The sequence below is a fragment of the Oceanimonas aquatica genome (assembly GCF_030732065.1).
In the GTDB taxonomy this organism is placed as follows: Bacteria; Pseudomonadota; Gammaproteobacteria; order Enterobacterales; family Aeromonadaceae; genus Oceanimonas.
In genome coordinates this window covers 1-180,646 of record NZ_JAVBHX010000009.1, presented here as the reverse complement: position 1 = coordinate 180,646, position 180,646 = coordinate 1, and the positions used below count along the sequence as shown (strand labels likewise).

The 180,646-nt window shown below is 60.6% G+C and carries 189 protein-coding genes, 1 rRNA gene and 1 riboswitch; of the genes, 76 read left to right on the top strand and 114 right to left on the bottom strand.

The window, feature by feature from the left end:
* Positions 1 to 344 precede the first annotated feature (344 nt).
* From Q9290_RS13915 to argC, 39 genes are all read right to left on the bottom strand, one after another.
* Entirely contained in the window at positions 345 to 845 is a 501-nt protein-coding gene (locus Q9290_RS13915) for a nitrous oxide reductase accessory protein NosL (protein WP_306080247.1), read from the bottom strand.
* Positions 846 to 847: 2 nt separating this feature from the next.
* The gene (locus tag Q9290_RS13910; protein ID WP_306080246.1) at positions 848 to 1,684 is read right to left on the bottom strand and encodes an ABC transporter permease; all 837 of its coding nucleotides are present in this window, start codon (positions 1,682 to 1,684) and stop codon (positions 848 to 850) included.
* Complete coding sequence (locus Q9290_RS13905; protein WP_306080245.1) at positions 1,656 to 2,582, bottom strand: ABC transporter ATP-binding protein; 927 nt, start codon at positions 2,580 to 2,582, stop codon at positions 1,656 to 1,658. The genes Q9290_RS13910 and Q9290_RS13905 overlap by 29 nt, the downstream gene beginning before the upstream one ends.
* Complete coding sequence (locus Q9290_RS13900; protein ID WP_306080244.1) at positions 2,551 to 3,849, bottom strand: nitrous oxide reductase family maturation protein NosD; 1,299 nt, start codon at positions 3,847 to 3,849, stop codon at positions 2,551 to 2,553. Before Q9290_RS13900 ends, Q9290_RS13905 begins: the two co-directional genes overlap by 32 nt.
* A gap of 8 nt (positions 3,850 to 3,857) precedes the next feature.
* Positions 3,858 to 5,738: a TAT-dependent nitrous-oxide reductase gene (gene nosZ / locus Q9290_RS13895; protein WP_306080243.1), complete on the bottom strand. Its 1,881-nt coding sequence runs from the start codon at positions 5,736 to 5,738 to the stop codon at positions 3,858 to 3,860.
* Complete coding sequence (locus Q9290_RS13890) at positions 5,722 to 7,890, bottom strand: NosR/NirI family protein (protein ID WP_306080242.1); 2,169 nt, start codon at positions 7,888 to 7,890, stop codon at positions 5,722 to 5,724. The genes nosZ and Q9290_RS13890 overlap by 17 nt, the downstream gene beginning before the upstream one ends.
* Positions 7,891 to 8,050: 160 nt before the next feature.
* Positions 8,051 to 8,443, bottom strand: coding sequence for a 50S ribosomal protein L17 (gene rplQ, locus Q9290_RS13885; protein WP_014290658.1), 393 nt, complete (start codon positions 8,441 to 8,443; stop codon positions 8,051 to 8,053).
* A gap of 44 nt (positions 8,444 to 8,487) precedes the next feature.
* Positions 8,488 to 9,477, bottom strand: coding sequence for a DNA-directed RNA polymerase subunit alpha (locus Q9290_RS13880; protein WP_306080241.1), 990 nt, complete (start codon positions 9,475 to 9,477; stop codon positions 8,488 to 8,490).
* A 24-nt stretch (positions 9,478 to 9,501) separates the two neighbouring features.
* Positions 9,502 to 10,122, bottom strand: coding sequence for a 30S ribosomal protein S4 (rpsD, locus tag Q9290_RS13875; RefSeq protein ID WP_014290660.1), 621 nt, complete (start codon positions 10,120 to 10,122; stop codon positions 9,502 to 9,504).
* Positions 10,123 to 10,152: 30 nt separating this feature from the next.
* Positions 10,153 to 10,545, bottom strand: a complete 393-nt coding sequence (rpsK, locus tag Q9290_RS13870) for a 30S ribosomal protein S11 (RefSeq protein ID WP_306080240.1) — start codon at positions 10,543 to 10,545, stop codon at positions 10,153 to 10,155.
* A 14-nt stretch (positions 10,546 to 10,559) separates the two neighbouring features.
* Positions 10,560 to 10,916, bottom strand: a complete 357-nt coding sequence (rpsM, locus tag Q9290_RS13865; protein ID WP_019935869.1) for a 30S ribosomal protein S13 — start codon at positions 10,914 to 10,916, stop codon at positions 10,560 to 10,562.
* A gap of 146 nt (positions 10,917 to 11,062) precedes the next feature.
* A complete protein-coding gene (rpmJ, locus tag Q9290_RS13860) occupies positions 11,063 to 11,179 on the bottom strand; it encodes a 50S ribosomal protein L36 (RefSeq protein ID WP_014290663.1) in 117 nt (38 codons plus the stop codon).
* A 26-nt stretch (positions 11,180 to 11,205) separates the two neighbouring features.
* The gene (secY, locus tag Q9290_RS13855) at positions 11,206 to 12,537 is read right to left on the bottom strand and encodes a preprotein translocase subunit SecY (protein WP_306080239.1); all 1,332 of its coding nucleotides are present in this window, start codon (positions 12,535 to 12,537) and stop codon (positions 11,206 to 11,208) included.
* 8 nt (positions 12,538 to 12,545) lie between these two features.
* Positions 12,546 to 12,980: a 50S ribosomal protein L15 gene (gene rplO / locus Q9290_RS13850; protein ID WP_306080238.1), complete on the bottom strand. Its 435-nt coding sequence runs from the start codon at positions 12,978 to 12,980 to the stop codon at positions 12,546 to 12,548.
* 4 nt (positions 12,981 to 12,984) lie between these two features.
* Positions 12,985 to 13,167, bottom strand: coding sequence for a 50S ribosomal protein L30 (gene rpmD / locus Q9290_RS13845; RefSeq protein ID WP_094278376.1), 183 nt, complete (start codon positions 13,165 to 13,167; stop codon positions 12,985 to 12,987).
* Positions 13,168 to 13,173: 6 nt separating this feature from the next.
* A complete protein-coding gene (gene rpsE, locus Q9290_RS13840; protein WP_094278375.1) occupies positions 13,174 to 13,674 on the bottom strand; it encodes a 30S ribosomal protein S5 in 501 nt (166 codons plus the stop codon).
* Between the two features lie 14 nt (positions 13,675 to 13,688).
* The gene (gene rplR, locus Q9290_RS13835) at positions 13,689 to 14,042 is read right to left on the bottom strand and encodes a 50S ribosomal protein L18 (RefSeq protein WP_306080237.1); all 354 of its coding nucleotides are present in this window, start codon (positions 14,040 to 14,042) and stop codon (positions 13,689 to 13,691) included.
* A gap of 9 nt (positions 14,043 to 14,051) precedes the next feature.
* Complete coding sequence (gene rplF / locus Q9290_RS13830; RefSeq protein ID WP_306080235.1) at positions 14,052 to 14,585, bottom strand: 50S ribosomal protein L6; 534 nt, start codon at positions 14,583 to 14,585, stop codon at positions 14,052 to 14,054.
* A 9-nt stretch (positions 14,586 to 14,594) separates the two neighbouring features.
* Positions 14,595 to 14,987: a 30S ribosomal protein S8 gene (rpsH, locus tag Q9290_RS13825; RefSeq protein ID WP_306080234.1), complete on the bottom strand. Its 393-nt coding sequence runs from the start codon at positions 14,985 to 14,987 to the stop codon at positions 14,595 to 14,597.
* Positions 14,988 to 15,009: 22 nt separating this feature from the next.
* The gene (gene rpsN / locus Q9290_RS13820; RefSeq protein ID WP_306080233.1) at positions 15,010 to 15,315 is read right to left on the bottom strand and encodes a 30S ribosomal protein S14; all 306 of its coding nucleotides are present in this window, start codon (positions 15,313 to 15,315) and stop codon (positions 15,010 to 15,012) included.
* An 11-nt stretch (positions 15,316 to 15,326) separates the two neighbouring features.
* Complete coding sequence (rplE, locus tag Q9290_RS13815) at positions 15,327 to 15,866, bottom strand: 50S ribosomal protein L5 (protein WP_019935862.1); 540 nt, start codon at positions 15,864 to 15,866, stop codon at positions 15,327 to 15,329.
* A gap of 13 nt (positions 15,867 to 15,879) precedes the next feature.
* Positions 15,880 to 16,197, bottom strand: coding sequence for a 50S ribosomal protein L24 (rplX, locus tag Q9290_RS13810; RefSeq protein ID WP_014290673.1), 318 nt, complete (start codon positions 16,195 to 16,197; stop codon positions 15,880 to 15,882).
* An 11-nt stretch (positions 16,198 to 16,208) separates the two neighbouring features.
* Positions 16,209 to 16,577 (bottom strand): 50S ribosomal protein L14, encoded by a 369-nt coding sequence (gene rplN, locus Q9290_RS13805; protein ID WP_306080232.1) that lies wholly within the window; start codon positions 16,575 to 16,577, stop codon positions 16,209 to 16,211.
* A 160-nt stretch (positions 16,578 to 16,737) separates the two neighbouring features.
* On the bottom strand, positions 16,738 to 16,998 hold the full coding sequence (gene rpsQ / locus Q9290_RS13800; RefSeq protein ID WP_306080231.1) for a 30S ribosomal protein S17: 261 nt from the start codon (positions 16,996 to 16,998) through the stop codon (positions 16,738 to 16,740).
* A 1-nt stretch (position 16,999) separates the two neighbouring features.
* A complete protein-coding gene (rpmC, locus tag Q9290_RS13795) occupies positions 17,000 to 17,191 on the bottom strand; it encodes a 50S ribosomal protein L29 (protein ID WP_094201099.1) in 192 nt (63 codons plus the stop codon).
* Entirely contained in the window at positions 17,191 to 17,604 is a 414-nt protein-coding gene (gene rplP / locus Q9290_RS13790) for a 50S ribosomal protein L16 (protein WP_014290677.1), read from the bottom strand. The genes rpmC and rplP overlap by 1 nt, the downstream gene beginning before the upstream one ends.
* 12 nt (positions 17,605 to 17,616) lie before the next feature.
* A complete protein-coding gene (gene rpsC / locus Q9290_RS13785) occupies positions 17,617 to 18,309 on the bottom strand; it encodes a 30S ribosomal protein S3 (protein ID WP_107853016.1) in 693 nt (230 codons plus the stop codon).
* An 18-nt stretch (positions 18,310 to 18,327) separates the two neighbouring features.
* Positions 18,328 to 18,660, bottom strand: a complete 333-nt coding sequence (gene rplV, locus Q9290_RS13780) for a 50S ribosomal protein L22 (RefSeq protein WP_306080230.1) — start codon at positions 18,658 to 18,660, stop codon at positions 18,328 to 18,330.
* A gap of 10 nt (positions 18,661 to 18,670) precedes the next feature.
* Positions 18,671 to 18,949, bottom strand: coding sequence for a 30S ribosomal protein S19 (rpsS, locus tag Q9290_RS13775; RefSeq protein ID WP_014290680.1), 279 nt, complete (start codon positions 18,947 to 18,949; stop codon positions 18,671 to 18,673).
* Positions 18,950 to 18,970: 21 nt separating this feature from the next.
* Complete coding sequence (rplB, locus tag Q9290_RS13770) at positions 18,971 to 19,795, bottom strand: 50S ribosomal protein L2 (protein WP_306080229.1); 825 nt, start codon at positions 19,793 to 19,795, stop codon at positions 18,971 to 18,973.
* 17 nt (positions 19,796 to 19,812) lie between these two features.
* Positions 19,813 to 20,115 (bottom strand): 50S ribosomal protein L23, encoded by a 303-nt coding sequence (gene rplW / locus Q9290_RS13765; protein ID WP_014290682.1) that lies wholly within the window; start codon positions 20,113 to 20,115, stop codon positions 19,813 to 19,815.
* Positions 20,112 to 20,717, bottom strand: coding sequence for a 50S ribosomal protein L4 (rplD, locus tag Q9290_RS13760; protein WP_014290683.1), 606 nt, complete (start codon positions 20,715 to 20,717; stop codon positions 20,112 to 20,114). The genes rplW and rplD overlap by 4 nt, the downstream gene beginning before the upstream one ends.
* A gap of 17 nt (positions 20,718 to 20,734) precedes the next feature.
* Positions 20,735 to 21,373: a 50S ribosomal protein L3 gene (rplC, locus tag Q9290_RS13755; protein WP_306080228.1), complete on the bottom strand. Its 639-nt coding sequence runs from the start codon at positions 21,371 to 21,373 to the stop codon at positions 20,735 to 20,737.
* 21 nt (positions 21,374 to 21,394) lie between these two features.
* Positions 21,395 to 21,706, bottom strand: a complete 312-nt coding sequence (gene rpsJ / locus Q9290_RS13750; RefSeq protein WP_014290685.1) for a 30S ribosomal protein S10 — start codon at positions 21,704 to 21,706, stop codon at positions 21,395 to 21,397.
* A 424-nt stretch (positions 21,707 to 22,130) separates the two neighbouring features.
* Positions 22,131 to 23,513 carry an argininosuccinate lyase gene (gene argH / locus Q9290_RS13745; protein WP_306080227.1) on the bottom strand — a complete coding sequence of 461 codons (1,383 nt, stop codon included), beginning with the start codon at positions 23,511 to 23,513 and terminating at the stop codon, positions 22,131 to 22,133.
* 206 nt (positions 23,514 to 23,719) lie between these two features.
* Positions 23,720 to 24,931, bottom strand: coding sequence for an argininosuccinate synthase (locus Q9290_RS13740; RefSeq protein WP_306080226.1), 1,212 nt, complete (start codon positions 24,929 to 24,931; stop codon positions 23,720 to 23,722).
* Between the two features lie 6 nt (positions 24,932 to 24,937).
* Complete coding sequence (locus Q9290_RS13735) at positions 24,938 to 25,846, bottom strand: ornithine carbamoyltransferase (RefSeq protein WP_306080225.1); 909 nt, start codon at positions 25,844 to 25,846, stop codon at positions 24,938 to 24,940.
* A gap of 9 nt (positions 25,847 to 25,855) precedes the next feature.
* Positions 25,856 to 26,641: an acetylglutamate kinase gene (gene argB, locus Q9290_RS13730; protein WP_306080224.1), complete on the bottom strand. Its 786-nt coding sequence runs from the start codon at positions 26,639 to 26,641 to the stop codon at positions 25,856 to 25,858.
* A gap of 6 nt (positions 26,642 to 26,647) precedes the next feature.
* Positions 26,648 to 27,661, bottom strand: coding sequence for an N-acetyl-gamma-glutamyl-phosphate reductase (gene argC / locus Q9290_RS13725; RefSeq protein ID WP_306080223.1), 1,014 nt, complete (start codon positions 27,659 to 27,661; stop codon positions 26,648 to 26,650).
* A gap of 247 nt (positions 27,662 to 27,908) precedes the next feature.
* On the opposite strand from argC, the gene argE reads away from it, so the two are divergent.
* From argE to Q9290_RS13680, 9 genes are all read left to right on the top strand, one after another.
* Positions 27,909 to 29,060: an acetylornithine deacetylase gene (gene argE / locus Q9290_RS13720; protein ID WP_306080221.1), complete on the top strand. Its 1,152-nt coding sequence runs from the start codon at positions 27,909 to 27,911 to the stop codon at positions 29,058 to 29,060.
* Between the two features lie 112 nt (positions 29,061 to 29,172).
* Positions 29,173 to 31,794, top strand: a complete 2,622-nt coding sequence (gene ppc, locus Q9290_RS13715; RefSeq protein WP_306080220.1) for a phosphoenolpyruvate carboxylase — start codon at positions 29,173 to 29,175, stop codon at positions 31,792 to 31,794.
* A 242-nt stretch (positions 31,795 to 32,036) separates the two neighbouring features.
* The gene (gene ybaK / locus Q9290_RS13710; RefSeq protein ID WP_306080219.1) at positions 32,037 to 32,498 is read left to right on the top strand and encodes a Cys-tRNA(Pro) deacylase; all 462 of its coding nucleotides are present in this window, start codon (positions 32,037 to 32,039) and stop codon (positions 32,496 to 32,498) included.
* A gap of 72 nt (positions 32,499 to 32,570) precedes the next feature.
* Complete coding sequence (locus Q9290_RS13705) at positions 32,571 to 33,848, top strand: imelysin family protein (RefSeq protein ID WP_306080218.1); 1,278 nt, start codon at positions 32,571 to 32,573, stop codon at positions 33,846 to 33,848.
* Positions 33,849 to 33,940: 92 nt separating this feature from the next.
* Positions 33,941 to 35,326 carry a di-heme oxidoreductase family protein gene (locus tag Q9290_RS13700; RefSeq protein WP_306080217.1) on the top strand — a complete coding sequence of 462 codons (1,386 nt, stop codon included), beginning with the start codon at positions 33,941 to 33,943 and terminating at the stop codon, positions 35,324 to 35,326.
* Positions 35,323 to 36,321, top strand: coding sequence for an imelysin family protein (locus tag Q9290_RS13695; RefSeq protein ID WP_306080216.1), 999 nt, complete (start codon positions 35,323 to 35,325; stop codon positions 36,319 to 36,321). The genes Q9290_RS13700 and Q9290_RS13695 overlap by 4 nt, the downstream gene beginning before the upstream one ends.
* Positions 36,321 to 37,397, top strand: a complete 1,077-nt coding sequence (locus tag Q9290_RS13690; protein WP_306080215.1) for a DUF1513 domain-containing protein — start codon at positions 36,321 to 36,323, stop codon at positions 37,395 to 37,397. The genes Q9290_RS13695 and Q9290_RS13690 overlap by 1 nt, the downstream gene beginning before the upstream one ends.
* Positions 37,398 to 37,513: 116 nt before the next feature.
* Positions 37,514 to 37,765 carry a GlsB/YeaQ/YmgE family stress response membrane protein gene (locus tag Q9290_RS13685; protein ID WP_306080214.1) on the top strand — a complete coding sequence of 84 codons (252 nt, stop codon included), beginning with the start codon at positions 37,514 to 37,516 and terminating at the stop codon, positions 37,763 to 37,765.
* A 78-nt stretch (positions 37,766 to 37,843) separates the two neighbouring features.
* A complete protein-coding gene (locus Q9290_RS13680) occupies positions 37,844 to 38,245 on the top strand; it encodes an NUDIX hydrolase (RefSeq protein WP_306080213.1) in 402 nt (133 codons plus the stop codon).
* A gap of 50 nt (positions 38,246 to 38,295) precedes the next feature.
* On the opposite strand, the gene metL is transcribed toward Q9290_RS13680, so the two are convergent.
* Together metL and metB are read right to left on the bottom strand one after the other, a co-directional pair.
* The gene (gene metL / locus Q9290_RS13675) at positions 38,296 to 40,728 is read right to left on the bottom strand and encodes a bifunctional aspartate kinase/homoserine dehydrogenase II (RefSeq protein ID WP_306080212.1); all 2,433 of its coding nucleotides are present in this window, start codon (positions 40,726 to 40,728) and stop codon (positions 38,296 to 38,298) included.
* Positions 40,729 to 41,889 carry a cystathionine gamma-synthase gene (metB, locus tag Q9290_RS13670; protein WP_306080211.1) on the bottom strand — a complete coding sequence of 387 codons (1,161 nt, stop codon included), beginning with the start codon at positions 41,887 to 41,889 and terminating at the stop codon, positions 40,729 to 40,731.
* Between the two features lie 177 nt (positions 41,890 to 42,066).
* Here metB and metJ point away from each other — a divergent pair, with 177 nt between their 5' ends.
* Positions 42,067 to 42,393 (top strand): met regulon transcriptional regulator MetJ, encoded by a 327-nt coding sequence (gene metJ, locus Q9290_RS13665; protein WP_094201140.1) that lies wholly within the window; start codon positions 42,067 to 42,069, stop codon positions 42,391 to 42,393.
* 36 nt (positions 42,394 to 42,429) lie between these two features.
* On the opposite strand, the gene cysQ is transcribed toward metJ, so the two are convergent.
* Positions 42,430 to 43,239 (bottom strand): 3'(2'),5'-bisphosphate nucleotidase CysQ, encoded by an 810-nt coding sequence (gene cysQ / locus Q9290_RS13660; RefSeq protein ID WP_306080210.1) that lies wholly within the window; start codon positions 43,237 to 43,239, stop codon positions 42,430 to 42,432.
* 2 nt (positions 43,240 to 43,241) lie between these two features.
* Complete coding sequence (gene nudE, locus Q9290_RS13655) at positions 43,242 to 43,799, bottom strand: ADP compounds hydrolase NudE (RefSeq protein WP_306080209.1); 558 nt, start codon at positions 43,797 to 43,799, stop codon at positions 43,242 to 43,244.
* Positions 43,800 to 43,956: 157 nt separating this feature from the next.
* Here nudE and hslR point away from each other — a divergent pair, with 157 nt between their 5' ends.
* The 3 genes from hslR to pckA all read left to right on the top strand — a co-directional run bounded on the left by hslR (position 43,957) and on the right by pckA (position 47,150).
* Entirely contained in the window at positions 43,957 to 44,349 is a 393-nt protein-coding gene (gene hslR, locus Q9290_RS13650) for a ribosome-associated heat shock protein Hsp15 (protein ID WP_306080208.1), read from the top strand.
* Positions 44,350 to 44,368: 19 nt separating this feature from the next.
* Positions 44,369 to 45,232, top strand: coding sequence for an Hsp33 family molecular chaperone HslO (hslO, locus tag Q9290_RS13645; RefSeq protein ID WP_306080207.1), 864 nt, complete (start codon positions 44,369 to 44,371; stop codon positions 45,230 to 45,232).
* Between the two features lie 304 nt (positions 45,233 to 45,536).
* The gene (gene pckA / locus Q9290_RS13640) at positions 45,537 to 47,150 is read left to right on the top strand and encodes a phosphoenolpyruvate carboxykinase (ATP) (protein WP_306080206.1); all 1,614 of its coding nucleotides are present in this window, start codon (positions 45,537 to 45,539) and stop codon (positions 47,148 to 47,150) included.
* A gap of 62 nt (positions 47,151 to 47,212) precedes the next feature.
* Here pckA and Q9290_RS13635 read toward each other — a convergent pair whose 3' ends face one another.
* The gene (locus Q9290_RS13635) at positions 47,213 to 49,714 is read right to left on the bottom strand and encodes a putative bifunctional diguanylate cyclase/phosphodiesterase (protein WP_306080205.1); all 2,502 of its coding nucleotides are present in this window, start codon (positions 49,712 to 49,714) and stop codon (positions 47,213 to 47,215) included.
* 117 nt (positions 49,715 to 49,831) lie between these two features.
* Positions 49,832 to 50,719 carry a LysR family transcriptional regulator gene (locus Q9290_RS13630; RefSeq protein WP_306080204.1) on the bottom strand — a complete coding sequence of 296 codons (888 nt, stop codon included), beginning with the start codon at positions 50,717 to 50,719 and terminating at the stop codon, positions 49,832 to 49,834.
* A gap of 140 nt (positions 50,720 to 50,859) precedes the next feature.
* Here Q9290_RS13630 and fdhD point away from each other — a divergent pair, with 140 nt between their 5' ends.
* The 4 genes from fdhD (at position 50,860) to Q9290_RS13610 (ending at position 55,091) form a co-directional block, all read left to right on the top strand.
* A complete protein-coding gene (gene fdhD, locus Q9290_RS13625) occupies positions 50,860 to 51,675 on the top strand; it encodes a formate dehydrogenase accessory sulfurtransferase FdhD (RefSeq protein ID WP_306080203.1) in 816 nt (271 codons plus the stop codon).
* A complete protein-coding gene (locus tag Q9290_RS13620; protein ID WP_306080202.1) occupies positions 51,650 to 53,941 on the top strand; it encodes an FdhF/YdeP family oxidoreductase in 2,292 nt (763 codons plus the stop codon). Before fdhD ends, Q9290_RS13620 begins: the two co-directional genes overlap by 26 nt.
* 315 nt (positions 53,942 to 54,256) lie before the next feature.
* Positions 54,257 to 54,733: an Lrp/AsnC family transcriptional regulator gene (locus Q9290_RS13615; RefSeq protein WP_306080251.1), complete on the top strand. Its 477-nt coding sequence runs from the start codon at positions 54,257 to 54,259 to the stop codon at positions 54,731 to 54,733.
* Between the two features lie 112 nt (positions 54,734 to 54,845).
* A complete protein-coding gene (locus Q9290_RS13610) occupies positions 54,846 to 55,091 on the top strand; it encodes a Rho-binding antiterminator (protein ID WP_306080201.1) in 246 nt (81 codons plus the stop codon).
* A gap of 4 nt (positions 55,092 to 55,095) precedes the next feature.
* Here the strand turns inward: Q9290_RS13610 and Q9290_RS13605 are convergent, their stop codons facing one another.
* Positions 55,096 to 55,893, bottom strand: coding sequence for a hypothetical protein (locus Q9290_RS13605; RefSeq protein WP_306080200.1), 798 nt, complete (start codon positions 55,891 to 55,893; stop codon positions 55,096 to 55,098).
* A gap of 364 nt (positions 55,894 to 56,257) precedes the next feature.
* On the opposite strand from Q9290_RS13605, the gene Q9290_RS13600 reads away from it, so the two are divergent.
* On the top strand, positions 56,258 to 56,614 hold the full coding sequence (locus Q9290_RS13600) for a hypothetical protein (protein WP_306080199.1): 357 nt from the start codon (positions 56,258 to 56,260) through the stop codon (positions 56,612 to 56,614).
* Positions 56,615 to 56,711: 97 nt separating this feature from the next.
* Here Q9290_RS13600 and Q9290_RS13595 read toward each other — a convergent pair whose 3' ends face one another.
* Entirely contained in the window at positions 56,712 to 57,338 is a 627-nt protein-coding gene (locus tag Q9290_RS13595) for a DUF1826 domain-containing protein (RefSeq protein ID WP_306080198.1), read from the bottom strand.
* Positions 57,339 to 57,435: 97 nt separating this feature from the next.
* Here Q9290_RS13595 and zigA point away from each other — a divergent pair, with 97 nt between their 5' ends.
* From zigA to Q9290_RS13525, 14 genes are all read left to right on the top strand, one after another.
* A complete protein-coding gene (zigA, locus tag Q9290_RS13590; protein ID WP_306080197.1) occupies positions 57,436 to 58,635 on the top strand; it encodes a zinc metallochaperone GTPase ZigA in 1,200 nt (399 codons plus the stop codon).
* A 164-nt stretch (positions 58,636 to 58,799) separates the two neighbouring features.
* On the top strand, positions 58,800 to 59,807 hold the full coding sequence (locus Q9290_RS13585) for a catalase family peroxidase (protein ID WP_306080196.1): 1,008 nt from the start codon (positions 58,800 to 58,802) through the stop codon (positions 59,805 to 59,807).
* A gap of 112 nt (positions 59,808 to 59,919) precedes the next feature.
* Positions 59,920 to 60,402, top strand: coding sequence for a transcription elongation factor GreB (greB, locus tag Q9290_RS13580; protein WP_306080195.1), 483 nt, complete (start codon positions 59,920 to 59,922; stop codon positions 60,400 to 60,402).
* Positions 60,403 to 60,405: 3 nt separating this feature from the next.
* Positions 60,406 to 62,730: a Tex family protein gene (locus Q9290_RS13575; protein WP_306080194.1), complete on the top strand. Its 2,325-nt coding sequence runs from the start codon at positions 60,406 to 60,408 to the stop codon at positions 62,728 to 62,730.
* 119 nt (positions 62,731 to 62,849) lie between these two features.
* Entirely contained in the window at positions 62,850 to 63,929 is a 1,080-nt protein-coding gene (locus tag Q9290_RS13570; protein ID WP_306080193.1) for an ADP-ribosylglycohydrolase family protein, read from the top strand.
* A 57-nt stretch (positions 63,930 to 63,986) separates the two neighbouring features.
* On the top strand, positions 63,987 to 64,670 hold the full coding sequence (locus Q9290_RS13565) for a pseudouridine synthase (protein ID WP_306080192.1): 684 nt from the start codon (positions 63,987 to 63,989) through the stop codon (positions 64,668 to 64,670).
* 107 nt (positions 64,671 to 64,777) lie between these two features.
* The gene (locus Q9290_RS13560; RefSeq protein WP_306080191.1) at positions 64,778 to 65,197 is read left to right on the top strand and encodes a GNAT family N-acetyltransferase; all 420 of its coding nucleotides are present in this window, start codon (positions 64,778 to 64,780) and stop codon (positions 65,195 to 65,197) included.
* Positions 65,198 to 65,379: 182 nt separating this feature from the next.
* Positions 65,380 to 66,942, top strand: coding sequence for a BCCT family transporter (locus Q9290_RS13555; protein WP_306080190.1), 1,563 nt, complete (start codon positions 65,380 to 65,382; stop codon positions 66,940 to 66,942).
* Positions 66,943 to 67,123: 181 nt separating this feature from the next.
* Positions 67,124 to 67,525 carry a DUF2170 family protein gene (locus Q9290_RS13550; protein ID WP_306080189.1) on the top strand — a complete coding sequence of 134 codons (402 nt, stop codon included), beginning with the start codon at positions 67,124 to 67,126 and terminating at the stop codon, positions 67,523 to 67,525.
* Complete coding sequence (locus Q9290_RS13545) at positions 67,522 to 68,208, top strand: PspA/IM30 family protein (RefSeq protein WP_306080188.1); 687 nt, start codon at positions 67,522 to 67,524, stop codon at positions 68,206 to 68,208. Before Q9290_RS13550 ends, Q9290_RS13545 begins: the two co-directional genes overlap by 4 nt.
* A 1-nt stretch (position 68,209) precedes the next feature.
* Positions 68,210 to 68,851, top strand: a complete 642-nt coding sequence (locus Q9290_RS13540; RefSeq protein WP_306080187.1) for a YjfK family protein — start codon at positions 68,210 to 68,212, stop codon at positions 68,849 to 68,851.
* 190 nt (positions 68,852 to 69,041) lie between these two features.
* Positions 69,042 to 69,458, top strand: a complete 417-nt coding sequence (locus tag Q9290_RS13535; RefSeq protein ID WP_306080186.1) for a DUF350 domain-containing protein — start codon at positions 69,042 to 69,044, stop codon at positions 69,456 to 69,458.
* A gap of 9 nt (positions 69,459 to 69,467) precedes the next feature.
* Positions 69,468 to 70,085, top strand: coding sequence for a DUF1190 domain-containing protein (locus Q9290_RS13530; protein WP_306080185.1), 618 nt, complete (start codon positions 69,468 to 69,470; stop codon positions 70,083 to 70,085).
* Positions 70,085 to 71,251 carry a glutathionylspermidine synthase family protein gene (locus Q9290_RS13525; RefSeq protein WP_306080184.1) on the top strand — a complete coding sequence of 389 codons (1,167 nt, stop codon included), beginning with the start codon at positions 70,085 to 70,087 and terminating at the stop codon, positions 71,249 to 71,251. The genes Q9290_RS13530 and Q9290_RS13525 overlap by 1 nt, the downstream gene beginning before the upstream one ends.
* Here the strand turns inward: Q9290_RS13525 and Q9290_RS13520 are convergent.
* From Q9290_RS13520 to Q9290_RS13510, 3 genes are all read right to left on the bottom strand, one after another.
* On the bottom strand, positions 71,248 to 72,249 hold the full coding sequence (locus tag Q9290_RS13520) for a porin (RefSeq protein ID WP_306080183.1): 1,002 nt from the start codon (positions 72,247 to 72,249) through the stop codon (positions 71,248 to 71,250). The genes Q9290_RS13525 and Q9290_RS13520 overlap by 4 nt on opposite strands.
* A 78-nt stretch (positions 72,250 to 72,327) precedes the next feature.
* A complete protein-coding gene (locus tag Q9290_RS13515) occupies positions 72,328 to 72,624 on the bottom strand; it encodes a hypothetical protein (protein WP_306080182.1) in 297 nt (98 codons plus the stop codon).
* Positions 72,625 to 73,027: 403 nt separating this feature from the next.
* A complete protein-coding gene (locus tag Q9290_RS13510; RefSeq protein ID WP_306080181.1) occupies positions 73,028 to 73,762 on the bottom strand; it encodes an endonuclease/exonuclease/phosphatase family protein in 735 nt (244 codons plus the stop codon).
* 104 nt (positions 73,763 to 73,866) lie between these two features.
* Between Q9290_RS13510 and Q9290_RS13505 the strand changes: the two genes are divergently transcribed.
* Genes Q9290_RS13505 through Q9290_RS13495 form a run of 3 tightly spaced genes read left to right on the top strand, consistent with a single transcriptional unit; the run spans position 73,867 to position 77,665 of the window.
* A complete protein-coding gene (locus Q9290_RS13505; protein ID WP_462806089.1) occupies positions 73,867 to 75,375 on the top strand; it encodes a thymidine phosphorylase family protein in 1,509 nt (502 codons plus the stop codon).
* Positions 75,372 to 76,313: a ribose-phosphate pyrophosphokinase gene (locus Q9290_RS13500; protein WP_306080180.1), complete on the top strand. Its 942-nt coding sequence runs from the start codon at positions 75,372 to 75,374 to the stop codon at positions 76,311 to 76,313. The genes Q9290_RS13505 and Q9290_RS13500 overlap by 4 nt, the downstream gene beginning before the upstream one ends.
* Complete coding sequence (locus tag Q9290_RS13495; protein ID WP_306080179.1) at positions 76,310 to 77,665, top strand: MBL fold metallo-hydrolase RNA specificity domain-containing protein; 1,356 nt, start codon at positions 76,310 to 76,312, stop codon at positions 77,663 to 77,665. The genes Q9290_RS13500 and Q9290_RS13495 overlap by 4 nt, the downstream gene beginning before the upstream one ends.
* Before the next feature lie 59 nt (positions 77,666 to 77,724).
* Here Q9290_RS13495 and cyoE read toward each other — a convergent pair whose 3' ends face one another.
* The 7 genes from cyoE to Q9290_RS13460 all read right to left on the bottom strand — a co-directional run bounded on the left by cyoE (position 77,725) and on the right by Q9290_RS13460 (position 83,806).
* Positions 77,725 to 78,612, bottom strand: a complete 888-nt coding sequence (gene cyoE / locus Q9290_RS13490) for a heme o synthase (protein WP_306080178.1) — start codon at positions 78,610 to 78,612, stop codon at positions 77,725 to 77,727.
* A gap of 78 nt (positions 78,613 to 78,690) precedes the next feature.
* Positions 78,691 to 79,011, bottom strand: a complete 321-nt coding sequence (gene cyoD / locus Q9290_RS13485) for a cytochrome o ubiquinol oxidase subunit IV (RefSeq protein WP_019934748.1) — start codon at positions 79,009 to 79,011, stop codon at positions 78,691 to 78,693.
* A complete protein-coding gene (gene cyoC, locus Q9290_RS13480; protein ID WP_306080177.1) occupies positions 79,008 to 79,628 on the bottom strand; it encodes a cytochrome o ubiquinol oxidase subunit III in 621 nt (206 codons plus the stop codon). Before cyoC ends, cyoD begins: the two co-directional genes overlap by 4 nt.
* Positions 79,628 to 81,613, bottom strand: a complete 1,986-nt coding sequence (gene cyoB / locus Q9290_RS13475) for a cytochrome o ubiquinol oxidase subunit I (protein ID WP_306080176.1) — start codon at positions 81,611 to 81,613, stop codon at positions 79,628 to 79,630. Before cyoB ends, cyoC begins: the two co-directional genes overlap by 1 nt.
* A 1-nt stretch (position 81,614) precedes the next feature.
* A complete protein-coding gene (gene cyoA, locus Q9290_RS13470) occupies positions 81,615 to 82,523 on the bottom strand; it encodes a ubiquinol oxidase subunit II (RefSeq protein WP_306080175.1) in 909 nt (302 codons plus the stop codon).
* A gap of 133 nt (positions 82,524 to 82,656) precedes the next feature.
* On the bottom strand, positions 82,657 to 83,061 hold the full coding sequence (locus Q9290_RS13465; RefSeq protein ID WP_306080249.1) for a hypothetical protein: 405 nt from the start codon (positions 83,059 to 83,061) through the stop codon (positions 82,657 to 82,659).
* A gap of 136 nt (positions 83,062 to 83,197) precedes the next feature.
* Positions 83,198 to 83,806: a LysE family translocator gene (locus Q9290_RS13460; RefSeq protein ID WP_306080174.1), complete on the bottom strand. Its 609-nt coding sequence runs from the start codon at positions 83,804 to 83,806 to the stop codon at positions 83,198 to 83,200.
* A 158-nt stretch (positions 83,807 to 83,964) separates the two neighbouring features.
* Here Q9290_RS13460 and yjjG point away from each other — a divergent pair, with 158 nt between their 5' ends.
* A complete protein-coding gene (gene yjjG, locus Q9290_RS13455; RefSeq protein WP_306080173.1) occupies positions 83,965 to 84,642 on the top strand; it encodes a pyrimidine 5'-nucleotidase in 678 nt (225 codons plus the stop codon).
* A 91-nt stretch (positions 84,643 to 84,733) separates the two neighbouring features.
* On the opposite strand, the gene Q9290_RS13450 is transcribed toward yjjG, so the two are convergent.
* Positions 84,734 to 85,585: a bifunctional allantoicase/(S)-ureidoglycine aminohydrolase gene (locus Q9290_RS13450; RefSeq protein WP_306080172.1), complete on the bottom strand. Its 852-nt coding sequence runs from the start codon at positions 85,583 to 85,585 to the stop codon at positions 84,734 to 84,736.
* Between the two features lie 170 nt (positions 85,586 to 85,755).
* Here Q9290_RS13450 and Q9290_RS13445 point away from each other — a divergent pair, with 170 nt between their 5' ends.
* The gene (locus tag Q9290_RS13445) at positions 85,756 to 86,625 is read left to right on the top strand and encodes a LysR substrate-binding domain-containing protein (RefSeq protein WP_306080171.1); all 870 of its coding nucleotides are present in this window, start codon (positions 85,756 to 85,758) and stop codon (positions 86,623 to 86,625) included.
* 108 nt (positions 86,626 to 86,733) lie between these two features.
* On the opposite strand, the gene Q9290_RS13440 is transcribed toward Q9290_RS13445, so the two are convergent.
* Positions 86,734 to 87,432, bottom strand: coding sequence for a GntR family transcriptional regulator (locus Q9290_RS13440; protein ID WP_306080169.1), 699 nt, complete (start codon positions 87,430 to 87,432; stop codon positions 86,734 to 86,736).
* Between the two features lie 514 nt (positions 87,433 to 87,946).
* Here Q9290_RS13440 and Q9290_RS13435 point away from each other — a divergent pair.
* Positions 87,947 to 90,040 (top strand): Ig-like domain-containing protein, encoded by a 2,094-nt coding sequence (locus Q9290_RS13435; RefSeq protein WP_306080168.1) that lies wholly within the window; start codon positions 87,947 to 87,949, stop codon positions 90,038 to 90,040.
* 68 nt (positions 90,041 to 90,108) lie between these two features.
* Here Q9290_RS13435 and Q9290_RS13430 read toward each other — a convergent pair whose 3' ends face one another.
* The 4 genes from Q9290_RS13430 to Q9290_RS13415 all read right to left on the bottom strand — a co-directional run bounded on the left by Q9290_RS13430 (position 90,109) and on the right by Q9290_RS13415 (position 94,517).
* Complete coding sequence (locus Q9290_RS13430; RefSeq protein ID WP_306080167.1) at positions 90,109 to 91,542, bottom strand: NCS1 family nucleobase:cation symporter-1; 1,434 nt, start codon at positions 91,540 to 91,542, stop codon at positions 90,109 to 90,111.
* A gap of 38 nt (positions 91,543 to 91,580) precedes the next feature.
* The gene (locus Q9290_RS13425; RefSeq protein WP_306080166.1) at positions 91,581 to 92,243 is read right to left on the bottom strand and encodes an aspartate/glutamate racemase family protein; all 663 of its coding nucleotides are present in this window, start codon (positions 92,241 to 92,243) and stop codon (positions 91,581 to 91,583) included.
* A 62-nt stretch (positions 92,244 to 92,305) separates the two neighbouring features.
* Complete coding sequence (locus tag Q9290_RS13420) at positions 92,306 to 93,694, bottom strand: NCS1 family transporter (protein WP_306080165.1); 1,389 nt, start codon at positions 93,692 to 93,694, stop codon at positions 92,306 to 92,308.
* A gap of 88 nt (positions 93,695 to 93,782) precedes the next feature.
* Positions 93,783 to 94,517, bottom strand: coding sequence for an aspartate/glutamate racemase family protein (locus tag Q9290_RS13415; protein WP_306080163.1), 735 nt, complete (start codon positions 94,515 to 94,517; stop codon positions 93,783 to 93,785).
* A 418-nt stretch (positions 94,518 to 94,935) separates the two neighbouring features.
* Here Q9290_RS13415 and Q9290_RS13410 point away from each other — a divergent pair, with 418 nt between their 5' ends.
* Both Q9290_RS13410 and Q9290_RS13405 read left to right on the top strand, forming a co-directional pair.
* Complete coding sequence (locus tag Q9290_RS13410; protein ID WP_306080161.1) at positions 94,936 to 95,505, top strand: DUF2271 domain-containing protein; 570 nt, start codon at positions 94,936 to 94,938, stop codon at positions 95,503 to 95,505.
* Positions 95,506 to 95,527: 22 nt separating this feature from the next.
* Positions 95,528 to 97,735, top strand: coding sequence for a PepSY domain-containing protein (locus Q9290_RS13405; protein WP_306080160.1), 2,208 nt, complete (start codon positions 95,528 to 95,530; stop codon positions 97,733 to 97,735).
* A 71-nt stretch (positions 97,736 to 97,806) separates the two neighbouring features.
* Here Q9290_RS13405 and Q9290_RS13400 read toward each other — a convergent pair whose 3' ends face one another.
* The 4 genes from Q9290_RS13400 to bioH all read right to left on the bottom strand — a co-directional run bounded on the left by Q9290_RS13400 (position 97,807) and on the right by bioH (position 100,492).
* Positions 97,807 to 98,523: a YebC/PmpR family DNA-binding transcriptional regulator gene (locus Q9290_RS13400; RefSeq protein WP_306080159.1), complete on the bottom strand. Its 717-nt coding sequence runs from the start codon at positions 98,521 to 98,523 to the stop codon at positions 97,807 to 97,809.
* A gap of 66 nt (positions 98,524 to 98,589) precedes the next feature.
* The gene (locus Q9290_RS13395) at positions 98,590 to 99,300 is read right to left on the bottom strand and encodes a ferredoxin--NADP reductase (protein WP_306080158.1); all 711 of its coding nucleotides are present in this window, start codon (positions 99,298 to 99,300) and stop codon (positions 98,590 to 98,592) included.
* 18 nt (positions 99,301 to 99,318) lie between these two features.
* Positions 99,319 to 99,639, bottom strand: a complete 321-nt coding sequence (locus tag Q9290_RS13390) for a hypothetical protein (protein ID WP_306080157.1) — start codon at positions 99,637 to 99,639, stop codon at positions 99,319 to 99,321.
* Positions 99,640 to 99,721: 82 nt separating this feature from the next.
* On the bottom strand, positions 99,722 to 100,492 hold the full coding sequence (bioH, locus tag Q9290_RS13385; RefSeq protein WP_306080156.1) for a pimeloyl-ACP methyl ester esterase BioH: 771 nt from the start codon (positions 100,490 to 100,492) through the stop codon (positions 99,722 to 99,724).
* A gap of 27 nt (positions 100,493 to 100,519) precedes the next feature.
* Here bioH and Q9290_RS13380 point away from each other — a divergent pair, with 27 nt between their 5' ends.
* On the top strand, positions 100,520 to 101,215 hold the full coding sequence (locus Q9290_RS13380; RefSeq protein ID WP_306080155.1) for a ComF family protein: 696 nt from the start codon (positions 100,520 to 100,522) through the stop codon (positions 101,213 to 101,215).
* A 71-nt stretch (positions 101,216 to 101,286) separates the two neighbouring features.
* On the top strand, positions 101,287 to 101,865 hold the full coding sequence (nfuA, locus tag Q9290_RS13375) for a Fe-S biogenesis protein NfuA (protein WP_306080154.1): 579 nt from the start codon (positions 101,287 to 101,289) through the stop codon (positions 101,863 to 101,865).
* A gap of 380 nt (positions 101,866 to 102,245) precedes the next feature.
* On the opposite strand, the gene gpsA is transcribed toward nfuA, so the two are convergent.
* The 3 genes from gpsA to Q9290_RS13360 are packed head-to-tail and all read right to left on the bottom strand — an operon-like array spanning position 102,246 to position 104,197.
* A complete protein-coding gene (gpsA, locus tag Q9290_RS13370) occupies positions 102,246 to 103,250 on the bottom strand; it encodes an NAD(P)H-dependent glycerol-3-phosphate dehydrogenase (protein WP_306080153.1) in 1,005 nt (334 codons plus the stop codon).
* A complete protein-coding gene (secB, locus tag Q9290_RS13365; RefSeq protein ID WP_306080152.1) occupies positions 103,250 to 103,735 on the bottom strand; it encodes a protein-export chaperone SecB in 486 nt (161 codons plus the stop codon). The genes gpsA and secB overlap by 1 nt, the downstream gene beginning before the upstream one ends.
* Before the next feature lie 33 nt (positions 103,736 to 103,768).
* Positions 103,769 to 104,197 (bottom strand): rhodanese-like domain-containing protein, encoded by a 429-nt coding sequence (locus tag Q9290_RS13360; RefSeq protein WP_306080151.1) that lies wholly within the window; start codon positions 104,195 to 104,197, stop codon positions 103,769 to 103,771.
* 218 nt (positions 104,198 to 104,415) lie between these two features.
* Between Q9290_RS13360 and gpmM the strand changes: the two genes are divergently transcribed.
* Both gpmM and envC read left to right on the top strand, forming a co-directional pair.
* Complete coding sequence (gene gpmM, locus Q9290_RS13355) at positions 104,416 to 105,948, top strand: 2,3-bisphosphoglycerate-independent phosphoglycerate mutase (RefSeq protein ID WP_306080150.1); 1,533 nt, start codon at positions 104,416 to 104,418, stop codon at positions 105,946 to 105,948.
* 9 nt (positions 105,949 to 105,957) lie between these two features.
* Positions 105,958 to 107,163 carry a murein hydrolase activator EnvC gene (gene envC / locus Q9290_RS13350; protein WP_306080149.1) on the top strand — a complete coding sequence of 402 codons (1,206 nt, stop codon included), beginning with the start codon at positions 105,958 to 105,960 and terminating at the stop codon, positions 107,161 to 107,163.
* Here the strand turns inward: envC and Q9290_RS13345 are convergent.
* Positions 107,160 to 107,411 carry a YkgJ family cysteine cluster protein gene (locus Q9290_RS13345; RefSeq protein ID WP_306080148.1) on the bottom strand — a complete coding sequence of 84 codons (252 nt, stop codon included), beginning with the start codon at positions 107,409 to 107,411 and terminating at the stop codon, positions 107,160 to 107,162. The two genes, envC and Q9290_RS13345, sit on opposite strands and share 4 nt — an antisense overlap.
* Positions 107,411 to 107,983 carry a gamma-glutamylcyclotransferase gene (locus Q9290_RS13340; RefSeq protein ID WP_306080147.1) on the bottom strand — a complete coding sequence of 191 codons (573 nt, stop codon included), beginning with the start codon at positions 107,981 to 107,983 and terminating at the stop codon, positions 107,411 to 107,413. Before Q9290_RS13340 ends, Q9290_RS13345 begins: the two co-directional genes overlap by 1 nt.
* A gap of 107 nt (positions 107,984 to 108,090) precedes the next feature.
* Here Q9290_RS13340 and Q9290_RS13335 point away from each other — a divergent pair, with 107 nt between their 5' ends.
* Positions 108,091 to 108,462 carry an acetyl-CoA sensor PanZ family protein gene (locus Q9290_RS13335; RefSeq protein WP_306080146.1) on the top strand — a complete coding sequence of 124 codons (372 nt, stop codon included), beginning with the start codon at positions 108,091 to 108,093 and terminating at the stop codon, positions 108,460 to 108,462.
* A 31-nt stretch (positions 108,463 to 108,493) separates the two neighbouring features.
* Positions 108,494 to 109,870 carry a class II fumarate hydratase gene (locus tag Q9290_RS13330; protein WP_306080145.1) on the top strand — a complete coding sequence of 459 codons (1,377 nt, stop codon included), beginning with the start codon at positions 108,494 to 108,496 and terminating at the stop codon, positions 109,868 to 109,870.
* Here Q9290_RS13330 and Q9290_RS13325 read toward each other — a convergent pair.
* From Q9290_RS13325 to ftsY, 7 genes are all read right to left on the bottom strand, one after another.
* The gene (locus tag Q9290_RS13325; RefSeq protein WP_306080144.1) at positions 109,867 to 111,210 is read right to left on the bottom strand and encodes a DASH family cryptochrome; all 1,344 of its coding nucleotides are present in this window, start codon (positions 111,208 to 111,210) and stop codon (positions 109,867 to 109,869) included. The two genes, Q9290_RS13330 and Q9290_RS13325, sit on opposite strands and share 4 nt — an antisense overlap.
* Positions 111,211 to 111,281: 71 nt before the next feature.
* The gene (glpX, locus tag Q9290_RS13320) at positions 111,282 to 112,289 is read right to left on the bottom strand and encodes a class II fructose-bisphosphatase (RefSeq protein ID WP_306080143.1); all 1,008 of its coding nucleotides are present in this window, start codon (positions 112,287 to 112,289) and stop codon (positions 111,282 to 111,284) included.
* Between the two features lie 28 nt (positions 112,290 to 112,317).
* Entirely contained in the window at positions 112,318 to 112,971 is a 654-nt protein-coding gene (gene can, locus Q9290_RS13315; protein ID WP_306080142.1) for a carbonate dehydratase, read from the bottom strand.
* Between the two features lie 105 nt (positions 112,972 to 113,076).
* Positions 113,077 to 113,934 carry an RNA polymerase sigma factor RpoH gene (rpoH, locus tag Q9290_RS13310; RefSeq protein ID WP_306080248.1) on the bottom strand — a complete coding sequence of 286 codons (858 nt, stop codon included), beginning with the start codon at positions 113,932 to 113,934 and terminating at the stop codon, positions 113,077 to 113,079.
* 175 nt (positions 113,935 to 114,109) lie between these two features.
* Complete coding sequence (gene ftsX / locus Q9290_RS13305; protein ID WP_306080141.1) at positions 114,110 to 115,060, bottom strand: permease-like cell division protein FtsX; 951 nt, start codon at positions 115,058 to 115,060, stop codon at positions 114,110 to 114,112.
* A complete protein-coding gene (ftsE, locus tag Q9290_RS13300) occupies positions 115,057 to 115,722 on the bottom strand; it encodes a cell division ATP-binding protein FtsE (protein ID WP_306080140.1) in 666 nt (221 codons plus the stop codon). Before ftsE ends, ftsX begins: the two co-directional genes overlap by 4 nt.
* Positions 115,723 to 117,525 carry a signal recognition particle-docking protein FtsY gene (gene ftsY, locus Q9290_RS13295; RefSeq protein WP_306080139.1) on the bottom strand — a complete coding sequence of 601 codons (1,803 nt, stop codon included), beginning with the start codon at positions 117,523 to 117,525 and terminating at the stop codon, positions 115,723 to 115,725.
* Between the two features lie 132 nt (positions 117,526 to 117,657).
* Here ftsY and rsmD point away from each other — a divergent pair, with 132 nt between their 5' ends.
* Positions 117,658 to 118,254, top strand: coding sequence for a 16S rRNA (guanine(966)-N(2))-methyltransferase RsmD (rsmD, locus tag Q9290_RS13290; RefSeq protein WP_306080138.1), 597 nt, complete (start codon positions 117,658 to 117,660; stop codon positions 118,252 to 118,254).
* The gene (locus tag Q9290_RS13285; RefSeq protein ID WP_306080137.1) at positions 118,254 to 118,538 is read left to right on the top strand and encodes a DUF1145 domain-containing protein; all 285 of its coding nucleotides are present in this window, start codon (positions 118,254 to 118,256) and stop codon (positions 118,536 to 118,538) included. The genes rsmD and Q9290_RS13285 overlap by 1 nt, the downstream gene beginning before the upstream one ends.
* Position 118,539: 1 nt before the next feature.
* Here Q9290_RS13285 and Q9290_RS13280 read toward each other — a convergent pair whose 3' ends face one another.
* The gene (locus Q9290_RS13280; RefSeq protein WP_306080136.1) at positions 118,540 to 118,860 is read right to left on the bottom strand and encodes a putative signal transducing protein; all 321 of its coding nucleotides are present in this window, start codon (positions 118,858 to 118,860) and stop codon (positions 118,540 to 118,542) included.
* A gap of 586 nt (positions 118,861 to 119,446) precedes the next feature.
* Here Q9290_RS13280 and sseA point away from each other — a divergent pair.
* Positions 119,447 to 120,304 carry a 3-mercaptopyruvate sulfurtransferase gene (sseA, locus tag Q9290_RS13275; protein ID WP_306080135.1) on the top strand — a complete coding sequence of 286 codons (858 nt, stop codon included), beginning with the start codon at positions 119,447 to 119,449 and terminating at the stop codon, positions 120,302 to 120,304.
* A 49-nt stretch (positions 120,305 to 120,353) separates the two neighbouring features.
* Here the strand turns inward: sseA and Q9290_RS13270 are convergent, their stop codons facing one another.
* Together Q9290_RS13270 and fabR are read right to left on the bottom strand one after the other, a co-directional pair.
* Positions 120,354 to 120,737 carry a YijD family membrane protein gene (locus tag Q9290_RS13270; protein ID WP_306080134.1) on the bottom strand — a complete coding sequence of 128 codons (384 nt, stop codon included), beginning with the start codon at positions 120,735 to 120,737 and terminating at the stop codon, positions 120,354 to 120,356.
* 23 nt (positions 120,738 to 120,760) lie between these two features.
* A complete protein-coding gene (gene fabR / locus Q9290_RS13265; protein ID WP_306080133.1) occupies positions 120,761 to 121,372 on the bottom strand; it encodes an HTH-type transcriptional repressor FabR in 612 nt (203 codons plus the stop codon).
* Positions 121,373 to 121,680: 308 nt separating this feature from the next.
* Here fabR and Q9290_RS13260 point away from each other — a divergent pair, with 308 nt between their 5' ends.
* Positions 121,681 to 123,024, top strand: a complete 1,344-nt coding sequence (locus Q9290_RS13260) for a sodium-dependent transporter (protein WP_306080132.1) — start codon at positions 121,681 to 121,683, stop codon at positions 123,022 to 123,024.
* Positions 123,025 to 123,091: 67 nt separating this feature from the next.
* On the opposite strand, the gene Q9290_RS13255 is transcribed toward Q9290_RS13260, so the two are convergent.
* The 4 genes from Q9290_RS13255 to Q9290_RS13240 all read right to left on the bottom strand — a co-directional run bounded on the left by Q9290_RS13255 (position 123,092) and on the right by Q9290_RS13240 (position 127,706).
* Positions 123,092 to 125,245, bottom strand: a complete 2,154-nt coding sequence (locus tag Q9290_RS13255) for a S9 family peptidase (protein WP_306080131.1) — start codon at positions 125,243 to 125,245, stop codon at positions 123,092 to 123,094.
* Positions 125,246 to 125,420: 175 nt separating this feature from the next.
* Positions 125,421 to 125,735: a YdbL family probable chaperone protein gene (locus Q9290_RS13250; protein ID WP_306080130.1), complete on the bottom strand. Its 315-nt coding sequence runs from the start codon at positions 125,733 to 125,735 to the stop codon at positions 125,421 to 125,423.
* Between the two features lie 10 nt (positions 125,736 to 125,745).
* A complete protein-coding gene (locus Q9290_RS13245; protein WP_306080129.1) occupies positions 125,746 to 125,928 on the bottom strand; it encodes a YnbE family lipoprotein in 183 nt (60 codons plus the stop codon).
* Positions 125,925 to 127,706: an intermembrane phospholipid transport YdbH family protein gene (locus tag Q9290_RS13240; protein ID WP_306080128.1), complete on the bottom strand. Its 1,782-nt coding sequence runs from the start codon at positions 127,704 to 127,706 to the stop codon at positions 125,925 to 125,927. Before Q9290_RS13240 ends, Q9290_RS13245 begins: the two co-directional genes overlap by 4 nt.
* Before the next feature lie 68 nt (positions 127,707 to 127,774).
* Here Q9290_RS13240 and Q9290_RS13235 point away from each other — a divergent pair, with 68 nt between their 5' ends.
* Positions 127,775 to 128,131, top strand: a complete 357-nt coding sequence (locus tag Q9290_RS13235) for a DUF2500 domain-containing protein (RefSeq protein WP_306080127.1) — start codon at positions 127,775 to 127,777, stop codon at positions 128,129 to 128,131.
* Here the strand turns inward: Q9290_RS13235 and Q9290_RS13230 are convergent.
* Positions 128,112 to 128,537 carry a DUF411 domain-containing protein gene (locus Q9290_RS13230; RefSeq protein ID WP_306080126.1) on the bottom strand — a complete coding sequence of 142 codons (426 nt, stop codon included), beginning with the start codon at positions 128,535 to 128,537 and terminating at the stop codon, positions 128,112 to 128,114. The two genes, Q9290_RS13235 and Q9290_RS13230, sit on opposite strands and share 20 nt — an antisense overlap.
* 144 nt (positions 128,538 to 128,681) lie before the next feature.
* Here Q9290_RS13230 and Q9290_RS13225 point away from each other — a divergent pair, with 144 nt between their 5' ends.
* The 3 genes from Q9290_RS13225 to ftsZ all read left to right on the top strand — a co-directional run bounded on the left by Q9290_RS13225 (position 128,682) and on the right by ftsZ (position 131,546).
* Positions 128,682 to 129,071 carry a SirB2 family protein gene (locus Q9290_RS13225; protein WP_306080125.1) on the top strand — a complete coding sequence of 130 codons (390 nt, stop codon included), beginning with the start codon at positions 128,682 to 128,684 and terminating at the stop codon, positions 129,069 to 129,071.
* Positions 129,072 to 129,442: 371 nt separating this feature from the next.
* The gene (locus Q9290_RS13220) at positions 129,443 to 130,405 is read left to right on the top strand and encodes a helix-turn-helix transcriptional regulator (protein WP_306080124.1); all 963 of its coding nucleotides are present in this window, start codon (positions 129,443 to 129,445) and stop codon (positions 130,403 to 130,405) included.
* Positions 130,406 to 130,469: 64 nt separating this feature from the next.
* Positions 130,470 to 131,546, top strand: coding sequence for a cell division protein FtsZ (gene ftsZ, locus Q9290_RS13215; protein ID WP_306080123.1), 1,077 nt, complete (start codon positions 130,470 to 130,472; stop codon positions 131,544 to 131,546).
* A gap of 66 nt (positions 131,547 to 131,612) precedes the next feature.
* On the opposite strand, the gene gltS is transcribed toward ftsZ, so the two are convergent.
* From gltS to Q9290_RS13195, 4 genes are all read right to left on the bottom strand, one after another.
* On the bottom strand, positions 131,613 to 132,821 hold the full coding sequence (gene gltS, locus Q9290_RS13210; RefSeq protein ID WP_306080122.1) for a sodium/glutamate symporter: 1,209 nt from the start codon (positions 132,819 to 132,821) through the stop codon (positions 131,613 to 131,615).
* Positions 132,822 to 132,855: 34 nt separating this feature from the next.
* On the bottom strand, positions 132,856 to 133,806 hold the full coding sequence (gene hutG / locus Q9290_RS13205; protein WP_306080121.1) for a formimidoylglutamase: 951 nt from the start codon (positions 133,804 to 133,806) through the stop codon (positions 132,856 to 132,858).
* 21 nt (positions 133,807 to 133,827) lie between these two features.
* Positions 133,828 to 134,550, bottom strand: coding sequence for an IclR family transcriptional regulator (locus Q9290_RS13200; RefSeq protein WP_306080120.1), 723 nt, complete (start codon positions 134,548 to 134,550; stop codon positions 133,828 to 133,830).
* A gap of 420 nt (positions 134,551 to 134,970) precedes the next feature.
* Entirely contained in the window at positions 134,971 to 136,083 is a 1,113-nt protein-coding gene (locus tag Q9290_RS13195; protein ID WP_306080119.1) for an endonuclease/exonuclease/phosphatase family protein, read from the bottom strand.
* Positions 136,084 to 136,149: 66 nt separating this feature from the next.
* On the opposite strand from Q9290_RS13195, the gene Q9290_RS13190 reads away from it, so the two are divergent.
* From Q9290_RS13190 to Q9290_RS13180, 3 genes are all read left to right on the top strand, one after another.
* Positions 136,150 to 136,449, top strand: a complete 300-nt coding sequence (locus Q9290_RS13190) for a DUF3634 family protein (RefSeq protein WP_306080118.1) — start codon at positions 136,150 to 136,152, stop codon at positions 136,447 to 136,449.
* 79 nt (positions 136,450 to 136,528) lie between these two features.
* Positions 136,529 to 137,218: a hypothetical protein gene (locus tag Q9290_RS13185; RefSeq protein ID WP_306080116.1), complete on the top strand. Its 690-nt coding sequence runs from the start codon at positions 136,529 to 136,531 to the stop codon at positions 137,216 to 137,218.
* Positions 137,219 to 137,359: 141 nt separating this feature from the next.
* Positions 137,360 to 138,034 (top strand): cytochrome b/b6 domain-containing protein, encoded by a 675-nt coding sequence (locus Q9290_RS13180; protein ID WP_306080115.1) that lies wholly within the window; start codon positions 137,360 to 137,362, stop codon positions 138,032 to 138,034.
* A gap of 54 nt (positions 138,035 to 138,088) precedes the next feature.
* Here Q9290_RS13180 and Q9290_RS13175 read toward each other — a convergent pair whose 3' ends face one another.
* Entirely contained in the window at positions 138,089 to 138,547 is a 459-nt protein-coding gene (locus Q9290_RS13175; protein ID WP_306080113.1) for a c-type cytochrome, read from the bottom strand.
* Positions 138,548 to 138,763: 216 nt separating this feature from the next.
* Here Q9290_RS13175 and Q9290_RS13170 point away from each other — a divergent pair, with 216 nt between their 5' ends.
* A complete protein-coding gene (locus tag Q9290_RS13170; protein WP_306080112.1) occupies positions 138,764 to 139,180 on the top strand; it encodes a universal stress protein in 417 nt (138 codons plus the stop codon).
* A 42-nt stretch (positions 139,181 to 139,222) separates the two neighbouring features.
* Here Q9290_RS13170 and Q9290_RS13165 read toward each other — a convergent pair whose 3' ends face one another.
* From Q9290_RS13165 to Q9290_RS13155, 3 genes are all read right to left on the bottom strand, one after another.
* Positions 139,223 to 139,792 carry a DUF1415 domain-containing protein gene (locus Q9290_RS13165; protein WP_306080111.1) on the bottom strand — a complete coding sequence of 190 codons (570 nt, stop codon included), beginning with the start codon at positions 139,790 to 139,792 and terminating at the stop codon, positions 139,223 to 139,225.
* A gap of 122 nt (positions 139,793 to 139,914) precedes the next feature.
* Positions 139,915 to 140,547, bottom strand: a complete 633-nt coding sequence (locus Q9290_RS13160) for a DUF3047 domain-containing protein (protein ID WP_306080110.1) — start codon at positions 140,545 to 140,547, stop codon at positions 139,915 to 139,917.
* A 42-nt stretch (positions 140,548 to 140,589) separates the two neighbouring features.
* The gene (locus tag Q9290_RS13155) at positions 140,590 to 140,874 is read right to left on the bottom strand and encodes a DUF1294 domain-containing protein (protein WP_306080109.1); all 285 of its coding nucleotides are present in this window, start codon (positions 140,872 to 140,874) and stop codon (positions 140,590 to 140,592) included.
* A 114-nt stretch (positions 140,875 to 140,988) separates the two neighbouring features.
* Between Q9290_RS13155 and acuR the strand changes: the two genes are divergently transcribed.
* Both acuR and acuI read left to right on the top strand, forming a co-directional pair.
* The gene (gene acuR / locus Q9290_RS13150; protein ID WP_306080108.1) at positions 140,989 to 141,618 is read left to right on the top strand and encodes an acrylate utilization transcriptional regulator AcuR; all 630 of its coding nucleotides are present in this window, start codon (positions 140,989 to 140,991) and stop codon (positions 141,616 to 141,618) included.
* 55 nt (positions 141,619 to 141,673) lie between these two features.
* A complete protein-coding gene (gene acuI, locus Q9290_RS13145; RefSeq protein WP_306080107.1) occupies positions 141,674 to 142,660 on the top strand; it encodes an acrylyl-CoA reductase (NADPH) in 987 nt (328 codons plus the stop codon).
* On the opposite strand, the gene Q9290_RS13140 is transcribed toward acuI, so the two are convergent.
* Both Q9290_RS13140 and bamE read right to left on the bottom strand, forming a co-directional pair.
* Entirely contained in the window at positions 142,657 to 144,468 is a 1,812-nt protein-coding gene (locus Q9290_RS13140) for an ABCB family ABC transporter ATP-binding protein/permease (protein ID WP_306080106.1), read from the bottom strand. The genes acuI and Q9290_RS13140 overlap by 4 nt on opposite strands.
* A gap of 245 nt (positions 144,469 to 144,713) precedes the next feature.
* A complete protein-coding gene (gene bamE / locus Q9290_RS13135; protein WP_306080105.1) occupies positions 144,714 to 145,076 on the bottom strand; it encodes an outer membrane protein assembly factor BamE domain-containing protein in 363 nt (120 codons plus the stop codon).
* 197 nt (positions 145,077 to 145,273) lie between these two features.
* On the opposite strand from bamE, the gene zntB reads away from it, so the two are divergent.
* Complete coding sequence (gene zntB / locus Q9290_RS13130) at positions 145,274 to 146,245, top strand: zinc transporter ZntB (protein WP_306080104.1); 972 nt, start codon at positions 145,274 to 145,276, stop codon at positions 146,243 to 146,245.
* 61 nt (positions 146,246 to 146,306) lie between these two features.
* Positions 146,307 to 146,846: a glutathione peroxidase gene (locus Q9290_RS13125; RefSeq protein ID WP_306080103.1), complete on the top strand. Its 540-nt coding sequence runs from the start codon at positions 146,307 to 146,309 to the stop codon at positions 146,844 to 146,846.
* 249 nt (positions 146,847 to 147,095) lie between these two features.
* Here Q9290_RS13125 and Q9290_RS13120 read toward each other — a convergent pair whose 3' ends face one another.
* On the bottom strand, positions 147,096 to 148,628 hold the full coding sequence (locus Q9290_RS13120; RefSeq protein ID WP_306080102.1) for a TerC family protein: 1,533 nt from the start codon (positions 148,626 to 148,628) through the stop codon (positions 147,096 to 147,098).
* 401 nt (positions 148,629 to 149,029) lie between these two features.
* Here Q9290_RS13120 and Q9290_RS13115 point away from each other — a divergent pair, with 401 nt between their 5' ends.
* The 4 genes from Q9290_RS13115 (at position 149,030) to Q9290_RS13100 (ending at position 152,262) form a co-directional block, all read left to right on the top strand.
* Complete coding sequence (locus tag Q9290_RS13115; protein ID WP_306080101.1) at positions 149,030 to 149,812, top strand: hypothetical protein; 783 nt, start codon at positions 149,030 to 149,032, stop codon at positions 149,810 to 149,812.
* A gap of 85 nt (positions 149,813 to 149,897) precedes the next feature.
* A complete protein-coding gene (locus Q9290_RS13110; RefSeq protein WP_306080100.1) occupies positions 149,898 to 150,644 on the top strand; it encodes a 5-oxoprolinase subunit PxpA in 747 nt (248 codons plus the stop codon).
* Positions 150,641 to 151,345, top strand: coding sequence for a 5-oxoprolinase subunit PxpB (gene pxpB, locus Q9290_RS13105; protein ID WP_306080099.1), 705 nt, complete (start codon positions 150,641 to 150,643; stop codon positions 151,343 to 151,345). Before Q9290_RS13110 ends, pxpB begins: the two co-directional genes overlap by 4 nt.
* The gene (locus Q9290_RS13100; protein WP_306080098.1) at positions 151,342 to 152,262 is read left to right on the top strand and encodes a 5-oxoprolinase subunit C family protein; all 921 of its coding nucleotides are present in this window, start codon (positions 151,342 to 151,344) and stop codon (positions 152,260 to 152,262) included. The genes pxpB and Q9290_RS13100 overlap by 4 nt, the downstream gene beginning before the upstream one ends.
* A gap of 56 nt (positions 152,263 to 152,318) precedes the next feature.
* On the opposite strand, the gene Q9290_RS13095 is transcribed toward Q9290_RS13100, so the two are convergent.
* The 11 genes from Q9290_RS13095 to menA all read right to left on the bottom strand — a co-directional run bounded on the left by Q9290_RS13095 (position 152,319) and on the right by menA (position 163,512).
* Positions 152,319 to 153,701: an NAD(P)-binding domain-containing protein gene (locus Q9290_RS13095; RefSeq protein WP_306080097.1), complete on the bottom strand. Its 1,383-nt coding sequence runs from the start codon at positions 153,699 to 153,701 to the stop codon at positions 152,319 to 152,321.
* 163 nt (positions 153,702 to 153,864) lie between these two features.
* Positions 153,865 to 154,479 carry a thiamine phosphate synthase gene (gene thiE, locus Q9290_RS13090; protein WP_306080096.1) on the bottom strand — a complete coding sequence of 205 codons (615 nt, stop codon included), beginning with the start codon at positions 154,477 to 154,479 and terminating at the stop codon, positions 153,865 to 153,867.
* Complete coding sequence (thiM, locus tag Q9290_RS13085; protein ID WP_306080095.1) at positions 154,476 to 155,285, bottom strand: hydroxyethylthiazole kinase; 810 nt, start codon at positions 155,283 to 155,285, stop codon at positions 154,476 to 154,478. The genes thiE (Q9290_RS13090) and thiM overlap by 4 nt, the downstream gene beginning before the upstream one ends.
* Positions 155,286 to 155,425: 140 nt before the next feature.
* Entirely contained in the window at positions 155,426 to 155,827 is a 402-nt protein-coding gene (locus tag Q9290_RS13080; RefSeq protein ID WP_306080094.1) for an NINE protein, read from the bottom strand.
* A gap of 225 nt (positions 155,828 to 156,052) precedes the next feature.
* Positions 156,053 to 157,174 (bottom strand): 2-iminoacetate synthase ThiH, encoded by a 1,122-nt coding sequence (gene thiH, locus Q9290_RS13075; protein ID WP_306080093.1) that lies wholly within the window; start codon positions 157,172 to 157,174, stop codon positions 156,053 to 156,055.
* On the bottom strand, positions 157,171 to 157,941 hold the full coding sequence (locus Q9290_RS13070) for a thiazole synthase (RefSeq protein WP_306080092.1): 771 nt from the start codon (positions 157,939 to 157,941) through the stop codon (positions 157,171 to 157,173). Before Q9290_RS13070 ends, thiH begins: the two co-directional genes overlap by 4 nt.
* A gap of 1 nt (position 157,942) precedes the next feature.
* Positions 157,943 to 158,143 carry a sulfur carrier protein ThiS gene (thiS, locus tag Q9290_RS13065; protein ID WP_306080091.1) on the bottom strand — a complete coding sequence of 67 codons (201 nt, stop codon included), beginning with the start codon at positions 158,141 to 158,143 and terminating at the stop codon, positions 157,943 to 157,945.
* A 3-nt stretch (positions 158,144 to 158,146) separates the two neighbouring features.
* Complete coding sequence (locus tag Q9290_RS13060) at positions 158,147 to 158,899, bottom strand: HesA/MoeB/ThiF family protein (RefSeq protein ID WP_306080090.1); 753 nt, start codon at positions 158,897 to 158,899, stop codon at positions 158,147 to 158,149.
* Between the two features lie 2 nt (positions 158,900 to 158,901).
* Complete coding sequence (thiE, locus tag Q9290_RS13055) at positions 158,902 to 160,410, bottom strand: thiamine phosphate synthase (RefSeq protein WP_306080089.1); 1,509 nt, start codon at positions 160,408 to 160,410, stop codon at positions 158,902 to 158,904.
* Positions 160,407 to 162,362 (bottom strand): phosphomethylpyrimidine synthase ThiC, encoded by a 1,956-nt coding sequence (thiC, locus tag Q9290_RS13050; protein WP_306080088.1) that lies wholly within the window; start codon positions 162,360 to 162,362, stop codon positions 160,407 to 160,409. The genes thiE (Q9290_RS13055) and thiC overlap by 4 nt, the downstream gene beginning before the upstream one ends.
* 75 nt (positions 162,363 to 162,437) lie before the next feature.
* Positions 162,438 to 162,542, bottom strand: a riboswitch (TPP riboswitch).
* A 97-nt stretch (positions 162,543 to 162,639) separates the two neighbouring features.
* Complete coding sequence (menA, locus tag Q9290_RS13045) at positions 162,640 to 163,512, bottom strand: 1,4-dihydroxy-2-naphthoate octaprenyltransferase (RefSeq protein ID WP_306080087.1); 873 nt, start codon at positions 163,510 to 163,512, stop codon at positions 162,640 to 162,642.
* Positions 163,513 to 163,637: 125 nt separating this feature from the next.
* Between menA and Q9290_RS13040 the strand changes: the two genes are divergently transcribed.
* Positions 163,638 to 164,546: an enolase-like domain-containing protein gene (locus tag Q9290_RS13040; protein WP_306080086.1), complete on the top strand. Its 909-nt coding sequence runs from the start codon at positions 163,638 to 163,640 to the stop codon at positions 164,544 to 164,546.
* Positions 164,547 to 164,656: 110 nt separating this feature from the next.
* Entirely contained in the window at positions 164,657 to 166,636 is a 1,980-nt protein-coding gene (locus Q9290_RS13035) for an exoribonuclease II (protein ID WP_306080085.1), read from the top strand.
* Positions 166,637 to 166,739: 103 nt separating this feature from the next.
* Here the strand turns inward: Q9290_RS13035 and speB are convergent, their stop codons facing one another.
* Complete coding sequence (speB, locus tag Q9290_RS13030) at positions 166,740 to 167,705, bottom strand: agmatinase (protein ID WP_306080084.1); 966 nt, start codon at positions 167,703 to 167,705, stop codon at positions 166,740 to 166,742.
* 155 nt (positions 167,706 to 167,860) lie between these two features.
* Positions 167,861 to 168,760 (bottom strand): LysR family transcriptional regulator, encoded by a 900-nt coding sequence (locus Q9290_RS13025; protein WP_306080083.1) that lies wholly within the window; start codon positions 168,758 to 168,760, stop codon positions 167,861 to 167,863.
* Positions 168,761 to 168,915: 155 nt separating this feature from the next.
* Between Q9290_RS13025 and Q9290_RS13020 the strand changes: the two genes are divergently transcribed.
* The 7 genes from Q9290_RS13020 to cysA all read left to right on the top strand — a co-directional run bounded on the left by Q9290_RS13020 (position 168,916) and on the right by cysA (position 175,936).
* Positions 168,916 to 169,932, top strand: coding sequence for a TRAP transporter substrate-binding protein (locus Q9290_RS13020; RefSeq protein ID WP_306080082.1), 1,017 nt, complete (start codon positions 168,916 to 168,918; stop codon positions 169,930 to 169,932).
* Between the two features lie 58 nt (positions 169,933 to 169,990).
* Positions 169,991 to 170,602, top strand: a complete 612-nt coding sequence (locus Q9290_RS13015) for a TRAP transporter small permease (protein ID WP_306080081.1) — start codon at positions 169,991 to 169,993, stop codon at positions 170,600 to 170,602.
* Positions 170,599 to 171,879: a TRAP transporter large permease gene (locus Q9290_RS13010; RefSeq protein WP_306080080.1), complete on the top strand. Its 1,281-nt coding sequence runs from the start codon at positions 170,599 to 170,601 to the stop codon at positions 171,877 to 171,879. The genes Q9290_RS13015 and Q9290_RS13010 overlap by 4 nt, the downstream gene beginning before the upstream one ends.
* Positions 171,880 to 172,149: 270 nt before the next feature.
* On the top strand, positions 172,150 to 173,154 hold the full coding sequence (gene cysP / locus Q9290_RS13005; protein ID WP_306080078.1) for a thiosulfate ABC transporter substrate-binding protein CysP: 1,005 nt from the start codon (positions 172,150 to 172,152) through the stop codon (positions 173,152 to 173,154).
* A gap of 3 nt (positions 173,155 to 173,157) precedes the next feature.
* Entirely contained in the window at positions 173,158 to 174,000 is an 843-nt protein-coding gene (gene cysT / locus Q9290_RS13000) for a sulfate/thiosulfate ABC transporter permease CysT (RefSeq protein ID WP_306080077.1), read from the top strand.
* Complete coding sequence (gene cysW, locus Q9290_RS12995) at positions 174,000 to 174,839, top strand: sulfate/thiosulfate ABC transporter permease CysW (protein ID WP_306080076.1); 840 nt, start codon at positions 174,000 to 174,002, stop codon at positions 174,837 to 174,839. Before cysT ends, cysW begins: the two co-directional genes overlap by 1 nt.
* 5 nt (positions 174,840 to 174,844) lie before the next feature.
* Positions 174,845 to 175,936 carry a sulfate/thiosulfate ABC transporter ATP-binding protein CysA gene (gene cysA, locus Q9290_RS12990; protein WP_306080075.1) on the top strand — a complete coding sequence of 364 codons (1,092 nt, stop codon included), beginning with the start codon at positions 174,845 to 174,847 and terminating at the stop codon, positions 175,934 to 175,936.
* Between the two features lie 154 nt (positions 175,937 to 176,090).
* Here the strand turns inward: cysA and cysM are convergent, their stop codons facing one another.
* Positions 176,091 to 176,981, bottom strand: a complete 891-nt coding sequence (cysM, locus tag Q9290_RS12985; RefSeq protein WP_306080074.1) for a cysteine synthase CysM — start codon at positions 176,979 to 176,981, stop codon at positions 176,091 to 176,093.
* A 64-nt stretch (positions 176,982 to 177,045) separates the two neighbouring features.
* Positions 177,046 to 177,663: a LysE family translocator gene (locus tag Q9290_RS12980; RefSeq protein WP_306080073.1), complete on the bottom strand. Its 618-nt coding sequence runs from the start codon at positions 177,661 to 177,663 to the stop codon at positions 177,046 to 177,048.
* 108 nt (positions 177,664 to 177,771) lie between these two features.
* Between Q9290_RS12980 and Q9290_RS12975 the strand changes: the two genes are divergently transcribed.
* Complete coding sequence (locus Q9290_RS12975; RefSeq protein WP_306080072.1) at positions 177,772 to 180,435, top strand: bifunctional acetate--CoA ligase family protein/GNAT family N-acetyltransferase; 2,664 nt, start codon at positions 177,772 to 177,774, stop codon at positions 180,433 to 180,435.
* A 95-nt stretch (positions 180,436 to 180,530) separates the two neighbouring features.
* On the opposite strand, the gene rrf is transcribed toward Q9290_RS12975, so the two are convergent.
* Positions 180,531 to 180,645: ribosomal RNA gene (gene rrf / locus Q9290_RS12970) — 5S ribosomal RNA — on the bottom strand.
* Position 180,646 lies beyond the last annotated feature (1 nt).

Here is a 180,646-nt window from a genome sequence, read left to right as displayed (position 1 = left end):
TAGTGCACTTCACAAATCATTGAAAAACAATATTTTTTGTTTCTCAATCGACTGCGAGTGCCCACACAGTTTGCTTGATAAATTGTTAAAGAGCGTTGACCGCTTTCGCTGGTCAGGGCTGCGCATTCTACGCAATCCTTTTTGTTCGTCAAGCGTTGATTTGAACTTTGTTTGGTTCGCTTTCAACCCTTGTGACCGTTGGCGTGTTGCCCCGTGTCAGTGGATGCGCATTATAGGGACCGGCCGATTTTGCGCAAGGGCTTTTTTAACAAAAATACGGCCTTTAACACCGAATGCTTATTAACCCAGCAAAAGCACAAGTTAGACACAGAGTTATACACACATCAGTGCATACCACGGCCATTTTTATTAAGTTTATCCAGGGTTAACTGCTCAAAGCCAAGTACCTCACCGCCATACTGACCGGCAAAAGCGTCTGCCACGGCTCTGTCACCAAAGCTGGCCGGGGTCGGCCCCATGGCACCGGCCTGGCTGGAGCCTACGACATACCAGGCAGTTTCGGCATTGATAAAGTGTTCATCATCGGGCTGCTCCCAGGGCACCTCACTCATGTCGTGCACCCATATTTCCTGGCGGGCATGGCGGTTTTCCGGCTCCAGCGCCCAGTTCAGCAGATCCCGGGTGGAGCAAAACTTGCGAACCTCTTCCACGCCCTGCTCATAGGCTTCGCCCTTGGGACCGGGAAACCGGCTGATTACCATGCCGCACAGATGGCACTCGTCGCCCTGCTCAATGGCCACCGCCTGCCGTGCCAGCGCATCCGCACCTGGCTCTCCGCACCCGGCCAGCAACAGAGAGGCCAGCAGCAATCCATACATACGCATATTTATATCCTTGTCAGTGACCGTTGAAACAGAAAACGAGCCAGCCCCACCAGCGATGCAAGCCACACCAGCAGGCTGCCCAGCAGCCCCGCCGAGCCCAGGGCCAGCTCGCTGCTTGCCGCCATCACTCCGGTTTTGACCTCGCTGTCCGACAGCAGCTCCAGATTGAAAATGCGGAACACATCCGCCGGGTTGAGCAGCATCAGATAGGGCAATGAGGAGAAATTCAGTTGTTCCGGCAGGCCCACCAGCAGGCCCAGCATCAGCAGATCGAACACCACCACGAAAAAGAACCAGAGCAGCAGCGAGGCACCGGCAGCCTTGCCCTTTTCACTGACCCAGGCACTGAGGGCATAGGCCATGGCCAGAAAAATCCAGCCGAGCAGAATCGCGGAAACAATCAGAGCACCGAACAACCGCGCCACCAGAGCAGCATCAAGGCCGTCGGTAAACAGCAGCAGGGTCAGGGCGGCACTGCCAAACCCCAGCCCGGTGGCCACTGCCAGCATCAGCGCCTGTCCGGTGAACTTGCCGGTCAGCAGTTGCCCGGGGCTCAACGGGTAGGTCATCAATAACAGCAGGGTGCCCCGCTCCGCCTCGCCAATCAGGGCGTCGTGCCCCAGCATCAGGGCGATCAATGGCAGTATCACCACCGCCAGGCTGGCCAGACTCGCCAGAGTGGATTCAATGGAGGTAAAGCCCACCAGGCCGGAGGCGACACCGCCAAAGTAGGCCAGCCCCACCGCCATAGCCCACAGCACGATGGCGATGGCCAGTATCCAGCGGTTGCGAATGCCATCCAGCCATTCCTTATGGGCAATGATCAGCAGTGTGCGCATCGGCGGCTCCATAGCAGATATGTTGATACAGTTCGGGCAGGTTGGGTTGTTGCCACTGGAATTGCTCTATGTCCGGCAGGCTGCAGATCACCTCTGCCAGCACTCTTTGCCCGGCGGCGTCCGCCTGCAGCACCAGTTGCTGCTCACTGGCTTCGGTTACCAGTGAGTGAAAGCGCGCCGGAAGGGCCGGTAACAGCTCCCTGCCCTGCAGGGTCAGGGTCACCGGCAGGCGGGACTCGGCACGCAGGGCGTCGAGACTGCCTGCCGCCAGCAGACGCCCCTGCCCCATCACCGCCACTCTGTCCAGATAGGGCTCGACCCCTGCCAGCACATGAGAGCACAGCACAATGGCGCAGCCCTGCCGGCGCAGTTCGTCGATTTGCTCATAAAAGTGGTGAGTGGCCACCGGATCCAGCCCGACCGTCGGTTCGTCCAGCAACAGTATTCTGGGTTGCCCCAGCAGCGCCTGAGCCAGCCCCAGCCGCTGCCGCATGCCCTTGGAATAGGTTTTTACCCGGCGGTTGGCGGCATCAATCAGCCCCAGCCGCTCCAGCAAGGCCATGCCCTGGGCCGGTTCCATGCCCTTGAGTTTCGCCAGATAGGTGATCACCTCGGCACCGCTAAGCTGATCGTAAAAACTGACGTTTTCCTGCAAAAAGCCCAGGTGCCGGCGGAGCTCGCGAAAGTCACTGCTTGCCGGATCCCGTTCCATCACCCTGACGTCGCCGTCATCGGGTTGCAGCAGGCCGAGGATCAGCTTGATGGTGGTGGTCTTGCCGGCGCCGTTATGGCCCAGCAGCCCCAGTACCTCGCCGGGCTGCACCTCCAGCGAGATGCGTTTCAGTACCTCACGCCCGGAAAAGCATTTAACGACCTGCCGTAAGCGAATAATGCTCATCGCGCCTCCCTTCGGCCATGGTGTCCGGCAATGCCATTAACGGATAGGAATCGGTGACGCCCGGCCCCCGGAACACCGGAAACTGCTGTTGGATCCAGCGCAGCAGGCTGACCACAGGCGCATTCAGCAGCCAGCGGGCCGCCGGATATTGCCACAATACCCTGTCCATGCCGTCGTTGGGTTCGTGGGGAATGTCCCCCAGGCCGTTCTGATCCAGATCCCAGCCCAGATAATCGCTCCAGTAGTTGCCCCGGCCATCCCGGGACCATTCCTGAGGCCGGTTGGAGACATAGCGCACCTGAGTACGGTTGCCTACCAGGGCATTGCCAAAAATATGATTCTGCTCCGAGCCGGCCGTCATGTGCAGGCCCAGATCACTGTGAGCCAGCCAGTTGTCGCTGATCTCGTTACCCACCGCCTGATAGGCAAACATGGCCTTGCCCTCGGCGCCTCTGGGATTGATCAACCGGCTGTTGGCCCGCACATCACTGACCCGGTTGCCGCTGATTCTGGAGTAGGTAATGTAATTCATCAGAATGCCGTAGTTCTCATCCTGCTTCGACACATTACCGGTTACCGTCAGCTGCCGGGACTGCATCAGCGCATAACCGGTGCGGGTATGCTCGGTGATATTGCCGGTGACTTCGTTGTTGTTGGAGTACATGTAGTGAATGCCGTAGCGCAGTTCGCTCATGCGATTGTCCACCAGGCGATTATGATGGCTGTAATTGATGTAGATGCCGTCGCGTACCCGGCGTATGCGGTTATTCGCCACCAGGCTATCACCCACATCAAAGAGATGAATGCCGTTGCCCCTGTCCTGGGAACGCAATGACGTATCACCTTCAATGTCGTTGTGATGCAGATACAGGCGCTTGGCACTTTCGGCCCAGATACCAAAGCCGGGGCCAATGAGTTGCACTCGGGCCACCTCGGCGTCACTGGCCTGGCCACTGATAAAAATGCCTGCGTTCAGCTCCCCCAGATCCGCCCCCCAGTTGCGAATGGCCAGATCGAACACGCCAATGCCGGGCGCACCCAGATACAGGCCATGGCCCTGGCCACCGGCGTCGATCACGGCACCGGCTTCGCCTTTCAGGGTCAGGGGTTTAGTCAGGCGCAAGGCCGGGTAGATACCCGGCTCAAGGATCACGGTTTCGCCGGCCGCCACCGAATCGAAGGCGGCAACGGAGGCCGGCGTCAACCGTACCTCCGCCGCCGCCGGCCCGACAAACAGCAGCAGCCACAGCAGCCAACGTTGCACCATGGCGCGCCTTACGCCGGCTCAACCAGCATGCGGCCAACCATTTCCATGTGCAGGGCATGGCAGAACCAGTTGCAGTAATACCAGTGCACCCCGGGCTTGTCGGCAATAAAGGTCACCGACGAGGTCTGCTGCGGGCTGATCTCCATACTGACACCATGGTTGACCATGCAGAAGCCGTGACTCACGTCCTCAATCATGTCCAGGTTGGTGACGGTCACGGTCACTTCATCGCCCTGCTTAACGGTAAACTCGCTCATGCCGTAGTTGGGGGCCACCGAGGTCATGTACACCCGCACCTTGTTGCCGTCGCGGATCACCTTGTTGTCCCGCTCCAGGGTGACGCCGTCTTCCTTCGCCATGGCCACGGTTTCGGCGAAAAAGGCATCATCGCGCTCCCAGATCTTTTTGGGATTGAGCACATCACGGCGCAACAGAATACAGTCATGGGGCTCCGCATAGGTGGGGCCATCGTGCACCAGCTTCATTTCCTCCCCGGAAATGTCCACCAGCTGGTCGTTTTCCGCATGCAGTGGCCCCACCGGCAGGAAACGGTCCTTGGAGAACTTGCACAGCACCACCAGCCACTTGCCGTCTGCATCCCGGGCTTCGGTATGGGACGCATGGTTATGGCCGGGCTGGTACTGCACATCCAGCTTCTGGCGAATATAGTCCACGTCTTCGCCGTTATACGCCTTGATGGCATCGGCCATGTTCCACTTTACTACCTGGCTGTCGATAAACAGGGTGGTGTAGGCGTTGCCACGACCGTCAAAGGTGGTGTGCAGCGGCCCCAGACCCAGCTCGGGCTCGGCGGCGATCACTGCACGGGGATCCTCGAACCTGTCGTCGAACAGATCGTCCAGCTTGTCGATTTCAATCATCGACACGGTGGGCGACAGCTTGCCGTTGGCGATGAAATACTTGCCGTCGGGGGAGGTGTTGAGACCGTGGGGGTTCTTGGGTACCGGCACATAACGAGTCAGTTTGGAGCCCTTGCGACCGTCCAGCACCGGCACTTTGGAGTCGCCCAGCGTGGTAAAGTCGCCGGCCTTGATCGCCGCCTCAATGCGAGGAATGTTAAACACCGTCACCCAGTCGCGCTCTTCGCGCATCATGCCACCCAGGGTAGTGGCCGCTTCCGAGTTGTAACAGGTAGAGGCGGCATACTTGCCGGTGTAACAGGCGTCGGTATTATCCAGGTTGCCGTCCACCATGACCTGAAAGGCCACTTCCATGGTCTCGGCATCCACGGCGTTGAACATGGTGTACTGCTCGGCAGTGTCCAGGTTTTTCAGGTTGGTGCCGTCGTTGGGATGCGGAATGATGAATTCGGCGTTACAGAACACATATTTGGTGTGAGGCACCTTCTGCAGGCGAAGCCCGTGAATGGCCTGCACATTGGGAATGGTGACAATTTTGTCGCATTTCATGATATCGAGCCGAATGCGCGCCACCCGGGTATTGGCCTTGTCGTTGATAAACAAATACTTGCCGTCGTACTTGCCGTCGGTCATGGAGATATGCGGATGGTGACAGTCACCATTCAGGTACTTGCTGCTGTCGCCCAGCACCCGCTTGCTCTCGTTGGTAATGCCCCAGCCGGTGGCCGAGTCCACGTTAAACACCGGAATACGCATCAGCTCCCGCATGGAAGGCACGCCCAATACCCGCACTTCCCCCTGGTGACCGCCACTCCAGAAGCCGTAATACTCGTCCAGCTCACCGGGTTTCACGTTAATGTCGTCGGACGCCAGCGCCGGGGCCGAGGCCAGGCTGAGACCGCCACCGGCCGCGGCGGTCGCCAGCAGGGCAGACGAGCCGCCCAGAAACAGGCGCCGGCTCAGTTTGACGTGTTCGCTTGGCTCTTGATGGTTATCTTTGTTGCTCATTCGACTCTCCTTGTGGGGCTGTGGTTTCCACGTTGGTTACTCTGATACGAGCCGCTTCCCGCTCCAGCTCGCGACGGCGGCGGTTCTTCGCCTTCATCACCAGTGGCGGGCACTTGCGTTCGTTAAAGTAAGTGATCTGGCAATCCAGACAGTAGTGACACTCGTTGGCATTGATGCGTCCATCCGGGTGAATGGCCTGCACCTCGCACTCCTTGGCGCAAAGCTGGCAGGGGTTGCCACATTCATGGCGGCGCTTGAGCCAGTCAAACAGCCTGAGCCGGGCCGGTACCGCCAGCGCCGCGCCCAGCGGACAGACATAACGGCAATAGGCCTTGCGCAAGAATATTGAAATCACCACCCAGCCAAGGGCGTAGGCCACATAACCCCACTCGCGCATAAAGCGCAGGGTCATGGCGGTTTTAAAGGGCTCGACTTCCGCCGCCTGCTCGGCCAGGGCCAGCGATTGCAGCGACAGGCCAAACAGGCCCAGCAGGATCAGGTACTTCAGTGCCCACAGGCGCTCGTGAATGGCAAAGGGCACGGTAAACTGCTTGATTTTCAGCTTGCGCGCCGCCTCGTTGATCAGCTCCTGCAGGGCACCAAAGGGACACAGCCAGCCGCAAAAGATCCCCCTGCCCCACAGCAGCAGAGTCAGGGCCACAAAGCTCCACAAAATAAACATCATGGGATCGAGCAGAAACGACGACCACTGAAAGCCGCTGAACAGTGCATGCAGAAAGGTAAAGACGTTAACAATCGACAACTGGGCCAGGCTGTACCAGCCGATAAAGAACAGGGTGAAACACAGATAGCCGATACGCACCCGGTTCAGCAGGGTCGGATGCTGCACCAGCCAGTCCTGCAGAAACAGAATAATCATCAGGACCACCAGGCCGGTGAGCAGCACCGCAATCTGCACCTGCTTCATTTGCCACAGACTGACCCAGAGCGGCGTTTCCTCTTCCATGGGCAGGCCGGAAGACACAGGCGTGGCCGGCGCCGGCAGGTTCAGATAAGCGTCGGGCAGATCATAGTCGGCATAAAAGCTGGCAAACTCACTGTCCAGCGCGCCCACCTGGCGGCGTACCATCAGCTCGAACTGCCAGGGCCGGGTCAGATCCAGCGCGTCGTCACGGGCGATAAAAATGGCCAGCTCACCAAATCGGGGAATGTCTTCGGCCTTCAGATCCGACGGGGCCAGACGCTGATAGTCCATGTCCCGAAAAGCGATTTCCTCCGGGCCCTGCCAGGCCCGCACCCGGTCAAAAATGCCACCACGCACAAAGCCATTGCCGCGAAAACTGTAATCGCTGTTGGCCGCCACCAGAATGGGCTGATCATTCGGCCCCAGGCTGCTCATCAATTTATCGTACTGTTGCTGCCCCAGCAGGTTGATGCCGGCCTCGGCCGGTCGCAGGGGCGCAAAATACAGTTCCATAAAGGCGGCATCGGGATTTTCGGGAGGCTTGCGTGAGGCGGCCTTGGTGCCGGCAAAAGCGCTTTCCACCTCGCCTTCGGTAAGTACAAGAGAGCGTACCAGCTGTCGCTCAACCAGCGCCTCCCAGCTGCGTGGCTGCCAGTCCTGCACCAGGGTGGCGGCTTGGGTCGCCGGCACGCCGGCGGTCACGGTCTGCCCTTGTGCCAGAGCCTGGTGTGCCGAGCGCAGCGCGCGCATGACGGTCTGATTGATCACCATGACGGTAACAGTGGCGCCGGTGACGCCGTCCACCGAGTGAATGTCATCCCGTCGGGACAGACCTACCTGCACCCGCTCATCAAAGGCGATACCCTCATACTGATCCACAAAGGCAGTGAGCTTGCGTTCGGGAATGCCAATCAGCAGTATCGGCTCATGGTGCTCCACCACCAGGCTGTGCTCCAGCCGGCCCTGCTCATCCATGACCAGAAGCATTTCCACCGGCTTGCCGGAGTAGGCGGGAATATCGGCAAACTGCCGGCTCAAAAAGGCATAGCGGGGCACCTTGTCGTCGGCATGTTCGATGTGCCAGCCGGCAAAGGGCTGATCAATGGCGCTGATGCTGGCACCGGGATACCACTCCGCCAGCCGCTGCTCCGGCACCGGGCGTTCGGCAGCCAGCACAACGCCGGCGCATAACCACCAGAGGGCCAACAGGCGAAGGAACAAGGACATCAAACCACCAGAAAGTTGCATTTCATTTACTGAATAATAGCCACGCACAAGGCACTCCGGCTTGATCCAGATCAGTGATGGTTTAAAGGTATAGCAGAGATACGGGATTCAGGTGGGGATAATCAAAAAGAAAAAAGCCGGGCGGACCCGGCTTTTGTTTTTACTCTTCAGAAGCAGCTGCTTCTTGCGCTTCAACGTCGCGACCTACCAGCTCGATGTAAGCCATAGGGGCGTTGTCGCCAGCGCGGAAACCGCACTTCAGGATGCGGGTGTAACCACCCGGGCGCTCCTGGTAGCGGGGTCCCAGTTCGTTGAACAGTTTGCCAACTACTTCGCTGTCGCGAGTACGGGCAAATGCCAGGCGACGGTTAGCAACGCTGTCGCTCTTGGCCAGTGTGATCAGAGGTTCAACCACACGACGCAGCTCTTTTGCCTTGGGCAGAGTCGTCTTGATAACTTCATGACGAACCAAGGAGCTGGCCATGTTGCGGAACATCGCCTGACGGTGGCTGCTGTTCCGGTTCAGTTGACGACCACTCTTACGATGGCGCATGACCTAATCCTTCCTAACTAAATCGGTAAAACCCGTGATCCGGTTTATTCATCAGCGATGCTGGCAGGCGGCCAGTTCTCCAGGCGCATGCCCAGAGACAAACCACGAGACGCCAACACGTCTTTAATCTCGGTAAGAGACTTTTTACCCAGGTTGGGAGTCTTCAGCAGCTCCACCTCGGTACGCTGTACCAGATCACCAATGTAATGGATCGCTTCTGCCTTCAGACAGTTCGCAGAACGAACTGTCAGTTCCAGATCGTCGACAGGACGCAGCAGGATAGGATCGAACTCAGGCTTGTCTTCTTTCTCTTCCGGCTCGCTGACGTCACGCAGGTCCACGAAGGCTTCCAGCTGCTCGGCCATGATGGTGGCCGCACGGCGGATGGCTTCTTCCGGATCCAGGGTGCCATTGGTTTCCATGTCGATAACCAGCTTGTCCAGATCGGTACGCTGTTCAACACGGGCCGCCTCTACATTGTAGGCGATACGAACCACGGGGCTGTACGCGGCATCCAGCAGCAGGCGACCAATCGGACGCTCGTCGTCTTCAGTGTGAGCGCGGGCGGCGGCAGGTACATAGCCACGGCCACGCTGTACTTTCAGACGCATGCTGATGTCGGCGTCGTCCCCGGTCAGATGACAGATGACGTGCTCTGGGTTAACGATCTCGACGTCATCACCGTGGGTGATGTCGCCTGCAGTTACGGGACCTGCACCAGTTTTGGTCAGTGACAGGGTAACCTCGTCCTTGCCTTCCAGCTTGATGGCAACCTCTTTGAGATTGAGCAGGATTTCCAGGATATCCTCCTGGACACCTTCCTTGCTGCTGTACTCATGCAATACACCGTCGAGTTCAACTTCGGTGATGGCACAGCCCGGCATGGAAGAAAGCAGAATACGACGAAGCGCATTACCCAATGTATGACCAAAGCCACGCTCCAGCGGCTCGAGAGTCACTTTGGCATGAGTCTGACTGACTTGTTCAATATCAACCAGACGCGGCTTAAGAAAATCTGTTACAGAACCCTGCATTGTGTCCTCTCTTAGAAGCTAGCTTTACTTGGAGTAAAGCTCGACGATCAGCTGTTCGTTAATCTCGGCAGACAGGTCGCTACGCTCAGGCAGGCGCTTGTAGGTGCCTTGCATGTTGGTAGCGTCAACTTCTACCCAAGTCGGCTTTTCACGTTGACCGGACAGCTCCAGGGAAGCTTTGATCCGGGCTTGCTTCTTGGCCTTCTCGCGAACGCTGACTACGTCTTCGGGAGAAACTTGGAAGGAAGGAATGTTAACAACCTGACCGTTTACCAGGATGGCCTTGTGGCTCACCAGCTGGCGAGACTCGGCGCGGGTAGCACCAAAGCCCATGCGGTATACGACGTTGTCCAGACGACCTTCCAGCAGCTGCAGCAGGTTCTCACCAGTGTTGCCTTTCAGGCGCGCAGCTTCTTTGTAGTAGTTGCGGAATTGCTTTTCCAGTACGCCGTAGATACGACGAACTTTCTGCTTTTCACGCAGCTGTACACCGTAGTCAGACAGACGGGGCTTGCGAGCGCCGTGCTGACCGGGTGCGGTATCAATTTTACATTTTGAATCAATCGCGCGAACACCTGACTTCAGGAAGAGGTCAGTGCCCTCACGACGGCTCAGTTTGAGCTTGGGACCCAGATATCTTGCCATGTTCTTTCTCCAACTATCCTACAAGAAACGTTATACGCGACGCTTCTTGGGAGGACGACAACCGTTGTGCGGGATGGGAGTCACATCGGTGATGTTGGTGATGCGGAAACCCGCAGCATTCAACGCACGGATGGATGACTCGCGGCCCGGACCCGGACCTTTAACCATTACTTCCAGGTTCTTGACACCGTATTCCTTGGCAACTTCACCAGCGCGTTCAGCAGCTACCTGAGCAGCGAACGGGGTGGACTTGCGGGAACCACGGAAACCTGAACCACCGGCAGTCGCCCAGGACAGAGCGTTACCCTGACGGTCGGTGATGGTTACGATGGTGTTGTTGAAAGAAGCATGTACGTGGGCGATACCGTCGCTCACCTGCTTTTTAACGCGCTTACGAGCGCTACGAGCCGGAGTTTTAGCCATGATCTACCTTCCCGTTATTTCTTGATCGGTTTACGAGGACCTTTGCGCGTACGAGCATTGGTCTTGGTGCGCTGACCGCGAACGGGGAGGCTGCGACGATGACGCAGGCCACGGTAACAACCCAGGTCCATCAGACGCTTGATGTTCATGGAAATTTCGCGGCGCAGGTCACCTTCAACGGTGAACTTGGCCACTTGCTCACGCAGAGATTCTACCTGAGCTTCATCCAATTCTTTAATTTTCACATTCTCGGCGATACCGGCTGCGGCGCAGATGGCCTTGGAGCGGGTACGACCGACGCCATAAATAGCGGTCAAAGCGATGACGGCATGTTTATGGTCAGGAATGTTAATGCCAGCGATACGGGCCACTATGCACTCCTACATATTAACGAATAAAAAGCCATTACAAAGCCCGTCGAGGATACGTAATGGCTGAACTTTCACCTAACGAAGGTGGCTGGCTACTTTAGCCAGCCTGCCTTCAATTTTCAAGCTAAACCGTAACTTTTTTAGCCTTAACCCTGGCGCTGCTTGTGCTTGGGGTCAGAGGTGCAGATCACGCGAATCACGCCGTGACGCTTGATGATCTTGCAGTTACGGCAAATAGCCTTAACGGAAGCACGGACTTTCATTGCTTAACTCCGTAAATAACCGAACCTTAACGGTTGTAGCCCTTCAGGTTCGCTTTTCTCAGGACATCGCCATACTGATGAGACATCATGTGGGTTTGCACCTGAGCCATGAAATCCATGATGACGACCACAATAATTAACAGCGAGGTTCCGCCAAAGTAAAACTGGACGTTCCAGGCTGTCATAAGGAACTGTGGAACCAGACAGATAAAGGTAATGTACAGGGCACCGACCAGGGTCAGGCGAGTCATTACTTTATCAATGTAGCGCGCTGTCTGTTCACCCGGGCGAATCCCCGGAATGAAGGCACCGCTCTTCTTCAGGTTGTCTGCCGTCTCGCGCGGATTAAATACCAGCGCGGTATAGAAGAAACAGAAGAAGATGATGGCAGCGGCATACAACATTACGTACAGCGGCTGGCCGGGTTGCAGCGTGAGCGACAGCTCCTGCAGCAGGTTGGCAAACCACCCTTCGCCCTGACCGAACCATGAGGCCACGGTACCCGGGAAAAGAATAATGCTGGATGCAAAAATCGCTGGAATAACCCCCGCCATGTTCACTTTCAGGGGCAGGTGTGTACTCTGTGCCGCGAACACCTGGCGGCCCTGTTGACGCTTGGCATAGTTCACCACAATGCGGCGCTGGCCACGCTCAACAAACACCACGAAATAGGTCACGGCAAACACGATCACGGCCAGCAGCAACAGCAACAGAATGTGCAATTCCCCCTGACGCGCCTGCTCTGCCGTGGCACCGATGGCCGAAGGCAGACCGGCAACAATACCCGTAAAAATAATCAACGAGATACCATTACCAATGCCCCGCTCGGTAATCTGCTCACCCAACCACATCAAAAACATGGTACCGGTGACCAGACTCACCACTGCCGTAAAGTAGAAGGCGAGCCCGGGGTTTATCACCAGGCCCGGCATCATGTTCGGCAGACCGGTGGCAATACCGATGGCCTGAATGGTGCCCAGAACCAGCGTGCCATACCGGGTGTACTGACTGATTTTGCGGCGGCCCGCTTCACCTTCCTTCTTGAGCTCGGCCAAGGGAGGGTGAACCACAGTCAGCAGCTGAATGATAATGGACGCAGAAATATACGGCATTATCCCCAGCGCCAGTATGGACGCTCGTTCCAGAGCGCCACCACTGAACATATTGAACATTTCAATGATGGTGCCCTGTTGTTGCTGGAACAAGTCGGCAAGTACGGCGGCGTCAATACCAGGAATAGGCACATAGGAGCCGGCGCGGAACACGATAATCGCGATCAGAACGAAAAGCAGACGGCTTTTCAGTTCACTCAGCCCGCCCTGTGCGTTTTTAGCTTCTAATCCTGGTTTCTTGGCCATAGTACTTATTATTCCTCGATTTTTCCGCCGGCGGCTTCAATGGCAGCACGGGCACCTTTGGTGACACCCAGACCAACCACAGTCACTTGACGGTCAATGGTACCGGACAGAACGACCTTGGCAAACTGGATGTTCTTGGTCAGAACGCCAGCCTGCTTCAGGGTGTTCAGATCCACCACGTCGCCTTCAACTTTCGCCAGTTCACTCAGACGAACTTCAGCACTGACCAGAGACTTGCGCGAAGTAAAACCAAACTTCGGCAGACGCTGTTTCAGCGGCATCTGACCGCCTTCAAAACCGTTGCGAACCTTACCACCGGAACGGGACTTTTGACCCTTGTGGCCGCGGCCGCCGGTCTTGCCCAGACCGGAACCGATACCACGACCTACGCGCTTGGCGGCAGGCTTGGAGCCGGCGGCAGGAGACAGAGTATTCAAACGCATGCGATTACTCCTCTACCTTAACCATGTAGTAAACCTGGTTGATCATACCGCGTACACAAGCTGTATCTTCCAGCTCTACGGTGTGACCAATGCGACGCAGACCGAGGCCACGCAGCGTTGCCTTGTGCTTAGGCAGACGGGCGATGGAGCTGCGGGTCTGAGTAACTTTTACAGTTTTGTTAGCCATGGCGCATTACCCCAGAATTTCGTCAACGCTCAGACCACGCTTGGCAGCGACCTGCTCGGGCGACTTCATATGAGCCAGAGCGTCGATGGTAGCGCGAACTACGTTGTTCGGGTTGGTGGAACCGTAGGTCTTGGCCAGCACGTTGTGCACGCCAGCTACTTCCAGAACGGCGCGCATGGCACCACCGGCGATGATACCGGTACCTTCGGAAGCAGGCTGCATGTACACGTTGGAGCCAGAGTGACGACCCTTGACCGGATGGAACAGGGTGCCGTTGTTCAGACCAACGGTACGCATGTTGCGACGAGCCTGTTCCATCGCCTTTTGAATGGCGGCGGGTACTTCACGGGCCTTGCCGTAACCAAAACCAACGCGACCGTTACCGTCACCTACCACTGTCAGTGCAGTGAAGGAGAAGATACGACCACCTTTTACAACTTTTGATACACGGTTTACTGCAATGAGCTTCTCTTGCAGTTCACCGGCTTGAGCTTCGATTTTTGCCATTTTCGACTCCACCCTTAGAACTGAAGACCAGCTTCACGGGCAGCAGCAGCCAGAGCGGCTACACGACCGTGATATTGGAAACCGGAACGGTCAAAAGCGACCTCTTTAACACCTTTCTCGAGCGCACGCTCAGCGATGATTTTACCGATCAGCGCGGCGGCATCGATGTTACCGGTAGACTGCACCTGTTCACGAACAGACTTCTCAACGGTAGACGCTGAGGCCAGAACAGCAGAGCTGTCTGATGCAATAACCTGGGCATAGATGTGGCGCGGAGTACGGTGAACCACCAGGCGAGTAGCACCCAGTTCCAGCATCTTTTTGCGTGCTTTAGTAGCACGGCGGATACGAGCTGCTTTTTTGTCCATAGTGTTACCTTACTTCTTCTTAGCCTCTTTGCTGCGAACCTGCTCGCCAAAGTAGCGAACACCCTTGCCCTTATAGGGCTCCGGCTTGCGGTACGCACGAATGTTGGCAGCAACCTGGCCTACCAGCTGCTTGTCGGCAGACTTGAGAACGATCTCGGTCTGGGACGGACACTCAGCGGATACGCCTTCAGGCAGCGCATGCTCAACCGGATGAGAGAAACCCAGAGACAGGGCAATAGCATTGCCTTTCATCTGAGCACGATAACCCACACCAACCAGCTGCAGCTTGCGTTCGAAGCCTTGGGTAACACCGACAACCATGTTGTTGACCAGAGCGCGGGCGGTACCGGCCTGGGCGTTGGCGCCGGCCACGTTTTCACGCGGGGCGAAGTTCAACTGGTTGTCATTCTGGCTGATTTCAACAGCGGCATTGATGGTACGGTTCAGCGTACCCTTGCCACCCTTGATGGTAATTTCCTGACCGTTCAACGTCACTTCTACGCCGGCAGGAATTTCGATAGGTGCCTTAGCAACGCGAGACATATCTACTCCTTAAGCAACGTAGCAGATGATCTCACCACCCATACCGGCTTTACGCGCGGCACGGTCGGTCATCACACCTTGAGACGTGGAAACGATGGCCACACCCATGCCGGCCATAACTTTCGGCAGTTCGTCGCGCTTCTTATAGATGCGCAGACCGGGGCGGCTCACACGCTGCAGCAGTTCAACCACAGGATTTCCCTCGAAGTACTTCAGAGTAACTTCCAGTTCGGCCTTGGTTTCACCGGCAACGGCGTAGTCAGTGATATAACCTTCTTCTTTCAGGACCTTGGCAATCGCTACCTTGACCTTGGAGGAAGGCATGGAGACAGCAACTTTGTTGGCTGCCTGACCGTTGCGGATGCGGGTCAGCATATCCGCGATCGGATCTTGCATGCTCATTGTGTATTACTCCCGTGTTCGCTTACCAAGAAGCCTTCTTCAGGCCCGGAATTTCACCCTTCATCATCAGTTCGCGCACCTTGATGCGGCTCAGGCCGAACTTCCGCAGGAAACCGTGCGGACGACCAGTGATGTTGCAGCGGTTACGCTGACGAGAGGGGCTTGCGTCACGGGGCAGTTGCTGCAGTTTCAGCACTGCATCCCAACGGTCTTCATCAGAAGTCTTCACGTCGGAAATGATGTCTTTCAGTGACTGACGCTTGGCTGCATATTTGTCAGCCAGCTTTGCGCGCTTGACTTCGCGAGCTTTCATTGATTGTTTTGCCATAACCCTACACCTTACTTACGGAATGGGAAGTCAAAGGCAGCCAGCAGAGCACGACCTTCTTCGTTTGACTGAGCAGAAGTAGTGATGGTGATGTCGAGACCACGCACACGATCTACCTTGTCATAATCGATTTCAGGGAAGATGATTTGCTCACGCACGCCCATGGAGTAGTTACCACGACCATCGAACGACTTAGGGTTCAGGCCACGGAAGTCACGGATCCGGGGGATAGAGATACAAATCAAACGCTCCAGGAACTCCCACATGCGCTCGCCGCGCAGAGTTACTTTACAACCAATGGGGTAGCCTTCACGGATTTTGAAGCCAGCAACGGATTTACGAGCTTTGGTGACCAGCGGCTTTTGACCGGAAATGGCAGCCAGATCGGCAGCAGCATTGTCCAGGATCTTTTTATCAGCCAGTGCTTCACCCACACCCATGTTCAGGGTGATTTTCTCAATCCGAGGGACTTGCATGATAGACTTGTACCCGAACTGGCTCATCAGTTCTTTTACTACAGTTTCGTTGTAGTAATCATGCAGTTTCGCCATCGTATTACTCCAATTACTTCACAAGTTCGCCGGTGGATTTGAAGAAACGAACTTTTTTGCCGTCTTCAATCCGGAAACCTACGCGGTCAGCCTTGCCAGAGGCAGAGTTGAACAGCGCTACGTTAGAAACGTCAATCGGTGCTTCCAGGTCGATGATGCCGCCAGCCTGACCCAGTTGGGGCACGGGCTTCTGGTGCTTCTTGACCATGTTAATACCAGAGACGATTACCTTACCTTCCTCGGTCAGGACCTTGGTGACAGTGCCACGCTTGCCCTTATCCTTGCCGGTAAGAATGATGACTTCGTCATCGCGACGGATTTTTGCTGCCATCGTTTGACTCCTTACAGTACTTCAGGTGCCAGTGAAACAATCTTCATAAACTTCTCAGTACGAAGTTCACGAGTCACCGGGCCAAAAATACGAGTACCGATCGGCTGGTGATTGCTGTTAAGAATCACGGCCGCATTACGGTCGAAACGGATGACAGAGCCGTCCGGACGACGAACGCCTTTACGGGTGCGAACGACCACCGCGTTCATTACATCACCTTTTTTAACCTTACCGCGCGGAATTGCTTCCTTGACGGTAACCTTGATGATGTCGCCGATGCCGGCATAGCGACGGTGCGAGCCACCCAGGACCTTAATACACATTACGCTGCGCGCGCCGGAGTTGTCGGCCACGTCCAGCATACTTTGCATTTGGATCATGTTAGTGCTCCGCTAAAATTACTACGTAAAAACCCCTTTCAGGGCATGTTGGCTGCCAAAGAAGGCGCGGCATTATAGCACTGCCAAATGTGAAAGGGTAGCGTAAAAAACAAACGGCCCATCGCTGGGCCGTTTGACCTGATTATTATATCAGAGAACGTTAGGCCTTAACCGGACGCTCAATGATTTTTACCAGGGTCCAGGACTTGGTCTTGGACAGAGGACGGCATTCGCGAATGGACACGACGTCACCGGCCTTACACTCGTTGTTCTCATCATGAACGTGCAGTTTGGTAGTACGCTTGATGTACTTCCCGTAGATCGGGTGCTTCACGAAGCGGTTGATAGCCACAGTGATGGACTTGTCCATCTTGTCGCTTACTACACGGCCCTGCAGAGTACGAATGGTTTGTTCGCTCATCTTAGGCACCTGCCTTTTCATTCAGAACAGTCTTAACACGCGCGATGTCGCGACGTACCGTTTTGAGGTTGTGAGTCTGAGCCAGCTGGCCAGTGCTCGCTTGCATGCGCAGGTTGAACTGCTCACGCAGCAGGTTCAGCAGTTCCTGGTTCAGCTCTTCAACACTCTTCTCACGCAGATCTTGTGCTTTCATCACATCACCGTCCGAGTTACAAAAGTGGTTCTTACGGGCAGTTTGGCAGCAGCCAGGGCGAAGGCTTCACGAGCCAGCGCTTCCGGTACGCCATCCATTTCGTACAGAACACGACCCGGCTGGATCTGTGCTACCCAGTACTCCACGTTACCCTTACCTTTACCCATACGTACTTCCAGGGGCTTTTCGGTAATCGGCTTGTCCGGGAAGATACGAATCCAGATCTTGCCCTGACGCTTAACGTGACGAGTCATGGCACGACGAGCTGCTTCGATCTGGCGAGCAGTGATACGTCCACGAGTGGTCGCTTTCAGACCAAAGGAACCAAAGGATACCTGGTTACCTGAGGTCGCCACACCGCGGTTACGGCCTTTGTGGACTTTACGGAATTTCGTACGTTTTGGTTGCAACATGTCCGAGTCTCCTTACTTACCGCGGCCTTTGCGCTTGGGCTTGGAAGGAGCGGGTTCCTGAGCCACGGCCTGCAGGCCGCCCAGTACCTCACCCTTGAAGATCCAAACCTTCACGCCGATGATGCCGTAAGTGGTAGATGCTTCAGAAGTTGCGTAATCGATGTCGGCACGCAGGGTGTGCAGAGGCACACGACCTTCGCGGTACCATTCGGTACGCGCGATTTCAGCGCCGCCCAGACGACCGCTCACTTCTACCTTGATGCCCTTGGCGCCGATGCGCATGGCGTTCTGAACCGCGCGCTTCATGGCACGACGGAACATTACGCGGCGCTCCAGCTGGGATGCGATGGAATCGGCAACCAGCTGACCGTCAAGCTCGGGCTTGCGCACTTCGGAAATGTTGATCTGAGCAGGCACGCCAGCCAGTTTGGCTACATGCTTGCGCAGCTTTTCAACGTCTTCGCCTTTCTTGCCGATAACAACGCCGGGACGAGCGGTGTGAATGGTCACACGGATGCTCTTGGCCGGACGCTCGATAACGACGCGAGAAACGGAGGCGTTCTTCAGCTCCTTGTTGAGGAACTGACGTACCTGAAAATCGCTGTGCAGGTTGTCAGCGAAGTCCTTGGTATTCGCAAACCAGGTCGAGTTAAAAGGCTTGGTGATACCTAAGCGAATACCATTCGGGTGTACTTTCTGGCCCATTGCTTGTCTCCTAGCCTCTTAGCGGTCGGACACAACCACAGTAACGTGGCTGGTACGCTTCATGATACGGTCCGCGCGGCCCTTGGCACGAGGACGAATACGCTTCATGGTGGGACCTTCGTCAACGAAGATCTTGGACACCTTCAGCTCATCGATATCCGCACCTTCGTTGTGCTCGGCATTAGCAATGGCAGATTCCAGTACCTTCTTGACCAGAACGGCAGCCTTTTTCGGGCTGAACGCCAGGACTTCGAGTGCTTTGTCTACGGACAAGCCGCGAACTTGATCGGCTACCAGGCGCGCCTTCTGGGCAGAAGTACGAGCAAAGCGGTGTTTAGCTATAGCTTCCATCTGTTACCCCTTAACGCTTCTTGGCCTTCTTATCAGCGACATGGCCGCGATAAGTACGAGTCGGTGCAAATTCACCCAGCTTGTGACCGATCATTTCATCGGAAACGTAGACAGGTACGTGCTGACGACCATTATGGACAGCGATGGTCAAACCGATCATGTTCGGAATGATCATTGAACGACGGGACCAGGTTTTAATTGGCTTTTTATCCCCGCTTTCCACCGCTTTCTCTACCTTCTTCAGCAAGTGCAGGTCGATAAACGGACCTTTCTTGAGAGAACGTGGCATGGTGATACCTCTAAAAAACTATTACTTGTTACGGTGACGTACGACGAACTTGTCGGTACGCTTGTTTTTACGGGTCTTGGCGCCCTTGGTCGGTTTACCCCAAGGAGTAACCGGGTGACGGCCACCAGAGGTACGACCTTCACCACCACCGTGCGGGTGGTCTACCGGGTTCATCGCCACACCACGTACGGTAGGACGAACACCACGCCAGCGCTGTGCACCGGCTTTACCCAGCTGACGCAGCATGTGCTCAGCGTTGCCAACTTCACCCAGGGTAGCACGGCACTCGGCCAGCACCTTGCGAACTTCACCGGAGCGCAGACGCAGAGTCACGTAGCTGCCTTCGCGAGCCAGGATCTGGGCGTAAGTACCGGCGGAACGGGCGATCTGCGCGCCTTTGCCAGGCTTCATTTCAATCGCGTGAACGGTAGAGCCCACGGGAATGTTGCGCATCGGCAGGCAGTTGCCGGCCTTGATCGGAGCAGCGTCACCGGACAGCAGCTGGTCGCCGGCCTGAACACCTTTCGGGGCCAGGATGTAGCGACGCTCACCGTCTGCGTACAGCACCAGAGCGATGTTGGCAGAGCGGTTCGGATCATACTCAAGACGCTCAACCTTGGCCGGAATACCGTCCTTGTTGCGCTTGAAGTCGATGATACGGTAATGCTGCTTGTGACCACCACCGATGTGACGGGTAGTGATACGGCCGGCGTTGTTACGACCACCAGACTTGGACTTTTTGTCCAGCAGGGCGGCGAACGGCTTGCCTTTGTACAGTTCCGGGTTGCTGATCTTGACTACATGACGGCGACCCGGAGAAGTAGGCTTACATTTTACGATTGCCATTTTGAATTACTCCTCTCTTACTCGGCACCGCCGATGAAGTCGATGTCCTGACCTTCTTTCAGGGTCACGTAGGCCTTTTTCCAATCGGAACGCTGGCCAACACGCATGCCGGTACGCTTGGTTTTACCCTTTACCAGCAGAGTGCGAACATCTTTCACTTCAACTTCGAACAGCTTCTCGACCGCAGCCTTTACTTCGGCTTTGGTAGCATCCTTGGCAACCTTGAACACGATAGTGTTGGTCTTTTCGGCAACCATGGTGCTTTTTTCAGAGATATGCGGCGCCTTCAGAACTTTCAGAATACGCTCTTCACGGATCATGCCAGCATCTCCTCGATTTGCTTAACTGCGTCGGCAGTTACCAGTACCTTGTCGAACGCGATCAGAGAAACCGGGTCGATACCGGCCACGTCACGCACGTCAACCTTGTACAGGTTGCGGGCGGCCAGGAACAGGTTCTCGTCCACTTCGCCAGTTACGATCAGAACGTCGTTCAGATCCCACTGCTTCAGCTTGGCAACCAGTTCTTTGGTCTTCGGCGCTTCCACACCGAACTTCTCTACCACGATCAGACGCTCTTGACGTACCAGCTCAGAGAGGATGCTCTTGATGGCACCACGGTACATCTTCTTGTTGACCTTCTGGCTGTGATCCTGCGGTTTGGCCGCAAAAGTCACACCACCGGAACGCCAAATCGGAGAGCGGATGGTACCGGCACGGGCCCGGCCGGTGCCCTTCTGGCGCCACGGCTTCTTGCCGCCGCCGGACACTTCAGAACGGGTCTTCTGAGCACGAGTACCTTGACGAGCACCGGCGGCATAGGCCACAACAACCTGATGCACCAGAGCTTCGTTGAACTCACGCCCGAAGGTAGTTTCGGAAACTTCAAGAGCGCCTTGCGCGTCTTTCATTACCAATTCCATTACTATCTCCTCAGACGTTACGCTTTAACGGCAGGTTTAACGATTACGTTGCCGTTAGTCGCACCCGGGACTGCACCTTTGATGAGCAGCAGGTTACGATCAACATCAACGCGAACCACTTCCAGGTTCTGAGTGGTTACCCGCTCAGCACCCATGTGACCGGCCATTTTCTTGCCCTTGAACACGCGACCCGGAGTCTGGTTCTGACCAATAGAACCCGGAGCACGGTGAGACAGAGAGTTGCCGTGAGTCATGTCCTGAGTGCGGAAGTTCCAGCGCTTAACAGCACCAGCGAAACCCTTACCCTTGGAAGTACCGGTAACGTCTACTTTCTTGACATCAGCAAAGATGTCGACTTTCAGCTCGGCACCGATTTCGATGCTGTCGCCTTCGCCTTCACCCAGGCGGAATTCCCACAGACCGCGACCCGCTTCCACACCGGCTTTGGCGAAGTGGCCAGCTTCCGGCTTGGTGATGCGGTTAGCTTTCTTGGTGCCAGCGGTCACCTGAATGGCAGCGTAGCCATCCTGTTCCAGTGTTTTCACCTGGGTAACACGGTTGGCATCTACTTCGATAACGGTGACCGGGATGGACACGCCGTCTTCGGTGAAGACACGGGTCATACCCAGCTTACGACCTACTAGACCGATTGCCATTGATAAAACCTCTTTCCGTTATTAGCCCAGGCTGATCTGGACGTCGACGCCAGCAGCCAGATCCAGACGCATCAGCGCATCGACAGTTTTGTCGGTGGGCTCAACGATGTCGACCAGACGCTTGTGAGTACGAATTTCGTACTGATCACGTGCATCTTTGTTCACGTGTGGAGATACCAGTACGGTGTAGCGCTCTTTGCGAGTCGGCAGCGGGATAGGACCGCGAACCTGGGCGCCGGTGCGCTTGGCAGTTTCTACGATCTCCGCAGTAGACTGGTCGATCAGACGGTGATCGAACGCCTTCAGGCGGATACGAATTCTTTGGTTCTGCATTACCAGAGCTCCAATTGGATAAAGAACATAAAATCAGCACCGCCTGCTCTTTCAGCTGAAAGAGGGGGTGTGATTTAACAACGGTGCCCACCATATCGGGGGCCTGTAAGAGCCAGGAGCTACCTGGCAGGAACCTTTCGGCTCGCTTGGTAAAGTTAACCAAGCGAGCGGCATTATACGGGAATGGTGCTGTCTTGCAAGTCCGCTCTGTTATTTTTTAACCAGCGATAGCATGAGGAGTGAGGTGTCAGGAGGAAGGGGACAGGATCAAAAAGAGCCCTGACGGGCTCTTGCCAAACGCCGTGACTCCGGGCCTGACCCGGAGTCCATGGCAAGGGACGACGCTTCCTGCACAATACTCAGTTGCCTGTAGAATGGATTCCGGCTCGATGGCCGGAATGACTCATAATGGCAAATGACCGGCTTACTTACGGTTTTGCAGGTGCTGTTCGGCGTTGCCGAGGGCCGTTTCCACCTGCTCCGGGGCCACGCCACCCAGGGCGCAGCGGCTGGCTAGGCTGGACTCCAGGGTCAGGCGCGGATAAACATCGTCTTCAATCACATCGCTGAACTGTTTGAAGTCTTCCAGCGGTAGCTCTTCCATCGGCAGTTTCTTGCCGATGGCGTGCACCACGATGGCACCCACAATGTGGTGGGCTTCCCGGAACGGAATGCCCTTGGACACCAGGTAGTCGGCCATTTCGGTGGCGTTGGAATAGCCCCCTTGAGCCGCTTCCCGGGTCTTGTCTTCATTGACCTTGAGGTCGTGCAGCACCATCTCGGCCATTTCCAGGCAGTCATACCAGGTGTCGAGGGCGTCGAACAGGCCTTCCTTGTCTTCCTGCATGTCCTTGTTGTAGGCCAGCGGCAGCGCCTTCAGGGTCATCATCATGCCGGCATAGGCGCCGAACACCCGGCCGGTCTTGCCGCGGATCAGCTCCAGGGCATCCGGATTCTTCTTCTGGGGCATCAGCGACGAGCCGGAAGTCACGGCGTCGGACAGCTCGAGGAAACCGGATTCGCCGGAGTTGTAGAAGATCAGATCTTCGGCAAAGCGTGACAAGTGCATCATGGAGTTGACGGCGCAGTTCATCAGCTCGAGCACGTGGTCGCGGTCGGACACGGAGTCCAGGCTGTTGCGGGTGGGGCCGGCAAAGCCGAGAGACCGGGCCAGTTCATGGCGGTCTACCGGAAAACCGGTGCCGGCCAGGGCGCCGGAGCCCAGCGGACAGGTATCCATGCGGTTATTGGCATCCTGCAGCCGGGTGTAATCCCGTTCCAGCATTTCCACATAGGCCAGGCACCAGTGGGAAAAGGTCACCGGCTGGGCGCGCTGCAGGTGAGTGTAACCGGGCAGGACGGTGCCCTGCTGCTCCCGGGCCACGGTCACCAGCTGCTGTTGCAGGGCGTCGAGCTTTTCCAGCAGTTGCGGCACCTGTGCCTTGCACCACAGCTTGAGATCCGTGGCCACCTGATCGTTACGGCTGCGGCCGGTGTGCAGCTTCTTGCCAAGATCACCCACGGCGGCAATCAGCTCCCCTTCTACCCAGGAGTGAATGTCTTCCGCGTCGGACTTCAGGATCTGCTCGGGATCGGCAATCACCCGATCCTTCAGCTCGTTCAGCGCCTGTTCCAGCTGCTGCTGCTCCTCGGCAGTCAGCACGCCCACCTTGGCCAGGGCACGGGACCAGGCGACCGAGCCGGTAATGTCCTGCTCCGCCAGCCGATAGTCAAAACGCAGCGAGTCATTGAACTGCTGAAACCGGGTATCTGCGGCCTGAGTAAAACGTCCACCCCAAAGTGCCATAATTCTGTTACTCCTATCTAAAACATAGCTATCAGCCTTAAGCTGTAAGCTATCAGCAGCCCGAGAGGCCGAAAGATAATCTCTTCCGCCCGCCGGGTACGGCATGGCTGTAAAAATGGTGAATATAACGTGTTTTTTCTTACAGCTGACAGCTTATAGCTTAAAGCTGGATAAAAAAGGGGCCGAAGCCCCCCTTTTTTCGGTGTTTACTTCTGCTGGTCTTTCAGCGCCTTGATGCGGCTGGCCAGAGAGTAAAGACGGATAAAGCCTTCGGCGTGGCTCTGGTCGTACACCTCGTCTTCGCCAAAGGTGGCAAACTCTTCGGAGTACAGGCTGTTGGGAGACTGCTTCTTGATGGCAGTGACCTGGCCCTTGTACATCTTCAGTACCACTTCACCGGTCACGTCTTCGGCAATCGCGGTGGCCGAGGCCAGCAGGCCCTTGCACAGCTGGGTGAACCAGCGGCCGTCGTACACCAGGTGAGAGAACTCGGCACCCACCTTTTCGCGCCAGGCGCGGGTCGGCTTGTCCAGCACCAGCTCTTCAATGGCGCGCAGGGCGGCCATCATAACGGTGCCACCGGGAGTTTCGTAGCAACCCCGGGACTTCATCCCCACCAGACGGTTTTCTACTATGTCCACCCGGCCCACGCCGTGCTTGGCGGCACGCTCGTTCAGGTGAGTCAGCACCTCGTAAGGAGACATGGCCTTGCCGTCTACCGCCACGATGTGGCCTTTTTCAACGGTCAGGGAGACCAGCTCGGCCTTGTCGGGGGCCTGCTCGGGCGATACGGTCCAGGTCCAGGCCTGCTCTGAAGGCTCGTTCCAGGTGCTTTCCAGCTCGCCACCTTCGGTGGAAATGTGCCAGGCGTTGGCATCGCGGGAATAGATCTTGGTGGCACTGGCAGTGGTCTTGATGTTGCGCTCGGCCAGGTAGTCCAGCAGATCTTCACGGCTCTTCATGTCCCAGATCCGCCACGGGGCGATAACCGCCAGCTGCGGGGCCAGGGCGGCCACGGCGCCTTCAAAGCGTACCTGGTCGTTGCCCTTGCCGGTACAACCGTGAGAGATGGCGTCGGCGCCTTCGGCCACGGCCACTTCCACCATGGCCTTGGCGATCACCGGACGGGCCATGGAAGTACCCAGCAGGTAGGTGCCTTCATAGATGGCGCCGGTGGTCAGGGTCGGGTACACATAGTCGCTGACGAATTCGTCCTTCAGATCGGCCACGATGCACTTGGAGGCGCCGGAGGCGATGGCTTTCTCTTCCACGCCTTCCAGATCTTCCGCGCCCTGACCCACATCGGCCACAAATGCCACAACCTCACAACCGTCGTAGTTCTCTTTCAGCCACGGAATGATGGCGGAGGTGTCCAGGCCGCCGGAATAGGCCAGCACGATCTTTTTGAATTGGCTCATTAACAATTATCCCTTCATCAATGTCAGCAGCACGGCGTTCTGGGCGTGCATGCGGTTTTCGGCTTGGTCGAGGATCAGGGAGGCAGGGCCGTCCATGACCTCGGAAGTAATTTCCCACTCCCTGTGGGCGGGCTGGCAATGCAGCACCTTGGTGGCTCCGGTTTTGTCGAGCAGGGCCTGGTTGATCTGATACGGCATGTAGATCTCCTTCACCTGCTCCAGCGGCGTATTATCACCCATGGAGACCCAGGTGTCTGTATAGATCACGTCCACGCCTTCAATATCATCCAGGCTGTCGGTGACTCGAATCTTGGCACCGCTGACGGCGGCCAGGGCCTCGGCCTCCTTCAGAATTTGTGCGTCCACATTGTGGCCGCGGGGGCTCACCGCGGTGACGGTGGTACCCAGAATGGCGCCACCCAGCAACAGCGAATTGGTCACGTTGTTGCCGTCACCCACATAGGCCAGATGCACCTTGCTCAGATCGTCGAAATGCTCGGAGATGGTCAGAAAATCCGCCAGCGCCTGGCACGGATGATACAGGTTGCACAGGGAGTTGATCACCGGCACGGTGGCGTGCTCGGTCATCTCCACCAGGGTCTGGTGGTCATATACCCGGGCCACAATGGCATCGCACCAGCGCGACAGGTTGGCGGCAAAGTCCTGCACGGTTTCCCGCTTGCCCATGGCGCCGTTCTGGCTGTCCAGATAGACGGCATGGCCGCCCAGCTTGTTCACGCCAATGTCAAAGGTCACCCGGGTACGCAGTGACGGCTTTTCAAACAGGGTTACTACGCTCTGGCCCTTGAGGGCGTCGGCGTATTTGGCCGGATTGGCCTTGACGTCTTTGGCCAGCTCGAGAATTTGCTCGATTTGTTCCTTGCTGTAGTCCTTGAGGCTCAGTAAATGCTGCATGGGGCTTCCTTAATGAGAAATACGGGTGCCGTGCTCGGATTCACCGGCCAGCAGCGTCAGCAGCTGCTCCGGGTAGCGCCAGCTGCCCACGGCCACCGGCTTGCCCAGGGTTTTGGTGGCCTTGAGCGCCGCCTTCACCTTGACCGCCATGCCGTCCTTGATGATGTTCTTTTCCATCAGCTCAAAGGCTTCAGTCTCGGTCAGGTGAGCAATGCGCTGGCCCTTGCCGTCGAGAATACCGCTGACGTCGGACAGCATCACCAGCTCGGCATCGAGAATTTCGGCGATGGCGGTAGCGGCCTGGTCGGCGTTTACGTTCATCAGCTTGCCGTCAAAGGTCACGCCGATGGAGCTGACGATAGGCAGAAAACCGCCGGCCAGCAACAAGCTCACCAGGGCGCCGTCGCCGCCTTCAATCTGACCCACGGCTCCCAGCTCGGGATCCAGCTGGCTGACCCGGCACAGGCCACCGTCACCCAGGCACAAGCCGACAGAGGGGATCTCATGGGCAATGGCCTGGGCCAGCAGCAGCTTGTTGGCGGTGCCGGCCAGGGCGCCGGCAATCACCGGAATCTGCTCGAACGGGGTCACCCGCAGACCGTTTTTCTTGGTGGAGGTCAGACCCATGGCCTTGAGCTGGTTGTCTACCAGCACGCCACCGCCGTGCACCAGCACCAGCGGACGATTGGACTCGTTCACAAAAGCCTTGAGGGTGGAAAACAGCGCTTCCAGCGCCTTGTCGCTTTCCAGCAGGGTGCCACCCAGCTTGACCACCAGCGGTTGTTGCTCAGACATGGTTTGTTACTCCTTGACCAGACCCGCCAGCGGCGAGAATCCCTGATGAATGTTGATGCACTGAATGGCCTGACTGGCGGCGCCCTTCAGCAGGTTGTCGATGGCCGACACCACGATCAGCTGGTCGCCGTCCCGGCTCCAGTGCAGATCACAGAACGGCGTGCCGGCCACGTCGTTAATCTGGGGCCACTGCCCGGCCAGGCGAACGATCTTCTGACCGTCGTAGGCCTGGTGATAGGCGGCGGCGATCTGCTCGTCGGTCACGCCGTCTTTCAGCTGCACATAAATGGTCGCCAGAATGCCGCGAATAAAGTTGCCCAGATGGGGCTGGAACACCACCTGGGTGCCCAGGTGATGGCTGATCTCGGGCTGATGACGGTGGCTGAATACGCCGTAGGGCTTGAGGCTGACCTCACAGAAGCTGTTAGCCATGCTTGCCTTGCGACCGGCACCGCTGACCCCGGACACGGCGCTGATAATGGGGCGGTTGCCATCGGCAATCAGACCGGCCTGCTCCAGCGGCTTGAGTGCGCTCAGTGAGGCAGTCGGGTAGCAGCCGGGCACGGCAATCAGCTGAGCCGCCTTGATGGCTTCCTGATTCCACTCCGCCAGACCGTAGGCGGCACCGGCCAGCCAGTCGGCGTGCTGATGGGCAAAACCATAGAACTGCTCGTAAAAGCCCTCGCCCGGCACGCGAAAGGCGCCGGACAGGTCAAATACCGGCAGGCCCTTGGCCAGAAAACCCGGCGCCAGATCGTGGCTTACTTCATGGGCGGTAGCCAGCAGCACCAGATCGGCTTGGGTGTGAATGCGGCTCAGGGCCTCGTCATCCAGCGGCAGCAACGGGGCATCAATCACGCCACGCCAACGCGGGTGCAGGCTGGCAAAGGGCTTGTGGGCATCCTGGCTGCCCTCGGACACATAAAGTCCGGCCAGTTCCAGATGGGGGTGGCCGAGGATCAGTCCGGCCAGCTCGGCGCCGGTATAACCGCTGGCACCTATGATTGCAGCTTTCAACATGGTCGCGTCCGTAGTCTCGATTCAGCTTGTTATAAATAAGCAGGCATCAGCCTAGCGTGTTTGCAGGGCCTGTGTCACCCTGAGGCAAAGTGTTGCGCGGGCTGCCTTCACCACAAGGTGAGAGGGTTACTGCAAGGCCGCCTGCAACCGCTGTTTACCGAATAATGACAGAGTGGCAGACTAGCAACAAAAACATATTTATGCAATTGTATTGAATTTAAATTGGACGCTTTTCAACGGAGGATCCATGGCAACTCTCAACCTGCTGGACATGTACCGCAACATCATCGCCCTGCCTTCCATCAGCAGCACCGAAAGCATCTGGGATCAGAGCAACGAGCAGGTGATTCGCCTGCTGGCCGACTGGTTCAGCCAGCTGGGCTTTGACGTGGAAGTGACCGAGCTGCCCGACCTGCCCGGCAAATTCAACCTGCTGGCCACCAAAGGCGAAGGCGACGGTGGCCTGCTGCTGGCCGGTCATACCGATACCGTGCCCTTTGATCCGGGCCGCTGGAACAAGGACCCCTTCAAGCTCACCGAAGAAGGCGACCGCATCTATGGTCTGGGCACCATCGACATGAAGGGCTTCTTTGCCTTTATTGTGGAAGCCCTGAAGGATATGGACTTAAGCAAGCTCGACAAGCCCATTCGCATTCTGGCTACCGCCGACGAGGAAACCACCATGGCCGGCGCCCGTGCCATTGCCAGTGCCATGGCCATCAAGCCCGACTACGCGGTGATTGGCGAGCCCACCGGGCTGGTGCCGGTGATGATGCACAAGGGTCACATGTCGGAAGCCATTCGGGTCACCGGCAAAAGCGGCCACAGTTCCGATCCCGCCAATGGCGTCAATGCCCTGGAAATCATGAACCAGGTGATGGCGAGGCTGATTGATCTGCAGCGCCAGCTGAAAGAGAAATACGCCAACCCCCACTTCAAGGTGCCCCAGCCCACTCTCAACCTGGGCCATATTCACGGCGGCGACAGTCCCAACCGCATCTGTGCCTGCTGCGAGCTGCACTTCGACATGCGCCCCATTCCCGGCGTGGGCCCCGACGAACTGCTGGGCCTGCTGCACCACGCCCTGGCCCCCATCAGGGAGCAGTATCCCGATGCCCTGGAGCTGACCCACCTGCATGAACCCATTCCGCCCTACGGCACCGATCCCGACGCCGAGCTGGTCCGTGCCGCCGCCGAACTGACCGGCAACCCGGCGGAAGCGGTCAACTACTGCACCGAGGCGCCCTTTATCAACGAGCTGGGCTGCCAGACCATCGTGCTCGGCCCGGGCCACATCGCTCAGGCCCACCAGCCCGACGAATACCTGGATCTGTCCTTCGTCAAACCCACGGTGGACGTGCTGCAACGCCTGGTGAGCCGCTTCTGTTTAAGTAATTAAATTACAAAATGTGAAGTCAAACGGGTGGAAGGATTGACCGTATTGGGGAAAGCTGGCTGAATGGAACGCGGAAACGTGACTATTTTGTAATAAACTGACAAAAGAGGCAGATATGGATAATCATGCGGCACTCAGGGCCAATGTTGGCCTGCTGGGGCAGTTGCTGGGCGATGCCATTCGGGATCATCACGGACAGGCCTTTCTCGACAAGATAGAAACCATTCGCCAGCTGGCCAAGTCGGCCCGCCAGGGCAACGACGAGGATCAGCAACAGTTGCTGACCATCCTCAAACAGCTGAGTGACGACGAGCTGCTGCCGGTGGCCCGCGCCTTTAGTCAGTTTCTTAACCTGGCCAACGTGGCCGAGCAGTTTCACACCATCTCCCGGGGCTATCGTCAGGACGCCGGCCCCAATCCCCTCGATCAGGTGTTTGAACGGCTGAAAGGCGCCCAGGTCGGCGAAGCCGCCATTCGCGAGGCCGTAGCGTCCCTCGACATCGATCTGGTTCTCACCGCTCATCCCACCGAGGTGACCCGCCGTACCTTTATTCACAAGCATGTGCAGCTGAACGACTGTCTGGCGGCCCTGGAGCTGGATCTGCCTGAAACGGAAAAGGCCGATCTGCTGGCCCGGGTGGATCAGCTGATCACCCAAGCCTGGCACAGCAACGAAATCCGCGCCCAGCGCCCCACTCCGGTGGATGAGGCCAAGTGGGGCTTTGCGGTTATTGAAAACAGCCTCTGGCCCGCCCTGCCCCGCTTTTTGCGCCAGCTCGACCAGCGCCTGGAAAGCGAACTGGGTGAGCGCCTGCCGCTGGACGCGGCTCCGGTGCGCTTTACTTCCTGGATGGGCGGCGACCGGGACGGCAACCCCTTCGTCACCGCCAGGGTGACCGAGGAAGTGCTGCTGCTGGGCCGCTGGATGGCCAGCTCGCTGTTTCATAACGACATTCAGGAGCTGGTGTCGGAGTTGTCCATGTCCGAGGCCAGCACCGAGCTGCGCGCCGCCAGCGGCGACAGCGATGAGCCCTACCGGGCGGTACTGCGACGGCTGCGGGAAGATCTGCGGGAAACCCTGCTCTACCTCAATGCCAAAGTGCAGGGTCAGAAGACCGATGCCCGGGATCTGATCACCCACACCGAGCAGCTGCGCCAGCCCCTGGAGCTGTGTTACCGCTCACTGCAGCAATGCGGCCTGGGCAAGATTGCCGACGGCCTGCTGCTGGACGTGATCCGCAAGGTGGCCTGTTTTGGCATTCACCTGCTCAAGCTGGACATTCGTCAGGATGGCGAGCGCCATACCCAGGCGCTGGCGGAGATCACCCGCTATCTGGGACTGGGCGACTACGCCGAATGGAGCGAGGCCGACAAGCAGGCGTTTTTGCTCAACGAGCTCAACTCCCGCCGTCCGCTGCTGCCCCGTCAGTGGCAACCGTCCGACGACACGCGGGAAGTGCTCGACACCTGTGGCGTGATCGCCCGTCACCCGCGGGATGCCTTTGGTATCTATATCATCTCCATGGCCGGTGAGCCGTCGGACGTGCTGGCGGTGCAGCTGCTGCTGAAAGAAAGTGGCGTCGACTTCCCCATGCCGGTGGCGCCGCTGTTTGAAACCCTGGACGATCTCAACCACGGTGCCGCCGTGATTGAGCGGCTGTACCAACTGCCCTGGTACCGGGGCTATATGCAGGGCCGGCAGTACGTGATGATCGGCTACTCCGACTCGGCCAAGGACGCGGGCATGCTCGCCGCCGGCTGGGCCCAGTACAGCGCCATGGAAAAACTGGTGGCCATCAGCGAGCGTGAAAAGGTCACCCTCACCCTGTTCCACGGCCGCGGTGGCAGCCTGGGCCGGGGCGGCGGTCCGGCCCGCCAGGCCATTCTGGCGCAGCCTCCCGGCTCCACCCTTGGGGGGCTGCGGGTCACCGAGCAGGGCGAGATGATTCGGTTCAAGTTCGGCCTGCCTCAGGTGGCCATCGACAGCCTGGCGCTCTATGCCAGTGCGGTGCTGGAAGCCAACCTGCTGCCCCCCCCCGAGCCCGAGCCCGAATGGCGCGAGCTGATGAACACCATGGCCGAAGTATCCTGCGCCCATTACCGTTCGCTTATTCGCGGTGAGCCCAACTTTGTGCCCTATTTCCGCGCCGCCACCCCCGAGCTGGAGCTGGGCAAGCTGCCCCTGGGCTCCCGCCCGGCCAAACGCAAGCCCAACGGCGGGGTGGAAAGCCTGCGCGCCATTCCCTGGATCTTTGCCTGGACCCAAAACCGGCTGATGCTGCCCGCCTGGCTGGGCGCCCACAAGGGACTGGAGAAAGTCATGGAAGATGGTCACGAAGCTACCCTGCGTGCCATGAGCCGGGGCTGGCCCTTCTTCTGTGCCCGTCTCGACATGCTGGAAATGGTTTTCCTCAAGGCCGACCTGGGCCTGGCCGCCTACTACGACAGCGTGCTGGTACCGGAAAAACTTAAAGGCCTGGGCAAGCAACTGCGGGACGAACTGCGCGCCAGCACCAGCCTGGTGCTGCAACTGAAGGAGGAAGCTGAGTTGCTGTCCAAGGAGCCCTGGATCAAGGAGTCCATCAAGCTGCGCAACCCTTACACGGATCCGCTCAACGTGCTGCAGGCCGAGCTGCTCAAGCGCTCCCGGGAGCAGGGTGACATTCACCCGGTGCTGGATCAGGCACTGATGGTCACCATCGCCGGCATCGCCGCCGGTATGCGAAACACCGGCTGACGCCGGGTGTAAGCAGTCCGGTATCAAACCGAGTTACAGGTTGCCGCTTCAGCGGCAATATGCGGGCAGGCTGCCCGCGCTCCAAATACGGCACGATCCGGTGGAGCGCAGGCTGCCAGCCTGCATTAGCGCCGCAGGCGCTTCAAAAAAGCATTTGCCATTTCCCCAGCCCAGCCCCGTCATTCACCCTTCCCACTCCCCGCCGTTATCTGCATATCTCTCAATATCACCGGACTTCCACCATGACCCCTGCCATTCTGTTTCTGGAAAAGCAAAACGCCGCCTTTACCCTGTATCAGTACGACTGCACGGCCCAGGACGACTTTGGTGCGCACGCTGCCGAACAGCTGGGGGTACCGCTGGCCAGGGTGTTCAAGACCCTGTTGACCGAGGGCGAACAAGGCGCCGTGGTGGCGCTGGTGCCGTCGTCGGGCAAGGTCAATCTCAAACGGCTGGCCAAAGCCGCCGGGGTGAAAAAGCTGGAAATGATGCCGCCGCAAAAGGCCGAGCGTTTAACCGGCTTCAAGGTGGGCGGCATCAGCCCCTTTGCCCAGAAAAAACGCCTCACTACCGTGATCGACGCTTCTGCCAGTGAGCACGACACCGTACTGGTGTCCGGCGGCAAGCGGGGCCTGTCGGTGGGGCTGTCGGCTCAGGAAATCGCGCGCCTGCTTAAGGCGGTCTGCGCTCCCATTGCCGAATAAGTCCGCACTTTTTCATTGTTTTCCTGTCCTTTATGCCATTAGAATCACAGCATCAATGTAAACGATTCTCAAATGCATAAGGATAAACAGATGCACTTCCGGAAACTCGCCCTGGCCACCGCCATCGGTGGCCTGCTGAGCGCCTGCGCCCAGACCAGCACGCCTGCCGTGACCCAGGAGCAGGTGGTGGAGCACTACGCCGACATCGCTCAGGCCGTGTACAGCGACTCGCTCAGCACCGCCCAGGCCCTGGATCAGGCCATTGCCGCCCTGCTGGCCAACCCGAGTGAGCAAACCCTGGCCGAGGCCCGCACCGCCTGGCTGGCCGCCCGGGTGCCCTATCAGCAGTCGGAAGTGTTTCGTTTCGGCAACCCCGTGGTCGACGACTGGGAAGGTCAGCTTAACGCCTGGCCGCTGGATGAAGGCCTGATCGACTACGTGGCCCCGGGCTATCAGCACGAGCTGGGCAACCCGGGCGCCACCGCCAACATCATTGCCAGCACGCAATTGCAGGTAGGCGGCGAGCTGCTGGACGTGAGCACCATTACTCCCGAGCTTCTGGCCAGCCTGAATGAACTGGCCGGCTCCGAAGCCAACGTGGCCTCCGGCTACCACGCCATTGAATTTCTGTTGTGGGGGCAGGATCTGAACGGTACCAGTGCCGGCGCCGGTGAACGGGCTTGGAGCGACTTTGCCCTGGGTGCCGACTGCACCAACGGCCACTGTGACCGTCGCCGCGACTACCTGCAGGCCGCAAGCCAGCTGCTGATCAACGATCTGCAGTACATGGCGGGCCAGTGGCAGCCGGGCCAGGACAACTACCGCGCCGAACTCACTGCCCTGCCGGCGAAAGAAGGCCTGCGCCGCATGCTGTTTGGCATGGGCTCGCTGTCGCTGGGTGAGCTGGCCGGCGAGCGCATGAAGGTGGCTCTGGTGGCCAACTCGGTGGAAGACGAGCACGACTGCTTCTCCGACAACACCCACCACTCTCACTACTACAACGAGAAAGGCATCAGCAACCTGATGTTCGGCACCTATCAGCGCGCCGACGGTTCCACCCTGCAGGGCCCGTCTCTGCTGCAACTGGTGGCCCAGCAAAACGACCAGGCCGCCACCCAGATCGGCGAGCAGTTCCGCACCAGTGAACAGGCCGTTTATCAGCTGGTGCAGTCCGCCGAGGTCAACAAGGTGCACTTCGATCAGCTCATCGCCGCCGACAACCCCGAAGGCAACCAGCTGGTCACCGACGCCATCAGCGCTCTGGTGGAGCAGACCCGCGCCATTGAGCTGGCCGCCAATACCGTGGGCATCAACAACCTGAACCCGGACACCGCCGATCACGAATTCTGATCTCGCAGCATAAAAAACCAATAAATAAAGAGGGACCGGCGGTTGCCGGTCCCGACAATAACGCTCGTATTGCCCTTCACTCTGGAGTCCTTATGTCGTTTCGACTCACCGGTCTGCTGTTTTGCGCTGCCTTTGCCCTGAGCGCCCAGGCCAATCCCGCCCTGCCCGGCGGCGACACCACCACCACCAAAACCGGCGCCAACGCCTTTTCCATGCCCGCCTCCAACCTGAGCTTTGACAAGCGCCTCGACTTCTCGGTGGGCAACAGCTTTTTCCGTAACCCCTGGGTTGCCGCCCCGGCCACCACAGACGCCCGCGACGGCCTGGGCCCGTTTTTCAACACCAACGCCTGCCAGAGCTGCCACATCAAGGATGGCCGCGGCCACCCCCCCGCCTTTGACGGCGACAATGCGGTAAGCATGCTGGTACGGCTGTCGGTTCCCGCCGACGAGAGCGAACAGCACCAGGCCTACCTGCGCACCCTTGGGGTGGTGCCCCATCCGGTCTATGGCGGCCAGCTGCAGGACATGGCCATTCCCGGCGCCGTGCCCGAAGGCAAGGTAGCCATTCGCTACACGCCCGAAACCGTGCGCTTTAACGATGGCAGCACGGTGGAGCTGCGCCGGCCTGATGTCAGCATCGACCACCCCGGCTTTGGCGAGCCCGGCTCGGCCCTGCTGACCTCGGCGCGCATCGCCCCGCCCATGATCGGCCTGGGCCTGCTGGAAGCCATTCGTGAGGACGACCTACTGGCCGGGGAGGATCCGAATGATGAAAACCATGACGGCATTCGCGGCTACGCCAACCGGGTATGGGACGCGGCCCGCGAGCAAACGGTCATCGGCCGCTTTGGCTGGAAGGCCGGCCAGCCCAGCCTGCGCCAGCAAAATGCCGGCGCCTTTGCCGGCGACATGGGGCTGACCTCCAACCTGGCACCCGCCGACGACTGCACGCCGGACCAGACCTGCGGCCAATACCCGGACGGCGGCCAGCCCGAGGTGAGCGACGACATTCTCGACTCGGTCACCTTCTACAGCCAGCACCTGGCGGTGCCCGCCCGGCGCAACCTGGACGATCCCCAAGTGCAGGCCGGCGAGCAGCTGTTCCTGGCCCTGGGCTGTGCCGGCTGTCATACCCCCTCTTACACCACAGGCACACACACCAGTCCGGCCCTGAGCGGGCAGAAAATCTACCCCTATACCGATCTGCTGCTGCACGACATGGGCGAGGGTCTTGCCGATCATCGCCCCGAGTTTAACGCCGGCGCTCGCGAATGGCGCACTCCGCCGCTGTGGGGCCTGGGCTATGCCGATGAAGTGGCAGGCGAGCCCGCCCGCTACCTGCACGACGGCCGTGCCCGCACCCCCATGGAAGCCGTGCTCTGGCACGGTGGCGAGGCCGAAACGGCACGCAACCGGGTGCTGGCCGCCAGTGCCGAAGAGCGTGAACAACTGATTGCCTTCCTGGAGTCGCTATGAAATTTCGCCTGCTTTCACTTACCGCCCTTGGCCTGCTCACCGCCTGCCAGAGCCAGCCACCGGTTGACCCGGCACTCGGCAAGCTGACTCAGGCCCACCTTGGCCTGATGCGCCAGCAGGCCGACGAGCTGGCCGGCGAGCTGCGTCAACTTGATGAAACCAGCCGGGCCTACTGCGCCGGTGAACAGCCCCTTGCCACCGTGCAGCAGCAATGGCGCGACGCCTTTGCCGCCTGGACCGCTCACCAGGGCCAGAGCGGCGGCCCGCTGGACGCCGCCGGCCTGAGCTACGCCTTTCAGCTGTGGCCCGACAAAAAGGACACCACCGGCCGCCAGCTAGCGCGTCAGCTGAACCAGCCCGGCCCGCTCAAGGGCGCCAGCATTACCCTGGGGGCGGTGGAACACCTGCTCTATGAAGACCTGTCACAGACACAACGCTGCACCCTGCTGCCCAGAGTGAACGAGCAACTGGTACAAAACGGCGAGCGGCTGCAGATGGCCTGGTACAACCCGTCCGACTATGAGCAACAGCTGGAGCAAATGGCCATTCAGGGCGGCGACAGCGTGCTGCTGGTGCAGATCCTCGGCCAGCTCGCCCACCGCTTTGATCGCATTGAAAAGAAACTGGATTTGCCACTGAACACGGTCGACCATCCCCGTCCGCTGTTTGCCGAGGCCTGGCGCAGCGAACAGTCGCTGCACTTTGTGCGCACCAGCCTGCAAAGCCTGGAGCGGGAATATCAGGACGGCGGCATTCGTGCTTATCTGCAGCAAAAGCATGACACCACCCTGATCACCGAGCTGGATGAGGCCTTTGCCGACACCCTTAACCACCTGCCCGAGGGCGACAGCCTGACCCACTGGCTGCGGGGGGACAACTACGCCGCCCTGCTGCGTTTCAAGCTCTCCTTTGATCGCCTGGGCAGCAAGCTCAAGCTGCGCCTGCCCGATGCCCTGGGGATCAGCCTCGGCTTTAACGCCACGGACGGCGACTGATGCAGCGCCGGCAATTTTTAAAAGGGCTCTCCGCCGCCGGCGTGCTGTGCAGCCTGGGGCTGGCCGGCTGTACCTTGCCGCAACGCAAGCGCGGCTACCTGGTGGGCGGTGGCCGCCGTGACGGCGGCCACCGCTACGTGGTACAGGCACTCAACCTGGACGGCAGCCTGCGCTTTGAGCTGCCGCTGCCGGACCGGGGCCACGGCATGGCGGCCCACCCCACACGCCCGCTGGCGGTATGCCACGCCCGCCGCCCCGGCGGCTACCTGGCGCTGTTCAACCACGAGCAGGGCAGGCTGTTGCAGGTACGCGAGGCCGACCATGAGCGCCATTATTACGGCCACGGCGTGTTCAGCGCCGACGGCCGGCTGCTTTACACCACCGAAGGGGTACGCAGCAGCAGCGAGGGCGTGATTGGTGTCTATGCGCTTGAAGGAGAGCGGCTCACCAAGATAAACGAGTTTACCGGCTTTGGCCTGGGGCCCCATGAAATATGCCGCCTGCCCGACGGCAATCTGGTGGTGGGCGTGGGCGGCGTGCACACGCAGGGGCGCGAGCCGTTGAATCTGGACACCATGCAACCCAGCCTGAGTTACCTCGACGCCGGCACCGGCAGAGTGCTGGAGCAACGGGGCCTGGCCGACCGGCATCTGTCCATTCGCCATCTGGCGGTCACCGCCGACGGTGAAGTCTTTACCGGCCAGCAATATCGCGGCAGTCCCGACGACTACCCGCCACTGATCGTGCGCCACCGCCGGGGCCGCGAACTGGCACCGCTTGGCGGTGAGCCATTGGACTGGGCCCGCTTCAACCATTACATCGCCAGCATTGCGGTCACCGACGACTACATTGCCGCCACCTCGCCCCCGGGCAACTGCTACGGTCTGTGGCACAGACCCAGCGGCGAGCTGATCCGCATTGCGCCCCTGCCCGATGCTTCAGGCGCCTCGGCGGATCAGGGCCACATATGGCTGGGCAGTGGTCAGGGTGGTATCAGCCGGCTCGATATCCAGGGCGAGGAAACCCGCTTCTACTCCCCCTGGCAGTGGGACAACCACTGGTCGCTGATCGGCTAACCGGATGCCGAAAGCTTGTTGCTGTACAGCTTCCAGCTTCAAGCTCATCACTGACAGCTGTGGGTTCCGCTGGGCTATGCTTGAAACAGGTTAAAAAACAAGCAATGGAGTGCATCATGGGTTATCTCAGCTGGATTATTTTCGGGTTGATTGCCGGCTTTCTGGCACGCTGGATCATGCCAGGGCGGGACGGTGGCGGCCTCATCATGACCACCCTGCTCGGTATTGCCGGCGCCTTTGTGGGCGGCTGGGTGGGCGTGCGGCTGGGCTTTGGCACCGTCACCGGCTTTAATCTGGGCAGCATGCTCACCGCCGTGATTGGCGCCCTGTTTCTGCTGTTTGTATACCGCATCATCAGCCGCTCGTAACCCCGCACCATTTAATTCACCGAAGCCAGTTGAGCTTTGGCACAATACCCTTCTTGTTCATTAAGCCAGGGAACCTTCATGAAAGCACCCAAGGTCGGCGTTATCGCCGTGGTCTGGCACCGGCAGCAAGTGCTGCTGGTGAAACGCAAACACGCTCCCCATGCCGGGCACTGGGGCTTTCCCGGTGGCAAGCTCGAATGGGGAGAAACCATGAGTGCGGGGGCCGCCCGGGAACTGCAGGAGGAAACCGGCGTGATCGCCCGCATGGAGACTCCCTTTGCCTGCTACGACGTACTGGCCGAAGAAGCCGGCGAGCTGGCCCACCACTATGTAATGGTGGCGGTACGCGGCCACTATCAAAGCGGCACCCCGGTGGCCGACGACGACGCCGAAGCCGTGGCCTGGTTCAGCCCCGAGGCCCTGCCCTCACCGCTGTGCCCGGATCTGAAAGACATTATCGAACGCTCGCAACAAGGCTGAGGCCGACACCATACCTGAAGATGAAAAGGCTCCCGCAGGAGCCTTTTTCGTTACAGTGCGGCCAGCAGTTGCCACAGATCCGCCTGCACGGCGGCGGCGGTCACTTCCCGCCCGGCGCCCGGGCCCTGGATCACCATGGGGTTCTGGCGGTAGTGGCGGGTTTCAATGGCAAACACATTGTCGCCGGGGCGCAATGGCACAAAGGGATGGTTAACCGGCACCACTTCCAGCCCCACGCTGGCGCTACCGCTGTCGGCGTGAAAACGAGCCACGTGGCGCAGCACACCGCCCTGCTGCTGCGCCTCGGCCAGCCGTTCGGCCAGGGCCTCATCGAGCCGGTGCAGGGCCTCGAGGGCATTTTCCTTGTCCAGTCCGGCCAGCTCGTCGGGCACCAGACTGGCGACTTTCACCTGCTCGGGGTCGAGATCGAAGCCGGCTTCCCGGGCCAGGATCACCAGCTTGCGCTTGACGTCCTGACCGTTGAGATCGTCCCTCGGATCCGGCTCGGTCAGGCCCTGCTGCCAGGCCTGCTGCACCAGCTCGGAAAACGGCTGGCTACCGTCGAAATGCTGGAACAGCCAGCTCAAACTGCCGGAAAAGATGCCGCTGATGGCCCGAATCTGTTCCCCCGACTGGCGCAGCTGGTGCAGGCTGCTCTGCACCGGCAGGCCGGCGCCCACGGTGGCATTGCTGAGAAACTTCACCCTGTGCTCGGCCAGGGTTTGCTTCAGGGCCGCGTAATAGTCCTGACTGGCGGCGCCGGCCTGCTTGTTGGCGGCAATCAGGTGAATGTGCTGCTGCACCAGGGCCGGGTAATACTGCACCAGGCTCTCGGAGGCGGTGCAGTCCAGTGCCACCATGGTGTCGAAGCCGTGCTCCTCCAGGTTTTCCAGCCAGTCGGGCCAGACCAGGCTGTGGGGTTCAAAGTCGTTGAGCACCTTGTCTACCTCCAGCCCCTGGCTGGCCAACATGGCTCCTTGGGAGTCGAACACCCCGTAAAGGGTCAGCCGCAGGTTCAGCTCCTGCTCCAGCCGGGCCTTTTGCTCCTTGTACAGACGCAGCCAGGCCTGGCCGATATTACCCCGGCCAAACAACAACACGCCCACCCGTTTGGGCCGGCTGAACAGGCTTTGGTGCAGCCGCTGCAGCAGCGGATCGAGCGCGGTTTTACGCACCACCCCCACCAGGCTAAGGGCGTTTTTGGCCGGCTGAATAAACTCCATCGGCTGTTCGGTCAGCGCATGGTAAAACTGCAGGCACTGTTCGGCCTGACTGGTCACGTTCTTGCCCACCAGGGCCACCAGGGAAAAGCCTTCCCGCTGTTGCAGCCCTTCAAAGCCCCCGGCGGGCTGATGATCCCTGAGCAGCAGAAAGGCCTGTTCGGCCTGCTCCCGGGTATAGGCAATCTGCCACAGCTTGCGCTCGGGCCGGCGCTTGCAGGCCAGGGGCGCCAGTTCCCGCCTGGTCAGCCAGTCGGTCAGGGCGTCCACCCGCTCCTGGTAGCGATCGGAAATGGTCATTTCCACCAGCACGGTGTCGTCGACGGCGGTGACGATGCGCGCGCCCTGCTCCCGCCGGGGCCGGCGCTCAATGCGGGTATGGCCGTCGTCCGGGTGGTAGCTGCAACGCAGCATCAGCTGCTGGCGGCTGGCGGCCACCGGCCCCAGGGTGCGGCTGTGCAGTACCGGCGATCCCAGTCGTGCCAGCTCGGCGGCCTCGGGCAGCGCCAGTCGCTTGAGCAAGTGGGCCTCGGGAATGCGCCGCGGATCGGCGCTGAACACGCCGGGTACGTCGCTCCAGATGGTGGTGTGGGAGCTGTCGGCCAGGGCCGCCAGCAGAGTGGCGCTGAAGTCGGAGCCATTGCGTCCCAGCAACCGGGTATTGCCATCGTCATCGGCGGCGATAAAGCCGGTCACCACCAGCATTTGCCGAGCATGCCGGGCCAGAATATCTGCCAGCAGGCGCCGCGACATCTCTTCCTGCACCTGCACCGGAGTGCCGGATACCCGCAGAAAACGCCGGGCGTCCAGGCTGTCGGCAGCCAGGCCCTGGTGGCACAGCACCCGGGCCAGCAGCCGGGACGACCACACTTCACCAAAGGACTGAATAAAGCCGCGCTGATACTCGTCGAGCCGGTTTTGCTCCAGCACTTGCGCAATGGTGACAATGTCGTCGTCCAGGGCCGCCAGCAGGGGGGCGGCGGCCTCGGCGGGCAGCGAGGTTTCAATCAGGTTGCGCTGAAAGGCATGCAGACCCGCCAGCGCCTCGGGGGCGGCGGTATCGCCGCTGGCGAACAGGCTGAGCAGTTCAATCAGCCGGTTGGTGGTCTTGCCCGGGGCCGACACCACGATCAGGGCGTCGGGCTGTTGCAGCGTGCGAATAATACCGGCTACCCGGTGAAAACAGGCGGCATCGGCCAGGCTGCTGCCGCCAAACTTGTGCACCGGTCGCTGGGCGCCGGCCTCGGGCTCGAGAATGGTCATTTACTTGCTGAGTACCTTGAATGCGTTTTCCAGATCGTGGATCAGATCGCCGGCGTCCTCAATACCCACCGACACCCGCAGCAGCTGCTGGCTGATGCCGGCCTCGGCCAGGGCTTCCGGACTCATGGCGGCATGGGTCATGGTGGCCGGGTGGGCGATCAGGCTTTCCACCCCGCCCAGGGATTCGGCCAGGGAGAACAGCTGCAGCTGCTGCAGGAAAGCCTTGAGACCCGCCTCGTCGGCATCCAGCTCAAAACTGAGCATGGCACCAAAGCCGGCCTGCTGACGGGCGGCAATGTCATGGCCCGGATTGCCCGGCAGGCTCGGGTGATACACCGCCTTGACCTTGGGCTGGGTTTGCAAAAAGGCCACCAGCGCCTCGGCGTTTTCACAGTGCTGACGCATGCGCACCCCCAGGGTACGCAGGCCGCGCAGGGTCAGGTAGTTGTCAAAGGCGGAGCCGGTCAGCCCCAGGCAGTTGGCCCACCAGCGCAGCTGCTCGGCCATGTCCGGGTCGGCCGCCACCACGGCGCCACCCAGGGCATCGGAGTGACCATTGATGTATTTGGTGGTGGAGTGCAGCACCAGATCGGCGCCCAGAGCCAGCGGCTGCTGCAGTGCCGGCGACAGGAAGGTGTTGTCCACCACGCTGAGCGCGCCCACGTTCCGGGCGGCGGCACACAGGGCTTCGATGTCCACCACCCGCAACAACGGGTTGGACGGGGTTTCAATCCACAGCATGCGCGGCTTGCGGGCCATCACCTCGGCCAGGGCATCGGTGTCGGTTTGATCCACATAGGCCAGCTCGAACAGACCCTTGCTTGCCAGGGAGTTGAACAGCCGCTGGCTGCCGCCGTAGCAGTCGTGGGGCACCACCAGCAGGTCGCCGGGCTGCAGCTGGGAGGTGACGATCAGATTGATGGCGCCCAGGCCGCTGGCGGTCACCGCCGCACCGGCACCGCCTTCCAGGTGGGTCAGGGCGTCGAGCAGGGTCTGGCGGGTGGGGTTGCCGGAGCGGGCATAGTCGAACTGACGCTTCTGGTTGAAGTCGGCAAAGGAATAGGTGCTGCTCAGGTAAATGGGCGGCACTACGGCACCATGCTGCGTGTCACTCTCAAGACCGGTACGAACGGCGTGAGTCTGAGTCTTGTAATTCGGCATGTCCTTCTCCTTTGCGCACGGCAGCCTGAAACGGGGAATTTTCGAGTAGCGCACAGTAACCCAGCGGGCAAAAGCCGTCAAGCCATCTGGCCGTCCGCAAGGCTTTGCTGTTGGATTGCCAACACAAAATGCAGGGGTTACAATTCGCCGGAACCAATTTCCGAACGCAGGTGGACGATGAAAACTGAATGGAACGGCGACTATATCAGCCCTTACGCCGAGCACGGCAAGAAAAGCGAGCAGGTCAAAAAGATCACCGTTTCCATCCCGCTCAAGGTGTTGAAGGTGCTCACCGATGAGCGCACCCGCCGCCAGGTGAACAACCTGCGTCACGCCACCAACAGCGAGCTGCTGTGCGAGGCCTTTCTGCATGCCTACACCGGCCAGCCCCTGCCCCAGGACGACGATCTGCGCAAGGACGTCCCCGACCAGATCCCGGCCCACGCCCGGGAGATCATGACCGCGCTGGGTATTGAAATAGAAGATTTCGGTCAGGACGACTGAACGTGACAAGGGCGGCCATGGCCGCCCTTGTGGTATTCAGGCTTCCACCTGCAATATCTCCTGCCAGGGCAGGTTTTCATCCCCGAGGGTAATGAAGTTGGGGTTGATCAGGCTGTCGCGCTCGTTGTAGCTGAGCCGTGCCAGTCCCAGATCCAGAATGCGGCCGCCCGCTTCTTCCACAATGCACTGGGTGGCGCCGGTGTCCCACTCGCCGGTGGGACCGATGCGCATGTACATGTCTGCCTCCCCTTCAGCCACCAGACAAGACTTGAGCGAGCTCGAGCCCAGCGGCAGCAGCCGGTAGTCCAGATCGTCGGTCAGCCGGGAGCGCACCCAGTCCACGTTCTGGCGCCGGCTGATGGCAATGCACAGGCTGGTGACCGGCTCATGGTAATGGCGGGCATGAATGCGCCGGGTCTCGCCATTCGCTTCCTTGTAGGCCCCCTGGCCGCGCACCGCATAGTACATAAGATCATGCACCGGCCCGTACACCACCCCCAGCACCGGCTTGCCGTGCTCAATCAGGGCAATCATGGTGGAGAAGTCACCGCTGCCGGCAATAAATTCCTGAGTGCCGTCGAGGGGGTCCACCAGCCAGTAGCGGGGCCAGGTGCAGCGTTCGGCCAGGGGAATGTCGCCGCCCTCTTCCGACAACACCGGAATATCGGCCAGGGCGCGCAGCGCGCGGTCGAGATATTCGTGAGCCGCCAGATCGGCGCTGGTCACCGGGCTGTCGTCGTCTTTGCTTTCGGCCTGATACTGACCGCTGTTGTACATCGACAGGATCAACTGGCCGGATTCTCGGGCTGCCGCCTTCACCCCCGGCAGCAGGGCACTGGTATCCATGGTTATTCCTCTTTATTAAGCCAGTCCTGCAACAAAAACAGACCACAGATGCTGCGGGCTTCGGAAAAATCGGGGCGAGCCATCAGTTCGCCAAGCCGGCTCAGCGGCCAGGGCACCACTTCCAGCGGCTCGGGTTCGTCTCCTTCCCGCTGTTCCGGATACAAGTTCCGTGCCAGTAAAATATCCATGCGGCTGCCAAAATAGCCGGGGGCCAGGCTCACCTGCTTGAGCGGGGTCAGTTCCCGGGCGCCATAGCCTACCTCTTCCATCAGCTCCCGGTTGCCCGCTTCCAGGGCGGTTTCCCCCGGGTCAATCAACCCCTTGGGAAAACCGAGTTCATAGCTGTGGGTGCCGGCAGAATATTCCCGAATCAGCAGAATGGTGTCGTCGTCGAGCATGGGCACCAGCATGACGGCGCCCCGGCTGCCGCCACGCATTCTTTCATAGATTCGTTCAACACCGTTACTGAAACGCAGGTGTACCGACTCCACCCGGAACAGACGGCTTTCCGCCACCAGTTCGGTGTGCAGTATTTTCGGTTTTTGTTTGTTCCCGGTCATGGCCATCCCGTTTTTTAAATCGCCTTACATGAGGTTATCGCAACTGACGGCCAACGTCTGCCGCATAATGGTCACAAAACGTGATTTGCCTACGGCTTCTATGACGACGCGGGCCATCTGGTATAATTGGAGCCCGGTTTTGACGAGAGCGAGTACCATGAACGGAAAAACGGATTCCGTGCGGCTGGACAAATGGCTGTGGGCCGCCCGTTTCTACAAGACCCGCAGCCTGGCCCGGGACATGATTGACGGCGGCAAGGTGCACTACAACGGTCAGCGCACCAAGCCCGGCAAGCCGGTGGAAACCGGTGCCCTGGTGCGTCTGTGGCAGGGCCACGACGAACGGGAAGTGGTGGTGCTGGCCCTGTCCGACAAGCGCGGCAAGGCCGAGATGGCGCAACAGCTCTACCGGGAAACACCGGACAGCATTGAACGACGGGAACGCAACGCCCAGGCGCGCAAACTCAACAGCCAGTTTGCCCCCAGCCCCGAGCGCCGGCCCGACAAGAAAGAAAGACGTACCCTGCTCAGAATCAAGCAGGGCAACTGAGCCGAGACAGGACCCCATGATGAACAAACCCGATCAACTTCACCGTTATCTGTTCGACCACTACCCGGTGCGCGGCGAGCTGGTGCAGCTGCAGCACAGCTTTCAGCAGATCCTGGCAAGCCAGGCCTACCCGGTGCCGGTACAGCGGCTGCTGGGTGAACTGCTCACCGCCACCAGCCTGCTCACCGCCACCCTCAAGTTTGAAGGCCACATCACGGTGCAGCTGCAGGGCGACGGCCCGGTCAGCCTGGCGGTGATCAACGGCGATCACAACCAGCAGCTGCGCGGCGTGGCCCGCTGGCAGGGTGATGTGCCCGACAGCACCCGGCTGGCCGATCTGGTGGGCAAGGGCTATATCGCCATTACCATCACTCCCGACGACGGCGAGCGTTACCAGGGTGTGGTGGAACTGAACGAAGCGTCCCTGGCCGCCAGCCTGGAAAACTACTTTGCCCAGTCGGAGCAGTTGGCCACCCGCATCTGGCTGTTTACCGGCCTGCAGGGCGACCACCAGGCCGCCGCGGGCATGCTGCTGCAGGCCCTGCCCAGCGAAGAAGAAAGCCGGCAGGACGACTTTGAGCATCTGGAAGCCCTGACCGCCACCGTGAAGGCCGAGGAACTGCTGCAGCTAGACGCTCAGGAAGTGCTGTACCGGCTTTACAATCAGGAAGCGGTGCGGGTGTTCGATCCGCAGCCGGTCAGTTTCAAGTGCACCTGCTCCCAGGAGAAGTGCGAGCAGGCGCTGCTGCAGGTAGGCCAGCAGGAAGCCATGGAAATCATTCAGGAGCAGGGCAAAATCGAAATGCACTGCGACTACTGCGGCCATCACTATCGCTTTGACGGCAGCGACGTGCAGAACCTGTTCAGCCAGACCCTGCACTGATCCCAGCGGTTACGCTCAGCATCGGGGCCGGCATAGCCGGCCCCGATTTATTTTTTAACGTTTCCCTTACGCCCACCGCCCAACTTGCCCTGTTTGTTCATTGATAAGCAAAACAAAGGCACAGCAAATTAACATTATAGCAGCATAAAAAACGTCATTTTCACGAACATCCTCTTAATTCGTGTCGCAAAATTATAAATTTTGAAGCAGATCCCCTAATTGATATTTAAATCTTGATATCCTCACATTTCAAAAAATTCAAATAACCAAGCAAACCCCTCTGTACCAAATCCAGGAGTGAACAATGACGCCCAAGGCGCAACAACTAGGCTTGTCCCGCTACGGTATTACCGACGTCACCGAAGTGCTTTACAACCCTTCCTACGAGCAGCTGTTTGAAGAAGAAACCCGTGCCGATCTGGAAGGTTACGAGAAAGGCGTGGTAACCAGCCTGGGCGCCGTGGCCGTAGATACCGGCATCTTTACCGGCCGTTCCCCCAAAGATAAATACATCGTCCGTGACGACGTGACCCGCGACACCGTGTGGTGGGCCGACCAGGGCAAGAACGACAACAAGCCCATGAGCCAGGACACCTGGGATCAGCTCAAGGGTCTGGTTACCGAGCAGCTGTCCGGCAAGCGCCTGTTTGTGGTCGACACCTTCTGCGGTGCCAACGCCGACACCCGCCTGGCCGTGCGCTTTATTACCGAGGTGGCCTGGCAGGCGCACTTTGTGAAAAACATGTTCATTCGCCCTTCAGAAGCCGAGCTGGAAAACTTCGAGCCCGACTTTGTGGTAATGAACGGCGCCAAGTGCACCAACCCCAACTGGCAGGAACAGGGTCTGAACAGCGAAAACTTCGTGGCCTTCAACCTCACCGAACGGGTGCAGCTGATCGGCGGCACCTGGTACGGCGGTGAAATGAAGAAAGGCATGTTCTCCATGATGAACTATCTGCTGCCGCTGAAGGGCATTGCCTCCATGCACTGCTCCGCCAACGTGGGCAAGGACGGCGACGTGGCCGTGTTCTTCGGCCTGTCCGGCACCGGCAAGACCACCCTGTCCACCGATCCGGATCGCGCCCTGATCGGCGACGATGAGCACGGCTGGGACGACGACGGCGTGTTCAACTTTGAAGGCGGCTGCTATGCCAAGACCATCAAGCTGAGCAAGGAAAACGAGCCGGAAATTCACGCTGCCATTCGCCGTGACGCCCTGCTGGAAAACGTCACCGTACTGGAAGACGGCACCGTCGACTTTGATGATGGCTCCAAGACCGAGAACACCCGCGTCTCCTACCCCATCCACCACATCGACAACATCGTCAAGCCGGTGTCCAAGGCCGGTCACGCCAAAAAGGTGATCTTCCTGACCGCCGACGCGTTCGGCGTGCTGCCGCCGGTGGCCAAGCTGACCCGCGAACAGGCCCAGTACCACTTCCTGTCGGGCTTTACCGCCAAACTGGCCGGTACCGAGCGTGGCATCACCGAGCCGACCCCGACCTTCTCCAGCTGCTTTGGTGCCGCCTTCCTGAGCCTGCACCCCACCCAGTACGCCGACGTACTGGCCAAGCGCATGGACGCCGTGGGCGCCGAAGCCTACCTGGTAAACACCGGCTGGAACGGTACCGGCAAGCGTATTTCCATCAAGGCCACCCGCGCCATCATCAACGCCATTCTCGACGGCTCCATCGAGAACAGCGAGTTTGTGACCCTGCCCTGGTTTAACGTGGCCATTCCCACCGGCCTGCAGGGCGTGGAAGACGAGTCCATTCTGGATCCGCGCAACACCTACGCCGATGCCGACCACTGGCACACCAAGGCCCAGGATCTGGCTCAGCGCTTCGTGAACAACTTCGAGAAGTTCACCGACACCGATGAGGGCAAGGCCCTGGTAGCCGCCGGCCCGCAGCTGTAAGCTCAGCTCAATACGGCAAATAAAAAACCCCGGCTTCGGCCGGGTTTTTTCGTTTGGGCGCATTACTGCAATGGCAATTGCCGGTTCCATTCCAGCAGCCAGTCGGCAATGGCCTCCGCCGGCATCGGATGGGAAATGCCATAGCCCTGCACATAATGGCAGCCCAGCTGCTGCAGCCGCTCGCCCAGTTCCGGCACTTCCATGCCTTCCGCCACCACCACCATGCTCAGCGCCGTCGCCAGCTGCACCACCCCTTCCACCATGGTGGCATCGGTGGGGCTGGTCAGCAGATCGGTAATAAAGCGCCGGTCGATCTTGATGATGTCCACCGGCAGCCGGTTAAGGTGCACCAGTGAGGCATAACCGGCACCGAAATTATCGAGGGAAATGGTCAGCCCCAGCCGCTGGCAACGCTCCAGCACACCGGCCACCCGCTGCACGTCACCGCCCACCGCACTCTCCTGAAATTCCAGCTCCAGCCGCTCCGGCAACACTGCCGGGTACAGGCCCAGCAGGTATTTGAGGTTGCAGTAAAAATCCTCGTGCAGCAGCTGGCCGGCACTTACATTAAAGCTGGCATAATAATCCTGGCCGGTTTCCAGCCAGGCCGTCATTTGCTGCAGCAGCCGCCGAACCACCCACTGGCCCAGCTCAAACTCCATGTCGCTGTCGAGTACCGCCGGCAAAAACTCCGCCGGGGTCAGCATGCCCTTTTGCGGATGTTGCCAGCGCAACAGGGCTTCCACCCCCGTCATGCTGCGGCTGAACAGATCGATTTTGGGCTGGTAATGGAGCAAAAACTCGCCGTTGGCCAGCGCCCGGTGCAACTCTTCATAAAGCTGGTGACGCTCCTGATCCTGGGAATGCAGGCCGGGCTCAAAAAACACATGGCGGCGCTTGCCCTGTTTCTTGGCCTCGTACATGGCCTTGTCGGCATAGCGCAGCAGGGTCTGGCCATCGCTGGCATCCTGGGGGAACACCGCCACCCCTATGCTCGCCGACACCCGGGCCTGGTGGCCGTCCAGGTTCACCGGCGTATCAATGGCGGCCAGCACCCGATCGAGAATATCGGTGCATTCCAGCGGCTGGTGCAGGCCGGTGATCATCAGCGCGAACTCGTCCCCTCCCAGCCGGGCCACCACATCGCAGTTGCGGATCACCAGCGACATGCGCCGGCCCATTTCCACCAGCAAGCGATCACCGGCGGCATGGCCCAGGTTGTCGTTGACCTGCTTGAAGCCGTCCAGATCCAGGTAGCACACCGCCAGCATGTTGTTGCCACGCTGGGACGCCCCCATGCCCCGCTCCAGTAACTCACTGAACAGCTGCCGGTTGGGAATGCGGGTAAGGGAGTCATACAGGGCGCGCTGGCGCAGCTCGGCCTCGTGCCGCTTGATATGGCTGATGTCGGTCAGAATAATGGCATGGTGCTGCACCAGGCCGCGTTCGTCACGGATCACCGAGACCGATATCAGCAGGGCGCAGCGGCTGCCGTTCTGCCGCCGAATAGAACACTCTCCCTGCCATTGATCCGGGCTGTCGGGGTCGGCAGGCAAGGGCGGAACCTCACCGCCCTCGCGGTCCTGCTCAAACAGGGTGGCGGGGTGATCGATCATGTCTGCGGGGGAATAGCCGGTAATGCGGGTAAACGACGGATTAATGTGCACCACCCTGTTATCGGCATCGGTCAGCATGATGCCGTCGTAACTGGCTTCAAACACGCTGGCGGCCAGCCGTTGCTGGGTTTCCAGGGCGCGCTGTTCGGTAATGTCGTGCCCCACGCAGATCATGTCGCCGTTGGGCAGCATGATATTGGCCCACAGGGTGGTGAGCCGGTGCCCGTGTCGGTCTACCGGATGCCATTCGCGAAACTCCGAGCCTTTCAGCTCCCCAAAGGTGGCAATGACGCCACTGCGCTCTTGTGGATCCGGGTAAAACAGTTCAATGGGTGCCGGGTGATGTTTCAGCTCGTCAAAGTGCCAGCCAAATACCCGCTCGCACTCGTCATTCCACAGAATGCAGCGCCCCTGGGTATTAAAGCCATTGATCAGAATGGGCACGTGCATAAACAGCGTTTTCAGCCGGCTGAGCAGGCGCCCGGACGACTCATTCAGCTGCTGCTGGCGCGCATCCAGCTCGGTTTCACGCCACAGCAGGGCGCCGTGGCGGGCCAGGGTGTCGAGTCGCAGGCGAAGGTGTTCGGTCAGCGCCACGGGTGTGGCGGCAAATTCCAGCAGCATCAGCCCGCGCTGAGTGCCCCGGGTGACCGGCACCGCCATAAAGGCGGACTCGCTGTCGAGCTGAAACTCGGCCGCGGTCAGGGCACAGTAGAAGCCGCGCTGTCGCCACACCGCCAGGTAATGGAACTCGCGCCAGCCCCGCAGCCGGCGCCCCAGCACTCGGCTGACGCCCCGGGCTTCGTGGTGAAAAAAAACAAAGCATGCCCGCTCTGCGCCGGCCTCTGTTGCAGCCTGCTCACACAGCTGGTGCCACTCCCGGGCATGGCCGTCGAGTATGCCGGCCACCTTGCCTGCGCTATCGTCCTGATGTTTCTGCGCTCGCATTTTGTTGTTGATCCTGATGATTCGCCCTGAACGAGCGCCTGACTCCACTGCCCGCCTGACCGTGATGGCGGCGATTAAAACTCAAGCATAGAACAGGCAACTCCGGCACGCGCAGGATCAGGGGGCTCGCCACAACTCCCGGGCCACCTCGAAAAAGCCCCGGGCCAGCAGACTGGCCTGGCCATCGTGACGCATCACCAGGGCACCAAGCCGGGCCATGGCCGGCATGGCCACCGGTCGGCAGGTGACGCCCGGCAGCTCGTTGAACAGCACACTGCCCGCCGGGATCAGGGCGCAGCCCAGGCCGGCATGCACCCAGCGCATCAGGCGGTAAACGGAGTCGGACGTCAGCACCGGCTGCAACGCCAGCCCTTCCCGGGCGAACTGAGTATCGAGGTAATGGCGAAAGTACATGCCGGTTTTGGGCAGACATAGCGGCAGTCCGGCCAGCTCTGCCGGCCCCGGATGAGCCGGCAGGCGCTCACCCCAGCCCGGCCCGAACGCCACCACCACGCCCTGCTCGGGCAAGGCCAGACTGTCGAAACGGGCCAGCACCTCGGGCTCGAAAAAGCCGCCGCCAATGTCGAGGGCATTATGGTTGAGGCCGTCGAGAATGGCGTCGGCGGTCATGTCGTTAAGTTCAAAGCTCACGCCCTGATGGCGGCGGCGCAGCTCGGCCAGCACCGGGCTCAGATCCATGCAGCTGAGCGGCACCAGCCCCAGCCGCACCGTGCCGGTGAGCTGGCCTTTCATGGCGTCCACTTCCAGCCGCAGGTTGTCATACTGGCTGAGCAGGGTGCGGGCCCGGGCCAGCACCCGCTCGCCTTCCGGGGTAAAGCCCTCAAACTGCCGGCCCCGGCGTACCAGGGCCACGCCCAGCTCCTGCTCCAGCTGGCGCAACCGCATAGACAGGGTGGGCTGGGTCACGCAGCAGGCCTGTGCCGCCCGGCCAAAGTGGCGCTGCTCCGCCAGAGTGCACAAATAGTGCAGTTGCTTGATGTCCATCAGAATGTGCCTTTCATCACAGTTTGAAATCAATAAGCTGAGCTTTGATAAATTATATCTATCACAGTATCAAATCTTTCAATTAGAAAGCGCAAACCCGGCTCTTTACACTGGAATCAAACCGTCAGCCGGATACCGCCATGCTTGATCCCGACACTCTGCCCGATTACCAGTTCGTCACCACCCGCCGCGGTGATCGTCATGCCCTGGCCAGCGAAGTACCCCTGGCCGTGGTGCTGGACGGTGTCAGCCACGCGGTAATGATGGTGAGCCCCAACCAGCTGGAAGAATTTGTCACCGGCTTTTTGCTGAGTGAAGGCATTATTCGCCACCACCGGGAAATGCACGATCTCGAGTTTGTGCGGGTGGACGATGCCCTGGAAGCCCGGGTCAGCCTGGCCAACAGCACCCACTACCGCTGGCGGGAGCACAGGCGCAGCCTGGCGGGCCGCACCGGCTGCGGCCTGTGCGGCATTGAGTCGCTGGCGCAGGCCCTGCCGGAGCTGCCCGCCCTGCCCGGCCGCACTCTGCCGCCGCTGACCGCCGTCGAGGCGTTGCGCCGTCAGCTAAATTACTGGCAGCCGCTGGGGCAGGAATGCGGTGCCCTGCATGCCGCCTTTTATGCCGACGAGCAGGGCCGCATTCATCATTCCTGTGAAGACGTGGGCCGGCACAACGCCCTCGACAAACTGCTGGGCTGGCATCACCGCCACGGCCCCGAGGCGCCAGGACTGGTGCTGATCACCAGCCGCTGCAGCGTGGAGCTGGTACAAAAAATGGCCCGTGCCGGCCAGTCCACCCTGATCACCCTGGCCGCCCCCACCACCCTGGCAGTGCGCCAGGCGCAGGCCCTCGGCCTGAATCTGCTGCACCTGCCGCGCCGGCAGGGGCCGCGCGTCTACTCCGCTTCCACTTCCACCCCTGAGTGTCATGAACAAGAAAATCAAAATCTATAAGGCCGCCGCAGGCGGCTGGGGTGCCCTGGCCTCCACCACCCGCTTTGTGCTGGGCAGCAAAAAGCCCGCCGCCAACCTGCGCAATCTGCTGCGCGCCAACCAGGTAAAGGGGTTTGACTGCCCCGGCTGCGCCTGGGGCGACGAGCAGGGCAAGCATTTTTCCTTTTGCGAGAACGGCGCCAAGGCCATCAGCTGGGAAGCCACCAGCCGCCGGGTGACCCCGGCCTTTTTCAGGCAACACGCCGTCAGCCGGCTGCGGCAGCAGAGCGACTACTTTCTGGAATATCAGGGCCGCATTGAGCAGCCCATGTACCTGAACCGGAACACCGATCACTACGAGCCCATTTCCTGGGACGACGCCTTTGCCCTGATCGGCCGTCACCTGAACCGGCTGGAACACCCGGATCAGCTGGAGCTGTATACCTCGGGCCGGGCCAGCAACGAGGCCGCCTATCTTTATCAGCTGTTTGGCCGAAGCGTTGGCACCAACAACTTTCCCGACTGCTCCAACCTGTGCCATGAGGCCAGCGGCGTGGCCCTCACTCAGGCCATTGGCGTAGGCAAGGGTACCGTGACCCTGCGGGACTTTGAGCGGGCCGATGCCATCTTTGCCTTTGGCCAGAACCCGGGCACCAACCATCCGCGCATGCTGCACAGCCTGCGCAACGCCGCCCGCGGCGGTGCCGCCATCGTGACCTTTAACAACCTGAAGGAACGCGGACTGGAGCGCTTTGCCGATCCGCAAAGCCCGCTGGAAATGCTGACGCCCAAAGACTCGTCCATTTCCAGCCTGTACCTGTGCCCACGCCTGGGCGGCGACATGGCGGCGGTGCGGGGCATGGCCAAGCTGGTGCTGGAATGGGATGCCGAGGCCCTGAAGCGGGGCGAGCCCGGCCTGCTGGACAGAGACTTTATTGCCGACCACACCCAGGGCCTGGACGACTACATGACGGCCGTGGCGGCCACCCCCTGGCAGCAAATAGAGCAACAATCGGGCCTGAGCCGCGCCGAGATTCGCCAGGCGGCGGAGGTGTATGCCAGAGCCGAACGGGTGATCTGCACCTGGGCCATGGGGATAACCCAGCACAAACACTCGGTGGCCACCATCAGGGAAATTGTGAACCTGCAGCTGCTGCGAGGCCAGATTGGCAAGCCCGGCGCCGGCCTGTGCCCGGTGCGCGGCCACAGCAACGTGCAGGGCAACCGCACAGTGGGCATAAACGAACAGCCGAATGCCGCCTTTCTCGACCGGCTTGAAAGCCACTTTAACTCGCCCATGCCGCGCCGGCCCGGCCACAACGCCGTGGCCGCCATTCAGGCCATGCTGGACGGTCGCTCAAAGGTGTTTATCGCGCTTGGGGGCAATATTGCCGCCGCCGCCCCCGACACCCTGGTGACCGCCGAAGCCCTGGCCAATTGCGATCTCACCGTGCAGATCAGCACCAAGCTCAACCGCAGCCACCTGATGACCGGGCGCGAGGCGCTGATTTTGCCCTGCCTGGGCCGCACCGAAGCCGATGTGCAGGCAGAAGGGCCGCAGTTTATTACCGTGGAAGACTCCTTCAGCATGGTGCATGCCTCCCAGGGCGTGGGCAAACCCAACAGCCCGCACCAGCGCTCGGAAACCGCCATTATCGCCGGCATGGCTCAGGCCACCCTCGGCAGCCAGCCGGTCAACTGGCTGGCGCTGGCCAACAATTACGACCGCATTCGCGATCACATGGCCGCCACCCTGCCCGGCTTTGCGCAGTTCAATGAGCGACTGCAACAGCCGGGCGGCTTTTACCTGGGCAATAGTGCCGCCGACTACCACTGGCAAACCGCCACCGGCAAGGCCTGCTTTGCCGCCGAGGCCCTGCCCAAGGCGTTACTGCCTGTGAAACAAAACGGCGAGGCGGTGTCCACCCTGCAGACCCTGCGCTCTCACGATCAGTACAACACCACCATCTACGGCATGGACGACCGCTACCGGGGCGTATACGGCCAGCGCATGGTGCTGTTTATGCACCCGGATGAAATTCGCCGGCGCGGGCTGAGCGAAGGCGACCAGGTGGAAATGGTCTCACTCTGGCACGATGGCGTGGAACGCAAGGTAAGCGGCTTCAGCGTCGTGCCCTACGACATTCCCGCCGGCAACGTGGCTGCCTATTACCCGGAAACCAACCCGCTGGTGCCCCTGCACAGCGTGGGCGACGACAGCCACACCCCCACCTCCAAGTCGGTGGCGGTGCTGATCCGCCGGCAGGCAAGCCATCGTATTCTCTGAACCCCGAAAACACCAAAGCCAGCCCCGAGTGGCTGGCTTTTTGTGCCCTTGACGAACTTGTGGTTCGTGTCGTTCGCGCTGTTGCCCTTCTGTTTAAAGTGCCGCGCTTGTGGTACGCCCCGAAAGGATATTCCGGCTTGCGGCAGGGTCCGGTGATGCCGGTCTGCTGTTCCCGTTAAGGTGTAATCATAGTAACCCCAAGCCGTGAGTGAGTGGTTGCGAAGTCACCCTTTAAAATCATCCTTTTCGCAATCATTCACCCCATATACACTATTAATTGAATAATTGTTGTTATGGAGTATCAATGTGAGCAACCTGGTACAACTGGATCGCACCGACAGACGCATTCTCGACCTGATGCAGCGCCACGGCCGCATCAGCAACCTGGAGCTGGCCGAGCGGGTGGGCCTGTCCCCTTCGCCCTGCTCGCGGCGGGTAAAAGCGCTGGAAGATGCCGGCCTGATTGCCGACCACGTCACCCTGCTCGACGCCGCCAAACTGGGGCTGACCCTGCAGGCCTATATTCATATTTCTCTCGACCGGCACACGCCGGAACGCTTTGAAGCCTTTGATGCCGCCGTACTGAGCTTTCCCGAGGTGTTGGAATGTGACCTCATCACCGGCACCGAGGCGGACTATCAGCTCAAGGTGATCGTGCGCGACATGGAGCACTACCAGCAGTTTCTGTTGGGCAAGCTGACCCGACTGGGCGGGGTCACCGGGGTGCGCTCGAGCTTTGTACTCAGGCGCATCAAGCACGACACCGCCCTGCCGCTGGATCACCTGGCTTAAAAGCAGGGACTGGGGACTGGGGACTGGGGACTGGGGACTGGGGACTGGGGAGCGTAGGTTGGAATGAGGAACGAATTCCAACAGCAGACGACTCGAAACAGGAGAACCATAAATGATGAGTTGCGAACAGCACGACTATATCGAGATCGCCTGCCTGTACCGTTATGCCGTCACCCTGACCCTGGTCTCGGGCGAACAGGTCAGCGGCATGGCCCTCAACACCACCCGTAATACAGACAAGGAAGAGTGCCTGACGCTACTTATCGGCAACGAAGTGCGGTTGCTGCCCCTGGCGAGCCTGGCCCGCATGACGGCGGTGCAGCCCAATCCGCACTTCGTTCAGGTCGACTTCAACTGAGCGGTTACACCAGATTGCGGGCGCTGCCCTGATTGCAGAAACGGCTGCTGTCGTAATACAGCAGGCCATGATGACGGGCCAGGGGCGCCAGCCGGCGGGCGATTTGCCGGCCCATGCGCTGGCCGTTGCGGCTGGTATAATCGGCATCGAACTGCATGGCCGGTGGTGCCGGCAGCTGTTCGGGCAACGCCTCGGCCAGGGGCGGCGACAGCACCCGGCACACCAGCTCGCTCACCACCCGGTTGACCACCGAGCCGACGCCATAACCCTGCCATTCCGGCAGCAGATACAGGCTGTTCAGGGTCATTTCCAGCGCCGGGGCCGGGCGCGCTTCGGGGATCTCGACGGCAAAGCTCAGCACCCAGTTACCCACCATGCGGGGTGTTTCGGCATTATGGTCCAGCAGTGCCACATTGCAGCGATAGTCCATGCCGAAGTCGTGAATGCGCGGGGCCGCGTCGGCCCACTGTTTTTTGGGCTGGGTTTCGCCCCAGAACAGCGGCCGGGGGGCGTAAATATCCTCGTGTTCATTCAGGGCGCGATGGCGAAAGTGCTCAAACAGCGGCTGATGTTCGGGATGGTGCCAGTCCATGAGATCGAGAGAGAGCCGGTCGAGCCATTCGGGCAGCAACCAGGGGTATTCGGAAAATTCGTCACGCAGCCGGGTGTAGTCCAGCAGGTGATTAAGGGTCCAGTGGCCGCGCTTGAGGTGACTGGCCTCGCGGACAAAGGTATGTTTGAGGTGTTTAAACAGGGGATAAGTCTCGGCGGCCACCCGCCGGCGTTGGCGTTGGGCAGTCATTATGTAAACCACCCTTTCTCGCTGTATTCACCGGTGGCCACGCACAACAGCGGCCGCGCCGCCAGGCTGATACCGCCCGGCTCCTTACAATGAGAACACTGCATAGGCTTTGTCTCCATTTTCGACACAAAGCGAGCCATTGTAAGGCGGTGAATAGGGATGTAAAGACATAAGCCGGGAGCAAAAACTTCTCACTAACTATTCCAATACTACCGAGCAAGAAAGAAATATGACCTCGCACTGAATTCCATCTTTATGATTTACATAAAACTGTTACCCTTCGGGGCTAGCGACAATATCCGACTGACCTGTCGCTGAAATGAGCATTCAAAATCGACAACAATTACATAGCAGGTGGCGACTAATGAAAAAAGCAATAATTGTAGCTGCGCTCTCCGCACTTACTCTTTCGGCATGTTCCATGCGCGTTGCAGACATGACTGTAGGCAGCACCAAGAACTACAACATCAACGCTGCAAAATTTGTCAAAGGGAAGCGGGTTAAAGGTGAAGATACCTATCCGGTAATTCTCTTTCCGCTTGGCATTCCTAATGTTAAGACCGCAATGGACAAAGCTATTGAAACTGACAAGTGTGCAGTTGGTCTGAGCGATGTAGTTGTCACTCAGCTGAACCACGCATTTATTGTTGGCTCAATTGGTTTCAGAGTCGAGGGTGATCAAATCATTGACACCACTCAGCCCGGCTGCAATAGAGGCTAAGCAAAACCAACCTCTTGACCTGGCTGCACGGTCAGAATTCAGAATAAATTAATGGCGGAAGTACAGGATTCATAACCTGCTTCCGCCATTATTATTTTCACTCCCCAAAATCCAGCGATAAAAACAAACGGCGGTAGCCGGTGGGTACCGGCGGTGAGCGATGCCACAGGCCCCGGCCTTCCTCGCCTTGCCAGCCGTCACCCTTCATCAGCGCCACGTCGCCCACCGCCAGTTGCTGCCATTGCTCCGGCTCCTTGCCCCCTTCTGCCAGCAGTTGGTCCCGCTGCGGCGTGGTTAGCCAGTGGGTGCCCGGTCCGGAATAGGTGCTCACCAGCCGGCAGGGCAACCGGTCCACATGAAAACGCGGGCACATGGCGGTTTGCAGGCTGGCCAGACGCAACCCCACCCGCTTGAGATCGAACAGGCAGGCGAACATCTCCGCCAGTTGCTGCACGTCGTCGGCCAGGGCCTGGCGGCCCGGCCGATCCGGCAGCTGACCGGCCAGTATCTCCGCCACCGTCTCGGGCGGCGCCAGCTCGCGCACGCTGACCCGATTGCCCGCTTGCAACAGCCGCTGCACATAATCGCCCACCCCGGCCGGCAGAGGCCGCTGCCACACCGCCAAGTTGCAGTCGGGCTGGTAGATATGGGTGAAAACGGCGGGCCCACTGCCCTGCTTACTGGCGGGGGTGAAGTGAGACATGGGGGCTTCGGTAATGCTCATGATCAGGGTTCCTTGCTGATACACGGAGTAAAGAGATTATGTTATGTTATAACAACAAGATAATCATAACCCATGGCAAGCAAGCGGAGCAAACACCATGTCCAGCCATTCTCCCCTCCCCGTTACCGTGTTGTCCGGCTTTCTCGGCGCCGGCAAGACCACGGTGCTGAACCACATTCTTAACAATCGTCAGAGCCTGCGGGTGGCGGTGATCGTCAATGACATGAGCGAGGTAAACATTGATGCCGCCACCGTGCAGCAGCAGGTGAGCCTGCACCGGGGCGAGGATCGGCTGGTGGAAATGAGCAACGGCTGCATCTGCTGCACCCTGCGCGAAGATCTGCTGCTGGAGGTGCGCCGGCTGGCCGGCGAGGGCCGTTTCGACTGCCTGGTAATCGAGTCCACCGGCATTTCCGAGCCCATGCCGGTGGCCGAAACCTTTACCTTTGAGGGCGAAGATGGTCAGCGCCTGAACGATACCGCCCGGCTCGACACCCTGGTCACCGTGGTGGATGCGGTTAACTTCCTGGCCGACTTTCAGGCCGCCGAGGCCCTGGCCGAGCGGGGTGAAAGCCTGGGAGAGGAGGACGAGCGCAGCGTGACCGACCTGCTGATCGAACAGGTGGAGTTCTGCGACCTGCTGCTGGTGAGCAAGACCGATATGGTCACCGACACACAGCTGGCGGAGCTGACCGCCATTCTCGCCCGGCTCAACCCGCACGCGGAAATTCTGCCCATTCGCCATGGTGAGGTGCCGCTGAACAAGGTACTGGCCACCGGCCGCTTTGACTTCGAGCGTGCCGCCAGTGCGCCCGGCTGGCTGCAGGAGCTGCGTGGCGAGCACAGTCCGGAAACCGAGGAATACGATATCGGCAGCTTCGTCTATCGCGCCCGCCGCCCCTTCCACCCCCAACGCTTCTTCGACTTTCTGCACCGGCCCCAGGACCAGGGCCGGCTGCTGCGCTCCAAGGGCTTCTTCTGGCTGGCCAGCCGCCCGGATGTTGCCGGTCAGTGGAACCAGGCCGGCGGCATCGCCTACCACGGCGGCGCCGGTCTGTTCTGGCAGGCGGTACCCGAGCAAGAATGGCCCGAGGATGAGGAAAGCCGCGAGCATATTCGGTCCTGCTGGGCCGAACCTTATGGTGATCGCCGCCAGGAGCTGGTGTTTATCGGCCAGGGTCTGGATCAGGCCGGGCTGGTGCGCGAGCTCGACGCCTGTCTGCTGACCGACGTGGAAATGGAGCAGGGCATTGACGCCTGGCAAGGGTTGCCCGACCCCTTTCCAGCCTGGGAGTAAGTGCCAGAACTGATGGGCTCATGGCTACGCAACAGAGCCCTGCGAAATGAGATCGTCGTCACCATACCGGCAAGAAAAACAAAATATTAACATTTTATGGAAATTTAATTTACACCCTGCATGTCACATCAGCCCTCGACCAACCATCAAAACAAGGAAGATGTATGAAGAAGTCCATAGTGTGCCTGGCGCTGGCAACCCTGGGAGCCGGTCAGGCCGCTGATGTGCACGCGCAGGCCACACCCGATCAAATCGTTTCGGCACTGGAAAACAAGTTCGGCGTTTACCCGGGCGAGCGCCGCAATCACACCAAGGGCATCTGCTTTAGCGGCGAGTTTAAGGCTACGCCGGAGGCCGCCGAGCTGAGCCGCAGCCCGCTGTTTCAGGGCGAGCCGGTTACCGTAGTGGGTCGTTTCTCTCAGGCAGGCGGCAACCTGCACATTGCCGACAACACCCCCAACGCGCACGGCATGGCGCTGCGCTTTACCCTGCCGGACGGCCAGCTGCACCAGATGGCCATGCTCGACATTCCCTTCTTTGACGTCGCCACTCCGGAAGGCTTTCTGCAAAAACAGCTGGCCACTACCCCGGACCCGGCCACCGGCAAACCGGATCCCGCCAAGGTTCAGGCCTTCAAGAACGCCTTTCCCGAAACCCGACGGCTCGGGCAGGCACTGGCGGGTCAGTCCCGCATTCCCGCCGGCTATCACCGGCTGACCTACAACAGCATTCATACCTTTATGCTGGAAAACACCGAAGGCCAGGCCACACCGGTGCGCTGGTCCTTTGTGCCCGCCGAAGATCAGCCTGCCTACCTGAGTGTGGAGCAGGCCGCATCCCTCGATGACAACTATCTGCTGCAGGCCCTGGAGACCGGACTGAAGGACAGTGACATTCGCTGGCACATGAACATCACCCTGGCCAACGACGGCGACCCGCTCACCGATCCCAGCCAGCCCTGGAATGGCACCCACAAGGTGATTGAAGCCGGCACCCTGCAACTGCAGGCGGTGCATACCGACGCCGATGCCGCCTGCCGCTCCATCAACTTTGATCCGCTGCGGCTGTCGGACGGGGTGAAAGCCTCGGACGACCCCGTGTTGCAGGCCCGCTCCCCGGCCTATGCCATTTCCTTTGGCAAGCGCAGCCAGGAAGCCAGCCAGAAGGAATAAACATCGCCCGAGACTCACGGCACACACCACCAGCCCCGGCTCTGCCCGGGGCTTTCTTCTTCCTCACCGCTGACGCACAATAACCGCCATTGTTGAGCCACGAGTCCGTTCAATGAAAACCAATCTGATCACCCGCGCCGGCTGGCACAAGCTGGACGACGAGCTCAAGCACCTGTGGAAGGTGGAGCGCCCCGCCGTGACCCAGTCGGTGTCGGAAGCCGCCGCCCTCGGCGACCGCAGTGAGAACGCCGAATACATTTACGGCAAAAAGCGGCTGCGGGAAATCGACCGCCGTGTGCGCTACCTGATGAAGCGGCTGGAAGCGGTGAAAATCATCGATCACGACCCGCGCCAGAACGGCCGAGTGTTCTTTGGCGCCTGGGTCGAGCTGGAAAACGAAGAGGGCGAGATCGTGCGCTATCGCATTGTCGGCCCCGACGAAATCGACACCAAAAACAATCACATCACCATCGACTCGCCCATGGCCCGGGCGCTGATCGGCAAGCAGGTGGACGACGAAGTTCAGGTCCGCACGCCCTCGGGCGTTAAGGAATGGTACGTCAACCACATTCGCTACACCCCGTTTGAAGACTGACTTATGACCAAGATCAACCATATTCTGGCGCAGGAACTGGGCGTGGCCCAGGCGCAGGTAAATGCCGCCGTGGGCCTGCTCGACGAAGGCGCCACGGTTCCCTTTATTGCCCGCTATCGCAAGGAAGTGACCGGCGGCCTGGACGACACTCAGCTGCGCAACCTCGACAGCCGGCTGGGCTATCTGCGCGAGCTGGAAGACAGACGCGCGGTGATCCTCAAATCCGTGGACGAGCAGGGCAAGCTGAGCCCGGAACTGAAAGCCGAGCTGCTGGCCGCCGACACCAAAACCCGGCTGGAAGATCTCTACCTGCCTTTTAAACCCAAGCGCCGCACCAAGGGCCAGATTGCCATTGAAGCCGGCCTGGCTCCCCTGGCCGACACCCTGTTTGACGACCCGAGCCAGGATCCGCAAACCCTGGCCGAGCAGTTCGTCAACGCCGAGGCCGGCGTGACCGATGCCAAGGCGGCCCTGGACGGCGCCAAATACATACTGATGGAGCGCCTGGCCGAGCAGGCGGATCTGCTGGAAGCGGTGCGTACTTACCTGCAACAGCACGGCCTGCTGCAGGCCCGGGTGATCGAAGGTCAGGAGCAGGCCGGCGCCAAGTTCAAGGACTACTTCGAGCACCAGGAAGCCATTGCCAAGGCCCCGTCGCACCGGGTGCTGGCCATGCTGCGTGGCCGCAACGAGGGCGTGCTGTCCTTGGGGCTGGTGGTCGACAGCGAAGCCGAACGTCACCCCTGCGAGACCATTATCGCCCGCCATGCCGGCTGGCAGGACCGAGGCCGCCCCGCCGACAAGTGGCTGGCCGGGGTATTCAGCTGGACCTGGCGGGTCAAGCTGTCGCTGCAGATGGAAACCGAGCTGCTGGGCCAGGCCCGGGAGCGGGCCGAGGAAGAGGCCATCAAGGTGTTTGCCCTTAACCTTCAGGATCTGCTGATGGCCGCCCCCGCCGGCGCCCGCGTCACCATGGGGCTGGATCCGGGCATTCGTACCGGGGTCAAGGTGGTGGTGGTGGACAATACCGGCAAGCTGCTGGAACACGCCACCGTGTATCCGTTTCAGCCCCACAACAAGGTGGAGCAGAGCCTACGCACCCTGGAAGCGCTGTGCCGCAAACACAGTGTCAGCCTGGTGAGCATCGGTAACGGCACCGCTTCGCGGGAAACCGAGCGGCTGGTGGAAACCCTGATGAAACAAAGCCCGGAGCTCAAGCTGCAGAAGGTGGTGGTGAGCGAGGCCGGCGCCTCCGTCTATTCTGCCTCCGAGCTGGCCGCCCATGAGTTTCCGGATCTCGATGTGTCATTGCGTGGCGCCGTCAGCATCGCCCGCCGGCTGCAGGACCCGCTGGCGGAGCTGGTGAAGATCGATCCCAAGAGCATAGGAGTGGGCCAGTATCAGCACGATGTGTCCCAGACCCAGCTGGCCCGTAATCTGGATGCGGTGGTGGAAGACTGCGTGAACGCCGTGGGCGTGGACGTGAACATGGCCTCGGCGCCGCTGCTGGCCCGGGTGTCGGGCCTGACCCCCACTCTGGCCCAGAACATTGTCGCCTGGCGCAACGAGCAGGGCGTGTTTGCCGATCGCAAGCAGCTGCTCAAGGTGCCGCGCCTTGGTCCCAAGGCCTTTGAGCAGTGCGCCGGCTTTTTGCGCATTCAGGGTGGCAAAAACCCGCTGGATGCCTCGGCGGTGCACCCGGAAGCCTACCCGGTGGTCAAGCGCATGCTGGAGCGACTGCAGCAACCGGTGAAGGAGGTGCTGGGCAATGCCGGCCTGCTCAAGACCCTGAACCCGAAAGACTACACCGACGAGCATTTCGGCCTACCCACGGTGCAGGACATTCTGAAGGAGCTGGACAAACCGGGCCGGGATCCCCGCCCCGAGTTCAAGACTGCCCGCTTTATGGACGGGGTGGAAAAGCCCGCCGATCTCATTCCCGACATGGTGCTGGAAGGGGTGGTGACCAATGTCACCAACTTCGGCGCCTTTGTGGATATCGGCGTGCATCAGGACGGCCTGGTGCATATCTCGGCGCTCACCGACCGCTTTGTGCAGGACCCGCGCGAAGTGGTGAAGGCCGGCGACATCGTCCGGGTCAAGGTGCTGGAGGTGGATCTGCCACGTAACCGCATTGCCCTGACCATGCGCCTGGATCAGAGTGCCGCCGAGCACGCCGAGGGCAAGAGCGCGCCGCGCCGCAATGAGCGCAGCCGCAACGACAGTAACAAGGGCCAGCGCCAGCAGCGTCCGGCCCGCCGAGAGCAGCCGGCACCGCAAGGCGCCATGGGTGCGGCTCTGGCAGCGGCATTGCAGAAGCAAAAGTAAGGCGCTTGCCGTCATGACAGCAACGCGGGCTCAGGCCCGCGTTTTTCATTGTTGCGGCGGGGCAACCCCGGCGGCGCTGGCTATAGTGAGAGCATTCATTCCGGCACAAGGACATTGCCATGACACCACTGCAGGACAGGGCCGCCGGCGCCCTGATGGGGGCCTTTATCGGTGAGGCACTGGGCGTGGGCCCGCACTGGTATTACGATCTCGGGGCCCTGCGCCGGGATCACGGCCACTGGATCAGTGACTATCGTGCTCCCCTGCCCGGCCGCTATCACCAGGGCCTGCAGGCCGGTGACGGCGCTCAGCCCGCTTTTATTCTCAAACTGCTGCTGCAGTCGCTGGTGGACGGCAACGGCTATGACCACACCGACTTCTGCCACCGGCTCGATACACAACTGCTGCCACTGATCGACGGCAGCCCCAGGGTCGGCCCAGGCGGCTACACCAGTCAGTCGATACGGGACGCCTGGCACAAACGGGTGGAGCAACAGCTGCCCTGGGACGACTGCGGCGGCCACGCCGACACCACCGAGGCCATTGAGCGAACCCTGGCACTGGCGGTGCGTTACGCCACCCAGCCCGCCCGGCTGGCGGAGACGATAGCGACCAATGCCGCCATCACCCAGACCGATGACAGCATGCTGGCGATGACGGTGGCCTATGGCGCCGTGCTCGGCCAGCTGGTGCAGGGCCACACCCTCGACGGCCAGATCTCAAACCGGTTGATGCAACTGGTTGAGGAGGGCGCTCTGCCCTTTCATGCGGTCACCACCCAAGGACTGAATCCGCCCGTTACCGGCGCCGAACCGTCCCGGGCCGGCAACTTTGCTTCTCCAGACGCCCTGCTCACTCCGTCCTGTATGGCCCAGGCCGCGCTTGATGCCGGCGTGCGCATTGAGCCGGCCTGGAAGGTGTCGCTGGTCTATGGCATGCCCTGCGCCAGCTATCATGTGCTGCCCGCTGTCTATTATCTGGCGGCGCGCTTTGCCGATGACTTTGAGTCGGCGGTGCTGCACGCCATTAACGGCGGCGGCCAGAATCAGGCCCGGGCCATGCTCACCGGCGCCCTGGCCGGAGCGCAGTGCGGGCTGTCGGGTATTCCCGATCGCTTTATTGCCGGCCTGATCGACGCTCCCGAGTTGCAGCCCCTGTGCCGGGCGCTGGCCCTGCAAATCACACCGTTGCCGGACTGATCGGTTTACCCCGCCCCCTGTGCGATAATGGCGCTCTTTGCCAGCGCCACAACAGTTATGCGTCTCGATAAATTCATCTGCAAAAGTACCGAGCTGAGCCGTACCGAGGCACGGCAGGCCATTCATGCCGGCAAGGCCCGGGTGAACGCTGAGGTGATCACCAACGAGGCGGCCCAGGTACATGAAAACAACTGTGTCACCCTGACCGGCCAGCGGCTGATCCCCCGCCCTTCCCGCTATTTCATGATGCACAAGCCCGCCGGCACTCTGTGCTCGAACGTGGACGGCGTTTATCCGTCGCTGTTCCGCTGGCTGGACCTCGACCGGCGCGACGATCTGCACATCGTCGGCCGCCTCGACGCCGACACCACCGGCCTGGTGCTGCTCACCGACGATGGCCACTGGTCGTTCAATATCACGCGGCCCGAGCAGCAATGTGCCAAGGTATACCGGGTCGGCCTGCGGGATCCGCTGTCGGACCAGACCGCGGCCCGCTTTGCCCAGGGGCTGTTGTTACAGGGAGAAACCACGCCCACCCATCCCGCCTGCGTGGTGCCGTCCGGCCCCCGCGAGGCGCTGCTGACCATTACCGAAGGCCGTTTTCATCAGGTAAAGCGCATGTTCGCGGCGGTGGGCAACCGGGTAGTCAACCTCCACCGGGAGCAAATTGGCGGCATTCGGCTGAATGTGCCCTCGGGTCAGTGGCGCGCCCTGACCCGGACCGAGATTGACGGCGTCTGAACCGCGTCATTTATACTCGGGCTTTCCTCCCGGGCGGAAAGCCTGCATCCCTCGTCAAACCCGGGTAAGATGCGAGCGAGCCTTTTTATCAACCGTTGGAGCCAGCCATGCACATTCAACTCGTTCCCTTTGATAACGAACACCAGCCGGCCATTCGCGCCGTGCGCAACGCCGTGTTTATTGAGGAACAGCACATCAGCCCGGAGCTGGAATTCGACGGCCTGGACGACGACGCCATTCACGTGTTGCTGAGCATCGACGGCCAGTGGGCAGGCACCGGCCGCATGCTGAACGACGGCCATATCGGCCGCATTGCCGTGCGCAAGGAGTTTCGCGGTCTGGGACTGGGGGCAAAGGTGGTACAGGCACTGGTGGACGAGGCCGCCCAGCGGGGCCTGGAGCGGGTGTATCTGGGCGCACAAAAATACGCCACCGGCTTTTACCGGAAGCTGGGGTTCACTCCTTACGGGGACGAATTTCTTGATGCCGGCATAGTGCATATTTCCATGGAGAAAGCCCTGAGCTAACCCCAAAGTCAGAAAGCAGAACAGGCCTTATATTCAGATGTTACCGGCATTTTCCGCGCCTGTTACAGGGATATTACCGTACGAAGCCATGCCGGCAGTTTGTTTTGCATTCTAATTAAATTTCACTTTTTAGCGCCTTTTCTGTACAATTGGCGCGTTCATGCATTGAACAAAGTGAATTGATGAAAGTTTCCAACCTCAGTTTTACCGAGCAAAGGCTGGTGGCCAGCCTGAGCGGCGGCTTCCTGCTTCTCTTCGTAATCCTCGCCTTTTTTGACCTGCAACAGATGACCCAATGGATCAACCAGGGCTTTGCCTGGACCGTTGATGTATTTGGTCCTCTGTGGCAAGTATGGATGCTGGCCAACCTGGTCATCGCCCTGGTGCTGGGCCTGACCCGCTACGGCGATATTCGCCTGGGCGGCAATGTGGCCCCCGACAGCTCCACCTTTCGCTGGCTGGCGGTGATCATGTGCACCCTGCTGGCCGGGGGCGGTGTGTTCTGGTCCGCCGCCGAGCCCATGTATCACTATGTCACCACGCCGCCGCTGTTTGCCGACGGCGAATCCGGCGTATCACCGGTCTCCGCGGCACTGGCCCAAAGCTTTATGCACTGGGGCTTTCTGGCCTGGGCGGCGCTGGGCACCCTGTCCGCCATCGTGGTGGTGTATGCCCACTATCACAAGGGTCTGGCCATGCGCCCGCGCACCCTGCTCTATCCGCTGCTGGGCAAAAAGGTGGAAACCCACTGGCTGGGCACCCTGGCCGACGTGGTCTCCATTATTGCCGTGGCCGCCGGTACCATAGGTCCCATCGGCTTTCTCGCCACTCAGCTGGGCTTCAGCTTTGAAGCGCTGCTGGGCTGGGAAAATAACTACAGCCTGCAGCTGGCGATTCTGGGCGGCCTGGTGGCCATTTACACCCTGTCGGCCTCTACCGGCATTGAAAAGGGTATTCAGTGGCTGTCGAGTGCCAACGTGGTGCTGGCGGTCATTTTGCTGGCCATTATTCTGCTGGCGGGCCCGGGCAACTTCATCATCGATGCCTTCCTCAACGGCATGGGCATCTACCTGCAGGACTTTATGCCCATGGCCCTGAACCGTCAGGACGACGCCTGGCTGGGCTGGTGGACCGTGTTCTTCTGGGGCTGGTTTATCGGTTACGGCCCCATGATGGCACTGTTTATCGCCCGTATCTCCCGCGGCCGCTCCCTGCGCGAGCTGGTAATGGCGGTGGCGGTGATGGCCCCGCTGGTCACCAACTTCTGGTTCTCCAGCATCGGTGGCGCCGGCATCTTCTATGAGCAGGCCGCTGCCGGTGTGGTCTCCGGTCCGCTGCAGGAAAGCGGTCTGCCCGCCGCCCTGCTGGCCGTCACCCAGCAACTGCCCCTGGCCGAGCTGATGGTGCCCGCCTTTCTGGTGCTCACGGTGATCTTCGTGGCCACCACCGGTGACTCCATGGCCTACTCCATTGCCATGGCCATCAGCGGTGACCACACCCCGCGTACCAGCCAGCGCATTTTCTGGGCCCTGACCATGGGTCTGGTGGCGGCGGTGCTGCTGCGCATGGGCGAAGGCGGCATCAATGCGCTGCAGTCCTTTATCGTGATCACCGCGGCCCCGGTATCGCTGCTGCTGCTGCCGGTGCTCTGGACCGGCCCGCGCATGGCCCACGCCATGGCCTATGAGCAGGGCATTGTGACCCAGGCTCCGCGCAGCAAGGTCGCGGCCGAAGCCGCTCGTTAATGCCATCCCCGGCGAGGGTCTCCCGGCCCTCGCCTTGGTCGCTCCGGCGCCTGCCAAACGAAGCAACAGCACCGCAGCCCCCCGCTCTTCGTGGCGAAACAACTCCCTGATTCGGGTAGCTTTCGGAACCATCTTTGTTCTATCTTGTCTGGGTTATGGCCCAACCAATACGGAGCAACCCATGTCCTGGAACCTGGAACAACTGCACGATCTGCTGGCCAAACGCCACGGCTGGCAATGTTCACTTGAGAACAACTCGCTGCTGATCACCAACGAGGAAGGGCTGGAAGCCTACCTGGCGGTGTCCGGCGAACAGATCATCGCCGAAACCCTGCTGTTTCCCGCCGAGGCCGTCACCAACGCCGCCGTTCTTAACGACACCATTCTGCGCACTCATCAGCTGTTTCCCCTGACCACGGTCGGCATCAGCCACATCAGCGGCGACGACTACTACATCGCCTTTGGCGCCCTGTCATCGGGCTCAAAGGAAGAAAGCGTGCTGATCGAGGTGGAAACCCTGTTCCGCAATACCGAAGCCTTTCTCGAGCTCTATCAGGAGCATCTGCAAGGAGTAACCTCATGAGCGTATGGAAAAAACTGGTCACCGCCATCAAGGGCAGCGCCAACGAAGCCGCCGAAGCCGTGGCCGACAGCCAGGCCCTGCGCATTCTCGAGCAGGAAATTCGTGAAGCCAAGCAGGAGCTGCGCCGCTCCGACGAATCCCTCACCGGTATCATGGCCAAGCGCAAACTGGCGCAGCAAAAAGTGGACGCCATTGGCGCCAGCATTGCCGAATACGAAAACCATGCCCGGGCCGCCATGGCCAAGGAAAACCGTGAGCTGGCGCTGGAGTGTGCCCAGCGGGTGAGCGAGCTGAAAAACGAGCAGGACGCGGAACAAGCCTATCTGGATCAGTTCACCGCCTCCGAGCAGACCCTGAAAGACAACATCAGCACCGCCAAAAACCGCCTGCGCCAGCTGGAGCAGCAACTGGACGTGGTCAAGGCCACCGACAGCGTGCAAAAGGCCCAGGCATCGGTGTCATCCCGCCATACCGGCGCCAACTCGCGCATGAAAACCGCGGTGGAGTCATTGGATCGCATCAAGCAAAAGCAGACCCAGCGCCAGGCCGAGCTGGACGTGGCCGCCGAGCGCGCCGCCATGGAAAGCGGCGATGCCCTGGAGCAAAAGCTGAAGAGTTCCGGCATTACCGGCAGCCAGTCGGCGGGAGCCGAAGACGAGCTGGCCCGTATTTTAGGCAAATAACATGTTCGACTGGCTGAAAAGGAAAATGCAGCCCCCGGCTTCTCAGAGTGAGCCGGCCCCGGAAGTGCTGGGGCTGCGCCTGGGCGGCGGCATTGAACTCGATGCCCTGCGGCTGTCGCTGCTGGAAGACAAGGTCACCTTTGAGGGGGCCGCCAGCACTCAGATCATTCAGGCGGTGGGCCGGGTCATGCTCGATGAAAGCCACCAGCTGCTGCGCTTTTACACCGACGACGACGGCTTTGTGCAGGTGCTGCTGAGCGGCGGCACCAGCGACGACTGCGTGGCCGAGGTCAAGCTCTGGTACTTTTATCAGACTCGTCCGGTGGATGGCGATGCCGCTTGGAACCGCCTGCTGGAGCAGGAGCTGGTGCAGCCCGAGTGGGATCTGGACGGACAAACGTTCAGCAAGGCCTGGGACAACACCAAACCCGTGGCCATGACCGAAACCACCTGGCTGCAAAACGGTAGCCGCAGCGATACCGATCAGTTTGTGATGCTCTATGAGCGCGTGCTGGATAACGACGAGGCCGAAATGCTGATGGTGGCCGGCGAGGAAAAGATCGCCGGCCACCGGGCCGAGCACAGTCTGGTGCTGGCCACCGGCATCGATCTGGGCCCGACCGATTTCCGGTTTGTAAGCTGATGTTCATTGGCGAGCATGACAACTGCCGACCAGGAGGACAAAGGGAACTGCTCCGTCGACCCTCTGCGCCAGGGATGGCGCAGTGGAGCCCCCACGGATGGGTTTACGGCGTGTCGAAGGAGCAGGCCATTTGGCCGACGAACTCCGCAACCACAGACAACTTGTTTTCCAACGGAATAAAAGGATATTCATGGACGCTCTGCTAACTTCTCTTGCGGGCCTGGGCCCCTTTGTACTGTATTTCGCCATGTCCATCATCATGCTGCTGCTGTTCAAGTGGCTGTATGTGCTGATCACCCCCTATGACGAATGGCGGTTAATCAAGGAAGATCAAAACCTGGCCGCGGCCATTGCACTGGTGGGGGCCTTTGTCGGTTTCTCGCTGGCGGTAGCCAGTGCCGCCGCCAACTCGGTGTCGCTGCTCGACTTCGCGGTGTGGGGCATTGTTGCCCTGGTGGCCCAGCTGCTGGCCTTTGCCATCGTGCGGCTGGTGTTCCTGCCCAAAGTGGCCGAGCGCATTAACGACGGTCAGGTCTCCGCCGGTGCCGTGGTCGGTGGTCTGTCGGTGGCCGTGGGCCTGCTCAACGCCGCCTGCATCACCTACTGAGGAGGCAATATGAAACGCTCCCGACGCCAGCTGTTAACCAGCATGACCCAACGCATCGGCAAGCCGGTGGGTGCCGCCATCGCCGGTTCCGTGCTGCTCACCGCCTGCGGCCAGAACGAGCCCGAGGTGCAGGTTTATCAGTCACCGGAAGACTGCAGCAATGCCCACCCGGAACAGGCCGAACAATGCCGGGCCGCCTATCAGCAGGCGTTGGCCGAATCTGCCGATACTGCGCCCAAATATAACCGCGAGCATGACTGTGAAGCCGACTTCGGCGGCGGCAACTGCGTGCCCTACCAATATCAGGGCAACAACTGGTTTATGCCCGCCATGGCCGGTTTCATGTTTGGCCGCCTGCTCGATCAGAACCGCTACATTCATCGTCCGGTGTACACCTCCTACAACCCCTACTCTCCCTACTACGGCCACTGGACTACCGCGGGCGGCTACCGGCTGGGCAAGGCCAGCTATGGCAAGCGCATGCCGGTGAGCCGGGAGGCCCTCAAGCCCAAACCCAAGGTCACCCGCACCATCTCCCGGGGCGGCTTTGGCTCTTCGGCCCAGGCCAAGAGCAGCTGGAGCAGCAGCAAGCGCTCAAGCAGCCGGTCCCGGGGCTGGGGCGGCTGATGCTGCGGGTCGGCCACAAGGAGCGGCCGCACTGGCGGGCGCAGGCGGAGCAACTGGGCTTTGGTTTTCACACCATGTATGGCGAGCCCTACTGGGACGAAACCGCCTACTACCAGTTCACCCTGGCCCAGATAGAGCGGGACATCGAAGATCCCACCGCCGAGCTGCATCGAATGTGTCTGGAAGTGGTGGACCGGGTGGTGCGCGACGAGCAACTGCTGCGCCGCTGCGGCCTGCCCGAGGCCCGCTGGCAGGAGATTGCCGACTCCTGGCACAGGCGCGATCCCAGCCTCTACTCCCGGCTGGATCTGGCCTACGACGGCCGCGGCCCGGCCAAGCTTTATGAAAACAACGCCGACACGCCCACCAGTCTGTTTGAAACCGCCTTCTGGCAGTGGCTGTGGCTGGAAGACAACGTGGATGCCGGCCGGCTGCGCCGGGATGCGGATCAGTTCAATCTGTTGCAAGAGCGGCTGGTGAACCGTTTTCGGGCCCTGGCACCGGAGCATGCCGGCCAGACCCTGCACTTTGCCTGCTGCAAGGACACCGATGAAGACAGGGGCACGGTGCAGTATCTGGAAGACTGTGCCCGGGAAGCCGGGCTCGATACCGCCTTTGTGTTTGTGGAAGACATCGGCCTGGGGAAAGGTGGCTGGCTGACCGACAGCCGGGACAACACCATCGACTGGCTGTTCAAGCTCTATCCCTGGGAGTTCATGTTTGAGGAAGAGTACGCCGCCCATCTGACGTCCAGCCGGGTGAATTGGCTGGAGCCGATGTGGAAGTCGGTGCTCTCCAACAAGGCCTTGCTGCCGCTGCTGTGGCAGCAGTTTCCCGGCCATCCCAATCTGTTACCCGCCTATTTCGGCGACGATCCCGCCCGTTCGCAGCTGCATGAATACGTACAAAAGCCGCTGTTCTCCCGGGAAGGCGCCAATATACGCATCGTGCGCCACGGCGAAGTGGTGGCCGAGGTGGACGGCCCCTACGGCGAGGAAGGGTTTATTATTCAGGCCTGGCATCCGCTGCCGGTGTTTGGCGGCCGCCACGCCCTGGTGGGCAGCTGGCTGGTGGACGACGCCCCCGCCGGCATCGCCATGCGCGAGGACGAAAGCCCCATTACTCAGGATCTGTCCCGCTACCTGCCCCATATTATTCTGGGTTAGAAGTAATACTGCAGCCCCACGCCGTAGAGATTGTCCTGATCATCCATATTGTTGAGCAGAAACTCGGCATAAATCTTGGCTTTGGGCATCAGGTAATACTCGGTGGCAAAAATATACTCATCCACCCAGTGCAGGTGCGTATTCTCGCGCATGCTTTGCCGGCTGTATCCCACACCGAACGCCACTTTCTCATAGGAATAGGAAAGCACCGACTCCCAGTAATCCACCCTTCTCATGCTGTACAGGCGGTTATCCTTCAGGGAAAACACCTGCCAGTTATTCTGAAAATCGGTGCGTCCCCGGGTCACGGCGGCATAAAACCCGCCAGGCGTCTGGTAACTTAGCCCCACCGCCATATTGCTGACATCGCTGTTCGGGTCGCCTTCCCGCTTGTTCTCATATGCTACTACGGCACCCAGGCCATTTTGCGCCTGATAGCCCAAAGAGCCGCCATACTGGGCCTTAGTATCATCGTTGTTGTCCTGTTTATTGGCATCGTTAAAGGCATAGCCGGCACGCAGATCCCAGCCATCACTGGCCCAGGTCAGCTTGAGGTGATCATCCAGGGTGCCGTCTACCAGATAGGCATAGGCATTGCCGCCAAACAGATTAAAGACATCGGTCTTGTCCCGCAGCTGGTTAAAGGTGCTGTCACTGCGCCCGACGGTCAGCTCCAGATCATCCTTGATGCGCACCCCCAGCCAGGCTTCGTCCGAGTAAATTTGGTCGCCGTAACGGGAGTCGTTCACCAGATCCCAGCTCAGTTCACCAATCAGGATCAGATCCGCGTTCAGCCGTCCGGCACCGGACAGCCCCAGCGAGGCCATGGTATCGCCGCCAAAGGATTCCGCCTTGTAACCCGGCTGATACCGCAAGGCACCGAACTCCTGCTGGATTTTGCCATGCAGCTCCAGCACCTGCTGGTGATCGTCGGTATTCCAGGTGACCGCCATGGCCGAACTGGTGAAAAAAAGAAGGGAAAGGATTGCGCGCGTCATAACTGTTACCGGAAAAACATGAAAAAAAGGGTGCTGTTATCAGCACCCTCCTTGAACCGTCAGCTCAGTGACGGTGAATTAACGGTAGAAGCTCTTGTAAGAGTACTCGTTGCCGTTGATGTTCTTGTTGATGGTCACGGTGCCATCGTCGTTAACCTGCTTGTCAACGGTGTAGCTGTAGGTTTCGCCGTTGGCCTTGGTCACAGTCTTGGTGAAAGACACGGAGCCGTCTTCAGATACGGTCTTGTTAACTTCAACATCGGCGTAGTCGTTGCTGTAGCTGTTGTCGTAGGAGTAGCTGCCACCGAAACCGGCGTTGGCGGAAGCGGCGAGTACCAGAGCAGCAGCAGAAATTACCCATTTGGCTTTTTGCATTTTATACACCTTCTTATTTTGTATTTTATGTATTGGCCCGCGCTTGCGTGACCACTGCGAAAAATCGTTCGCATTAAGAGTGACCCTAAGGTCGTTGGCTGCGAACGGGATAAATCCTACACTCGAAAAAATTGGATACAAAACACAATAATCTTGTATCCAAAGTGTGAAACCGCGCAATTTTTACGACATTGGTTACAGATGAAATCAGTGATCACGACAAGCCAATGCACCGCAGAAGATAAAACCTGACCCTTCGGGCAAAAAAAGTGAATTGTGCTGGGTCAAACCCTGTCATCTTGGGACTTATCACCGATTTGGTAACTTTTTTAACCAAATAATCACGGCGAAAAACGAGCCCAAAGCAGCCATTCCACAGGGAGTGGCTGTGAGCAGACACGCTTTACAGCAAAAAGCGGGCGTAGATGGGGTTGTGATCCGAGATGCCGGGCATATTGATGGCCTCGGCCGAACGCAGATAAAGATCCCGGTAAAAGATGAAGTCGAGGGGCTGGCGCAGGTAGCTTTTCACATGGTGGGCATTTTCCATCACCGCCTGGCGCAAACCGGTGGCCCGGCAGAACCGGCGCAGATAAAGCCGGCGCTGGCGGCTCCAAACATTAAAGTCGCCGGCCACAATCAGGGGGCCGGTGTGGCGCAGCAGCTCGGCCCGCAGCAGTTCCATCTCGTTCATAAACAACCCGGCGTGCACAAAGTTGATGGCATGCATGTTGACCACCAGCAGGGAGCCGTCACCAGGCAGTGGATGACGGGTGAGGATCAGGCTCTTGTGGGTGGCAAAGCGCAGCTCCCGGCTCTGGCTCAGCAGCGGCAGCACGTCGTCAAAGGCGCAGCGCCCGGCGGTGAGCACCCCAAAAAGATGCGCCCGGGTCTGCATGTTGGGGGACACTGCCCAGGACCAGCCATCCAGCCAGGCTTCTCCCATGGGTGCCAGCCGGGCTTCCTGCAACAACAGCAGGCTGGTGGCATAGCGTTCGGTCAGCATGGTCAGACTGTGATGAAAACGTGCATCCTGGGTCAGCTTCTGAGTGTTCCAGCACAGCACGCCCAGGCTGTCGCCGTTCAGTGGCTGGTGCTGGTGCAATAACCGGCTGGGGGTAACGCGGGGCCTCAGCATGACATATGTTCCCTCCTGCACAGGGCAACCCTGCCAAAGTGTAGACGGCGAAAACTCGGGCCGGCGGCTAGGCTTTAAGCACCACTCACTTTCGGATCATCAGCGTGTCTGCCGTTCATTCCCTGCTTGCCATTCAAATGGGCATCGACACTCACCAGGAACCGGTGGTGTTTATTCGCGCCGACAGCGAAGTGTGCCGGGCCGAGGGCTTTATTGCCAACACCCGTATTCAGGTTTGCGTGGGGGATCGCAGCCTGATCGCCACCCTGAACGTGGTCACCAACGAGGTGCTGCCGGCCCGTCATATCGGATTTTCCCGCATCGCCTGGGAGCGCCTGGCCCTAACCGGTGAAGAGATGGTCACGGTGCGCCACGGCCCGGTGCTGCATTCCATGAGCGCAGTGCGCAAAAAGATGTACGGCCATACCCTGTCGAAACGGGAAATGAACGACATTATCGGCGACATCAGCCAGCACCGCTATTCCGACATGCAGATCGCCGCCTTTCTGACCGCCTGTGTGGAGCGGCTCAATACCGATGAAATTATCGCTCTCACCCGGGCCATGGTGGACAGCGGCAAACAGCTGAGCTGGCCAAAGCGGCTGCAGCTGGTAGACAAACACTGCATTGGCGGCCTTCCCGGAAACCGTACCACGCCGATTGTGGTGGCCATTGCCAGCGCCGCGGGCCTGATCATGGCCAAAACCTCGTCCCGGGCCATCACCTCGCCCGCCGGCACCGCCGACACCATGGAGGTGCTCACCCGGGTGCACCTGGATCTGGCCGAAATCCAGGCCACTGTGCGCCAGGCCAACGCCTGCCTGGCCTGGGGCGGCGCCGTTAACCTGAGCCCGGCCGACGACATGCTCATTCGCATTGAACGGGCGCTGGACATCGACGGCACCGGCCAGATGGTGGCCTCAGTGCTGTCGAAGAAGATCGCCGCCGGCTCCACCCATGCCCTGATCGACATACCGGTGGGCCCCACCGCCAAGGTGCGCAGCCAGCCCGAAGCCGAAGCCATGAGCCGGCTGTTTGAAACCGTGGGCCGGGCACTGCAACTGAACGTGCGCTGCCTGATCACCAATGGTGAGCAGGCCATCGGCTATGGCATAGGTCCGGCCGAGGAAGCCAGAGACGTGCTGGCGGTGCTGCAGAACCAGCCCGAGGCCCCACCCGATCTGCGCGAGCGGGCCCTGCTGCTGGCCGGCAACCTGCTGAACATGGCGGGCAAGAGCAACCTCGATGACACCGCCAAACAGGCGCGGGAGCTGCTGGACTCGGGCAAGGCCTGGACGCAGTTCCAGCGTATTTGCGAGGCTCAGGGCGGGCTCAAGCCCATTCCCGAGGCGGCCTGTTCGCTGCAACTGGGCGCCCGCCACAGCGGCACCCTGCTGGCCATGGACAACCGCCGTCTGGCCCGGCTGGCCAAGCTGGCCGGGGCCCCCAACACCCCTGCCGCCGGGCTGCGGCTGCACGCCAAGCTGGGGCAGGCCATGGCCATGGGCCAGCCGCTGTTTACCCTCTATGCCGACAGCCAGGGCGAGCTGGACTACGCCGCCGACTATTATGAGCACAATCACGATCTGTTCATGATTGGAGAATCGCCATGACCCCGCTGTTGTTCGCGTTTCCCGAGGGTCACTCCCTGCTGGCGCCCCTGTGCCGAAGCCTGCCCGCCGAGGCGGGCGAGCTGGAATATCGCCGCTTTCCCGATGGCGAAAGTTATGTGCGGATACTTTCCACCATTGAGCCGGGGCAAAGCGTGATGATACTGGCGGACCTGTCTCACCCCGACGACCGCGTGCTGCCCCTGTGTTTTTTGTGCGAGACCTTAAAGGAGCTGGGCGCCGGCCGGGTAGGGCTGATTGCGCCTTATCTGTGCTACATGCGCCAGGACACCCGTTTTCATGCCGGCGAAGCCGTCACCTCCCGCAGTTTTGCCCGGCTGCTCTCGGAACGCTTCGACTGGCTGCTGACGGTGGATCCACATCTGCACCGCTATCATGCCCTCGGCGAGGTTTACACCATTCCCGCGACTGCGGTGCACGCCGCTCCCCTGCTCGCAGACTGGCTCGGCGCCCGCCCCGAGCCCCTGCTGCTGGTGGGGCCCGATGCAGAAAGCGAGCAGTGGGTGTCGGCCTTGGCAGAAGCCAGCGGCCATCCGTTTGTGGTGGGCAGCAAGCAGCGCCGGGGCGACAGAGACGTGCACATTCAACTGCCGGACCTGTCCGCCTGGCGCGGGCACAGCGCCGTGATGGTGGATGATGTGATCTCCAGCGGCCGCACCATGCTGCAGTGTGCTTATGCGCTTGCCGCCGCCGGCATTGAACATATTGAGTGCGCCGCCATTCACGGCCTGTTTGCCGACCGCATTGAAGACCGGCTGCACCAGGCCGGCGTGCAAAGGCTGATTACCAGCAACTCGGTGCCCCACCCGTCCAACGGGCTGGACCTCACTCCACTGCTGCTGGCCCCGGCACGGCGGCTGGCCGGGCTGACCGATGACCCCTCCCCCTTTCCAGACAACCAGGCAGGAGCAGGCATATGAAAATCACCTTTCTCGGCGCCACCCAGACGGTGACCGGTTCCAAGTTTCTGGTCAGCCATAACCACCGGCAGATTCTGGTGGACTGCGGCCTGTACCAGGGCTACAAGTGGCTGCGCCGGCGCAACCGGCAGCCACTGCCCCTGGATATCGACAAGCTCGACGCCATTGTGCTGACCCACGCCCATCTGGATCACTCCGGCTATATTCCGGTGCTCTACAAGCAGGGCTACCGGGGCCCGGTGTATTGCCATCCGGCCACTCAGGCGCTGTGCGACATTCTGCTCTCGGACAGCGGTCACCTGCAGGAAGAAGACGCCGGTTATCTGGCCAAGCACCGGCTGAGCAAGCATGAAAAACCCGAGCCCCTGTACGACCGGAAAACCGCCGAGCACAGCATGCAACTGTTCCGGCCACTGGACTTTGACCAGCCCAAAGAGGTGGGCGACATGCGCTTCTGGCTGCAACCGGTGGGGCACATTCTCGGCGCCGGCAGCCTGATCCTGGAGTGCGAGGGCAAAAAGGTGGGTTTTTCCGGTGACGTGGGCCGGCCCGACGATGTCTTTATGCGCCCGCCCCGGCCGCTGCCGGCGCTGGACCTGCTGTTGCTGGAGTCCACCTACGGCGATCGCCGCCACGAGCCTGGCGACCCGCTCGAGCAGCTGGCCACCCTGGTCAACGACACCGTGGCCGCCGGCGGCGTCATGCTGATCCCGAGCTTTGCCGTGGGCCGGGCCCAGACCCTGCAACACCTGCTGGTGCGACTGATGGATGAACAGCGCATTCCCAAACTCAAGGTGTTTCTCGACAGCCCCATGGCCATTGAGGTGGGAGAAATTTACGAGCGGTTCGTGGATCAGCACCGCCTCAGCCGGGCCGACTGCCACCGCATGGGGCAGGTCATTACCCTGGTGCGCAGCGTGGAGGACTCCAAGGCCCTGGCCGACGAGGTGTACCCTCATATCATTATCGCCGGCAGCGGCATGGTCACCGGCGGGCGGATTCTTCATCACATGAAGCGATTGCTGGGAGATCACCGCACCACCCTGCTGCTCACCGGTCACCAGGCCGGCGGCACCCGGGGCGCCAAGCTGTTGCAGGGCTGCGACAAGGTGCGCATTCACGGCGACTGGTTCGACAACCGGGCCCGGGTGGAACGGCTGCACGGCCTGTCGGGACATGCGGACTATGCCGAGCTGGGGCAATGGCTAGCGGACTCCGAGCTGACGGCGAGCACGGCCATCGAGCTGGTACACGGCGAACCGGAAGCCCTGGAAGCCATGCGCGATTACCTGCGCCAGACCACGGACTTTGAGGTGAATATCGGGGAATACGAGCGCATTCTGACGCTCTGAAAAAAGGGCCGAGACGGCGGCTGCCGTGTCGGCCAAATGGGAGAGAACCGGTAAAGAAATTAAAAATTCATCGCCAGCCAGGCGTCGGGCGCGGCCCGAAAGTCCAGCGCCATGGTCACGCTGATGGCGGTGATGGTAACAATGGAAAGCACAAACACGCGTCGGGCCCAGCCCAGCTCCTCGGCCCCCCGGCGATAGCCGTTAAAGGCCATCACCAGCCACCACAGACTGGTGGCACAGGCCACCGTCATAAAGGTGAGGCCGGTATAACCACTGAGCGGCAGCAACGCCGTTACCACGCAGAACAGCGCAATATAAAGCACGATCTGCCGTTTGGCCTTGGCGATGCCTTCCGCCACCGGCAGCACCGGAATGTTGGCAGCCGCATAATCCTCATAGCGGAAAATGGCAATGGCGTAGGAATGGGGCATCTGCCACAAGCTGAACATCAGCAGCAAAATGGCGGCACCGGCATCAAACTGGCCGGCAACGGCGCAGTAGCCCACCACCGGCGGCACGGCCCCGGACAGACTGCCCACCAGGGTGCCGTACACAGAAGCGCGCTTCAGCCAGAGGCTGTAAAAGCCAACGTACACCCCATAGCCAAAGGCGGCAAAGCCGGTCGCCACGGCATTGGTGAACCAGGCCAGCAGGCCAAAGCCGAGCACGCCCAGCACCAGCCCGTAAACCAGCGCCGTGCGTACCGGCAGCTCGCCGGTCACGGTCACCCGGTTGCGAGTGCGGCGCATGTGGGCGTCGATATCCCGGTCGATGCAGTTGTTCACGGCACAGCCGGAGGCCACCACCAGCGACAGCCCGATAACGGTAGCCCACATCAGCGACCAGTCGATATCGCCGCGGGCGGCCATAAAGAAGCCGCCGGCCACCGAGATCAGGTTGCCCATGATAATGCCCGGCTTGGTGACCTTGAGATAAGGCCGAATCATAAAATGCCCCTTGGGAAGACCCCGTTGTTCGCGTGTTTATGCCTGTAAAGGGCCCGGGTTACCCCGGGCCAGAGCGCCTTAGTACATCATCATTTCGTTGGAGCTGATGATGATCCACACCGACAGGCCCACCACCATCACGATAATGAGGGCGGAGAACAAAAAGGCCACGGTATTTTCCCGGCTGCCGGGCTTGAAGCTCAGGTGCAGGAAGTACTTGAGGTGCACCACGATTTGCACAATGGCCAACAACACCACAGTGCCCAGGGTGGCCCCCGGGCTCAGCTGGCCGGTCATCACCGCCCAAAACGGAATGGCGGTCAGGATCACCGACAGCACAAAGCCGGTGAGATAGGATTTCACGCTGCCGTGATCCACGGCGTCATGGTTGTGACTCATGCCATTGCCCCCATCAGATACACCACGGTAAACACACAGATCCACACCACGTCGAGGAAGTGCCAGAACATGCTCAGGCAGCCCAGACGGGTCAGGGTGCGGGGGCCGGTGCCCCGCTTCATCAGCTCCACCATCAGCACCAGCATCCACACCAGGCCGGCGGTCACGTGCAGACCGTGCATGCCCACCAGGGTAAAGAAGGAGGTGAGGAAGGCGCTGCGCTGCGGACCGGCACCTTCGGCGATCAGGTGGTTGAACTCATAGAGTTCCATGCCGATAAAGGTGGCACCCAGGGCAAAGGTCACCAGCAGCCACAGCAGGGTCAGGCCCCGCTTGTGGTTATGGCCGGCGAGCATGGCAAAGCCGTAGGTGATGCTGGACACCAGCAGCACGGCGGTTTCCACCGCCACAAATTTCAGATCAAACAGCTCACGGCCGCCCGGACCACCGGCGGTGTTCATGTAGAGCACCGCATAGGTGGCGAATACAGACGCGAACAGCAGGCAGTCGGTCATCAGGTAGAGCCAGAAACCGAACAGGGTATTGCCCCCGGTGTCGTGGTGCTCTTCTTCGTGGTGCGCCTGCACCTGTTTGAGATCGACGGATACGGCTTCCATCAGGCCTCCTTCATCATCACGTTACGCAGGTGTGCCTGCTCGATGCGCTCGACCTCGTCGGGCTGCACGTAATAGTCGGTGTCGGTGTCATAGGCCCGGCACAGGAAGACAACAAAGCTGGCCACCAGACCGGCAATCACCATCCACCAGATATGCCAGATGGCACCAAAACCGGCGGCGGTGGCAGCGGCGGCGATCAGCACGCCACAGGCGGTGTTCTTCGGCATGTGGATCGGCTGATAGTCGCCCTGCGCCTTGTGCGCGGTGCCTTTTTCCTTCATGTCGGTAAAGGCGTCGATGTCGCTGACGTGAGGCAGTTTGGCAAAGTTGTAGAACTGGGGCGGTGACGCGGTGGACCACTCCAGGGTGTGGCCGTTCCAGGGGTCACCGGTCAGGTCCTTGTTCGCTTCACGGTCACGGAAGGCGGTATACAGCTGGTAGAACTGCACCACTATGCCGACAAAAATGAACACGGCGCCCACGGCGGCCAGATAGAGCCAGAAGTTCCAGGCCGGGTTGTCGGTGCTGTTGAGGCGACGGGTCATGCCCAGAAAGCCCAGCACGTACAGCGGCATAAAGGCCACGTAGAAGCCGATTTGCCAGCACCAGAACGACACCTTGCCCAGCTTCTCGTTGAGGTGGAAGCCCATGGCTTTCGGGAACCAGAAGGCAAAGCCGGCCAGGTAACCGAACACGGCACCACCGATGATGGTGTTGTGGAAGTGGGCGATCAGGAACAGGCTGTTGTGCAGCACGAAGTCGGCACCGGGCAGTGCCAACAGCACGCCGGTCATGCCACCAATGGTAAAGGTGGTCATAAAGCCCAGGGTCCACAGCACCGGTACCGTCATGCGCAGCCGGCCGCGATAGATGGTGAACAGCCAGTTGAACAGCTTCACCCCGGTGGGCACGGCGATGATCATGGTCATGACGCCAAAGAAGGCGTTGACGTTGGCGCTGGAGCCCATGGTGAAGAAGTGGTGCAGCCACACGATGAAACCCAGCACCGAGATGGCGCCACTGGCATACACCATGGAGTTGTAGCCAAACAGGCGCTTGCCGGTAAAGGTGGAGATCACCTCGGAGAAAATGCCAAAGGCCGGCAAAATCAGAATGTACACCTCGGGATGACCCCAGGCCCAGAACAGGTTGATGTACATCATGGCGTTGCCGCCGGCGGCGTTGGTAAAGAAGTGGAAGTCCAGATAACGGTCCAGGGTCAGCATGCCCAGTACCGCGGTCAGGATGGGGAAGGACGCCACGATCAGAATGTTGGCCCAGGTGCAGGTCCAGGTGAAGATCGGCATCTGCATCAGCTTCATGCCCGGGGTACGCATCTTGAACACGGTCACCAGGAAGTTAACGCCGGTAAGCAGGGTGCCGATACCCGATATCTGCAAGGCCCAGATATAGTAATCGACCCCCACGCCCGGACTGAAGCTGGTCTCCGACAGCGGCGGATAAGCCACCCAGCCGGTCTTGGCGAATTCACCCAGACCGAGGGAGATGTTCACCAGCACGGCGCCGGACACCGCCAGCCAGAAGCTGAGGTTGTTCAGGAAGGGGAAGGCCACGTCGCGGGCACCGATCTGCAGCGGCAGCACTATGTTCATCAGGCCGATCATGAATGGCATGGCCATGAAGATGATCATGATGACACCGTGCGCGGTGAAGATCTGGTCGTAGTGCTCCGGCGGCAGGTAGCCGTCGGCACCGTTGGTCGACAGTGCCAGCTGGGCCCGCATCATGATGGCGTCGGCAAAGCCGCGGATCAGCATGACGAAAGCCAGCACGATATACATGATGCCCAGTCGCTTGTGGTCCACCGAAGTGATCCAGTCGCGCCAGAGCACGCCCCATTTCTGATGACGGGTGACCAGGAAGGCGATCACCATGGCGGCAATGGCCACCACACCCAGGGTCACCATGATAATGGGCTCATGGTAGGGAATGGCGTCGAGTGTGAGTTTACCTAGTAACGACATATTATTTCTCAGCCTCCATCATGGCGCTGGCTGACAGGTGATGGGAGTGCTCATCGCCCGCAATGGGGTGATGATCCTGCATGAACTTCATCACTACGTTGTGGAAGAGATCCGGGCTGACATCGCCGAAGTATTCCACCGGATGGTTTTCGCTGGGCTCGGCCAGCTGGTTGTAGGCCGCCATGTTGAGGGTGTGGCGGTCTTCCTTCACCTTGTTCACCCAGGCGTCAAAACCGGCTTCGTCTTCGGTGGCAATGGCGTCAAACTGCATGCCGGTAAAGCCTTCGCCGCTGTAGTTGGCGGAGATGCCGTCAAAACGGCCGGCTTCGTTGGCGATCAGGTGCAGCTGAGTCTCCATGCCCGCCATGGAGTAGATCTGGCCACCCAGTTGCGGAATGAAAAACGAGTTCATGGTGGTGTCGGAGGTAATGCGGAACTCCACCGGCACGTCTTTCGGGAACACCAGCTCGTTGACGGTGGCGATGCCCTGCTCCGGATAGATAAACAGCCACTTCCAGTTCAGTGACACCACCTGCACCACCAGGTGATCTTTCTCGTGGTCCAGCTTTTTGTACGGATCCAGCTCATGGGTGGAGCGCCAGGTGATGGTGCCCAGAATCACGATAATGATGATGGGAATGACCCACACCACGGTTTCGATTTTGGTGGAGTGCGCCCACTTGGGCTCATAGATCTCGTTGCGCCCTTCCCGGTATTTCCAGGCAAAGTACAGCGTCATCACGATCACCGGCACCACCACCAGCAACATCAGGCAGGTGGCGACGATAATCAGGTACTTTTCGTCGGCGCCGATCTGACCCTTGGGGTCGAGCACGCCGCCTTCGCAGCCGGCCAGCATCACGGACGCCGCCCCTGCCAGCAGCAGGTTAACTAACTTTCGAATAAACAAAGGAAACCTTCCCCTATTCCTATGGGTGCTATCTTGCCGCTCATCGGCAAGACCATGTTGGGAATATCGGGTATGACCCGACCGCGGAGGATCGAACAGGCAGAGCGGGCGTGATGGTTACGCCGTCAGGCTGTCAGAGTCCGCAGGGGCAAACAGGTGGCGCGCGGCAGCTGTGCGCTCTTAACAGGGCACGGCGCGGCTTGGTGGAAGCAGAAAAAGGAGGTTTTGGCTGAGTCAGCCGGGGCCAGTTAAGGGTTTGCAGCAGCAGGTGCAGCAACAGCAGCAGCCATTGCAGCAACAGCGGCGCAAAAACCAGCAGGCTGGTACACAGCAGGGCTTTCAGCGCCTGCATGGGTTGCAGATCGGCCAGCTGGGCCTGGTATTCAAATACATCGGCGGAGAGGCCGGTCCAGCTCAGCAGCCAGTCGCCCACCAGTTCCAGCACCATGATGGCGCCGAGAATGCCAAATCCGTCCATACCGGACCGTGACAACGACGCCAGGTCGTGCCATCTCTCGGCTATGGGCAGGTGCAACATCGGGCTCACGGTCTGATTCCGTTGGTAACTGGTGTAATTAAAAGAGTGATGCAGACCACAAAGGCCGCTTTTTTGACCGCGAAAGGCTACCAAACTTTGATCCAGCACACAACCATGACGCGCCGGCTGAGTTAATTCACCACACCACCTTGCAGGCCAGCGCCAGCAATACCAGACCGCTGAGCTTGTCGATCACAAACGACTTGGCACGCAGCCAGCCCAGCACGGGCCCCCGGGACAGCAACAGCGCCACCAGCACATACCAGAGCGCATCGATGCCGCCGGCGGTCAACATCATGATGCCGCCCTGCTGCCAGCCGGTGTCGGCCCGCACAAACTGGCTGAACAGCGCCACAAAAAAGATGGCCAGTTGCGGATTGAGAAAGGCCACCATAAAACCTTCAAAGGCGCCCTGACGGCCACACACGGCATGGCCGCTCTCATTCATCTCCCCCGGCTGCGGCCGCGCCAGCAAGGCCTTGATGCCGAGCCAGGCCAGAAAGGCGGCGCCACCATAACGAATGACATCAAACAGCAGCGGGTTGCGGGTGATCAGCAGCGCCAGCCCCAGGGCGGTGATCAGCGCATAAAGCCCCACCCCCAGACCGTGGCCCAGGGCGGTGAGCACGCCGTGGCCCTGGCCACCGCGCACCGTATTGCGGATTACCACCGCCAGGCTGGGGCCGGGACTCATGGCCCCCATGATGCAGATGGCCGCCAGAGCCAGCCAGCTGGAAAACTCCATGCTCTTTCCTCGTTATGGTTATATTCATTTGCGACCGTATCTTAGGGCAGAACAGGCCGCCGTTTTAAGCATAATTTACTGCGGCCATTGAGTTTTCCCCATCAGGCTTTCTACACTGTGCCCCTTTTAACGGCCACTTGCTCCGGAGTTTTGACCACATGCGCTATGACTGGATACTGTTCGACGCCGACGACACCCTGTTTCATTTCGACGCCTTTGCCGGCCTGAAACGCATGTTCGCCAGCTTTGGTGTGCACTTTGATGAACAGGCCTTTGTGCAGTATCAGACTCAGAACCAGCCACTGTGGGTGGCCTACCAGAACGGTGATATCAGTGCCGCGGAGCTGCGTCACCGCCGCTTTGTGCCCTGGGCCGAACGGCTGGCGGTGACCACCGAGCACCTCAACGAGGCCTTTATGAGCACCATGGTGGAAGTGTGTACCCTGCTGCCCGGCGCCAGCGAGCTGATTGCGTCACTGCAAGGCAAGGCGCGCTTGGGGATCATCACCAATGGATTTGCTTCCATGCAGCAGGCCCGGCTGCAGCGGGCCGGCTGGGAGCATGCCTTTTCGCCCCTGGTGGTATCGGAAGAAGTGGGCGTGGCCAAGCCCCACGCGGGCATCTTTGAACACGCCCTTGACCTGATGGGCAACCCCGAACGCGACCGGGTACTGATGGTGGGCGACAACCCTCACTCCGATATTCTCGGCGGCCTGAACGCCGGCCTGCACACCTGCTGGCTCAACACCCTCGGCGCCCCTACCCCCGAAGGCATCACCCCGCACCACCAGGTCACTTCTCTTGGCCAGTTGCAGGAATGGCTGCTGGAAGCGTGAGACGTAAACGTGAGGGGTGAGGGGTTTTACTTCCTACCATAAACGCAAAAAGGCAGCCTGAAGGCTGCCTTTTTATCGTTCCAACTGCTGCTTAGCGACGGTTGCCGCGGTAAGCGGGGGACGAGTTCAGAACCATGTGACGGTTCACGTCCTTGTACAGCAGGTAACGGAAGCGGGTCGGGCCAGCGGCGTAACAGGCCTGCGGGCAGAAGGCGCGCAGCCACATGTAGTCACCGGCTTCAACTTCAACCCAGTCCTGGTTCAGGTGGTAAACCGCCTTGCCTTCCAGCACGTACAGGCCGTGCTCCATTACGTGAGTTTCGTCGAACGGGATCACGCCGCCAGACTGGAAGGTCACGATGTTTACATGCATGTCGTGACGCAGGTCGGTCGGATCGGTGAAGCGGGTGGTGGCCCAGACGTCATCGGTGTCCGGCATGGAAGTCGGCTCGATGTCGTTTTCGTTGGTTACGAAGGCTTCCGGCACGTCGATACCGTCTACAAATTCGTAGGCCTTGCGCAGCCAGTGGAAGCGAACCGGCTCACCGCTGTTGTTCTTAACGGTCCAGTTGGCACCCGGCGGCAGGTAGGCGTAGCCACCCAGCTCCATGTGATGCTCTTTGCCTTCCAGAGTCAGGGTCATTTCACCTTCAACGATGAAGATAACGCCTTCGGCACCGGCATCCAGCTCGGGCTTCTCGCTGCCACCATTGGGAGACACTTCCATGATGTAGTGAGAGAAGGTCTCGGAGAAACCGCTCATCGGACGGGCGATAACCCACAGACGGGTTTCATCCCAGAACGGCAGGAAGCTGGTCACGATGTCGCTCATAACGCCTTTCGGAATCACGGCGTAGGCTTCGGTGAACACGGCACGATCGTGGATCATCTGAGTCTGCGGGGGCAGACCGCCCTTGGGGGCATAATAGGTATTACGGGCCATTACTTCGTCCTTTATGCTTGATGGTTGGACATTGCCAACGAAAGCAGCCCGGTCACCCTGGTGAGCCGCACTGCTTAAATGCTGAACACATGGATTGTAGAGCATGGCCGAATGATTTATAAATTAAATAATCCAATGGAACCCAGTGCATTTCCCACTACCAGGACAAAATGACTCAACTGACAACGCTCGATCCGGTACTGCTGCGCAGCTTCGTGGCCGTGGTGGACACCGGCAGCTTTACCCGCGCCGCCGACAGTACCCACCTCACCCAGTCCACCGTCAGCCAGCAGGTGCGCAAGCTGGAATCCCAGCTTAGCTGCGAGCTGCTTAATCGCAAGGGGCGCTATATTACCGCCACCCTGGAAGGCGAGCGGGTGCTCAACTACGCCCGCCGCATTCTGCAGCTGATGCAGGAAGCGGTGGCCCAGACCAGCCTGAGCATAGAGCAGCAGAAAATACGCCTGGGGGTGCCGGAGGACTTCGCCACCCACGCCATCATGCCGGCCCTGTCCGGCTTTGCCGACCAGTACCCCGGCATTCGGCTGGAAGTGAAAAGCGGCCTGTGCAGCGATATCTGGCGGGAGTTTCAGCGCGGCGAGCTGGATCTCGCCCTGGTCAAGCAGCGCCCGGGCAGCGTGCCCGGGCTGGCCAGCTGGCCCGAACCCCTGTGCTGGATAGACGGCCTAGAGAGCAATAACCTGGCCAGTCATCCGGTGCCATTGGTCACCTTTCCCATCGGCGGCCTGTACCGGGGCGAAATGGCCCATACCTTTGATCGGCTGGGCCGCAGCTGGCGGCTGGCTTACGTGAGTACAAGTCTGTCGGGCGTCTGTTGCGCGGTGGAAGCGGGCTTTGGCATCTCGCTGCTGCCCCGGCGGCTGGTCACCGCCGACCACCGCATTCTCTCCGAGGCCGACGGCCTGCCGGACGTGCCGGATCTTGAGTTGACCCTGCACGCTCAGGACAAGCTCTCGGCTCACTGCAAGCTGCTGGCGGAGCGGCTGATCAGCGCCTGCAACGACACCTGCCGGCAATAACGGCGGGCACCGCGCCCGCTATGCAAAACGGCGGCCTAGTGGCCGCCGTCAGTGCTTAATAAAATCAGTGTGTTGGCATCTTAGCCCACCGCCTGAGCCGGTCAAGACTCAGAAGTCGGCAAAAATATGCTTGAGGTTGACGTCTTCCTCGGTTGGCGGCTCCAGTTGCAACCGGGCCTCAATCTCGTTGAGGTGGTCAATCATCAGTTGCACCGCTCGCTCGGTATGATGACCGGCAATGGCTTCCAGCAGCTCATTATGTTCGCTGCAGGACGGTCCGGCGCCATGATGATGGCCCTTGCGGGATCCGTTCTGGTACAGCGCCACAATCAGTGACGAACGGGGAATGATTTCATGTAAAAAGGAGGTCAGCACCGGCTTGTTGGCCAGCTTGCCAATCAGCAGGTGAAACTCACCGGAGAGCCGAATGCGCAGGCTCTGATCGCCCCGCTCGGCCGCCTGGTGCTCCTGCTCCAGATGTTCCTGCAGCAGCTTTTTCTCCCGCAGGGTGCACTTGCTCGCCAGCTCCCGCACCAGCTCGGCCTCGATCAGCCGGCGGGCCTGAAAAATATCCCGCGCCTCTTCCGGCGAGGGCTCGGCCACAAAGGCACCGCTGTTGGGCACCAGGTTCACCAGCTTGTGATAGGACAGCTGCAGCAGCAGCTTGCGCACAAACCCCCGGCTTAAGCCAAAGGTGTCGCACAGCTCTTCTTCCTTCAGCCGGGTGCCCGGCAACAGCTTGTGGGCGACGATCGCCTCCCAGATACGCTGATAAACCTTGTCCAGATCCGTGTTTTTATTATTCATGGGCTTGTCCTTGTGCTCGGTTGGGCGAGCGGGTCATGGCCTCTCCACCATACCGTTAACCACGGCGAAACCATCGCCGTTTAACCTGAGGTTAACATGGCTTTTCATTGTCAACAATCATGCACTCATTCGTTAAAAGCAAGAAGGCAGCCAGGTGTGAAAACCACAGCGGCTCCTCTCTGAATCACCTCAGGCCCGCTCCCCCGGCAGGACCGGACTGGCATGGCGCCCATGCGACACTGACTGACGTGCCGCCGGCGCAGGAGGGATCATCATGGAGGCACGCCAGGCACAGAGTCAATGCCGCCGGCGGTCGTGGGAAGAAGCCCCCAAACGCGAGCAGCAAGGCCGCAATAGGCCCAGGTGAAACTGGCAGGCTCAGGTCCGCCCCGCTAGCATTCTGCTTAGGAATTACCCCGTTTGGCCCATACGGCACCACTCGGGGATAGGCACAGTGGCATCATAACAGCGACGCCCGCCATTCGATGGTCGGGGCGAACAAGGAAACCTCAGGATGAACTTCAAACCGAACACTCCCCTTGCCGGGTGTCTGATGTCACTGCTGGTGACGTTTACCGCCCAGGCCGCGCCCAAGTTCGACGGCAACCCCGACAACCTGCCCCCCGGCCGGTTGAAAACCCAGATCGAAAAGCTGCCCTACCCCGCCCAGCAGCGGGCCCTGGAATGGCTTGAGCAGTTCAATATTCCGGACCAGGACTTCGAGTTTCTGCGGACCGACCAGGACGGCGCCATTTTTTATGAGGATACCGTGCTGCCGGAACACACCGCGGACGACACCACCGACAAGGTGGGTGAGCCGCTGGCGGTCGCACCGGAAGACACCTTTTTTCTGCACAGCCGTCCCGGCGCCGGCAAGGTCGTGTTTCTCGACTTTGACGGCCACGTGATCAGCGGAACCGCCTGGGAGGGTGGGGCCACCTTCCATGCCCGGCCTTACGATACCGATGGCAGCCCGGCCAGCTTCAGCGACACCGAACGCGGCCGCATCGCCGAAATCTGGCACCGTATCGCCGAGGATATGGCGCCGTTTGATATTGACGTCACCACCGAGGATCCTGGTGCGTTCGGGCCAAACGTCGGCCATGTACTGATCACCGAAGATACCGATGAGTTCGGCACGCCCATGCCGGCATCGGGTGCCGGCGGGGTCGCCTATGTGGGCGTCTGGGGTCGCAGCAACTACGAGTACTACTCACCGGCGCTGGTCTACGCCAATAATCTGGGGAAGGTAGCTTCCTATATCGCCGAAGCGGCCACCCACGAGTTCGGGCACAACCTCGGACTCAGCCATGATGGCACTTCCACTCAGGGTTACTACGGCGGCCACGGCACCGGTTATGTCTCCTGGGGCCCGATCATGGGCGTGGGCTACTACGCCCAGGTCACCCAGTGGAGCCAGGGCGAATACAGCGACGCCAATAACACACAGGACGATATTCAGATCATCGGCAACAAGCTGGCCATGCGCACCGATGACCACGGCAATGACCTGGCCAGCGCCACCCCGCTGGTGGCCGATGCCGGCGGCAACATTCAATCCACCTCGCCGGAAATCGACCCCGGCAATCTGATGCCGGCCAACAAGGGGGTGATCGAAACCCGCACCGACAGAGATCTGTTCTGGTTCGAGACCGGCGCGGGCAATGTCTCCCTCACCGTCACGCCGGGCTGGGACAGCTTTTATAACGACAACCGCCGTGGCGCCAACCTCGACATTCAGGCCAGCCTGTACGATGCCCAGGGCAACCTGGTAGCCAGTGCCGACCCGCTGAACGACACCATGGCACAGCTCGATCAGTCCCTGGCCGCCGGCCGCTATTACCTTGAAATCACCGGCGTCGGCAACAGTGTGACCCCCTACAGCGACTACGGCAGCCTGGGCATGTATTTCATTTCCGGCGGTCTGGTTCCCGCTCAGGGCGACACCACGGCGCCCACCCCGAACCCGGCCGGCTGGTGGGCCACGCCGCCCACGGCACAGGGCACAACGCAAATCGACATGGCGGCAAACCCGGCCACTGACGACTCCGGTGTGGTGCAGTACAACTTCCTGTGCGTGGCCGGTGGCAGCGGCTGCAGCAACAGCGGCTGGCAGGATGGCACCAGCTTTAGTGCCACCGGGCTGCAGGCCGGCACCGGCTACAGCTTTCAGGTCAAGGCAAGAGACGCCGCCGGTAACGAAACCGCTCTGTCGGCAACGCGCTCGGCCACTACGGAGAGCACTACCGAGATCAATCAGGCACCAGTGGCGGTGGACGACAGCGCCAGCGTTCAGCTGAACAGTGTGCTGACCATAGACGTGCTCGCCAACGACAGCGATCCCGACAACGATACGCTCACCATCGTCGAGTACAGCCAGGGCAACAAGGGCTCGGTAGCGCTGATCGATAACCAGCTTGTATATAGCAGTGGCAACAAGCGCGGCGGCGATACCGTCACTTATACCATCAGCGACGGTGACCTCACCGCGACCGCCACCCTCAACATCAGCATCAGCCCCAAGGGCCAGAGTGATGGCGGCGATGGTGGTGATGGCGGTGACACCGGGGGTGGCAACGGCAAATGCCATCCGAAAAAAGGCTGCTGATAAACAGCCCCAACGCAAAAAGCCCTGCTTGTGCAGGGCTTTTTTATGAAAGGGTCACGCGTCGGCTGTCAGCCTTTGGCTTTGGGCGCCAGGAAGTAATAGAAAATCCCTCCCAGGGCCGCGCCAATCATCCAGCCGTAGCCGTTCAAATCGCTGAGCGCCGGCACCCAGACGGTGGCAATGGAGAACACCGCTGCCATGGCAAAGGCAATAATCGCCTTTTTGTTCCAGCCGCTCTGGTAGAAATAGGCGCCTTCAGGATCCCGGGAGAACAGCTGCTGCATGTTCAGGTTCTGGCGTTTAATGAGGTAATAGTCCACCACGATAATGCCGTAGAAGGGCGCGACTATGGCCCCCAGGGCATTCACGAAGCCGGAAATACCGATTTGGCTGATCACCGACACCCAGAGCCCACCCACAAAGAAGGCCACCACGGCGGTGATCAGGCCACCGATACGGAAGCTGATCACCTTGGGGAACAGGTTGGCCAGGTCATAGGCCGGCGGAATAAAGTTGGCCACCAGGTTGATACCCACGGTAGCGGCAAAGAAGGTCAGCGCCGCTATGATGGTCAGCGGCAGGGAGTCGACCCTGTCCACAATATCCGCCGGGTTGGTCAGCGCCTCGCCAAACAGCACCAGAGTGCCGGCGGTAATGATCAGCGCAATAAACGAGAAGAAGGCCACGTTCAGGGGCAGGCCCACCAGGTTGCCGATTTTCATCTGCCGCTCGCTGCGCACAAAACGGGTAAAGTCACCAAAGTTGATCACCACGGCGGCAAAATAGGCCACCATGGTGCCCACAATGGCGCTGAACGCCGCCAGATCACTGCCCTGATAATCGCCGCCACCATCAAAGATGGTGGCCACGGCCGGCAGCAGCTGATCACCGGCCTGATACCAGACCACCATCATCAGCACCAGCATCACCAGATACACCAGCGGGCCGGCCCAGTTCAGAAACACGGTGATCTTCTCGATGCCCTGCCAGAACAAGGCTATCTGAAAGACCCAGACGATCAGGAACGACAGCCAGGCGGTGCCCGACATGCCGAGCCACTCGGTATCGCCGGGGCCCCACAGGGCGGTCAGCAGCAGGGTGACCGCCGTGGAGGCGAAGTAGGTCTGCACCCCGTACCAGAAGATACCGATAATGGCCCGCAGCAGGGCCGGAAAATTGGCGCCCCGCACCCCCATGCTGGAGCGGATCATGACCGGAAAGGGAATGCCGTATTTGACGCTGGGCTTGCCACTCAGGTTGACCAGCACCATGACGATAAAGCCGGCCAGAATAATGGCGGCCATCACCGCCCAGCCGTTCAGGCCGTAACTCAGAAACAGGGAAGCGGCCAGGGTATAGCCGAACAGACTCTGTATGTCGTTGGACCAGACGTTAAAAATTTCAAACCAGCCCCAGCGGCGATCCTTGTGCTTGATGGGGGCCAGATCCTCGTTGTAGAGCAAGGGGTCGTGATGGGTAATTTCGAGTTGCTTGTCATCCATGGCGTTTGTCTCCCTTGAAAACGCAAATAAGGATAATGTCAGTCGGCGTCAATGGCCGTCAGTGCCGCCTGAGTGGCGGCAAGTACCGGCACAATCAACGGAATATCAAAACGGGGTTGCAGCCGCAGCGCCGCCTCGGTGAGCGGACCACCGCCAATGATCACGGCAGTGGCGTTATCTTCCGTTACCGCCTGGCGCACCGCCTCGGCCAGGGCGGCGTCGAGGGCGGCTGGAGCGCGCACCAGCTCAGTCGGATTGCCCGGAGTAACCCGGGTACCACAGTACTGTTGAGCATAGCCAAGACGCTGCGCCTTTTGCGCAAACGACGCCAGCAGCTCCGCGTCCGGGGTAATGGTGGCAATGCCAAAACGCCGGCCGTTTACCGCCGCCGCGTGAAAGGCCGACTCGGCGATACCGAATACCGGAATGGTTACCCGCTCGCGCAGCTCGGCCAGTGCCGGATCGCCAAAGGCCGCCACCATCAGCGCCGAAGCCCCTTCGGCGGCGGCGACCACCCCCAGTTCAATCACCCCGGCAGCGGCGGTGGCGATCTCGGAGGGGGTTGTCAGCAGCGCCGGTGCGCCTGTATTACTGAGCCCCTCAACCTGAACCCGTCCCGCCGCCTCCCGCCGGGCCAGTGCCGTCATGGCGGCGGTGACCTGAGCATTGGAATTGGGATTGATCAGTACCAGTCTGGCCATGGCTTGCAGCTCCTTGATAAAACGAAAAAAGCCCCGCCTAGTAACAAGCGGGGCCGGTGTCATTACTGACGGAAGCGCTGACAGGGCTGCCAGTACTGCATCAGCAGGTAGTAGGTCAGGCCGGCCGGTACCAGGCTGGCGTACCAGGACACCGAGGTGAAGGTCAGGGCCACCAGGGCACCGGTAAGGGCGGCGATGACGGCGGCATAGTTCACACCCTTGTAGGGACCATTCTCGTCATACAGCTTGTCGATATCCAGCTTGCGACGGCGCAGGATGAAGTAGTCCACCACCATCACCGCAAAGATGGGGCCGAGGAAGGCGGAATAGGTCTGCACGAACAGCTGCAGGCCGGCGGATGACTCTTCCTTCACCAGTTCCCAGGGGAAGGTGCAGAAGGCCAGCAGACCCACCAGAATGGTAGAGGTACGGAACTTCAGCTTGAACACGTCCATCAGGATGTAGGTGGGCGGTACTACGTTGTTGAGCACGTTGGTAGTGACCTGAGCAAAGGCGATAAACAGCAGGGTAGTCACCAGCAGCGGGGTGTTGTCGACGGCGCTGGAGAACACCTGAATGGGGTCGGACACACCGGTGGCGCCGGACACCATCAGGCCAATCAGACCCATAAACAGGGTGCAGGGCAGAATCGACATGGCATAGATGATGGTGAGCAGGCCGGGCTTGGTGCCTTCCTTCAGCTCACGAGAGTAGTCACTCACGTTCAGCATCATGGTGCTGTAAATACCAAGGAACAGCATGGTCGCGCCCCAGAAGGGAACACCCCAGGTGCCTTCCATGTTCACCAGGTTGGCGGTGATCTCGTCGCCGTAGCGGTTGATCACGCTCCAGAACATGTACACCAGCGCCAGCAGAATAAAGCCGCTGCCCACGTTTTCCAGCCACTTGATGCCCTGGAAACCAAAGATGGACAGGCCGATCTGCAGGAACTGGAACAGCACGAAGAACAGCACCAGGTTGTCGAAGCCGAACAGGGTGGCCGACACCGCGTTCAGCGCGCCCGCCCCTATCCAGCTCTGAAAGCCGTACCAGACAATGGCGGGAATAGCCCGCACCAGACCGGGAAAACGGGTGCCGGAAAAGCCAAAGGCACTACGGGCCTGCACCATAAAGGGAATGCCGTATTTGTAACCGGCGGCGCCGTTCAGGGCCAAAGCTATGCCGATGACGAAGCAGCCAATGGCGATGGCCGATACCGCCTGTACCAGGTTAAGGGTGCCGACAATGCTGGAGCCCATGGTGAAGGTGCCGATCGACACGCAACCACCGAACCAGGCCAGCAGGTAGGACACCCGGCCCATGATGCGGTGCTTTTGCGGTGCCAGGGATTCTTCCCCTGCCTTCTTGTCGTGGCCGGCAGCCTGGGCCGGTTCGGCCTTGCCGGTGCTCATGGGAATGGCGGCTTCGCTGTTTACATTCTGAATAGCCATAGTTTAGTCCTCGGTATTCCATCACGTGAGGGCGCTGCCGCCCTCAGTCCTGCACGGCCGTCATTGACCGTGCGTATTGCGGGTGGGCTCAGGCGATTTTCAGCCCCTTGCCCTGCGGGGCCAGCTCGGGGCGTGGCCAGTTAAAGGTCAGCACCTTGCTGGTGCCCAGTTTCATCTCCACCATGGCTTCGCACAGCTTGAGCGCTGCCACGGTACCATCGATCACCGGAATACCGATCTCCTGCTCGATAAACTCCCGGTGTGCCGACATGCCGGCACAGCCCAGCACGATGGCTTCTGCCTTGTCTTCTTCCATGGCCAGGCAGCACTCGGCAATCACCTTGGCGATGGCGGTGTCCGGCGAGGTAGCCAGGTCCAGCACCCGCATGGGAGTGGTACGAACACCTTTACAGTGCTCGCTGAAGCCGTAACGGCTGACCAGATGCTCGGTCATAAAGCGCACCCGAGGCGCGGTGGTCACTATGCTGAAGCAGGCGCCGGCCATGCTGGCCATGTGAAAGGCCGCTTCGGCAATGCCCAGCACCGGCTTGTCGGTCAGCTCCCGGGCCGCATACAGGCCGGGGTCGCCAAAACAGGCCAGCACATAGGCATCGATATTTTCTTCCCGATCTCCCTTGGCGACTTCTTCCAGCACGCCGGGTACCGCCAGCGCTTCATCGTAAAAACCTTCAATGGACGCCGGACCAGTGCTCGGGCTGACCGCCAGCACCTGAGTATCGGGGCGGGCTACGTCGTCGGCCAGCCGCTGCAGCGCATCGGTAAACGATTGGGTGGTGTTGGGGTTGATAATCTTGATCCGCATACAAACTCCTTGTTTACAGCTAACCGAGTGAATTGTTAACGATTTGGATTATGGAACAATCGTTAACGATCTGTAAACATGCCTGTGAATTATATCTTCACTCATCACCCTGATTTGGACGCCCCTTCCCTGCATGGCCAAACAGTGAAACAAAAACAACAAACCACTGATCAAAAAGGATAAATACAAATAAAGGCACAATGGGACGCCCGCAAAAAATGATTCATTCAGAGCCTATTTATGAGGTTTCACCTTCACAAAAAGAAACAAAATTGTTATCAATTATGTGATCCAAAACACGTAAATAGGCAATAAAAAACCCTTCGGCCGAAGGGTTTGAAAGGCAAAAAATGCATTAACGGGCGCCGGGCAGCGCCACCTCGGCCTCAAAGCCGTCCGGTTTTCCCGGTGCCGGAGAGTGCAGGTTCAGGCGGGTGCCGGCCCCGCTGGCAATGGCCTCGGCAATGGCCAGGCCCAGACCGGCGCCCGGACCGGCGGCACCCGAGCCCGACCCCCGGGCAAAGCGCGCGGTCAGCCCGGCCAGCTGCTTCGCTGGCATGACGGCTGTTACGAGGTCAAGGGCCGGGAAGTCACCCTGACCACCGAGCTGAAAAACTATAACGGCGACGGCGCCTACGTCGCCATCTATCTCACCGATGCCAAGGGCCGCTATCAGGACATCCTGTGGATTGCCGGCAAAAAGTCCAAGTACTACAAGCACCTGAAAGACTGGGCTCGGGGCAGCCGCAAGCAGCGCGCCGAGTATGACGGCAAAACCGGCGCCAGCCTGACAAGCGGCCACACCCTGACCACCACAGTGGATCTGGACGACGCCCTGTTTGACGCCGGCTATCAGCTGCGCCTGGATACCGCGGTGGAAGATCAGCGTGATCAGCGCGCCGAGGTGATTGCGCCGCTGACCACGGCGGGCGCCGGCCAGCCGGTAGCGGGCCGGGGTTATGTGAAATCCTTTACCTATCAGCTGTAATTGCTGGTCAAGGAGCGTCATCGTGCTGCGCACACTGCATTCACTGTCGGCATTGCTGGCCGCCCTGTTTATTCTGACCCTGGCGGTTACCGGTGCCCTGCTGTCGGTGGAGCCGGCCCTGGAGCGGGCCGCCATTGAGGTACCTGCCGCCGGTCAAATCACGGTCGCCGAGCTGACCGGACGCATCGGCCGTCATTATGATCAGGTAGAGCAGATTGATCGCCGGTCATCGGGCGCCATTGTGGTCTACTACCAAGGGCAGGAGCAGGCGGGTGCCGATCTGGTCAGCCCATTTACCGGCGAGGTCATTGCGCCCTATCGGCCGTCGGCTTTTTTTCGCTGGGTCAGGGAGCTGCACCGCTCCTTGCTGCTGGACACCCCCGGCCGGGCGGTGGCGGGGATCACCGCGCTCGCCATGCTGATATTGTCCCTTTCCGGTGTGCTGATGCTGGCCCGGCAACAGGGAGGATGGCGCCGACTGCTGGCACCGGCGGTGGGCAGTGGCCAGCGCAGCCACCATGCCCGGCTGGGCCGTGCCGCCTTGCCCGGCCTGCTGATATCGGCCGCCACCGGGCTTTATATGTCGGCGCTCACCTTTGGCCTGCTGCCGGAAGGCACCGCCGCCAATCCCGAGTGGCCCGTCATTACCGCGCAGGGTCAGCTCACCGACGCGGCCGGCCTGTCCGCCCTGCAGGCCATCGACGTCACCGAGCTGAAAGAGTTGGTGTATCCCTATCCCGGCGATCCGGCCGAACCCTATTCATTGCAAACCACTGAGGGGGCCGGCTATGTGGACCCTTACAGCGGCGAACTGCTGTCGTGGCAGGCAAATGACTGCCGGCTGGGCATCAATGCGCTTGTTGCCTCGCTGCATACCGGAGAGCAGTGGTGGTGGCTGGGGCTGGCTCTTGGCCTCGGTGCCCTGGTGGTGCCGGTGCTGACGGTAACCGGCATTGCCATGTGGTGGCAACGGCGCCGGGCCATGCCCGGGCTTGCCGGCAACCGCAAGGCCGATGCCGCCGACACCGTGATCCTGGTGGGCAGCGAGTCCAACAGCACCTGGGGCTTTGCCGGCACCCTGCACCGGGCGCTGACCGACGCCGGCCACCGCGTGCATACCGCCCCCATGAACCGGCTGGCCCATTACCCCCGCGCCCGCCGGCTGCTGATCCTGACCGCCACCTACGGCGACGGTGACGCCCCCGCCTCGGCCGACCGCTTTCTGGACCGGCTGGCCACCCTGCCCACCGTCCCCGACCTTGGATTTGCGGTGCTGGGCTTTGGTGACAGTCAGTTTCCGCAGTTCTGCCGCTTTGCCCGGGACGTGAATGCGGCCCTGCTGGCTGCCGGCTGGTCGCCCTTGCTGGCGCTGGACACCATAGACCGGCAATCGACCCAGGCGTTCTCGCGCTGGGGTCAGCGACTGGGCAAGGCCCTGGGCTGCCCGCTGACCCTAAACCACATTCCCCGCCGCCGATCCACCCTACGGCTGCAACTGGCCGAGCGGGTGAACTATGGCAGTGAAACCGATGCTCCGGTCAGCGTATTGCGCTTTGTCCTGCCCCGCAGCGGCTGGCACCGGCTGTTTGGCCGCGAGGCATGGCCGTCGTTTGAAGCCGGGGATCTGGTGGGTATCTATCCGCCGGACAGCCCGGTGCCCCGGCTCTATTCCCTGGCCAGCGCCTCAAGCGACGGTCAGCTGGAAATATGTGTGCGCCGGCATGAAGGCGGCCTGTGCTCGGGCTTTTTGCACGGCCTGCAGCCCGGGGATGCCATCGAGGCCTTTATTCAGACCCACCCGGCCTTCCGCCCCAACGCCGGCCGAGCCCCGGTTGTGCTGATTGGCACCGGCACCGGCATAGGTCCGCTGGCCAGCTTTATTCGCCACAACACACAAAAGCGCGCCATGCACCTTTACTGGGGCGGTCGGGATCCCGACTCCGGTTTTCTGTACCGGCCGGAACTGGAGCGTTACCTGGCCGACCGGCGTCTGACCGGGCTGAACACCGCCTTTTCACGGGTAGGCGACCGCTGCCATGTGCAGGACAAGATTCGGGCGGATTCCGAGCAACTGCGCACGCTTGTCAGTGCCGGCGCCCAGTTTCTGGTGTGCGGCGGCCGGGACATGGCCAACAGCGTGATGGACACCCTGGATCAGGTCATGGCGCCCCTGGGGCTGAACGTGCAGACCCTGAAAACGCAGGGCCGTTACCGGGAAGACGTGTACTGAAAACCAAAAGGGGCAGCCTGCCGGCTGCCCCCTGTTTTGCCTTGCCCGAGGGCAAATTCGTCGAGTCGGAATCAGTACTCGGCGTTGTGATAGACGTTCTGTACGTCGTCCACGTCGTTGAGCATGTCGAGGAAGCGTTCCATCTGGGCCACATCATCGCCACTGAGTTCCACCGTGGTCTGGGGCACAAACTGAATGGCATCCACTTCAAAGTCGATGCCTTCAAAGGCGTCGCTCAGGGCCTGCTTGGCCTTGGAGTACTCGGTGTGGGGCGCAAACACCGTGATGTGGCCGTCTTCCAGCTCGATATCGGTGACGTCCACATCGGCCATCATCAGGGCTTCCAGCACGGCTTCTTCGTCATCACCTTCAAACACCAGAATGGCACAGTGATCAAACATGTGACCCACGGTGCCGGAGGTGCCCAGCTTGGCCTTGACCTTGTTAAAGCACTGGCGCACATCGCCGATGGTGCGGTTGGGGTTGTCGGTCAGGCAGTCCACGATCACCATGCAGTTGCCCGGGCCAAAGCCCTCGTAACGGGCCGGGGAGAAGTCTTCGCCGGCGCCGCTGGTGGCCTTTTGCAACGCCTTTTCAATGACGTGAGTAGGCACCTGGTCTTTCTTGGCGCGTTCGATCAGGCCACGCAGGCTCAGGTTACCATCGGGGTCGGCACCGCCGGACTTGGCGACCACGTAAATTTCGCGGCCGTACTTGCTGTAGACCTTGCTCTTGGCGTTGGCGGTCTTGGCGATGGATTCTTTGCGGTTTTGATAGGCTCTGCCCATGGCGTGATCTCGTTGTTCAACAAAAAGAGCACGAATTTTACACACAGAGCCGAAGCAGGTCTATTTTCAGTAGCCGGCAAATTCCTCGGTACGCACTCTGTCTTCGGGCACGCCGGCCCCCGCCAGCACCGACTTCATGGCGCTTACCAGACCGGGCGGTCCATCCAGGTAATACAACGGCGCCGTCAGATCCATAACATGGCGGCGCAGCATGGCCTCATCCAGGCGCCCCTTTTCTCCCTGCCAGCCGGGGTCCTGAGTCAGAATGGTAACAAGCTCGTAGTTGCTGCGCCCGGCACAGGCCTGCTGCAGCTCATACAAAAAGGCGGCATCGCCCAGGCTGCGGTTGGCGTAAAACAGGGTGATGGCGCGGTTGTCTCCTTCATCCAGGGCCTGCAACAGCATGCTGCGCACCGGGGTAATGCCGATGCCACCGGTCACAAACACCACAGGGGCATCGCCCTCGGCGGGCAGCACAAAATCACCGTAAGGCCCCTTGAGGGTGAGCACGGCACCGGGCTTGAGTCCGCCCAGCACTCGTTTGAAGGCGGTATCCCGCAGCCGGGTGGCCACCATCAGCTCGCTCTCGGCCGGCGCAGAAGCCAGCGACAGCATGCGGCCATTGCCCTCGTCGTCGGTTTCCGGCGGGTCCTTGAGCACCAGCCGCACACACTGGCCGGCCCGAAAGGCAAACCCGTCGGGCTTGTCGAAATACAGCGCCAGGGTGCCGTCGGCCACCGGCTCGGTGCGCTTGAGGGTAATGTCGTAGCTGGCCATGAAAACTCCCCCGTTTGGTCAGACCTCGATATCCAGCACGGCGTCGCCATGACCCTCATGGTCGTGATAACGCCGGTTGATCACGGCCAGCCGGCGGCTCATGGCCGGGCTGGTGCCAATCAGACACACAGCGCCCTGATGCAGGCTGAGCCAGGCCTCAAAGGCCTCCTCGCGCCGGCTGCGCTGGCGTTGGCGGTCCCGCTGGCGAATGGCCACATAGGGCTGCACCGCCCGAATGACCGGAATGGCCGGCCGGCGCACGTTATCGGCATGGGCCGCCTCGGTGGCCGGCTGGGCCAGATTGGGCGGCAGGTTGGGCAGAATCACGGGTATCGCCATGCAACATTCCTTGGTCGGCGTTGGCCTTGCTGACTGTGCCTTTGACTATAGCCCAGCCCGGGGGTGAACCGCGCCCTTGTGTTCAGTCTTTCCCCTGCAGAAACCGGCGAATGTGCCCGGCGGTGGCCTCGGGATGAGAGATAAAGGGGGCGTGAGAGGCCCTGGCTTCAACATGGCTGCGACTGTCCGGCGCCAGGGTGTCGGTGAGCACGGCCGCCTTGCGCGGCACCAGGCCGTCGAGCCGGCCATACAGCCGCAGCAAGGGCATCTCCAGCTCCGCCAGTTGCGCCCGCAAATCCACCTCGCCCAGCAGGCCGAGGCCCGCCGCCAGGGCTTGCGGATCCGGCGCCGGCTTGCTGGCCAGGCTGTCGCGCAGCCGGCGAATGTCTTCCCGGGCGTGCTCGCTGCCCATGGCCTGCAGCGCCAGAAAACGATTCACCACCTGATGATGATCCTCCGCCAGTTGCTGTTCAAAGCCGCTCAGCACCTCGGGCCGAATGCCGGGCCAGCCGTCTTCGCTGACAAAGCGGGGGGAGCTGGCCAGGGTGATCAGGGAACTGATCCGCTCCGACGCCTGCAACGCCGCCTGAGTGGCCACCAGTCCGCCCAGGGACCAGCCCAGCCAGGCGGCCCGCTCCGGCACCACCGCCAGTACGCTGTCGGCCCAGTCGGCCAGCGTGCTGCCGGCAGGCAGCGGAACACTGTGCCCAAAACCCGGCAGATCCACGATATGCAGGCAAAAGTCGCTTTCAAGCCGGGCCGCCAGCTCGCGCCATACGGCACCGTTCATGCCCCAGCCATGGAGCAGCACCAGGTCCGGGCCGCGCCCGTGTTGTTCTGTATATACACTCATTGCATGTTTCCTTATCACGACCGGCCCATGATACGGCCCCTGCTTACCCGCTTACAATCCGGTCCGCTGTGGTGGGGCCAGTGTTTGCTGTGCCGGCAGGACTGCCAGGATACCGCGCTGTTGTGCCGGCACTGCCGCACCGAACTGCCAGTACTGGAACACCCCTGCCCCGGCTGTGCGTTTCCGCTGCCCCTGGACGATGCCCACTGTGGCCGCTGCCAGAAACGACCGCCGCCCTGGCAACGCATGCGCGTACTGGCACCCTTTGAAGCCCCCTTCAGCCGGCTGGTACACGATCTCAAATATCATGGCCGCCTCCTCAACGGCCGGCTGCTGGGGCGCCTGCTGGCCGAGCAACTGGCGCCGCCCTGGCCCGAGGCGGTGCTGCCGGTGCCGCTGTACTGGTGGCGGCGGCTGCGCCGGGGCTATAACCAGGCCGATGAAATTGCTCGGGAACTGGGCCGGGAGCTGAACATTCAAGTGGACCACCACCTGCTGCGCCGGGTGCGGGCCACGCCGTCACAAACCCACCTGAGCAAAATGGAGCGCCGGCGCAACCTCAGAGGTGCCTTTACCGCGGTGTCGTGCCCCTATCGCCATGTGGCACTGCTCGACGATGTGATCACCACAGGCGCCACCATGGCCGAGCTGACGCGGCTGCTGCACGCGCAAGGCGTCGAGCGAGTGGAAGTGTGGGCGGTGTGCCGCACTCTTGAGCACTGACGGCTATTCAAGGCCTGGCAACAGGAGTATGATAAAAGTTGAGTTGTTTAGTCAGGTTTATGAGGATAGCGATGATTACGATTTCCGAAACCGCCCAGGGACACTTCTGCAAACTGCTGTCGCAGCAGCCGGAAGGCACCAATATTCGGGTCTTTGTGGTAAACCCCGGTACCCCCAATGCCGAGTGCGGCGTTTCTTACTGTCCTCCCGATGCGGTGGACCCCGAAGATACCCACCTGCAATTTGATGGTTTTGAAGCCGTGGTCGATCCTCAGAGCGCACCGTTTCTGGAAGAGGCCGAAATTGACTTCGTCACCGATCAGATGGGCTCCCAGCTGACTCTGAAGGCCCCCAACGCCAAGATGAGCAAGGTGCCGGACGATGCGCCGCTGGCCGATCGGGTGGAATACGTGCTGCAGTCCCAGATCAATCCGGGCCTGGCCAGCCACGGCGGCAAGGTGGTGCTCACCGAAATCACCGAAGACGGCCTCGCCATTCTGCAGTTTGGCGGCGGTTGCAACGGTTGCTCGATGGTGGACGTGACCCTGAAGGAAGGCATCGAGAAGCAACTGCTCGAGCTGTTCCCGGGCGAGCTCAACGGCGTACGCGACGCCACCGAGCACGAGCGCGGCGACCACTCCTACTACTGAGTTCGCCCGCCGGAACGCAAAAGAGGAGCCACAAGGGCTCCTCTTTTTGTTTACGCTGTCAAATTGTACCCAGTGTGAAGCATCAGTGCGGTTGCGCTCCGCCGACACGCTACAAGTACCTCCCTGTAACGCTCGAAAATGCCATCCATGGCATTTAATGGTCGGCTACGGCAATCCCCACTGCTGCTTCAGGCAACATAGGCGCTGTCTGCAAGCTGTCAGTCAGCGCCGAGTTTACAGAGGAGGGCAAAGGGTGTCTGCTGCGCCGGCCCTTTGCGCCAGGGAGGGCGCAACGGAGCCCCCATGGATGGGTTTACGGCGTGCCGGAGAAGCAGTGCCCTTTGGCCGACGTTGCTGCGCGGCCCAACAGACGAAAAGGCTTACTCTGCCTTGCGATCCCGGCTCAGCAGGGCGATGGCGGCTTCCTTGGCGTTCTTGCCTTCATACAGCACCTGATACACCTGCTCGCAAATGGGCATTTCCACGCCGTGGCGGCCGGCCAGCTGATGCACCTCGGCGGCATTGCGGTAGCCTTCCACCACCTGGCCGATCTCGGCCATGGCGGTGTCCACGCTTTTGCCCTGACCCAGGGCCAGGCCAAAGCGGCGGTTGCGGGACTGGTTGTCGGTGCAGGTGAGCACCAGATCCCCCAGCCCGGCCATGCCCATAAAGGTCTCCTGCTGGGCACCCAGGGCCACACCCAGGCGTTGCAGCTCCACCAGGCCACGGGTGATCAGCGCGGTGCGGGCATTGGCCCCAAAGCCCAGGCCGTCGGCCAGACCGGCACCAATGGCGATCACGTTCTTGACCGCACCACCCAGCTGCAGACCCACCATGTCGTCGTTCAGGTATACCCGGAATGAACGATCGCAGTGCACCAGATCCGCCAGCTCTTTGGCAAAATCCACCTCGGTGGAGGCCAGCGAAATGGCCGTGGGCAGCCCCATGGCCAGCTCTTTAGCAAAGGTCGGGCCCGACAACACCGCCAGCGGACGCTCCTGGCCGAGAATGTCTTCGGCCACGTGCTGCAACAGGTTGCCGGTGGCCGGGTCCAGGCCCTTGGTGGCCCAGGCAATGCGGCTGTCGGGGCGCAGAAATGGCTTCACCTTGCGCAGCACCTCGGCAAACACATGGCTCGGTACCACAATCAGCAGATTAGGGCTGGCCTGTACCGCCCGCTGCAGGTCGGCTTCCGGCTCCAGACTGTCGGGAAATACCGCATCGGGCAGGAATACTCGGTTGCAGCGATCCGCCGCCAATGCCGCCACCTGCTCGGGCCGGTGGCTCCACAGCAGAGTACGATGACCGTTACGGGCCAGCGCGATGGCCAGGGCCGTGCCGTAGGAGCCCGCCCCCAGCACGGTAATGGCGGCATCCGTGCTCATCAGGCGTCGGCCTGCGGCTGTTGCTGCTGAGCGCGCTGCACGTGAGCAGCAAACAGGGCGTCGAAGTTCACCGGCGCCAGGTTCAGCTGCGGGAAGGAGCCCTTGTTCACCAGGCTGGACACGGTTTCGCGGGCATAGGGGAACAGAATGTTGGGGCAGAAGGAACCCAGGCAGTGAGCCAGCTGAGGCTCGGCCATGTTGCCGATGGTGAACACGCCGGCCTGCTGAATTTCGCACAGGTAAACGGTTTCGTTTTCGCCCATGTTGCAGGTGACGGTCAGGGTCAGCACCACTTCAAACACATTGTCACCCAGGCGGGCGCTCTTGGTGTCGAGATCCAGTTTGACCTCTGGCTTCCATTCCTTCTGGAACACCACGGGAGTGGCGGGGGCTTCAAAGGACACGTCCTTCAGGTAAATGCGCTGGATCTGGAATTCTACCTGCTGTTGCGCCTGGGCATCGGCGCCGTTTGCTGCTTCGGCCATGAAACTATCCTTTTGCTCAATGGGTGGTAAAAATTAACGCTTGCTCACCGGCAGGTTCTGGGTGCGCCAGTCGGCCATGCCGCCGCGCAGAGTGAACACCTGGCCAAAACCGGCTTTGCTCAGCAGGCGCCCGGCGCTGGCGGTGGTCATGCCGCTTTCGCATACCAGCACCAGCGGCTTGTCCTTGTATTTTTCGATCAGGTTCAGGTTGTTGGCCTTGAGCTGAGCGTGAGGTACGTTCACAGCACCGGCGATATGGCCCTTGCGGAATTCTTCCGCCGAACGAATGTCGACCACGGCGGCGTTCTGCTTGTTGATCAGCATGACCGCCTCCTGGGACGGGACCACTTTCACCTTGGACAGACGGGAAATGATCGAGGTGTACACGACCGCAGAAGCCAGGCCCAGCCAGACCATGGTCAGCAGCGGGTGCCGGGCGGCAAAATCAAGGTACTCTTGCATGATGTTACTTCTTGCGTTTCGAAAGACGGAAAAGCCCGAGTATACATGGGGACTCGTCAAATAACAGCCGCCTTGGGCGCCCTCAGGGAGGCCCGGATCACCCTATGGCAAATACCCCTGCCCCTTGTCTGGTGACCAATTCGGCAGTTGTAGTAATATGACGCACAAGTTTCAGTTGCTCGCTTAAAGCTTTCAAATAACAACTATAGGGTTACACCATGAACTCGACCAAAAAGCCCCTGGTACTGCTCATTCTCGACGGCTGGGGGTACAGCGAAAAAACCGAACATAACGCCATTCACACCGCCCGCACGCCGGTGCTCGACGGCCTGATGAAAAACCGCCCGTCCACCCTGATCTCCACCTCCGGAGATGATGTGGGCCTGCCCGACGGCCAGATGGGCAACTCCGAGGTGGGTCACGTCAATATTGGTGCCGGCCGCATCGTCTATCAGGAGCTGACCCGCATCGGCAAGGCCATTGCCGACGGCGACTTCTTTACCAACCCGGCCCTGACCGGCGCGGTGGACGGTGCCGTTAACCAGGGCCGTGCCGTGCACATCATGGGCCTGCTGTCACCGGGTGGCGTGCACAGCCACGAAGATCACATCGCCGCCATGGTCAAGATGGCCGCCGAGCGGGGGGCGACCGAAATTTACCTGCACGCCTTTCTCGACGGCCGCGACGTGGCCCCCCGCTCGGCCCGGAGTACACTCGAACGTTTTGATGGTTTGTTTACAAAACTCGGCAAGGGCCGGCTGGCGTCGGTCATCGGCCGTTACTACGCCATGGACCGAGACAACCGCTGGGAACGGGTGCACACCGCCTATGACCTGCTGACTCAGGGCAAGGCCGAGTTCAGCGCCGCCACCGGTGTTGACGCCCTGCAGGCTGCCTACGACCGGGACGAGAACGACGAGTTCGTCAACGGCACCGTTATCGGCGAGCCGGTCACCATGCAGGACGGCGATGCCATTATCTTTATGAACTTCCGTGCCGACCGGGCCCGGGAGCTGACCCGCGCCTTTGTTGAAGACGACTTCGCCGGCTTTGAACGCAGCGTACGCCCGGCGCTGACCGACTTTGTCATGCTCACCGAATACGCCGCCGATATTCATACCAGCTGCGCCTACCCGCCGGTACGTCTGGAAAACACCCTGGGGGAATGGCTGGCGGATCACGACAAGACCCAGCTGCGCATTTCGGAAACCGAGAAATACGCCCACGTGACCTTCTTCTTTAACGGTGGCATTGAGGAGTGCTTCAAGGGCGAGCAGCGCGAGCTGATCCCCAGCCCCAAGGTAGCCACCTACGATCTGCAGCCGGAAATGAGCGCCGGGCTGCTCACCGACAAGCTGGTAGCGGCCATTGAGGGTGGTGAGTTTGACGTGATTATCTGCAACTACCCCAACGGCGACATGGTGGGCCACACCGGGGTCTTTGAGGCCGCGGTCAAGGCCTGTGAAGCTGTGGACAGCTCCATTGGCCGGGTGGTCGAGGCCCTGGAAAAAGTGGGCGGCGAGGCCCTTATCACCGCCGATCACGGCAATGCCGAGCAGATGGTGAACCCGCAAACCGGGCAGGCCCACACCGCCCACACCAACCTGCCGGTGCCGCTGATCTACATCGGCCGCAATGCCACCCCGGTGGAAGGTGGCCGGCTGTCGGATCTGGCGCCCACCATGCTGAGCCTGATGGGCCTGGAGATCCCGCCGCAAATGACTGGCAAGCCCCTGATGGTTCTGAAATAATCACAGCCTATGGGCATACAAAGACTGATTGTTTCGTTATTGCTGAGCACCGGCCTGATGGCCGGTGCTTGCGCATGGGCGGACGACAGCAAGGATCTGAGCAACGTAAAGGGTCAGATTGCCAGCCAGCAAAAAGACATTAAGGCACAGCAGCGCGAGCTCAAGGCCCTGCAGCAACAGCTGGCCAAGGACGAAAAGGCCATTTCCGACCTGGCCCGCAAGCTGAACCAGACTCAGCACCAGCTGAAGGATAACGAACGGGAACTGGCCCGGCTCGATCAGGAGCACCAGTCCCTCAACCGCCAGGCCGACGAACAACGGCAACAGCTGGCCACCCAGGTGAGCGCCGCCTACCAGAACGGCCGCCACGATTATCTCAAGCTGCTGCTCAACGGTCAGGACAGCAGCGACATCGACCGCCTACTGCATTACTACGCCCATCTTAACCAGGCCCGGGCCGATGCCCTGAAGCAACTCGCCGGCATTCGCCGCCAGCTCGCCGACAACCGGCGCCAGGCCGAACGGGGCCGGGCCCGGCTCAAGGAATTGCTGGCCGGTCAGCAGCAACAGCAGCAATCCCTGCAGCAGCGCCAGAGTGAGCGCAACCAGACCGCCAAAAAGATCAATGCCCGGCTGGAGCAGGGCAACCGCCGGCTGGCCAACCTGAAGCAGGCCGCCAGCCACCTGGAGCAGCAGATCAAGGCCGCCGCCGAGCGGGCCGAACGGGAGCGTCTGGAGCGTGAGCGCCGTGAAGCCGCCGCCCGTCGCCAGCCCGGGCCATCGGGCCACACCCCTGTGGTGGCCAAGACTCAAGGGAACTTTGGCGGTCTGGCCAAGGGCAGCCTGCCCTGGCCGCTCAAGGGCAAGCTGCAGCATCGCTTTGGCGCCGCCCGCACCAGCCAGCTGAGCTGGAAGGGCCTGCTGATTGGCGCCCCGGCGGGGCGGGAAGTCAGTGCCGTGGCCAACGGCCAGGTGGTATACGCAGACTGGCTCAACGGTTTTGGCATGGTGATGGTGATCGACCACGGCAAGGGCTACCTGAGCCTGTACGGCCATAACCAGTCTCTGCTGCTGGGCCCGGGCGACCGCGTCAAGGCCGGTCAGGCCATTGCCCTGAGTGGTGAAAGCGGCGGCCAAGACAAACCCGGCCTGTATTTTGAAATTCGCTATCAGGGCAAAGCCATCGATCCCCTGCCCTGGCTGCGCCGGGGTTAAGCCGTTGCCGCCTCCAGCTCGCTGATAAGCCAGATGGCATTATCGCGGCTGGTGCCGCACACGTCTTCGGCAGGATTAAAACGGGCACACAAGGCCGGCCGCTCGGGTTTGCCGAACAACTCGCAACGCATGTCGCCCAGCAAATGGGCACAAGGTACCCCCGCCGGCTTGCCGTTTGGCATGCCCGGCAAGGGCGCACTGATGCTGGGCGCAATACAGCAGGCGCCGCAATGTGGCCGACATTCCATCAGCATTCTCCTTCTTCGGGCGGCAACAAGGCCGCCAGCATGGACACGTGGTCGTCGTGCACACCCTGGCTCGCCAGTGCCTGGGCCAGGTTAAGCAAATACTCCCGGTTGCTGCCGCTGGGGCCATGGGCCGAGGCTATCTGTGCCGCCATTTCCGCCAGGGGCGCTTCTCCCAGAAAGGCGGCGTTATGCTCGGTGGCGAGATAGATCAGCCCGTCTTCAGCACCGCCATCGTCAAAGTGCACCGCCACCTTTTCGCGCAGGTAGCCGTTCTTTTCCCGCAGGTCGAGCTGGGCCAGCACGGCGGGCTCAATGCGGTAGGCCATGCCATGGCACAGGGCCCCCGGCTGGCGCACCAGGGTGGCCACCCGGCCAGGCCGCACCGGCGTGCCACGGTGATCATGGGAGCCCTGCCAGAAGCGACGCGCCCAGCCGTGGATCAAGGCCGGACGACGCTCAATAAAGGCAAAGTCCGCCTTCCAGATAAGGGAGCCGTAGCCAAACAGCCAGAAGCTGTCATGCTCGTCAAAATGGGTCATGGCGCGGTTCTGCGCCCGGGTGTCGAAACTCATGAAATTGATCGTGGTGAAAAATACCGCGCCATAATGCCGCCGAACGGCCCATTTGTCGAACTCACCCCGTGGTAGAATGCCGGCTTTTATGGCTAAGGAGCGGCACCATGCGTCTCACCGTACATCACCTAACTCAACTGCCCGACCGGCACAGTGCCCACGCCGGGCTGATATTGCAGGGCCAGCTCCTGCCCGCAGATCAGCCGTTTTTGCTGGCCACCTTTAACGACCGGGCCGTGGCCCTGGCCTGGCGCCGGCATGAGCAGATCACGTTTTTCGCGGTGCGCGATATCACCCGTCGCCGGGGCGTGGGCAGTGAGCTGTTGCGCCAGCTTCAGCAAGAAGCCAAGGCAGACGGCCTGACCCGGCTGGAGTTTCACCTTACCGACGCCCCCGCCGACGACGCCAACGGCCTGGCGGCTTTTTTCATCGCCCACGGCTTTGAGCAAAAGGACGGAGTGCTAAGCTGTTCCCTGTAACCTGACGGTCTGAATACAGAGGGGAACGGCAATGAAAACACGTATCGAACGGGACTCCATGGGCGAGGTCGAGGTGCCGGAAAATGCCCTTTACGGCGCCCAGACCCAGCGCGCCATCAACAACTTCCCCATTTCGGGCCAGCCCCTGCCGCCGGCCTTTATTCATGCGGTGGCCCTGCTCAAGGCCGCCTGCGCCCATGCCAACAGCGAGCTGGGCCGGCTGGATCAGGACAAGGCCGACGCCATTCTGCACGCCGCCCACAGCGTGATCGCCGGCGAGCACGACGACGCCTTTCCGATAGACGTGTTCCAGACCGGCTCGGGCACCAGCACCAACATGAACGTCAACGAGGTGGTGGCTCATCTGGCCGGCGAGCACCTGGGCCAGCCGGTACACCCCAACGACGACGTCAACATGGGCCAGAGCTCGAACGACGTGATCCCGTCGGCCATTCACGTCAGTGCCGCCCTTGCCTTCAGCCGGGAGCTGCTGCCGGCCCTGTACCAGCTGGAACAGACCATCCTCGGCAAGGGCGAACAACTGCAGAGCAAGGTAAAAACCGGTCGCACTCACCTGATGGACGCCATGCCCCTGCGCTTTGATCAGGAGCTGGGGGGCTGGGCTACCCAGGTGCAGTATGGCCGCGACCGGCTGCAGGGCATGCAGAGCCGGCTGCAGCAGCTGGCGCTGGGGGGCACCGCCATCGGCACCGGCATTAACGCCGATCCGCGCCAGGCCCGGCTGGCCTGCGACTACCTCAATCGCCACACCGGGCTCGACTTTTGCCCGGCGGATGACTACTTCTACGGCCTGAGCTGCCAGGATACGGCGGTGGAACTCTCGGGTCAGCTCAAGACCCTGGCGGTGGCACTGATGAAAATCGCCAACGATCTGCGCTGGATGAACTCGGGCCCGCTCACCGGCCTGGCCGAAATCCAGCTGCCGGCGCTGCAACCGGGCTCCTCCATCATGCCCGGCAAGGTCAATCCGGTGGTGCCCGAGGCGGTGGCCATGGTGGCGGCTCAGGTCATCGGCCTGGATGCGGCCAACACGGTAGCGGGACAGTCGGGCAACTTTCAACTCAACGTCATGCTGCCGCTGGTGGCCAGCAATCTGCTCACCATGATTAAACTGCTGGCCAACTGCGCCCCGTTGCTGGCCGAGGCCATCGACGGCTTTACCCTGAACGAGTCACACCTTAATGAAAACCTGGCCCGCAACCCCATTCTGGTCACCGCGCTGAATCCGGTAATTGGCTACTCAAAAGCGGCGGACATCGCCAAAAAGGCCTACGCCGAGTGTCGGCCCATTCTGGAGGTGGCACTGGAAGAAACCGAGCTCTCCGAAGCCGAGCTGCGCGAACTGCTGGACCCTGCCGCTCTGACCCGGGGCAGCCAGCAGGGCTAATCCAGCGGCACCAGGGGCGCCGGATAATCCAGTAATTGCTCGCCGCGCTGGTGGGCTTCTACCTGCTTCAGGGTGACCGGGCCCAGTTCGGGCAGCCACTGGTGCAGGTGGGTGAGTTTGGGGTCGTACTGGCGCCACTGGCGGTGCGGGTTGAAGTGGCGTCCTCGGCGCGGATCGTGACCGGCGCCGGCAATGTAGGCCCAGTTGCCCCAGTTGCTGGCCACATCAAAATCCACCAGATGCTGCTCAAAAAAACGCGCGCCCAGCCGCCAGTCCAGTCCCAGCTCGTGAATAAAACAGCTGGCCAGGTTCTGCCTGAGCCGGTTGGAACAAAATCCGGTAGCCATCAGCTCTTTCAGGCCGGCATCGATCATGGGCCAGCCGGTGCTGGCACTGCACCAGGCTTGCCAGTATTCGGCATTAAAGGCGCCCGGCACCGCCTTGCCGGTAAGACCACCTTTCAAGAACAGCCGCCTACCGTGCACCCGCAGTGACCAGTGAAAGTACTCCCGCCACAGCAGCTCGAATTTCAGCCAATAACTATGCTCGTCGCTGCCCCACTGCTGCTCGTAGGCAAGAATGCGATGCCACACCATTCGCGGCGACAAACAGCCCCAGGCCAGGGCGGCGCTGAGGTGACTGGAAAAGTAGCGGCCGGTCAGGTCGTTGCGGCTGGCCTTGTAATGGGCCAGGGCTTTTTGTTCAAACAGATAATGCCCCAACCAGGTCTGCGCCGCCGATTCACCCCCCTGCCAGGCAGGATGGGCCGGCTCACCTGATATCTCCCGCCAGTGAATGCCGGTGGTTAAGGGACACGCCGCCGCCTGAAGCCGGCCGAGATTCACTGCCGGCTGCGGTGCCGGCACCGGCCAGGCCGGGGCTTTTTCAACCTGTTTGCGAAAGCCGGTAAAGCTGGCGGGAAACTTGCTGAAAAGCGGCTCCACCTGCTCCGGGCTAAAAAGCGGCTGCACCTCGAAGGTTTGCACATTTACGCCGGCATCATGCAGCCGAGCCAGCCAGTTCACTTCTTCCGGTGCCTGGGCGGCGTGAGTCACCAGCTCAAAGGGCTGAACCTGATGCCAGGCCAGCAGCAAGTCAACCGGGTCCCCTTCCAGCAGGGTGAGCGGAAAGGGGGCCAAGCGTTCGCGTAAGTCCGCCAGCGCCTGCTGCAAATACGCTACCCTGGCCGCTCCCAGCCGGTGCAGTCCATTCCCGTCGGTTTCTCGCCAGTGGGCCGGCAGTATATAAACCGCCGCCGTTTCACCATGGTGATCCGCCAGCCGTTGCCAGCCGGCGTGATCGTCCAGTCGCAGATCGTTGCGTAGCCACAGCAGCCGCATGGCTTGCTCCCCATAAAAATGAACCCGGTACGCAGACCGGGTTCAAGAAGAGTGTCATTCAGAACAAAGCGTTACAGAATGATTTCCTGCAGTCTGGGATCCTTGCGCGACAGAATATGGGTGGAGCGAATGCGGCGCACGGTGCGTGACTTGCCCCGAATCACCAGGGTCTCGGTGTGGGCATAGCTGCCGTCGCTGCTGATGCCTTCCAGCAGGTCGCCCTTGGTGATGCCGGTGGCGGCGAAGATGACGTTGTCGGTGCGCGCCATGTCTTCCAGCTTGAGCACTGTGCCCACTTCAATGCCCATTTCCTTGCAGCGTTCGATCTCGGCCTTGCCGGCGGCCAGGTTTTCCTCGTCCGGACCTTTTACCTCGTAGCGGGGCAGCAGGCGGGCCTGCATGTCGCCGTCCAGGGAGCGCACCACGGCGGCGGAGATCACCCCTTCGGGAGCACCACCCACGCCGTAGAGCATGTCTACTTCGCTTTCGGGAATGCAGGCCAGAATGGAGGCGGCCACGTCACCGTCGGGAATGGCGAACACCCGCACGCCCAGGGCCTGCATGGTCTTGATGGCCTTGTCGTGACGGGGCTTGGCCAGGGTGATCACGGTAAAGCGCGACAACGGCTTGTTGAGCGCCTTGGCCACCGATTTGATGTTCTGCTCGATGGACTTGTTCAGATCGATGGCCCCCTTGGCGCCGGCGCCAACGATGAGCTTTTCCATGTACATGTCGGGCGCGCGCAGAAAGGTGCCCTTTTCACCCACTGCCATCACCGCCAGGGCGTTGGACTGGCCCATGGCGGTCATGCGGGTGCCTTCAATGGGATCAACAGCAATGTCGACCTCGTCACCGCCCTGACCGACCTTTTCGCCGATGTAGAGCATGGGCGCTTCGTCGATCTCGCCCTCGCCAATCACCACTTCACCGCTGATCTCAATCTCGTTCAGCACATGACGCATGGCCGCCACGGCGGCGCCGTCGGCAATGTTCTTGTCGCCCCGGCCCAGCCACTTGTAGCCGGCCAGTGCGGCGGCTTCGGTGACCCGGGAGAATTCGATGGCCAGTTCACGTCTCATTATTCTTTCCTGTCAATTCGGTTACTTATTATTCTTCGCCCAGAATGCGCTGGCGGAACACACGGTAAACATCGGGGATCTGATCCATGCCCGACACGCACACATCGAGATCGTGCAGCCGGCCGTCCTTGATGCCGTAGACCCAGCCGTGCACCGACAGGGACTGACCCTGTTTCCAGGCATTCTGCACTATGGAGGTGTGACACAGATTGGCCACCTGCTCCACCACGTTCAGCTCGCACATGTAGTCTTCCCGCGTCTGCTGATCCTCGATGGCACTCAATGCCTCTTCGTGCTTGTGGCAGATGTCCTTGATATTGCGCAGCCAGTTGTCGATGAGACCCAGCTCCTTGTTCTGCATGGCGGCCAGCACGCCGCCACAGCCATAGTGGCCGCAGATGATGATGTGCTTCACCTTGAGCACTTCAACAGCGTATTGTACCACCGACAGGCAGTTGAAGTCCGTATGCACCACCAGGTTGGCCACGTTGCGGTGCACGAACACATCACCGGGCAGCAGGCCGGTGAGCTGGTTGGCGGGCACCCGGCTGTCGGAGCAGCCAATCCACAGGTATTCCGGCGCCTGCTGCAGCGACAGCTTTTCAAAAAACGCCGGATCTTCCGCCTTAATGCGCTCGGACCATTCCTGGTTATTCTCAAACAGATGCTTCAGTATTTTCATGGTACTACCTGCCATGTTGTCGTTCGGTATTTATAAAATAGGCGGAAAAAAGGCCCCGAGGGGGGCCTTTTAACACCGAAGAATGCCGCAAATGTCCGCTGCGGTTTATGCTTCCATGGCGGCTTTCAGCTTTTTCAGCGCGGTTTTCTCCAGCTGGCGAATGCGCTCGGCGGAGACGCCGTATTCGTTGGCCAGGCTTTGCAGCGTGGTCTTGTCGTCTTCTTCCAGCCAGCGGGCCTGAATAATGCGCTGGCTGCGCTCGTCAAGGGCGTCGAGGGCGGCACGCAGGCGACGATTGGCGGCCTGCTCCCAGTTGGCTTCTTCCACCTGGTTGGCCACGTCTGAGCTTTTGTCTTCCAGATAATGTACCGGAGAAAAGCTGCCTTCACGCTCATCGTCGTCGGACGCCAGATCAAAGGCCTGATCCTGGGCGCTCATGCGCGATTCCATCTCCAGCACTTCCGAGGGCGATACCCCCAGATCCTCGGCCACCCGGTTCACTTCCTGCTGGTTGAACCAGCCCAGGCGCTTTTTGGACTTGCGCAGATTAAAGAACAACTTGCGCTGGGCCTTGGTGGTGGCCACCTTGACCACCCGCCAGTTGCGCAGCACGTATTCGTGAATTTCGGCCTTGATCCAGTGCACCGCAAAGGACACCAGGCGCACCCCCACCTGCGGGTCAAAGCGCTTGACCGCCTTCATCAGGCCGATATTGCCTTCCTGGATCAGATCCGCCTGGGGCAGGCCGTAACCGGCATAGCTCTTGGCGATATGCACCACAAAACGCAGGTGTGACATCACCAGCTGCCGGGCCGAGGCCAGATCGCCCTCGTTCTGCAGGCGTTCGGCCAGAGACTTTTCTTCCTCCGCGCTGAGCACGGGAATGGTGTTCACTGCCTGGATATAGGCCTCCAGACTGCCCTGGGGTACCAGGGCAAAATGGCGCTGAAAATCTGTCGTCATCAAACTCGTGTTCATTACATGACTCCGTGTAAACGGCTTCGGTTGCTTGCTCTGCAATGACTTTGTCGACTCGGCCGGCCTGAGCCGGTGAGCAAAATTTATGGATCCACCATCAAAAGTCAAGGGAAGCACCGGGCTTTGCTGCCCCCATAAGACCACAGTGTAGCGCCATGGTTCAAGCCGGCTCTATGGCTCTTATGTGACGGCGCACGGAAAAACCGGACGCCAGCAGGCTGAGCGAGGTACCAATCAGCACCAGCCACAGGCTTTCGTTCAGCCCCAGCCCCAGCAATTCAAAGTCGCTCTGGTACAGGGCCGCCAGGGCGCTGACCTTGTGACTGAGCCAGAATACCATCACTAGGGTCAGCCACCAGGCCAGCAGACCGCCGATAATGCCATACCACAGCCCCACATAAAGAAAGGGTCGGTGAATAAAACCATCGGTGGCCCCCACCAGTTTCATCACTTCGATTTCATAACGGCAGCTGAGAATGTTCAGCCGCAGGGTATTGCTGACCACCAGCAGCACGCCGGCCAGCAGCAATACCGCCATGCCCACTACCGCCTGGCGCAGCAGCTCCACAATGCCCGACAGCCGCGCCAGCCAGGCCATGTCGAGCCGGGCCGTGGCCACCAGAGGCTCGGCATTCATGTCGGCCAGCAGCAGCTCGGCCGCCTCCGGCTGACGACCGCTTTCCGACAGATTCAGGATCAGTACCGCCGGCAGCGGGTTTTGCTCAAGCAGGTCCAGTGCCTCGGCAAAGCCGGCGGCGCCACTGAAATCCGCCAGCCCCTGCTCGGGGCTGATGTAGGTCACCTGGCGAATCTCGGCCATGCCCTCGAGCCGGGTGCGGAATTCGCTCACTTGGCTCTCGCCGGTATTCTGCTTGAGGTACAGGCTAATCTGGGCCTGGCTCTGCCAGAAGCTGCTGACCGACTCGGCGTTTTTCAGCAACACGTAAAAGCTGGCCGGCAGCGCCAGGCTGACGCCAAGCACGGCAATGGTCATCAAGGAGCTTAAGGGCGTGCGCCACAGCTCACCCAGGCTGGCGAACAGCTGCCGCAGGTGATCCACCCAGTACATGGCCAGACGCTGGTGCCATGCCAGCTTGTGGGTTCTGCTCATGCCGGTACCTCCTGCTCCATGCGCCCGGCGTTCAGCCGCAGGGTGCGGTAGCGCTGGGCATTGATAAGGCCGGTATCGTGGGTGGCGATCAGCACGCTCACGCCAACCCGGTTAAAGGCCTCGAACAGGCGCAGAATGTCCATGGAGAGCTCGGGGTCCAGGTTGCCGGTGGGTTCGTCCGCCAGCAGCAGCAGCGGCTTGTTGACGATGGCCCGGGCAATGCCCACCCGCTGCTGCTCACCGCCGGAGAGCATGGGCGGAAAGTAACGGTCCTTGCCGTGCAGGCCCACCTTGTCGAGGGCCGCCGATACCCGACGCTGAATGTCATGATGGCTGTAGCCTTCAATCACCAATGGCAGCGCCACATTGTCGAACACGGTGCGCCCCTGGATCAGGTGGTGGTCCTGAAAAATCATGCCGATGCGCCGGCGCACAAAGGGAATGTCGCCCCGGGCAATGCGGCTGACATTGCGGCCGTTGAAATACACCTGGCCGTCGGTAGGCCGCTCCATCACGCTGATCAGCTTGAGCAGGGTGCTTTTACCGGCCCCCGAGTGGCCGGTGAGGTACGCCATTTCACCCTTCTGCAAATGAAAGCTGACTTTTTGCAGCGCCTGAAAGCCGCCACTGTATACCTTGCTAACCTGCTCAAAGCGGATCATTTAGTCTTCCCGGCTGAAAAGCGCCTCGATGAATTCGGAGGCATTGAAGGGACGCAGATCGTCGATTTTCTCGCCCACGCCGATGTAGCGAATGGGAATGCCGAACTTGTCGGCCACCGCAAAGATCACGCCACCCTTGGCGGTGCCGTCCAGCTTGCTCAGGGTAATGCCGGTAATGGGTACGGCATCGTTGAAGATCTTGGCCTGGCTGAGGGCGTTCTGGCCGGTGCCTGCATCCAGGGTGAGCATGATTTCATGGGGTGCCTGGGGATCGATTTTCTGCATCACCCGCACGATTTTCTTCAGCTCTTCCATCAGGTGCGCCTTGTTCTGCAGGCGACCGGCGGTATCGGCGATCAGCACGTCCACCTTGCGGGCCTTGGCGGCTTCCACGGCGTCATAAATCACGGAGGCGGCATCGGCACCGGTGTGCTGGGCGATCACCGGAATCTCGTTGCGCTCACCCCATACCTGCAGCTGCTCGACGGCAGCGGCGCGGAAGGTATCACCGGCGGCAAGCATCACCGACTTGCCCTCGGCCTGGAACTGGCGGGCCAGCTTGCCGATGGTGGTGGTCTTGCCCACGCCGTTGACACCCACCATCAGAATGACGTAAGGCTTGTGCTCGCTGTTGATTTCCAGGGGCTGGTCGACCTTGGCGAGAATGTCACCCATTTCTTCCTTCAGCAGTTCATACAGGGCTTCGCCGTCCTTGAGCTGCTTGCGGCTGGCCTGGCTGGTGAGGTTGTCGATAATCGACATGGTGGTTTCCACGCCCAGATCGGCGGTCAGCAGCTGGGTTTCCAGCTCCTCGAACAGATCATCGTCAATCTTCTTGCCCCGGAACAGGCCGAAAAAGCCCGAACCCAGGTTTTGCCGGGTTTTAAGCAGCCCGGCCTTAAGACGGGCAAAAAAGCCTTTTTTGGGGGCTTTTTCAGCCTGAGCCGCTGCCTCGGCGGCCAAACGTTCCTGCTCTTCAGCCTCCTGAGCCAGGCGCTGCTGCTCGGCGGCTTCCGCTTCGGCGGCCAGACGAGCCTCTTCTTCCACTGCCTGTCGGGCTTCTTCTTCGGCAGCCAGACGCGCTTCTTCCGCCGCTTTCGCTTCGGCAGCCAGACGGGCTTCTTCCGCCGCTTTCGCTTCGGCTGCCAGACGGGCTTCTTCCGCGGCTTTCGCTTCGGCAGCCAGACGGGCCTCTTCCGCCGCTTTCGCTTCGGCCGCCAGACGGGCTTCTTTCGCCGCTTTCGCTTCGGCCGCCAGACGGGCTTCTTCCGCCGCCTTGGCTTCGGCCGCCAGACGGGCCTCTTCCGCCGCCTTGGCTTCGGCGGCCAGGCGCGCTTCTTCCGCCGCTTTCGCTTCGGCCGCCAGACGCGCTTCTTCCGCGGCCTTGGCTTCGGCGGCCAGACGGGCCTCTTCCGCGGCTTTCGCTTCGGCGGCCAGGCGCGCTTCTTCCGCCGCTTTGGCTTCGGCAGCCAGACGCGCTTCTTCCACCGCCTTGGCTTCGGCAGCCAAGTGAGCTTCTTCCGCGGCCTTGGCTTCGGCCGCCAGACGTGCTTCTTCCGCCGCCCTGGCTTCGGCAACCAAACGGGCTTCTTCCGCCGCCCTGGCTTCGGCAGCCAAACGGGCCTCTTCCGCCTGGGCCTCGGCTTCCTGTTGCTTCAGCTGCGCTTCAACTTCCGCACCATGACCGGCTTCCGCTTCCGACTCCACCGCATCCTGGGGGACCTGCTGTTCCTGTGTTTCTTCCGGCTGCTCGTCTTTCTTTTTGCCAAAGCCCAGCCAGGAGAAAAAACCTTTTTTCGCCATTATTGCCAATACTCGCTGTTGTTCGGGACGATTAGGACTGGCCGTGAATCGGCCGCTTCATTAGAATATTCGCCCCTTAATGGGTGCAAAACCGCCTTATACTAGCACTTTATTGAAAGACGGCGAAACGAGATGGCAAAAGCAAAACCGGCAAAAAAAACCACTGCGGCCACAGGCCAGATAAGGCTTATCGGCGGCCAGTGGCGTGGACGAAAACTGCCGGTGTTACACAGTGAAGGACTCAGACCCACCACCGACAGAGTAAAGGAAACCCTGTTTAATTGGCTGATGTTCGAGATTCGCGGCAGCCGTTGCCTCGATCTGTTTGCCGGTAGTGGCAGCCTGGGGTTTGAGGCCCTGTCCCGCCATGCCACCGAGGTGGTGATGGTGGAAAAAGACGCCGCCGTGGCCGGCCAGCTGAAACGCAACCTGGCCACCCTGCCGGCGGCACCGGGCACAGTGGTGCAGGCCGACGCCGTGCAGTATCTGCAACAACCGGCCACGCCCTTTGATGTGGTGTTTCTCGATCCGCCCTTTCACAAGGAGCTGTTACCCAACGTCTGTGAACTGCTGGAACAAAACGGCTGGCTCGCCGATGACGCTCTTATTTATATCGAACGGGAACAGGGACTGGCACTGCCCACCCTGCCCGACCACTGGCGGCTGCACAAAGACAAGCAGGCCGGCCAGGTCAGTTATCAACTCTATCAAAGGGAGCAAATAAAATAATGAAGGTACTCAACCTGCTGATGCGGCTGGTGATGCTGGTGTTCTGGGCCGGTATCATTTATGCCCTGCTCGGCCCCGGTTTTGAAGAAGCCGGCTCCACGCCGCTGATCCTGGGCGCCGTGGTACTGGTCATGCACGTGCTGCAAATGCTGATGCTGAAGCAGGTATCCAGCCTGCTCAACCCCAGCGCCGGCGATTATCTGGAAGTACTGGTGTTTGGCTCCTTTGCCATGCACCGTCACCGCGCACGCCTGAAAGAGCTGAACGAACAGCAAAAACGCTGAATCAGTGCTCCGGATCTCCGGGTCCGGAGCCACACCGCCAGCAGATCTCAAAGCTGGCGTCATTTTCCTCGCCGCACTGTCCGCAACGCCAGCTTTGATGGCCTTGTTGCTGATAAGCCTGCACAAACTCCCGCGCCCGCTGCCAGTCCGGGGCTCGAACCAGCAGGGTCACCTGGGCCAAATCCATGGGCAGTTCGCCCAGGGCTCCCGCCAGTGCCTCACCTTTCAACTGCACCGCCATGCCACGGCTTTCCAGCGCACCCTTGAGGGTGTGCGCTTCCAGGCCGTTGGCCGCCTCGAATACCGGTATCCAGTCGTTCATTCATTCCCTTCCGAACACACAATAGAAAAAGGGGGTGACATCGTGTCACCCCCTTTTGGGTTGTCGTATGGTTAATCCGTAAACCAAGTTGCTCCCTGCAATCCCTGACAATACCTTTTCCTTAAGGCGATCCTCTTACCGTTCCGTCGGCGCGTCCTTATGGTCATCCTGACCGCAGTTCATCCTGAGCTGCTTGACTGTCTCCGTCCTGGGAGGTGTCCCTTACCGCATCCTGCGGTGTTCCTTTCGCCTTTCCTGGCAGCCGGTCTGTCTTGACCCACTTCCTTGCTCCTTGCACCACTAACTATAGAGGACTTTGACTTTGCCTCAAGTCACCGGCCGCTGAAAAAACCGGGCGCCGTCATCACCCATAATATGCATTAAAGATACAAGTGGCTGTTTTTAAAGAGAAGAACAGAAAATAACACTCTGTATTCCGCAACCGAAAACGCCTTTTCCCACACCCAAAGTAAGAGATCTCGCACAAGCCGGCGGGGTGTTGTCGTTACGGAATTCAACAGCAACAAAAGAGTGGCGTGCCCGCCTGAGCTTTCTTAGGATAATCCTGTCTAATGAGGGAGGTTTTATGAACGAACTGGAATTACCGTCACCACTGGCGGACGCCCACTGGCTGGCCCAACACATGAACCACCCCGATCTGGTGGTGCTGGACGCCAGCTGGCATATGCCTGCCAGCGGCCGTAACGGGTTTGAAGAATGGCGGCAGCAACGTATTCCCGGCGCCCGCTATTTTGACTTTGACGGCCGCATCAAGGATCAGAACGCCAGCCTGCCCCACATGCTGCCGGACGAAGCGCTGTTTTCAAAAGAAGTCTCGAGGCTGGGCATCAGCAATCACCAGAACCTGGTGATCTACGACAGCCTGGGTCTCTTTGCCGCCCCCAGAGCCTGGTGGATGTTCCGCGCCATGGGGCACGACAAGGTAGCCGTGCTCAATGGTGGGCTGCCCGCCTGGCAACAGGCCGGTCTGCCCCTGGAGCAGGACGAGCCCGGCGTCGTTGAGCCTGGCCGGTTCATCGCTCATCGTCAGCCTGACTGGATTGCCGACGCCGACACGGTGGAGCAAGCCCTGCAAAACGACGATTACAGAGTGCTGGATGCCCGCAGCCGTGAACGCTTCAGCGGTGCTGCCGCCGATCCCCGCCCCGGCGTGCGCCCCGGCCACATGCCCGGCGCCGTCTGTCTGCCCTTTAACGAACTGCTGAAAGACGGTCACCTGCTGCCCGCCGAGCAATTGAACGCCACCTTTGCGCCTCTGGTGCACACAGGGCAACACCTCATCTGCAGTTGTGGCTCGGGCGTCACCGCCGCCATACTGGCCCTGGCCGCCGAGCTGGCCGGATACCAAAAAATCGCCGTGTACGATGGCTCCTGGACCGAATGGGGCGGTTCAGCCCACCTGCCGGTGGAAACGGACCTATAAAACAAAAAACCCGCCGAATGGCGGGTTTTTAAATTCCGGGGGCAGAAACTTACTTCTGCGCTTCGGCTTCGGCCTTGGGTGCCGGGCGCTCGGCCACACCCATCTTGATGGCCAGCCAGATCACCAGCACCAGGGTGATCATCACCGACAGATAGTTGGTGCCCATTTCCGGAAACTCGGTGCGCAGAAAAGCGGAGTAACCAAATACGCCGATCAGAAAACTCAGCAGGGCGCATACCGGAGTATCACCTTCCATCGGCGAACTCAGGTACTCCTGATACAGCATGTGGGCTGCCAGCACCAGAGAGATAATGGGGAAAATGGAAAACGCCAGCTCACTGACGCTGAGAGTGGCCAGGGTGGCGTTGCCACACAGACCCACCAGCAGTGCCAGCAAAATGGGTTTACGGCGAATGTTCTTGTTTCCAGACATAGTGATCCTTCCTGATTTAAGGCCTAGAGCCGTTTTGCCTTGCTATAAGCATCTGCGCCCTTGGCGATCATGCGCAGTTGCAGAATCATGCGCTCCGCCAGCACGGCACGCTCTTCCTCGTTCATGTCCAGCGCATCGGCGCCGGCACTGAACACCAGGGTAACCATGGCCTGGGCCTGGGCCTCGGCATAGTCACGGCTGGTATTCTGCTTCTCTTCCAGGTAGTCGGTGAGTTCGGCGGTAAAATGCTGAATCTCCCGGGCCACCGCCTGACGAAAAGCCGCAGAGGTCCCCGATCGTTCCCGCAACAGCAAGCGGAACACGTCGGGACTGCTGTCGATAAATTCCATAAAGGTCTTTATCGAAATCTGAATCACGCTGCCGCCATCGGCAATGCGCTGGCGTGCCTGGCGCATTAACTGGCGCAACGTCAGGCCGCCTTCATCGACCAGGGTCAGCCCCAGCTCTTCCATGTCCTTGAAATGACGATAGAAGGACGTGGGCGCCAGCCCGGCTTCACGAGCCACCTCGCGCAGGCTGAGGCTGGAGAAGCTGCGCTCGGCGCTGAGCTGACGAAACGCCGCTTCCACCAGAGACCGCCGGGTCTTTTCTTTTTGTTGCGCGCGAACGCCCACGACACACCACGCTCAAAACTTTAATGGCCGAATCATACCTTGTTGTGCCGGGCCGGTCAGCCCCGATTGGTCAATTTGTGATTGTCCGCAGAACCGGCTTCAGACGGACCAAACTCTCAGGCACCGAATGGCTCTTAACTTTCGTTATTTTCACCCTATCTTTCGCTTTTTAAAGAAGAGTGATCACTATTGAATCCTGCCCTTCCCGGTTTCCTTTGACAAAAACTCTGCAAAACTCCATAGTCTTCGCCATTTTCTATTGAAGCGAACTGTACAGTTATATTTACAGCCACCAGGAGCAAGCGAACGTGAATGCAAGAGCGCAATTCAGCAGCAAGCTGGGATTCGTAATGGCCGCGGCCGGCTCGGCCATCGGTGTGGGTAATATATGGGGCTTTCCTACTCAAGCGGCCAGTAACGGCGGCGGTGCCTTTTTGCTGGTCTACCTGCTGATGATAGCGCTGCTGGGCTACCCCATGCTGGTGGCCGAAATCACCATTGGCCGCCACGGTCAGGCCGGCCCCTTTCATGCCCTGCAAAAACTCACCGGCAACCGCAGCGGCAAGGCCCTCGCCGGCCTGGTGGGACTGGCAGCGGTAGTCACCGTCAGCCTGATCTTCACCTTTTACGCCATCGTCTCCGGCTGGTTTATCGCCTTCGCCCTGGACCCCGTCAGCAGAATGCTGGGGCTTGAGGCCGGCTGGCTGACCGCCTTTTCTACCTCCCGCAACCTGGTGTTTACCCTGCTGTTTGCCCTGCTCAGCCTGTATGTGGTCAGCCGGGGCCTGGAACAGGGCATCGAGAAATGGTCGAGCCGGCTGATGCCGCTGCTGCTGCTGATGCTGATCGTGCTCACCGGTTACATGCTGACCCAGCCCGGTGCCGGCGAAGGCCTGCAGGCTTACCTGGTGCCCGACTTCTCCCGAGTACTGAACCGGGACGTGCTCATCGGTGCCCTGGGCCAGAGCTTCTTCTCCCTGTCGCTGGGCGCGGCGGTGATGATGTTGTACGGCTCCTACCTCAGCCGTCAGTCCAGCATTCCGGCGCTGGCCGCCCAGGTCACCCTGCTCGATACCAGCGTGGCCTTTCTTGCCGGCCTGCTGATTTTGCCGGCCATGTACGTGGCCCAGCATAACGGCGTGGCCATTTTTGCCGAAGACGGCAGCCTGCTGAGCTCCGACACCCTGGTGTTCTCGGTGCTGCCGGCACTGTTCGAGACTATGGGTCAGGCCCAGTATCTGATCGCCTTTGCCTTTTTTGTGCTGATGATAGTGGCGGCGCTGACCTCCTCCATTTCCATGCTGGAAGCGCCGGTATCCCTGGCCATTGAAAGCACCGGCATGTCGCGCATCAAGGCCACCTGGCTGATGACCGCCCTGTGCACCCTGGTCAGCGTGATCATCGTGTTCAATTTCGGCAGCCTGTTTGGCCTGGTGATCACCGCCACCACCCAGTATGCCCAGCCACTGGTCAGTCTGTGCATCACCCTCTACGCTGGCTGGGTATGGCAGCGCAACAAGGTGCTGGCCGAGCTCAAGGCCGGTTGCCCAGACGTGGAGCAAGGCCTGTTCTGGAAAATCTGGCCCTGGTATGTGCGCTTTGTGTGCCCGGTGCTGGTACTGGTGGTAATCATTCAGTCCATCGGCGGCTGAACCTGACTGTCACTCAAAAAAGAAAGGGGCGCATTGCGGCCCTTTCTTGCTTGCTGTTGCCAATGAATTACCGGGTTTCCTGATCGTCCGGGGCACTGAGGCCGGCGGCCAGGCGAGTGCCTTGTTCCTCGTCGGCCAGGGCCAGCAGAAAAGCGTATTCCCGGGCCAGCTCGTGGTAAGACTCAAAGCGACCGGACTTGCCGCCATGGCCGCTGTCCATGTCGCAGTGCAGCAGTACCAGGTTGTCGTCGGTCTTCATCTCACGCAGCTTGGCCACCCACTTGGCCGGCTCCCAGTACTGCACCTGGGAGTCGTGCAGGCCGGTGGTCACCAGCATGTTAGGGTAGGCCTGGGGCTTCACCTGATCATAGGGGCTGTAAGACTTCATATAGTGATAAGAGTCGGCATCGTTGGGGTTGCCCCATTCGCCATATTCACCGGTAGTGAGCGGAATCGACTCGTCCAGCATGGTGGTCACCACATCCACAAACGGCACCGCGGCCACCACACCCTTGTACAGCTCAGGCGCCATGTTGACCACGGCACCCACCAGCAGGCCGCCGGCGCTGCCGCCGGAGGCAAACACATTGGACTGGTCGCCATAGCCCTGCTTCACCAGGGATTTGGTCACGTCGATAAAGTCGTTGAAAGTGTTCTGCTTGCTCATCAGCCGGCCCTGATCATACCAGTCCCGGCCCAGCTCCTCGCCGCCACGCACATGGGCGATGGCGTACACAAAACCCCGATCCAACAGGCTCAGGCGCGAGCTGCTGAAGTCCGGATCCATACTGGCCCCGTAAGAACCGTAGGCATACACCAACAGCGGATTGCTGCCATCCTGCCTGAACTTGTCGGCCCGGTATACCAGCGACACCGGCACCCGGGAGCCGTCCCGGGCGGTCACCCAGAGCCGCTCGCTGCGGTAATCGCCGGCGTTGAAATTATCGCCCACATACTGCTGCTTGAGCTCCCGGCGCTCCTCGGTATCCATGTTCACTTCATAAATGGTCACCGGCCGGGTCATGGAAGAATAACCATAACGCAGCCAGGGGGTGTCGGCCTCGGGGTTGGTACCCATCCAGCTCACATAGGCAGGATCATCAAACTGAATTTGGCGCTCGTCGCCATTCTGGCGGTTTACCTGGCGCAGTTGCAGCAGGCCCTCACTGCGCTCTTCCAGCACCAGCCAGTCGCGGAACAGGGCAAAACCTTCCAGCAACACGTCGTCCCGGGCGGGGATCACCGGCTGCCACTGCTCGGGGTGGCCGGCAGTGTCGGCCACATACAGGCCGAAATTGGCGCCATCCTTGTTGGAGCGCACGTAAAAGCGGCCCTCAAAATGTTCCAGATCGTATTCATGGCCATGCTGGCGGGGCAGAAACGACTGGGGCTCGGCAGAGGGATCGTCGGCGGGGATCACGCGAACTTCACTGGCATCGGTATTCCAGGCGCCGATGAAAATCATGTCTCCGGAGCGACTCTTGTAAATACTGGTGTAATAGCCGCTGTCCTGCTCTTCATGCACCAGTACGTCTTCACTCTGATCGGTCCCGAGCGTATGGCGATACACCTGGAACGGCAGCAGGGTGCTGGTGTCCTGTTTCACGTAAAACAGGGTCTTGCCGTCTTTCGCCCACACCAGGTTGCCGGAGGTGTTTTCCAGCACCTCGGGGTACAGCTCGCCGGTCTCCAGCGACTTGAAGCGCACCTGGTACAGGCGGCGGGACAGAAAGTCTTCGGAAAAAGCCAGGGTCTGCTGATCCGGGCTCACCACCATCTGGCCCTGATCGTAATAGGACTGGCCCTCGGCCCGCTGGTTGCCGTCGAGCAGCACCTGTACCTGCTCGGGGTGACCGTCGCGGTAACGTTCGGTAATGCCGTATTCCTGGCCCTGCTGGTAACGGGTGCGGTACCACCAGCCCTGCTTCAGATAGGGAACCGTGTTGTCGTCCTGGCGAATGCGCGCCACCATCTCCTGGAACAGCTCCTCCTGCAGCTCGTCGAGAGGGTTCATCACCCGCTCGCTGTAGCGGTTTTCCTGCTCCAGGTAGTTGAGCACGTCGGGATCATCGCGCTCGTCATCGCGCATCCAGTGATAGTTGTCCACGCGAAGGTCGTCGTGGTTGAACAACACATGGGGAATCTTCTTGGCGACAGGCGGTTTTACTTCCACGTCGGTTCCTTTGGCATAGGGTTTGGCACAAGCCACCCATGCTAACATCAGGCAAAGCCTTACCCTATTGCGCACGCGTCACTCCTTCTCGCTTTGTATAAAAAACGAACGAATACTATCTATAGAATATGACGGCAGCCAGCAGAACCGGGAAAAAATGCCAAATAAAACGGAAATAAAAGCCAAATGAAGCCGCTCTGGGCGGCTTTTTCGTAGATAGTGACTACTTACGTTGCCAACGTCCGTCGGCCAGTTGCACATACTGACCGGCGGGCGTGCGCTCAATATTGAGCTGGCCGGCGCGACTTTGCACCACCGCCAGGCTGGTACCGGTTTTTTGCGCGATATCCCGGTAGCTGTCGAGCCGCTTGCGGTTAATGTCGCCGACAATGGCGCTGACCTGAGCACTGCCCTGCACCGCCCCTACCAGACCGTTAAGTTGTTCGCCAATCAGCCCCTGCTGCTTGGCCTGTTGCAGATCCAGCGCCCAGGCCGACAGGCTCAGGGTTGCCGCCAGAAACATCGCCAACCATCGCATATTCAGCTCCTCAGAACAGTTCCTGCTCTTGTTCAAACAGTTTTTCCAGCTCCCGGTCCACGCGTACCCGAATCTCGTGATCCACCTTGACGTTCAGGTTCACCGTAATGGGTTTGTCGGGCACCATCACTTCCACCCGGGGAGTGCAGGCAGCCAGCAAAAGGCTCCCAAGCACTACGGCTGTTGGCTTCATTGGTTCGTCTCCCCTTGCAGGCTTGCCGGCAGCCGCTCGCTGAGCTGCCCGGCAAAGCGCAGGCTTTCCAGCAACTGTAACAGGTTTTCCTGGTGCCGGTAATTGAAGTTCACCGGGTGCATTTTCCCCATTACCGGCGCCCGGCCCTGCAACCGGGTCAGCACCACGGCCTCGCCATCGGGTGTCATCGACACCTCGGCGTCCAGACGGTGATAGCGCAGATCCTGAAGCATGCCCAGAGTCAGACCGAGGGACAGGTTATCCTCGGCGGTGGTGGTCAGGGATTCACCCGCCTGATAGGACACCCAGCCATCTCGCCCCCATAACCGGCCCTGATTCACGCTGAGCCGGCCCTCCACCACAAAGGGCAGCCGGCCGTGCAGCTTGCCGTCGCCAGTCAGCCCCGGCACCGCCGCCAGGCTCAGCAACTGCGCCAGGGACATGTCCTGCAGGTGCAGCTCGCCTTGTGTGTGAGCACTCAGTTTCATTGGCGAGAGGGCCAGCCGGCCTTCCAGCACGCGCCCGGTGAGCCCCGACAACCAGAGTTCCCCCCGGCGCCAGCCCAGCGCGGCATGAATCTTCGTCACCGGCACCCCTGTGTTGAGCTCGCCAATGGCCAAACCGCTGTCCGGCGTCAGGCTCACTTGCCCCTGCCGCCAGGCCAGCCCCAGCCGTCCTTCCACCTGCCGGGCGACCAGCTCGCCCCGGCGCAGCCGGCCGTCACTCAGCGCCAGATTCAATCGTTGCGCGGCACCAGGCAGGTTGCCGGCCCGGCCCGACAACCGCAGCTCACCGCCGTCCACCTCCACCTTTGGCAGGGCCAGCCAGCCGTTCATCCAGGCGGCCACCGCCGCCAGTGACAGCCGCTGCTCGGGCAGGGTCAGCGCCAGGCCTTGCTGCCAACGCCAGTGACCACTTACTTGCAGGTTGGAGGCAAGGTGTAGCGTGACGTCACCATGGCGGTGATCGGTCAGCGCCAGCTCCAGCCGTGCACCGGGCAAGGGCTGATCCTGCCAACGTCCCCCCTGCCAGCCAAGAGTCCAGCGGCCGATGCCGTTCAGCGGCAGGGGACCGGCCGGGCGCAGCGTCAGCCCGTGCAGGCGCAGCTGCCGCCAGCCAAGCTCGGTAATGGTCAGGCGAGTGCCGGACTGCCATTGCAGGCCGGCCTGGGTGGTGGCCAGCTGTCCGTTCAGCCGCAGGGTGCCCGACAACGGCGCCGGCAGCGCCGTACTGGCCATCAGTTGCAGCCCCTGCCCCGGGTGCCAGTTTCCTTCCATTTGCACCGGCCCGTTCAGACTCGCCAGCAACAGCCGCCCGGGCAGATCACCCTGTAAACGCCAGCCGCCCTCGTAGGGGATCAGGGTTAGTTCAAGGGCGCCGCCGTCGGTGTGCCAGTCGACCAGCACGCCGGCATCGCTGCGGCGCAGCCGGGCCGGGCCACTCAGCGCGACATCACCGGGCAGATGCAAAATGAGGTGGTCAATGGCAAAGTCGACGCTTGGCAGGGTCTGCAGCAACGACAGCGCCTCCCCCTCTCCCTTCGCCCCCGGGCTGCCGCTGCGCGAGCAGGTGAGATCCAGGCCGAGGTAGGCCAGGCTGCCGGTCAGCTCACCGTCGCGCCAGTGCAGACGAAAGTCCTGCGCCCGCTCTCTGGGGCAGGCCGGCACATGAGCCCGCTCCAGACTGGCGTTCAGCTCCAGCCAGGGGGGCAGCCCCTGCGCCATCGCCGGCCCGGCACAGAGCAGCACCGCCATCAGGCAACGAGCGAACCCCGTCATGGTAAAAATCCACTTGCGCCGTCTGGCACAGGTTTTAAGCTAAATCCAGTGACAAGGGAGGAGCCAATATGGACACTTTCGTGCTCTGGGCCATTATCATCATCGCCTTTGTGGTGATCGGCCGGCAGCTGTACCGGCGGTTTTACGACCATATTCAGCCTCAACACAGCCTCAAGGTGGTGATCACCGGCAAGCAAACGCGGGAGTTCATGGGCCGCACCCGCAAGGAAGACACAGAGGTGCCGCCGGCCCGGGTTAATTACTATGTCAGCTTTCGGCCCGAGAGCGGCGGCCGCGAGCGGGAATTTCAGGTCAGCAAACACCTTTACGAACAGCTCGTGCCCAATACCGCCGGCACCCTGGTGATCAAGGGCCGGCGCTTTATCGCCTTTGAACCGGACGAAGTTATCCTGGATAACGACTGAACACGGCCGTATTGCCCTGCTCGTCAAAGCTCAGCACCTCGTAGGGAGAGCCGGGAATGTCCATGCCCGGGGCGCTCTGGGGCATGCCGGGAATGGTCAGGCCGCGTACCTCGGGCTGTTGCTCCAGCAGCCGTTTCACGTCTGCCGCCGGCACATGCCCTTCAATCACATAACCACCCACCGCGGCGGTATGGCAGGACGCCAGCTGCTGCTGCACGCCGGCCCGGGCCTTGATGGCGCCCATGTATTCGGTGTCGATGCTGTTCACCTCAAAGCCGGACTCGCGCATGTGATCCACCCAGTCTTCGCAGCAGCCGCAGGTGGGCGACTTGTATACGGTGACCTGGGCTGGCGCCGCCAGTACCGGTGCCGCCAGCAGAGCAAGACTCAATAAGCTCTTTTTCATTGATAATTACCCTCGTTGTACAACCTGCCTCCAGACTAGCAAAACCCGCGGTCCGGGTCGCCTGCCACCGGTATTCAGACCAGCGCCAAACGGTTATGCTAACGGCACGATTTTTTCTATCTTACTGCTTTATTCGGAGTCTACATGTCTTACCTTGCCGTGAAACACGCGCACATGATGTTTGCCATGATCAGCATAGTGCTGTTCATGCTGAGAGCCTGGCTGGCCGTGCCTTCACCCGCCCGGGTCAGCAACAAGCTGCTGAAGATCCTGCCCCACATCAACGACACCCTGTTGCTGCTGTGCGGTATCTGGCTGGCGGTCAGCATTAACCAGATCCCCTTTGGCAACAGCCCCTGGCTGACCGCCAAGGTGGTGGGCCTGGTGCTTTACATCATTGTCGGCACCATCGCCATCAAGCGCGGTAAAACACCGGGCCAGCGGCTGATCGCGGCACTGGCCTCCATCGCCATTTTTGCCTATATCTACGGCGCGGCCATCAGCAAGTCACCGCTGTCCTGGCTGGCGTTGTAATCCATTCCCTTGCTTCCCATAAAACCGGCCCGCTCCCCGCAGCGGGCCGGTTTTTGTTTGTCGCGACGCCGGCACAACACCAAAAGACATTCTTTTTCCAGCGGGATCCGCCCCCGGTAACGGCCCGAACGAGACTTGCACTGTCGGCCAACCACCCCACCTGAAAGGCCCCACAAAAACACAAAAGTCTTTTCAAATCAGATATTTAAGTTATTATTTTGTGCTCATTCAGCGAACGGGCACCGCGTCAGAAACGGTCCCGATTCGGGCGTGTGTAGAAAAATAGCGACACTCGGACGGGAAAAGGTTGCGTCAAAACTTGTCACACCTCCTGCCTAGGATACAATCATCCCAAGCAAGAGGGCATAACCATGAGTAAGAAACTGCTGAGACAACTGACCCTGGCGCGCTGTGTTCCCTATCGTCCATACAAGCTGACCGCGCGCCAGCTGCAAGAAAAACTGGAAGAAGAAGGAATTCAGGTCAGCCTGCGGACCGTACAGCGGGATCTGGAAGAAATGTCGGGCATGGGCCTGTTCGATCTGACCTCGGATGATCGTAGCAAACCCCACGGCTGGTGTTTCGAACGCAATGGTTTGAACGACTTCGCCAACTTTATGCCGCTGGGCCTGGCCATGGCGCTCAAGACCTGGAACGACCAGGCCGCCGATCTGTTGCCAGCCAGCGTGCTGACCGAACTCAATCCCATCATCGACAAGGCGACCCAGGTCATTAACGACAGCCAGAGCGAGCTGGCCAGCCGCTGGATGGAAAACGTGGTGCAGCTGCCCAAGCCGTTCCCGGGCAGCCCGGAAATGCGCCGCGCCACCACCATTCGCGACGCCCTGTGGCGGGGCCGCAAGTTCAGCGCCGAGATCAAGCGACTGATCAAGGGCCGCACCGTCTGGCTGCGCTACGAGCAGGTGAACCCGCTCGGCATCGTTACCCGTAAAGACGGCCCCATGCTGCTGTGCACCGTGTCGGACATGGATCCCAAGATCTACGGCATTCCCTTTGAGCACATCAAGGACGTGGAGCTGACCAGCCGGCCGGTCACCCAGCCCCGTGAATTCAGCGTGCACAAGCTGATCCGCGAAAAGGGCTATCAGGAAGAGGCGGAAACCATTCATTTCGTGGGCCGCATCGCCAACCCGAGCCGCTCCCTGCTGGAAGAGACCATTCCGGGCCACAATCCCCGATTGACCCGTTATGACAAGCAAAGCATGATGGTGGAAACCGACGTGAAAGATTCGCCCGAATTTCGTCGCTGGCTGACCGATATGGCCGGCAAGGTAGAAATCCTGGCGCCGGAATCACTGAAAACCCTCAAATAACGGCATCGACACCGATGACAAGGGCTGACTGGTTCAGCCCTTTTGTTTTTCCACGGAGACCAGGATGGATCAGTTCCTTTTTGAGCCCGCCGAACCCGACTGCGACACCATCCGCATCAGCGTGGTGGGCGTGGGCGGCTGCGGCGGCAACACCGTTAACCTGCTGGCCGATCACAGCCTGCCGGCCCATGTCAGTACCATGGCCATGAACACAGACGCCAAGGCCCTGCAGCAATGCCGGGTAGAAACCCTGCAACTGGGCCGGGAGCTGACCCGGGGCCTGGGCGCCGGCGCCGAAGCCGAGGTGGGGCGCAAGGCGGCCGAAGAAAGTGAAGACGACATTCGCGCCCGCCTGCAGGGCGCGGATCTGTGCTTTATTACCGCCGGCATGGGCGGTGGCACCGGCACCGGCGCAGCCCCCGTGGTGGCCCGCCTCGCCCGGGACATGAACATCATGACGGTGGCCATCGTTACCCGCCCCTTTGGGTTTGAAGGCAAAAAGCGCGCCCAAATGGCCGAGCTCGGCCTCGATACCCTGGCCGAGCACACCGACGCCCTGCTGGTGCTACCCAACGACTACCTGCTGCGGGTGCTGGGCGCTCGCACGCCCCTGCTCAAGGCCTTTTCCGAAAGCAGCAAGGTCATTCAGAACGCGGTGCGCGGCCTGGCCGACATTATTGGCCAGACCGGCCTGATTAACATCGACTTTGCCGATGTGCGCACCATCATGAGCCAGCAGGGCAAGGCGGTGATGGGTATTGGCCTGGCCAAGGGCGACAACAAGGTGGAAGACGCCACCCTGCAGGCCCTGAACAACCCGCTGCTGGAAAAGGTGGAGCTGGAGCGGGCCCGGGGCGTACTGCTGAACGTGGTCGCCTCCATGGACATCGGCCTCGACGACTTTCAGAAAATTGGCGACCGGGTGGCCGAGTGCGTGGGCGAAGACGCCACCGTGGTCTCGGGCATCACCCTGGATCCGGATCTGACCGACAGCATTCAGGTCACCATGATCGCCACCGGCATTCAGCCCCCGAAAGAGACCATAGCGCCGGTGCAGCCACCGCAGCCCGAGCAGACGGAAAGTCAGCCGGCCCAGGAAGGACTGGATATTCCCGCCTTTCTGCGCCAACGTCAGCAGTAACGCTGGCGCTCACAAAAGAAAAAGGCCGACGCATGCGTCGGCCTTTTTAGTGCTGAAGTGCTGGCCTTAGCCAAACACGTTCAGACACCAGGTAATGGCGGGAATGGCCACAATGTCGATCAGCACAGCACCGCACAGGGGCGCCACGATAAAGGCCTTGTGGGAGAACACCTTGTAGCGATCGCATACCGCCCCCATGTTGGCCACCGCATTGGGGGTGGCACCCAGGCCGTGGCCCACGAAGCCCGCGCACAACACGGCGGCGTCATAGTTACCCCCCATCAGCCGGAACATCAGGAAGTAAGCCAGCAGAATAATGGCCAGGGTCTGAATGGCCAGAATAATGATCAGCGAGCCACCCAGATCCGCCAGCTGCCACAGTTTCAGTGACATCATCGCCATGGTCAGGAAGATGCCCAGGCAGAAATCTCCCACCACGTTGTTGGCGCTGTCGGACAACGGCAGCAGGCGTACCACTTCATTCAGATTGCGGATCACGATGGCCACAAACATGGCGCCCACGTAAGACGGCAGAATAATGTCGAAATGTTCGCGCAGGTTACCGCTCAGCCACAGGCCCACCACCATGGTGCACAGTACCACGGCCACGCTCTTCAGCAGCAGAGTGCCGGTCACCGGCTCACGGCTCGGTTTTTCCGACTCTTTCAGCGCTTCCAGCTCGTGTACCTGCTCGGCTTCAATGCTCACGCCATGACGCTTGATCAGCAAGCGGGCCACGGGCGCCCCCAGCAGGCCACCGGCCACCATGCCAAAGGTGGCGGCCGCCAGCGCCGCCGTGGTGGCGCCGGTCACGCCCAGCGCCTCGGCCTCGGGACCAAAGGCGGCGGCGGCGCCAAAGCCGCCTTCCAGCGATACCGCACCGGCCATCAGGCCCAGCAGCGGATGCTCACCCAGCAAGGAGGCAATGCCAATCCCAAGAGTATTCTGCAAAATGGCCAGCAGCCAGCAGGCCACCAGATAGACGCCCAGTACCTTGCCGCCCTTTTTCAGCAGCGCCAGGCTGCCGCCCAGGCCCACGGTGGCAAAGAAGGCGATCATCAGCGGGCTTTGCAGCGACAGATCGAATTTGAATTCCACCTGGGCCCAGTCCCGTGCCAGCCAGGCAAACACGGCAAAACCAAAGCCGCCAATCACCGGCGCCGGCACGCACAACTGGTGCAGCACGGGTATACGCCGTTGCAGGTACATACCCAACATAAGCAGCAGCGCCGCCAGGGTGGTGGTGGTCATCACATCGAATGAAATCACGTTCATAAAACTTCCCTATAAATACAGCTTGAGGGGCCTGTCAGCCGGCCAGGCGGGCCAACAGGCGGGCGGCCACGCGGGCCGTGAGTGACTGGTGATCACGCGCCGGATTGAGCTCGGCAATATCGGCCATCATCACCTTGTTGCTGGCAAGAATGCGGTCGATCGCCGCTTCCAGCAGACCCATGTCCATGCCCCGCACCGCCGGCGCGCTCACGCCGGGGGCCAGGCTGGCAGGCAATACATCCAGGCAAATGGTCAGGTAGATAACGTCTACCTCGGCCAGGGCCTGATCCAGTGCGTCAAACATCGGCACCGGGTTCCAGCCGGCCAGCTGCTCATCCAGCACAATGCGGGTGTTCAGCTGCTCGGCCCGTTCAAACAGCGCCGCCGTGTTGTGATAACGGCTCACGCCAATACAGGTGTAGTGAAAGGGAGTTCCCAGCTGCTCGCACAGCAGCGCGCACTGATTAAAGGGGGTGCCGGAACTGGCCTTGGCGGAGCGACGCAAATCCAGGTGTGCATCAAAGTTGATGATGCCCACCCGCGGCAGGGCCGGCTGGTCCTGCAGGTGACGCATCAGGCCGGTAAAGCTGCCATAGGCAATCTCGTGGCCGCCGCCCAGGCCCACAACCCGGTGGCCGGCGCCCAACAGCCGGGCCACCTGCTCGGCATAGAGCGACTGGGCCATTTCCAGCTCGTCTTCGTGGCAGATCACGTCACCGCCGTCATACAGCGGGTGCTTACCGTGCCAGGACAGGTTGGCGGCGGCGGCACGCAGGGCCTTCGGTCCCATGGCGGCACCGGGGTTACCCTGGTTGCGGCGCACGCCGGCGTCGCTGCAAAAGCCAAGCAGCGCCACCCCGGCCGGCGAAGTGCCGGCCAGCGACTGCACCTGCTGATGCCAGCGCCGGGCCAGCGGGCCTTCTTCGGTATCGATGCGACCCTGCCAGACGTTCATGTCGGCCATTTTGTAGGTGGTTTGCTTCATGGTTGACTCCTGCATTGGTGTTCAGTAACTGATGGCGCCCAGGCGCTGGGCGGCATCACAGGTCCAGCGAATCCACTGGCCGGCGGCGGGCCCCACCCGTGCTGCCGGTGCCATCAGGCTGATGGCCCCCAGCAGGTGTTCCCGGCTGCTCAGTACGGGAACACTCACTCCCCAGATATTGTGGTCAATTTCCCCTTCCGACACCGCGTAACCCTGCTCGCGTACGCTGGCCAGCTCGGCCTGCAGCGCCACTTGGTCGGCAACAGCCAGATCGTCCAGAACCCCGTCGCGCAGCGACGGCTCGGCAAAAGCCAGCAGCGCCTTGGCGCTGGCACCGCGCAGCAGCGGCTGGGAATGGCCCTTCTGATAACAGCAGCGCAGGGCCTGGGGGCTGTCGATCATCTCCACGCACAAGGCGCGACGACCCGACAACATCATCAGGGCGGCACTTTCCCCGGTACGCACCGCCAGCTCGCTGAGCAGAGGCCGGGCCCAGGTGAGCACGCTGTTGTGCTGCTCAAACCCCGCCGCCAGCTGCACCGCCATGGGGCCGGGCGCGTAGTGACCGCTGTGCCGCTCCTGCACCAGCGACCAGCGCGTCAGGGTGGCCAGATAACGGTAGGTGCTCGACAGCGGCAGGCCGGTATGCTCCGCCAGGGCCCGGGCCGTGAGTGGCTCGGGCGCCACGGCCAGCGCCGATAACAGCGCAAATACCTTGTCCTGGGATGGTGTTTTTTCAGCCATGATGTCCTCCTGGGGGCGCGACCTTCGCTCAGAAAGCGAACGGTGTAAAACTTAATTCTCACAATATGGGAAAACATGGCGATTTAAATGCACTTATTCCACTAATGTGAAAAGCATGAAACATTTGTTCAGGGGACGGCCGGCAGCCGGAAACCACCGCGCTCACAGGGCGGCAAAAGGCAGGCAAGAGCGTGAAAAACGGACGAAAAAAGGGGCAGGCCGAACGGCCTGCCCCGATATGAAGAAATTCAGCAAATTCTCCGGGTCACCATCCCGGACAACTGAAGCTTCGAAAGCAATCTAGGGTCTCGAAAAGCATTTAATCGTTAAAAATGGTCACTTCCCAGCCTTTCATACCCAATGTTTGATGTCGCTCCCGTTATTGCTTTTCAGCCCGGTAAAACCGTGAAGACTCTCACATCACAGGGCGATATCCACCCATACCAGCCGGTGATCCGATCCCTGTGAGCGCCGCGCCGGCCGGCCGTTGCGCCGCCAGAACCAGCCGGATTCATCCTGCTCCGGAGCGGGCCAGTGCACGCCGCTGGCCAGTGCCTCAAGGCCGGCAGAAGGCAGCACGTAATCCAGCCGTAGGCCGTTAACATGGGTCCACAACCGGGCCGGGCCCCGACGGGGTTCAAGCGGGCGCAGCCGGCGGGCACCCTCTGATGCCGGCCGCAGCCGCCCCCGGCTGACTTCCTGATTCAGCAGCGGATCGGCCAGCAGGGCGCGGATCCTTGATCGATAACCGTTACCGTCGGCCGGATCCGCGTTCAGATCCCCCAGGATCACAAAGTCGGATCCCGGCGCCAGCCCGCCCTGCCGGCCCTGATCGTCTATCAGATAATCACCCCGGCCCGGCTGTATGTAGTCGTGCCAGAGCCGCAACTCGTCGTGGTTGCGGCAGCTGTTGCGCCGCTCCGGGCCCTCATCGATGGGCGGCGCCGGGTGGCAGGCCAGCAGATGCAACAGTCGTCCGTCCGGCAGGCGCACCGGCAGATCGACGTGATTTTTGGACGACAGCGGCAAAAACGCCAGCACCTCGGGGCAATAGTAAGATTGCCCATCGCACCGAGGCAGCCGGGCGCCGGGCATGTTCTGCCACAAAAAGCGGCGAAAGGTGCGCAGTCTGGTGGTTTCCAGCGGAAAACGGGACAGCATGGCAAAGCCATACTGACCGTGAAACGCGCCAAAGCCCAGGCCGTCTTGCGGCAACACGGGTACCGCGCCGCCGTTCAGCGCCAGTGGCCCCGCCAGTCCGGTGTTGACCGGCGTCAGGTAGCGATGAGGATACTCAATGCCCTCCTTGCCCGCCGCCAGATAACGCGCCGCAAAGGCCGTAAGGTGGCGAGTGTCGCTGGCCTCGCCGCCGTGATCGAACTCGTTCAGCAGCAATATATCGGGGCGCACTTGCTGCACCATGGCGGCAAGATGGTATAGCTGCGGGCTGCCGCTTTCTATCTCGGCGGCCAAGGCACCGGGCGTAGTGCGATCCAGGGCCACATTAAAGCTGGCGATTCGTATTTTTTGCACAGGAGTTATTGCCTTTGACGTTCAAAATGTCATCATTTGTATTCAATGTTTTCAGGGAAGAAAACCATGTTCGGCATACTGGCTGCAACCTCGGCCTCGCTGTTTGCGCTGCTCTATCTGCTGCGCCGGCGCCAGGAAAGTTTCTGCATCACCATTCACGGTGCACACCTCAAGGTCAAACGTGGCTCCCCTCCCCAGAATTTGCTCAGTCATTGCCGGCAAATGGTGGACGATGCCCGAACCCTCAAGGGCACCATTCGCGGCATTCGCCGGGGCAACGAGGTGGTGCTGATGTGTTCTCGCAGTATTCCCGCCTCCTACCGTCAGGATATTCGTCTGTTCTGGCAAAAACAGACGCGCCAATAGGCGTTAAACGAGTCTGTCTCTTGACTTGATCCGCGTTTACCGCTTTGCTGGATATATTACTTTTTCAAGAGACTGCACCATGAAAAAACTCAGCCCGCTTCTGCTCTGTGTCCTGCTGGCCGCCTGTGCCGGCAAGCCCGATAGCGGCGCCGACACTCCGGCCGACGAGCAGACCCAGGCCACCCAGAACGGCGCTCAGGAACAGGGCCCGATCACGCCCAAGGGCGAGTTCGCACAAATTGACGTAAGCCGCTCGCAGCAGGCAATGGATGACATTACCGGCGGCAAGGCCGATACCATCAATATCATTCTGCAAAGCCCCAACGACTATGCGCCACCGGTGCTGTATTTAATGTCGGCCATCATGTTCGACAACGACTACCAGGATCAGGGCACCTTCTGGTATTACGCCGCCCAGTTGCGCGCCCGCAGCGATGCCAACAAGTCGGGGGATGAAACCACCCACGCCGCCGTCAGCCGCCTTAACCAGCAGTTTGGCGTACGCATTGGTCCCCACTCCCTGAGTAACCCCGAGCGGCTCAGGGCCATAGTGAATCAGGTACTGAAGTGGGACAGCGAACAGACCCGCAACTATGATCCGCGCTGGGTTGCCCTGCAGGGCCAGGATGTGGTCACCGAAACCCAGCTCGACTTCGCCCCCCGGGAAAAGTGGCAGGAGATTGACGCCCTCACCCGCAACCAGTACCGCCAGGGGCTGGAGCAGGCCATCAGCGAGATCCGCACCCGCCAGGCCGAACCGGCCCAGTAAACCGTCGCTTGCCGTTTTAACCATCCCGGTCTTTACCGGGATGTTTTATTTTGGCACCTTGGCTGCGTTAATTTACTGCATTAGCAGGTCATACCAATCCGTCCGTTAATGGACGACTGGTTACGCGGAGAGTCATCGTTTATGAGCACAATTCCTTCTTCCCCGGTTCGCGTATGGGACTGGTCGGTGCGCCTGTGCCACTGGAGCCTGCCGGTGCTGCTGGGGCTGCTGTGGTACTACGCCGGTGAAGACATGGACCGGCACATGCTGTTTGCCCAAATACTAATGAGCCTGGTGCTGTACCGGGTGATCTGGGGCTTTGTGGGCACGCCTTATGCCCGCTTTACCCACTTTGTCTATCACCCGCGCCATGTGCTGGCCTATGTGCGCGCCAGTCTCACACCGCACAAACCCGTGTACCTGAGCCATAACCCCCTGGGTGGCATCATGGTGCTGGTGTTGCTGGGCGGCCTGCTGCTGCAGGGCTCGACCGGGCTGTTTGCCACCGACGATATCTTCTATACCGGCCCGCTGTACGATTACGTCACCAATGACACGGCCGAGCAAATGACCCGCTGGCACAAGCGCTGGTTCTACTGGGGATTACTGGTGCTGGTGGGCCTGCACGTCACCGCCGTGCTGCTGTACCGGCTGCGGGGCGAAAACCTGGTGGGCCCCATGTTCACCGGCCGCAAGCAGGCCCCTGCCGAACGGGTGGCGGATCATCTCAGGCATGAGCAGGCCTTTCCCTGGCTGCGCTTTGGGCTGGCCGCCGGGGTAGCCTGGGCCGCGGTAGACGCCCTGTTCAGGCTGTAAGCGAAAACAACAACGCCAGGGCAAGCCCCGGCGTTTTTTGCACGCAATACGCACTTAGTCTTTGCGGTAGTTGTCGTGACAGCCTTTACAGGTTTTAAACAGGGCGCCGGCAGCCTCACGGGCCTGGGCCTGATCAAAGCCTTCTTCGCCGGACACCTGCACCAGGTTCTTCAGTGCGGCGCCAAAGTCCTTGGCCTTGGCCATTCTGCCTTCGGTATCTTCCCAGCCCTTGGCCAGCATGTTGCTCGCTTCCACGTCGCGGGTTTCGGGGAAATAGGTTTCACCCAGCAGGCTGGCAGCATTGCTCATATTAATGGCGCGCTGGTGCAGGGCGGCAGCGTCGAAGTCGATTTCACCCTTGGCCATGCCGCCAATAACGCCCGCCTGGGCGGCCATCACCTGATACAGGGACTGGCGATACTTGACTGCGTCTTCTGGTTTGAACAGATCGGCCTGGGCAGAAACAGAGGCGGCAAACAGACCGGCGCTCATGATCAGTGCTTTTTTCAACATTGCAATGCTCCTTGCGGGGGATAATAAAGTGCTCAAAAGGCACCATTTTAGTTGGCACTCAACGGTATATCACCCCTTCGACGGGATCTAGCGTAAAAACGTGAAACGCGCGGGCAACATCAAAGAATTCCGTTGCACGGGCACTTGCCGCGCGCTCTGCAATACTGTGAGGCAGGGCAATACCGCCTTTTGATTGATGGCAACAAGGAGCCCAGCATGTATCAGCACATCATGATCCCCGTCGACCTGGCCCATGAAGAACGGCTGGAAAAGGCCCTGAACACAGGTGCCGATCTGGCCCGGCTGTACGATATTCCCGTGTGCTATGTGGGGGTCTCGTCCAACACCCCCGGCGAAGTGGCCCACAACCCTGAGGAATTTGAACAAAAGCTGAAGCAGTTCGCCAGCGAACAGGCGGCCAAACACCGGCTGCGCGAAGTCAGCAGCAAAGCCTGCATCAGTCTGGATCCGGCGGTGGATCTGGACCGCACCCTGCTCAAGGCGGTGAAGGAAAGCGGCGCCGATCTGGTGGTAATGGCCTCGCATGTACCCGGCCTGGCCGAGCACCTGTTTGCCTCCAATGCCGGCTACATCGCCAACCACGCCGAGGTGTCGGTGCTGGTGGTGCGCTGAGCGCAACATGGCAGCAAAACGGCCCCCTGGAGCGCCAATTGCTCAGTCACGGCTCGGTGGCTGAGTGCACTGCGCCAGCAGCCGGGCGAAAAAATCGCTGCCCTTGCGCCGGGCAAACCGAATGTTGCGTTCGGGTATGGACTCGGGATCGTCGTAATCCGCCAGGACCTTCTCCATACTGGCTTCCCGGATGAGATGCAGGGTGGGATAGGGCGCGCGGTTGGTGTAGTTGGCGGCGTCATCCTGAGGCTCGCCGTCGAAACAATAGTCGGGGTGAAAGGTGGCCAGCTGATACTCACCCTCGAAGCCCTGCTCAAACAGCAGGTCATTGGCCAGGTCGACCAGATCCAGAAAGGCGTAAAACCCCTCAAAGCCACGGGGAAGGATCACCAAGGTAGTTTCCACCTCCGGCTGCTCGTCCAGCAGCCGGCACTCGGCCAGCAATGCCTGCAGCACCATTTTCGGCTTGTGTTCTTCCACCACCACATAGCGAATGCTGGCACGCTCCACCTCCCGCCGGGCAAAGGGGCAGAGGTTGTATTTCATGATCACCTGCTTCACCCAGTTTTCGGTGTGCTCCAGGTACTGCTGTTGTTCGGACTGTTCCGGCATGACTCGTTTCTCTTCTGTATCGGCTGTTCACCCGGCGTGTCGCCGCCCGGCTGTGGCCATGGTAAGCCATATTCATTGCCGGGGGGTATGACAGATGGCGCCGGGCCTGAAAAGGCAGGCCTCTATTCTGCGCTAAAGGCGAGATCGCCATAGTAGCCGATGGCGGTGCCGCCGCCGTTGTCGGCATCGGTCATGATGGCCACCGCGTCCAGATAACGAAAATCCTTGCCGAACAGCCGCTGCAGGTCGGCCCTGAGGTTGCGTTTTTCCCGCACCCAGCCCGCAGCTGGGCCGGTCTGCAGCGCCAGCATCATGGCCTTGTTGCCGGCAAAGGGATTGGGCCAGCTTTGCCCCGTACCTGCCTGCCGGGCCCACACATAACTGATGGCCCGGCTGCTGAGCTGGGTCCAGCCGTCGCGCACCACCACATAAACCCGCAGCGCAAAATCGTCACCGCTTTTTACCCGCTCGTTGCTTATGCCCGGAAAGCGGTCCACCCGCCACTGCCAGCTGAGCCAGGGCGTGGCCTGCAGATCGATACGCCCTTCATAAAACAGCCCCGAGGCCCCGCCCCGGCTCTCGGCCCTGAGCACTCGCCGCTGCAGTTCGGGGTCAAACACCAGCCGGTAGTCGGTGCGGCCGTCAAAGCGTTTGGCATTCCATGCCAGCATTTGCGCCGGGGTAAAGGTCAGCGCCTGTGCCGGCACCGCAACCAGCCCAACACTCAGCATCACAATGGCAAGCAAACGCAACAAGATGGCGACCTCCGGTCATGGCGTGTTCTGCCAGTATAGGGGTTATCCCCAGCGCCCCCACCACAGTGCCACCGGCAGCAACAGGTTGAGCAGCACCGTCAGCCAGAACACCATGCGGAACGAGGGCTTGCGCGACTTGTGCCGAAGCAGCCGCTGTCCCAGCCAGGCGCCGGGCCAGCCTCCCAGCAGGGCCAGCATGTGCAGGGTGCGCTCCCGCACCCGCCACTGGCCGTGGATAGCGGCACGCTTGTCCCACCAGTACACGCCAAAGGTGACCAGGCTGAGCACCGCATACCACAGTGCCAGCCCGGCATAGACCCGAATCATGTTTGTCTCCTGTTTGCGCGGCCACCGCCGCCATCTGCACTCATATGTATCACAGTCCGGCCGCCGGCGAGGCGGTCATTGCCTTTTGTAGACAACCAGTCTAAATTAATTGCCATGAATGCATCCGCTCCCAAACGCCGGGGCCGGCCGCCCCGCCAGCCCCGCGATAACCCCGACACCCGCGACGCCCTTATTCGTTGCGGCGTGGTGGTGCTCACCGAACAGGGCTTTGTGGCCACCGGCATCGACGGTGTGCTCAAACGAGTAGGTGTGCCCAAGGGCTCCTTTTATCACTATTTCGACAGCAAGGAAGCCTTTGGCCAGGCGGTGATGGAGCGCTACGCCGCCTATTTTGCCGCCAAGCTGGATCGCTGGCTGCTGGATGACCACACCCCGCCCTTGCTGCGCATTGAGCACTTTATGCAGGACGCCATGGCCGGCATGGCCCGCCACGATTTCCGGCGCGGCTGCCTGGTGGGCAACCTGTGCCAGGAAGTCACCATTTTGCCGGCCAGCTACCGCGAGCTGCTGCAGGCCATTCTGCAAAGCTGGGAGCAACGGCTGGCGGCTTGCCTGCAACGGGCCGCCGAACGCGGCGACATCGCCGCCGATGCCGACTGCGAACGCCTGGCCGAGCTGTTCTGGATTGGCTGGGAAGGCGCCGTGCAACGGGCCCGCATTGTACGGAGCAACGCCCCCATGGCGCTGTTCGGACAGGAGTTTCTGGCCCGGCTGCCCCGCTGAGGCCTTTTTTCACACTCATTTATAGACGATCAGTCTAAATAAAAGGAGTACGCTTATGTTCAACGCCATTCTGATCAGCCAGGCCGACGACCAGACCTCCCAGGCCGCCCTTACTCAACTGAATACCTCGGATTTGCCAGAAGGCGAAGTCAGCGTACGGGTGGAGTGGAGCACCCTCAACTACAAGGACGCCCTCGCCATTACCGGCAAGGGCCCCATTGTGCGCCGCTTTCCCATGGTGCCGGGCGTGGATCTGGCCGGGGTGGTGGAGCACAGCACCAGCGACCAGTGGCAACCCGGTGATCGGGTGCTGCTGAACGGCTGGGGCGTGGGTGAAGGGCACTGGGGCGGACTGGCACAGCGGGCCAAAGTAAAGGCCGGCTGGCTGACCCGGCTGCCGGACAATCTCAACAGCCGTCAGGCCATGGCCATCGGCACCGCTGGCTACACCGCCATGCTGTGTTTAATGGCACTGGAGCGCCACGGCCTGACCCCGGACAAGGGCGAGGTGCTGGTGACCGGCGCCAGCGGTGGCGTGGGCAGCCTGGCCATCATGCTGCTGGCTCAACGGGGCTACCGGGTGGTGGCCTCGACCGGCCGCCTGGAAGAACAGGACTATCTGACCGCACTGGGTGCCGCCGAGGTGATGCACAGAGACGCGCTCTCCGCCCCCGGCAAGCCCCTGGCCAGGGCCCGCTGGGCAGCGGTAATCGATTCGGTGGGCAGCTACACCCTGGCCAATGCCTGCGCCCAGACCATGGAAGACGGCCTGGTGGCCGCCTGTGGTCTGGCTCAGGGAATGGACTTTCCGGCCACGGTGGCGCCCTTTATTCTACGTGGCGTCACCCTGCTCGGCATTAACAGCGTAACCCGCCCTCAAGGCGAGCGGGATCAGGCCTGGGCGCGACTGGCCGAAGAACTGGACACCGGCCTGCTGGAACAAACCACGCGGGAGATTGCCCTGAGCGAGGCCATAGAAGCCGCCGATGACCTGCTGGCGGGCCGGGTACGCGGCCGGCTGGTGGTGGATGTGAACCGCTAGTCTACCGCCGGCGGCTCATTTACTTGCCGGCGCTGCTGTTGTTGCAGCCGCCACAGTTGGGCGTAAAGACCGTCTTTGGCCAGCAGTTGCTCGTGGCTGCCCTGCTCGGCGATGCGGCCGTCCTGCATCACCAGAATGTGGTCGGCATCGACAACGGTGGACAGCCGGTGCGCGATCACCAGGCTGCTCTGCCCCCGCGACACCTCGCGAATGGCGCGCAGAATGCTGCGCTCGGAGCGGCTGTCGAGGGACGAGGTGGCCTCGTCAAACACCAGAATGGGCGGGCGCTTTAAAATGGTGCGGGCAATGGCCACCCGCTGCTTTTCGCCACCGCTCAGCTTGAGCCCGCGCTCCCCCACCAGGGTGGCGCTGCCTTCCGGCAACTTGGCAATAAACTCATCGAGGTGGGCCAGGCGAATGGCCTGGTTCACTTCGCTTTCGCTGGCGTCGATGCGGCCATAACGAATGTTGTCGTAAATGGAGGCGTTAAACAGCACCGTATCCTGGGGCACTATGCCGATGGCCCGGCGCAGCGAGGCCTGGCTCACTTCCCGTATGTCTTGGCCGTCGATGAGAATGGCGCCCTCGCCCACCTCGTAAAACCGAAACATCAGCTTCACCAGGGTGGACTTGCCCGAGCCGCTGGCTCCCACCACAGCCAGCTTTTGCTGCGGCCTCAGGGTAAAACTGAGATCGTGCAGAATTTGCCGGTCGGTGCGGTAGCCAAAGCTCACATTGCGAAACTCGATTTCGCCCCGGCCGACTTCAAGTTCAGGGGCATTTTCCGCATCATTGATTTGCGGCCGGCGGCGCAGCAGCGCAAACATGCGTTCGATGTTGGCCAGTGACCCCTTCATCTCCCGGTACACAAAGCCAAGAAAATTCAGCGGCAGAAACAGCTGCATCATAAAGGCGTTGATCAGCACAAAATCACCCAGGGTCATGGTGCCCGCCACCACCTGCTGGCCGGCCAGTATCATCATGGCGGTCATGGCCACGGCAATGATCAGCGCCTGAACGCCATTCAGTGCAAACAGACTGAGCCGGTTGTTGCGCCGGGCTCGCTCCCACTCGGCCAGATCCTGATCGTAGCGGCCCGCCTCGTACTGCTCGTTGTTGAAGTATTTCACCGTTTCAAAGTTGAGCAGGCTGTCCACCGCCCGGCTATGGGTTTGCGAGTCGGCCTTGTTGGCGGCACGCACATAGCGAGTGCGCCAGTCGGTGGCCACCACCGACCAGGCCACATACACCACCACGGCCCCAAGCGTAATCAGCGCAAACCACACCGAGTAGTTGATCAGCAGCAGCGCCGTGACCAGACCGATTTCCAGCAGGGTGGGCACAATGTTGAACACCATAAAACGCAGCAAAAAGCCCACCCCGGTCACGCCCCGCTCTATGTCCCGCGAGAGGCCGCCGGTGCTGCGGTTGAGGTGAAAGTCCAGCTCCAGCCGGTGCAGATGGTTAAACACATTCAGGCCAATGCGGCGCATGGCCCGCTCGGTGACCCGGCCAAACAGGGCATCGCGAATTTCGCCGAACAGCACATTGGCAAAGCGCACCGTGCCGTAGGCCAGCAACAGCCCCAGCGGCAGCGCCACCACAGTGCTGACGGCGGTGTCCATGCCGTCCACTATGTGCTTGAGAATAAAGGGCAGACCCACACTGGCCAGCTTGGCCGCCACCAGGCACAACAGCGCCAGCGCGATGCGGCCCTTCCAGGCCAGCAGGTAGGGGATCAGGGTTTTCAGGGTACGGACATTGATGGTGGCGTCATCCATATCCGGGTGGTACGAGCCTCGGCGCATAAGTCAGTCGTTTAAGTGAGGAATACTGATGAGCATACTCCGCTTTGGCGGAACGAACAGCATCGAGAACCTCGTCACAGCGGGCTAAATACTGTCAAAGTCATAAAGACCATATGCAAATGAGGAGAGCATTCATTTAAATGATCAACTCTACTCACTACGGAATAAAAACGGGCCTAAACAGGCCCGAAAAAGAAATCTAAGGGAGTTACTCATAAAGCTTTTACTCCTGAAAAATTCGAGCTCTAGAAGATTCCTGTCTTAATCTCCTGATCCGTATTATTGTAGGCATAACTTGATACTACGCCGCTCTCGTCAAACCATACTTGAAGTGTCTGAGTATTGGTGTCAGCACCACCGGCAACCAAGCCAACTACAGGTATAAATGAAGAAGCCTTAACCTGAGAGCGGGTATAGACGTACATGTAATACTTTTTTCCTTCAGAAGAAATTCCGACAGACATTGGGCTTCCCAGCATGCTTCTAACTTCAGTCTCTGTCGTTTCCCCTTTCACAATTCTTTCAACTTGTGATTGATCAATCTCGTTGCCATAAGATGCACAACCGGCCATAAGCGCCACGAAAAATAAGACAGCCAAACGTCTCATGTAATTCTCCTAGTCAACAATACTCAATTAAAAATGAACACCACATGTTCATGTTAATTTTCATTTGGATACATTCTGTCCTCTTTCCAATAAAATTCAATGCAAATGTCATTTTATAGACACAACAAAGAGGTTTCGCATGAACCTGCTCACACCTTGCTATAAGCTGTGAGTTTTCAACTGTGGGGAGATCGCCCATGGAAAAAATACCCAAACAGTGCATTTATCGCCTGCAACTGAGCGTTGAGGGCGGGTTGAAGCCCTTGGCGGCGGGGGCCGAGCTGCCGGCCACCACCACGGCGCCGGTGTGGCTGCATCTGGACTATGAGCAGCCCGAGGCCGCCGACTGGCTGCGCAACACCAACCTCGTCACTGAGAGCGCCCGCGAGGCCCTGCTGGGCCAGAGCAGCCGGCCCAAGCTGGTGCGCCAGGGCGACAACCTGCTGCTCACCCTGCGCGGCATTAACCACAACCAGGGCGACAGCCCGGAAGAAATGGTGGCGCTGCGCATCTACATCACGCCCTCACTGATTATCAGCAGCCGGCACCGGCCGCTGCTGTCGGAAAAGGATGTGTACGAGCAACTGGGCAACAGCGAAGAGCCCGTCACCCTGGGCGACTGGCTGGTGGAGATGTGCGATGCCCTCACCGACCGGGTGGGCGAGTTTGTGGAAAGCCTGCACGACCGCATTCTGCGGCTGGAAGAATGCATCATGGAGCGGGAAATTCCCGGCCACGGCCTGCTTGGCCATATGCGTAAACAGCTGATCCTGGTGCGCCGCTACCTCTCCCCCCAATTGGATCTGGTGGCGCGGCTGGCCAGCGAAAAGATCGGCTGGCTTAACGACGACGATCGCCGCCGCCTGCTCGACATTGCCGACCGGCTGCGCCGCTGGATGGACGATCTCGACGCCGGCCTGGCGCGCACCGCCGTGCTGGCGGAAGAGGTCAACAACATGATGACAGAGGCCACCAACCAGCGCGCCTACCAGATGTCGATCATGGCGCTGCTGTTTTTGCCCGCCAGTTTTCTTACCGGTCTGTTCGGGGTCAACCTGGGCGGCATGCCCGGGGCCGGCAGTCCGGCCGCCTTCTGGGTTTTCTGCCTTGGCCTGCTGGCTCTTGGGGCCGGGCTGGGGTTCTGGCTGCACCGCAACCGCTGGTGGTGAAGCATTTCTGCCCCTGCCGGGTCTGTTTGTTTCACTACCGGCCATAACAAGGAGTCTTGTAATGAAAGCTCTGTTCGCGACCCTGTGCACCGCCTTGCTCGGTGCCCCCGCCATGGCGGCGGGCCCCGACACCGCCGCCCTGTTTGAGCACCAGTTACCCCGGCTGCATTCCGATGACACCCTCGACATGCGCCAGTTTGCCGGCCAGCCGCTGCTGGTGGTGAACACCGCCAGCCACTGCGGCTTTACCGGCCAGTTCGAGGGGCTGGAAGCCCTGCACCAGCAATACAAGGAGCAAGGCCTGAGAGTGGTGGGCTTTCCGTCCGATGACTTCAAGCAGGAGGCCAAAAGCGAGGCCGAAGCGGCGGAGATGTGCTTTGTGAATTACGGCGTGACCTTCGACATGGCGGCCCCGGTAAGCGTGAAGGGCGACTCGGCCCACCCCATTTTCAAGGAAATCACTCGCCAGACCGGCAAGCAGCCCCGCTGGAATTTTTATAAATACGTGATCGACAGAGACGGCCGCGTGACCGAGGTGTTTTCCAGCATTACCGGGCCCGAGAGCAAGCGGCTGAAAGCGGCGATTGAGGGGGTTCTGTAGGTTTCTGTGCTGACTGTGGCATGGACTCCCGTCCCCGCCTTCGCTGGGGATGACATTCCTTCGCGGGAGTGACGAAAAAAGTGTGCGGGTGTGACAACGCCATCCACTGTCATACCGGCCTTGTGCCGGTATCTTTTTGCAGGCAACACGGTGCCATGTTCCCGAGATTCCGGGTCAAGCCCGGAATGACACAAGCTGCAGAATAAAAAAAGGGAGCACAGTGTGCTCCCTTTTTGATCAGTCACCGGCTCAGGCGGCCAGTGGCGTAATCCGCACCTGGGCGATGCGGAAGTCTTCCACTTCGGTCACCTCAAAGCGCAGGTCCTCGTGCTCAAACACGGCGCCGGCTTCCGGCAGCTGACCGGCCAGCGCCAGCAGCATGCCCGCCAGGGTGGCGTATTCGTCGTCCGGATCCACCAGCCCCTTGCGCGACAGCACCTGCTCCAGATAGTGCAGATCGGTACTGCCCTTCACCAGCCAGCCGTTGTCTTCGGTGATCACTTCCGGGTCTTCGTCTTCATCCAGAAACTCGCCGACAATGGCTTCCAGCAGATCGTGGGGGGTTACCAGGCCCTGTACGGTGCCGAACTCGTCGTTCACCAGTACCATGTTGCCGCGGGCGTCGCGCAGCACGTTGAGCAGCCGGATCACACTGATGCTGTCGGGCACAATAATGGGCGCGCCGCCTTCGGCCAGCTCGGCCAGGGTTTTGCCCGCCTTGAGGCCGGCCATCAGATCCTTGGCCCGCACCACGCCCAGCAGGTTGTCGAGTTCGCCGTCGCACACCGGAAACTGGCTGTGAGACGAGGCCATCAGCTCCGCCACCTGCTCTTCCCGGGTGTCGTTCACGTCCAGCCACACAATGTCGGAACGCGGGGTCATTACGGTGCGAATGGAACGCTCGGCCAGCGACAGCACGCCGCTGATCATGTTGCGCTCTTCTTCCACAAAGCCCTGCTGCTCGGTTTGCTGCGTGCTCTCCTGCGCCTCGTCTTCGGTTTTGTCCTTGCCGCCCATCAGCCGGAAAATGGCGTCGGTGGTGCGCTCCCGCAGGGGCCGGTGGGCTTCCTGCAGCACCTTGTTACGCTGGGCCAGCTGGTTGAAGAACTCGATCAGAATCGAGAAGCCAATGGCGGCGTAAAGGTAGCCCTTGGGAATATGGAAACCAAAGCCCTCGGCCACCAGGCTGAAACCGATCATCAGCAGGAAGCTCAGGCACAGCACCACTACCGTGGGGTGCGCGTTCACAAAGTCGGTGAGCGACTTGGAAGCCGCCAGCATCACCACCATGGCCACCACCACGGCAATCATCATCACCGCCAGGCTGTCGACCATGCCCACGGCGGTAATAATGGAGTCGAGCGAGAATACCGCATCCAGCACCAGGATCTGGGCAATCACCACCCCAAAACCGGCGTAAACGGTGCTGGTTTCTTCCTCGTGCATCTTGCCTTCCAGCCGCTCGTGCAGCTCGGAAGTGGCCTTGAACAGCAGAAACAGACCCCCGGCCATGAGGATCAGATCCCGCCCGGAGAAACTGAACTCCCCAAGCGTGATCAGCGGTGTGGTCAGCGTCACCAGCCACGACACCACGCTGAGCAGCGCCAGACGCATAATCAGCGCCAGGCTCAGGCCAATGACCCGCGCCTTGTCGCGCTGATGAGGCGGCAGTTTTTTCACCAGAATGGCAATAAATACCAGGTTGTCGATACCCAGTACGATTTCAAGAATAACCAGTGTCAGCAAACCCGCCCACACAGACGGATCCATCAGGAATTCCATGTTTTACCTCGTTGAGAGAATGTGGTGGTGCGGATCAGCGAATCACGCGCGCCAGGCCGGCAACGTGAGTATAGCCACGGCAGCGAGCGGGTCGGAACAAAACGGAGGACGCCAGAAATAGCGGAGAAAGGCAGGAAAATGAATGATTAACAGCGTGTTGCAAGCAACTTCGCGAGCAGTCCATATCGTACACCGGCGTTGGGCCGGACCTCTTGGTTAAAATGAGCGCATATCATAATCGGAATCCGCCCGCTGGCAATAGTCTTTACATTGCCCGGGCTTGACGATGAAACCGCCGAAAAGGATATATTTGACTCCTTCCTGTTCGAAACGGGGCGATAAGCCGTTCAACCCCTTCTGAACAAATGTGCCTCCGGCAAGTACCTCACAAGGAAAATACCATGCCCGCTTTTGAGTCCTTTGACGCCGACTTTACAGATCCGGTGATCGCCCTGTTCAACCCGCAGAACCTGCCCCTCGGCCCTCTGGCCATGAACTGCATTCGTCACCACACCCGGCTGCCCGATGATGGCAGCAACAGCCCGGCGGACATGGTGATTGTGCTGGCACCCACCGGGGCCGACCTGCCGTTGCTGCCCGCTCAAACAGCCACCACCGGGCTCTGCCTGGCGGTGCTGCCGCCAGACAGCCCGGCCGAGCTGAGAGCGGCGCTGGCAGAATGGGCCGACTGCCTGATCCTGGCTTGTCCCGAGCAGTATTCGCCGCTGCTGCGGGATCTCACCGAGCCGGTGACCCGCCCCAGCCTAATCGGGGTCGACTTTGCAGACCTTCGCACCGTGCTCTGCTCCGGCAAGGGCATGGCCCGCTACCACAGCGGCGCCGGGGAAGACGGCCTGAACAGCGACAGCCTGCCCGGCTACCTGAGCCGAAGCTTTAATGCCTGTTTTTCAAGCCAGCGGATCAGCGTGCTGGCGGTGCTGACCATGCACCTCAGCACCGGCATTGAAGACTTTAACGCCACCGCGAGCTACTTCCGCAACCTGGAGCCGGACGGCTGGCAGGTGAGCTCCATCCGTTTCGCCCACGAGAACGAGCCAATGCGTGTTGGCTGCTTTGTGGTGGAAGAGGTCAGCCTGCCCGTTCAGCGTGCGGACGACAAGCAGCCCTCACCAGACAGTAAATATCTCGACGTGCCGGCCTTTCTGAGGCAAAACGCAGAATAAACAGGCCATATGCTGGCCAGAGTGCCCGGCCCGCACAGACGCGGTAAGATGAAGGTCAGATTCCATCGCATAAGGAAGCGAGCTTATGGCCACACTGCTGCTGAACGCCGACATGGGAGAAAGCTTTGGTCCCTGGACCATGGGCCAGGACGAGGCGGTCATGCCCTTTGTGGATCTGGCCAATGTGGCCTGCGGCTTTCATGCCGCCGATCCCGACACCATGCGCCGCACCGTGGCCCTGGCCAAGGCGCACGGCGTGCGAGTGGGGGCGCATCCCGCCTACCCGGATCTGGTGGGTTTTGGCCGCCGCTCCCTGGCTGTTTCGCCCGCCGAGGTGGAGAACCTGGTGCTCTACCAGCTGGGGGCGCTCGACGCCATCTGCCGGACCGAAGGCACGCAAGTGCATTACGTGAAGCCCCACGGCGCCCTTTATAACGACATGATGCAAAACGAGGCCATTCTGGCGGCGGTCATGCGCGCCCTGGCGGCCTTTAACCCCGGCCTGCCGCTGATGCTGATGGCCACTGCCAACCCAGAGCCAGCACAGGCTCTGGCCAATGAGCACGGCGTACCACTGTGGTTTGAGGCCTTTGCCGACCGCGCCTACGACGCCGCCGGCTTTCTGGTGCCACGCAGCCGGCCCGGCGCCGTGCATCATGCCCCCGAGGTGATCGTCGAGCAGGCCCGGCGCATTGCCACCGGTGAGCCGCTGGTGACCATAGACGGCAATCCGCTCAGGCTCATCGCCCATACCCTGTGCGTGCACGGCGACAACCCCGAGTCCATTGCCGCCGTGGCCGCCATTCGCCGCATGCTGGACGGCCCGGCATGAACCCCAGGCTGGAAAACGCCGGCTTCGACGCCTGGCTGGTGCGGCTGTTCGACGACATCGACGAAGCCAACATGAACTGGATAGCCGCCCTGGTGCAGGACTGCGAGGGTGCCTTTGGCGACCACCTGGTGGATTTGGTGCCATCCTACACCACCCTGCTGGTGCAGTTCGATCCGCTCACGCTTGATCACGGCGAGGCCCGCCAGTTGCTGCAAACCCTGCTGGCCAGGCTCGCGCCGCTGGAAGACAACTCGCAGAACGAGGTAAAGGCCCTGCCGGTGTGGTATCACCCCAGCGTGGGGCCGGATCTGGCCCGGGTGGAACAGCATACCGGCCTGAGTGCCGGGCGGGTGATTGAGCTGCACAGCGGCCATACCTACCGGGTATTTGCGCTGGGCTTTGCCCCCGGCTTTGCCTTTATGGGCACCCTGCCCGAGCAGCTTGAAACGCCCCGGCTTGAAAGCCCCCGCCCGCACGTGCCTGCCGGCAGTGTGGCCCTGGCGGGCCGACAGACCGCCGCCTACCCCCGCGCTACCCCCGGTGGCTGGAACCTGCTGGGGCGCACCCCGGCAACTCTGTTTGATCCCGCCAGCCAAAGCCTGAGCCTGCTGCGAGTGGGCGACCGGGTCCGTTTTGAACCGGTCAGCCGCGCCGAATTTGAACGGCTGGGGGGCGATACCACGCCCATGGAGGCACCGTGAGTCTGCTGATTGAAAAACCCGGCCCGCTCAGCACCCTTCAGGATGCCGGTCGCTCGGGCGTACATCGCCTGGGTGTGGCGCAAGGCGGCCCGGCAGACCTGCACGCCTGGGCCTGGGCAAACTGGCTGGCCGGCAATACCTGGGGCGCCACAGCGCTGGAAATCACTCTTGGGGGGCTGACGCTGACCGCTCAGGCGCCCTGCCGGCTGGCGCTGACCGGCGCCGAGTTGCAGGCTCGAGTCAACGACCGCCCCGTCTCCAACTGGCAGGCGTTCACCCTTAATGCCGGCGATACTCTCGTTCTGGCCATGGCTCGCAACGGTGTGCGCGCCTATCTGGCGGTGGCCGGCGGCTTTACCGCAGAGCCTGTGCTGGGCAGTACCGCCTGCGTGGTGCGGGATGGTCTGGGCGGTCACAAGGGCGACGGCAGCCCGCTGGCCGCCGGTGACACCCTGGTGTTTAACGCGCAGGCCCAGACTGCAGCCCGGCCCCGCACCCTTCCCGAAAGGGAAGCTCTGGGTTACAACGACGAGCCCGTGCTTTCTCTTATCCCCGGCGCTCAGTTTCGTCATTTTGACGATCACAGCCTGATCGACGCCCTTAACCAGACCTGGTCCGTGGATCCCCGATCGGATCGCATGGGGATCCGGCTGGAAGGATCCTTGTTGCAGTGCAACATAGGATCGCTTGTCTCGGAAGGGCTGACGCTCGGCGCGGTGCAGGTGCCCCCCGACGGTCAGCCCATCGTGCTGCTGAACGACCGCCAGACCATTGGCGGTTATCCGCGTCTCGGCACCCTTACCCCCCTGGCCTGCGCCCGCCTGGCCCAGTGCCGCCCGGGCCAGACACTGCGATTGATCACCACCACCGCCAGTGAAGCCCAGCAGGAATACCGGGCATTTCGAGCACAGTTTTAAGGCACAAAAAAGCCCGCTTCAATGAAGCGGGCTTTTTATTCACCAAAGACTCAACCTCAGTCGACCTTGTCGAAGCTCTTGTTCTCGATGAAGTCGAGGGACATAAAGCTTTCCAGCGAGTCGTCCTTGATGTCCAGCCAGGTGCCCGGCAGGCGGGTGGCCATGGTGCCGGTTACGGTGGAGCGGTAGCACTTTTCGCGGAAGTTCATGATGCCTTCCTGCTTGTCCTGCTGCCATACCTTGAGCAGGGCGGCCTGCTCTTCCACCTTGAATTCGGGATAGTCGGTAGGACCGAGTAGATCACGAATGTAGCTGGCCTGGAAGTCGATGGAGTCGCAGCAGCCACCCAGCTGCTCGTGACGCGCCAGCCAGTGCTGCATGTCGGCGCGGCGCTCGTCGGCCTCGGGCAGCGCAATCTTGCCCATGATGACGTCGCGGGCATACCAGGCCTGGGCATCGAACATGTTGAAGGTGAAATACTGATCCTGCATGCCCAGGTAGATCATCTTCGGGTTGTTCTGGAAGAAAATGCCCTTGTACAGGTTGTCCGGGTACAGGCAGTTATGGGTCTGCAGCCGCAGCGCGTCCGGCAGGAACGGGAAGTGGAACAGGTAGCCGGTACACATGATGATGGCGTCGAACTCCTTGGTGGAGCCGTCGGCAAAATAGCCGGTGTTGCCGTCAAAATGAGCCAGCAGCGGACGCTCTTCCATGCCCTCGGGCCACTCAAAGCCCAGCGGGTTGCTGCGGTAGCTGATGGTGACCGACTTGGCGCCGTACTTGTAGCACTGAGAGCCAATGTCTTCCGCCGAGTAGCTGGCACCCACCAGCAGCACGTTCTTGTCCTTGAATTCCAGCGCATCGCGGAAGTCATGGGCGTGCAGTACCCGGCCGGGGAACTGCTCTACCCCTTCAAAGTAAGGCATGTTGGGGGTGGAGAAGTGACCGGTGGCCACGACCACATAGTCAAATTCGTCGCTTTCCTGCTGACCGGTCTTGTGGTTCATCACGGTCACGGTGAACTTGCCGGTGGCGTCGTCATGGCTTACCCAGCGAACCGGGCACTCGAAACGGATGTATTTAGAAATGGCCTGCTTGTCGATACGACCCATGATGTAGTCTTTCAGCACGGCACGCGGCGGATATGAGGGAATGGCCCGGCCGAAATGTTCGTCAAAAGAGTAGTCGGCAAATTCCAGACACTCTTTCGGGCCGTTGGACCACAAATACCGATACATGCTGCCATGAACTGGCTCGCCATTTTTATCTAAACCCGTGCGCCATGTGTAGTTCCACATGCCACCGATGTCACTTTGCTTTTCAAAACAAACGATTTCCGGCAGATCCTGAACGCCTGCCTTGCGAGCTGCCTCAAACGCTCTCAACTGTGCCAGACCACTGGGCCCGGCGCCCAAAATCGCGATTTTTTGCTTGCTCACAATCTAACTCCTTCTACTGCAAAAACCTTGCCATACTAAAGGAATTAGCTACGTATTTACAGACATTTGCGCAAAAACGCTGCAAAAATACACAAACACCCTAAACAATAGGGTGCTAACCGCTTATGTAAAAAGCATTTTTTGTGTGATTCAACTCGAGCTTTCACTTCATCATTCGACGCAGCGATCGCGCCGCCGAACGCGGACAGGACGCCGCGCAAATGGCCGACACCAGGGCCACACCGTGCACCCCGGTACCGGCCACTTGCCGAAGATTGTCGGCGTTAATACCGCCAATGGCGACGATTGGACGCGAACTGACCGAAAGTGCCCGTTTCAGGCCATTGAGCCCCCAGTGCTTTTTGAGATCGGTTTTGGTGGGGGTGGCAAAGATGGCACTCAGACCCAGGTAGTCCACCGGCAATGATTCGGACTCGAATAATTGCTGTTCGGTTTCAACCGACAGCCCCAGCAGCCGATCCGGCCCCAGCAACCGGCGGGCAAGAGCGGCGGGCAGGTCGGTCTGCCCCAGATGCACACCGTCGGCGTCCACCGCCAGCGCCACATCCACCCGATCGTTGATGATCAGCGGCACACCAGTGCCCCTGAGCGCGTCTTTTACCGCCTCGGCCCGCTCAATAAAGGCGCGCACGTCGCCGTGCTTTTCCCGCACCTGCACCAGGGTTACACCACCGGCGACGGCCTCGGCCACCACCTTTTGCAGGGTATCGGTAGGCTGGCGGTCGTCGGTGACCAGATATAAACGGTAGGGATTCATGGCGTGGTCACCGCAATTTTCAGGCGGTTGTCCAGGGCCTCGGCATCCAGCCGGTAGAGGGCATCGAGCAGGTTCAGCTGCAGGCTGCCAGGGCCTCTGGCCATGTCGGCGGCCAGCTCACCGGCCACGCCCATCACCGCGGCGGCGGCCACGCCCGAGGTCTCGCCCACGGCAGCAAAGGCACCGGTGAGCGCCGACAGGGTGCAGCCCATGCCGGTCACGAAGGGCATCATGGCGCAGCCATTGTTCAGCCTGGTCTCGCTGTTTTCATCGAGGATAATGTCGGTTTCGCCGGAGATAACCACACTGGCGCCGTAATGGCGGGTCAGATAACGCGCCGCCGCCAGCGCCGATTCCACGCCATCCAGCGAGTCCACGCCCCGCCCCTGAGCCTCGACCCCGGCGTTGTCACCGGCCAGGGCGATGATCTCGGAGGCGTTGGCACGAATGATCAGCCGCTCGGCCAAACCCGCCAGCCGGCGCGAGGTGTGAGTGCGCAGGCTGCTGGCACCACAGCCCACCGGATCCAGCACCACCGGCTTGCCGTGCTGGTTGGCAAGCATAACCGCCATCACCATGCGCTCAATCCAGCTGCTGTCGAGAGTACCGATGTTGATCACCACAGCCCCCACCAGCGGTACCAGCTCGGCCAGCTCATCCCGGGAATGGGCCATGATGGGCGAGGCTCCCAGCGCCAGCAGGCCATTGGCGCTGTTGTTCATTACCACATAGTTGGTAATGTTCAGCACCAGCGGCTTTTGCACCCGCACCGCCTTGAGCGCGGTAATGATTTGTTTTTTGTTCATTAGAACTTCCGCAATCATTAAGTTTATGGAGTTATTTTACGGCATTTTGCCATGAACATGCAGGGTTTAAGCCAAATGTCTAATCCGTATAAAAGACAAGGGCCCGCACTGGCGGGCCCTTGTTGCACAAATAAAACGCCTCAGCCAAAACGGCGGGAACGGCGGTTTACCTCGTCGATTTGCGCGTTGAGGGTGCAGTAGTCGTAAAGGTAGCCGAGCAGGAAGAGGCCGCCGGTGAGGAACCAGATAATGGCGGTGACCCACTTGCCCATATAGAGCCGGTGCAGACCGAAGATGCCGAGAAAGGTCATCAGTATCCAGGTGATGCTGTAGTCCTTGGGGCCGGTGGCGTAACGCTGATCGGCGGCTCTGTCCATAGACGGGATCAGGAAGAGATCCACAATCCAGCCGATAAAGAACAGCCCCAGGGTAAAGAAGTAAATGGTGCCGCTGACGGGACGACCGTAATAGAAGCGGTGAGCGCCCATGAACCCGAAGATCCACAATATGTAGCCGATCACCTTGCTGTGCGTATTGTTCATGCTGCTCCGCGCGGATTGATAAAAACGACCATTCTAGACGTTGCCGTGTGCAACTGCCATGCCTGTGGGCCAATCGGCGACCCGGCTCGTCGTGACCCTGCGGGAGCTGTAACCGGTAGGTTGGGATGAGTTTTACGAATCCCAACATTTCAGCCGTCGGCTCTGTTGTTGGGATTCGCTGCGCTCATCGCCAACCTACGGCAAGATTTGCGCTGTCGGACGGCTTCAGCGGCTTGCGGAGTAGCTGTTGTCCCAGTCCTTCCATACCGGCTGCAGGCCGGTGGCAGCAATGGCCCTGGCCACCTCGGCGGGAGTGCGGTCGTCGTCGATTTCGAACTGCTCCAGCTCTTCCTTGACGTTGTCCACATAGCCGCCGGGCTGGGTCTTGGAGCCAGCGCTGATGCTGGTGACGCCGAGGGGGATCACCTTGTCACGGAATTCCTGGGCTTCCCGGGTGGAGAGGCTCAGCTCCAGCTCGCCGTCGAGCATGCGGTAGGCGCAGATTAGCTGCACCAGCTGGCGATCGGTCATGATCGACTTGGGCTGCAGGCCACCGGTGCAGGGGCGCAGCCGCGGGAACGACACCGAATAGCGGGTCTTCCAGTAGTGCTTCTGCAGGTAACGCAGGTGCGAGGCGGTATAAAAGCTGTCGGTACGCCAGTCTTCCAGACCGTAGAGGGCGCCCAGGCCAATCTTGTCGATACCGGCCTGGCCCAGGCGGTCCGGGGTTTCCAGGCGCCAGCGAAAGTCCTTTTTCTTGCCGCGAATATGATGCTCGTCGTAGGTCAGGTGCTGATAGGTTTCCTGATACACCATGACGCTGTCGAGGCCGTACTGGCGCAGCTCGGCGTATTCTTCCCGGGACAGCGGCTGCACTTCCATCATTACGTAGCTGAAGTGACGCTTGACGATGGGCAGCATCTGCTTGAAGTAGTCCAGGCCCACCTTGCCCTCGTGCTCGCCGGTCACCAGCAGCACGGTGTCAAAGCCCATGGCCTTGATGGCCAGGCATTCCTGCTCGATTTCCTCGGCGTTCAGGGTCTTGCGCTTGAGCCGGTTGCTCATGGAAAAGCCGCAATAGGTGCAGTCGTTGGCGCACAGGTTGGACAGATACAGGGGAATGTAAAAGCCCACGGTATTGCCAAAACGCTGCCGGGTCAGCCGGTACGACTCCTGGGCCATTTGCTCAAGATAGGCCTCGGCCGCCGGCGAGATCAGCGCCATAAAGTCGTTCAGATCCCGCTTGGGCTTGGCCAGCGCCCGCTCCACGTCTCTGGGCTGCTTGCCGTAGATGCTCATTTTGATGTCATCCCAGTCCATGGATGACCAGACATCGAAGAAAGTCATAGGGTCTCCAGGAAGGCGGTCAGCGGACTGGATGCCTGGGCCTGCCGGCTTTGTCCGGCCAGGCCGGCTTCATAGGCCATGCGACCGGAGATCACCGCCTGGCGGAAGGCGTCGCCCATGGCCACGGGGTCACCGGCCACGGCAATGGCGGTGTTCACCAGCACGGCGTCGGCGCCCAGCTCCATGGCGTAGGCGGCGTGGCTGGGGGCACCGATGCCCGCATCCACTACCACCGGCACCGTGCTCTGCTCGATGATGATTTCCAGAAAGTCATGAGTCACCAGGCCCTTGTTGGAGCCGATGGGCGCACCCAGGGGCATGACGGCGGCGCAGCCGGCTTCTTCCAGCCGCTTGCACAGCACGGGATCGGCACCACAATAGGGCAGCACGATAAAGCCTTCCTTCACCAGCTGCTCGGCGGCCTTGAGGGTCTCGATGGGATCGGGCAGCAGGTACTTGGGATCCGGGTGAATTTCCAGCTTGAGCCAGTTGGTGCCCAGGGCTTCCCGGGCCAGGCGGGCGGCGAACAGGGCTTCGTCGGCATCCTTGGCGCCGGAGGTGTTGGGCAGCAGGTTCACGCCCAGCTCCAGCAGCGGCGGCAGTATGTCGTCGCTGTGGTTTTTCAGATCCACCCGCTTCAGCGCCATGGTCACCAGCTGAGACGCCGACGCCTGCAGGGCGTCCTGCATCAGCTTGCCGTTGGCAAACTTGCCGGTGCCGGTAAACAAACGGGATTCAAAGGTTTTATCGGCAATCGTCAGACTCATTTCAGCCTCCGGCAATGGCGTGGAACAGGGTAATGTTGTCGTTGGGCTCGAGCTGTCGCTCGGCCCACAGGCTGCGCGCCACCACTTCGCGGTTGAGCGCCACCGCCACCCCGGGCTTGTCCTGCTCCAGTTCGGCCAGCAGTTGCGCCAGGGTGGTTCCCTCGGTCAGGGGATGTAGTTCGTCGTTCAGAATAATGTGCATGGTTTAGCTCCCCTTGGGTCCACATACCGGACAGGCCGGATCCTTGGGCACCTTGAGGCCGTGCCAGCGGTGCGCCTTGGCGTCAAACAGCTTGAGCTCACCCCAGGGCACGGTGCCGGTGCCGGTTAAATACTTGATGGCTTCCAGTGCCTGCAACAAACCGATGGTGCCCACAACGGGGCCAATGACACCGGCGTTGCTGCAGGTCAGCCGTTCTTCCAGTTCGGGGCCATACAGGCAGCGATAGCATCCATGCTCGCGGGACGGGTCCAGCGCCAGCAGCTGGCCTTCAAAGCGAATGGCCGCGCCCACCAGCAGGGGTTTTCCCTCGGCGTAGCAGGCGGCGTTCAGGGCCTGGCGCACCGTCATGTTATCGGTGCAGTCCAGTACCAGATCCGCCTCGGCCACAAAGCCGGCCAGGCTGTCGGCGTCCATTTTCTGATTGACCGCCACCAGCTCGATCTCAGGGTTGAGCTTTTGCAGCTTTTCCCGGGCTACTTCGGCCTTGGCCATTTTCAGGCTGTCGACGTCATACAGGGTCTGACGCTGCAGGTTGCTGACCTCAATTTGATCGAAGTCGGCCAGCCACAGGGTGCCGACCCCGGCCGCCGCCAGATACTGGGACGCCGGCGAGCCCAGCCCGCCCAGGCCGACAATCAGCACGGAGGCATTTTTCAGCTTGAGCTGACCTTCCTCGCCCACCTCTTCCAGCAGCAGATGCCGGCTGTATCGCATGAATTCGCTATCGCTGAGCATGATTAGCCCTCCACCATTTGCAGCAGTTCCTGCGTGACCGCATCCGGGTCCGCCGCCTCGGTAATGGCGGTAACCAGGGCAATGCTGCCTACGCCGGTTTGTGCCACCAAAGGTACCCGGTCATTGCTGATGCCGCCAATGGCCACCAGCGGGAACTCGTCCTGCATCAGCGCCACGTAGCGGTGCAGCCGCTCCAGACCCTGCGGGCGGGACGGCATGTCCTTGGTTTTGGTGGGGAAAATATGCCCCAGCGCAAGATAAGACGGCTTCAGCTCCCGGGCCCGCAGCATTTCATAATAGCCGTGGGTGGAGAGCCCGAGCTTCAGGCCGGCGGCACGAATGGCTTCCAGATCCGCCACTTCAATGTCTTCCTGACCCAGGTGCACACCATAGGCGCCGTGCTCAATGGCCAGCCGCCAGTAATCGTTGATAAACAGCCGGGCGTTGTAACGCTGGCCCAGTTCAACGGCAGCCTTGATGTCTGCCGCTACCTCGACGTCGGCCTTGTCCTTGATGCGCAGTTGCAGGGTGCGAACGCCCTGCTCCAGCAGCCGCTCCAGCCAGGCCACGGTAGTGACCACCGGGTACAGACCCAGCTGGTTGGTGTCCATGGCGGCAAAGGCGCCCTCGGGGTGCGGACCTTCAATGCCCAGCTGCTTCGCAAGCGGGCTGCCCGGCATCACCACGGCGGGAAAATCGGCCAGGTCGGTGGGCCAGCCCAGATGGGCCACCGGGCCGGCACCGGCACCAATGCCTTCGGCGCCTTTCAGGCCCTGATTGACGTAGGCCTTGGCCAGTACCAGGGCGTCTTCAATCGGGTAGTCCTGGGCCACGGCGGTGGCAATGGCCGACGACAGAGTACAGCCGGTGCCATGACCGTGCTGAGTATCGAGGCGTGGGCTGGCCAGCCAGATTTCCCGTTCGCCGTCGCTGTAGAAGTCGATGGCCTGATCACCGGTCCAGCCGAGATGGCCGCCTTTGACCAGCACGGCACCTACGCCCATTTCCCGCAGGGCGGCAGCGCCGGCACGAAGGGCCTGGGGTGAGTCGGGCGCGATGCCCGACAGTGCTTCCAGTTCAACGGCGTTGGGAGTGATCAGGTCGACTTCCGGCAGCAGGTGGGTCTTGATGGCCGGCAGCAGGTTGGCCTCGGCCATGGACTGACCAGTGCTGGCAATGGCCACCGGATCCAGTACCACATACGGCTGCCACTGACGGCGGTATTCCTTGAGGTAGCGCGCCAGTACCTCGGCGCGCAGTCCGCCCGGCAGCAGGCCCACCTTGATGGCGGCGGCCTGCATGTCGGTGGACAGGGATACCAGCTGGCTGGTAAAGGCCTGCATCAGCACCGGCTCCACCATGGACACCGAGACCGAGTTCTGGGCGGTGATGGCGGAGATCACCGAGCAGCCGTGGCCGCCCAGTGCCTGTATGGTGTGCAGGTCGGCCTGAATGCCGGCCCCGCCGCCCGAGTCGGAACCGGCTATGGTCCAGACAATGGGTTTGGTCATAGAGTTTCTTGCTCCAGTTTGTCGGCCTGGTGATAGAGCTCACCGCCGCGTTTCTTGAATTCTTCCGACATTTTCGCCATGCCGGCCTGCACGGTTTCGGGCTCGCCGTTCATGCCCACCAGCTGCACTTCTATGTTGTTTTCCAGGCTGGCGGCGTAGTCGCGCACATCCTGGGTGATTTTCATGGAGCAGAACTTGGGTCCGCACATGGAGCAGAAGTGCGCCACCTTGCCCGATTCCTGGGGCAGGGTTTCGTCGTGGTAGGCCCGGGCGGTTTCCGGATCCAGCGCCAGGTTGAACTGGTCGTTCCAGCGGAACTCGAAGCGTGCCTTGGACATGGCGTTGTCGCGGATCTGGGCGCCCGGATGGCCCTTGGCCAGGTCGGCGGCATGGGCGGCGATCTTGTAGGTGATCAGGCCCTGTTTCACGTCTTCCTTGTTGGGCAGCCCCAGGTGCTCCTTGGGCGTAACGTAACAGAGCATGGCGCAGCCGTACCAGCCGATCAGCGCGGCACCAATGCCGGAGGTGAAATGGTCGTAACCCGGGGCGATGTCGGTGGTCAGCGGCCCAAGAGTATAGAAGGGCGCTTCGTGGCAGTGCTCGAGCTGCTCTTCCATGTTGCGCTTGATCATGTGCATGGGAATGTGGCCGGGGCCTTCGATGATCACCTGCACATCGTATTCCCAGGCGATTTTGGTCAGCTCACCCAGGGTATGCAGCTCGGCGAACTGGGCCTCGTCGTTGGCGTCGGCCACGGAGCCCGGGCGCATGCCGTCACCCAGCGACAGGGAGACGTCGTAGGCGGCACAAATCTCACAGATCTCGCGGAAGTTCTCGTACAGGAAACTCTCTTTATGGTGGGTCAGACACCACTTGGCCATGATGGAGCCGCCGCGGGACACAATGCCGGTCACCCGCTTGGCGGTCATGGGCACGTAGCGCAGCAGCACGCCGGCGTGAATGGTGAAATAGTCCACGCCCTGCTCGGCCTGTTCAATGAGGGTGTCGCGGAACACTTCCCAGTTCAGGTCTTCGGCCACGCCGTTGACCTTTTCCAGCGCCTGGTAGATGGGCACGGTGCCGATGGGAACCGGGCTGTTGCGCAGGATCCACTCGCGGGTTTCGTGAATGTAGCGGCCGGTAGACAGATCCATCACGGTGTCGGCGCCCCAGCGGGTGGACCACACCAGTTTCTCCACTTCTTCCTCAATGGAGGAGGTTACCGCCGAGTTGCCGATGTTGGCGTTGATCTTCACCAGGAAGTTGCGGCCGATGATCATGGGCTCGGCTTCCGGGTGGTTGATGTTGGCGGGAATGATGGCGCGGCCTTCGGCCACTTCCTTGCGCACGAATTCGGGAGTGATGTTTTCCGGCAGGTTGGCGCCAAAGTTCTCGCCCGGGTGCTGCTTAAGCAGCAGTTCGTCACGCACCCGCTCGCGGCCCATGTTTTCGCGAATGGCGATGTATTCCATCTCGGGGGTGATGATGCCTTTGCGGGCGTAGTGCATCTGGGTCACGCACTGGCCGAGCTTGGCCTTGCGCGGCTTGGGCAGGTGCTCAAAGCGCAGGTGATCCAGGCCGTCGTCGGCCATGCGCTGCTGGGTAAAGTGGGAAGTGGCGCTTTCCAGCTCGGCGGTGTCGTTGCGCTCCAGGATCCAGTCACGGCGCAGCTGGGGCAGGCCCTTGCGCACATCGATTTCGGACTCGGGGTCGCCGTAGGCGCCGGAGGTGTCATACACCGGTACCGGCTCGTTGGCTTCAAAAATCGGGTTTTCTTCGCTGCCGCCCTTGAAGCTGTCGGCCAGGGCAATTTCGCGCATGGCCACTTTCAGATCCGGGCGTGAACCGTCGAGGTAAATACGGGATGAATTCGGAAAAGGTTCGCCCTTCAGGTTATGAATGTATTCCTGGGCCTGACTGCGAACTTCACGACGGTTGGTTTTTTTTGACATAGCAATCTCACTTTTGCGTCCATAGGGTGAAAATGCTTGCCGGGAGTGTTGAGAAAAGAGCCGGCGAAGGTCCGATGCCGCTCTTCACTTGTTTCCCTTCGCAGGTATTAGCCTGATCAGGTTCAACGGATCCCGCTGCTTTCGCGGTCTCAGCCCGTGAGGGCACTCCGACAAGATGGTCGCAGTATAACCAGAGCGAGTTCACAAAAGCAAAGGCGTTCTCAGGCCGGCCGAGTGCCAAAAATGTACCGGGCGCTTACTTTTTTGCATAGGCGGCTCACGCCGTCACCAGCCCCAGTGCCAGCCCGGCGGTCAATACCAGAGTGCCTTTGGCGGTGAGCGCCAGTGCCCGGTTCAGCTCGGCGCCTTCACGGGTCAGCACCAAATTCAGCCCTTGCGCCAATGGCCACAGCCCCGCCAAGGCCACTACGCCCCAACCGCTTATCAGCCGCTCGGCGGCCAGCAGGGCCAGCGCCAGCAGCCCAGCCTGCCAGGCCCGGGCCCGGGGCAGCCCCAGCCGCAACGCCAGGGTATGTTTGCCGGCTTTACGATCGCCGTCCAGATCGCGAATGTTATTGATATTGAGCACCGCCATCGACAGCAGGCCCGCCACCAATGCCGACCAGCCGCCGGTGGCGGTAAGTTCAGGCTGCATCAGCCAGCCGGTGCCCAGCACCGCCACCGGGCCAAAAAACACAAACACTGCCGCATCCCCCAGCCCCGAATAGCCGTAGGGCCGCCGCCCCAGGGTATAGCCCAGGGCCGCCAGCACCGACAGCGCTCCCAGCAGCAAAAAACCGAACCAGGCGATGAGATCGTTCCCCAGTGCCAAAGTCAGCAACACCAGGCCGCTGACCAGTGTCAGCACCACCACCCGAATCATGGCCCGGCGCAACTGCGCCGGAGTCACTCGCCCCGAGGCCAACGCCCGGGTTGGCCCGGTGCGCTCGGCGCCGTCGGTGCCGCGCAGGCCGTCGCCGTAATCGTTGGCCAAGTTCGACAAAATTTGCAGCAGCAGCGCGGTAAGCAGGGCCAGTGCCAGCACACCGGGCTGAACGGTGCCGGCACTGGCCGCCCCCAGCAGGATGGAGGCCACCGCCAGCGGCAGGGTTTTAGGACGAATGGCCAGTAGCCAGGTAGTCAGGGGCATGAAAACGAATTCCTCTTATCAAGGTGGCCCTATGATACTCACTCAGCCCCTGCCATAAACCCCGCTGTCGTTCACATCAACACCATGTTATTTTTATGTGAAAGTAAATATGTGAGAGTCACGCCATGTCCATCTCGGTTTATCGCTATGCCCTGCCCCTGACCAGGGAAAAACTGATCGACGGCGTTACCGTACGCCGCCGCCACGGCTTTTACGTCAACATTAACGGCCACTGGGGCGACGTGGCCCCGCCGCTCACCGCCGACCCGGCCGCCACCGAAGCCGAGCTGCTGGCCGCCTGCGAACGGCTGGAGCAAGGCCTTGAGCCCGATGCCACTCTGCCCTGGGTGCGTTTTGGTCTGGGCTGCGCCCTGGCGCCGCTGGCGGCAGCCCCCGCTCCCAGCCTGCCATTGCTGGAAGGCGAGCGGGAAAGCATTATTCGCGCCTGGCGCTGCCGCCGGGTGCAGCCCACTCGAGCCTGGCTGACCCTGACCGGCGATGTGCAGTTTGACGCCGGCCTGGTACGGGAGCTGTCCATTCTGGTGCCCGGCCTGCGCCTGGTACTGGACGCCGGCGGCCGGCTCAGTGAAGCACAACTGATTGGTCTATGGCGGCATATCGACGTCCGCGCCATCGACTGGCTGCTGGATCCCGGTACGAATGAAGCCGAAACTCGCAGGCTGGCCCAACAACACGGCTGGCCGGTGGCGCTCAGTGCCGAGCGCTGCGGCGGCGTGGTGCCGGCCCCGTTCGAGGAGTTGCGCGCCCTGGTGCTGCGCCCTTCCCTGCTGGGCAAGCCGGCACGTTGCCGGCTGCTGGCCGAGGCCGCGCAAGACCGGGGAATGGAAGTGATGCTGGCGGGCAACCTGGAAAGCGGCCTGGGCCATCAGCATATTGCGCAACTGGCGGGCGAGCTGACGCCGAATTGCCCGGCCCTGCTCGACGGCCTGCGCTATTTGCTGCACAGCGGCGTGAATGCGCAAGGGCAACCGCAGGCGCAAAACCTCACCCTGATTTACGGCCCGGGCTGCTGATAAAACCGCCACAAAACACGCACCAAATTGGTGCAAAACGCAAGGTTTTCTTGGCATTATGAGGGTAAATCCGTATAGTCAGGCCGATATTTCGACAGGTTCCCAAACACATGTTTCAAGACAATCCCCTGCTGGCCCAGCTCAAGCAACAAATCCGCGACACCCTTCCCACCAAGGAAGGCATGGTCAAAGGCACCTCCAAGGGCTTCGGCTTTCTCGAAGTCAGTGACAAGGAAAGCTATTTCATTCCGCCGCCGCACATGAAAAAGGTGATGCATGGCGATCACATCACCGCCGTGCTGCGCACCGAGAACGACAAGGAACTGGTAGAGCCCGAGACCCTGATCGAGCCCGGCCTGACCCGCTTTGTGGCCCGAGTGAAGTGGTTCCGTGACCGGCTCAACATTGTGCCCGATCACCCGCTGATGAAGGACGCCATCAAGGCCCGTACCATCAAGGGGATGAACGAAAAGAACCTGAAGGAAGGCGACTGGGTACTGGGTGAACTCAAGCGTCACGCCCTGAAAGACAACGGCTTTTTCGCCGAAGTGGTGGAAGTGATTGCCGGCGTGGACGATCCCATCGCCCCCTGGTGGGTGGTGCTGGCCCGCAACAAGCTGGCCAACGAGGCTCCCCAGGACCGGGAACAGTGGGAACTGCTGGAAGACACCCTGCCCCGCCAGAATCTCACCGAGGTGCCCTTTTTCACCATCGACAGCGAGTCCACCCAGGATATGGACGACGCCCTCAGCGTGAAAAAGCTGGAGAATGGCGGCTGGGAACTGACCGTGGCCATTGCCGATCCCACCGCCTACGTGGCCCACGACAGCGATCTGGACAAAATCGCCGCCGAGCGCGCCTTTACCGTATACCTGCCGGGTCGCAACATTCCCATGCTGCCGCGCACCCTGGCCGACGAGCTGTGCTCGCTGAAGGAAGGTGAAGACCGCCACGCCCTGTGCGCCCGCATTCATATCGATGCCGACGGCAAGGTGGCAGACGACGCCGAGTTCTTTGCCGCCCGCATTCGCTCCCACGCCCGCCTGGCCTACGACAAGGTCTCCGACTGGGTCGAAGGCACCGGCGACTGGCAGCCCGAGAGCGAGGTGATTGCCGAGCAGTTGCGCGAACTCACCGCCCTCACCAAGGCCCGCAACAACTGGCGCAGCACCCACGCCATCGTGTTCCCCGACCGTCCCGACTTCCGCTTTGAACTGGACGACGCCAGCAACGTGGTGGCCATTCACGCCGACCACCGCCGCATTGCCAACCAGATGGTGGAAGAATCAATGATCGCCGCCAACCTGGCCTGCGGCAACTGGCTGACCAAGCACTGCGGCACCGGTGTATTCAACGTGCATGCCGGCTTTGACGAAGAAAAACTGGCCCAGCTGCAGGAACTGCTGAAAGAGCACGAGGCCCCGGTGGATCCGGAGCGGCTGACCACCCTGGAAGGCTTCTGCGAACTGCGCCGCTGGCTGGACGCCCGCGACACCAGCTACCTGGACAACCGGGTACGCCGCTTCCAGTCTTACGCCGCCATGAGCGTGACCCCGGGCGAGCACTACGGCCTGGGCCTGGACGCCTACGCCACCTGGACCTCGCCCATTCGTAAATACGGCGACATCATCAACCACCGGCTTATCAAGGCCATTCTGGCCGAGAAGGCCCACGACGCCCACGCCCCCAACGCCGAGCTGGCGGTACACCTGTCGGAGCAGCGCCGCATGCACCGCCGTGCCGAACGCGACATCGCCGACTGGCTGTATGTGCGCTACCTGCAGCCGGCGGTGGCCAATGGTCACGCCTTTGACGCCGAAATCATCGACATCGGCCGGGGCGGCGTGAAGCTGCGCCTGCAGGAAAACGGCGCCGTGGTGTTTATGCCTTCTTCCCTGATCCTGCCCAACCGGGATCGGCTGGAATGCAGCTGGGACGACGGCAAGGTCTACCTCGACAAGCAGCCGGTATACGAGCTGGGCCAGCACATTCAGGTGATCCTGACCGAGGCCATTGAGGACACCCGCTCCCTGATCGCCAAACCGGCCATTCCGCTGGTACCGGAAAAGCAGGAAAAGTCTGCTTCCTGATGAGTAAACCGCTGAATTGAAAAAGGCCTGCGAATGCAGGCCTTTTTGTTGCTTGTTCCGCTTACGGGCCGAGGGGAAACACCCACCCGCCGAATAATTTACCCTAACGCTGCTCCCGCAGTCGGCGGCCATGGAAGACATAGCCGAGCAGGTTCAGCAGCACCTGGGCCGCCAGCACACTGGTGGTGCCGGTATGATCGTAATCGGGCGCCACTTCGCACAGATCTATCCCTACCACGTCGCCGGAGAAGGCCACACCCTGCAGGATTTCCATGACTTCGTAATAGGTAAAGCCGCCATGGCTTGGCGTCCCGGTGCCCGGAGCGATGGAGGGGTCAAAACCGTCAATATCGATGGTGATGTAATAATTCACCCCTTTGGGGATCAGATCCAGTACGCCCTGTACCCCCAATCGGCGCACGTCCCGCACCGACAGTATGGTCGAGCCCGCGTCCTGCGCCGCCTTGTGGTCGGCCCGGTTGGATGAAGACACGTTGCGAATGCCAAGCTGGGTCATGCCGGTAATAAAGGGCTGCTCCACCGCCCGGCGCATGGGGTTGCCATGGCCAAACCGCACGCCGTGACGCTCGTCAACAAAGTCGAGGTGAGCATCAATCTGAATGATATGAATGGGGCCGCGCCCTTCAAAGGCACGAATACAAGGGGCGTTGACCGAGTGATCCCCGCCCACGGTGACCGGCAGGGCACCGGATTCGAGGATCTTGCGCACGCCGTATTCAATGTTGGCATGGCTCTTTTCGGTATTGGTATGCACCATGTCGGCATCGCCAATATCCACGATTTTTACCCCTTCCAGGTACATGGTGTCTTCTTCATAGCTATAGGCGCCACCATGGCCGAAGGAAAACAGGGTGGACGCTTCCCGCACGGCACGGGGCCCCATGCGTGCACCGGAGCGCCACTGGGTACCGCAATCAAAGGGGGCGCCCAGAAACGCCACATCCGCCTTCAGGTTATCCCAGTCTTCACAGATGGGACTTTTGGCAAAGGTACAAAATCCGACGAAGGGCAGATTAAGGCGTCCCTTCTCATAGCTGTTTTCACTCATGCTCCGTCTCCTCGCTGGTGCCGCCCGGATTGGGCCGGCAACATAACTTCCCGGTCAAAAAACAATCTATTTCATTCCGCCAGCGAGTATGACAAAGCCATTTTCATCAAAAAATATAAATTTTAATATGCTCACTTTATATAAAATAAAGTAAATCACCGCCCGCCAACCCGCAGTCCCAGGCTGCTGACCAGGTCGTCCACGAACACCCGGACTACTTCCTGGGGTGCCGGCGTGGCCCGCATCGCCAGACAGAATTCGGAATGCCAGCGCAGCTCGGGCAACGCCAGTTCCTTCATTTCACCACTGGCCACCCAGGAGGCAGCAAAGTGTACCGGCAGAAAGCCGAGAAACCGGCCACTACGGATCAGCATGGCCTGGGCTTCCATATTGGAGACAAACGCCGCACCCAAATACGGCCGTATCAGGGGTATTTCTGCCTGCTGCACATAAGTCCGGCTGGAAATGGGGTAACTGCCCACCCGCTCCAGCGACAGCTCGGTTGGCTCCACCCCGTATAACGGATGGCGCCGGCCGCAGTAAAAGCGGTGTTCCTCGGTATACAGGGGTTGATAGTTCAGCGCCGGATGCCGCTTCTGAAAGGGCCCCACGGCCAGGTGCAGATTGCCATTGAGCAGTTCACGCTCCAGCTCTTCCGGCGGCAGCACCGCCAGCCGCAAGGACACCTGGCTGCTGCGCTCAAAAAACCGGTGAATAGCATCGGGTATGGGTACCTCGGTATTGGTGATGGTGTTGTCCACCAGGCCCACTCTCAGGGTACCGGTCAGCATATTGCGCAACGAGCCCAGCTCCGCCTCCAGATCCGAAAAACTGTTAAGCATTTCCCGGCATCGCCGGTATACCACCTCGCCCTTTTCCGTCAGGCCAAAGCCACTGCGTCCCCGGTGACAGATCGAAAACCCCAGCCGCACCTCGAAGTCGCGAATATGGGTACTGATCGCGGGCTGGCTCATGCCCAGCACCGACTCGGCGCCCACAAAACCGCCGTACTCGACCACGGCACAAAACGTCTGCATATGCTTTATCGAATACATCGGATTCCGCTCCGGAGTTACATTAAATTTTTGCAAGTATACATATTAAAAATCATATTTTTGGATAAATATCCATCTGCAATACTGGCCCCGAGTAGAACGGAATCACCTTCGGCCTTAAAGGCCGGACTCACCCAGTAGCAGGAGATGATGCTATGAAAGCAACAAAAACGACCCTTCATACCCTGGCCCTGAGCACCCTGCTCACCCTGGCACCCGCCCTGGTACAGGCCGAAGAGTGGAAGTTCGCCATTGAAGAGATTCCCGGCTCCATCATGGATGCCTACGCCCAGGAATTTAAAAAACGCATAGAGGCCCAGACTCAGGGCGATGTCAGTGTGCGCATTTACCATCTTGGCTCGCTCGGCACCCCCACCGAACTGGTGGAGCTGGCGGCCGATGGCATCATCCAGTTCACCAACGTGTCGGTGGGCAACCTGGGCACCATAGTGCCCGAGTCGCAAATCTTCCTGCTGCCCTATGCCTTCCCGTCCGACTCCGCCGCCATGGCCAACTTTCTCGACAGCAGCCCGCTTATTCATCAGGAACTGTCTCAGGACTATCGGCAGCGCGGACTGGAGCCGCTCAGCTTTTATTCCCAGGGGCCTCAGGTATGGACCACCAACAAGCCCATCCGCACTCCCGACGACTTCCACAACTTCAAGATGCGGGTCATGGTGTCGCCCATTCTGCTGAAATCCTATGCCGATCTCGGCGCCAGCCCCACTCCGGTACCCTTTGGCGAAGTCTATGGTGCTCTGCAGCTCAAGCAGGTGGATGGTCAGGTCAATCCCATTCCGGCCATTGAAGAAATGAAGTTCTACGAAGTAACCGACTACCTGATCTGGGCCGGCGAGCAGGAGCTGGTGACCAATGTGCTGGCAGGCAGCGACTGGTTCGACTCCCTCCGTCCCGAACGCCAGCAGTTGGTTAAACAGACCATGGCCGGTTTGCAGGGCTACATTCAGAACGTCGTAACCAGCTACAACCAGGAAAAGCTGGAGCGTATTCAACAAGCCAAACCCGGCATTGAGCTGATCAGGCTGACCGAGGCAGAACGCGCCTCCTTCAAGGCCCGCACCGGCCATACCCATGAGGCTTACACAGAGATCACCGGTCAACGCGGCCAACAGTTACTTGAACAACTGCAGGCAGAGCTGACCACGCTCTGATCCCCCCTACCGCCCTGAAAAGGGCGGTTTTGCCTTGTGCCAGTACGAGATCAACCCTATGTCACGCATTACCACGCTGCTCAAACCCCTGGACCGGCTGACAGAAAAAGCCGAGGCCCTTCTCCTGGCCGGCGCTATCCTGATCATGGCGGTGAATACCATCGCCAACGTGTTCGGGCGTTACGTGTTTTCCCAAAGCCTGTATTTCACCGAGGAATTGAACGAATTCCTTATCGTCGCCATCACCTTTGTCGGCCTGGGCTACATCACCCGCAAGGGGCGCCACATCAGAATGTCAGCCATCTATGACGCCATGTCGCCGCTGGCACGCAAGGCCACCATGATCATCATCGCCCTGTGCAGCGCCATCATCATGTTTATGCTGGCATGGTATGCCTACGGCTATGTAGAGCGCCTGGCCTCCCGCGGCCGGGTCACGCCGGCCCTGCAAATCCCCCTCTATCTCACCTATGTCTGGGTGGTCGCCGGGTTCGCCCTGGCCGGGCTGCAGTATGTGCTGACCATCATCAAAAACCTGAACGGCGACAGCCAGGTCTATCTGTCACTGACAGTTATCGACGAATACCAGGATCCGGAGCTGGAACAGTTGCAGCAACAAATCAAGCCTTCCTCCCGCCCTGCCCGCTTTGAGAAGGAACTCCAATCATGACGTTGATGATGCTGAGCATAATGCTGCTGTTGCTGCTGGCCGGGTTTCCCATGATGATGCCGCTGCTGGTGGCGGCGGTGATGGCGTTGCTGGTCTACCTGCCGGATCTGAACCCCCATGTGCTGGTCCAGCAGATGATCGGCGGGGTCAAGCCAGGGGCACTGATCGCCGTGCCCCTGTTCATCCTGGCCGCCGACATCATTACTCGGGGGCATTCCGCCGACCGGCTGGTGGATGTGGTGATGCGCTTTATGGGCCACCTGCGTGGCGGCATGGCCATTTCCGTCACCTCTGCCTGCGCACTGTTTGGCGCCGTGTGCGGCTCCACTCAGGCCACCGTGGTCGCCGTTGGTGGTGCCATGCGTCCACGCATGCTCAAGGCCGGCTACAACGACAACTTCACCATGGGGTTGATCGTCAATGCCGCCGACCTGGCCTACCTGATCCCGCCGTCCATCGGCATGATCATCTACGGCGTGATTTCCGGTACCTCCATTTCGGCCCTGTTCCTGGCCGGTATTGGCCCCGGACTGCTGGTTATCTCCCTGTTCAGCCTGTACTGCGTCTGGTATGCCTATCGTCACCAGATCCCGGTGGAGCCCAGAGCCAGCTGGCGTGAACGTCTGATTGCACTGCAACGCGCCACCTGGCCCATCGGTTTTCCGGTCATCGTGGTGGGCGGCATTTACGGCGGAATCTTCAGCCCCACCGAATCGGCAGCCATCTGCGTGCTGTATGCCCTGATCCTGGAATTACTGGTGTTCCGCTCAATCACCACCAAGGATATTTACGACATTGCCCTGTCTACCGGGGCCATCACTGCCGTGGTGTTCGTCCTGGTCGCCGCCGGGGCCGCATTTTCATGGATTTTGTCGTTTGCCCAGATTCCCCAGCAACTCATTGCCGCTCTTGGACTGGAGCAGGCCGGGCCACTCACCGTGCTGCTGGCCATCAATATCGCCTTTTTCCTCGGCTGCATGTTTGTGGACTCGATTGTGGTCATTCTGATCATGGTGCCCATCTTCGCCCCGCTTATCGCCAGCAGCGGGCTGAACCCGGTGCTGGTCGGGGTATTGATCACCCTGCAGGTGGCCATTGGCGCCGCCACACCCCCCTTTGGCTGTAACATCTTTACCGCCGTGGCCATTTTCCAGCGGCCCTTTATCGAGGTGGTTCGCGGCGTGCCCGTGTTCCTGCTGCTGCTGTTGCTGGTCACCGCCTTGCTGATCCCCTTCCCGCAAATCGCTCTGTTCCTGCCAGAGCTGGCGGCCGGCTGACCGGAGGTCATAAAAGACCTCTTCTTGGTCGGAGGGATGGGTTATCGCGGGAAGAGACAGCGGAAACAGAGGAAAGGCTGGGTCATCGACACGGCCAAACGGGGCAGAAACCCGAAGATTTGGTTATCTACGGCCTATCAACGAGGGTTTTTTGTTACATATATCCACTCTTGCTTACATATTCCAAAAGCAACTATTAAATTTAGTTTAAATATTAATTGGGCATATTAGACTCGAACGAACACTCAATTTCCTGTTCGGAGCTGAATCATGCGTCCATCCCTTCTGGCTTCCCTGTTGTTTGCCGCCGGCCTGAGTGCCACCCTGCCGCTGCAGGCCAAGGAGCTGCTGAACAGCAGCTACGATATCGCCCGCGAGCTGTTTGCCGACATCAACCCTGTGTTTGTGCAGCACTGGCAGGAGCAAACCGGTGAAACCCTGGAGATCAAGCAGTCTCATGCCGGCTCATCCCGCCAGGCTCAGGCCATTTTGCAGGGTCTGCGCGCCGATGTGGTGACCTATAACCAGACCACAGACGTGGACGTACTGCATCAGAAGGGCAAGCTGATCCCCGAAGACTGGAAGGCGCGCCTGCCCAATGACAGCTCCCCCTATTACTCCACCATGGCGTTTCTGGTGCGCAAGGACAATCCCAAGCAGGTGCAGGGCTGGGACGATCTGACCCGGAAAGACGTACAGCTGGTGTTCCCCAACCCCAAAACCTCCGGCAACGGCCGTTACACCTATCTGGCCGCCTGGGGCGCCGCTCACCAGGCCTTTGATGGCGACGACGCCAAGATTCGCGAACACATGGGCAAGCTGGTGAAGCAGGTGGCGGTGTTCGACACCGGCGGTCGGGGTGCCACCACCACCTTTGTGGACCGCGGCATTGGCGATGTGCTGATCACTTTTGAATCGGAAGTGAACAACATCATTGCCCAGTATCCGGATCAGCAGTTTGAACGGGTGGTACCGCCGGTTGACGTGCTGGCCGAGTTTCCGGTGACCTGGATTGACCGCAACGTGAAGCGCAACGACACCGCCGATGCCGCCAGGGCCTATTTGGAGTTCCTGTATACCCCCGAGGCCCAGCGTATTCTGGCCAGCTACAACTACCGGGTGCATAACGAGGCCGTAGCCGCCGAGGTTGCCGAGCAGTTCCCGGCCACCGAGCTGTTCACCGTGGAAGACATCTTTGGCGGCTGGGAGCAGGCCATGAAGGATCACTTTGCTAACGGCGGCAGCCTGGATCAGCTGCAGGCCGAGGCCCGCTAAGTCATGGCGGCGTTGCTGGGTGCTTCAAAGCGGGTGCTGCCGGGCTTTACCCTGAGTCTGGGTACCAGCCTGCTGTTCGTCAGCCTGATCATTCTGCTGCCGCTCACCGGTCTGGTGATCAACACCAGCCAGATGGGCTGGGAAGAATACTGGCAGGTGGTGACCGATCCGCGAGTGGTGGCCACCTACAAGGTGACCCTCAGTGCCGCCGCCGTGGCCAGCCTGTTTAACATGGCCTTTGGCCTGCTGATGGCCTGGATCCTCACCCGCTACCGCTTTCCCGGCCGGGCCCTGCTCGACGGTCTGATGGACCTGCCCTTTGCCCTGCCCACCGCCGTGGCGGGCCTGACTCTGGCCTCGCTGTTTGCCACCAATGGCTGGTATGGTGCCTGGCTGGCGGAGCTGGGCATCAAGGTGTCCTACACCTGGGTGGGCATAGTGGTGGCCATGGTGTTTACCAGCGTGCCCTTTGTGGTGCGCACCGTGCAGCCGGTGCTGGAAGATCTGGGCCCCGAGTATGAAGAAGCCGCCGCCACCCTGGGGGCCAGCCCCTGGCAAGCTTTTACTCGAGTGGTGCTGCCCGAGCTGCGGCCGGCGCTGTTTACCGGCACGGCGCTGTCGTTTACCCGCAGTCTGGGGGAGTTTGGCGCCGTGATCTTTATTGCCGGCAACATGCCCTGGCAGACCGAGATCACCTCGCTGATGATTTTCATTCGGTTGCAGGAGTTCGATTACGCCGCCGCCAGTGCCATTGCCAGCCTGGTGTTGCTGGCCTCGTTCGTGCTGCTGTTTGCCATCAATATGCTGCAGGGCCGCTTTATGCGCCGCATACGAGGTAACGCCTGATGGAACAGACCCTCACCCTTAAAGCGTCCCGCCCCTGGGGTCGCTGGCTGCTGATTGGCACCGGCGTGGTGCTGACCCTGCTGGTGCTGGTGGTGCCGATGCTGGCCATTTTTGCCGGCGCCCTGGCCGCCGGTGTGGGTGGCGTGATCGACAACCTGGCCGAGCCCGACATGCTGCACGCCATTGGCCTGACCCTGATGGTGGCGGCCATTACCGTGCCCATCAACCTGGTGTTTGGCACCCTGCTGGCCTGGCTGGTCACCCGTTTTCGCTTTCCCGGCCGCCAGTTGCTGCTGACCCTGATGGACGTGCCCTTTGCGGTGTCGCCGGTGGTGGCCGGCCTGCTCTACCTGCTGATGTACGGTGTCAACGGCCCGGTGGGCGGCTGGCTCGACGGCCACGATATGCAGCTGATGTTCGCCTGGCCCGGCATTGTGATGGTCACCGTGTTCGTGACCTGCCCCTTTGTGGTGCGCGAGCTGGTGCCGCTGATGAGCAGCCAGGGCACAGACTCGGAAGAAGCCGCCGTGCTGCTGGGCGCCAGTGGCTGGCAGTTGTTTCGCCGGGTCACCCTGCCCAACATTCGCTGGGCGCTGCTCTATGGGGTGATCCTCACCAACGCCCGGGCGGTGGGCGAGTTTGGCGCCGTATCGGTGGTGTCTGGCGGCATTCGCGGCGAAACCAACACCCTGCCGCTGCATGTGGAGCTGCTGCATCAGGACTACAACGCCGTCGGCGCCTTTACCGCCGCCGCCCTGCTGACCCTGATGGCAGTGGTCACCCTGATGATCAAATCTTACCTCGAGTGGCGTCTGCACAGCGCCAGTGAACAGGAGTAACCGGCATGAGCATTCGCATTGACGGCATTCAGAAATCCTTTGGCAAGACTCAGGTGCTGCACGACATCAGCCTGGATCTGCCCAGCGGCCAGCTGGTGGGGCTGCTGGGGCCGTCAGGCTCGGGCAAGACCACGCTGCTGCGCATTATTGCCGGGCTGGAGCAGGCCAATGCCGGCCGCATTCACTTCAACGGCGCCGAAGTCACCGGTCTGCACGCCCGGGATCGCAAGGTGGGCTTTGTGTTTCAGCATTACGCCCTGTTCCGCCACATGACGGTGTTCGACAACATCGCCTTTGGCCTGACCATTAAACCCAGAAAAGAACGCCCGTCCGCCGCCGAGATCAAAACCCGGGTGGGCAAGCTGCTGGAAATGATCCAGCTGTCGCACCTGGCCGACCGCTTTCCGTCCCAGCTGTCCGGCGGCCAACGCCAGCGGGTGGCCCTGGCGCGGGCACTGGCGGTGGAGCCACGGGTGCTGCTGCTGGACGAGCCCTTTGGCGCGCTCGATGCACAGGTGCGCAAGGATCTACGCCGCTGGCTGCGCCGGCTGCACGACGATCTGCACTTTACCAGCGTGTTTGTGACTCACGATCAGGAAGAAGCGCTGGATGTGTCGGATCAGGTGGTGGTGATGAGCCAGGGCCGCATCGAACAGATTGGCAGCCCCAACACCGTCTGGCAGCAGCCGGCCAGCCGCTTTGTGCTGGAGTTTCTGGGTGAGGTGGCGAAAATTGACGGCAAGCTGGCGGGTGGCCGTTTTCGCGTGGGCGAGCATGGCCTGGCACTGCCGGCGGCGGCCCGGCACAGCGGCGCTGCCAGCTGGTATCTGCGCCCTCACGAGATCAGTCTGCAGAGCGAGGCCAACGCTGACCATCCGCTGCCGGTACGGGTCACCGACGTGAACCCCCGTGGTGCCATGGTGCATCTGGAGCTGGAGCCCGCCGACTGGCCGGGCCAGCTGCTGGAAGCCGAACTGCCCCGGCATCAGCTGAGTAATTTGGCGCGAGGCCAGACCCTGTATCTGGGAGGGGACAACGGCCGCCTGTACGCCGGTGAACAGGAACTGAGCGAGACCGGGCTGGCGTTAACGGCCTGAAACACAGCTGGAAGCCGGAAGCTAGAAGAAAGGCCGCAAATGCGGCCTTTTTGGTATTCACAGCGTGATTTTCATGTTTAATTGCTGCATATTCCAAAAACAATATCGGGCGGCTTCGCGCTTTCAGCTTCAAGCTTCAAGCTTCCAGCTGCAGTTATCCGTTAAACACGCCCGATGACAGGTAGCGATCGCCCCGGTCGCAGATAATGGCCACGATCACGGCGTTATCCTCCTGCTCGGCCAGCTTGAGCGCGCCGGCCACGGCACCGCCGGAGCTGACCCCGCAGAAAATGCCTTCTTCCCGCGCCAGGCGCAGCATGGTATCCACCGCCTCGGCTTCGCTGATATCCAGTACTGCATCCACCCGGCTCTTGTCAAAGATGCCCGGCAGATAAGCCTCGGGCCAGCGCCGAATACCCGGAATATGGCTGCCCTCGCAGGGCTGCAGACCCACAATCTGCACCTCCGGGCTCTGTTCCTTGAGGTATTGGGAAACCCCCATAATGGTGCCGGTGGTGCCCATGCTGGACACAAAGTGGGTGATACGGCCTTCGGTTTGTTGCCAGATCTCGGGGCCGGTAGAGAGCAGGTGGGCCTCGGGGTTGTCGGGGTTATTGAACTGATCGAGGATCACGCCCTGGCCCTCGGCGGCCATGTTTTCCGCCAGATCCCGGGCGCCTTCCATGCCGGCTTCCTTGCTGACCAGGATCAGCTCGGCACCATAGGCCCGCATCGAGGCCTTGCGCTCCTCGGTGGAATTGTCGGGCATGATCAGCACCATTTTGTAGCCCTTGATGGCGGCGGCCATGGCCAGGGCGATGCCGGTGTTGCCGCTGGTGGCTTCAATCAGGGTGTCACCCGGTTGAATGGTGCCGCGCAGCTCGGCCTGCCGAATCATGTTCAGGGCGGGTCTGTCTTTTACCGAGCCGGCCGGGTTGTTGCCTTCCAGCTTGACCAGCACTCGACTGTTGGTATGGCTGGCCATGCGCTGCAGGCGCACCAGCGGGGTGTTGCCGACAAAATCCTCTATGGTCGGAAATGACATGGGTAATCCTTGCGTGCTTGTAACTGGCTCCAGTTTACCCGATGCCACCGGCGGCCTCGACCGCTTATTGCTGTACCAGCGCCAGGCGCGCACCCAGGGCCATCATCAGCCCACCGGAGATCCGGCCCAGGTAAACGGAAAAACGCTCACGGCCGGCCAGACTGCGCTGCAGCCGCTGGCCCAGCAGGCCATAGGCGCCATTACACAGGGTGGCGGTCAGGGTAAAGACCAGCCCCAGCTGCAGCAACTGCAGCGGCACAGCGCCCCCGTCATTGGTCACGAACTGGGGTAAAAAGGCGAGGAAAAACAGCGCGACTTTTGGGTTGAGCAGGCCTACGGTGAGCCCCTGGCGGAAAATACGCCAGCCGCTCTGCGCGCCGGCCGCCGCCGGTAACGCCAGCCGGCTGGCATGGCGCAGGCTGGTCCAACCCAGATAAAGCAGATAGACGGCGCCCGCGTACTTGATCAGGGTAAAGGCGGTGGCCGACTGCAGCACCAGTGCCGACAGCCCCACCACCGCCAGCAGGGTATGCCCCAGGTAAGACATCCCCAGACCCAGCGCCGCCAGCATGCCGGCCCGACGCCGGCCTCCCAGGGCCTGGGAAAGAATAAAAAAGATATCGGGCCCGGGCGTCAGATTCAGAGCCAGACAGGCGGGAATAAACAACAACCAGATTTCCATCACAGTCTCCGGTCAGGCTTTGTTGGCGGTCAACACAAAAGAAGTCACAGGCTGATAATATGCTTTAAATACCTTTATTGCGCCACAGATCGTATTTGAGGAGACGTTATGCCGCAGCAAGGACTCGATGCCCTGTTCAGGCCCGCCAGCATTGCCGTGATCGGTGCCTCGCACCGGGACAACGGCGCCGGCAAGCTGGTGATGAAAAACCTGCTGGCCGGCAATTTCAGCGGCCCGGTGATGCCGGTCAACCCCAAATACGAGGCGGTGGCCGGTGTCATGGCTTACCCCGACATCGCCAGTCTGCCCCGAGTGCCGGATCTGGCCATTATCTGCACGCCAGCCGACAAAAACCTGGCCATTATCGAGCAACTGGGCCAAAAGGGCTGTAAAGCGGCCATTATTCTTGCCGCCGGCACCAGCAACGACCAGCTTGAGCAAATGAAGGCCAGTGCCCGGGAGCATCGCATGCGTCTGCTGGGCCCCAACAGCATGGGGGTAATACTGCCTCACCTGGGCCTGAATGTAAGTTTTGCGCCGTTTCCGGCCAAACCGGGCCGAATTGCCTTTGTATCGCAATCTTCCGCCGTGTGCGCCACCATTCTCGACTGGGCCCGGCACAATGACATTGGCTTCTCTCACTTCATCTCGCTGGGAGACGCCTGCGACATCGACTTTGCCCAGTTGCTTGACTACCTGGCCCGAGACCGGCACACCAGCTCCATTCTGCTGTATATGGACGCGGTGCAGAATGCGCGCACCTTTATGTCGGCGGCCCGGGCGGCATCCCGCAACAAGGCAGTGCTGGTGGTAAAAAGTGGCAAAACCCGCATCGGCGCCCAGCTGGGCCATATTCACACCGGGGGTGACGTGGGCATGGACGCCTCTTACGACGCCGCCATTCGCCGGGCCGGCATGCTGCGAGTGCGCGACACCCACGATCTGTTTGCGGCGGTGGAAACCCTCAACCACACTCACACCCTGCGTGGCGAGCGGCTGGTGGTGCTCACCAATGGCGCCGGCCCGGCCATTAACGCCATCGACACCCTGCTGGCCCGGGGCGGCAAGCTGGCCAGCCTTACCGACACAACCCGTACGGCACTGGACCGGGTGCTGCCACCGTCCTGGTCGCGCATCAACCCTATCGACATTGTCGGTGACGCCCCGGTAGAGCGCTATGTAGCCAGCCTGCGGGTGCTGCTCGACAGCGACGACTTTGATGCCATTCTGATCATGCATGCCCCCTCGGCCACGGTGAACAGTACGCGGGTGGCCAAAGAGTTGATTGAGGTGATTAAGAGTCATCCCAGGGCCAAACGCTTTAACATTCTGACCAACTGGTCCGGGGAAACCAGTGCCTTTGACGCCCGGCGCTGCTTTACCGAGGCCGGCATTCCTACCTACCGCACACCGGAAAGCGCTGCCGGCGCCTTTATGCACATGGTGGAATACCGCCGTAACCAGAAACAGCTGATGGAAACGCCCGAATCCATCTCGGACATGCCCAACGATGGCGAAACCGTACGTGAGCTGATCGGCCAGGCCTTTGAGGAAGGGCTGAACCAGCTCGACACCCACGAAGTGAGCCGGCTGATGGCCGCCTACGGTATTCAGACCCTGCCCACCTGGATTGCCACCGACGGCACTGAAGCGGCCCATATCGCAGAGCAGATCGGCTATCCTGTGGCGATCAAGCTGCGATCTCCAGACATTGTGCATAAATCGGAAGTCTCCGGGGTGGTGCTGAACCTACGTTCGGCAGCGGAAGTGGCCCAGGCCGCCGATGCCCTGCTCGACCGGGTGCGGCATACCTACCCCAGCGCCCGTATTCACGGCCTTATGGTACAGCGCATGGCCCGCCGGGCCGGCTCCCAGGAACTCCATATCGCAGTGCGCTCCGATCCGGTATTTGGTCCCGTGATCCTGCTGGGGGACGGCGGTGTGGATCTGGAAGGGGAAGAACAGGCCGCGGTGGCACTGCCGCCACTGAATATGACCCTGGCCCGCTACCTGGTAATCCAGGCGCTCAAAAGCGGCAAGGTGCGCGCCAACCGCTCCCAGCACCCTCTGGATATGATGGCGGTATGCCGGGTGCTGACCCAGGTATCCCATCTGATCATCGACCACCCGGAAATCGTCAGCCTGGATATTCATCCGCTACTGGCCACCGGCAGCGAGCTGGTGGCCCTGGACGTCAGTATGAAACTGGCTCCCTTTAAGGGAGATGGTCAGGCCCGGCTGGCCATTCGCCCATACCCGAGAGAGTGGGAGGAGCACACTCTTCTTAAAGACGGTACTCCCGTCACTCTGAGGCCCATACTGCCCGAAGACGAGCCCGCCCATCAGGACTTTGTCAGCCATGTAACGGATGAAGATCGCTACAAGCGTTTCTTTGCCGATGTGGTGATCGGACATGAAGAGCTGGCTCACATGACCCAGATCGATTACGACCGGGAAATGGCCTTTGTGGCGGTGGCAGCAGACGGCAACATTCTGGGTGTCGTGCGGGCCATGTCGGATCCCGACAACGAGGATGCCGAATTCGCGGTGCTGGTACGCTCGGATCTCAAGGGCGTGGGCCTGGGCCGCATGCTGATGGAGAAGATCATTCGCTACGGCCGGCAACGGGGCCTGAACAGCCTGAGCGGCATTACCATGCCATCGAACCGGGGCATGGTGAACCTGGCCCGCAAGCTCGGTTTTAAAACCAGGATGCAAATGGAAGACGGTATTGTCGAGCTCAAACTGCTGCTGGATCATGAGCCGCAATAAAGAGGCATGTGCCCCGTGAAAACGGGGCCTGTTGTTTTGAAATGCAGAAACGAAAAAAGCCCGATACAAACGTATCGGGCTTTTCGGTATTGGGTGCCTGGCAGTGACCTACTTTCACATGGCAGCTGCCACACTATCATCGGCGCGGTTGCGTTTCACTGCTGAGTTCGGCATGGAATCAGGTGGTTCCACAACGCTATGGCCGCCAGGC

What these genes read in the sequence shown, in the direction of transcription:
- Q9290_RS13915 (WP_306080247.1), bottom strand. Translation starts at nt 845, where the DNA reads ATGCGTATGTATGGATTGCTGCTGGCCTCTCTGTTGCTGGCCGGGTGC.
- Q9290_RS13910 (WP_306080246.1), bottom strand. Translation starts at nt 1,684, where the DNA reads ATGCGCACACTGCTGATCATTGCCCATAAGGAATGGCTGGATGGCATT.
- Q9290_RS13905 (WP_306080245.1), bottom strand. Translation starts at nt 2,582, where the DNA reads ATGAGCATTATTCGCTTACGGCAGGTCGTTAAATGCTTTTCCGGGCGT.
- Q9290_RS13900 (WP_306080244.1), bottom strand. Translation starts at nt 3,849, where the DNA reads ATGGTGCAACGTTGGCTGCTGTGGCTGCTGCTGTTTGTCGGGCCGGCG.
- nosZ (WP_306080243.1), bottom strand. Translation starts at nt 5,738, where the DNA reads ATGAGCAACAAAGATAACCATCAAGAGCCAAGCGAACACGTCAAACTG.
- Q9290_RS13890 (WP_306080242.1), bottom strand. Translation starts at nt 7,890, where the DNA reads ATGTCCTTGTTCCTTCGCCTGTTGGCCCTCTGGTGGTTATGCGCCGGC.
- rplQ (WP_014290658.1), bottom strand. Translation starts at nt 8,443, where the DNA reads ATGCGCCATCGTAAGAGTGGTCGTCAACTGAACCGGAACAGCAGCCAC.
- Q9290_RS13880 (WP_306080241.1), bottom strand. Translation starts at nt 9,477, where the DNA reads ATGCAGGGTTCTGTAACAGATTTTCTTAAGCCGCGTCTGGTTGATATT.
- rpsD (WP_014290660.1), bottom strand. Translation starts at nt 10,122, where the DNA reads ATGGCAAGATATCTGGGTCCCAAGCTCAAACTGAGCCGTCGTGAGGGC.
- rpsK (WP_306080240.1), bottom strand. Translation starts at nt 10,545, where the DNA reads ATGGCTAAAACTCCGGCTCGTAGCGCTCGTAAGCGCGTTAAAAAGCAG.
- rpmJ (WP_014290663.1), bottom strand. Translation starts at nt 11,179, where the DNA reads ATGAAAGTCCGTGCTTCCGTTAAGGCTATTTGCCGTAACTGCAAGATC.
- secY (WP_306080239.1), bottom strand. Translation starts at nt 12,537, where the DNA reads ATGGCCAAGAAACCAGGATTAGAAGCTAAAAACGCACAGGGCGGGCTG.
- rplO (WP_306080238.1), bottom strand. Translation starts at nt 12,980, where the DNA reads ATGCGTTTGAATACTCTGTCTCCTGCCGCCGGCTCCAAGCCTGCCGCC.
- rpmD (WP_094278376.1), bottom strand. Translation starts at nt 13,167, where the DNA reads ATGGCTAACAAAACTGTAAAAGTTACTCAGACCCGCAGCTCCATCGCC.
- rpsE (WP_094278375.1), bottom strand. Translation starts at nt 13,674, where the DNA reads ATGGCAAAAATCGAAGCTCAAGCCGGTGAACTGCAAGAGAAGCTCATT.
- rplR (WP_306080237.1), bottom strand. Translation starts at nt 14,042, where the DNA reads ATGGACAAAAAAGCAGCTCGTATCCGCCGTGCTACTAAAGCACGCAAA.
- rplF (WP_306080235.1), bottom strand. Translation starts at nt 14,585, where the DNA reads ATGTCTCGCGTTGCTAAGGCACCTATCGAAATTCCTGCCGGCGTAGAA.
- rpsH (WP_306080234.1), bottom strand. Translation starts at nt 14,987, where the DNA reads ATGAGCATGCAAGATCCGATCGCGGATATGCTGACCCGCATCCGCAAC.
- rpsN (WP_306080233.1), bottom strand. Translation starts at nt 15,315, where the DNA reads ATGGCAAAACAATCAATGAAAGCTCGCGAAGTCAAGCGCGCAAAGCTG.
- rplE (WP_019935862.1), bottom strand. Translation starts at nt 15,866, where the DNA reads ATGGCGAAACTGCATGATTACTACAACGAAACTGTAGTAAAAGAACTG.
- rplX (WP_014290673.1), bottom strand. Translation starts at nt 16,197, where the DNA reads ATGGCAGCAAAAATCCGTCGCGATGACGAAGTCATCATTCTTACCGGC.
- rplN (WP_306080232.1), bottom strand. Translation starts at nt 16,577, where the DNA reads ATGATCCAAATGCAAAGTATGCTGGACGTGGCCGACAACTCCGGCGCG.
- rpsQ (WP_306080231.1), bottom strand. Translation starts at nt 16,998, where the DNA reads ATGAGCGAACAAACCATTCGTACTCTGCAGGGCCGTGTAGTAAGCGAC.
- rpmC (WP_094201099.1), bottom strand. Translation starts at nt 17,191, where the DNA reads ATGAAAGCACAAGATCTGCGTGAGAAGAGTGTTGAAGAGCTGAACCAG.
- rplP (WP_014290677.1), bottom strand. Translation starts at nt 17,604, where the DNA reads ATGTTGCAACCAAAACGTACGAAATTCCGTAAAGTCCACAAAGGCCGT.
- rpsC (WP_107853016.1), bottom strand. Translation starts at nt 18,309, where the DNA reads ATGGGCCAGAAAGTACACCCGAATGGTATTCGCTTAGGTATCACCAAG.
- rplV (WP_306080230.1), bottom strand. Translation starts at nt 18,660, where the DNA reads ATGGAAGCTATAGCTAAACACCGCTTTGCTCGTACTTCTGCCCAGAAG.
- rpsS (WP_014290680.1), bottom strand. Translation starts at nt 18,949, where the DNA reads ATGCCACGTTCTCTCAAGAAAGGTCCGTTTATCGACCTGCACTTGCTG.
- rplB (WP_306080229.1), bottom strand. Translation starts at nt 19,795, where the DNA reads ATGGCAATCGTAAAATGTAAGCCTACTTCTCCGGGTCGCCGTCATGTA.
- rplW (WP_014290682.1), bottom strand. Translation starts at nt 20,115, where the DNA reads ATGATCCGTGAAGAGCGTATTCTGAAAGTTCTGAAGGCGCCGCATATC.
- rplD (WP_014290683.1), bottom strand. Translation starts at nt 20,717, where the DNA reads ATGGAATTGGTAATGAAAGACGCGCAAGGCGCTCTTGAAGTTTCCGAA.
- rplC (WP_306080228.1), bottom strand. Translation starts at nt 21,373, where the DNA reads ATGGCAATCGGTCTAGTAGGTCGTAAGCTGGGTATGACCCGTGTCTTC.
- rpsJ (WP_014290685.1), bottom strand. Translation starts at nt 21,706, where the DNA reads ATGCAGAACCAAAGAATTCGTATCCGCCTGAAGGCGTTCGATCACCGT.
- argH (WP_306080227.1), bottom strand. Translation starts at nt 23,513, where the DNA reads ATGGCACTTTGGGGTGGACGTTTTACTCAGGCCGCAGATACCCGGTTT.
- Q9290_RS13740 (WP_306080226.1), bottom strand. Translation starts at nt 24,931, where the DNA reads ATGAGCCAATTCAAAAAGATCGTGCTGGCCTATTCCGGCGGCCTGGAC.
- Q9290_RS13735 (WP_306080225.1), bottom strand. Translation starts at nt 25,846, where the DNA reads ATGCAGCATTTACTGAGCCTCAAGGACTACAGCAAGGAACAAATCGAG.
- argB (WP_306080224.1), bottom strand. Translation starts at nt 26,641, where the DNA reads ATGTCTGAGCAACAACCGCTGGTGGTCAAGCTGGGTGGCACCCTGCTG.
- argC (WP_306080223.1), bottom strand. Translation starts at nt 27,661, where the DNA reads ATGTTGAAAGCTGCAATCATAGGTGCCAGCGGTTATACCGGCGCCGAG.
- argE (WP_306080221.1), top strand. Translation starts at nt 27,909, where the DNA reads ATGGCAACTCTCAACCTGCTGGACATGTACCGCAACATCATCGCCCTG.
- ppc (WP_306080220.1), top strand. Translation starts at nt 29,173, where the DNA reads ATGGATAATCATGCGGCACTCAGGGCCAATGTTGGCCTGCTGGGGCAG.
- ybaK (WP_306080219.1), top strand. Translation starts at nt 32,037, where the DNA reads ATGACCCCTGCCATTCTGTTTCTGGAAAAGCAAAACGCCGCCTTTACC.
- Q9290_RS13705 (WP_306080218.1), top strand. Translation starts at nt 32,571, where the DNA reads ATGCATAAGGATAAACAGATGCACTTCCGGAAACTCGCCCTGGCCACC.
- Q9290_RS13700 (WP_306080217.1), top strand. Translation starts at nt 33,941, where the DNA reads ATGTCGTTTCGACTCACCGGTCTGCTGTTTTGCGCTGCCTTTGCCCTG.
- Q9290_RS13695 (WP_306080216.1), top strand. Translation starts at nt 35,323, where the DNA reads ATGAAATTTCGCCTGCTTTCACTTACCGCCCTTGGCCTGCTCACCGCC.
- Q9290_RS13690 (WP_306080215.1), top strand. Translation starts at nt 36,321, where the DNA reads ATGCAGCGCCGGCAATTTTTAAAAGGGCTCTCCGCCGCCGGCGTGCTG.
- Q9290_RS13685 (WP_306080214.1), top strand. Translation starts at nt 37,514, where the DNA reads ATGGGTTATCTCAGCTGGATTATTTTCGGGTTGATTGCCGGCTTTCTG.
- Q9290_RS13680 (WP_306080213.1), top strand. Translation starts at nt 37,844, where the DNA reads ATGAAAGCACCCAAGGTCGGCGTTATCGCCGTGGTCTGGCACCGGCAG.
- metL (WP_306080212.1), bottom strand. Translation starts at nt 40,728, where the DNA reads ATGACCATTCTCGAGCCCGAGGCCGGCGCCCAGCGACCGGTGCACAAG.
- metB (WP_306080211.1), bottom strand. Translation starts at nt 41,889, where the DNA reads ATGCCGAATTACAAGACTCAGACTCACGCCGTTCGTACCGGTCTTGAG.
- metJ (WP_094201140.1), top strand. Translation starts at nt 42,067, where the DNA reads ATGAAAACTGAATGGAACGGCGACTATATCAGCCCTTACGCCGAGCAC.
- cysQ (WP_306080210.1), bottom strand. Translation starts at nt 43,239, where the DNA reads ATGGATACCAGTGCCCTGCTGCCGGGGGTGAAGGCGGCAGCCCGAGAA.
- nudE (WP_306080209.1), bottom strand. Translation starts at nt 43,799, where the DNA reads ATGACCGGGAACAAACAAAAACCGAAAATACTGCACACCGAACTGGTG.
- hslR (WP_306080208.1), top strand. Translation starts at nt 43,957, where the DNA reads ATGAACGGAAAAACGGATTCCGTGCGGCTGGACAAATGGCTGTGGGCC.
- hslO (WP_306080207.1), top strand. Translation starts at nt 44,369, where the DNA reads ATGAACAAACCCGATCAACTTCACCGTTATCTGTTCGACCACTACCCG.
- pckA (WP_306080206.1), top strand. Translation starts at nt 45,537, where the DNA reads ATGACGCCCAAGGCGCAACAACTAGGCTTGTCCCGCTACGGTATTACC.
- Q9290_RS13635 (WP_306080205.1), bottom strand. Translation starts at nt 49,714, where the DNA reads ATGCGAGCGCAGAAACATCAGGACGATAGCGCAGGCAAGGTGGCCGGC.
- Q9290_RS13630 (WP_306080204.1), bottom strand. Translation starts at nt 50,719, where the DNA reads ATGGACATCAAGCAACTGCACTATTTGTGCACTCTGGCGGAGCAGCGC.
- fdhD (WP_306080203.1), top strand. Translation starts at nt 50,860, where the DNA reads ATGCTTGATCCCGACACTCTGCCCGATTACCAGTTCGTCACCACCCGC.
- Q9290_RS13620 (WP_306080202.1), top strand. Translation starts at nt 51,650, where the DNA reads ATGAACAAGAAAATCAAAATCTATAAGGCCGCCGCAGGCGGCTGGGGT.
- Q9290_RS13610 (WP_306080201.1), top strand. Translation starts at nt 54,846, where the DNA reads ATGATGAGTTGCGAACAGCACGACTATATCGAGATCGCCTGCCTGTAC.
- Q9290_RS13605 (WP_306080200.1), bottom strand. Translation starts at nt 55,893, where the DNA reads ATGACTGCCCAACGCCAACGCCGGCGGGTGGCCGCCGAGACTTATCCC.
- Q9290_RS13600 (WP_306080199.1), top strand. Translation starts at nt 56,258, where the DNA reads ATGAAAAAAGCAATAATTGTAGCTGCGCTCTCCGCACTTACTCTTTCG.
- Q9290_RS13595 (WP_306080198.1), bottom strand. Translation starts at nt 57,338, where the DNA reads ATGAGCATTACCGAAGCCCCCATGTCTCACTTCACCCCCGCCAGTAAG.
- zigA (WP_306080197.1), top strand. Translation starts at nt 57,436, where the DNA reads ATGTCCAGCCATTCTCCCCTCCCCGTTACCGTGTTGTCCGGCTTTCTC.
- Q9290_RS13585 (WP_306080196.1), top strand. Translation starts at nt 58,800, where the DNA reads ATGAAGAAGTCCATAGTGTGCCTGGCGCTGGCAACCCTGGGAGCCGGT.
- greB (WP_306080195.1), top strand. Translation starts at nt 59,920, where the DNA reads ATGAAAACCAATCTGATCACCCGCGCCGGCTGGCACAAGCTGGACGAC.
- Q9290_RS13575 (WP_306080194.1), top strand. Translation starts at nt 60,406, where the DNA reads ATGACCAAGATCAACCATATTCTGGCGCAGGAACTGGGCGTGGCCCAG.
- Q9290_RS13570 (WP_306080193.1), top strand. Translation starts at nt 62,850, where the DNA reads ATGACACCACTGCAGGACAGGGCCGCCGGCGCCCTGATGGGGGCCTTT.
- Q9290_RS13565 (WP_306080192.1), top strand. Translation starts at nt 63,987, where the DNA reads ATGCGTCTCGATAAATTCATCTGCAAAAGTACCGAGCTGAGCCGTACC.
- Q9290_RS13560 (WP_306080191.1), top strand. Translation starts at nt 64,778, where the DNA reads ATGCACATTCAACTCGTTCCCTTTGATAACGAACACCAGCCGGCCATT.
- Q9290_RS13555 (WP_306080190.1), top strand. Translation starts at nt 65,380, where the DNA reads ATGAAAGTTTCCAACCTCAGTTTTACCGAGCAAAGGCTGGTGGCCAGC.
- Q9290_RS13550 (WP_306080189.1), top strand. Translation starts at nt 67,124, where the DNA reads ATGTCCTGGAACCTGGAACAACTGCACGATCTGCTGGCCAAACGCCAC.
- Q9290_RS13545 (WP_306080188.1), top strand. Translation starts at nt 67,522, where the DNA reads ATGAGCGTATGGAAAAAACTGGTCACCGCCATCAAGGGCAGCGCCAAC.
- Q9290_RS13540 (WP_306080187.1), top strand. Translation starts at nt 68,210, where the DNA reads ATGTTCGACTGGCTGAAAAGGAAAATGCAGCCCCCGGCTTCTCAGAGT.
- Q9290_RS13535 (WP_306080186.1), top strand. Translation starts at nt 69,042, where the DNA reads ATGGACGCTCTGCTAACTTCTCTTGCGGGCCTGGGCCCCTTTGTACTG.
- Q9290_RS13530 (WP_306080185.1), top strand. Translation starts at nt 69,468, where the DNA reads ATGAAACGCTCCCGACGCCAGCTGTTAACCAGCATGACCCAACGCATC.
- Q9290_RS13525 (WP_306080184.1), top strand. Translation starts at nt 70,085, where the DNA reads ATGCTGCGGGTCGGCCACAAGGAGCGGCCGCACTGGCGGGCGCAGGCG.
- Q9290_RS13520 (WP_306080183.1), bottom strand. Translation starts at nt 72,249, where the DNA reads ATGACGCGCGCAATCCTTTCCCTTCTTTTTTTCACCAGTTCGGCCATG.
- Q9290_RS13515 (WP_306080182.1), bottom strand. Translation starts at nt 72,624, where the DNA reads ATGCAAAAAGCCAAATGGGTAATTTCTGCTGCTGCTCTGGTACTCGCC.
- Q9290_RS13510 (WP_306080181.1), bottom strand. Translation starts at nt 73,762, where the DNA reads ATGCTGAGGCCCCGCGTTACCCCCAGCCGGTTATTGCACCAGCACCAG.
- Q9290_RS13500 (WP_306080180.1), top strand. Translation starts at nt 75,372, where the DNA reads ATGACCCCGCTGTTGTTCGCGTTTCCCGAGGGTCACTCCCTGCTGGCG.
- Q9290_RS13495 (WP_306080179.1), top strand. Translation starts at nt 76,310, where the DNA reads ATGAAAATCACCTTTCTCGGCGCCACCCAGACGGTGACCGGTTCCAAG.
- cyoE (WP_306080178.1), bottom strand. Translation starts at nt 78,612, where the DNA reads ATGATTCGGCCTTATCTCAAGGTCACCAAGCCGGGCATTATCATGGGC.
- cyoD (WP_019934748.1), bottom strand. Translation starts at nt 79,011, where the DNA reads ATGAGTCACAACCATGACGCCGTGGATCACGGCAGCGTGAAATCCTAT.
- cyoC (WP_306080177.1), bottom strand. Translation starts at nt 79,628, where the DNA reads ATGGAAGCCGTATCCGTCGATCTCAAACAGGTGCAGGCGCACCACGAA.
- cyoB (WP_306080176.1), bottom strand. Translation starts at nt 81,613, where the DNA reads ATGTCGTTACTAGGTAAACTCACACTCGACGCCATTCCCTACCATGAG.
- Q9290_RS13465 (WP_306080249.1), bottom strand. Translation starts at nt 83,061, where the DNA reads ATGTTGCACCTGCCCATAGCCGAGAGATGGCACGACCTGGCGTCGTTG.
- Q9290_RS13460 (WP_306080174.1), bottom strand. Translation starts at nt 83,806, where the DNA reads ATGGAGTTTTCCAGCTGGCTGGCTCTGGCGGCCATCTGCATCATGGGG.
- yjjG (WP_306080173.1), top strand. Translation starts at nt 83,965, where the DNA reads ATGCGCTATGACTGGATACTGTTCGACGCCGACGACACCCTGTTTCAT.
- Q9290_RS13450 (WP_306080172.1), bottom strand. Translation starts at nt 85,585, where the DNA reads ATGGCCCGTAATACCTATTATGCCCCCAAGGGCGGTCTGCCCCCGCAG.
- Q9290_RS13445 (WP_306080171.1), top strand. Translation starts at nt 85,756, where the DNA reads ATGACTCAACTGACAACGCTCGATCCGGTACTGCTGCGCAGCTTCGTG.
- Q9290_RS13440 (WP_306080169.1), bottom strand. Translation starts at nt 87,432, where the DNA reads ATGAATAATAAAAACACGGATCTGGACAAGGTTTATCAGCGTATCTGG.
- Q9290_RS13435 (WP_306080168.1), top strand. Translation starts at nt 87,947, where the DNA reads ATGAACTTCAAACCGAACACTCCCCTTGCCGGGTGTCTGATGTCACTG.
- Q9290_RS13430 (WP_306080167.1), bottom strand. Translation starts at nt 91,542, where the DNA reads ATGGATGACAAGCAACTCGAAATTACCCATCACGACCCCTTGCTCTAC.
- Q9290_RS13425 (WP_306080166.1), bottom strand. Translation starts at nt 92,243, where the DNA reads ATGGCCAGACTGGTACTGATCAATCCCAATTCCAATGCTCAGGTCACC.
- Q9290_RS13420 (WP_306080165.1), bottom strand. Translation starts at nt 93,694, where the DNA reads ATGGCTATTCAGAATGTAAACAGCGAAGCCGCCATTCCCATGAGCACC.
- Q9290_RS13415 (WP_306080163.1), bottom strand. Translation starts at nt 94,517, where the DNA reads ATGCGGATCAAGATTATCAACCCCAACACCACCCAATCGTTTACCGAT.
- Q9290_RS13400 (WP_306080159.1), bottom strand. Translation starts at nt 98,523, where the DNA reads ATGGGCAGAGCCTATCAAAACCGCAAAGAATCCATCGCCAAGACCGCC.
- Q9290_RS13395 (WP_306080158.1), bottom strand. Translation starts at nt 99,300, where the DNA reads ATGGCCAGCTACGACATTACCCTCAAGCGCACCGAGCCGGTGGCCGAC.
- Q9290_RS13390 (WP_306080157.1), bottom strand. Translation starts at nt 99,639, where the DNA reads ATGGCGATACCCGTGATTCTGCCCAACCTGCCGCCCAATCTGGCCCAG.
- bioH (WP_306080156.1), bottom strand. Translation starts at nt 100,492, where the DNA reads ATGAGTGTATATACAGAACAACACGGGCGCGGCCCGGACCTGGTGCTG.
- Q9290_RS13380 (WP_306080155.1), top strand. Translation starts at nt 100,520, where the DNA reads ATGATACGGCCCCTGCTTACCCGCTTACAATCCGGTCCGCTGTGGTGG.
- nfuA (WP_306080154.1), top strand. Translation starts at nt 101,287, where the DNA reads ATGATTACGATTTCCGAAACCGCCCAGGGACACTTCTGCAAACTGCTG.
- gpsA (WP_306080153.1), bottom strand. Translation starts at nt 103,250, where the DNA reads ATGAGCACGGATGCCGCCATTACCGTGCTGGGGGCGGGCTCCTACGGC.
- secB (WP_306080152.1), bottom strand. Translation starts at nt 103,735, where the DNA reads ATGGCCGAAGCAGCAAACGGCGCCGATGCCCAGGCGCAACAGCAGGTA.
- Q9290_RS13360 (WP_306080151.1), bottom strand. Translation starts at nt 104,197, where the DNA reads ATGCAAGAGTACCTTGATTTTGCCGCCCGGCACCCGCTGCTGACCATG.
- gpmM (WP_306080150.1), top strand. Translation starts at nt 104,416, where the DNA reads ATGAACTCGACCAAAAAGCCCCTGGTACTGCTCATTCTCGACGGCTGG.
- envC (WP_306080149.1), top strand. Translation starts at nt 105,958, where the DNA reads ATGGGCATACAAAGACTGATTGTTTCGTTATTGCTGAGCACCGGCCTG.
- Q9290_RS13345 (WP_306080148.1), bottom strand. Translation starts at nt 107,411, where the DNA reads ATGGAATGTCGGCCACATTGCGGCGCCTGCTGTATTGCGCCCAGCATC.
- Q9290_RS13340 (WP_306080147.1), bottom strand. Translation starts at nt 107,983, where the DNA reads ATGAGTTTCGACACCCGGGCGCAGAACCGCGCCATGACCCATTTTGAC.
- Q9290_RS13335 (WP_306080146.1), top strand. Translation starts at nt 108,091, where the DNA reads ATGCGTCTCACCGTACATCACCTAACTCAACTGCCCGACCGGCACAGT.
- Q9290_RS13330 (WP_306080145.1), top strand. Translation starts at nt 108,494, where the DNA reads ATGAAAACACGTATCGAACGGGACTCCATGGGCGAGGTCGAGGTGCCG.
- Q9290_RS13325 (WP_306080144.1), bottom strand. Translation starts at nt 111,210, where the DNA reads ATGCGGCTGCTGTGGCTACGCAACGATCTGCGACTGGACGATCACGCC.
- glpX (WP_306080143.1), bottom strand. Translation starts at nt 112,289, where the DNA reads ATGAGACGTGAACTGGCCATCGAATTCTCCCGGGTCACCGAAGCCGCC.
- can (WP_306080142.1), bottom strand. Translation starts at nt 112,971, where the DNA reads ATGAAAATACTGAAGCATCTGTTTGAGAATAACCAGGAATGGTCCGAG.
- rpoH (WP_306080248.1), bottom strand. Translation starts at nt 113,934, where the DNA reads ATGACGACAGATTTTCAGCGCCATTTTGCCCTGGTACCCCAGGGCAGT.
- ftsX (WP_306080141.1), bottom strand. Translation starts at nt 115,060, where the DNA reads ATGAGCAGAACCCACAAGCTGGCATGGCACCAGCGTCTGGCCATGTAC.
- ftsE (WP_306080140.1), bottom strand. Translation starts at nt 115,722, where the DNA reads ATGATCCGCTTTGAGCAGGTTAGCAAGGTATACAGTGGCGGCTTTCAG.
- ftsY (WP_306080139.1), bottom strand. Translation starts at nt 117,525, where the DNA reads ATGGCGAAAAAAGGTTTTTTCTCCTGGCTGGGCTTTGGCAAAAAGAAA.
- rsmD (WP_306080138.1), top strand. Translation starts at nt 117,658, where the DNA reads ATGGCAAAAGCAAAACCGGCAAAAAAAACCACTGCGGCCACAGGCCAG.
- Q9290_RS13285 (WP_306080137.1), top strand. Translation starts at nt 118,254, where the DNA reads ATGAAGGTACTCAACCTGCTGATGCGGCTGGTGATGCTGGTGTTCTGG.
- Q9290_RS13280 (WP_306080136.1), bottom strand. Translation starts at nt 118,860, where the DNA reads ATGAACGACTGGATACCGGTATTCGAGGCGGCCAACGGCCTGGAAGCG.
- sseA (WP_306080135.1), top strand. Translation starts at nt 119,447, where the DNA reads ATGAACGAACTGGAATTACCGTCACCACTGGCGGACGCCCACTGGCTG.
- Q9290_RS13270 (WP_306080134.1), bottom strand. Translation starts at nt 120,737, where the DNA reads ATGTCTGGAAACAAGAACATTCGCCGTAAACCCATTTTGCTGGCACTG.
- Q9290_RS13255 (WP_306080131.1), bottom strand. Translation starts at nt 125,245, where the DNA reads ATGTTAGCATGGGTGGCTTGTGCCAAACCCTATGCCAAAGGAACCGAC.
- Q9290_RS13250 (WP_306080130.1), bottom strand. Translation starts at nt 125,735, where the DNA reads ATGCGATGGTTGGCGATGTTTCTGGCGGCAACCCTGAGCCTGTCGGCC.
- Q9290_RS13245 (WP_306080129.1), bottom strand. Translation starts at nt 125,928, where the DNA reads ATGAAGCCAACAGCCGTAGTGCTTGGGAGCCTTTTGCTGGCTGCCTGC.
- Q9290_RS13240 (WP_306080128.1), bottom strand. Translation starts at nt 127,706, where the DNA reads ATGACGGGGTTCGCTCGTTGCCTGATGGCGGTGCTGCTCTGTGCCGGG.
- Q9290_RS13235 (WP_306080127.1), top strand. Translation starts at nt 127,775, where the DNA reads ATGGACACTTTCGTGCTCTGGGCCATTATCATCATCGCCTTTGTGGTG.
- Q9290_RS13230 (WP_306080126.1), bottom strand. Translation starts at nt 128,537, where the DNA reads ATGAAAAAGAGCTTATTGAGTCTTGCTCTGCTGGCGGCACCGGTACTG.
- Q9290_RS13225 (WP_306080125.1), top strand. Translation starts at nt 128,682, where the DNA reads ATGTCTTACCTTGCCGTGAAACACGCGCACATGATGTTTGCCATGATC.
- Q9290_RS13220 (WP_306080124.1), top strand. Translation starts at nt 129,443, where the DNA reads ATGAGTAAGAAACTGCTGAGACAACTGACCCTGGCGCGCTGTGTTCCC.
- ftsZ (WP_306080123.1), top strand. Translation starts at nt 130,470, where the DNA reads ATGGATCAGTTCCTTTTTGAGCCCGCCGAACCCGACTGCGACACCATC.
- gltS (WP_306080122.1), bottom strand. Translation starts at nt 132,821, where the DNA reads ATGAACGTGATTTCATTCGATGTGATGACCACCACCACCCTGGCGGCG.
- hutG (WP_306080121.1), bottom strand. Translation starts at nt 133,806, where the DNA reads ATGAAGCAAACCACCTACAAAATGGCCGACATGAACGTCTGGCAGGGT.
- Q9290_RS13200 (WP_306080120.1), bottom strand. Translation starts at nt 134,550, where the DNA reads ATGGCTGAAAAAACACCATCCCAGGACAAGGTATTTGCGCTGTTATCG.
- Q9290_RS13190 (WP_306080118.1), top strand. Translation starts at nt 136,150, where the DNA reads ATGTTCGGCATACTGGCTGCAACCTCGGCCTCGCTGTTTGCGCTGCTC.
- Q9290_RS13185 (WP_306080116.1), top strand. Translation starts at nt 136,529, where the DNA reads ATGAAAAAACTCAGCCCGCTTCTGCTCTGTGTCCTGCTGGCCGCCTGT.
- Q9290_RS13180 (WP_306080115.1), top strand. Translation starts at nt 137,360, where the DNA reads ATGAGCACAATTCCTTCTTCCCCGGTTCGCGTATGGGACTGGTCGGTG.
- Q9290_RS13175 (WP_306080113.1), bottom strand. Translation starts at nt 138,547, where the DNA reads ATGTTGAAAAAAGCACTGATCATGAGCGCCGGTCTGTTTGCCGCCTCT.
- Q9290_RS13170 (WP_306080112.1), top strand. Translation starts at nt 138,764, where the DNA reads ATGTATCAGCACATCATGATCCCCGTCGACCTGGCCCATGAAGAACGG.
- Q9290_RS13165 (WP_306080111.1), bottom strand. Translation starts at nt 139,792, where the DNA reads ATGCCGGAACAGTCCGAACAACAGCAGTACCTGGAGCACACCGAAAAC.
- Q9290_RS13155 (WP_306080109.1), bottom strand. Translation starts at nt 140,874, where the DNA reads ATGATTCGGGTCTATGCCGGGCTGGCACTGTGGTATGCGGTGCTCAGC.
- acuR (WP_306080108.1), top strand. Translation starts at nt 140,989, where the DNA reads ATGAATGCATCCGCTCCCAAACGCCGGGGCCGGCCGCCCCGCCAGCCC.
- acuI (WP_306080107.1), top strand. Translation starts at nt 141,674, where the DNA reads ATGTTCAACGCCATTCTGATCAGCCAGGCCGACGACCAGACCTCCCAG.
- Q9290_RS13140 (WP_306080106.1), bottom strand. Translation starts at nt 144,468, where the DNA reads ATGCGCCGAGGCTCGTACCACCCGGATATGGATGACGCCACCATCAAT.
- bamE (WP_306080105.1), bottom strand. Translation starts at nt 145,076, where the DNA reads ATGAGACGTTTGGCTGTCTTATTTTTCGTGGCGCTTATGGCCGGTTGT.
- zntB (WP_306080104.1), top strand. Translation starts at nt 145,274, where the DNA reads ATGGAAAAAATACCCAAACAGTGCATTTATCGCCTGCAACTGAGCGTT.
- Q9290_RS13125 (WP_306080103.1), top strand. Translation starts at nt 146,307, where the DNA reads ATGAAAGCTCTGTTCGCGACCCTGTGCACCGCCTTGCTCGGTGCCCCC.
- Q9290_RS13120 (WP_306080102.1), bottom strand. Translation starts at nt 148,628, where the DNA reads ATGGAATTCCTGATGGATCCGTCTGTGTGGGCGGGTTTGCTGACACTG.
- Q9290_RS13115 (WP_306080101.1), top strand. Translation starts at nt 149,030, where the DNA reads ATGCCCGCTTTTGAGTCCTTTGACGCCGACTTTACAGATCCGGTGATC.
- Q9290_RS13110 (WP_306080100.1), top strand. Translation starts at nt 149,898, where the DNA reads ATGGCCACACTGCTGCTGAACGCCGACATGGGAGAAAGCTTTGGTCCC.
- pxpB (WP_306080099.1), top strand. Translation starts at nt 150,641, where the DNA reads ATGAACCCCAGGCTGGAAAACGCCGGCTTCGACGCCTGGCTGGTGCGG.
- thiE (WP_306080096.1), bottom strand. Translation starts at nt 154,479, where the DNA reads ATGAATCCCTACCGTTTATATCTGGTCACCGACGACCGCCAGCCTACC.
- thiM (WP_306080095.1), bottom strand. Translation starts at nt 155,285, where the DNA reads ATGAACAAAAAACAAATCATTACCGCGCTCAAGGCGGTGCGGGTGCAA.
- Q9290_RS13080 (WP_306080094.1), bottom strand. Translation starts at nt 155,827, where the DNA reads ATGAACAATACGCACAGCAAGGTGATCGGCTACATATTGTGGATCTTC.
- thiH (WP_306080093.1), bottom strand. Translation starts at nt 157,174, where the DNA reads ATGACTTTCTTCGATGTCTGGTCATCCATGGACTGGGATGACATCAAA.
- Q9290_RS13070 (WP_306080092.1), bottom strand. Translation starts at nt 157,941, where the DNA reads ATGAGTCTGACGATTGCCGATAAAACCTTTGAATCCCGTTTGTTTACC.
- thiS (WP_306080091.1), bottom strand. Translation starts at nt 158,143, where the DNA reads ATGCACATTATTCTGAACGACGAACTACATCCCCTGACCGAGGGAACC.
- Q9290_RS13060 (WP_306080090.1), bottom strand. Translation starts at nt 158,899, where the DNA reads ATGCTCAGCGATAGCGAATTCATGCGATACAGCCGGCATCTGCTGCTG.
- thiE (WP_306080089.1), bottom strand. Translation starts at nt 160,410, where the DNA reads ATGACCAAACCCATTGTCTGGACCATAGCCGGTTCCGACTCGGGCGGC.
- thiC (WP_306080088.1), bottom strand. Translation starts at nt 162,362, where the DNA reads ATGTCAAAAAAAACCAACCGTCGTGAAGTTCGCAGTCAGGCCCAGGAA.
- menA (WP_306080087.1), bottom strand. Translation starts at nt 163,512, where the DNA reads ATGCCCCTGACTACCTGGCTACTGGCCATTCGTCCTAAAACCCTGCCG.
- Q9290_RS13040 (WP_306080086.1), top strand. Translation starts at nt 163,638, where the DNA reads ATGTCCATCTCGGTTTATCGCTATGCCCTGCCCCTGACCAGGGAAAAA.
- Q9290_RS13035 (WP_306080085.1), top strand. Translation starts at nt 164,657, where the DNA reads ATGTTTCAAGACAATCCCCTGCTGGCCCAGCTCAAGCAACAAATCCGC.
- speB (WP_306080084.1), bottom strand. Translation starts at nt 167,705, where the DNA reads ATGAGTGAAAACAGCTATGAGAAGGGACGCCTTAATCTGCCCTTCGTC.
- Q9290_RS13025 (WP_306080083.1), bottom strand. Translation starts at nt 168,760, where the DNA reads ATGTATTCGATAAAGCATATGCAGACGTTTTGTGCCGTGGTCGAGTAC.
- Q9290_RS13020 (WP_306080082.1), top strand. Translation starts at nt 168,916, where the DNA reads ATGAAAGCAACAAAAACGACCCTTCATACCCTGGCCCTGAGCACCCTG.
- Q9290_RS13015 (WP_306080081.1), top strand. Translation starts at nt 169,991, where the DNA reads ATGTCACGCATTACCACGCTGCTCAAACCCCTGGACCGGCTGACAGAA.
- Q9290_RS13010 (WP_306080080.1), top strand. Translation starts at nt 170,599, where the DNA reads ATGACGTTGATGATGCTGAGCATAATGCTGCTGTTGCTGCTGGCCGGG.
- cysP (WP_306080078.1), top strand. Translation starts at nt 172,150, where the DNA reads ATGCGTCCATCCCTTCTGGCTTCCCTGTTGTTTGCCGCCGGCCTGAGT.
- cysT (WP_306080077.1), top strand. Translation starts at nt 173,158, where the DNA reads ATGGCGGCGTTGCTGGGTGCTTCAAAGCGGGTGCTGCCGGGCTTTACC.
- cysW (WP_306080076.1), top strand. Translation starts at nt 174,000, where the DNA reads ATGGAACAGACCCTCACCCTTAAAGCGTCCCGCCCCTGGGGTCGCTGG.
- cysA (WP_306080075.1), top strand. Translation starts at nt 174,845, where the DNA reads ATGAGCATTCGCATTGACGGCATTCAGAAATCCTTTGGCAAGACTCAG.
- cysM (WP_306080074.1), bottom strand. Translation starts at nt 176,981, where the DNA reads ATGTCATTTCCGACCATAGAGGATTTTGTCGGCAACACCCCGCTGGTG.
- Q9290_RS12980 (WP_306080073.1), bottom strand. Translation starts at nt 177,663, where the DNA reads ATGGAAATCTGGTTGTTGTTTATTCCCGCCTGTCTGGCTCTGAATCTG.
- Q9290_RS12975 (WP_306080072.1), top strand. Translation starts at nt 177,772, where the DNA reads ATGCCGCAGCAAGGACTCGATGCCCTGTTCAGGCCCGCCAGCATTGCC.